A 230,686-nucleotide genomic window follows, 5' to 3' on the forward strand; every position below is an offset into this window, starting at 1 on the left:
GGCTACCGGTATATCAATGATGACGGTACACTCATCGACTACACGCTTGGATATACGTCTTCACAGCCGACCGCAATCGCTATTGATGCGGCTGGCAACGTCTATACGGCGAATGCCAGCTCGAACAGCGTCTCGAAGATCGCCCCCGACGGCACCACAAGCGTCTTCGACATAACCGGACGCTTCCCGATCAGAATCGCAGTGGATGCCGCCGGCAATGTCTATACGGCGAATAGCCGCTCGAACGACGTGTCGAAGATCACACCCGACGGCACCTCAAGCATCCTTGCCTCCACACTTTATGGCACTGCGGCAGATACTGCGGATGGTAAATTTGGCGTCCACCCGGTTGCAATCGCAGTGGATGCTGCCGGCAATGTCTATACGGCTAACTACTCTTCGAACACCGTGTCGAAGATCACACCCGCCGGCGACGTGACCATCTTTGGGGAAACGGACGTCGGCCCAGCCGCGATAACACTTGATGCTGCCGGCAATGTCTATACCGCTAACCAAGGCTTGGGCCCTATAGGATGCCGCCCCAGGGATTGTGTAAATGTCAACAATGTATCGAAGATTAGACCCGACGGCGCCGCATTCATCCTTGGAACAACGGGAGAAGTGCCAAACGGGATAGCAGTTGATGCTGCCGGCAATGTCTATACGTCGAATGGCCTCTCGAGCAACATGTCGAAGATCACGCCCGACGGCTTCTCAACGACTTCTGAAACCATTCTAACGACAGGCGTCAGCAGCGCCCCACAGGGGATCGGCAGCGCCCCACAGGGGATCGCAGTGGATGCTGCCGGCAATGTCTATATGCCGAGTTGGTTAGACGACAACGTGACGAAAATTACCCCCGACGGCACGATGACCATCCTTGCAGGAACCGGCCACGGCCCGGTGGCTATCGCGATTGATAAGGCTGGCAATATTTATACGGCTAATTCCACCTACGGGAGCGTTACAAAGATCATCGACTCAAGCATCGCCACATACCCCGCCACAGGCGACACCAGCCCCATCACGATAACGGGGCTCTACAGTGGCACTGAATATGTCTTATCGCTGATTGCGGTGAGTGGCGCGGGTGAGAGTGTGGCGTCTAATAGTGTATCCTTTAATAACGTGGCTGCCATTGCGCCAGACGCGCCCACCATAGACTCGATAAGGCCGGGCGCCGGTCAGCTTACCGTCGCCTTTACCCCGGGGTATGACAATGGCTCGCCGATTACCAGCTACACAGCCTCCTGCCTCCGTGTGGTGGGTTCGGGGCGGGTTCGGATAAACGTAGTTGGCTCCACGTCACCTATTGCAGTCACCTCGATGTTCAATGGCGACACGTATGAGTGTTTTGTAACAGCGACGAACATTTTCGGAACTGGTCCCGCATCTGCAACGAGTGAACCATTCGTTGTCGGCACCTTCACCATTTCCGAGCCAGGCGCGCCACAGATCACTAACATCGAACCCGGCGACGCACAGGTTTCCATCAGCGTCAGTGGGGCCGATGACGGTGGCTCACCGATTACTGGCTACAATGCCTATTGTTTCGGCGAGAGATTACTTTTAGGTGCGAGTCCAACCTCACCTATCGCAGTCTCTGGCCTTACCAACGGAGTGTCGTATACCTGTGCAGTAACAGCGACCAACGATCTAGGAGAGAGCCCAACATCTGCAACGAGTGAATCATTCGTTGTCGGGGCCCCAGACACCTTCGTGCCTCCTCCGCTCTATGGCACGCCGCGGTCGAGCATTTGTTTTCCTTTGAAGATAGCACCGAGTTGCTTTTCGTCTAGCGCCACGTCTAGCGCAACGCCTGTCCCAACCAGCCCACTGTGGCTACTGGGCATCATGGCAGGACTGCTGTCGCTGGTGGGTTTCAGGAAGCTGCGTAAAGCCTGAATATCTCTGACCACCTAAGCCCGCCTAGTGCGGGTTTTTTTTGGCTGGGGATATTAGTCCGTAGTGGGGCGGTAAGCCTCGTGCGTGCGCAGGTTTCGAGGCGACACATCGGCATTTCTATGTTATCGTCTGCCGCCAATAAACTCCGGCAAGCTCTTGTTATGAAACTAACAGCACCACAGCGCGGCGTACTCGCCTCATTCGCATTCTTGCTTATTTCGATGCTATCGGCTCAGGCTTTGGCTTTAATCATTGCGCCTGGCCCCCAGACGCTCGATGTTGGGGGCCTGAGTTATAGCGACATTAATGCGACTGACGTCGAGGTAACGGGTCGCGCATCGCGCAACACTGCCACGGATATAGTGATTCCTTCCACTGTATCTGATGGCACAACGACCTACAGCGTTACGACCATTGGGGATGATGCTTTCTACGGCAACGCCCTCACCAGCGTGACCATTGGGAACAGCGTTACGACCATTGGGGAATCTGCTTTCTACGGCAACGCCCTCACCAGTGTGATTATTCCAGACAGCGTTACGACCATTGGGGATTATGCTTTCCAAGTCAACGCCCTCACCAGCGTGGTTATTCCAGACAGCGTTACGACCATTGGGGATGGTGCTTTCTACGGCAACACCCTCACCAGCGTGACCATTGGGAACAGCGTTACGACCATTGAGAGTCAGGCTTTCAAAAACAACGCCCTCACCAGCGTGGTTATTCCAGACAGCGTAACGAGCATTGGGCAAAATGTTTTTAACAACAACGCCCTCACCAGCGCGCACTTTGGAGGCAACTTTGGTGACTTTCAACTCAACATGTTCGATGTCAATCCCACCCTAACGACGATCACCTACTGTGAAGGGATAACGAGTTGGCCGCAGGACTTTAGCAATGGCTCGACCACGATCACAGCGACGTCGATAGTTTGCTCGCCACCGGACGCCCCGACCATAGACTCGATAACGCCAGGCGCCGGTCAGCTTACCGTCGCCTTTACCCCGGGGATTGACAATGGCTCGCCAGCTTCCCGCTACACAGCCTCCTGCCTCCGTGTGGTGGGTTCGGGGCGGATTCGGGTAGACGTAGTTGGCCCCACGTCACCTATTACAGTCCCCTCGCTTTACAATGACGACACGTATGAGTGTTTTGTAACAGCGACGAACATTATAGGAACGAGTCCCGCATCTGCAACGAGTGAACCATTCGTTGTCGGGGGCCCAGTCACCGGCACACCGCCGTCTAGCGCAACGCCTGTCCCAACCAGCGCACTGTGGCTGTTGGGCATCATGGCAGGACTGCTGTCGCTGGTGGGCATTAGGAAACTGCGTAAAGCCTGAATATCTCTGACCACCTAAGCCCGCCTAGTGCGGGTTTTTTGTTGCCTGGGGATTAGTCCGTAGTGGGGCGGTAAGCCTCGTGCGTGCGCAGGTTTCGAGGCGCCCCATGCGTACAGCCCATTACAGATTATCGTGTGCGGTGTATGATGTCGCACATGCCGGCGGTGGACAGCAACCAGGGAACCGCTACTGTCGCGCAATTGACAAAGATGTACCAAAAGATGTCACAAAAGACATAATAATACTGTTTATATAGTCTTACGCTGATGATCGATTGTCAGGCCTGATTGGCCGAACTTAACCAACACCTAAAGAGGGATAGTTTACATGCAGGATTTGGAAGGCAAAGTAGCCGTTGTCACAGGAGCGGGCTCAGGTATTGGCGAGGGAATCGCGCGTGCTGCCGCGGCATCCGGCATGAAGGTTGTGGTCGCCGATATAGACTTGGCAAAGGCTCAGGCTGTTGCCTCAAGCTTGGGTGAACAGGCAATGGCCTGTAGGGTTGACGTCTCCAGCCTGACGTCGGTAGAGGCCATGCGTGATGCAGCACTGGAACGCTTCGGGAGTGTTCATTTACTGTGCAACAATGCAGGGGTGTGGATCGGAGCTATGATGCACGATGCGGATATCAAGGATTGGCAATATCTGATCAACGTGAACCTGTACGGTGTTATTCATGGTGTAAAGGCATTTTTGCCGTTATTGGTGGAGCAGGGCGAGGGACACATTGTCAACACAGCGTCCATGGGCGGGCTGATCTCGGGTCCGCCAGAAGGGCTTTATACGACCACCAAGTTTGCGGTAGTGGGACTCTCCGAGGCACTGGTGATGGAAGTGGCTGATAAAGGTGTGGGTGTCTCCGTTCTGTGTCCTGGCCTAGTCAATACTAACCTAATTACTCAGTCCTTTGCCGTGCGCCCTGATGAACTGGATTCTGGTATTGATCACCAGCAGCCGGCGCCAGATGTCGCCAACGGGATATCGCCACTGGTGGTCGGTGAGCAGGTAATGGATGCAGTGCGTGACGGCAGTTTCTATGTCATCACCCACGACGAATATCGCGATATTATCGCCATGCGTCACGATGGTATTCTTGATGCACTGGATGCTCATGCCAAACGCTATGGCTCCACGTCAGGCAGGGTGCTGTGATTCCTTCCACGCGCATTTAGGTGGTGTCTTTATTTGATCAGGGGTGGGTCTAGGCCGAGTGCGGTTTTTGCAAATGCCAGGGCAGCCGCAGCGTCTACGCGCAAACTATAGGCTTCCAGGAATAGCTTGCCGACAACCTTGCCCTGGGGGTCAATCACAATCATTCCCGGGTGCGGGATGCCGTACTGAAATTCACCTGGGCTGTAATTTTTGTTCAGAATGCCCAGTGTCTTGAAGCTTAGCGCATTGACATCTGACACAACGGGAATGGTGATACCAAACTTCTCGATAAACGCCTGTTGCAACACTGGATCGTCATAGGTGATAGCGACCATGCCGATGCCAGCCGCGTCAAATCCGGCCTTATTTTCTTGTAATTGAATTATCTGGCGCATGCAATAGGGGCACCAGTCGAAGGAACGACTAGCGATAACTGCCGTGCCATTGACCCCTTTGAACTCATCAATCAACGTTATACTGCGATCCTGGTAGGTCGCCTGTAACCCAGGGAAATGCGAGTGTATTGCAGGACCTGGGTCGAAGTCGTCGTTGTCCACTGCGACAAACATACCCTGTGTGATGAGCGCAAAAATCCTCTGCTTTATCGGTTCTCGATAGAGGTAACCTACCGCCAGTGAGAGTAGGATTAAGACGAATACAACTTTAAATATATTCTTCATATTGAGTCGATGCTCTCGTCGCCAGATCATTTTGGCTGCATTCCCAGATGCTTTTACCGACACTTTAGTCGTGCCAACTGTATCCTTTTATGCTGATAGATATTCTAGATTTGTCCCTGCAAATCTCCAAGAGCAATGCTATCAGAATGTGTATACATTGGCTTTGACCCGAAAAGGGTGGTCGCTGCAGACATTATGGCCGCTCGTTTTTTGCTATCGGACTTCAATATTGGTATATAATATTATTACATACTGAAGGGTATCTTAATGGACACTAACACGAACGCTGTTGAAAGCGGGGCATCGCAGGCAGGTGATGTTCAAGTCTGCCCGATTTGCGCAGCGGCGGGTGCAAAGGCGATGTATACGCTCCCACGCTTTGAGCTTTTGGTATGCCCGCATTGTACTCATCTATTTTCCGATTTAAAAGTGACCCCCGAGGCGTATGATGCAGATTATTTCCTCGAGAGTAATAGCGATCATTGGGACAACCCGGAGGACGTCTTATTCGATAAACTTGATGGTCTAATCCAAACCTATTTGCCCCGTCAGAGAGCAGGGTTACGCACTCTGGATGTGGGCACTGCGACAGGTTATCTTCCGCGTCATTTTGGGAGTCTGGGGTATGAGAGTTGGGGCGTCGATATTAGCGAGGCTGCTGTGCGTCACGGCACAGAGACACTGGGCATTCCTCGGCTTGAAGCTGCGAATATTGAGACTTTTATTCCAGATGAGCCTTTCCCGGTAGTGACCAACATCTATGTGATTGAGCACATTGCTGACCCGATACCGTTCCTGGAGGGGATTCGCAGAAGCGTGTCTGATGACGGAGTTTTTATTTGCATGACCGTTGATTCAGATTCTTTGATCTTTAAAGTGTCAAAGTTTCTCTATCGAGTCAGCGGAGGACGTAGCTTCGGTGCGTTGGAGCGTATCTGCGAAGTTCATCATCTCAACCATTTCAATCGACGGAGCCTGGAGTACGCACTGGACCGCGCTGGATTTGAGGTAATTTATCGCTTCAGCCAAAATCTTCCTCTGCGCACATTGACATTGCGACCTTTGCAGAGACTAGCCGTAGCGGTGTTATATGGGCTATCGCCTCTTTTTGACTCATGGTTTTTGCAAGGTGTTGTCTGTCGTCCAAAACCTGATTAGTCGTGAGGCTTTAACGCCTGCGCCTCGGCGGGGTTTTGGAAATGGTTGGCCCCGTCTTGCCACCGCATATCTGTAGACCTTTGTTAGCCCATATATGTCTGATGAAATCAGTATTAGCAGCATAAGACCTAACAGGACCATAGAAAAATAGCCCCCCTCAATCGCCCAGTCTCTTTTCCTTCGGTTGCATGGCGCGATCTAACGAAGATTTACCCACATCGAGGTATCCTTGTAGAAGACGGGCAAATACTCATCACTAAAAGCATCAAGGGGTGTAAATTTGACGTTAGTACAAATAGGATTAACTTTAGAATGAATCCTTCTAACCGCTCTTGCTCACCCTTTGGTAATATAGTGCTTCACCTGAGAGATGAAGACAAATAAGGACTCTGCCAGCGGGGGGGTGCCCGAGCGGAGCAGTCTGATGTTCTCGGTTAGGGATTAGGCTTGGTTTGTGTGCAAGCCTGTTGAGAAACCCGCGGATGAGAGGCCCTCTGGTAAAAGAAGCCGCGAAGCGAGGCAACAACACAATACCCGTACACGAGACGAGCCAATAAAAATAATGTTTAAATATATAACATCTTGTTTATTAAAAATAATATCTATTATATAAGTGTACAAAATCATGGAATGCATAGATGTTTGACCAGCTACTTATCTCCGGTTTATTTGGAGGTCTATTCTTCGGACTTATCTTCACTAAGTGGCCTGCGGAGCGGGTTTTTGTCTGTGCTATGTTGGCGGCTTATTTTGCAGGACTGGTGGATACGAGTGAAGTGTTGGACAAAGCTACGAATACCGGCGTTGTCACGCTGATTTTGTTGTTACTGGTGTCTATCGGTCTTGAAAAGCTGTCTTGGCTAAGCCGTCTTTCCAATAAGTTGATCGTTCGTAGTTATAGCGCTAGTTTGTTGCGGATAGGTATTGCGACGGCGTTTTTTTCCGCCTTCGTCAATAATACTGCTGTCGTCGCTTCGCTGGCACATACGGTTCGTAATAATCGGCTCCACCCGGCATCCAAACTTTTGATTCCGCTCTCCTATGCCGCCATCCTCGGCGGCACGATGACCTTGATTGGCACCTCAACCAACTTAATTGTAAGCAGTTTTCTGGAGGATGTTACTGGAACCGGCCTGGCATTTTTCGATTTTCTTATAGTGGGAGCAAGTGCAACAGTGGTTGGACTGCTTGTTCTTTTGTTGAGCGCACGGCTGTTGCCCGTCGGCGGCTCCGAGATTATGGATATTAATGAGTATGTCATTGAGGTAGAAGTCGACAGCGGTTCGTCTTTGATAGGTAAGAGTATCCTCGCGAATAAACTGCGTGAGCTGGAGGATTTCTTTTTAGTGGAGATTGTTCGCGGCAACTACCTGATTTCACCGGTGGCACCACAAGAGCATATTGAGGCGGGTGACAAACTGATTTTCTCGGGCGATATCAAGCAGGTGCAGGTATTCGAGGCCTTCGACGGTTTGCGTCTGTTTGCGGTGGAGGAGGGCCTGCTGAGCCAGAATATGAAGGAAGTGATCGTCATGCCGAACGCCAGCATTGAGGGCAGAACGGTTAAGGAAAGCGCATTCAGGTCGATGTTTGACGCCGCGGTGGTCGGTATGCGCCGAGGCGGAAAGCGTCTGTCGGGCAAGCTGGGTAACATCACGATTCAGGCGGGTGACAGCATGATGCTGGCGGTAGGCCCTGACTTTAATGAACGCAAAAATCTCGACAAGAACTTTGCCATTATCAATGATTCGGTCGGTGAAGTGCAGACGACAGATACCCAGAATTACGCGATTACTGGCATGCTGTTGGTAGTCATTACCTTAGCCACCTTGGATATGGTGCCTCTGATCAAAGGCATGGCCTTCCTGCTAGTCTTTATGCTCGCGATAGGTGTTGTCACTGGATCAGAGCTTAGGAGGCGCTTCCCGTTCGAGTTGTGGTTAATTATTGCGTCTGCGCTTACGCTATCACAAGCAATGACTAATTCGGGTTTGGTAGCGGTCATTTCAGGCATGCTACAGAACAACCTGTCCATTCTAGGGCCCTACGGTGCGCTTATAGGTGTTTATCTGGGGGCATGGTTACTGACAGAGGCGATGACAAACAACGCGGCGGCCGCATTGAGTTTTCCAATTGCTTTTGGCCTGGCAGAGAGTTTTGGAGTGAGCTATATGCCCTTTGTGATGGTCGTCGCCTACGGTGCCAGTGCGAGCTTCCTTACACCTTTCGGATATACCACTAACCTCATGGTACAAAACCTGGGGGGCTATGAGTTTCGAGACTATTTCAGAACAGGTTTGCCGGTCTCACTGGCCTATTCTGCCGTGGTGATTTTTCTGGTCCCAAAGGTGTTTCCGTTTTGATTTGCGCTATTTAATAGGCGTGATCTACTCCCCGTCCAAATCAGTTCATCCCGCTCGTAAACCCGCCATCCACGGGTAGAGTTTGGCCCGTAATCCATGCGGCGGCAGGGGAGGTGAGGAATAGCACTGCCGCGGCAATGTCTTCAGGCTCACCGGTGCGTTTAAGGCCTTGCCTTTTGAGGGTCTCGTCTACCATGTCCGGCATATTATCCAGTACAGGAGTGGTCAGGTTGGACCGGGTAAGGCCTGCGGCAACAGCGTTAGCGCGAATGCCTAATTGTCCCCAGCTCATCCCCAAGGTTTTTATCAGCTGCACAAGACCAGCCTTGGCAGGGCCATACCCCGGCGTCCACTCAAAACCGAAATAGGACGTCATGGAGGCGATACCCACTACGCTTGCGCCACCTGGAAACGGACTGGCGCTGAGTAATTCCTTGCAGGCCGAGCTAAGGTGAAACACACTGGATAGATTAACCACAATAGATTGATCGAACGCATCAGCCTCCCATTCGTTGCCCTGAGACCCCCCTGCGTTATTGACCAGCACATCGAGTTGAGTGAGTGAGCCTGCCAATGCATAGAGCGCAGCACTATCAGCCACATCTAACTGTTTGTAGGTCATATTGCTGAGGTCAGCGTCGTAATCACTGGCCCCACCTTTGCGCCCAGTGATAATGACGTCTCCTCCCGCGTCGCGATAGCCTTGGGCACAGGCAAGACCGATGCCACTGGTGCCGCCGGTAACGAGCACGGTGGCATCAGTATAATTGTAGGTAACCCCCTTAAACATATTGACCTCTCGTTGTCGGGTTGATGCTCAGTTATACCGACAATAACAATATGGCCTTATACGGGCTGATGCAAGCTAACCTCTGGTAAGCTGCGGCTTGAAATTAGAAAGTTTGATGGGCCGTTGGCTATATTCGCTGTAACAGGGAGAGACCATACACATGAGTCAAGAATTTCCAGAATTGGGCATCTACACTTTGCCCGGGCGCATTAACGACCCCCGCAGGACTTTGGAGGAAGTACCTCTCGCAGAGACCTTGGGTATAGGTTCGATATGGCCTGCAGAGCGCTATGATTTTAAGAATGTTGAGGTTTTGTGTGGTGCGGCGGCAGCAATCACGTTAGAGATTAAAATAGCCACAGGCCTAATGAATTACCCCACACATCATCCTATGGAGCTGTGCTCTTTTGGGGCGACCATGAGCCATTTGTCAGATAACCGTTTTGCAATGGGTTTTGCCCGAGGTTTTGATGCGCTCTATGATATTTTTGGTACTCGCCGAGCGAGTTTGCAGGGCTTGAGGGAAACCCCAGAATTGCTGCGGTGTTTATGGAGCGGCGGAACATTTTCGGGCGAGAACTCACTGGGTAAGTTCCCGTATTTGTATATGAGTGAGCCGCCTGAGCACACACCTCCTCTGTTGCTCGGGGCGGTGGGCCCCAAGACACTGGCATTGGCCGGGCGTCATTATGACGGCGTATTATTACACCCGTTCCTGACCGATAGAGGGATCGCAGAGGCGGCGGATATTGTGCGTAATGCGGCAGTGGAGGCTGGCCGTGCACGCGATGCCTGCAAAATCTGGGCAACGTTGGTGGTTGCTGCAGACCAGAGTGAGGAGGAAACATTGGCCATCGGTCCCGCACGGCTGCTGACTTATGTTCATATGGCTGATTATGGTGAGCTGCTGTGCAAGGTCAATGGGTGGGACCCAACGGTGCTGACCGATGTCAGAAACCACCCGTTGTTTGAGGGCGGAAAATCGGCCGATCAAGATTTTACCCGTTACGAAACAGCCGAGGTGACCTCACTGTTTCCAAAGCACTGGATGGTGGACTCTGCAGCGTTAGGCAGTGCTGAGTACTGTGCAAACCGCATCAACGACCAATTTGATGCCGGTGCCGACGGTGTGCTCTTTCACGGGAGTCTGCCGCGGCAGGTAGAGGGCTTGCTCGGTGCCTACCGAGCGGTCAGGCGAGCGGACTATTTTGACCGCAATGATCCGTGGTTTTCTCCGTCCCCGCCAGGAACAGGCCTGTAGATCAGACCCGATTTTTTTCCAAGTTGCCTAGCAGCTCCAGCTCTATACCTTTTTGTCTAGAGCTGTGGGAGAGAGTCATTGACCAGCCCAGCACTCCAGCCTCCATCCGCGATAAACTCTGCACCAGTGCTATAAGTGGCTTCATCCGAGGCTAGGAACGCCGTTAAGGCCGCGACTTCTCTGGGAAGACCGACCCGGGGAATAGCGTGGTTCTGGTAAAACTGATCGGCATCTTCCTGAGAGATAAAGTCAGAGCCGTGCATAGCCGTAAACACCCCTCCCGGATGCACGCTGTTCACGCGGATGTTGAATTTCCCCATTTCCATAGCGGCCGCTTTGGTCATGCCCCGCACCGCCCATTTGGTAGATGAATAGGCCACGAGAGAATTTTTAGATTGTAGGCCGTCAATAGAGGAGACATTAATAATAGAACCGCCACCATTGGCTTTCAGGCTGGGGAATACGGATTGCATGCCAAGGAAGACACCCAATTGATTGATACTAAAGATCTTCATGAAGTCTTCTTCGGTGGTATCCATAATCGTCTTTTGGAAGATGATTGCGGCATTATTGACCAGTATAGACAGGGGGCCGAGTTGCTCAGATTTGCTTACGGCCGCCTCCCAGTCTGCCTTTTTACTGACGTCTAGTCGCATATAAATAGCGCTGTCGCCCAGGTCTTCAGCGAGTGCCTGTCCCGGGGTGTCCAGCACGTCAGTAATAAGCACCTTTGCGCCCTCTTCAACGAGCAGTCGCACCGTCGCCTCGCCCATTCCACGAGCGCCGCCGGTTACAATTGCCACCTTACCTAGTAGTCTTGCCATGTGAATTTCCCTAAATGCTGTCGTAGTGAAGAAGAATTTATTTCAGCGCGATACAGACCCGTCCAACGGGCGCCAGAACGAAGATTCCTCTCGCCGCAGTCAAAACCTTGCCACTAAGCTGAGTGAGAGCAGAGCCTTTGGCCCAGGCCAGTGCCATAGTATTACGTTGTATTGTATAGCATCCCAGCCCGCGTTTTGCACGGTTAGGTCATCCCGATATCCGTCGTGGCCGAGTCGAGCAGCTCCGCTACATAGGCGATCCCCATAGTTAAATAGGCCTGTAGTAAGGTACCGTCGGGCGTTGGATGCATAGGTGACTGATACTTTGATGGCGTAATCAAGGCGTCTCGAGCCTATTTTGTGCCGGCTAATACGAATAAAAGGCAAAAAAAAACGGACACCCTAGAGTGTCCGTCTTATTACATTGATAAAGCTATCGTCTAGAAGCGGAACAGGCCACTTATAGCGAGTTCTTCATATGAAGCTTCATACCTGAACGGAATGTTCTGTTGTCCTGGGCGGGCGAATATTCCCGTAACGTCGTCAGCAACGATATCGTTATATGCTAGGTTGACAGCGAAGTTTTCAGAAATGAACCACTCAGCACTTACGCCATACTGGTTGACTTCATAACCGCTCTGTTCGCCCTGCTCCCAGTTGAGGCCTATGCCAATGTTGCTGCCCAGGTAGTAGATACCTTTTAGGCCGTAGGTGTCTACGTCATCGGCGTTACTTACATAGCTTCTGCCAAAATTAGCTGATGCCTTGAGGCCACCATCACCCATAGCAAAGAAGGACTCAATGGTGCCGCCGTAGGTGTCAATGCCACTACCGCTACCGTTGTTGAGGCTAGTGTACTCATACTGAGCAACAAGCGTGGTGGCCTCAGTAATATACATACCTAAACCAGCATTCCAGGTATCAGTTTTGGTGGATTGTTTAAAAGTTTTAGTGTCACCAATCTCCGCTCGCTCGAAGCCAAGGTCCACTATAACGCCAGACAGCTTCCAACCCGGGCCTTCAGCAACATAGCGCATGTCAGCGATGTAAGTTTCGCCGTCAGGATTGTTTTGCTGCGTTACCTTAGTTTTTCCGTATCCAGTGCCAAGCGTTACGCTGGAAGAGGCATCCAGAAACGCTGCTTCACCGAGAGGTCCCTTGCTCGTGTCAACAGTTTCCATGTACCAAGTACCAGTGAAGTCAAAGGCGTCTGTGTCATTATCCTGTTTTAGTCTCTGGCTTTTATCTACCCTATTTTTAGCTTCTTGTGAGATTGTGCCTCCAGTGTAGCCTGCACCCAATTCCCAGTCGTAGTCGGCCTGAGCACCTGCGGACATTGCCAGAGCAATACCAGTGATTATTGCGGTTTTCTTGAACATGTAGTTCTCCTTGCGGGATCTTAAGAATTCAGATGGCTCCCCGTTCATCGTTCGCGGGGATTGGCGTACTATCGCGCATGGCAGAGAATGCTACAAGGTAATAATTTGGCTTTCAATAATGCGAACTATTTACTTGTTTTTGCGAGGGTGTATTAGTACTAATATCAGGCTAAATTTATTGCTTCTATTGCCGCTCAGAGCCTGGCAGAGATAACATTTCGTCCAAGCTCTACCCCCCCCTCCTAGAAAGGCATCTAGTTATCTGTAAGATCCAAGGTTGATGCCTCTGAGGCGGGGGTGCCATCTAGCTTTTTATTATATACTGCCAAGGTGTATTGTTGCGACTATGGTTTTTTGAGGCCCATGTACTATGCCATCTTCTAAGAAACCCGTACTGGGATTGATAGTACCGTGCATGAACGAGGCAGAAGTTCTGCCTAGCTCGGCACAATCTCTGAAGTCGAAGCTGGATTCACTTGCTGAGCGTGGATCCATCGCTGCCACGTCGAAAATTTATTTTGTTGATGATGGCAGTGTCGATGAGACATGGGCCATCATTAGTCTCCTGGCAGATTCTGATGATTGTTTCGTTGGAATCAAGTTGACCAGAAACTTTGGTCATCAGTATGCAGTGTACGCAGGCCTAATGCATGCCCAGGGAGATGCCCTAATATCAATCGATGCTGATTTGCAGGACGACATCAATGCCATCGACGAAATGGTCGATGAATATTCGAAGGGAAATGATATTGTTTATGGTGTTCGTGCAGATAGGCACAGCGATAGAAAATTCAAACGCTGGACCGCTTCACTGCATTATTGGATATCGGGTCTTCTTGGCGTCCGCACGATACCCAATCATGCAGACTTCAGATTGTTAAGTAGGAAAGCCGTTTCCATATTGAGCCAGTATCGTGAGACTAACCTCTATTTACGGGGCGTTGTGCCCTTGTTGGGGCTTCAATCCTCTGAAGTCTACTATGCACGCAGCCCCAGGCTAGCGGGCGAGTCAAAGTATGGGCTAATCGACATGCTTGGCCTGTCCGCTCAGGGGATCACTTCATTTTCGATTATGCCCTTGCGGGTGATTTCTATCGTGGGATTAGTGGTATTTCTGCTTTCAACTGGATTTGGTTTGTGGGCACTCTATGCTGCGATGACTGGCTTATCGACGCCCATCCAGGGCTGGGCTCCTACGGGTATACCCATATACCTTTTGGGCGGATTGCAAATTCTAGCGATTGGAGTTGTGGGGGAATACATCGGCAAGACATATATGGAAGTCAAGAGCCGGCCTACATACTTAATCGAGAAAACGACGGTACCCACAGACAGTTCAAACGAGACTCATTAATGCAACTTTGGGCGACACAAGCACTAAGTGCAGCCAATAATGGGTTCGGCGTTACCAGAAATTGGTCGTAAGGGACAAGCGGGGTAAGATTTTACTCGGGTGTGATTGGTCGCAATTGCTGTTGGCTACATGATACTTAAAATGTCTTGATATCGTTGGCGATTAGCGCGATAAAACCCTTGGCTTAATCAACTAACCTAAATCTGAAAATCTTAGCGAAATATTAGCCGGAAAATTTTACGATACATGTGACGATACGCGTAGAAAGTACGGTTGTCGAAAACCAACTTATGAATGCCGTCCTTCGTGTCCTTCTTATAGCGGGAGTAAAGGGTCTTTAGGACACGCTCCGTTTTGGTTTTTTCGATGCCGCGCAATACATTAAAAATGGTACCGGCGAATTGTCCTGGGTGGTAGATAATACGCGTGAGTAGAAAGCTGAGATATGCTTTTTTGCGCACCCAGTCGAGTTCCTTGCCGTCCACTTCGTCGTTGAAGGATACAGCGTTGGCAAGATCGCCTACTGTAAGCAGATCCAGCCAGTCCATATCCTTAATTTTGTGCTTGCTGGGCTCCCACAACGGGGTGCCAGGGAGCGGGATAAACAGTCCGAAGTTAACCTCGTCAACACCGACCTTCGCGAGCTCACGAGCATAGGATATGGTCATTTCCATGTCCGCCCGAGTCTCCCCCGGTAAACCAAGTACAAAATAAGCTGCGACTTTTAGCCCCAGCTTATGCGCTGTAGCACCGCACTGCTTTAGATGCTCAAGGTCGAAGTCCTTACCCTTTTGAATAATATCCTCGAGCACACGAGGCGAGCCACTTTCTGGAGCCAGCGTTACATGCTCACAACCACTTTCTTTCATAGCCCGAAGCATTTCTTCATCGATGCGGCTGGCTCTAATGCCATTGGGAGTTTGCCAAGTTATGTCTAATTTGCGGCGTTTGATTTCATCGCAGATTTGAATCAACCGCTTGACGTTGATCGTCATGTTGTCATCTTCGAAATGGAACTCGCGTATATTCCACGTCTTGATGCAGTATTCGATCTCATCTGCGACGTCGGTGGCGCTGCGCGACACCCAGCGGGTTTTTCGAGATGCGCAAAATGTGCAACCGTAAGGGCAGCCGCGGGAGCTGATCATGGAAGTCCAGCGCCCATTGGAGTAGCCATGGGATTCCTGCGCCTTTATATACTCTTCCATCGGCAGCAGGTGACGAGCGGGGAACGGTATGCTGTCGCTATTGAGCTTGGTATTTCGCTCCAATTTCTCTGTGCCCATCTGGCAGTTTCCATTCTCATCGAGATAGGCCAGGTTGCTTATGTCGCCGCCAACATTACTTTGGAAAAGAACGTTGTCCTGCAGCAGTTTTTGACAGAGATGAAGAAAGGGATTTTCTCCTTCGCCGAGCACAACAAAATCGACGAACTCGCGATCTTCGTCTAGGATTTCAGCGTACAGTGCGCTGGGGTGAGGTCCGCCTAAAACAATTTTTATATCGCTGTTGAACGATCTGATTTGTCGAGACAGTTCCTGGACAACAGGATATGCGAAGGAAAACAAATTGGATATGCCAACAATTTTTACCTCGTCATCGAGGAGAGCCACGATGTCCTCAAAACCCAATCCACGCACGAAGGTTTCTTTATAAAAGCTGTTAATAGTGCCAGGGGACAGGCCTACTGCATCGATAATATCTACCGATATAGCATTCTGCTCTAGAATAGCAGCGATATAAGCAATGCCCAGAGGTGGGGTGATCCCGCTCGCCACCTGGTTTTTAGTAAACACCTGGGGCGGGTTGATCAGGATGACCTGCGAATTCACGCTTGGAGGCCTATAACCAACATACTGAAATGACCTATTCATGTTTAGGGTAACCCTATGCTTTATAGGGCGTTATACGGCACTTCTATTCTCTAGTATAGAAAATTTTTGCGATATTGTACAGGTAGAGTTAGCCTCTGATCAGGACTAAAGCCCTGATTTTTGTACGGATTTATTGCGTATAGATGAATCCATCGTCGTGATGGGAGGGCGTTAACGGCACCACGTGGTTCCGTGCGTGTTCGACCCTGCTCTGCGGTGGTACAATTTGAACATTGTGGTCTGCTAAGTCGAATGAAAAGCTTAGACCTTCTTGCCCTTGACGCTCCAGCTATAGCCATGTCGATGATGTATTTCAATATCCTGAAATCCTGCCATTTCCAATAGAGCCAGCGCTTCATGCTTTTTATAATATTTCAAATACGTAGGATTTAGCTGATCGTAAATCACTAGGCGCCTTTTTTTAGCGGTCATAGGCCACCAAACGACATTAAGGTAGCGCATTAGCGGCAGTGGGATTAGCTTGCCAACTAGACGATAGAGGCAAAGTGTCCAGTAAAGTATGCGCACGATACTAACCAAAAGAAAATGAGGCAAAAAAGTCGTGAGTTTTCTTAGAGGTTGGACGAACTTTAGATACAGTTCATTCCCTTCATAACTACAAAGCCAAAAAAAGATTTCTCCTCCTGATTTTAAAGCATCATAACACCGCTTCACGGTTTCGTCCGGCTCGCTAATGAACTCAATGACGCCGATAGAAATGACGTAATCAACTGACTCATCGATCGCCCATTGGTCCCCCCGCTTATTTAACGGGGTAACGTCTCCTCCTCTTTTCATCGCAGCGACATTTTTTTTGAGTTTCTCAAAAGCTCCAGTGGCCGGCTCTATAGCGTAAACATGAGACGCCCCAGACTCGAGCAACATGCCAACTATTCGTCCAGTACCACTGCCTATATCGACCACACTCTTGCCTTTCAGGTCACTGGTGCTCATCAAAGGAGAAATTATGTCAGAAAATAGATCCAATGATGCGTACCAGCCATCGTTATCGTCGTAACGTGTCCACTGCGCATCAAAATCCTGAATTGTTTTTTCATCTAACGCTGACATGTATCAACTCCAATGGGAGGGAAATTTTTATGTCTTAGGCTCGCGCCGCCGATTAGTTTGGGGAAAGTAATACGAAACCAACTGCTTTGTCGCCTTTCGGTGATATTTCTCTACCTTTGCGTGGGCGAACTACGATAGCACCAGACCTGCGAGGTTAAATCAATGCCGGCGCTTAAGCTAGACCCTGAGGTCATTCTCTGCTTTTTTGTCAGAAAAATGCCGGGTGACTACTGCTTACTTTCATCCGATGTCGCTAGAATCGGTTTCCAGACCTGCACATTGAAGCCCCCTCCGCCTCGTCGTTTTGCCAATGGCAACCTCACATTAGCAGTTTTTTTATAGTTGGCCTCTAGCAGCGTTTTAGTATCTGTTACAGAATTCTGGCTCGAGCTGGGAAATCGCATGTATTCGTCTATCAGTAATACATCGAACGCCTGATTCTTGATCTTGGTTTGAATAAGTTCGATATGACGCTCCCAGATTTCTGAGATCCTGTTTTTCTCGTCGCTTTTCACAAAGGATGCGGGCTTGTTCTTTGCGAGGGGAAAATAGCGAGTATGGCCGTTGAGATAAACTGGACTCTCATTTGTCATGACCTCCTGAAGGACGAGAGTGGAAGCATATAGGTCGTTTGCCTCCGCAATTTCCTGCTTGATTATTTGCCAACTCTTTTCGTTGACCGAAAAATCTGTAGGCAGCATAGCGTAGTTGTTATACAGCGCAAACACTATCAGAATTTTGATAGGCCAGCGCCACTTAGGCATTCCCGAGATAAGTGCGAAGATTCCAACAAGTAAAAAGGGCGAAATTAGCTGGAAAAAATACGTTAAATAATTTCCGGCATTTTTTCCCAAAGAAAGCGAAATGATGAGAATCGAACAGGTACAACAAATCCATATATAATTGGGCTTCTGCAGAAGCAGTGGCGCGTCCATATCGGCAAAGCTCACAAGCTTTTTTTCCTGTAAATTCTGTACTTGCTGAGTACTTGAAAATATTCGCGAATAACATTTCTGTACGGACCAAGCCGCTAAAATGACCAATAAAGGAAGGTATGTCAGCGTGTATTCCCTGAATTGCGTAACAAGGTGCGCATAAGAGGAAGCGAGTTTGGACACTGATTGAACAGCAAAGAAAGTATTGTCAAAATAATACGGTGATGTATAAGAGACGAAAATCATAGCGACGATAAACGCAGCTAAGGCGGCAAGACCAAAGGCCATGGCGCGCTTCTTAGACTCAGCGAGGAACAGATAGAAAGCTATATAGCCTAGACAAGCTATAAAATACTGCTTTGTGTAAAACGCGAGTATTCCAAGTATTATTGCTGTGCAAAGACTGCGCTTGGAAAAGCCATAGACCCAAGGGATGATGATGGCCGAGAGGAATAAAAATAAACCCAAACTGTTTGGGCTGGCAATGGGTGTGGAGTAGTAGAGTAAGCCCGCGTATAAAAGCGTAGCGGCAGCAAAGCTTTCGGTTCTCGCTACTAATTCCTTGCGGCAGACGTAGAAGATAATGGCGCAGCATGCCAAGATAAATAGCGCCGCCACTACCCGGTGCAACTCCAGCGTTGCACCAAACACACGAGAAAGCGGCGCAACGAGAATGTTATATAAGAGGGGGTACACGCTCATTCGAGCCGGTTGACTCTGCAATGAGTAAGGGCTGCCTCCCTGCTCGACAGTAGCCGTTATCGCGAGCATCCCGCCTTCATTATAGTCAAGCGGGTAGTCGTGAGATATGAGCTGTATATGGTTATAAGTTATGCCGACAGCAAACAATATTATACAGGCCAAGTAGATACTGTTGAGTGCAATGCCTAGCTTGGCTAAATAATTCGCGGTCATTCTAATCCTGCTATATAGAGACTTAAGGTTTTATATCTAGAGATGGATATGCGTCGCTGCGAGTGAAAATACATGCAAGTCTAGCATAGGCCTGACGGACTAAGTGAGTCAGGCTGTTTGTAACGGCACTCTCCCCACATCATAAACGTAAACGTCAATCCTACCCTCATGTTACTTCGTTCGAGCAACCCGCGTAGAGGTTAAATTCTGGCAATAGCCGCCGTCGGAGAGTATATTGTGGTCGAGCTTTTTTGTGCAATAGTAGGCTCTTGAGCACGTATTTTTATGACCTATAATAACGCAGCTTTCTATCACAAAGGTGTTACTGCGAATCATGAAGCTATTAGTGAAAACGATATGAAAATGCTATGAAGACAACTTTCTCAAACCATCTCTATGATATGTGCTATCCACCGGGAATTGAGTATCACTGGTGGACTTTGGCCCGCAATCGGCTGTTGGCGAATATCCTCCGCAGTGAATCCGGTGGTACTGGTGTGTTTCTTGAAGTGGGGTGTGGTAAAGGAGTGGTTGTCAAGAGTCTCAAGGACTGTGGCTTCAACATACATGGCGTTGAGCTGGCTAACGTTGAGCCCATGGAGGGAGCGCAACTATTGGTGGATTCAGGCACGGATGCCTGTGAGTGGGCGATTGAAAGGAGGTCTCAAATTACCGGACTTCTGCTGCTGGACGTACTTGAGCACTTGCCCGAGCCCGAAGAGTTTTTAAAGCAGCTAGAAAGTAGTTTTCCAAAATTGGCTGTTATTATTATCACCGTGCCTACTTGCCAGGAAATCTGGTCTAACTATGACTCATTCTGCGGCCATTATAGGCGCTACACGTTGGGGATGCTTGATGAGCTGGCTACACAGCTCAAATGGAAAACGAAAAGTGCCGGTTATTTTTTTCGTTTCCCATACTTGCCCATGAGGCTGATGTCTTTGCTTGGGGTTGACCGTAATACCCAAATCAACCCCCCTACAAAAATGATGCGGCCACTTCATCGGCTGGTTTCAGCAGCTTGCCAATTAGAGCAGGCATTAGTGCCGGGGCGCATACGCGGAAGCAGTGCGTATGGCGTTTACTACACTGATAGAGTAGGGCAGACACAATGATCATCTGTTTTCTTAGAACCTGCGAGGCTCGCTGTGCGGTTCTGCGAGTATGTTGCTTTTGTGATCAAAATTTCAAGCCTGTGCCATGCTCAAGCTAGTCCGCTTCATCCTCGTAGGGGGAAGTACTACCTTAGTGTGTCTTGTGCTTATTTTGCTAATGGTTGACGGTTTGCATTTGCACATTGTGCTGGGCAGCACTATCGCTGTAATTTTGGCATCCGTTTATAACTACTGCCTGCACTACTACTGGACGTTTTCATCAGATACACCTCATGGCTTCGTGCTTATTAGATACTTGGTGATGTGTCTCTGCGCTTTGATTATAAATGGTCTGGTGATGCACTTTGGGGTCAAGGTACTGCCGGTGCACTATCTTGTGGTCCAGTTTCTTGCCAGTGTGGTACTGGTTCTATGGAGCTTTATTATCAGCTTTTTTTGGGTTTTTTCTCCAAAATCCTAAATGCGTCCAGCTCAACTTCCATCCAGTCTGCTGTGGTCAAGAAGGGCGAATACCTGGTCATTCCTTTTCACTTCGCCCTTTCTCTAAGACCTCCTGGCGTCTCCCCTCAATCATTTCCCCCGAGGCTTGCTTCGCCCACCAGATCGCTCGTGCCTCTTCCCATTCCAGCGCGTCGTCCAGCAGCATGGAGTAGCCGTCCTTAATCAGGGTTTGGTACTGCTCCAGTACCGCTGGCACGCAGCCGCAAATGTCCTGCGCCATTTTTATGGCTCTGGGTAATAATGCGTCTTCTGGCACCACGTGATTGACGAGGCCCCATTCATACGCCTGCTGGGCAAAAACCGGTGCACCGGTGAAGGCGATTTCTTTGGCACGGGACAGTCCAATCAAGCGCGGTAGCTTTTGGCTAAGACCCCAGCCCGGTAGCATGCCGACACGGGCATGAGTGTCGGCAAAGCGGGCGTTTTCAGAGGCGAGCAGGATGTCGCAGGCCAGCGCCATTTCAAAGCCACCGGTGATACAGTGCCCATTGACCGCCCCAATAATAGGGCCTGTAAAAGCCTCCATAGCCTGAGCTATCACATTGTCGGCCTCTTCAGCGGCATTGTTCGAGTCACTCGAGCCCAGCTCCTTTAAGTCGAATCCAGCGCAGAATGCCTTGCCACTCCCCGTCAGAATAATCACCCGAATGTCGGGGTCTTCAGTACAGTCTGTGAAGACTGCAACAAAATCCATGCGCAGTTCACGTGAAAGCGCGTTCATTACCAGCGGACGATTCAGTGTGACGATAGCGAAGCCCCGGTGCTTTTCCAGGAGTACAGTATTCATAATTTAGGTTCCCAGTAGAGAGCGTGATTGAAGCAACTTAAGTTCCTTGGCAATGGCCGGGCCGCGCAATACATTCTTTGGATCCCAAGCCTCCAGTGGCTCGTTATCCGCCAGCCAGCTGACCACCGCAGCGATAGCGGCAGGCGAGCAGGGCTTGAATCGTGCCATAACGGCGTCGTCGATTCCGGCAAGTCGCATCACGTCGGTCATGACCAGACCTGGCTCAAGGTTAAATACACGCAATCCCTTAGCGGGGTGTTCAGCGCGAAGCGATGCTGCCATGCGCGCCAGTGCGGCTTTGGAGGATGGGTAAGCGAAGCCCCAGCCTCCATTGTTGGCGGCCGCGGGTGGATCAGTGAAGGCGCTATGAGACACCATGTTGAGCACCGTGCCACTCTTGCGATCAATCATGCCCGGGACAATCGCTTTAACCAGGGCCAGAGGGGTAAAGACATTGCCCTGATAGATGGCCCATAATTGCTCTTCGGCAACGTCAAGAAGAGCCTCAATATTGCCTGTGCCTTGATAAACCGCATTATTGAACAGCAGGTCTATCCGGCCGAAATGTTTCAGCGCGGCCTCAGCTGCTGCCACCATAGATCGTGGTTCAAGGATGTCGCCGCGCAGACACAAGGCGTCGCCTCCGACACTTTCTACGGCTTTGGCGGTTGCTTCAAGGCTGCCAGGCAGTGCGACAGAACTTCCGACATGGTCATGGTGTTCGCCATCGGTGAGCGTTCTTGCAGTGATGGCCACACGATATCCCGCGCTGGCAAGAGCCACTGCTGATTCTGCTCCGATACCTCGACTTGCGCCGGTGATGAAGGCTACCTTGTCGTTCATAAGAGTACTCTCCTGCTGATGATTGTGTCGTGTGGTTTAGAATGCTTTCATCCCCGCGATTTGTGACAGAAAACTTCAGCCTAAGGCTGCCATACAATACGGGTGTTGTGCTAGGGTGACAACGGTTTGACAGAGATTGAAACTTGTTATTTTAGACATTGAGGGAGAGTATAAGTGACAGCACCAGAGGCAGTTCATATTGGGCGGGACGATTTGCCCTATATCGATATCGGAGACGGCAGTAAACTACGGGTTGTTCAGGTTAAGCCCAAAGAAGGTTTGTGGATCGTTGAAAACATTTTTCAGGCTGGCTATGAGGTCGACACCCATAAGCATACGGGTCCTGTGTGGGGCTACACACGTTCCGGAGCATGGAAATATAAAGAGTATGAGTATGTTAATCGCGCAGGATCATTTTTATATGAGCCCGCAGGCTCGGTGCATACGCTGCAATGTATCGAAGACGATACTCAAGTGTGGTTCCAAATGTACGGTGCGAATATCAATCTAGATGCTGAGGGGAATATCACGTCGGTGGTTGATGGCCCGATGACGCTAGAATTTTATTTGGCCGTTTGTGCTGATCTTGGCCTTCCTCCACCTAATGTCTTGGTAGATTAAGCATGCAAATCGATGTCTATAATCCAGACAATTATAGGAGCGGTATTCCGCATCAGCAGTTTGCTTGGCTGCGCGAAAATGCCCCCGTTCACTGGCAGGAACATCCGGCGGGGCATGGTTACTGGGTACTGAGTAAGCATGCAGATGTACTTGCGGTGTCGCGCGATAACAAAACATTTTCTGCTGAAGCGGGTTTCGTCATGGTCGATGATTTGCCGCCCGATATCTTAGAGATGGCGCGCAATCAGCTATTGGGTATGGATCCGCCAAAACATGGGCCGCTGCGGCGCGCCGTGATTACCCGGTTTACGTCAAGGATGCTGGCGGAGCTGGAGCCACAGGTGCGCCAGATAACCCGCGATGTGATGGCGCAGATAACACTGCCGCAGGAAGTCAACTTTGTGGAGAGTCTGGCGGGCGATTTGCCGACCGCTGTGATTTGCTCCATGCTGCAAATTCCTCGAGACATGTGGGGGAAAATTCGCCATTGGTCAGACCTACAGACATCCGGGTCTGACCCTGATTTGGGAGGTACTCCGGAGGAGATCAATCAAGCCAGTGTGGAGATGGGGACCTACGGCTTTCAGTTAGCCTGTGAGCGCAAAGATCAGGGAGGCGACGATCTCATTTCCCTGTTGGTCAATCACGAGGTGGACGGGCACCAGCTGTCGGAAATGGAGTTTGCATCGCTGTTCATTCAGCTCACGGTAGCGGGAAACGAAACCACGCGCGGCCTGATAAGCAGTGGTATGCAGGAGCTGCTTAAGCGACCGGCACTCTACCAACAGTTGCAAGCGCACCCCGAGCAATTGCCGCTGGCGATTGAGGAAATGCTGCGTTGGACCTGTCCATTGCACTACTTTCGTCGCACGGCGACTTGTGACACGGAGATTCGCGGTCAGAAAATCAGAGCAGGAGACCGGGTGGTGATGCTTTATAGCTCGGCTAATTTTGATGAAGAGGTATTTGTTGATCCGATGAATTTCGACATCACGCGCAGCCACAATCCGCATATGGCATTCGGTCATGGCATACACCTGTGCCTGGGCGCTAATCTTGCGCGCATGGAAGCTAGGGCTTTTTTTGAAGAATTTTTTAAGCATTTTTCAGGGATTGAGTCCGGTGCTCAGCCGGTTTACATCCGTTCCAACAGCATTCATGGATTCAAGGATATGCCAGTGTTTCTGACGCCGCGCGAGCAGTGACATGAAAACCAAAGTCGCGCTGGTGATGGGTGGCGGGGCAGGTACTGGGCGTGCCACTGCCCTGGCTTTTGTCGCAGAGGGCGCAAGTGTCGTCATCGCCGATGTGAATGAAGAGGGTGGTCGTGAAACCCTGGCGCAGGTCCAAGCGCAAGGTGGACACGGACTTTTTGTTAGGGCAGACATGAGCGCGGCCGCGGATGTACAGAACGTGGTCGCGCAAACTCTCCAGGTGTTCGGCGGCTTGCATATGGTGTCCAATAACGCGGCGCTGAGTGCACCGAACAAACCGGTAACGGATCTTAGCGAAGACGAATGGGATCGTTGCATGGCCGTCACGCTTCGTGGCGCATGGTTGTGCATGAAATATCAATTGCCACTGATAGAGGCGTCGGGAGGAGGAGCTATTGTGAATGTTGCCTCCGTGTCGGGTATCCGTGGCGAAGCGTTTCAGTCTGCCTACGCCGCCGCTAAGGGTGGAGTGATCAATCTCAGTAAAACGGTAGCGGTCGAGTATGCGAAGCGCGGGATTCGGGTAAATACTGTCTGTCCGGGTGGAATTAATTCCGGCGGCATGGCCTTTTATTTAGAAAAAATGCCTGAAATGCGCGATCGTGCTTTGAAAGCGCATGCGATGGGTCGACTAGCTGAGCCAAAAGAAATCGCCGACGCAGTGGTTTATCTGTGTTCAGATCGCGCATCCTTTATTACTGGGCATGATCTGGTGGTCGATGGTGGGATTATGGTGAGGTCAAACGTCATTGATCTTTAACCTGCGTGCGATAGATCGCTTAAGCAGGCAGCATTAAAAAAGGCGACCCCATTGGCCGCCTCTATTGTATACCCTCAGCGGTTTGCCTAGACCGGCGAAACGGAATAGCCACCCCATACGGGGTAATAGTTTTCGTCATAGTGTGATGCGAGAGACGCATGTAAATCATCCAACTCCCATTTTTTGGCGCCTTGGGGGTTTATGAAGACATCGCTCAGGGTAGGGCGCTGCAGGATCTGTACTTCGTTGCCCCAGACTACGAGTACCTCACCGGAAATGCTTGCCGCTTCGGGTGAGCTTAAATAACCCACCAATGGCGCGACATTGGCGGGATCGAATACGTGGAAGCCACCATCAGCCGGTGCCTGGAACATTTCTGCGGTCTGGCCACTTGACGTCATATCCGTCAGCGCTCGCGGCATAATCACGTTGCTGGTAATGCCGTATTTGGTCAGCAGTTGCGCTGCGCCCATCGCCATGGCGATAATGCCAGCCTTGGCAGAGGCATAATTGGGCTGACCGGGGGAGCCATAGATAGCCGCTTCCGAGGATGTGCTGATCAGGCGACCGTAGACCACTTCCCCAGTTTTGGCCTTGTCACGCCAGTAGGCAGTGGCGTTGCGCATGTTGACGAAATGGCCGCGCAGGTGCACTCGTACTACGGAATCAAATTCATCATCACTCATGCCGAAGATAGTTTTGTCACGGCAAAACCCCGCGTTATTGATCATAATGTTGAGGTCACCATATGCCTCCAGTGTACTTTTTAGTAGATTGTCTGCGTCGTTGCTGTCGGCGCAATCGCCCAATACAGCCATCGCTTCACCACCAAAAGCTTTGATCTCTTCAACAGCTGAATGAGCGGCTTCTGCTGCGTCCGGTCGGTCGATGTCATTAATCACGACACGAGCACCTTGGTGTGCTAATTGAATGGCTTCCTCGCGTCCGAGGCCACGGCCGGCGCCTGTGATTACGGCGACTTTGCCTGTCAGGTCTCCCATGAAAGTTCTCCTTAAATTGTGAAGTGAAGGGGCCTACCGTGGGCGGGCCCGGTAAATCAAATGCGTTCGATAATCGTTCCCGTGCCGACTGATGAGCCACAGCACATAGCAATAAGTGCTGTGCTCTTGCCGGATCGCTCCAGTTCATGCAGTGCGGTAGTAATCAGCCGTGCTCCCGTTGAGCCAACGGGATGACCCAGAGCGATAGCGCCGCCATTGACGTTGACCTTGTCCATGTCTGCGTTGTATACCTGCGCCCATGAGAGAACGACGGCAGCGAAGGCTTCATTGATTTCCACGAGGTCAATATCCGCCATAGTCATGCCGCTCTTTTTCAGTAGTGCGGCGGTGGCGTCAACCGGACCGTCCAACAAGTAGTAGGGGTCAGTGCCAATCACGCAATCGGCGATGATGCGTGCGCGCGGTTTGAGGCCGCGAGCTCTGGCCTCGTCTGCGGTCATCCACAATACTGCAGCGGATCCGTCGGAAATCTGTGAGGAATTTCCTGCGGTGTGAATGGTGTTTTCCATCACTGGCTTGAGCCCTGCGAGCGCTTCCATCGTGGTTTCGCGTAGGCCTTGATCGCGCGATACTGTGCGAGTTTCTCCCGTAGGATTACCGTCGGTATCCATGATGGGCGCTTCTACTTGGAATACTTCACGATCGAAACGTCCTTCCGCCCAAGCTTGCTTGGCGCGAAGTTGGGAGTTGTATGCTAATTGATCAGCCATTTCACGCGTAATGCCGCGGTTGTCGGCAATACGTTGTGCGCTGGTAAATTGGTCGTGACTAGAATCCCATGGCCAATCGGTGGGAATAAAGTAGCCGGGCCCATTATAGACGTTGGCGCCTAATCCGACTCGACTCATAGCTTCTACGCCACAGGCGATGCCGATATTGACGGAGCCGCTTGCGACCATAGACGAGATCATGTGGTTGGCCGTTTGCGCAGAGCCGCATTGGTTGTCTAGCGTAGTGCCGCCCGCGGTATAGTCTTTACCTAGCGTGAGCCAAGCATTACGCGTGATATTGCCCGCCTGTTCGCCCGCCTGGGTGACACAGCCGCCGGCCAAATAGTCAACGTCGGCGTGGTCTAGACCGCTACGGCTGACAATTTCCTGCAGCGACAGGGCCAATAATTTTGTAGCATGAAAGTCAGACAAATCTCCGACACCGGGTTTGCCGCGGGCGATAGGAGTTCTGACGGCTTCTACGATAACTGCTTCGCGCATGATGGATCCTCAAATAATAGGAGTTGCGTTTACCGGAACTGAGATGAATTAAAATTGAAAAACTAGTGTACTAGACAAGGCCCGGATTTCAATGACGAATCAGGCCACACTGGAGATGACATTCTGCCGATTTTGAACGTGTACAGAAACATTAAAGCGACGAGAAAGACTCGCTAGTATAGATGATTAAGCCGATTTCCAATTGGTTGTTCTCCTATCAAGCCTGTAAAATACAGTCACCACCGATAGATTAAGTCACTATTTGAGTAACGAGGGGAGAGTTGGATATGAAGCAGTATGCATATAACGATGTTGAAGCGCTGCAGGAGTTGGTGTCGGACGAGTTTGGTTCTTGGAGTGGGCAGGTGGAGATTACCCAGACGCTGGTCGATCAGTTTGCGGCGCTGACGGGTGACACTTACTGGATTCACACTGATCCTGAGAAAGCAAAAACCGACAGTCCGTTTGGCGTTACTATAGCCCACGGGTTCCTGACGCTAGTGCTGCTGCCGAAAATGGTTGGTGAGCCCAGTTATGAAGTGACCGGCTACAACAATATTTTGAATTATGGCTCTGATAAACTGCGCTTTATCGGCCCCGTTCCTGTGGGTAGTGCTGTTCATTGCCGCAGCAGAGTCAAGGGAGTGACCGCGACACCTAAGGGGACTAAGCTACTGATGGAACAGCATATTCATGTTGTTGGACAGGATGAACGCCCTGTTTTAGTGTACGAAATGATTATAATTTACATGTAATGCTGACCTGCCTGCTAGGTAGCAGGTCTTATATCTAGCGGGGGCTTTCCTCCTTTTTTATGCGGGGTGCGTTGACAAAATGGGCTGTGGTGATGCGCAGACCCTTTCGTTTTTTGAAGCTGGCTCATGGCAATGAGGTATTCACGGCTGAGCAAACTGGATGTCGGCCGTTTCGCCCGGCAAAAATTGTCTCAGTCCATCTTCCCTAAAATCGCTCCACCGGTCGGGATTCCGACACCGGACGTGACTAGCGCATGATTGACGGTTTTTGCTGGCTGGTTTGCTGAGGTGCCACGCACCAACCGGGTAGCTTCAACGATGCCATTAACGCCGTGAATATAGGCCTCACTGAGCTGCCCTCCATGGGTGTTAGTAGGGAGTCTGCCGTCCGTTCTCAATGCGCCGTCTTTCACAAAATCGCCGGACTCGCCATAGCCGCAGAAACCCCATGCCTCAAGTTGCCATAGCACAATGGGAGAGAAGGCATCGTAAATTACGGCAGCATCAATATCGTCGACAGAAAGTCCGCTCATGGCATAAACATTTTTTGCCGCCGTTTCCATTTCGGGAATTCCGGCAAATTCCTCGCGATAAAACGAGGTCATTTGCTCTTGATTGTCTGCTGCACATTGCGCGACCCCGCGCACACTGACGCCCGGCTGTTTCAGATCACGGGCACGTTCAGGAGTGGTCACGATCACTGCTGAGCCGCCGTCACTTTCCTGGCAGCAGTCGAACAATTGCAGTGGGTCGGCAATCATTCGTGCTGCGTCATATTCGGCGCGATCAAAATTTCTACCATAAAAGAAAGCAGCTGGATTATTAGCGCCATAAACACGAGTTGAGTGCGCCACCTCAAACAGAGCGTCTTTGGTAACGCCAGTGTTGTGCATCCATCGCTGAGTGAACATTGCGACCCAACTGGCGGGAGTCAGCAAGCCATAGGGCATATACCAGCCCCAATGGATGGCATCAGCTGTGGTAATGTCGCCGGCAACGCCACCAGAGAAGCGGTGCCCGCTGCGACCATTCAATGCGCGATATACCACAACCGTTTCTGCCATCCCGGTCGCCACGGCCATGGTTGCCTGATGCAGGCAGCTGGTGGCAGCACCGCCGCCATAATGCGAGCGGCCATAGAAAGTCAATTCACCCACGCCTAGCGCTCGGGCGACTTCGATTTCGTCATTTGTATCCATGGTGAAGGTCGCCATACCGTCGATATCACTGGGCTTTAGCCCCGCGTCATCGATAGCAGCTTTGACCGCCTGTACCGCCAGCGACAGCTCTGAAACACCCGAATCTTTGCTGAATTTGGTATTACCGATACCGACGATTACTGCTTTGTCTTTTACGTTAGCGATCACGGTTCAGGACTCCTTGGGCAATGTCAGTTGAACGGTGCCCTGCATGTGCATGCCCCATATATTATTTTCTCCGGTCACGGCGAGGTCTACCAGTCCACTATCTTTGTCCAGTGCTGTAACTTCGCCGCTAACAGTCATTAGCATGCCCGGTATGTTAGGGGCACCCAAACGCAGGTCCACCGATTTGACCACAGCTTCCGGACCGCTCCAATCGGTAGCGAAGCGAGTCATCAGGCCTTGACTGGTGAGTATGTTCATAAATACATCAGGCAGCCCCACGGCTTGTGCGGCGGCCTTGCTATGATGTACCGGCTCGAAATCACGCGTGGCCAGAGCGCCACAGACCACTAGGCCCGTCGTGATGTCGATGTCCGCAGCGGGTAGTTTGTCGCCAACGGATACGTCGGCACGGGTGAGTGTTTTGAATTCGCTCATGGTCTTATTCCTGGTGACGCCGGATAGAACTGCGGCAACATAGTTTTCTCGTCCACCTGCTCGAGCACGCCTTTCACTTTCATGCCGATATGTACCTCTGATGGATCACAGCCGATGACGTTTGAAACCAAGTTAGTGCCCTCTGCTAATTTGATAACGGCACAAACCAACGGATACTGGTAGCCTGGGATCTTGGGGTGGTGCAGTTCTGTATGGCTAAGAATTTCACCGTCCAGCGTGGATTCGATGGAATCCCATTCCATGGATTGACATTCACCGCACATGGGTCGGGGCGGATGGCGCAGGGTCTGGCAGCTTTTACAGCGCTGTATCAGTACTTTGCCGTCGTCACAGGCTTCCCACCACCACTTGTTGTCGTAGCCGCGAGGTGAGGCTATGCGGGTTGGCACGTCCAGTTTGTCCTCGCTGGCGGCCGCAGCAGGTTGTTCCTGTGGAATAAATTTCAGCACCTTGAAGCGCTGCGTGCCAATCTTTTCACCGCGCTGGTCAGTGAACGTCGACAGCGTTTCGAAAAAATATCCGGTGCCGCGCCCGGTCGTTTTACGCTCGGAGATATTGTCGATAATCATCTCAATGGTGACGTTGTCGCCGGGGCTGACCTCCTTGAAATACTCCTGCTTTACATTCGTGCCCAGCACGCCGGTGTAGCCGTGCTTGTCGAAGACGCTAACGAGATTCGACATTGCATTAGGTGCGCGACCTTTGGTGACTTGAAAGCCCTCCTGGCCCCAGACATACATCATAGCGGGAGGTGAGATAGTGCTTCCGCGAATGCTTTTAGCAGCCCAGTCTTTGTCGAGATAGGCCGGATTGTTATCGCCCATGACTTCCGCCCACTGGCGAATCATGGCCTCGTTTATATCATCCGCTGCGGGTGTCAGTGGATAGACTTCCTGGCCTACGAAGGCGTAAATCTCTGACTCAATGGCTTTTTGCTCATCCGTTGTCATCTGGCACAGTTCCTATTGCAGTTATCGGTTGTTTCTAGCGGTGCGATGGCATGCCAAGTCCATGAGTGGCGACCAGTCCACGCAATACTTCTACTACGCCACCGCCGAAGGTACTAATAGTAGCGCGGCGGTACTCATGCTCTAGATCACCATGCAGCACGGCGCCCTCACTGCCAGCGGCTATCAGAGCATGGGGGCCCACGACGTCCATCAGTATGCGGCAAATTTCCAGCATGATTTCAGTTGAGTAGACTTTAATTGCAGAGGGGAAGACCGGGTCCATCTTTTGCTGGTCGAGCTGCCAAGACATGCGTGCGTTCATAACACGCATAGCCTCAAGGTGTGCATAGACTTCTGCAAGATTACGCTGGGTAAGAGGATCATCGATGACGCGCTGCCCATCGGCATTCTTGGTATTACGCGCCCACTCCAGAGCCGCCCGAAAAATTTTCCAGCCCTGTATGCCCCATGCGGCGAGACCGACGCGTTCGTGATTGAGCTGCTCAGTTATCAAACGCCAGCCACCATTTTCTTCGCCGATAATCATATCAGCGGGTACTTTTACATCGGTATAATACGTTACGTTGGTGCGCACACCACCCATGGTGTGGATAGGGCCGAAAGAAAACCCGGGGTCTTTGGTGTCCATCACCAATATAGAAATGCCCTTATGCTTTGGAACGTCTGGATTGGTGCGGGCCGCCAACCACACGTAGTCTGCACCTTCAGCGCCACTGGTATAGACTTTATTGCCGTTCACTAGATAGTGGTCACCCTGCCTGACGGCAGAGGTCGTTAGAGCTGCAAGATCAGTGCCGGCACCGGGTTCGGTATAGCCAATGGCAAAGTGAAGCTCGCCGCCTGCTATGCCGGGAAGGAAGCGTTTCTTTTGTTCGTCAGTACCTTTGCTGATGATGGATGGGCCGACAGTGTTGAGTGTTACGAAGGGCGTAGGCGCGCCTGCTAGTAGGGCCTCCTCATAGCGAATAAGTTGTTCACTGTCGGTAAGGCCGCGACCACCGTATTGCTCCGGCCAGCCGACCGCCAGCATACCATCGAGGCCTTGCTGCCGGATGAGAGCCTTATAAAGATCACCACTTTCCGCGCTGCGCAATTCCTCGCGGTGTTCGGGCTTAATCAGATTGGAGAAATAGGCGCGAAATTCTTTGCGCAACTCTTTTTGATGGTCTGTGTAGTCAACGAACATGTGCAGGCTCCTTTCAATTAATGACACATATAATATTGATTTTGAATTCAAATTCAACTATTTTATCACCCTATGTCTGAAATTACTGCCAAATCATCCAAGAGTACCGGTGCGCTCAGCGCGCGGGGAGAGCGCGCCCGTGCAGGTTTGAAGGAAGCCGCGCTGGCTGTACTTGAGCGTGAGGGCTACCACAAGATGCGTATAGCCGATGTTACCGGCGAGGCAGGGGTCGCCCAAGGCTTGTTTTATCACTATTTCAAGGATCTGAAGTCCCTTACATTGGAGGTTCTCACGGATTTCTCCATGGCCAGCAATGACCCAGCGCAAGTAGAGAAGTATGTATCCAAAGGTGACTGGTACGCGCGGATTTACGCGCACAACCTCGTTGTGGTGCGTACGTATGCAAAACGTCCGGGGGTTATGCGGTCTCTATTGCAATTAGCGGACGAGGATGAAGTATTCTCCAGCATGTTGCGCGCGAACTACCGTAACCAGTTAATGTGGCTGGTGGATCTCATGCCGAAACTGTTTCCCGACGTGCATTTCAGAAAAAACCAGTCGCTAATGGTGGTGTACTCCCTAGCCGGCATTGGCGAGGGGTTGATACGCGAATACTTTATTAACGAGAGTAAGACGCTGCGTGCTGCGGATTTGTCCGTAGAGCAGTTCGCAGAGCTACTGTCCACTATGTTTTATCGAGCACTATTTCTTCAGCAACCTGAGGAAAAGAAGCTCAAATATACCCGCAACCTGACTGCCATGGTCAGGACCTACTGAGGCATGCAATTATGAACTTCACTTTTAGTGACGACCAGAATTCAATTCGCGAACTGGCTTGCCAGATTTTTTCCGATCGCGCCAGCGACGAATTTCTGCTGGGTTTCTCGCGCACAGACGAGACGTATGACGAGACGTTATGGCAAACGCTGGCAGATCAGGGTTTATTAGGGGTGGCCATCCCCGAATCTGCCGGCGGCACGGGTCTGGGTCTCACTGAACTTTGTATGGTGCTGGAAGAACAGGGGAGACGCGTTGCGCCGGTACCGCTTTACGCTTCGTTGGTCTTGGGTGGTCTACCTATTGCCGAATTCGGTTCGACGAAACAGCAGCAACGTTATCTTCCGTCGCTCGCTTCCGGCAAAGCAAAATTTAGTGCAGCTATCGCCGAGCTGGGCATGAATGTCGCAATCGCGACTAAAGTCTCAGCCACGCAGGGTGCCCAGGGCTGGATACTCGACGGCAAAAAAGCGGTCGTACCGGATGGTGCGGTGGCGGATTTTATTCTTGTACCGGCTGAGGATGCTAAAGGACAGCAAACCGTATTTGTCGTTGATATCAGTGCACCGGGTGTGACCGTTCAGAGTGTCGAGATTGGCCTGTCCGGTGAAAGAGCAGCCCATTTGATATTGGAAAATGTCACCGTCGCTGACGATACCGTACTGGGCGTGCCTGGACAGGGTGCAGACATTATTGAGTGGCTGGAGCAGCGTGCCAATGTCTGTCACTGCGCATTGCAGGTTGGTGTTACCGAAGAGGCCATGAAGCGTACGGCGGATTTCCTAGGTGAGCGCAAACAATTCGGGGTTGCTCTGGGCACGTTTCAGGCATTGGCCATGCGTATGGCGGATAGCTACATCGACGTGGAAGCGATTCGTTCTACCTACTGGCTGGCGCTGTGGCGTCTCAGCGAGGGACTGGATGCACGCGCTGAAGTGCGAGCCGCAAAATGGTGGGCCTGTGATGCTGCGCATCGGATAGTGTGCTCGGCACAACATTTGCACGGCGGTATCGGCGCTGATGTCGAATATCCCATTCACCGTTTTTACCTGATGGCAAAGCAGATCAGCTTCTCTCTGGGTAATGCCAGTCAGCAGTTGGAAAAGTTGGGCCGTTTGCTGGCGGAGGATGACAGCCTTGGTTTTCGTGCAATGGAAGTAGAAGAGGCTTGATAAAATTCACGACTGACTCCTTGAATTTGAATCACGAGCGAGTCAAAGGACCACTATGGATTTGTTTACACCATTAAATCTTGGTGCGTTGGAATTGCGCAACCGCGTTGTGATGGCGCCCATGACGCGCAGTCGCGCGGGTAAGGATGGCTTGCCCACCGACATTATGGTGGATTATTACAGCCAGCGTGCTACCGCTGGACTGATCATTTCTGAAGGTATTGCTCCTAGTGCGGACGGGCGTGGGTACTGTCGTACCCCTGGAATTTATAGTGAGGAGCAGGTTAGAGCTTGGGCCCGTATCACCGATGCGGTGCATGAAAAGGGCGGTTGTATGGTGGCACAGCTCATGCATGTGGGCAGGGTAGCCAACGTGCTGAATAAAGGGGCAGGTAGTGAAACAGTCGCACCCTCGGCGATTCGTGCTCGCGGGAAAATGTACACTGATTTGCAGGGTATGCAGCCTTTTGATGAGCCCCGTGCCTTGGCGCTGAGCGAGATTGTACAGGTGATAGCGGATTATCAGAGGGCGACGGAAAATGCATTTTCCGCTGGTTTTGATGGCGTCGAATTACACTGCACCAGCGGCTACCTGCCGGCTCAGTTTCTTTGTAGTGGTACCAACAAACGTACCGATGATTACGGTGGTAGTGCTGCCAACAGAGCACGTTTCGTACTCGAAGTGCTGGAGGCTATGGCCAGCGTTGACGGCGCACAGCGTGTGGGTATGCGCATCTGTCCAGACAATCCTTTTAACGACATTGAGGATGACGACCCGCAACACACATTCGACTACCTGCTACAGGAAGCTAAGTCTCTGAATCTGGCGTACCTGCATGTCATACGCTTTCCGAAAGGGCGCGTGGACAATATTGCACTCGGCCAGTGTTATTTTGGTGATCGATTGATTGGTAATGAGAGCTATAGCTTTGAAGAAGCCGGAGCCGCAGTTGCGGCCGGAGAGCTCGCCGCGGTATCGTTTGGCCGGCATTTTATTGCAAACCCAGATTTGGTCGAGCGATGGCAGTCCGGTGAGCAGCTAACAGCCTTCGATCTGCATACGCTTTATACGCCTGGTGCAGAGGGCTATAGCAGCTACCCTCGAGCAGGCGTCTGACACATCCAAAATTATATTTGAGGAAAATGCCATGCCGGTAACCCCTGTCGATCTAACCAACAAGAAAATTCTTATCACTGGCCCGACTGGACAAGTGGCTCTGCCGGTGGTCGAGCATTACGCAAAAATTGCTGATGTCTATGCGCTGGCGCGGTTTCGCAAACCAGAGGATCGTGCGAAGATAGAAATTCTCGGTGCGAAGGTATTGCAGGCAGACCTGGCCGATGCAAGCAGTCTCGATCTCGTTCCCGAAGACTTTGACTATGTGTTAAATTTCGCTGTTGTGAAAAGTGGCGATTTTGAGTATGACCTAGCTGCCAATGCGGAGGGCGTGGGAAACCTCATGGCTCGATGCCGCACAGCAAAAGCGTTCCTTCACTTTTCATCCACAGCCGTCTATGAATATTGCGGTCAGGAACCGCGTGCCGAAAATGCCCCATTAGGCGATAACCACCGCGTCATGTTTCCCACCTACAGTATCTCTAAGATCGCGGCTGAGACGGTGTGCCGCTTTGTTGCGCGCCAACAAAAAATACCCACTACCATAGCTCGCTTGAGTGTGCCTTACGGTGACAACGGCGGTTGGATGTACTTTCATATGTTGATGATGCAGCAGGGGATTGCCATCGACCTACATCCGGATAAGCCCAATTATTACAACCCACTGCACAGCGATGATTACATCGAGAAAATACCCTACCTACTCACAGCGGCAAGTACAGACGTTACGACCGTCAATTTCGGGGGTTCACAAAAGGTCAGTATCGAGGAGTGGTGTGCCTACATCACTGAGCTAACAGGTTTTGAACCGAATTTTCAAGACAACGCCAAAGCGTTTGGCAGTCTGTGTATAGACCTAGAAAAAATGCACGGATTGATTGGAGAAACCAAGGTTGACTGGCGGGAGGGAATTCGCCGCCAGCTCGAGAACCTTGCGCCCGATCTGTTGCGCTGACCCTTTATCGCTGTTGACTGAGGTGTATGTGGCACCTCAACCGCCATTATCACATTGGCCCCGCGTAATAAAACAGCATTATAATCCTTCAATTTCGTTACAGTGCGCAGTATCCTCTATCGGATGCGGGGTGATCGGTACTAGGACGATAGGGGGGTCTCATGAACGTGAGTGATTACGCGTCGCCTGAAGACGTGGCGTATTTTACCACCAGAAGCGACTGGCAAGGCTGGCGTCTGGTACTGGGTAATTGGTTATTTATCGCTGCCATCTTTGCTGTCGTCGCGGCCTGGCCCAACCCCATAACGATAGTATTGGCAGTGATCCTTTTGGCTAGCAGGCAAATGGGCTTGTCTGTGATGATGCATGATTGTGGTCATCGAAGCCTATTTCGTTCTAAGCGCCTCAACGCTGTTGTCGGTCAGTGGCTCTGCGCCCTTCCGGTGATGAGCGATCAGCCCTCATATGCGCGAGGTCACCTAGAGCATCATGCTAAGTCCGGCAGCATCGCTGACCCAGACCTGTCAAACTATCAGGCGTACCCGGTGTCGCGGGCAAGCTTTAAACGCAAGGTTATCCGCGACCTTAGCGGCCAAACTGGCTTCAAGTTGATGTCATCTATCGTTCACGGTGCTGCGGGCGCGCTATCCAAGGAAAAGCGCGCATCGGCACTGCCTTTCGTAAAGCAGTTGCTAGTGCAACTGGTGTTGTTTGCGATCCTGGCGGCCTGCGGTATCGGCTGGACTTTTTTGCTATGGGCGGTGGCCTATATGACGGTATTTATGTTGATTATTCGCATACGTCAGGTTGCTGAGCATGCCGCTGTGCCCGATTTATTCGATCTAGATACCCGTATGAATACTCGCACTGTTGATGCACCCTGGTGGCAGCGCATGATTTTCGCGCCTTGTGGCGTTAACTACCACCTAGAACACCACTTTATGGCCAGTGTGCCCAGCTACAAATTGCGTGAGTTGCGAGAGCATCTGCGCAGTCGCCATGCACTGGATGGCGTTCCGCAGTTTGATGGCTACGGTGCGGTGCTGCGCCAAGCCGTGACTGCCTGACTAATCCCCACGTATAACCACCGTAAGTGCAAAGTGGTCGAATGCGGCTCGGTTTTTGTGCATGAATGAAGGGTAAGCCTAGGGGCCTATCTATTGTTTATGCTGTGCTTTATATATTTTTAGAGTGGCAGGCGTTGTGGGTTCTTCGCGTTCATAATAGAGCTTCATCGAAACTGCGACATCGGCAATAGTCGACTGCACAAATTTTGCCATTCTCGCTCCCAGCCAGTCTCCCACTGCGCCCCACGGCATCTCGTAAATGAGTGTGGTAGAAAGCTCGGTTTGTCCTGATCCGGAATCTGTTAGTGCGTAGCGAAACCATGCATTTTTAAAAGGAGGAGCAGGTTTTTCACCTTTGTGTAGGCGTATCAAAAATCCTTTTCCATCCTGCCATTCCTCCACTGTTTCTTGGATATAGCTACTCTTGTTGCGGTACACGTAACGACTGGCGCCAATACCTTGTAATTGTTCGCTTACGATTTCTGTTTTGACAATGCCAGGGACATAATTATGTGCAAGAGATATGTCTTTGAGCTTCTCCCACGCCGCAAAAAGCGGAATATCGATAAGCACTTTTGCATTTACTTCCTGAGTCATTTGTTTCTCCCTTTGTTACCGGCTGTGGTGTAGCCCACACCGTTGAGACATTTAGGATAGTTTGTTTTCGGAGTCTTTCTCTGCCGATAGCGTTATCGTGCCATTTTTTCATGATTGGGCCTTATCGAGAAAGTATGGAAATGTTACCGTTGTGGAGAGACAATGAAAAGCTCACCTCCGCACCGTCTGATAAAGTCTCTTGCATCAAGTGCAGATTATAAAACATTTTCTAAAGGCATTGGAGCCAGGTATGAGCAAGTTTGAGAATCAATGTGTGGTAGTTACCGGTGGCGCCAGTGGTATCGGAGAAGCGACCGTCCGGGCAATTATAAACGAAGGAGGCAGTGTGCTGATTGCGGACTTACAGGAGGAGCGTGGCCAGGCTCTCGTGTCTGAGTTGGGTTCACGTGCCGCTTTTCACTTCACCGATGTGACGCGAGAGGATGATATCGTAGGCGCCATTGCCTTGGCTCAGAATGAGTTCGGCCCTTTGACCGGCATGGTGAACAATGCCGGCGTTGTCGGTGCCATCGGCTCGATCATGGATACCAGTGCAGAAGACTTTGACCACACGATGGCTATTCTGTCCCGCGCTGTGTTCTTGGGCATCAAGCATGCTGCCAAGGCGATGCAGCCGCAAGGCAGGGGTGCGATTGTGTCTCTGGCAAGTACCGCAGGTGTCGTGGGTGGACTTGGACCGCATGTGTATACGATGGCTAAGCACGGTGTCGTTGGGCTTACCAAGTCCGCTGCCTGTGAGTTGGCCAGAATAGGTATTCGGGTCAATGCGGTGGCGCCTGGCGGCACGGTGACACCGATGACTAGTGCGCTGGGTGATAATAACCCTGAAACGACAGCTAAGTTCATAGCGGATTCCTCACCCCTGGGGTTTGCGTGTATGCCACAGGATATTGCCAATGCCATTCTGTTTTTGCTGAGTGAAGACGCTCGCTATATGACAGGACACACGATGGTCATTGATGCGGGTGAAACAACAGGCGCTGCGCCGCCACCCTTCTTTTCTGTCGATGCGGATATTTTGCTTCACGCCGGAAAGCGCGGCCTCGACCAGTAAGTTAGGTGGCTGGGGCCATACCCCTTGTCCGAGTTGCGACACGATCCCGATTGCCACAAAGGATGTTGATTGATGCTTAGCTATCGCCATGCATTTCACGCGGGTAACCATGCCGACGTCTTGAAACACCTGGTTGAGGTATTGATACTGCAGTATTTGGTGCAAAAGAGAGATAAGCCCTTACGGTATATTGATACCCATGCTGGGCCGGGTGTTGTTGCTTTGCGAACGTCTTTTGCCAGTAAAAATCGAGAGTTTGACTCGGGCATCGCTCGCCTGTGGGGGCGTAGTGACCTGCCGCCGCCATTGGAACATTATGTCAATATGGTGCGCAGCTTTAACCCCTCAAGTGAGCTCTTACATTATCCCGGATCACCGGCTATCGCAGCGAGTATTTTGGGTGCGGCTCATCGCCTGCAATTGTTTGAGTTACATCCCGACGATGTCTCGAGGCTGGACGACTGGGTTGGCCGCGATCGACGTATCAAAGTACAGCAGGCCGATGGATTTTCGGCATTAAAGGCAATTCTTCCGCCTCCGGAAAGGCGCGCACTTGTACTGATCGATCCACCTTATGAGGTAAAGACTGATTACGACACCGCAATTGCTGCCTTGGAGGTCGGCTGTAAAAAGTTTGCGACAGGCGTTTACGCTCTGTGGTACCCGTTGCTGGACCGCGATGATGTGTCGGTCTTTGTAGAAAGATTGAAGATGATGCCGGTAAAATCGCTATTGGTCGAATTCCCGGTGCAGTCTTTGACAGGTGAAGGCATGCGCGGAAGTGGCATGTTCATTGTGAACCCCCCCTGGATATTGCAGCAGCAGCTAGAAAATTGCCTGCCATACTTACAGGCAGTGCTGGCGGAATCCGGCGCGCCGCTGTGGAGCATGCGCAGTCACGGTGAATAAAGATCTCTTCACCCTGTCAGTGATCAGCTCGCGAGCAGCGTCGCCTCAAGCGCCTCGACGAACTGAGTGCGAAAAGCACGGTCATTTTTTTCATACCATGTTCTGGCATTTTGGCCCAATGCTTGCATCGACGATTGGTCCATTTGAATAATCTGTTCTATTTTTCTCTCAAGGTCTTCCGTGTCTACATAATAGTTGACACCCGCTCGCTGCTGGCGTGTCTTGTTGTGTGCGACAAGAATGCCCCGGTCGCGTGTAATCAATTCGTTCATCGGGGGCGCATCCGTAGTAAGAGTAACAGCACCGCAGCTCATGGCTTCGGCAATGCAATGTCCGAACCCTTCTGCTTCAGAGGGGCATAGGTGCACAGAGTAGGTGTTTTGTAGCCGCCGCAGGCTGTCATTATCCAGACACTCAAGCACATGTTTTATGTTTGGTGCGTGAATTAATTTAACCCTCGACTGACTATAGGTTTTTGGGCTCTGTACCACGGTTAAAAGCGGCCATTCAGGGTGTCGCAGCCACAAGTCAGTCAGAGGCTTAGTACCTTTTTGCCAGCTGCGGCCCGCTAAATGCAGGAATCCGACCTGCTTTTCTCCAGAGGATATCGTATCGAGGCGGTCGTCACTGGTGAAACTGATAAAACGCGTTGGGCGCCCTAAGACTTCAAATGCGCTCTGCCCACTTTGGGTTTTGCAAAAAACGCTATCGATTCTTTCTAGATGCCGATATTGCGATTTTCTAAACCATTCTGGGTTGGGAATAAAGGTATTGATACTGGCGTACCTGAAAAAACCGGGACTAATATCCTCTAGAAATAAATTGATATCATACGGCGCAGCAGCGAGGGTTTTAGGATGCAGCCACCGCTGTCGAAATCCGTGAGCGCGATGAGAAATTCGATGACGCCGAATCTTTGCCCTATGATAAGGGGAGCCATTAAGAGTCACCTCGAAGCGATCTGTCGGCAAAGCAGCAATAATGATATCGACATCATGGCTGAGTCCGCCACCATTATGCCAAGCGACTATATTGAGGCGTATCATAAATTATTAGTCATTGGGCGCAGCCTGCTTCGATAACTTTTTGAGATGTTCAAATTTATGCAACTCATTGTCAAGTCTCGATACAGATATTCGACTGTGCTGCTGACGGCAGTCATTTGCAGCACGATATTAGCTGTCGCTTGCTTGGTGGCTCTGCTCTTTCTGTTGAGCAAACCACAAATCGGCATAGTAACCACGCTGTTCGAGTAGTGCCTCATGTGAACCCTGTTCCACAATGCGGCCATGATCCAGTACAACGATTTTGTCCGCATCAATAATAGTGGACAGCCTGTGTGCGATTACCAAGCTTGTATGTCCCTCAGCGACTTCTCGCAATGCTGTTAGAATAGCCTGTTCCGACTTGCTGTCGAGTGATGAGGTCGCTTCATCAAAGACCAATACCGGCGAGCGTTTGAGGATTGTTCGCGCTATTGCCACCCGCTGTTTTTCACCGCCTGACAGCTTCAAGCCTCGTTCACCGACTCTGGTCTGGTGTCCCTCCGGCAGCTGGCTGATAAAATGATCGAGGTGCGCGAGATAAATGGCATTAGACACTTCTGCATCGCTTGCCTCGGGACAGCCATAGCGGACGTTCTCAAAAACGCTGTCATTGAATAAGACAGTATCTTGAGGAACGATACCGATAGCTTGGCGTAGAGAATTTTTGGTGACATGACTAATATCCGTGCCACCTATTGTAATGTTGCCCTCGTCAAGATCATAAAATCGAAACAAAAGTTTCACCAATGTGGACTTTCCGGCACCACTGGCACCGACTACGGCTACTTTTTGACCTGCTCCAATAGTGAATGACACGTTGTTCAAGATTTTTCTGTCAGGTCGGTAGGAAAACGAAACATCAGTGAACTCAATGTCCCAAGCCGCCGGTTGCAACGTTTTTGCTTCGAGGCGGTCGTCGACGCTGGTCGTGATCTCCAGAAGCTGCAACATTTTTTCAATATTGGCCATCGACCCCTTGATCTCTCGATAGACAAATCCTAGAAAATTAAGCGGCAGGAAAAGCTGGATCATAAAGGCGTTAATCAGCACAAAATCGCCTAGTGTCATAGTGCCGGCTGCAACACGCGAGGTGGCCAGCCACATCATCGCAGTCATAGCGACTGCAATAATCAGCGCTTGACCTCCATTGAGGGAGAATAGCGACAAGCGGTTTTTGCGCCTAGCGGACTCCCACTTTTCGAGTTCATAGTCGTAACGCTGCACCTCAAATTCTTCGTTGGTAAAATATTTTACCGTTTCAAAATTGAGCAGGCTGTCGACAGCACGGTTGTTGCTAGCAGAGTCGGCAATATTGGCTTCACGCACAAATTTGGTGCGCCATTCCGTCGCTGCTACCGAAAACCACACATACGCTAACACTGCACTGAGCGTGATCATGGCGAAACCCCAACCATAGTTGTAGAGTAGGATGCCCACGACCATAAAAATTTCGATAAATGTTGGCACAATATTGAAGACAAAAAAGCGCATGAGAAAGCTGATGCCGGTGGTGCCGCGTTCAATGTCGCGTGACAGACCACCGGTGCGACGGTTGAGGTGGAAGTCGAGATCAAGATTATGCAGATGCCTGAATACTTTGATGCCAATTTTCCGCATTGCCCGTTCGGTAACGTACCCAAAAACGGTATCGCGAAGCTCCCCAAACAGGACATTAGCAAAGCGCGCAAGGCCGTAGGCTAATACGAGCGCTATTGGGGCCGCGATGAGTTGCGTTTTCTCGGAGTCTAGGGCGTCAACGATATACTTGAGGATGAACGGGCCAACCACATTGCCGAGCTTGGCGAGAATTAAGCAGCCGAGGGCCAATAGCACTCGATTGCGATATTCCATCAGATAGGGCCAAATTATCCGGATGATGTGCCAGTTAATTTTTTGGTTCGGTTCGTCTTCGTAGTTACCGTGATTCATAGTAGTGGTTACTTGCGTCGTCTGTTTCGCCTATCCTACACTACGCCACCCTGCCGGCCACTACGTCTTTATAATCGGCGCTCCAATCATTTTTTGATAAGTGTCAAAATAGACGTCATCAAAAGCCTCGTCACCGTGTGCGTCCAATAAATAATTGGACATTGATTTTTCAATGATCAATGAGAGAGTGATGCTGGACCCGATTGAAGAACCGCTGGACTGTAATCTTTCTTTCCTCGGCTTCATATAGCTTTGATCTGCTGCTTTCGTTCCGCCGGGGATGCTGTGCACAGCAGCATTTTCAGGCGTGGTAGACAAGGTTTTAGCCAAGCACGTCATGTAATTGGCGATGCATATTTTGGACGCCGGGTTCGTTGCGCCCAATCAGTACTTTACGCTCTATGCCCGCTTTCAGGCCCCGATTGATCTTGTCGACCAGTGAGTAATCTTCGGCGACGGCAACATCATTAATCATCTGGAAATAGTCTTCGTAGTGCTGTCGTTCCTCGGGCGTTGCCGGTTCTTTGGGTAGGAACATACTGTGATACACCACTGACCGGTCTGGCGTGATGGGGTAGACGCGCCAGGTCTGGAAGTGGTCTTCAACAACGAAAATGACGGTGTTGGGAAAAATGAAGTTGACGTAAGAACTGTAGTTTCTAGGTTCCCACTCATTCTCTGGAATACTCTTGAGTTCGTTGATGCTGAGGGCCGGGGATCCCATTGAATGGTTGCGCCCGTACTGTCGGTAGGTTGCGGTATTGCTATAGACCATCGTGGCAATGGACTCTGCATGCAGAAATTCAAAGTGATAATACTCATGGAAGGTATCCATGTTCAGTTTCCAGCTAAAATCGGTGAACACTTGCTTGGCGCCTAAATAGTAGTGATCCTCAAAGCCAAAGCCCGCGAGGCGCTCTTGAATACCTCCCAGTACTTCGTCGATGTCAAAAGTTTTTTCCGGGTCAGGCATGACAAAAATCATGCCGTATTTTTCCTGAACGTCTAATGGTTTGAGGCCTAGTGCATCACGGTCGATGCCACCAAAGCCTTCATTGCCAAACGGCACTCCCACCAGTTGACCTTCCAAGTCATAGGTCCAGCCGTGGTAGGGGCAGGAAAATAGCCGACTTTTTTTAGCCGTTCCATGTGCGCACTCGTTCAATGGGGCCCCGCGGTGTGAACAAATATTTACGAACGCTTTGAGGCCTCCGTCTTGCTGTCGCACGATGAGAATCGGAATGCCGGTATCGTCAAAGGCGAAATAATCGCCCGTAGCAGGCACCACACAACTGGGTCCAACAAACTGAGGATAGTGTCGAAACAACTCGATTTTTTCACGTTCAAACTGTTGCGGGTCGGTGTACTCGTTGACGTCGATTTCCATAACGCTATCGGCCAGCGTTGTGGTTTTATCGGCCACTAAACCCATCAGGACTTTAATTTCATCAACCAGTTGCTGGCGTTGCATTGAAAATCTCCCGAGCACTTTTGCAGTGTTGTTACAGTCCCAGCACCATTTTGGCGATGATATTGCGCTGAATCTCCTGGGAGCCGCCAAAGATGGATGCAGCGCGATTGTTGAGATACCGCGGCACTATCGAACTAACGTAATCTGCTCTGACTGGATTACCGCCTGCGATCGGATTCATGATGAAGCTGTTGTAGCCGAGGACATCGACTGATAACTCGTTAATCTCCTGCTCCAGCCGGGTGGCTGACAACTTCATAATGGAGGATTCCGGCCCGGGGTTACCACCATCACTGACCGAGGAAAGGATGCGCAATTCAGTGATTTCCAAGGCTTTGAGATCGATTTCTAGGCGCGCGAGCTTACGGGCCATGGTTCCTTCGCTGTCAAATGCAGCATTGCAATTTTTTGCATCCTTAATGAGGCCGCACAGATGGTCCAGTTCGTGTCGGATGCGATGTGCGTTGAAGCCACCACCGCGTTCAAACTCCAACAGATATTTTGCGTAGCTCCAGCCCTGGTTCTCCTCGCCGATACGGTTCGCCATTGGCACTCGGACGTTGTCGAAGAACACCTGGTTGACTTCATGATCCCCCGCCATCGTAATGATGGGTTCAACGACAACACCGGGTGCTGCCATGTCGATAAGGAGGAAGCTAATTCCAGCCTGAGGCTTGCCGCTATTATCTGTGCGCACCAGGCAGAAAATGTGGTCGGCGAGGTGGGCGTGGGTGGTCCAGATTTTTGAGCCATTAACAATGTAGTGATCGCCGTCGGATTCAGCTTTGAGTTTTAGACTGGCAAGATCGGAGCCAGAACCGGGCTCTGAGTAGCCCTGACACCAGTAATGTTCACCGCTCAGGATTTTCGGCAGGTATTCGGCTTTCTGCTCGTCTGTTCCGAACGCCATGATGACCGGTGCCAGCATCAGAAGTCCCAGAGGAATGAGCATGGGTGCCCCGGCGTGGTAGCATTCTTTACTGAAAATATATTTCTGGGTAGGCGTCCAGTCACTGCCCCCGTGTTCCACCGGCCACTGCGGGACGGCCCAGCCCTTTTTCACCAGAATATCTTGCCACTGAAGGGCGATATCTTTCTCGACAAATACACTGCCATTATTCGCAGTGCCTTCGATAATATGCTTTGGCAGTTTCTCCGCCAGAAACTGGCGAACCTCACCTTGGAATTGCAGTTCTTCGTCGCTAAAGTTTAGGTTCATGGTTTTAATCCGGTAAGACTACTGTATGGGGTCCATCGCCCACAGGATGCCACGGCGCAACAACTCATAGAATTCCTGCGTTTTCCAGGCGCCTTCTTCAGGCACTGGGTACTCCTCAATATAGGGTTGCATGTCGTATTTCCCGCGACAGTGTCCTAACGTTAGATACAGAACCTGGCCGGTTCCGTAGGGGTGGATATACAAAACAGGCTGCACATCAGTGTCTTTCATCCAGTCGTCCCGAATAAAATTCTCTACGGGATCTGACCAGTGCGTATGCAGCAATGTCTGGTGCTCACCGTGAAATTTGCACAGATAGAGTTCATCGTCCACTTTGAAACTGGGAATGCCTTGCACCAACGGATGATCTGGTTCCGTGACGTGGACCTCGTACTCATGAATGGGGGGGTGCGACATGAATTGGCTACCCAGTACTTCCATGAAGGACATGTTGTCTTCTGGACAGTCCACGCGAGGCGTACCGTCAGCAGCAGGCTCCAAAAACTGCAGAATGGAGTTTGTGCCGTGCAGAGCGAACCATTTTTTACCGTTGTTGACGTAATTTGTGAGGCAGCGGGTTTCGTCTTCCGTGGGAATGATGTCGCAGGTGTAGGTGATCAGGACATCACTGGCGCAGATGGCCTCGATGTCACTGAAGTCAGATCCCACCAAGACCTTGATACGAGGTTGCTCCGCGAGCAACTTCAGTATCTCAAGCCGTGCATGGTCAATATTGTGATACTTCCCGCCTGCAACAAGATAGACGTCAACGCGATCGCTCTTGCTCATTTTATAACTGCACGCGCTTGGTAAAGCCACCGTCTGCTACCAAGTTTACGCCGGTGATTAGGCTCGCAGCTGGACTGGCCAGAAAGGCCACGGCGTTGGCTATTTCTTCTGCAGAGCCCATGCGGCCCTGAGGGATTTGCGCCAGTGTGCTGTCGTACAGCTCGGCCATATTGTTCTTGATATATTCCCATGCACCGCCTTCTATATAGATCGGGCCGGGCGAGACGCAGTTGACGCGAATTCCGCTAGGTGCCAGAGCTTGACTTAGCTGTTTGGCGTGGATGATGAGTGCGCCCTTAATGGCGTTGTAGGGTTGCGGCCCCATAAATGTTTCCACACCGGCGGTGCTGGAAATAACGACGATGGCTGCAGCAGAAGATTTCTCGAGAAAGGGCGTGGCCGCCTCGACGCCGCGAGTTGTGCCAAGAAGGTCAACGTTGAAATTGTTCTGCCAACCCTCTTCACTCATATTGCCACCGCCTGCGCTGACATTGGGTACAAAGATATCAATGCCGCCCAACTGCGTGCCCATCTCTGCAATCCAGTGCTTATAGGCTTCGCCGTCAGCCACATCAATAGCAGAGCCTACGACTTTGACGCCTTTAGCGCTGAGCTCGGCGATAGCAGTATCAACGTCAGCTTGCTGGCGTGCGCAAATTGCTAGGTCAACGCCTTCATCGGCAAGCAGATTGGCAATGGCACGACCAATGCCGCGGGTTGAACCGGTGATGACAGCTTTTTTTCCAGACAGTCCGAGATCCATGTGTGTCTCCTGAGATGATTATTGTGTTTTTGTTTATTCGATAGAGGCGCGGGGAAGTGCCTTTCAACAGGCAATGCCCCTAGTCGGCAACGAGTGTTCAAAGGGCACGTTAGCAAACCTATTTATAAAAAACAATCAGATTTGACTGTTTATTTTGTATCCGATAATGTATGCGTCAAGATAGCGAAAAGACGCTGTCAATGTGCTCATTTCTTTGCTGAAGGATGAACCCGTTGGCGACCAGATTCATCGCTATATCACAAGGAGAAAATAATGAAACTTTATACGTCTATAGGTCCCAATCCTCGCGTCGTGGCAATGTTTATCGCTGAACGCGGCATAGATTTGCCGGTTCAGGAGGTGGACATCATGGCGGGTGAAAATCTTGGCGATGATTTCAGGAAACTCAACCCATCAGCCCAGTCACCCTGTTTGCAGCTCGATGATGGCAGTGTCATAGCGGAAGTGACGGTGATATGCAGTTACCTCGATGAAGTGACGGACGGCCCATCGTTGATCGGTGCCACGTCGGAAGAGCGGGCAGAAACGCGGATGTGGAATCGACGATTTGATACGCGCATCCTTGAGCCTATGACGCTGGCGTTTCGCAGTGCAGAGGCAATAGGACTATTTAAAGATCGATATCGAGTCATTCCCCACGCGGCAGACGATCTGAAAGCCACCGTACAGGATTCCTGGGCCTGGCTGGAGCCACAAATGGCGGGCAAGACATTCGTGTGCGGCGACCGATTCACCTTGGCCGATATACAACTGTTTGCCTTTGCAGATTTCGGTGCCCTAATTGGCCAGGGAATTCCTGAGTCATTATCCAACCTGCAGGCCTGGTTCAAGCGTGTTACCGAGCGTCCCAGTGTTGTCGCCAGCGTGCACCCGTCAGAAGCATAGCAGCCTAGATACAGTCATATACACCACCTGTAATCCTCAACCAATGAGATAGCGTATGAAAGCGGCAGTGTTCAAGGAAGTCGGTCAGCCCCTAGCACTGGAGTCGGTAGCCGACCCCGTGCCGGAGCCTTTTGAACTGGTGATGAAAGTCAGTTTCTGTGGTATCTGCGGTACTGATTTACACGCGACCCGGGAGGGGTTAACGACCGCCTGCTGTGGCCAGATTCTGGGTCATGAATATGTCGGCGAGATTGTCGAGGTGGGTAAAGAAGCAGACGGCAACTGGAAGGTAGGGGACCGCGTTTGCGCGATGCCCTTTATCGGCTGTGGGCGCTGCCTGCCCTGTGCTGCTGGACGTTTCTTTGAGTGTGCCAATAAGAAAGTGTCTGGAGTTGATGACCCAGGGGGCTTTGCCGAATTTGTCACCACGGGTTCACGTGAAACCATTTTACTGCCAGAGGATCTAGACCTGCAAAGCGCGGCGTTGGTCGAACCTCTGGCGGTAGGGATTCACGCCGTGCGGATAGCCGATGTCAAGGCGGGTAGTCGGGTGATGGTGATCGGCGCCGGACCCATCGGTCTGGCAGTAGCATTGTGGTGTCGCTTTTTCGGTGCGAGGGAAGTGATCGTCAGCGAAGTGACCAAAACCCGCGCTGCGCTGGCGAAGACGATGGGAGCCACTGCTGTGATTCACCCTGATTTAGACAGCGGAGCTGAGGGTCTGTTGCAACAATTCTCGGATATAGCGGGCGGCGCACCAGATGTGATTTTTGAATGTGTCGGTGCCCCGGGTTTGCTACAGCAGTGCATCGAGATGGCACCCCATCACGGTAAGATTATTCCGGTGGGCGTGTGTGAGCAGCCAGATGCCATTATCCCTTTCTTTGGTTTGGTGAAGGAACTGCGCATACAGTTTGCCATCGCCTATACACGTGATGATTTTGATACGTGTGTGGCGATGCTTGGCGAACGACGCATTGACGTTTCACCTATGGTGACGGACATCGTTTCCTTGGATGAACTGCCCGATGCCTTTGAGGCATTGCGCACGCCGAGTCATCAATGCAAGGTTTTAACCAGGATGTAGCTTTTGGGTCGGACTGTGTCGCCGGCCCAGATGGGAGAAGACCTCCTTCGCTCAAAAAGGCACGTCGTTCGCGTAAAAGTGACTAGTCCCGATAATAATCCACGCCGACCAACTCCAACCATCGATCACTGAAGGCCTCGCCCTGCAAACAGTTGGCTTCTATCCAGTCATCATCTGATACCTTGGCGCGAGCAGCAACACTTTCTAAGGCGTCGGGTCCAACCGGGTAGCGGAAGTGCGGCTTGTCCGATTCGATGGCGTGCTCGATCGCGCTGGCCACGTCAGTGGGCATGGCCGGGCGGCGCAGACCGAACTCAAAAAAACGTCCCAGCCGTTGCAGAGATTTGAGGTAGGGTGAAGGTTCTGTCGGCAACGATCCCTTGCCCCAGATGGGCGTTAGGACGCAGCCTGGCTCGATGATGGCCACCTTCACATTGAATTCGGCCATTTCCTGCGCCAGTGCCTCGCTGAGACCTTCCATCGCCCACTTGGATGCAGAGTAGTGAGCGTGACAGCCCATAACAACACGGCCGGCAAGTGAGCCGACGGTGACAATCCTGCCAGATTTTTGCTGGCGCATGATGGGCGTCACAGCGCGCAATACATTGACGTTACCGAAGTAGTTGGTCTCGAAAATTTCGCGGACTTCGTGCATTGGTGTCTCTTCCACGGCGCGGCCACCGCCGATGCCGGCGTTGTTGACCAGCGCATCGATACGGCCACTGCGAGCCATAATCTCTGCCACGGCGGTCACAATAGAGTCGGGGTCGACAAGGTCCAGCGTGATAACGCTAACAGGCAAATCCTCTGCTGCAATTAAGGCTTTTAATTCTGTGGCAGTCTCAGGGCTGCGGACTGCGGCGTAGACATCGTGGCCTTTGCGCGCCATATGCAGCGCCGTTTCTTGACCAATGCCGGTGCTACTTCCTGTCACTAGGATAACGGACATGAAATTCTCCTCAAATTGTAGTGTGGACTAGGTTGTGATGTGCCGCGCTGCGCTATGTTACTGCTGGTGATCTAGCGGGGCTGGGGCGTGCTGTGCGGATGCACCGATACTGTCATCCTGCCGTTGTTTGACATCGATGCGATATTCACAGGTCACACAGCGCCGCATACCTTCACGCATGCTATCGTTTTGTTGCTGCAGTTTATCCAGCTCAGTGCGCAGCGTATTGATTTCCTGCCGATGCTGCCACAGACGCTTTCGTGCGAAGAATATCTCCAACAGGTTCATTGGGACAATCCTCGTTGGCTAATTTGGCTGCCAGCTCATTCTGACGGTACAGGACGTCTCGGGTAGGTGCGGGTCGAATTCCATTTTCAGGCCGCCACTGGCACCGTTGAACAGCGCTTCAAAGGGACCTTTACAGATATTAAGGCAGCCTTCTTCAGGAAGTGAGCTTGGATTCGGTAGGCGATCTTGAGGGCCGCAGGTATGCCAGCCACAATCGGGAATTTCCATTACCGTAAGGCCGTTAGCCGGATCAAATTCAGTGATCGTTGCTGGACCCGTCAACCAGTGGGCCGGATTAAAGGTTTCAAACAGGAAGGTGCTCCAGCGGCCAGGTTTGGTGGGGCTGCCGTCTTTCGATAGTTTAGTCTTCTTGTTTTTATTTTTATCCGACATGCTGTTCATCATTTTGAGGAAGTCGCCAGAGTTCTCATGAGATAGCGCAACTGACGTGCCGATGACAATTTCTTCATATTGTTTCTGGCTGAAGTGTTTGCGCAGTTCCAGCAATGCCCACTCAACTTCGCGCACAAAGTTGCCGTAGCGCTTGCGCCATTTTTCTCGTGGGGAGTCGAAGCGATGAATGACCTCCCTGCGCGACTTGATCTGCTCGTAATCACGGTCCACCTGTTCCTGGTCGCCAGACAGTCGCAAAATCGGTACAAAGGTATGGCTGATGATAGGCATGGCCTTTTTTACCAGCATAGAGTTAGACATCCACATGTCGATCCAGGCTTGGGGTCCCCAGTTATAATAGAAACCCATTTTCTGTGGGGGCGGGACACGGCCTGAACCGCCATCGGTGGAGATTACGTTTTCATCAGACATTCGATTTACCCCCTTTTGTAAAGGCTCGGCCTCTGCCGACCTTAAGTCGGGTATAAAGACTTTGAGTCTGGTTAGTCACTGTACTAGTACATAAGGCGCACAGTGACACCGTAAATTGCGCCGGGTGCCGTGACGCCGGCGTAGCCGCCAAGCACGGGAACGTCTAGCCCGGCAACATAGTACTCTTCATCCAGTATGTTGCGGCCCCAAATGGCAGCGTTCCAGGTTTGTTCAGCATTCGATAGTGTGAAGCGCAGATTGACCAGGTTGACCGCATCATTTTCGAGGTTTGGGTCAAGATCCTGATCGAGATAAAAACTGGACGTATAGTTGTATTCTAACCGGGCAGTGCCGACCAGTTCTGCCGCCAGGTCGTGCTCATATTGGACGTAAGAACTCACTGTCCATTCGGGTACGTTATCCAGCGCTTCTCCGGCAAGGTCTTGAAGACACAGTGATGATATCCCCGGGGCTCCGGTTTGTGCGCCATCGACGACGTAATAGTTATTGAATGCCTGCGCGACGGTGCATTGTCCATTGTCGAAGTCTTTGTACTCTGCCTTGTTATAGCCTACCGCTGAGCCAATCACTACATCAGCTGCTGGGACATAGACCAGATCCAGTTCCATCCCGTAACTTTCCATTGAGCCTGCGTTGGTCACACTAATGCTGGAGCCGTCGAAGGCTTGTGCCTGGAAGTCATCGTAACGGATGTAGTAGAACGTGCCGTTCAGCTGCAGACGTCTGTCTTGGCTGGAACCTTTCCAGCCAATCTCATAGTTAGTTGCCGTCTCTTCATCGAATTCGCCATTTTTTCCCTCTAATTCTCGGCGCTGGTTAAACCCCCCAGATTTGAAACCTCTGCTGATACTGGCATAGGTCATGATCTCTGGGGTATAGAAATAGCGCGCTATCACTGTCGGCGATATATTGTCGTCATTGCGACTGTCATCGGAGTACACGTCAGGGCCAGCGACAGGCGGAATGTCAAGAATTGACGCTGGCGAAGTGATCTGTGAGCCTTTTCGGTCTTTGCGTTCATAGGTATAACGCAGGCCGAGTGTGGCACTGAATTCGTCTGTGATGTTCCAGACTGCCTGGCCGAATGCAGCGTAGCTGGTGGTTTTGTAGTTGTTGTCGTCGGTATTGAGTGTGCCGTCAGGGAATAGTGCAACGATGCCGATGTTGCTCACGAGGGCAACGGACTGGGTGAACGTGCCGACCGATTCCATCTGTGAGTAGAAGGCATAAAGCCCCGCCTGATAGTCGATAGTTTCGCCACCCGGTGAGGTAATCCGGAACTCCGATGAATACTGATTAAAATTAATATCGGTTGAGCCCCCCACGGCTTCATATGCCGTAAAGTCCCCGTCATAGGCGCTGTCGGATTCGTAATGCCGCCAAGCGTTGATAAACGTTAAGGTATCTTCACTGGCAAGCTCCTTGTTCCACTCCAGCGCCGCGCCTCCCACTATCACTTTGTTGTAGATTTCAGTATCAATCCAGTAATCGTCACTGAAGGGATCTGCATCAGGGGGGGAGAAGCCTTCCGAGTCTTCAAAAGAGACCCATTGCAAAATGGGGTTTCCCTGCGCGTTCAGGCCAAGCTCTTCTGACAACTGTGCCGAGGGCGTATTGGTTGTTGGGGCGTTAAGCGTAGACAGACCCTCATAGTCTATAATAGCGAGACCGCAGCAATTAGTGTCTTCCTTCATATAATCAAAGGTAAACAAAAACTCACCAAAGCCATCGCCTTCTGATTTTGCGCCTGTGTCGAACAACGTGCGCGCTTTGAGCCCCCACTTATTTGCGTCGTTCAGGCCTTGTCCCGTGTAAGTGCTTTCATAAAGATGATCGCCATTGACGGCAAAGCCTGTCAGGCGCATAGCGTTGCCTGTATCACCAAAGGGGACGTTGACCATGGCGTGCACTTCGGCGCGTTGATCCGTGTTGTAGGTTAATTGGATTTCGGACTCCAATGCGTCGGGAGAGGGCGCCTTGGTGATAATGCTGATAGCGCCTGCCGCTGTATTTTTTCCATACAGGGTGCCCTGTGGCCCACGCAGAATCTCCACGCGTTCGATATCGATAAGGTCTCCGATGCTCATGCCCGCACGGCCCTGATAAACGCCATCGATAAATAGCCCGACACTAGGATCAATGCCTACATTCGTGCCGACTGAACCGATGCCCCGAATCCGAATAGAGGTGGAGTTCGAGTCTGTTCCTTCGGTTATCTTGAGGCTGGGCGTATATTGCTCTAGCCCGGCAAGGTTGGTGACGCCCGAGTCTTTGAAAAACTGCCCGGTAAACGCCGTCACCGACATGGGGACCTCTTGTATGCTCTGTTGCCGGCGATTTGCAGTCACAATCACCTCTTCAAGTGCCAGAGGGTCGGGTCCATTGGGATCGACTTCTGCGGTGGCATAAACAGCCGTGAGAGCTAGAGAGGGCAGCAGTAAAAGGCCGGAAATAAGTCGACGATTAGTCATAAGTCACCAGTAGAACCTTATTTTTATTCAACCCAGAGCGCGTTAATGAGCCACTTGGGACGAGCATGGCACCTGCAACGCAGGCGGTGATAACTGAATAATGAGCCTAACAAATCGTCAGATTAAAAACAAACAATATTGACTGTTTATAATTTTGGGGCTACGGTAAGCATTCTTAACACCAATCTGAAAATGAGGATTCCAATGGCCGCTCCGATGCCTGCAACTAACCCGTTTCTAAAATTCCCCTACGGTCCGATACAGATGGAATGCGATGCGCATGACCTCGTCGTGGAGGGTGAAATCCCTGCCGATTTGTGTGGCTCCCTCTATCGCGCTGGCCCCAATCAGCGTTTCAAGCCTCGGGGCGATTACCACCTATTTATGGGCGATGGCATGGTACATGCTTTCCATATCAAGGGCGGCAAGGTGGATTACAACAATCGCTGGGTGCGCACTGCAAAGTGGAAGCATGAAGACAGGGAAGCCCGCACGTTGATTAACCCAATGAATCCTTTTGAATGTGATCCAGACTACAGCGACTTTGTGTTTACCGATAAAGACGGTACGGCCAACACCGCCACCGTTTGGCACGGAGAGCGTTTGCTGGTGATGGAAGAAGGTCACCCACCTTACGAACTAGACCCTGAAACGCTCGAGTCTTTGGGCAGCTGGAATTTTAGAGGCAAACTGAATACGGCGATGACGGCCCACCCCAAAATCGATCCTGAAACAGGTGAAATGGTGTTTTTTGCCTACATGGCAACCGGTCCTTTCGCAGCCGACGTGATGGTGCACAAAGTCAATGCCGAGGGAATTTTGACGGAAAGTATACTCATTCCCACACCGTATTCGGCCATGGTGCACGACTTCGTGGTCACGGAAAATTACATCATTATCCCCGTTATGCCCATCACGGGGAGCCTCGAGAGGGCGATGGAAGGAGGCCCTCCGTTCGCATGGGAAGCTGAAAAGGGCGTTCACCTTGGTGTTCTGCCACGTCACGGCGGTAAGACTGAAGATGTCCGCTGGGTGGAAATGGACCTAGGTTTCACCTTTCATTTTATGAACGGGTTTGACAAGGACGGCGTCATCACTGTCGACTGCAGTCAGTTTGAATCAGCTCCCTTGTTTCCTACTCCAGATGGAGGATCGTCCGGCAAGTCCGAGCCTCACCTGACACGATGGACATTGGACATGAATGCCCAGCATCCGCGCGCCACCTTCGCGCGTATCGATGAGTACGTGTCGGAGTTTCCCCAATGTGATCCCCGCTATGCGGGCAGAGCTTATCGACACGGGTGGTATACGTCTCCTGATGGTGAGTTGAAGAGTACGCTGGAAGACAGTGGTTACTTTTACAATACTATCGGCCACTTTGATCATCAGACCGGCGCCGTAGATCGCTACTCCTGTGGGCAGGCGATGCCATCGGAGGCGATCTTTGTGCCCGCCTATGAGGGTGCCGCTGAAGGCGAAGGTTACCTGCTGGCAGTGGTCACCAGCTTCGAAACGAGAACGAGTAGCCTGTATATCTTCAACGCCCTTCAGTTGGCTGATGGGCCATTGGCCAAGGTTCACTTGTCCCATAGCGTACCAGCAGGTTTTCATGGTTCATGGCGTCAGGGCGACTGAAAAAGATGCCTTCATTGCGGGCTCACAGAATTAGCGCTATTTTTGCCATTAAAGACTAGGGGTATTGGCCTATGAAACCATGGCCGGACAATGCATTTCTACAGGGTTATTATGAGCCGCTCACGGCCGAGTGTACTGCGCCGGATTTGATTATTGAAGGCGAGATACCCAAAGATCTGAACGGGACATTCTACCGCAACGGTCCGAACCCCCAAGTGCCACCGAAGAATGAATACCATTTCTTTACCGGCGACGGCATGATCCACGCATTTACGTTCAACAATGGCAGGGTCAGCCACAAGAATCGCTGGGCTCGCACCGAACGCTTCAGGATTGAACAGCGCACCGGTGAGTCTCTGTTCAGTGGCATGAACCCGCTGGAAACGCCAGAGGAATACCTGGATTTTGTGCTGACGGACAAAGAGGGTGTCGCGAACACCTCGGTCGTCTGCCACGGTAACCGGATGTTACTGCTGGAAGAGGGCCATCTGCCGTTTGAGATGGATCCGGATACACTGGATTCGTATGGATCATGGAGCTTCTATGGCAAGTTGAACACCACCATGTCGGCGCACCCAAAAGTCGATCCGGTTACCGGAGAACTGCTTTTTCATGCCTATATGGCGACGGGTCCGTTTAGTGATGATATGGGGCTTTATCGGGTGAACAAAGAGGGACACATGACAGAGTCTCATGTGTTCAAGGCGCCTTACTCGGCCATGGTGCACGATTTTGTGGTAACCGAGAACTACATTATATTCCCTGTTATGCCCATTACCGGCGACATGGATCGGGCAATGGAAGGCAAGCCGCCCTTTGCCTGGGAGCCTGAGGTTGGCACGCGGGTCGGTATCATGCCGCGCAACGGCACACCGGCAGATATGCAATGGATCGAGGGTGATGCGTGTTACGTGTTTCACTTTATGAATGGACACGACAAGGACGGCGTGATCACCATCGAAGCCTGTCATTTCGACTCGCCACCACTGTTTCCGATGGCTGATGGCACGCCGACACCGGCCAATATACACCCTTCAATCGCGCGATGGACGATTGATCTCAATCACGATAGCCCGCGGGTGCAGATGAAATATCTGGCAGATCACGGTGCAGAGTTTCCTGTGATAGATCCGCGCTACGCTATGCGCGATTACACCCACGGTTGGTATACCTCAACGGATCGAACAATCCCCGCCGAGATCCCGGGTAGCGACGTGGTCTATAACGCTATCGTGCACTTTAACGTAAAGACTCTCGCGACCGACACCTACGCGTTTGAGGCGGGTTATGTTTCGGAGCCTATGTTTGTGCCGCGCAATGCATCCAGCGTTGAGGGCGATGGTTATGTGCTCACCTGCGTTTACGATATTACGAGCAATACTAGTGCGCTTTGTGTGTTTGATGCGCAGAACATCGCGGCAGGACCCATTGGCAAGGCACAGGTTTCTCATAGAGTGCCGGTTTGCTTTCATGGCACTTGGAGAGCCGCTGGCTAGGGCTGGTCTTCCAGACGAGTTGTGCCCCAGGGCCGATTGATTCGGTCGACCATAAATCCTGGCAGGTTGATGGCGAGTCGGGTAATTAGAATCATTTGCCAAGGGAATGTAATGCGGGGTTTGTTGCGCGCAAGGCCTTTGGCGATAATCGCTGCGGCTTTGGGTGCGCTGATTAGAAATGGCAGAGTAGCAGTGTCGCTGGCGGTCATGGCACTGCGAATATAGCCCGGACAGATAACGGAGACGCCGATACCCATAGCGCGAAAACTGCCGCGTAGCGCTTCGCCATAATGTTTCACAGCGGCCTTGGAGGACGAGTAGGCAGGTGAGCGGGCTACTCCAGCATAGCCCATGATCGAACTCATGATCGCCACCTGTGCATTAATAACCGGGTAAGGTCTGCGCGTGGACATGACTTCTAATGCAGGATGAACGGTATTGAATACGCCATGGACGTTAATATTAAACGAGTCGACAGCGGCCTGATGTAAACCATTTACCTCGCTGGCGCCCAGAGCAACACCCGCGTTGGCAATAACCAGGTTCAGGGGGGATTCAGCGTCGCAGGCGCTGATCCATTGTTTGAGGCCTTCAGCGTCGGTGACATCGCCAACCCAGCATGTTGCTGAGGCGCCTGCAGCCGTGCATTGGTGGGCAACCGTCTGGAGACGCTGTCGGTCGCGCCCAGTGATGAACAGCGTGATGCCCGGCGCGGCGTAATGTAGCGCAAGTGCGGCACCGAGGCCGCTGGAAGCGCCTGTAATAAGAATGGATTTTGGGGCAGAAAACATACAGAACGCTCATCGTTAGCCTGTAAGAGCGAGTATTAATAACATAGAGGTTGTGTTGAAGAAACGAGTAAAAAATATATCGCGATTTTCTGGGCTTTCCTATCAGGATTTGCTGGATCAAGAGTCTCGTCCGGTACCGCAATCACTGCGAGAAAGTACAGAGACCTACCTAGGCTCCGAGCCGTTATCAGTAGACCGCTATCTGTCGCGTGAGTATCACGAACAGGAAAAGCGTCAACTGTGGCCGAAAGTGTGGCAGTCACTGTGCCGTGAGACAGAGATCAGCAGTGCGGGCGATTTTTATGTTCACGATGTTGCTGGCTATTCGATTGCGGTTGTCCGCACCGAGCGCGGTGATATTCATGCTTACCCCAATGCATGCCTGCATCGCGGGCGACAGTTAAAGTCTGGGTCTAGTGCGGGGCTTGGCAAAAGTCGTGATATTACCTGCCCTTTTCACGGATTTCGCTGGAGCCTGGATGGCAGTTTTCAGGGGGCCCCGTGTGAATGGGATTTTCCCCATATTGATCGCAGCAACTTTGACTTGCCCGCCCTGCGAGTAGATACATGGGGCGGCTGGGTCTTTGTCAATATCGACGGGACGGCGCCGCCGCTTCACGAGTACCTCGGTATTATGGTGGATCACTTCGAGCGGTGGGCTCCAGAGAAAACGTACAAGGCGCTGCATATCAAGAAAGTATTGCGTTGTAACTGGAAAATCGCAAACGAGGCTTTTATTGAGTCTTATCACACTGCCGCCACGCACCCTCAGTTACTGCCCTACACGGGAGATTCGAACTCACAATATGACTGTTTCAACGACTATGTCAGCCGCACTATTACGCCTATGGGTGTGGTCAGTCCTCACGTCCGAGGCACCACCGAGGAACAGGCGGTACATCAATGGTTAACCGTCTACGGGGTAGACACGGAAGAGGGCTTACCAGAGCTACCTGCGGGCAAGTCTGCGAGAGAGTTTCTGGGCGACATGAACATCCGACGTTTTTCCAAGATGTATGATCAGGACCTTTCATCGTTTGTGACACACAGTGAAGTGCTGGATGCGATTCTCTACTCGGTGTTTCCGAATTTTGCACCTTGGGCCGGATTTCGCCCGAATGTCACTTACCGCTTTCTGCCTTACAACGACAGCCCTGATATGTGCACAATGGAAATTATGCTAATGATGCGCTATCCCGAGTCGCAGGCACGACCGAGAGATGCGACTGAGCAGTTTGTGCCTGCTGACCAAACCTTGGGAGATACTCCGGGCATTGAGGCAGGTCTTGCAGCCGTATTCGACCAAGACTTTAGTAATTTGCCATTTGTCCACAAGGGTCTGCGGTCGCTGCAATCTGGTCATATTGAGCTAGCCCGTTATCAAGAGGTGCGTATTCGTCATTTCCATCAGACGCTGGACAAATATATTCACCCTGAAGCTGGAGAAACGAAATGACCTCGCCCGTCACGCTGGACTTTGATAACAGGGTCGCCATCATCACGCTCAATCGTCCTGAGGTAAACAATGCGATTAATGAAGCGATGTTGTCGCCTTGGGTCGATGCACTGGAAGAGTGCCGCATCAACAATGATGTGGCGGTGATTATAGTCACCGGGGCCGGAGACGCATTTTGTCGCGGCGGTGATACGACTAAGCTCGGTGCGCATACTTTACCGTCACCCTTAGAAATTAAAGAGCAATTTTGGGAGCGCCTGCATCGCATACCTAAAAAACTGGCGGAAATTGACAAGCCGGTGATCGCAGCTGTAAACGGCTTAGCCTCAGGAGCAGGCGTAGATGTGAGCTTGCAGTGTGATATTCGCTTCGCGGCACGCAGTGCCAATTTTCGCGTTAGCTATACCGCCTTTGGCTTAGTCCCAGGAAATGGCGGGACCTATTTTCTGCCACGCATTGTTGGCGAAGCCAAAGCGCTGGAACTGTTCTGGTCGGCTGAGCCCATTAGCGCTGAGGAAGCTCTGGACATCGGTATGGTGAATCAAGTATTTGAAGACCACGAGTTTATGCAGCGCTGTCTGGAGTTTGCACACGGCATAGCCGAGCGAGCACCACTGGCGATGAAGCTTGTGAAGCGAGCCGTGCGGCAGAGTCTGGCGATGGATCTTAATACGCACCTCGATATGATCTCGTCACACATGCTGCTAACTCGGCCGAGTGAGGATCATGCGGAGGCAATCAAGGCCTACGAAGAGGGCCGTAAGCCTGTGTTTAAAGGGAAATAAAAGGAATGTTAGTCTGTGCGGGTACCACGAACCACCAACTCATGTCGACTGATTTGCCAGCGATCACTGTTGCGGCGCATGGTGGTTTTATACGTGGCCCACAGCGTAAAGCGTGCGTTGTTATCAAGCAAAAAATGCAAAGCCTGAACATCGGATCGGGTGTGCGCTTCGTCACCACTAATGGTCGCGAATTGTGGGCCGAGCAAGTGTTGAGTAGCGCTGTAGCTTTCCAGCGCCCGCCATACGTAATTCACCCAGGCATCGCGACCGTGAAAGGTCTGTGTGCCAAACCCAACCACCTCAACATTGTCGCAGAAGCAGGCCGCATAGCGTTCCCTGTCGCGCTCATCGATACTAGCGGCATAGCTAAGCATGATGTCCTGTAGCTCGATTCGATCGCGGCTATTATTAGTGGGCATGGCTGTGGTCTGCTCGTGGTAGAACAATGGAAGGCACAGCTTAGCATTAAAATTTGTCGGACGTGATGTCAGAGAATATATTGGTTTTGAGTAAAATATGGGTACACGAGATTTGAATATGAAACAGAATAAAAGCGCACAAGATTTTCCCCGTGATCTCCCAGATTGGCCACAGCAGAATCTGCGCGGACACAGGTTAGAGGGTTATCGCTACACGTCCCGCGAGTTTGCTGAGCAGGAATGGGAAAATATTTGGACCAAGGTGTGGTTGTTACTGGGCCGCGAAGATGAAATGCCTAACCCCGGCGACTGGCAGCAGGAGGAGGTGGGTCGAGAGTCTATCCTCATGGTACGCCAGGCAGGAGGAAGCATTAAGGCGTTCTATAATGTCTGCCAGCACAGAGGGCAGCGCCTTGTCAGCGAAGAAAAGGGGCACGTAAGACGTTTTGTTTGCCCCTACCATAGCTGGGCCTGGAACACTGATGGCACGCTCGACTTTGTTCAGGATCCAAATGACTTTCCCGAGGGGAACCCCTGTGGAAAGTTATTGCTTGAAGAGGTTCGTTGTGAAGCGTTTGCCGGCTTCATCTGGATCAATATGGATTCTGACTGTGTGAGCTTACAAGAATATTTAGGTCCCGTATGGGATGACTGGGCCGTCTATGGTATCGAGAAATGGAAGCGGTACGTCGCCAAAACCACAATTGCTCCAGTGAACTGGAAGGTCGTGATGGACAATTTTAATGAGTCATATCATGTTAATACTGTACATCGGCCCACGGGAGCAGACGTTGAGAAATTGCGTATTCATTCTGGCGTGGACACTAGCTACACAACAACCCGCTTTGATATGGCTGATGAAGGTCATGCCCGCATGATCATGCTGGGTGGATATGGGGGGCCCGCTATTGACAAAACAGGGGTCATCGGTGAGCCACTGGCAGGGATCTTGCGTGAGTGGGAACTGGACCCGGCTGATTTTGCCGGACGAGGTGAAGACACGCGCGAGGCATTGCAGAAAGCACGGCGCCAGCATGGCCCCAATAGGGGATATGATTATTTTAATCATTTGAATGACAGTCAGCTGACGGATGCCTACCACTACACGCTTTTTCCAAACTTTGCCGTGTCGCTGTGGGTAGACGGTTTTCATTTCCTGCGCGCGCGCCCCCATCCGACAGACCCTGAGCGATGCATTTTTGATAACTGGTGGTATGCCCCTGCTCCGGCTGCAGCTACTGAGCCGGTTCGCACCACAGCGGGCCTGGTAGAGCGGGATGCGACGGTGGAACATGAGGTATTCGAGGCGGGCACGCAGTCTATGGGGCTCACAATTGATCAGGATATGGCAATTTTTCCTGCGCAGCAGATGGGTATGCGTTCACAGGGTTACCGTGGCTCTTATCTGTCTGGGCAGGAGAGTCGCGTATCGCGCCTGCACGAATTGATAGATGATTATATTGCGGGTGAAAAATTCTAGGGTGAAGTGCTGCCTCTCGCTGCAACGACGTGGTAGCTCTGCAGACGCCTGCTGTCTTTCGATGTTCGAATCATTGCAACTGCTGTCTGTAGAGATTTTTTGTCATCAATACCCTCTGGACATATCAACAACGTTGAGCATGCGTTCTCCCGCAACATAGCGTCGCAGATTCTCAACGGCGATAACGGTTTGTCGCCGGTTTGCATCGGCGCCAGTGGCAGACACATGTGGCGTGATAATGACATTCGGTAAATGCCAAAGTGGGTTGCCTGCGGGCAGGGGTTCAGGGTCGGTCACATCCAGTCCTGCACCAAACAGTTTGCCGGACTCTAATGCGGCGATAAGGTCGCCAGTTATTGTATTCTTACCTCGTCCGACCGACAGAAAGATCGCGCCGGGTTTTACTGCATCAAAGAACGCCTTATCGAAAACGCCAGTCGTTTCAGGTGTTAGAGGAAGGGCGTTGGCAATCACATCAGCTGTTGCCGCCATGCTATGCAGTTCATCTGTTAAGCCGACATAGTCCACATAATCTGGCCCCTCATGAGATGATCTGCGTATCGCGATCACACGCATACCTAGACCGTGTGCGCGCCATGCAATCTCAGTGCCGATGCCACCAAGCCCGACGACCAGTAGGGTCTTGCCTTTCAGTTCGCCAAAGGTGACACCAGCGGAAAGCTCACGCTGCCATTTTCCTTCACCCTGCGCCCGTTGGTAAGCGGGGAGGTTATGCGTCAGGGCCATTAGCATTGCAATAGTATGCTCTGCGATAGCGGGTCCGGACAAACGCTTGTTGTTAGTAAATACGATGTCCTCAAGTTGTGTATCGCTTGCCCCTTTGCAGTATTCCATGCCCACGCTGTAGTTATGTACCCAGAGCAAGCGCGCATCAGCATTTTTAAGCATAGAAGGGGTACAGAAACCGATCACGCCATCGGTGTCAATGAGTAACTCCGGCGCAGGCACAAAACTGCCTGAGCGGTCAAAAACCAGTTCCACATCGCCTGCTGCTTTTTGTAATTCTGTCTCAAAATTATCTGAGGTGGACACTAAAGCCGGGATAAGCATGACCACTACCCGCTTAGGGTTCCAGCCAGCGTGCTCGGCGATCGGATTGGTGGACTCGGTAAGATACAGTTCTTTAATCAGCGTCTGTGCAGCGGGAGAGGCTGATTCACTGTGTGCAAGCGAGGGAACGAAAATCATCGTTAGGATAGTTAACAGGCGTCCTGCGCTGCACAGTGTCATGGGGTGTGCCTCTCGTTAGAATGGTCTAGCTTAGATCAGTTGTTGAATGGATGTTAGTCCGTTTAGCCCGACTCAAGGCCGTTGATAATGACGGCTATAGTCATTGATCCGCCGGCGGAGCGCAGTCAGTCAATTAATATAGCGTTTTCAGGCAGTACAATGGTAGCAGTACCTTCCAGCAGTACGCCCCTGTCGTCGTGCTCCAGGCGAGTGCTGCAGTCCGCCAGCCAAACACCTTGCTCCTCGCGCAGTACACTGATTTCGCCTCGTGCGACGACTCGCTCGCCATCAAGGACCACCTGTGGAAAGCGCACGACAATCCGGCGCAGGCAATCTGGCCCGCCCCACGCCTGTAGCATATTGATGATGTAGGAAAGGCCTAAAGGTCCCTGATTTATTGTTCGCTTTCCCAGTCCAAGGGGCAGAGCATCCACCGCATCGCGGTCCCAGTGTAGAGGGTTGGGGTCGCGCAATATGGCAGCCATGGTGCGCATGCGCTCCGGGCTCACGCTGGCCATTTCCCACTCGGGTATGCTGTCGCCTACTGCCAACTTCACAGCATGTTCCTTGTATAGTGCCAGGTCATGGTGACGCGCGCCGCTAGGCTGTCATCTGGCGTATGGAGCTCAAAGCAGAACTGGATGCGATCGTAGAGGTCACCTTGCTCATTTCTGCAACGGTTAGCACTTATGATACTGCCGTTGATTGCAAAGCGGGTCTCTTCGCGCAGGGCCACAAATATTTCCCAGTCGTAACTTTCAATCATGATAGACAGATCTGACTCTGCCTGTCCAAGGGCAAACATTTCTGCGATTGATGTTCCGGCGCCAACGATAGGCATATGGAACAGAGCGACCGGGTGCACTAAGCCGTCTGGTAATAATGCTGCGCCGGTACATTCGGTCAGTAAAAAGTTCTCCCAGTGCGCGACAGTGTAAAAACCGCCCGGAAAGTTATGCCCCGTGAGTCGTGTAATATCTGCTTCAGTTGGAATAGGCTTTCTATTTGCAACCACTGGCTATAAGACTTCTTCAAAAAAATTCAGCATAGCCTGCCAAGAGCGGTCGTCAGCAGATCGATTGTAGACAGCACCAAACGCTGGGTCATTGGCTTGCGGACGCGTAAAGGCATGCATCGTGTGGCCATATGCGTGCAGCTGCCAGTCCACCTGCTTTTCTGTCATCTCAGCCTTGAAGGCCGCGACCTGCTCTGGAGGCACAAGAGGATCATCTTCCCCATGGAGCACGAGAACTTTTGTGCTGAGTGTTGTTGGATTATCGAGCATATTGCCTTCTAGTCCGCCGTGAAAAGACACCACCCCCTTGATAGGGTCGCCGCCGGCTCGTGCCAGATCAAGGACCGCTGTGCCGCCAAAACAATACCCGATTGCACCGACACGGGATAGATCAGCGCCCGGAATTTTGCTGGCCGCAGTAACTGCAGCCAGCATTCGTTCCAAAAGCATGCCGCGATTTTCAAAAAAAGGCGTGAGAGTTGGCATTAGGTCGGCCATGTCGGTCATCGTCTTTCCCTCGCCCAGTAAATCAATAGCGAAGGCGATATAGCCGGCGTCTGCAAGCTTTGCGGCCTTATCTCGCACCTCTTGGTTCAGTCCGTCCCATGCAGGAGCAACCAAGATTACGGGTAATGATCCATTGACCTGCGCAGGTGTGAAGTAAACGCCTTTGCACAGTATGTTTCCGGCTGAATATTCAATTGGAGTAGCGGTGGTTGCCATGTTGATGCCCCTCTTTCAACGTTCATTCTTTAAGTGTGGTCACCCTTAGAAGGTGGAGTTAGTAATGCCGCCATCGATCACAATATTCTGCCCGACAATATAGCTAGCTTGATTGCCGCAGAGCATCGCGCAGATAGCGCCAAACTCCTCAATGTTGCCAAATCTCTCGGCAGGGATTTTCCATTCATCGATCCAGTCCTTTACAACCTCTTCATATGTCTTGTCTTGTTCCCTAGCGATTTCCCCAAAACGCTCCTGAGACGTCGCAGTGTGGTGCATCCCTGGCAGCAAGTTATTAATAGTGACATTGTATTTAGCAACGGCTTTGGAAATAGCAACCGTATAGTTAGACAAGGCAGCACGCGGCGGCCCCGACAGTGTTCTTAACTCTGAAGGGAATTTAGAGGCTCCGGTGGAAATATTTACAATGCGGCCAAAGCCGCGGTCACACATGCCATCGACTGTAGCACGTATAAATTCGATGGGACTGATCAGGCCGACGGACAGGTGTTCCTCCCAATCGGCTGTGGTTACCTTGCGAAAATCCGGTGTGAAAGGTGCCGGAGAACACGTGCCTACAAGGATGTCAGGGTCGGGACAGATAGACAGGATTTTTTCTCTGCCTTCATTGCTGGAATGATCAGCGACGATAATTGTCACTGACGCGCCAGTCTCACGTCTAATCTGTTCAGCAGTGGCTTGTAGTCTGTCTTCTTGGCGTGCAGAAATATACAGGTCTACGCCTTCGGCAGCTAGAGCTTGTGCGCTGCCTTTACCCAACCCGGCACTACCGCCATTGACAAGTGCTTTGCGGCCTTTGATGCCTAGATCCATTATTGTCGACTCCTGAGGTGATGAGCTACCAGCAATTGGTATGTAAAACGTTGTCCAGATCCTTGCGTGGTGCTGTTTTGAACTCGGTACCTTGGGTGTAGGCAATGGGGATGAGGGCGACTTGAGTGAAGTCGTCGGGAATATCTAGAAGGTGGGCTACCTCCTGTTCGTAACCAAGATGCAAGGTGGTCCAGCATGTACCAATGCCGCGCTCTCTTGCAGCGAGCATGAAGCTCCATACTGCTGGAAGGATAGAGCCGTAGATGCTGGCAAGGACACCCTGTGGCAGGCCCGGGGTATCTGTACGTCCTGCGCAACAGGGAATCAACATGGCAGGGACATGAGCCATGTTGTCGGCAAGATACCGCGCAGAACTGAGTACCCGCTCCTGGGTCGGGGCCATCGATGGGTCATCCAGATGTTGTTTTGTTGGCTGGGCAGGCCCTGCTTCATAGTCGTCGAAGGCTTTCAGGTAGAGTTCGGCAATGGCGGCTTTCTTGGCAGCATCCGTTACGATGACGAAGTGCCATCCCTGTGAGTTGGAACCCGAAGGCGCCTGCAGCGCGATATCGAGGCACTCACGCAATACAGACATTTCAACCGGCCGATTAAAGTCTAGCCGCTTGCGCACGGCTCGCGTGGTGGTCAGGACTTCATTAGCGCTCAGGTTCAATGTTGGCATGCGTATTCCTGCAGGGTTAGTGGTGCGAGGGGAGGATTCTCTGGGAACGAGTCTAGGTCAAATTGAATAAGAATAAAACAGTAGGGACTGATTGTTTTGGCTAGGTCGCTTTGTTAGCATGGCATAATTGCGGCAGCATCGGTGTCTAACCCTAGACATTCCACTTATTACTAAAGACAGGTCTCATCGTGGATTTTTCCCTCAGCGAAGAACAGATATTACTGCGCGATAGCGTCGACAAGTACGTTCGTCAGCATTGCAGTGTCGCGCGGCATCGCGCTGTCACTATGACAGCGTTAGGTTTTGATGACGCCGCATGGCAGCAGTTTGCGCAATTGGGTTGGTTGTCTGTCCCGTTCAGCGAAGAACTGGGCGGCTTTGCGGGTGGGGCAACCGATATGATGGTCATTGCGGAAGCGTTGGGGAAGGGTTTGGTGCGCGAACCGTTTCTGACTACGGTGGTGACCTGCGGTGGTTTTTTACACCGCGGTGGTAGTCAGCAGCAACGACAACAGTATATCCCCGCCATTATTGACGGTAGTGCGCAGTGGGCCTTTGCCTTCGCCGAACGCAGCAGTGGCTACGATCTAGCGCAAGTGCACACGACGGCTCTGCCTCAGGGTGACGGCTATGTGTTAAACGGCTGCAAATTCGCGGTGTTAAACGCTCATTGCGCCAATCACCTTATCGTATCCGCCCGCACTAGTGGGTCCTTTGGCGACGTTACAGGCATTACTCTTTTTCTTATTGATGTGGAGTCTTCGGGCGTTAGCCGTGACAACTTTTTCGCTGTAGACGGAAGCCATGGTGCACATGTTGCTCTTGACAGTGTAGTGCTCGGTGCCGATCGTGTGCTGGGTGAAGCCGGCAAGGGCCATGCCCTGATGTTGAAAGTCATCGACACAACTATCGTGGCGTTGGGCGGGGAGGCACTGGGTGCAATGCAGGCGCTGCTGGATGCTACCGTCGAATATACCAAGACGCGTCAGCAGTTTGGTCAGCCCATCAGTAAATTTCAGGTGTTACAACACCGCATGGCTGATATGTATATGAAAGTAGAGGAGACTCGGTCACTGTTGCTAAATGCGGCGATTCAGCTGGACCAGAACAGCCTTGATTCGGCTAGCGCGTGTGCGGCCTTGAAAGTAAAAGTATCCGAAGCGGGAAGGTTTGTGGCGCAGGAGGCGGTGCAGTTGCACGGTGGTATTGGCATGACGGATGAAGTCAGTATAGGTCATCACTACAAACGGCTGATGGTTTTAGCCAAGCTTTACGGCGATGAGGCCTGGTATCTGCAAAAATTTACCGATTTAGCGGCTGCTCGCGCGGCATAATCTTAGCGCAAAGGTCTTGCGCTAAGAGGGTTGAGGGAATCTACTTGTTGGTGGAGTGCCGCCCGATAGCAGAGCCTTCTCCTTCTTCAAAAATTTCCTCTAGGCGGTCGGCGAGGTAGTTAAGAAGTTGCTTCACGCGCTCCTCCCGGTTGGTCATTAGCTGTCCAGCGGCCATGCCTTCCATCATGCACTTGGCGACATCCATCGCCAGCAGGAAGCGATCTCCGCGGTCGTTCCACTCGGAAAACAACGTGGCATTGGAATCAAGTACATGTTTTTCAAATGCCAGTTGTGAACTTTCTAGGATGAACTTTAGCTCCGGATCCGTCCGGCTAGCGACACACAATTCGTGGTAAACCACAAACAAGTCGCCGGTGAGGTGATCCCAATAAGCGTCAATACCTGCGCGGCGACGTTTTTTCCCCTTTAGTGAGGAGGGTATGCTGGCTACGCGATACGAGTAATCCTCTAACAGCTTGTCATGCAGATACTCGACTGCGGCGCCAATGAGTTCTGTTTTCGACGGGAAGTGGTGCAACATCGCGCCGCGAGAAACCTTGGCTAAGCTTGCGACCTTAGCGGTGGTGACATTGGTGTAGCCCAGTTCTACAAAGCAATTAATAGAAGCTGTCAGTATACGTTCCCGGGTCATGGCGCTCTTTTGCGCCTGCCAGCTTATGTCTTCACTGGGTTGCCCCGCGACTCTGTCCTTTGCCGCGATTTCCTTTTTGCTGGACATGGATTTTCTGGCCTCGAGTGAATGATTAAAAAGCGTGTCTGACAAAATTAGGGCGGCGCACTCAGCAATTATAGACGATATCGCCGTGCCGCGCTGATCATCTGTTTTGGCAGCATCGGTCTTAGCTGCCGACCCCGCCCATACACAGATATTTAATTTCCAGATAATCATCAATGCCGTATTTGGAACCTTCGCGGCCGATACCTGACTCCTTCATACCGCCGAATGGGGCAACCTCGGTAGAAATAACGCCTTCATTGATACCGACAATACCGTAGTCTAGTCCTTCCGCGACGCGCCAAATGCGGCCTATGTCGCGCGAATAAAAATAGGCAGAGAGTCCAAGAGGCGTGTCATTGCCGATGCGGATAGCGTCTTCTTCCGTCTTGAACTTGAACAGCGGGGCTATCGGGCCGAAGATTTCTTCGTTGTAGACATCCATCGTATCGTCCACATCTACCAGTACAGTGGGCTCATAAAAATTGTCCCCTGGCGCCTCACTGCCCTTGCCACCGATGAGTACCTTCGCACCTTTTGCCGTGGCGTCGTTCACGATAGCGCTGACCTTGTCAAAGGCTGCGTTGTTGATCAGTGGACCAATCGTTACACCTTCCTGCACGCCGTTACCCATTTTCAGTCCCTTGACGGCCGTAATCAGCTTTTCCGTAAAAGCATCGAACACCGATTCCTGCACTAGAATACGGTTGGCGCAGACACATGTTTGACCTGCATTGCGATACTTGGACGCCATGGCACCGATGACCGCTGCGTCGAGGTCCGCATCATCAAACACGATAAACGGCGCATTCCCGCCAAGTTCCATTGAGGTCTTTTTGACTGTGCCAGCACACTGTTCCATCAATAGTTTGCCGGTTGCAGTAGAGCCCGTGAAAGTTAGCTTCCTCACGATTTTACTGCTGGTCATTTCTGTACCAATCGCGCTGGCGTTATTGCCGGTGACGATGTTAAACACGCCGGCGGGTATTCCGGCTCGCTGACCTAACTCAGCCAACGCTAGCGCGCACAAAGGTGTTTCCATCGCGGGTTTCAATACCACAGTGCACCCGGCGGCGAGTGCAGGCCCGACCTTCCTGGTGATCATTGCAATAGGAAAATTCCATGGCGTAATCGCAGCGACAACCCCTACTGGTTGTTTTAGCGTGACAATGCGCTGGTTGGGATTGTTAGCACTGATGGTGTCGCCATAAATTCGACGTCCCTCTTCAGCGAACCATTCAATGAAAGAAGCACCATAAGCCACCTCGCCTCGCGACTCAGCCAGTGGCTTGCCCTGTTCAGCAGTCATTAATTGAGCGAGGTCTTCCTGATTCTCCATGATGAGAGAGAACCAGCGTTTAAGAATAGCTGAACGCTCTTTGGCAACGACTTGACGCCAACTGGCAAAAGCAGTCTCAGCAGCATCAATGGCTCTGCGAGTTTCAGCAGCACCAGCGTCTGCGGCAGCGATAACTTCATCTTTAGTGGCAGGATTAAACACACTAACGGTAGCGCCATCGTCAGCGCTTACCCACTTGCCGTCAATGTATAATTGCGATCGCAGAAGGGATTGGTCTATCAATTTTAGCATTGGGTATCGTTGCTCCTAAAAATTTTGTTGCAGTTTACTTGCCAGCGAGTCGCGCAACAACCGGCGCGAACGTTTCTGCCATGTTATTTGTTCCGTCATCGAGGACTGCAATGTAGGAAATACCGTAGGTTTCTCGGCGGCGTTGCAGTTCTTCGCAAATGAAGTCGACACTACCAATGAGGCAGTGCGGATGACTGAGGATATCGTCACCCGACATTCCCAAAGAATCGCCGATGGCGGCTGCGGTAGGTTTTTGTTGATCGGTAATGATAGTGCTGTAGGCACCGATCTCTAGCTCTATGTCTTTAAAACGCGCTCCGGCGCCACTTTTTATCCAGTCGATTTTTTTTGCCGTGGCAGCGGCGAGTCCTGATGCCATTCCATCGGGGCCAAGCATTCCTGCACGGTTATTAAAGTTCAGACTGATAATATCCGCTTCCTGTCCGGCAAAGCTTAGAATTTTTTTGCTGCCACCTCCGATCATTAACGGTGGGTAGGGGGTTTGTGCCGGTGTCGGTGTGCCAGAAAAACCGGACCATTTGATAAAGTCGCCGGCGACATCCAGCGGTTCACCGGACATGAACGCTTTATAGGCGTGCACGAATTCGGCGAAGCGCTCAAAGCGCTGCGGGAATTCATCAAACGGCAGATTAACGGCCTCGTATTCGTTTTTGATCCAGCCTGCGCCGAGACCGAACTCCAGTCGCCCTTCAGACAGGTAGTCCATAGTGGCGGCCTCTTTGGCCAGGATGATTGGGTGACGATAATCGTTGCAAAAAACACGGCAACCTACGCGCAGTGTGCTCGTTTGTTCCAGTGCCATTGCGATCGCAGGCACTGCAGCCAGCATTTGTGGGGGGTGGTAGGTGCTGTCTAGAGCGGGCCCTGCACTGAGGAAATGATCGGCCAGGAAAAAAGTGGAATAGCCGAGGTCTTCTGTTTTTGCGATCAGGTTGCGCCAGTTGGCGGGTGAATCTGTGTTAAAGCTTTGCAGTGAAAACCGAAAGGGCTTGTGCTCGCTCATGTCTCGTACTCCAAAAAGCTCAAGATAGTTTTCTAATGGCTACAGGGATACTGCTCTGCCGACACATGCCGGAATACCTCTCCGCATTTTCTAAGTTGTCGATCAGGCGGTTGGTGTTACTGCCGATTTCTCGAACCCTCTGATCAGCATTCGCAGTGGGATCGGGAGAGCCGCCCCAGCAGTGCGACATCGAGATAACGCCGGGCCTGATATCATCACTGGCCGTCACGACAGCGGGGATGGCACCGTGGCGTGAGTGCACTTCCACAATGTCTCCGTCGGCGACTTGAAGTGCTGCCAGTTCCTGGGGGTGCATGAAAGCGGGGTTGGTGGTGCCCTTGCTCTTCAGCAGGCTCAGTTCTGGCCCGGTAGAGTTGTAGGTGTTTTTCATACGGCGACTGATCAATAGCAGGGGATAGTCTTTCGTGCCCGAAGATTTCATATCGTTATGGGAAGCCTCCAGTTCCTGTTCCAGCCCCGGCGGGAACAGCTGCAAGCGCCCGCGCGTTGTCGGATCGGGCGCGTCAAGAATGACGTCCGGCACATCGAAGATTTTGCCGCCTTCGGTGTTGTAAATCTCTTGTAAGGGTACGCGTGAACCTTGGGTGATATTTGCCAGCAAATCGAATTTTTTGGGTTTTTCTTGCATGTTTATCGGTCCGTTGGCCATGCTCATGTTTAGCCCCATACGCTTGCCCATGGCCCAGAAAAACTCCCACTCTTCTATTTTATCGCCTTCGGCCTCGACGACGGTTTGGGTGTATTGGCTGTAAGGTTTGTCGTGCCATATATCGGTGAGCAGGGTGACATCCTCACGCTCCAGACACATTTTTGGGGCTAACACATAATCAGCCATTTGCGCTGTCGCCGCCATTTTTATATCAATGCAGACTAGCAGCTCCAGACCTGACAGCGCCGCATGCGTCTTCTCCTGGTCAGGCCAGGCTAGCAGGGGGTTTCCACCGACGCAGATCAGTGCCTTGATCTGTCCCTCGCCCTCCAGAAGCATCTCGTCACTGATCACAGCGGTGGGCATTTCCTTGAGTGGACCATAGGGTGAAAGGACCACTGTTTCACAAATATCTTCAGACACACGGCTCTTTACGCCGTCTGTGAGCCACTGTGGCTGTGGCCCTGTGGCTTCGGCACTGCGAGGGCCGATGGGTGTGAGGACGCCGGGATTAGGCAGGCGTTCGCCTTCACGATAGTGCCGTCCGCAGATCGCGTTTAGAGATTGCACGAGGTGTTGCAATAGATTGGGATGAGGCCCCATCTCTGGCCCGGTGCCGGTAACGGCAGTGCCGCGAGGACCGGCAGCAAACATTCTGGCGGCTTCAATGATCTGATTCGCCGGAATGCCGGCCGCAGCAGACACAGCTTCGGGTGTGAAGCGTTGGGTCTGTGCTGTGAGTTGTTCCAGCCCTTCAACATTGTCTAGACAGAACGCTTTGTCGTGCAGTTCCTCTGCAAGGATCACGGCAATAATTGCGGCTAAGATTGCGGCGTCTTGACCCGGACGTACCTGCAGATGCAGGTCGGCGCGACTCGCCACCTCTGTCACGCGTGGGTCGATACAAATGACCTTTATGCCGCGCTTCTTGCCATCGCGCAGGGCGTTATGAGGGCTAAAAGCAGGAATGCCGCCGGGTATGGAAAAGTGTGATACCAAAGTGTTGTTGCCGATGATCATGGCAACATCAGAATCATTCCACATGTGGCTGCCACCGTTCCACCAGCCCATACGAGTCGGTCCGATTGCCACCTTGGCGGGTTGGTCAATGGTGACACTCGTGTAGTAAGAGGGGGAATCAATGGCCGCGTGAAATGCTCTGGCCACGTCGTGGGCCGCTGAATTCTGGTAAGAGTAGGTGCCGTTGTAGCTGGCGATACTGCGTGGGCCGTAGGTGTCCAGTATGGTCTGCAGTTGCGTGGCTATCTCATCCATCGCCAGCTCGGTACCAATGGCGTTAAACGACCCATCGGGCTGCTTTTTTTGTGATTGTTGCAGGCGAGTAGGGTGGTCAATCTGGTCTATCATTTGCCGGCCCTTGATACAGGTGTAGCCGCCATACATTTCATTGCTGGTGTCTGGCACTAGGGCTATCAGCCGGTTATTTTCGACTGTTGCCTCCATCGGACAGTAGGCATGACAGAATCGACAATATGTTTTTACTGTTTTAGTCGCCATCTAATTGCAATCCTATAGTCGTTGCCTACTTAGTGAAACCCCGTGTTTATTCAGTAAAAAAATCTGCGCGGGGCTTTCCCTCCGGATCGTATACGGGCTCTTCTAATGCCACTTTAAATTTTGACACCTCGGTGTCACTCACGCCGTACTTGCCCAGGCTGGCGAGCATGTTCTGGTAGTAGGGGCCTGCCAAATGTGCCGCTAGATCCTCTACCGAAGCCCAGTTTTCGTAGACGTAGACTCGCGTGTCGGAGGTCGGGTCTGCAGACCAAACGTAATGCCGACAACCCTTTTGTGAGCGTGTTTCCTCTACTAGACTTGCCGTTTCTGTGAGGGCCTTCGCGCGTTCTAGTGCTGGAAGATGAATGGTACCGGCAATGAGTATCGTCATGATCAATCCTGAGCAGTAAACGAGGTATTGAGATGGTAAGCTGCGCTGTCGAAACAGTAGCAGAGTGGATACACTAAAACAATCAGGGTTGACTGATTTTTTGGGAACGACTAACGTATAGGGTCTATTAAAAGGATAATTTGCAGCTATGAAAGAACTGATAAACCGGCAGTATTATTTGGCGTCACGCCCCGTGGGTCAGCCCGATGCTAGTAACGTGCCCGCGCGGGACGTTCCAGTAGTCGAGCCAGCGGTTGGCGAGGTGGTGCTGCGAAATCTCTATATATCACTAGACCCAGCCATTCGCGGTTGGATGGGCGATGATCCCAATTATATAGAACCGATCACTTTAGGCGACGCCGTGCGCAGTTCCGTTATCGGCCGCGTGGTCAAAACTAATAGTCCTGATTATGCAGTGGGCGATGTTGCAATGAGTCTGGGTGGATGGGAGCAGTATACGACCGCTCAAGCTGTGACCCTTAATAAGTTGGATGAGGGTCTAGGGATTCCTTTAAGCACCTTTATGGGTGTTTTAGGCCCGACAGGCCTTACTGCCTATTTTGGCTTGTTGGAGGTCGGCCGGCCAAAAGCTGGCGAGACCGTTTTGGTCAGTGCGGCGGCGGGTGCTGTGGGCTCCGTTGTGGGGCAGATAGCTAAGATGAAGGGGTGTCGGGTGGTGGGTATGGCCGGCAGTGATGACAAGTGCCGTTGGATCAAGGAAGATCTAGGCTTCGATGAGGTGATCAATTACAAGACCTGTGGCGATTATGAGGCGGCCATTCGAAAAGCCTGCCCTGAGGGTGTCGATGTCTACTTCGATAATGTCGGCGGCGACATTATGGATGCTGCCTTGAACTGCCTCAATAAATTCGCACGGGTAGCTGTTTGTGGTTGGATCTCAACCTACAACGTCCCCAATGCACCGGGCCCTACCAATTTATGGCAACTGGTCGCCGAGAGCGTCACTATGCAGGGATTCACATTGCTGGATTATCTGGATCGTTTTGAAGAGGGCATTGGACAATTGGTTGAGTGGCTAATGGCTGGAGAGATTACGTCACGCGAAGAGATTGTCGACGGGCTGGATAATGTGTTGCCCACATTTCTTAAATTATTCGATGGCTCCAATACAGGCAAACTGTTGATTCGGATTCCCGAGGAGTAGCGTGTAGGCCAAATCGATAGGTGTGAGCGTGCCCGTCTGTCATTGCAAAAAAGATGTTGATGTCAATTTATTGAGCTAAAACCTTCAGCAAGGGCTCTATAAGCGTTGCCTCGTTGCGATTGGAGGTGATGTTGAATTTCGAGGGAATACCGCCAAGCCTGACAATGATAGTTTCGGTCTTTCGATTAATCATGATCAGCTGCAACCCCATGCCTTCAATCCAAAAAATCTTGGGTGATAGCGGAAGCCCGCTATAAATATGATAGCCGTAGGAATTCCCTTCAGACTTGCCTGTCGCTTGAACAAAAAAACGATTCGGCACCAGTGTGTCAGTAAGCATTTTGTCTATCCAGCGTCGAGAGATAACGTCGTTGCTTTCGTTCAGATATAAATTACCGATACCCAACCAAGATCGTGCGGTGGCGAATAAGCAACAATAGCCAGTGCTGTTGATAATGGCCGCATCTTCTAAGCCTAAAGGAAGCCACAATTTTTCTTCGATCAGGCGGTTCAGTGGTTGGTTGTAAATTCGAGTCAATATAAGAGTTAAAAGGTGGTAGTTAATATTGTCATAACGGAATGCGCGATCCCCGTTAAATGAAATTTCAGCCAGCGGCGTTACAAGGCCTTTACCTTTTAACGTGGCACTAAGGTCCTCTGACGCAGATTGTATGCCCGACGTGTGTCTCAGCAAATCTCGAATAGTTAACCCTTCATTATTCGTGATAACGATCTCTGGAAGATAGTGCGAAACCGAATCGTTTTCTGATTGAATTTTACCTTCATCGATCGCGATGCCAATCATGAGCGCAATAATATTTTTTGCCATAGACATGCCATTAATACTCCTGCCACGATCAGCATCCTGTGCGTAACGTTCATAGACGATTTGACCGTTCTTCTGCACAAGTAGGGCTTCTGTTTGGCTTCTCTCGAACCAAGCATCGAGGGGGTCGCTATCCTCTGAATGTGACACTAATATTGGAACGAAATCAGTCGACGTTACCCCGTTAATGGCGTCAGGCATGGATGCTAGGAATGAATCTTGAGATTTCAATAAATCATTGATATGAGCATTCGCCTCGAGCATCAGGCCGTTGAGAAGGGTTGTTTTGTATGGACTGAGCATCAGAAGCGCAAATATCAGGGTAAAAGATCCTGCTACTATCGCAATTTTTTGCCAGCGTTTGCGGCTCCCGCTCATATCTTTACCTGGGCCGGGCGTTCCGACGTTAATAGTGCTGACAGTGTTGTACATACTGCATCTGTCCCGACATTAAAAACAGCCCGCTGGGCTGCACATATCCAGATCGTGGCAATAGTCAGTATCCGATGATGGATGATGGGCTCAGCCTGATGGGGGGGTGTAAGTGCCACTCATGTCTGAAGGCCCGTTATAAATGAAGCTGTAGTGGCGTAACTGAAACAACCATTGGCCGTCTTGTTTGACATAGGTGTCCAGATAACGGCTCACCATTGTGCTGGCATTGCCTTCATGGTCACGGGTGTATTCATGCAGGTACCAATGACCGCTGGCGCTGTCGCCGTTTATTTCAAACACGCCTGAACTAGGCAGCATCAGGGCAAACTCAAAGCCGCCCATCATCTGTAGCCACAGGGCGAGGATATTGTCGCGCCCGCTCACCGGTGTGCCGAGCAGATTCCAGACCCCATCCTCTGCCCAGGTGGCGATCCAGGCGTCAGCATCCCTGCGATTTACGGCATCGGTATAGCGCCCCATGAGGTTTCTCAGCGCCAGTTCATCTTCAATTGGATTCATCGTTTGTTCCTCTTAGATCGGCAGGAAGATACTGTAGCGTCAGTAAGCGATAAAAGAAACAGACGAGACTGTTTTTAAAGGATTTGAGCTGCTACTATCTATGAAGGACTACCTTACTACCCTAATAACGACTAGCTGATACGACACTCGAGGTGAGCTGATGGATTTGACTGCATATCAATATTTACAGGGCAATTATGCGCCCGTCGATGAAGAACGTGATTTCGGCGAAGACCAGCTGACGGTTGAGGGCGAAGTGCCCGCCAATCTGTCGGGTGCTTTTATGCGTGACGGCGCCAATGTGGCGTTTCAGCCAAACTATTATGTCTATCCGTTGGATGGCGATGGCATGGTGCATGCTGTGTATTTCAAGGATGGTCAGGTTCAGTATAAAAACCGCTGGGTTGAAACAAGCCACCTGAAAACAGAACGACAGTTTAATCGCACGATTTATGGCAGTGTCGGTAAGCTCCTCGAAGTGCCAGAGGAGGTAATAGAAGCCGGGGGCGAGCCGAGCCCCGTAAGGAATACGGCTAATACCAACGTGATTTATCATGGGGATAAACTTTTCGCAATGTGGGAAGGCGGGTTCCCGCATTTGCTCAATAACGATCTGTCTACGGTGGGCTTGTATGATTATGGTGGGGCGCTGAAGCCCGGCGATGCGCTGACGGCGCACCCGAAGGTGTGTCCCGATACCGGTCAGCTTGTGACATGTACCCAGCGTTGGGATAGTCCCAATTACTCCGTCCAGATTTTTGATGCCGGCGGCAAGCACCTCAAAATGATTCCCGTCCAGTTTGAGCGCAAGGGCATCATTCATGATCTGCAGATTACAGACAACTACGTGATTATTTTCTATGCGCCGGCGTTTCATAGCTTAGAAAAAGCCATGAAGGGCGAAGATCCCTTTATGTGGGAGCCCGAACTGGGAACCAAGATCATCGTTATCCCCCGCGACGGTAACGGTAAGCAAATGGTATTTGAAACGGACCCGTTTTTTAGCTGGCACTTTTGTAACGGGTTTGAGAAAGGTGGCAAGCTGATCATTGATTACATCTGGATCCGCTCTATTCCTTTTGCGCAGGCACAGGCAAGCGGAGCAGAAAAACAGCCGCGCAGAATGCATCGCATGACATTAGATCTGAAAACCAAAAAGGTGGTCGATGAGGAGTTCTCAGATATTTTTTGCGAGTTCTCTCGCGTGGACGAGCGCAAGATGGGCAAGGAATACCGCTACGGCTTTGCGGCGTCCTCTAATCGAGAGTGGGGTGATGCGCACGGTTATAATTGTAGCGGACGCTACGATTTTGAGACTGGAGAAGTCGAGCTATACGAGTTTGGCTCCGAAGCAAATGCAAGCGAACCGGTCTATGTGCCTAACCCCGATAGTGAGCGTGAAGAAGACGGCTGGGTGATGTCTTTTGTTCACAACCCGGGCGAGGGTGCATTCCTTTCTATTCTTAGCGCCGACGATTTTGAGCGTGGTCCTGTCGCTAAGATACATATTCCAGGACGTGTGCCTAACGGGTTTCATGCTAACTGGATGCAGGGTCTTACACTGAAGTGATAATAACAAATGATAATACCTTGAAGAGAATTTAACGATGAAGACAGATCAATACGCACAGCAAGTATCGGGAGTGATCAATGTCATTGGATAAAAAACAGTTTCTACAAGCCTATCGCACCATGCGTACGATTCGTGATTTTGAATATCGCGTCAGTGATGAATTCGGTAAAGGTAATATCCCAGGCTTCCTTCACCTGTATGCGGGGCAGGAAGCGATCGCGACCGGCATGTGCATGAATTTATCGGATGAAGATTACATTGTGAGCACTCATCGCGGCCATGGCCACTGCATTGCAAAGGGCGGTGATGTTGGCGACATGATGAAAGAGATTATGGCCAAGCAGGGTGGCAGTTGCGCGGGTAAAGGCGGCTCGATGCACATCGCTGCAGTTGAGAAGGGTATGTTAGGTGCCAATGCGATTGTGGGGGGTGGTCCTCCGCTGATTGTCGGCGCGGCTTTGTCAGCGAAAACACTTGGAACGGGTAGTGTCGGCGTGTCATTTACTGGGGACGGAGGCTCTAATCAAGGCACCACTTTTGAGGCGATGAACCTGGCGGTAGTGTTGCAGGTTCCTGCCATCTTTATGTTTGAGAATAATGGCTATGGGGAAGGCACTGCGGCCGGCTATGCGGTTGGCTCTAAGGATATCGCCAGTCGCGCGGCAGCTTTTGGTATGCCCGCTTTGAAAGTCGACGGCGCAGACATTTTTGAAACCTATAAAACGTGCAAAAAGGCAGTGGATCACTGTCGCAGTGGTAAGGGCCCAATCGCAATCGAGGCGAGCATTACGCGTTTTCGCGGCCATTTCGAAGGCGATGCTCAGCAGTATCGCGGCAAGGGCGAGGTGAAACGTCTAATGAAGGATCTTGACTGTCTGAAAATCGCTAGCGACATCGCCATCAAGAAAAAGTTGGCAACCAAGGCAGAGTTAAAGGCTATCGATAAGGAAGTGGCTGCCTACATTGATGAAGCCGCCACAGCGGCTTTGGCTGCGCCTAGCCCTGATGTGTCAGAGCTATTGACTGATGTCTATAGCTCTGCGTATTGAGACCAGCCCTAAGAACAGCGCGCTAACGCCGACAGAATCTGGAGTGAACAAGTAATGCCAATAAAGACGTATAGACAGGCGATCAATGAGGCCATGGCGCAGGAAATGCGCCAAGACAGTACGGTTATTGTGATTGGTGAAGACGTTGCCGGTGGAGCGGGCTGTGACGGTGAGCGTGATGCCTACGGTGGTGTCATGGGTGTAACGAAAGGCCTTTTTCCCGAGTTTGGTGAGAGCCGAGTGATCGATACGCCGATTACCGAGTCTGCCATCATGGGTGCAGCGGCTGGTGCTGCGCAGACGGGATTACGTCCCATCGCTGAATTAATGTTTATGGATTTTCTCGGTGTGTGTTTCGACCAGATCTATAATCAGGCAGCAAAATTCCGTTATATGTTCGGTGGCAAAGCGCAGTGTCCGATGGTGGTGCGCACCATGGCGGGCGCAGGTTTGCGTGGCGGTGCACAACACTCTCAGAATCTGACACAGATGGTCACCATGGTGCCGGGTTTAAAAGTGGTATGCCCAACGAATGCCTATGATGCTAAAGGTTTGCTGATTACCGCGATTCGTGACAATGATTGCGTTATCTTTGTGGAAGATAAGTTTCTCTATGAAACCAGCTGTGAAGTGCCTGATGAGATGTACACCATTCCCTTTGGTGAAGCGAACTTCCTTAGGGAAGGGACAGACGTCACCATAGTTGGCATCTCCAATACGGTCAATAAAGCGCTTGCGGTCGCTGATCGATTAGCAGCCGAGGGCATCAGCTGCGACGTGATTGACCCACGCACGACGTCTCCGCTCGATGAAGAATCCATTATCGAAAGCGTTGAAGTCACTGGACGGTTGGTGATTGTGGACGAGATGACACCGCGCTGCGGCGTCGCAGCGGACATCTCCAGTATTATTGCCGAAAAAGCCTTTGGTTCGCTGCGAGCGCCAATCATGAAAGTCACTGCCGCGCATTCGCCCATTCCGTTTGCGCCGGCATTGGAAGATGCTTGGATGCCGCAGGAGAGCGATATTGAAGCGGCAGTGCGTGCTGTTCTGGGGTATACGCGATGAGTACACTGCACGCCCTCACCGTGCCTAAGTGGGGAATGTCGATGGAGGAGGGTGAAATAACAGAGTGGCGCGTATCAGTTGGAGACAAGCTCGCGGTCGGTGATGAGCTGGTTGATATCGAAACCTCCAAAATCGTCAATGCAGCAGAATGTCAGGTCGCAGGCACTTTGGTCAGGATCATCGGTGAAGTTGGGCAGACGTTAAAGGTCGGCATGCTGATGGGTGTTGTGGCCACCGGTGACGCTACTGACGCACAGATTGATAGTTTTGTAGTCGGGTTTGTGCCCGATGCATCCGGTTCCTCTTTAGCGCAGTCTTCGGATGCCGGCGCGCCTGCTACACCTGCATCGCAGGCACAGCCAGTTGCTCGTGCTATTCCAGTAGCTACTGCCACGCCGGTAGCTGCTGGCGCTCTGTCACAAGGGCCAGATGATGCTGGTGTGAATGCTTCTGCTGTCGCGCGACGCATTGCCAGAGCGCACAATATCAACCTCAATAATGTACCGGCGACCGGTCGCAACGGCCGCGTTTCAAAGCGTGATGTCGAACAGGCGGGCGGAATAGAGATCGTGGCAGCTCCTAGATCTAGTGGAGCAAAGCCTACATCTGAATCACAGCGATCCACAGAGGATGACTCGCATATTGCCTCTACGCCGGTAGCGAGACGACTGGCGCGATCTCTGAACATCAACTTGAACGATGTGACGGCTACGGGTAAGCGTGGGCGAGTCAGTAAAGAGGATGTTGAGAAGGCCGCGGTGGCGGAGACCGGTGTAGCGTACTATCGAGAGCAGAAACTGAGCGGTATGCGCAAGACGATTGCCGCTCGCTTGACTGAATCCAAACAGACGATCCCACATTATCGTGTGAGTGTGGATGTCGAGATTGACAGCCTGTTGCAACAGCGCGCGTATATGAATGGCACGCTGGGTCACAAAATATCCGTCAATGATTTTGTGATTAAAGCCTGTGCCGGTGCGTTAGAGCAAGTGCCCGAAGTCAATGTGCAATATGCAGAGGATTGTATTCGACAGTTCGATCAGGTCGATATTTCTATGGCTGTCGCAGTGAAAGGCGGATTGATAACACCCGTTATCAGGAATGTCGGTGCCAAGGGGTTGCCGCAAATCGCCGCCGCATCCAGTGATCTGGCGCATCGTGCACAGGCGGGGACATTAGGCGTAGATGAATTTCAGGGGGGTACATTTAGTATTTCGAACCTTGGCATGTTCGGCGTCGACCAGTTTGACGCCATTATTAATCTGCCACAGGCGGCAATTCTGGCGGTGGCGGCGGGCGTTAAAAAACCTGTTGTGCGTGGTGACAGTATTGTCCCGGCTACGGTGATGCGCGTTTCTCTGTCGGCTGATCATCGGGCCATTGACGGTGCGATAGCCGCACAGTTTTTGAAGTCATTAAAGGGTTTTCTTGAAAATCCGGCGTCCATGCTTTTATAGAGTGGCTTTACATGCAGTGGTCTGCCGAGGAAAAAGAGATGAAATTATGAGTAATCAAGTGCCAATCGCAGAGGGTTTGTTCACTTGGCCGTCTGCAAAGCCAGCACTTCTGGCGAGTCGCTGTAGGAAGTGCGGCATTGCTGCGTTTCCCGTGGCGAGTTCGTGTATGGCGTGTTCCGGGCAAGACGTCGAAATAGAGGAATTGCCATCGCGTGGGACGCTATGGACCTGGACCGTACAGCAGTTTATGCCAAAAAATCCTTATAGAAGTGATGAGACGCCAGAGACATTCATTCCTTATGGCGTCGGTTATCTTGAGCTACCGGGTGGCGTTAGGGTGGAGGGTCGTCTTACGGAAAATGATCCGCAGAAGTTGCAGATTGGCATGGAAATGGATGTTGTGTTTGAACCGTATCGGACGGAGGACAACGGTGACGAGGTGATCAACTTCTTTTTCAGGCCGGTGCAATCGTCACAGTAAATTTAAATAGCCATAGAATAAACGAGAGACAGAGTCATGGACGTAGCAATAGTTGGCATAGGCATTCACCCCTTCGGTCGCACGCCTGCGCGCAGCGGGCTGCAGCAGGGCGCTTATGCCGCCCGTCTGGCACTGCAAGATGCTGGCATTGAATGGCGTGATATTCAGTTCGCTTTTGGCGGCAGTGCCAGTGCAGGCAGTGCTGACGCGCTGGTCAACGAGCTGGGGTTGACCGGTATCCCGTTTATCAATGTCGCCAATGGTTGTGCCACCGGTGGCAGTTCATTGATCTCTGCCTATAACGCCATTAAGTCAGGTGAATACGATGTCGGCATGGTGACTGGCTTTGACAAGCACGACCGCGGCGCTTTCAATGCAGACCCAAAGGAGCTTGGCATCGGACAGTGGTATGGCGAGGTCGGCATGATGATGACGACCCAGTTTTTTGCCATGAAAATTCAGAAGTACATGCACGATCATGCGATCAGCCATGATACGTTGGCCAAGGTGTCCGAAAAAGCGTTTATCAATGGCTCTAAAAATCCGAACGCGTGGCGTACTGAGCCCATTAGTGTCGATGAAATTATCAACTCCACTATGGTGAATGACCCTCTTACCAAGTTTATGTTTTGCTCGCCGGCTGAAGGAGGCGTTGCGCTCATCCTTTGTCGGGCAGATCACGCCAAACGGTATACCGACACGCCGGTCTACCTCAAGGGGGCGACGATGAAATCCCGTCGCTTCGGTTCTTTTGAGGTTTTCTCGCCGAGCCAGGCATTGCAGCAGGTTGACGGCCCGACGGTAGACGCGTCAAAAGCGGCCTTCGAGATGGCGGGCGTGGGCCCGAAAGATATGGATGTGATGCAGTTACAGGATACTGAGGTTGGGGCTGAGATCATGCATATGGCTGAGAACGGCTTCTGTGAAGACGGTGAACAAGAAGCGCTCATCCAGCAAGGTGCGACTCACATTGGTGGCAGCATGCCCGTCAATACAGATGGCGGCTGTCTTGCCAATGGTGAGCCAATAGGGGCTTCCGGATTGAGGCAGGTCTACGAAAATGTGCTGCAACTGCGCGGACAGGCCGGTGACCATCAGGTGCCGGATGATCCGAAACTGGCCTATACCCATGTTTACGGCGCGCCCGGTATCAGTGCCATCACGATTTTGCAGCGCTAGCCCATCAGCAAAGAGGTTTGCCCCATGAATGAGAAAGTGAACTTGACGCCGGAACAAATTGCTGCGCGTGATCCTTCAGAGACGTTTCAGGACCTTCTTGATCGGGAAAAAGTGGCCGTTCCTGCGGCTCTGCGTGAGAGCACGGATACGTATCTCGGCTCAGAAGATATTCCTGTAGAGCGTTATATCTCGCAAGAATTTTTCGATCGAGAAGTAGAAAAAGTCTGGCGTAAAACGTGGCAGGTGGCCTGCCGCGAAAGTCGTCTGCGACATTCTGGCGATTACTTTGTATACGACATCGTTAACGATTCTATTGTGTTAACACGTGCAGAGTCCGGAGAACTGAAAGGGTTTTACAATTCTTGTCTGCACAGGGGCCGGGCACTGAAACGTGGTTCTGGACACTCCGAAAACTTGCGCTGCCCTTATCATGGATGGACCTGGACGCTCGACGGTGAATTCGATAGTGCGCCATGCCAGTGGGACTTTCCGCATATAAAAAAGGAAGACAATACATTGCCCGAGGTGCGAGTAGCGACTTGGGGTGGGTGGGTCTTTATCAATATGGATGATGAGGCGCCTGGGCTTGAGGAGTACATGGAAGTCTTGCCGGAGCACATGAATCAGTGGAAACACGAGCAGCGATATGTGTCGATGCACGTTGAGAAAGTGATCGGCGCTAATTGGAAAGTGGTGCTGGAGGCTTTTATCGAGTCTTACCATGCCATCGCCACGCATCCCCAGTTGATGGCATTCCAAGCGATTGACAACTCTCAGTATGATGTTTGGGGTGATCATGTCAGTCGCACGATTACTGCCTACGGAGTACCTAATCCGACGCATGCCGACAAATTTACTGAACAGGATTCCATGGATGCGATGATGAAGCTCGCTGGAATGGAGGACCGTCCCGAGCTATCACCCGGCCAGACCGCGCGGGAAAAACTCGCCGAAATCAGTCTGCCGGGGGTGAACGAGCAGGCCGGTGAAAACTTTGAAGGGCGCGCCACCATGTCTGAGTTAATGGATTCGACCCTGTACTCGCTGTTTCCCAATTTTGCGCCCTGGGCCGGTCATGGCACGGTTATCACCTATCGGCATCGACCTAATGGCGACGACGTGAACAGTTCAATTATGGACATATTTATGCTGACGCGGTATCCCGAGGGCACTGAGGCCCCGGATGATGTGCCAACGTTCAGTCTGGGCATTGATGAGCCCTTCAGCAGCGCGGCAGAGGTGATGGGCGCGGGGTTGTCCAACGTGTTCAATCAAGATGGCGTCAATCTGCCACAGGTACAGAAAGGCCTTAAGGCCTCAAAGAAAGGTGCTATCTCTCTAGGTAATTATCAGGAAGTGCGCATTCGTCAGTTTCACCAGACGCTAGATAAATATCTTAACGCCTGAATGAACTATTAGAGATACTTGCTATGAACGAGCTGTTACAGCCATTTTCTCTTGAGGGTAAAGTTGCCCTTGTCACGGGTGCGTCGAGCGGATTCGGCCAGCACTTCGCGACGGTTCTTTCTCAGGCAGGTGCTAAAGTCGTATTGGCGGCGCGTCGCACAGAGCTTATACAGGCCGAAGCCGATAAGATCATTGCCGGCGGTGGCGAGGCCATGGCGGTCACTATGGACGTGACCAGCAGTGCGAGTATTGCTGCCGCTCTGGATGAGATCGAGTCCGCTTTTGGCGTGGTGACAATAGTGGTCAATAATGCGGGTATTACTATTCCAAAGTTGTTGCTTGATCTGAGCGATGATGACTGGACCAATGTGATTGATACCAACCTGACCGGTGTGGCGTATGTCGCACGCGAGTCGGCTCGCCGTATGATCGCTGCCGGTGTTGGCGGGAGTATCGTTAATATCGCCTCTATCCTCGCGGAGCGTGTGCAAAAAGCCCTGACCAATTACGCGGCATCAAAAGCTGCCGTCGTCCAGTTCACCAAGGCTGCTGCACTTGAATTCGCACAATACAATATTCGTGTGAATGCGCTGTGCCCTGGCTATTTTAACACTGACTTGAACAGCGAGTGGTTCAAAACGAGCGAAGGGCAGGCGCTGATTAAGCGTATTCCACAGCGCCGGACGGGAACTCTAAGCGAATTGAACGGACCTCTGTTGTTGTTGGCCTCCGATGCGGGCTCGCTGATGACCGGCTCAGCGGTCACAGTGGACGGCGGACATGTATTGTCTGAGTTGTAGCACGCTGCACTACTTACCAAACTGAAGAGATGGATGCACTGATGAAAAACCCTTTGACCGCTGAGCGTATAAAGCGAGATGGCGCACTGTGGGGCAATACGACGATTGCTCAAGCGGCGTGGCGTAAAGCACAGGAGCGGCCCGATGAAGTGGCGATCTATCTTGAGGGAGAGGCTTCGATCACCTATGGCTCTATTGCCGACGAAGCTAGACGTCTGGTCACAGGGTTACAGACCCTTGGCATGAAAGCGGGAGACGTCATCAGTTTTCAGCTGCCCAACTGGCGAGAGTCTGTGGTGGTTGATATCGCGGCCTCTGCAATGGGGCTAATCGTTAATCCGGTGATACCGATTTACCGTGACCACGAGCTGCGCTTTATACTCAAAGACGTCGGGGCCAGACTGATCTATATTCCAGAGCGGGTTCGCAGCCTGGAGTTTCCGTCCATGCTGGCGTCGTTGCGTGCTGAATTACCTGATCTTGAATACGTGGTTACCGTCAGAGCCGAAGGACAGCACGATGACATGCTGTGTTATGAGGATCTGGTAGAGAATGTTCAGGTAGATCTCAATACATTGCCGACGGTTGATCCCAATTCAGTCAAGGCCATCCTGTACACATCGGGCACCACCGGAACGCCTAAAGCGGTGATGCATAGCCACAACACGCTGGCCAGAGTGATTCAAAACTCGCTGGATTATTGGCAGATGGATGAGCGCGATGTGATGTTGATGCCATCTCCGGTGACGCATATTACAGGCTATGGCTCGGGCATGGTGCTGCCGTTTGTGACGTCGGTTAAATCTGCTCTTATGCCGCGCTGGGATGCGGATGCCGCTGTGGCATTTATTAATGAGGTTGGCGCTACTGCCAGTGTAGGCGCAACACCTTTTTTGGTGGAGCTGGTGGCAGCTGCAAAGCGGCACAATACCGGCTTGCCGACTATGCGGCTATTTGCCTGCGGCGGTGCCGCAGTGCCGCCACAGGTAATTGATGAGGCCTGTGAGGGTTTGGACAATTGTCGTGCGTTTCGAGTTTATGGTAGTACGGAAACGCCCATAATTACCTTGGGCTTTGTCGGCGATGGGCAGCAAAAACTGGCGTCCGAAACCGATGGAGTGATTTATGCCTATGAGGTAAAAATACTGGATGACCACGGTGTAGCGGTGCCCAACGGTGAGGACGGAGAAATTGCCGCGCGCGGTGCGGGCATGATGCTGGGGTACGCTGATCCCGAGCAGAACGCGCAGGCGCACGACAGCGAGGGGTTCTTTTTGACCGGGGATATTGGTCATATCACGTCTGATAATGCCATTCTGATTACTGACCGAAAGAAAGACATCATTATTCGCGGTGGAGAAAATATCAGCGCCAAAGAAGTGGAAGATGTTTTACACGATCATCCTGATATTCGTGAGGTGGCGATAGTCGCTATGCCCCATGAGCGTCTGGGCGAAGGTGTGTGTGCCTACATTGTCCCTGTGTCCAAGGAGAGTGTATTGGATATCGCGGAGGTAGCTCGGTTTGCGAACGCTGCATTATTGGCGAAGCAGAAAATACCGCAGCATGTCGCAATCGTGTCAGACCTTCCGCGTACTGCGAGCGGAAAAGTACGCAAGGATGTTCTGCGTCGGCAAATCAGGGAAATCATAGCGCAGGGTCAGTAGCGGCGTGCTAGAGCCGCCAGGTACGTGCACAGAAGATCAATCGTCGGACCAGACCACAAGGTTTGAAGGGTCTGATGGCTCACTAAACACTTCATCAACAGGTAATTGGGTATGACAACATTGGCAGGCAAGACCGCGGTGGTTCTGGGTGCATCCGGCACTGCAAATTTTGGATCTGAAATTGCTCGACGATTTGCGGCAGAGGGCGCGAACATTGTGGTGGCGGCGCGACGCAAGGAGCCGCTCGATCAGCTTGCATCTGAGCTGGGGGGCACGTCAGTCGCTTGCGATGTCACCCGAGAAGGTGATATTGAAAATCTGTTTAAGGTGGCTTCAAGTACTTATGGGCAGGTCGATATAGCGGTCTTTTCAGCGGGCATTCATTCAGGTGTCCTGATCGCTGAATTGACTGCAGAGGATATTCGCCCGACCCTCGACGTTAGCCTGGTCGGCGCGCTGCTATTCTTTCGATATGCGGCGGCCGCCATGACCGAAGGAGGCTCTGTGGTGACGATTTCTTCGCTGACCGCGCGTATTCCCGGTCCTGGCTTGGCAGCGTATTCCGCCGCGCGCGCCGGTATCGATTATGCTATCAAGGTTGCCGCAGTAGAGTACGGTGATCAAAATGTGCGCTTTAATTCGATTGCCGCAGGCTTAATCCAGACCGATATGACAGAGGCGTTCTTTTCTATGCAGCCGGTTATTCAGGGTCACATGGATGCCACGCCTTGTGGTCGCATGGGTACGCTTGATGATATGGCTGAGGCCGCATTATTCCTTGCCGATGGTCAGCGCTCAGGCTACATCAATGGTCAAGTGCTTGATTTGGCTGGGGGGCAACAGAATGGCAGCCTGCCGCGCTACTAGTGATTCCATCAGCCGTTTTTAACCGCAGGAGCTAAAACAATGTCAGACGACGCAATGCAAGGTTACGAGGACGTGACGCTCTATGAGCTAAGCGATGAGCGTGAGAAAGAGTTAATCGAGAAGCAGATAGAGTGTAATTTCGTGTGGACGAATAAGGACGGTCACGGTCTGGGTGTGATTATGAATTACGTGCCCCGCAATGGCTCTATCTGGTTGACTGCGACCAGTCAGCGCGCACGGATAAAGGCGCTGCGCCGCGACCCTCGTGCCTCGGTAGTCATTTCGAGTATGGGAACCGATATGGGCCCCGGTAAGACGGTGACGTACAAGGGCCGAGTGGTGATCCATGATGATCAAGCGACTAAGGACTGGTTCTACCCAGCTATGGCAGAAATTATCAGTCCCTATCCTGCCCCCACGGTAGAGGCGGCCATACAACACCTCGACACGCCGCTGCGCGTGGTACTGCAGCTGGTGCCTGAAAAAACCATTAAATTTGATGGAGACAGTATTTCTAAGACATCCTATGATGGGAGTGTTCCTGGCCAGGAAGCCTAAAGTACTTTTTAGGTGGACAGCGCCCACCTTTTTACGTGTCTCGACTGAAAAATAGCGTGAGACGGATGTAGGGTGCAATTTGCTCCAATCGAGTAAATTACTAGCTGGCGGCAAAGAAACCGTTTTTCGCGACAGTAAAAGGAGTAGCAGACACTATGTCCATCGACTTCACGTTCAGCCCTGAAGTAGAGCAAGCGCGCACTCATATCCGAGAGTTTTTGCATCATACGGTTAAAGCACGCTATGCCCAACTAAGTGCAAACAAGGACGCCCAGCGGGAGGACTGGTCCGAGCTAATTAAGGAGCTGCGTCAGGAAGCGAAAGCAAAAGGATTTTGGCTCCCCCACATGCCGCAGTCAGTGGGTGGTATGGGGCTGGGAGTGACTGCCCTCGCTGCCGTATCGGCCGAGGCCGCAAAAGTGCCTTACGGCCCTTACATCATGAATGGACATGCGCCCGATGAGGGGAATATGCACACCATGCATCATTTTGCCACCGAGTATCAGCGCGAACAGTATTTGAATCCGCTACTTGAAGGCGAAATTCGGTCCTGCTTTTCGATGACGGAGCCCGAAGTGGCGGGCTCTGACCCTACGCTCATTCAGACGACGGCGATAGAGGATGGAGACGACTGGGTGATCAATGGGCATAAGTGGTTTACGTCCGGTGCCCGAGGCGCCAGCTTTGCTATTGTGATTGCTCGCACTGACCCAGACGCAGAGATTCCACAGGCGCGCAACTCCGCTTTTATTGTTGACTGCGATTCTCCCGGATTCGAAATTGTGCGTGATATAGAGACCATGTCGGGCAGCCATAATCACTGCGAGATTCTGTACAAGGATGTCCGTGTTTCCAAGGCTAACCTGTTGGGTGAGCGCGGCGGTGGCCATAAACTTGGGCAGGTCAGATTGGGGCCGGCTCGTTTGGCGCACTGTATGCGCTGGTTGGGCGAAATAGAAATGGCGCTCGAAATGTTGATCGATAGGGCGCAGCAGCGTTTTGCCCACGGGTCATTACTGAGTGAAAAACAGAGCATACAGTGGATGATGTCCGACAGTGCTATGGAGCTGTATGCATCGAAGCTGATGGTGTTGCACGCTGCTTACAAAATCGAAAACGGCATGGAGTTTAAGCAGGAAGTCTCCATGGCGAAGCACCATGTGGCGAATACCCTGTGGAAGGTGTGTGACCGTGCCGTGCAGGTGCACGGTGCATTAGGCTATTCCAAGGACTCACCCTTGTCTGCTATGTTGCTACAGGCCCGTTGGGCGCGACTGGCTGATGGGGCGGATGAAGTGCATCAGATGCGTATCGCCGACCTGCTGATGAGAGCCTATAATGATACAGGTTCTGTCAACGCTGGGGTCGGAGGCTTGCCGTTGTAAGGAGGCAAGCTAAACGCTGACACCGCATATCAAACGAACCCCACGACAGTGTTAAACATGGAGAAGGAATACAGTATGAACAAAGACAATCCCGGGTACCAGATGTCACTCATATCGCGTGAGTGCCTGAAAAGTAAGGACAAACAACGCTGGCTGGACATGTGGGCCGAGGACGGCATCATTGAAGACCCCATCGGCCCTACGGTGCTTGACCCTGATGGTAAAGGGCATTCGACCCCGGAGGCCAGAGAGGCATTTTATGATCGCAATATCGCCAATGCAGATATCGAATATATTATCCACGACACCTACACAGCTCATCTCGAGTGCGCCAATATTGTGACGCTTAACGTGGTGATGCAGGTTGAGGGTAAGACGTATTCTCAGCAGGTAAACGGTGTGTTTACCTACAGCTGCAACGAAGCGGGTAAGTTAACCGCGCTGCGGGGTTTCTGGGAGTTCGATGAAGGTATGGCCACCTTCAAAGAAGTGACATCTGATCACGGCGAGTAATGCATAAATTGCAGCACGGACGATAACAACTGCACTACACGGTCTATCTTGATTTATCTGGAGTCCTGCAAAACTCTTTATAGACTGCAAAACGTCACGTATTGGGGGTTTTGTCTCCTAAGTGGGTGCCAGATTAAATTAGACGAATATAAACACGAAACTTCACAGATGAGACTTTTTAAATGGTAAAGCACATAGTTTTTTGGCGATTTAAGGTGAGTGCTGCTGGGCAGACAAAACAGCAAAATATGGAGCAGGTTAAACGGCAGTTAGAGGGCCTGAGGGGACTGTCGGGGGTGATAGCCGTAGAGGTCGGTTTTGACATGCTTAACGTCGATGCCTCTTGTGATGTAGCGCTTTATTCTGCGTTTGAAAATCAGGCAGCGTTAGATGCGTACCAGCAACATCCGGATCACGTGGCGATTAAACAGTTTCTCGGCGACGTAAGCGAGGAACGCTACGTCGTTGATTATGTGGTCTGAGCGACACTAGTAACGTCTACCGGGTAGCCTGCGGCAAAATAGTGCAGGAAGGCCGCAACCGCACGCCAGTCCCAAGACACTGGTAAGGAGGCGCGCTTCTTCAGCGCTTCACTGGTGGTGTCGCGCATCACCCCACCATCAAAGGTAATGGTCTTCTGTGGCACCACTTCTATAATAATACGGGCCGGCGTGTCCAGAAACGCGACAAAAGCCTTGGGCGTTGGTGCCGGGCTGTTGGCGTGTCGGGCGAAGTCCCTGTCGGGGCGACGTCTCATGCCTCATTTGTCTTTGGGTTTTCTGAATATACTTTGATATCGTGGCCATTATAATGCCACACAGTGTGACATTTTTTGTAGAGGTCAAGGATGACATCCTACGTGAATCAAAAATCCGCTTTCGAGTGCGTAAACAATACGCACATCATCACCTCAAGGTGTCGTTCTGTTTATCTGACCGGGCTTCGCTGTTGTCCCAGAGTCATCCCGATCAGTTCCTGCTTTATAGACTGATCAAAATATAGCTAGATTGGCCCATCTACGGTTCTGTAAGGCGTTCTAAGCCCGACCTATACGAAGGACCGCTCTACCGTTTATAGCGCTTACAGGGCTGTAAATGGCATGTTACTAACCGTCCACCATGCTGCCGGGGCCAGAAGATGGGTCTAAGCGATAACCAAACGGCACTAGGCGACAGGTGCGCGCTGTGGACAAGAAGTACTCTGATATGATCCCAATTCGCGTGTGCATATCCGCACAATGATTATGCATTTATCGATAGTTTACGCACAAAATAATGGGTGGTAGCCTACTTTGATTTAACCAGTGATCGAGTTATTTCCAATGATCAACGCTTCAGCAGCCCTGAACTGTCATCTACTGGCCAGAATCTACGAGAATTTTATGCGCCATACATCTTTCAAGCATGCAGTATTAAAAAGCATGGCTTGTCCCCTCGTTGCGGTGATGCTCTGCTTGTGTCCTTTGCATGCTGCTACAGCGCAGACAGTTGTGAACCAAGGCCCGGTGTATATGGGGAGTATGTCAGTTGAGGGCGATCCCGGGGGGCCTGGAAAAGACGGGAAAGTTAATCTTAATGATTCGGGCGGTTGCGATGATCCAGGCGACGGAAATCCGGGCCATACACCCGATTCGGTAGATCTTCTCGTGGCGCTTTCTAGCGAGGCGGGGAAAGACACAGGCGGCTCAGCGATGTCTGTTGGTGGTAACGGCGGTAGCGGTGGGTCTGCCGGCGGTTGCGATGTCAGCGGAAGAGGCGCTGGCGCCGGAGGTGCCGGCTCTGCAGTAAACCTAACTTTTTATTCCGCTACCTATCTTAGTAGCTATACATTCACGGAAACAGGTCTGTACGCCTCGTCGGTCGGCGGGAATGGAGGCAAGGGCGGCACAGGCAGCGAATTTAGTAATGGTGGCAACGGCGGTTCCGGGGGCGATGGAGCCGCCGTAACTGTAGACAATAGCGTTGGTATTGCCACGGGGCAGGGAGAGGGGGCCCTCGGTATTTTCGCCCAAAGCGTTGGCGGCAATGGTGGGCAGGGAGGCAATGACGATGGCACGTTTGATGGTGGCAGTGGCGGCAGCGGTGGAGGTGGTGGTGCAGGTGATAGCGTTACTATTACTAATTCCGGAGCGATCTCCACCCCGAATTCTATTGGTATTTTTGCCCAAAGCCTCGGTGGTGATGGCGCTGGGGGCGGGGGTTCTTCAGGTTTAATTAATGCAGGTGGCGGTAGCGGCGGCGGCGGCGGAGATGCAGGGGCGATAAGCATCACTAATGAGAGCACAGTTTCCAGCGGATTAACCGGCGGCTATGGCATTTTCGGTCAGTCAGTCGGCGGCGGCGGTGGCACGGGAGGGGCCACCGCGGGCCTAGTCGCTATTGGTGCTTCAGGCGGGCAGGGCGGCTCAGGTGACACACTGACAATCACTAACACGAATAGCATTGAGTTGTCTGGCGTTTCATCCGTTGGCATCTATGCCCAATCTGTCGGTGGTGGGGGTGGGAACGGTGGCGTGGCTACTGGCACCGTGGCGATTGGCGGCGGTGGCGGCGGTGGCGGCGGCAGTGCTGCAGTCTCTTTATCCAACTCGGGGTCTATCTATACTGGCACTTCTTATACCAGTACAACGGCTACTAATGGCGGCGCCTATGGCCTGTTAGCCCAATCGATAGGCGGCGGGGGCGGTAACGGAGGCATGGGACTGTCTGACGTGGGTGGAAGTCCAATCAGCGTCGCTGTCGGCGGTAATGGAGGCAGTGGCGGTAGTGGCAGTCAAGTTTTTGTGAATAACTCCGGGACGATTGCGACGCTTGAGCCTAATTCATCAGCAGTTCTAGCACAATCGGTCGGTGGTGGCGGCGGCTCTGGTGGCGGAGCAGTCTCGGTATCTGAAAGTCTGACTGTCAGTTATGGAGGAGCTGACGGCGGCAGTGGGGGGCAAGGCGGAGACGGCGGCTCTGTGGGCGTTAATTGTTCAGGGACGACTTCTGCCGGGTGCTCAGGGAACACGCTAACGGCGCTTCCGCCAGAATCAGGCGCTGTTATTACGACAGCAGGCACTGGCTCGGCGGGCATCATGGCTCATTCCATCGGAGGGGGTGGCGGTAATGGTGGCTACGCTGTGACTGCAAGTGAGTCTGATTTCGGGAGTGTTAGCAACGCATTCGGTGGTTCGGGTGGACTCGGTGGCACTGGTGGTGATGTTTATGCCTCGGGGGGCTCTGTCAGCATCTCCACTTTGGGTTCGGATTCTGCTGGCGTCATTGCGCAGTCTATCGGTGGCGGGGGTGGCAGCGGTGGCAGTGCTATTGCGGTCGCGGCTTCTTTAGGAGTCGCGGCCACTAACGCTGTGGGTGGATCAGGCGGTTCCGGCGGCGACAGTAGCACGGTGACTTTAGATTATGCTGGCGCTAGCATTGAGACTGCAGGTGCAAGATCGGCGGGGCTGAGTGCGCAGTCAATCGGAGGGGGCGGCGGAAGTGGCGGTTCAACCCTGGCTATGTCGATAGGTACTGTCAGCGTAGCGTCGTCTGTTGGTGGAAGCGGCGGCGATGGCGGTTCAGCGGGGGCAGTCAGCATCGATAATAGCAATGCTCAAGGGGCAATTGTCACTAAAGGGTCACAGTCCAGTGCGCTGATGGCGCAATCGATTGGTGGTGGTGGTGGTAATGGTGGAATCAGTGTGTCGGGCGCTGCGGGCCTTGCCGTTAGTAGCGCGAATGCTATTGGAGGTGTCGGCGGCAATGGCAACGACGGTTCTAACGTAACCGTCGACAATGTTGGATCCTTGCAAACACAAGGCGGTGGTTCGCAAGGTATTCTTGCGCAGTCTATCGGAGGGGGCGGTGGTAATGGGGGTTTTGCCGGCGCAGGCAGTTTATCGTTTGGTAGTGGCGGCTCTTTCGCTATTGGTGGCTCCGGCGACAGCGGCGGAACATCGCAAACGGTGACGGTGACGAACTCAGGCGCCATCGTAGCAAACAATGACAACGTTTTGAGCAACGGATCAGCCACGGGTAATAACACCGGGATTTTGGCCCAATCGATAGCAGGTGGCGGTGGTAACGGCGGTTACGCAGTTGGCGGCAGCGCATCACTTGATGCGTCTTATGCATTTGCACTGGGTGGCAGCGGTGGCAGCGGCGGAACCGCTGAGGGCGTGACGGTTGATAATTCGGGTGTTATTGCGACTGAAGGCGCAAGTTCTTCAACTATTATTGCTCAAAGCATCGGTGGCGGTGGCGGTAATGGGGGGATGGCAATTGCGGGCGACTTGTCTGGCGGTGTGGGAGCATCTACAGCCGTTGGAGGCGCCGGTGGCGAAGGCAGTACTGCAGGTAGTGTCATGGTGACCAACAGCGCCGGTCTCAGTACGGCTGGAGATCAGTCTGGGGCAATTGTTGCTCAATCCATCGGTGGTGGTGGCGGTAACGGAGGCAATGCTATCGCCGGCAGTCTTTCTGGAGGTGTCGCGGCATCGGCAGCGGTTGGCGGTGGGGGTGCTACCGGTGGCACCGGTAAGGCGGTTGTCATATCCAGCACCAATTCAGATACGGCGCCGTACACTATTTTAACCGATGGCTTGCTATCAAATGGCATGCTAGCCCAATCGATAGGGGGTTCTGGTGGCAATGGTGGATTTAGTGTTGCTGCAAGTGCTTCAGGGGACGGCAGCGCTGCAGTAGCACTCGGTGGCGGCGGTGGCGGCGGCGGGACTGGCGACACGGTGACGCTGACGACCGGGTCTAATGTCTCTTTGACCACTCAGCAGGATCAATCTAACGGTATCGTTGCTCAATCGATTGGCGGTAGCGGCGGTAACGGTGGCTTTGCCGGCGCGGGTTCTATTGGTTCTGTAGCTGCGGGGGTTTCGTTAGGCGGCGACGGTGCAACGGGTGGTGCAAGCAACGCAGTCACGATCACAAGTGCCGCAGCTATTCAAACCTCAGGTGTCATGTCGTCAGGTATTGTTGCGCAGTCTTTAGCAGGCAATGGCGGCAATGGAGGCAGTAGTTTTGGTGGCGCTATCTCTGCTGACGGTTCAGCAGCGATTAATTTAGGAGGTGGCAGCGGTAACGGCGGCACATCTCAGGCCGTTATCATTGATAATTCAGGCGCGATTACCACTGGAAAAAACGTCAGTACCATCAACGGTAGCCAGTCCTCGGGCATCATTGCGCAAAGCATCGGGGGTTCTGGCGGTAATGGTGGTATGGCTGCAGGCGGCGGCATATCGGGTGGCGGTACGATCACGGCAAATATTGGTGGCAGCGGCGGTGCAGGGGGTACTGCTAAAACCACGCAAATCACTAACTCTGCAGCGATCGGTGTTAATGGTATGCAGTCTTTCGGTTTGCTGGCCCAATCTATCGGTGGCTCTGGCGGTAATGGCGGGAGTAGCTATGGTGTATCTATTGGGGAAGATGCTAGTTTTGTCGCCAACGTCGGAGGTGCAGGAGGTGACGGGGGACAATCACTGCCAACTGAAACAGCAGGACCATATCTTTACAGTAGTGCGATTTATAACACCGCCGGTATTACAGCCATGGGTGACCAGTCTATGGCGATGGTTGCGCAAAGCATTGGCGGCCACGGCGGTAGCGGTAGTAATGCGATTTCTGGCAGCTTATCCTCATCTGCGTCAGGTTCTGTCGCTGTTGGCGGCGGCGGCGGGGCCGGAGGAAAGGCCTCAAATGTTTTAATTCAATCCGACAATGCGGTTGACGGCGCCCTTTACTCAATATCGACCTCCGGCTTGTTATCGACGGCAATGCTTGCCCAATCCATTGGTGGATCGGGAGGCAATGGCGGGTTCAGTGCTTCTGTAAGTGGCTCTGCGGAGTCTGTTTCTGTCGGTGCCGCCATAGGGGGCGGCGGTGGGGCAGGGGGAACTTCAGGAACCGCTGGGATTATAACCGGCACCAACGCTACCATCTCAACAAATGGTGCTGGTTCAGCAGCCATTGTTGCGCAATCTATCGCGGGTAATGGGGGTAATGGTGGTGCTGCTGTTGCCGGAAGTTTTGCTACAGGGAGTGAGGCGACTCCCGTTTCACTGGCTATCGGAGGAGGAGGGGCTGAGGGTGGCGCTGCAAGTGCCGTTTCTATTGACAGCGATAGCAGTAGTATTACGACCGCTGGAGCAAACTCAATTGCACTGTTAGGGCAGTCCATAGGGGGTGCTGGCGGTAATGGTGGAGTGAGCCAAAGTCTCAGTCTAGGCGACCCAGAGAGCACTAAAAACTATAGCGCATCGGTAGCCATTGGCGGTCCAGGTGGCACCGGCGGTACTGCTCAAGGCGTTATTATTACTCAAGCTGGCGTTGTTAATACCGCTGGACATTCCTCAGATGTTACCGACTACTCTGCCGGTATCGTTGCGCAATCGATCGGGGGAAGCGGAGGCAATGGAGGGTCATCAACCTCTAATGCAATAGCAGGTAAAGGTACAGCCTCGGTTTCAATTGGCGGTAGTGGCGGCACTGGCAGCAACAGCCTTGGTCAGACAACGATCTATAGCAATCAAAATGTCATCACCGGATCAATTACGACAGCGGGCGCAAGTGCGGCAGGCATTTTGGCCCAATCTATCGGCGGGGGTGGCGGCAATGGGGGCTGGTCACAAAGCAGTTCTTCAAGTAATCAAAATGCTGTTGGTCTTGCATTGGGTGGTTGGGGCGGCAATGGCGGCTATGGCAATGACGCCGGTGTCTATTCGGGTGGCGCTATCACCACGACGGGTGATCACTCTAGCGGTATTATTGCTCAATCTATTGGTGGCGGCGGCGGTAATGGTGGGGCTAGCTCTACGCAAGCATCATCAACACCCGGTAGCGCAGCCAATGGTACTGTCGCCGTTGTCGGAGCAAGTTTAAGCTCAGCAGGTGTTCCAGATGCTATTGGAAATGCTGCGTCTAATTATTTCGCAACAACCTTAAGCTCCCCGAGTTCGTCACAACCAGATACCGCTTCTACCGCCCCTGACAGCGGAGTGTCAGCATCTTTGTCGGTGGGCGGTTTCGGAGGTACAGGTGGCTATGCAGGAGCCATTGTCGTTGACAGCATCAGTACCATAGGCACGCAAGGGCAGATGGCGAATGGTATTATTGCGCAGTCTATTGGCGGTGGCGGTGGCAATGGCGGCTCCAGTACTTCCGGGTCAGATGGCGGAAAAAATTCTGCCGCATTATCCGTTGGAGGCTTTGGGGGGGGCGGAGATTATTCTGGGGGCGTGAGCGTGTCGAGCACCGGCAGCATTAGCGCCGAAGGACATAATTCGTTTGGGATCTTTGCGCAATCTGTTGGAGGTGGCGGAGGTAGTGGTGGAGCCAGTACAACGAGCTCAACCACGGACGCCGGCGGTGCTGCCGCAGCGTCATTGAATATTGGTGGTTTTGGTGGTTCCGGCGGCAGTTCTGGACAGACATCTGATCTTGCCAACCTGAGCTTTGTCAATGTTGTTAGTAGTAGTCACATTACGACGATTGGCCAAAACTCTGGCGGCATACTCGCACAATCCATTGGTGGTGGTGGTGGTAACGGCGGGTCTAGTACGGTGTCATCGACAGTGGCCGCCGCTGCACCCTCGGGATCAAGTTCAGCCTCTACAGGTGGCAGTGCTGCGCCTACGACAGATGGCAGCAGCAATACGTCAACTGCAGGCAATACGGCGACTGGGCAGTCGACTAGTCAAGCGGGTGCCGATACTGGCGCAGCTGTTGGTATGGGCATTGGCGGTTATGGCGGTACGGGAGGATTTGCTAATAACGTCGCGGTGACGAATACCGGGGTTATCGTTACGGGTTATAACAGCGGCGGCACACAACAATCTCTCATTAATTTAGCATTAGGGTTATCGGATAATTCTTCGGCGATTGTTGCGCAATCGATCGGCGGCGGTGGCGGTAATGGCGGCTCAAGTACCAGTAATGCTGATGCAAGCAAAACGAGTACTTCGCTTGCACTGGGTGGCAATGGCGGGGCGGCTGGTGATGCGGCTCAAGTCGCCGTGACTAATTCGGATACGCTATACACGTTTGGCAACCACTCTTCGGGCATTTTCGCCCAGTCCATAGGCGGTGGTGGTGGCAGTGGTGGATCAGCTAACAGCACCGCCGGTGAAGGGGGCAGTTCCGCAATTGCTTTAGGCCTCGGCGGGAGTGGCGCAAGTGCGGGTGACGGTGGAGTCGTTACCATTTCAAATATGGGTGACGCTGCAAGCGGTATCGCCACCTATGGGGCATCTTCTTATGGAATTTTTGCTCAGTCCATCGGAGGTGGCGGAGGTAATGGCGGAGCTGCCAATGTTTCTGCAACCGCAGGCAGTTCAAGTGATGACGGAACCTCTAATGCATCAACAGCCTCTTCAGACTCAACGTCCGCAGACGCGCAAAGCGGTGTCTCTTTTGCCGCTGGATTGGGCGGTGCGGGTGGAGCTGGTGGGAGTGCCGCTGCAGTTTCTGTGAACAACTCGTTAAGCATAGGAACTGCTGGTGAAAACAGCAGTGGAATATTGGCGCAATCCATCGGCGGCGGTGGTGGTAATTCTGGGTCTACCGTTAGTAACGCCAATAGTGGCGCCTATCAGGTAGGCATGTCGTTTGGGTTAGATGGCGGATCGGGTGGGTCGGGTGGCAATGTTGATTTAACCTCTACTACTGGCTCTAACCGTATCACCACTTCGGGCACGAATTCTGCTGGTATCTTTGCACAGTCGGTCGGCGGCGGCGGCGGCAGTGGCGGGTCGTCTAGCAGCACAACGAGCTCCAGTGGAGGTAAAACTTCTATTAGCATGGCAATGGGTGCTAATGGAGGCAGCGGAAATTCTGCGGGCAGCGTTAATGTCATCGAGAGCGGTGAGATTGCTACCTCTGGTATGAGTTCCTCAGGCATATTTGCGCAGTCGGTGGGTGGCGGCGGTGGTAATGGCGGTTCTAGTAATGTGGCCTCAACCGGGGGCGACTATAACGCTAACCTGACTTTAGGTGGAAGTGGGGCCGGTGGTGGCGCGGGTGATATTGTCACGGTCAATGCCATTGGCGATCTAAGTTCTGCGGGCGATAACTCAGCGGCTATCTTTGCGCAATCGGTTGGTGGTGGTGGTGGTAATGGTGGCGCTTCTAGCAGCACAACCACTGCTGGCGGTAGCGTCTCTGCGACTTTGATACTCGGTGGAGCGGGAGGTGTGGGCGGTGTCGGTGGTGCAGTAACGGTCGATACTACGATTGCAGGTTACAACACGGCAGCCTCTGCGGCGGTAGATGCCCCGTCTACCGCTGCGACTATTTTGACAGCGGGTAATAATTCTCAAGGCATTTTTGCGCAATCGGTTGGCGGCGGCGGCGGTAATGGTGGCTCTGCGACTAGCAGTAGTGACAGTGATGAAGATGCGACCGATCCGGTGACCCTATCCTTAACGCTAGGGGGTGCTGCAGGCGAAGGCGCTATTGGCGATAGCGTTACTGTTACTAATAGTAGTCAGATCGGGACCTCAGGCGATAATTCGGCGGCTGTTTTTGCGCAGTCGATTGGCGGCTCTGGCGGTAACGGCGGTGCGAGTACTAGCAGTTCTAGTGGCGGTGACTATAGCGCTACGCTTGCCCTAGGCGGCGCTGGCGGCGCTGGTTCTACTGGTGGCGCTGTTGCGGTAACGTCTAATGCTGTTTTGTTGCAGACAAGCGGTAACAGTGCTGTGGGTATCCTTGCACAATCGATTGGTGGCGGTGGTGGTAATGGTGCTACTAGCAATAGCAACACAAGTTCAACGGGCAGTAGCAGTGGGTCGGCCAGCCTTGCTTTAGGTGCTACGGGCGGCACTGGAGGTGATGGACTCCAGGTTGATGTTACAACAGCATTAGGCTCCGTTATTCAAACATCTGGCGCTCATTCGATGGGTATCCTTGCGCAATCGGTCGGTGGTGGCGGTGGTAATGGTGGCGCCAGTAATAGCAGTAGTGACAGTGATGATGGTTCTACGGATAGCACATATACTGCCACGCTAGGCTTGGGCGGTAGTGGTGGCTCAGCGGGTGATGGAGCTGCTGTGGCAGTCGTTGCGGCTGGCGATGTCACTACTGGCGTTGATCAATCTACTCGTCCTACCTCTAACGCCTCTGCTATCTTTGCGCAGTCGGTGGGTGGCGGTGGTGGTAATGGTGGTGATAGTAATGTGGCCTCAACCGGGGGCGACTATAACGCTAACCTGACTTTAGGTGGAAGTGGGGCCGGTGGTGGCGCGGGTGATATTGTCACGGTCAATGCCATTGGCGATCTAAGTTCTGCGGGCGATAACTCAGCGGCTATCTTTGCGCAATCGGTTGGTGGTGGTGGTGGTAATGGTGGCGCTTCTAGCAGCACAACCACTGCTGGCGGTAGCGTCTCTGCGACTTTGATACTCGGTGGAGCGGGAGGTGTGGGCGGTGTCGGTGGTGCAGTAACGGTCGATACTACGATTGCAGGTTACAACACGGCAGCCTCTGCGGCGGTAGATGCCCCGTCTACCGCTGCGACTATTTTGACAGCGGGTAATAATTCTCAAGGCATTTTTGCGCAATCGGTTGGTGGTGGTGGCGGTAATGGTGGCTCTGCGACCGGCTTTGATAATAGTGATAGTACCAGCAATACGGCATCGTTTGTTTCAGCATTAGGCGCCACGGACGCTGCAACTGGGGGGGCGGCTCGTGATGGAGGTGTAGTTCTGATAAGTAATGGCGCCGACGTTCAAACAGGAGGTGCAAACGCACAAGCCATCTTTGCTCAGTCGGTCGGTGGTGGTGGTGGTAACGCTCAGGTGTTTAACAGTGCACCTTCTAGTGGTGGTTTAACGTTGTTGAATAACTATCTCGGTGCAAATGGTGGCGTAAGTGGTAATGGGCAACAAGTTACGGCTTCAAATAATGCGATCATCAAAACGAATGGCGGCAATGCGGCGGGTATTTTTGCGCAATCACTGGGCGGTGGTGGCGGTGCTAGCCTGGTGCAAAATGTGTTATCGGGGTCTACAGTCCTTTCCTCTGAACTTGTTTTAGGTGCCGGTAATGGCGGTGTCAGCGGAGCGAGTGGCAGTGGTTCAGCTGTGAGCGTTAGCAATGCCGGCGGTATTGTTACGACGGGTGAAAATGCAATGGGTGTCGTTGCTCAATCTGTTGGCGCAGGCGGTGGTTACCTGGGTGTTGTGAGTAAAAACTCTGCAGGCACTGTGTCTGGTGACACTACTATCAGGCTGGGCGGTTCTGTTGGGTCCTCCGGTGATGGCGGATCTGTGACGATTGCAAAGACATCTTCAATCAGTACCTCAGGGGTTAATTCAGTTGGTTTTCTAGCGCAGTCTATCGGTGGCGGTGGCGGGAGCGCCGCGATCATTGCAGCACCGACACAACCGGCCGACAGCCTTCAACTCACTGCCCAGCTCGGCGGAAGCAGTGCAACCGGCGACGGTGGTGCTGTGGACCTGACTATGTCGTCTGGCACAATTAGTACGCTGGGAGATTACTCGGCGGGTCTGGTCGTCCAGAGCATCGGTGCTGGTGGCGGTCAACTCGGGGCTGTCGGAATGAGTGATTTTTTAGTCAGCATGGGGGGTAAAGTTAACTCGACAGGTGACGGTGGCGCGATCACTTTGAGTGGCACTGGCGATATAGTGACCCAGGGCGCCTTATCCCACGGAGCGGTCGTCCAATCTATCGGTGGTGGCGGCGGCCTGATGTTGTCTTCCGCTAATGTAGATCGGGTATCGGTGGTGAAGAATGTCGCTAACGTCGGCAAAGGCGGTGACATCACATATAAACAAACTGGTAATGTGTCGGCAAATGGTGATGGTGCCTACGGCCTGGCAATACAGAGCTTGGGTGGCGGCGGCGGCATAATAAATGACATCTTCAAGGGGTCTGCCGGCGGTGCTGGCACATCTGGCGACATCAATATCGTTCTCGATGGCAGTGCTCAGGCCGGCGGTAGCAGTGGTATTGCCTTGTTCGCTCAGTCGGAAGGTCCCGATGGTTCGGGTGATATCGGTATTACTGCGAAGAGTATTATTGCAGCAGGGGACGACAGCACCGGCATCATCGGTATCACCCGCAGCGGTAGCATCTCGATCGAGATTGGTGAGTACATTATTGCCAGTGGCACGCGCTCTATCGGCTTGGATATGCCTGCGCAGATAGCGAGTGCTGTCGAGTTTGATGTGCTTGGTACTGTCATTGCATCAGGCGATGACAGCACCGGCATCCTCGGTAGAACACGCAGCGATGCAATATTATCTGGTGATACCTCGATCACCATTGGTGGAAATGTCATTGCCAGCGGTACGCGCTCTATCGGCTTGAATATTCCGGCGCAGGTAGCACCTGCTAAAATTGCCGGTTACTTGGAAGTCACCGGCGCTGGTGCCACCGGTGTCGAAGCGAGTGCTGTTGGAGACGCTGCGGTCGAGGATGCTGAATTTGAAATCGGTAGTTGGCTTTTGGTTTCAGGTAAAGAAGCAATCGGCATCAATGCCAAACTGACAGGTGCAAGTACTAGCGCGGATATTACTGTCTCGATCGGTGACGCACTGCACGTAACAGGTGAAAAATCAACGGGTCTTCAGCTCGAGAGCGCTGCGATCGATCGGTCTGGCGACGTGGTCGTCTCGGTAGTATCTGATGTGAAGGCGACAGGAAACAGCAGTATCGCTATTGACCTGCTCAGCACGAGTACATCCGGCACGGCGGGTGAAGTCTCCGCAGTTGTCGGCGGCTCTGTGATGGTAAATGCCGCTTCAGCAACCGGTCTGCGTCTGCGGTCTGTTGGTGAGATCGTGTCTGGCCAAGTTAATGCAGAAATTGACGGCAGTGTTACGACGCAGGGTGCGGGTAGCCAGGGGCTGCAACTCATTACGACAAGTGGTAGCGGCAACGCCGGCAACATTAGCTTAAAGGTGGGAGGTGATGTGGCCACATCTGGGTCTGAAGCCAAGGGTTTGGTGGCGAGCACTTCAGGTGCAGTGTCAGCAGGAAGTGTTGTGTTGGCCGCTGCGGGTAACATGCGCAATGACGGTGTGAACAGTGTGGGCGTTGATCTGTCGAGTGTCTCTTCTGCCGGCAGTGCCGGTGGCGTCAGCGCTACGATGTCAGGAAAGGTTTCATCAGCTGGCGACGCTAGCACGGGTGTGAAACTGGTGAGCGATGCTACATCTAACGCCGGCGCTATTGATTTGTTTGTTGGTGGCCCCCTGGCGGTCAGTGGAGTAGGCGCACAAGCGGCAATGCTGCGCTCTACGTCGCGCGATGGCACTGCGGGTAACGTGGCTGTGACGTTAGGCGCGGACGTGTTAGTGCTGGGTGAAGGCGCCAAGGGTTTGGTGGCGAGCACTTTAGGTGCAGTGTCAGCAGGAAGTGTTGTGTTGGCCGCTGCGGGTGACATGCGCAATGACGGTGTAAACAGTGTGGGCGTTGATCTGTCGAGTGTCTCTTCTGCTGGCAGCGCCGGCGCTGTCGGCGCGAGCATCACAGGAGAGGTTGTTTCTGTTGGCGACGCTAGCACGGGTGTGAAACTGGTGAGCGATGCTGCATCTAACGCCGGCGCTATTGATTTGTTTGTTGGTGGCCCCCTGGCGGTCAGTGGAGTAGGCGCACAAGCGGCAATGCTGCGCTCTACGTCGCGCGATGGCACTGCGGGTAACGTGGCTGTGACGTTAGGCGCGGACTTGTTAGTGCTGGGTGAAGGCGCCAAGGGTTTGGTGGCGAGCACTTCAGGTGCAGTGTCAGCAGGAAGTGTTGTGTTGGCCGCTGCGGGTGACATGCGCATTGACGGTGTAAACAGTGTGGGCGTTGATCTGTCGAGTGTCTCTTCTGCGGGCAGCGCCGGCGCTGTCGGCGCGAGCATCACAGGAGAGGTTGTTTCTGTTGGCGACGCTAGCACGGGTGTGAAATTGGTGAGCGATGCTGCATCTAACGCCGGCGCTATTGATTTGTTTGTTGGTGGCCCCCTGGCGGTCAGTGGAGTGGGCGCACAAGCGGCAATGCTGCGCTCTACGTCGCGCGATGGCACTGCGGGTAACGTGGCTGTGACGTTAGGCGCGGACTTGTTAGTGCTGAGTGAAGGCGCCAAGGGTTTGGTGGCGAGCACTTCAGGTGCAGTGTCAGCAGGAAGTGTTGTGTTGACCGCTGCGGGTGACATGCGCATTGACGGTGTAAACAGTGTGGGCGTTGATCTGTCGAGTGTCTCTTCTGCCGGCAGTGCCGGTGGCGTCAGCGCTACGATGTCAGGAAAGGTTTCATCGGCTGGCGACGCTAGCACGGGTGTGAAATTGGTGAGCGATGCTGCATCTAACGCCGGCGCTATTGATTTGTTTGTTGGTGGCCCCCTGGCGGTCAGTGGAGTGGGCGCACAAGCGGCAATGCTGCGCTCTACGTCGCGCGATGGCACTGCGGGTAACGTGGCTGTGACGTTAGGCGCGGACTTGTTAGTGCTGAGTGAAGGCGCCAAGGGTTTGGTGGCGAGCACTTCAGGTGCAGTGTCAGCAGGAAGTGTTGTGTTGACCGCTGCGGGTGACATGCGCATTGACGGTGTAAACAGTGTGGGCGTTGATCTGTCGAGTGTCTCTTCTGCCGGCAGTGCCGGTGGCGTCAGCGCTACGATGTCAGGAAAGGTTTCATCGGCTGGCGACGCTAGCACGGGTGTGAAATTGGTGAGCGATGCTGCATCTAACGCCGGTGCTATTGATTTGTTTGTTGGTGGCCCCCTGGCGGTCAGTGGAGTAGGCGCACAAGCGGCAATGCTGCGCTCTACTGGTGGTCAGTCTTCGGGTGATATTCAGGCCACACTTGCAGATAGTGTGCTACTGACGGGAAAAGACAGCCGTGGTATTGGTTTGACATCACTCAGTGAGAGAACCGCGGGTAACGTGAGTCTGCAGGCCAGCACGCTAAGTAGTGACGGTGATGGATCTTTGCTAGTGCTAGCTCAAAGTATAGGTAGCTCGCAAGCAGGTGATGTGACCATTGAGTTGAAGGGTGACCTAACTGTTCTTGGCGAGAGCTCCACCGGGGTCAGTGCTAGAAGTGTTAGTGCCGCTAGAGTTGTTGGCGCTGCCACGAGGCAGTCTATCGGCTTGCCCCTTGCCGTCAGAGGAGCAACAGCGCAAGCGGCGCCACCGCCTTCTTCATCTATGGATGGCATTGCGGGTAGTGTGGCGTTGACCTTGGACGCTGATCTATTAATGATAGGCGAGGGAAGCAATGGCGTCGTCGCTGAAAGCATCGGTGATTCGCGGTCGGGCGATGTGACCATAGCGTTGAAGGGTGACATACGCATCGTTGGCGCTAATTCCACCGCAGTGACCGCCAGAAGTGTTAGTCCCGGTAGCGTCGGCAACATCATTGTTAGGAACCAAGCAGGTCAGGAACTTTATGTCGGCACAGGAGGTACTGCTGTATTGATTGAAGGTGGTCTAGATAACATTGTAGACCTGCGCGGCCTGACCATAACGGCAGATGGCCTCAGCGGGAATATCGTCGCCTCTAGCACGGGCAACGACAGGGTTGAAAATTTTGGTATATCTTACGGCGAGTTCGACCTAGGCGCTGGCGTCAATCAATTTTTGAATCAACCTGGTGCGAGCTTAGTGCCTGGCCCAGCGCTCTCTGTCGGTGGCACAGACAGTTGGCTAGTGAACAGAGGCGCGTTGATTCCTGGCGGTGCGGTAGCCATGGACGCTGATCTGCTAGGGAATTCATCAAGTATTCAGAGCAGCCAGTTAACCGGCAGCTTCGAGCAGGCGGCGTCGGGAGAAACCTTCGCCGAATTAGATTTTGCAACGGGAGACATTGATCAGGTATTGGCCACCGGTAAAGCTAAACTCGATGGCAAAGTGTACGTCGACCTTCTGAATGCTGAGCAGGTGCCAGCGGGCGATTTTTCTCAGGTGCTATTTGGTGGGGAGCTTGGCGTTGAAGATGCGGGTTTGATCTTGATCACACATGATTCGCTTGTCATTGACTACCAGCTTGATTATTCAAACGATACCGCTGCAAAGTTAAACTATGCTGTCGACTTTTCAATCGCAGGCCTTGATGGGAACCAGACCAGTGTTGGGGACTACATCAACGCGATACAGAATGGCGGGAGTTCACCTGAATTGGCAGACATGGTCGTCACGCTGTTGTACCAGACAAACGAGGAGGTCTATGGCGACGATCTGGTGGCACTGTCGCCAGAGTTTTATGCACAGCAGCAGGCTCAATTGGTACGCAGCAGTCAGGTGTTTGGCGAACGGTTGACGGGTTGTCAACAGGACGGCGGTGCATTTAACGCTGATGAAAAAGGCCGTTGTGCTTGGGTTGAGGCGGACCGTGAGAAATCAGACTACAGTGATAATAGTAATTTTCAGAACGCTGATTTTGATACGTCGCGTTTCGCTATGGGTGTGGAGCAGACATTTTCTGACACTTTGACATTTGGCTTCGCGGCCTCTTACGAGGACGTGGACGGCAACGGTAACAATAAAAACTGGAACTCAAACGGCGACACGACTCAGGCGGGTGTGTCCGCTAGATATCGTGCCAACGAGGCGAGTATTACCGGTGTTTTGAGTTACGGTTGGGGTTCTGCAAACACGTCACGTAGTGTGAGTGTCACTGATGTTACGGTGAGTTCAGCAAACCGCGATATGTCCGTGTGGGGAGGGATACTTCGTCTTGGTTATGACTATGATTTCGAGAGCGCCTATCTGCGGCCGGCAATAGATCTCGGGTTCAGTCGCATCGATGCAGACAGCGTCCAAGAAACCGGCTCTGGGCCACTGGACCTTCACGTGGATGACAACAGCCAGACTCATGGTTGGGTACAGCCATCTGTTCGCGGTGGTATGGACATCAAGTTTTCCGGCGGGCAGGTGTTGCGCTACTACGGAAGTCTTGGTGTGCAATATTATTTCCAAGATGAGGATGCGCGGGTTGTGGCCAGTCTTGCTGGTGCTCCAGCGGGCGTTGCTCCTTTGGAAATGAATGTCGACATCGGCGAAACAACAGTCAATACCATGGCGGGTGTCGACCTAGTGTTCGAAAATGAGCTGACGTTGGAATTTCAGCTGATTTATCGTCAAGCGGATGAGCTCGATATCCGTGGAGGTCACCTCAGGTTGAGTATGCCCCTTTAGCGCGGAGGCGCTGTTGTTCTTGCAATCAATCAAGGAGGCGCGCTACTTGAGCGCTTCACTGGTGGTGTCGCGCATCACCCCGCCATCAAAGGTAATGGTCTTTTGTGGCACCACTTCTATAATAATACGGGCCGGCGTGTCCAGAAACGCGACAAAAGCCTCGGGCGTTGGTGCCGGGCTGTTGGCGTGTCGGGCGAAGTCCGGATAGAACCAGTCCTTTGTTTCTTGATCTGTGTGCAGCACCGCATGGCCTTTAAAGGTGATGGACTGGCTCACATCGTCGTCGATCCCAGCACTCGAAATGACCACTGAGCAGCGCGGGTCTCGAGCGAGGGCTTTCATGCGAGCCCGTTGTTCGGTTGCCGTGCACCAGATGCGGTTGTTACGCCAGATAAAACTCATGGTGACGCCCATTCCGTGGCCGTCTTTGTTCGTCCAGATAAAGGTCAGCTCATTTTGTGTTAGCAGCAAATGTTCCTGTTTTTCTGCCGTAAGGCCGTACATAGTGACGTCGTCATAATTTTCGACATTTTCGCTGCTCATGGGTTGAGTCTCCAAGCGTATTTATAATAAACAGTATGTGCTGTTTGTTTTATGATACGTTATCATGCTACTAAATTATTGCAAGCGCGCGCTGTCTGATTCTGACCGGCGCGGGTATTTTAAATCGAGGGAGAGAGTCTTTTTATGGGTCGAGTAACGGATAAAGTCGCGATCATTACCGGAGCTGCCTCAGGGTTGGGGTTAGCATCCGCCCGTCGCCTTGCGGAAGAGGGGGCCCGGGTGGTTCTCGCCGATATCAACCTTGAACAGGGACAGGCTGTGGCCGACGAAATTCCCGGTGCACGCTTTGAGCCTTTGGATGTCACGCGCGAGGCAAACTGGAGTGCGCTCATTGACAAGGTCATTACCGACTTTGGGCGCCTTGATATTCTGCTCAACTGTGCCGGTATTGTTCGCCTTGCGAGTATCGAGGACACCACCGAGGAGATATGGCGTCAGATCAACGCAGTGGGTACCGATGGCACTTTTTTTGGCTGTAAACATGCGCTGCGTGTAATGAAGGTGGCGGGCGGCGGATCCATTATCAATATGTGTTCAACGGCCAGTATTCAGGGCGGCCCGATGATTTTTGCCTATGCAGCCTCCAAGAGCGCCATACGGGGAATGACGAAGTCTGTTGCTGTTCTCAGTGCACAGAATGGATACGGGGTGCGTTGTAATTCTGTTCACCCGGGAAATATGCGCACTCCCATGCTGGAGGGTATGAAAGAGATTGTAATGGAGAATGACCCCGAAGCGGCTAAAGCGATGGAGAATATCTGGGTTGGCGAGCCTGTTGATGTGGCAAATATGGTGCTGTTCCTTGCCTCAGATGAGTCAGTCGCTGTAAACGGTGCAGCTATGGTGGTTGATAACACAACAACTATCACCGAAGGGGTGGTACCGCATTAAAAGGGAGGGTCTAAAAATGTCGAGTATAGAGAAAAACCTTTTGACCAGAAACGCTCTGATCGATAGTTACAACCAGTATGCACAGGGCTTGGATACGAAAAATTGGCCAATGGTGCGTGATTGTTTTGCTGACGAAGTGTTGATCGATTACGGAGATCTCAGTGCGGCTACTGGTGATGCTGCAGTGCCACGCCAAGCTGATGACTGGGTGAGGCATCTACAAAGTGTGATTAATGGTTTTGATATCACTCAGCATATGATTACTAATCACCGGTGTTACATTTCAGACGCTCAGGTAAGTTGTCGCGCCTACCTTTCTTCCGATCATGTCATATTTTCAAATAGGGAAGTTCCCGCTCTTGCAGACGACGACGTGATAACGGTGGTGGGCGAATATAACAATCACTATATTGAAATCGGCAGTGACTGGAAAATCTGCAAGTCAGAGCTGGTGGTGCACTGGTCGCATGGAAATGCCGAATTATTTGTAGTGGCGAAAGAGCGCGCGCTAGAACAACTTAAGAGCCAAAAATGAGGTCAGCGCTTATCGATGACTGGCCTGTTAGCAGGCGGTTGCCGTTACTGCTGTGTGATTTTTTTCTCACTGGACCCTTTTTCCGGGTAAGGGAAGACGGACGGTTATTCTCAACCCTGCACCCGTATTGTTTGCCGTCACTTCACCGCCGTGCAGCATTAGTGCACGTTTTGCGATGGCAAGGCCTAGACCATGGCCGCCGGACTCGCGGGAGCGGGCAGAGTCGACACGATAAAATTCGTTAAATACTTTATTAAGGTCATTCTCGGGCACGCCTGGTCCCTGGTCCTCGACGGTTATCTGATAATCGCCGTCGATTGAAACAACGGACACACTCACCTCAGAGTTCTCTGCTGTGTGATGCAGGGCGTTACGCAGAATGTTATCAAAACTCTTGTGCAGTAGATCCCTGCAGCTATCGATATCCGCCCGTGCGGTATCGGCCGTGAAGACGAAATGTTTACCTGCGCCTTGTGCTTCGAAATTTGCATCTGCGCACAGCTGTTTCAAAAGTGCTACAAGGTCTATCCGGGTGTCCAAGGTGACGTCCTGCGCCTGACTAGAAAGTAGCTGACTGATAAGTTCTTCCAGACGTTCTGTTTCTTGCTCAATCCGATGCAAATACTGTGGTCGTTGCTCTGGTTTTTCCTGCGCTAACGCAAGTGCGACACGCAGTCGCGCCAAAGGTGATCGCAGCTCGTGGGATACGTCGCCGAGCAAGCGTTTCTGTGTCTCGATTCTTTCCTGTAGTTGTTCCGCCATACTGTTGAAATCACGGGCTAACTCATCAGTTTCGTCACCACCACGATCGCGGACCTGCAGTCGAGTGTCCAGATCGCCGTTGGCCAGTCGCCGTGATGCCAACTGCAAAGCCTTAAGTCGATTGGTCATTAGCCTCGAAAGAGCGAAACAGATTACGCCACTAATTAATACGGCTAGAGTGATGCGAAGCCACAGGCTAGTCGTTAAAGCATTCACGATCAGTCTGCGATGTTGCGGAAATTTAAAGACCGCAGTCAGCGGACCTTGTTCTTTGCGATATATGGGGATCGCTAGCAGGCCGCCTTTTGATTTTCTGGCTAGGGAACTGCCCGTCACAGAACGTAATTCGTCTGAAATTTCTGATACCTTTTTGGGAACTTTGCGTCCTAGAATGTCGTCGCCCGTCCGCGTCAAAAGATAGATCTGAATGTCATGCTTTCGTTGTATTTTGATGATCTGTTTCGGCAAAGCCTTTAGGCTAATATTTTCGAGATTATAGATAGTACGTAATATAAAGCGGTGCGGCGGAGCCGAAGGGTCACGATCAGAAAATTTCGGGCCGGGTGGCTGTGATTCGAAATAGTCCGATGTCAGCTGCCAGCTTCCCAGGATCGCGATCGTGACAAGCCAGAAGGCAATGAAAAGCTTAATGAATAGACTGCCCCACAGGTTCATTGTTAGACGTCTCCCGCACTAGCCCTGAACTGGTAACCGCTGCCTCTTACACTGACAATCAGGTCATCTCCGCCGCAGGTTGCGAGTTTTTTACGAATTTTACTAATATGGACGTCAACACTGCGGTCGTAGGCTGAGAGCGACCGTCCCAATGCCTGCTGGCTCAGCGTTTCCTTGCTTACGACCGTGCCCGCGCAATTCAACAGCACTAGCAGAAGGTTAAATTCGGTGCTGGTGAGTTGCAGGTCGAGGCCGTCAAATGAAGCGTTGCGGTTTGACGCGTTGATACGGGTCCGCCCCACCTCAAGGGTGTGTTTGAGCTTGGCGTCAACGGCTGGGTGCGAGCGTCGCAGAATCGCACGCAGCCTCGCTGCGAGTTCTCGCGGGTTACAGGGCTTGGGCAGATAGTCATCGGCGCCCAGTTCCAGGCCCAATATACGATCAGTATCCTCGCCCCGAGCGGTGAGCATCAGTACGGGTGTTGAAGTGTACTGCCGCATCTGCCGCAGTACATCAAGCCCCCCAAGGCCAGGCAACATAATGTCGAGTATGATGGCATCGTAGCTGTGATCTTGACAGTGGATCACGGCTTCATCGCCGTCATGGATAGCGCTCGGCACGAACCCTTCGAGCAGGAGAAAATCGCACAGTAACGAGCAGAGCTCCTTATCATCGTCAATAATCAGTACCGTGGCGCTCATGGAGCGGTCTCACCCAAAAGGTCAGGTATGAGTGTGACAACCCTTGGAACCCTTGTCACCCGACTTCCGGCCGAGAGATACTGTTTTTACATATCTTTACCTATTCAGGGTGGGGCTGGGATTCGATGCCCATTTATGCGGTAGAGGCGCCAATCAGAGCCGGATTATCTGCAGGCGTTCCCCCTAGGCATGGAAAATCTAACGAATACATTTTGATACCAACAGGTAAATCGTGCCAACATAGCGCAGCAGTTCACGTCATCATCGTGACCAGTCAACAAACACATATTAGGAGCATCCATGATCGATCAACTCTTCTCAATGCGCGACAAGATCTGCGTCATTACCGGTGGCTCTCGAGGCCTAGGCTATGCGATCGCCCAGGCATTTTTCGCCGCCGGGGCGAAACGTATTTATATTACTGCGCGCAAAGCACAAGCGTGTGAGCAGGCCGCCGCCGAGTTGTCAGAAATGTCAGAGACTGGACAGTGTATTGCCCTGCCCGGCGACATCAGCAATATGGAAGAAATTACGCGGCTGGTATCAGTGCTTGAGGAAAAGGAGACCCATATCGATGTGTTGGTTAATAATGCGGGCGTGGGCTGGCTAGCTCCCTTGGGTGAATTTCCAGAACAGGGCTGGGATAAGGTTATGGATCTTAACGTCAAAACGCCTTTCTTTCTCACCCAGGCAATGCTTCCCTTACTTAGCCAAAATGCTACAGCTGCTACCACGGCGAGTGTGATCAACATTGGCTCCATTGCCGGTATTATGGGGCGCACGGATACGTTCAGTTACGCGCCCAGTAAAGCTGCCATCCATCAGATGACACGTAACCTTAGCGTGGCGCTAGCGGAGCAGAATATTCGAGTGAATGCCATTGCCCCCGGCCGCTTTCATACACGCATGACAGAGTACGCCAGTAATGATAAAGCTGCCTACGAAGCCGAGATCAAAGCGATACCGTTACACCGATGGGGTACAGATCCCGATATTATGGGTGTTGCACTCATGCTGGCCAGTCCGGCCGGTGCCTTTATTACGGGTCAAATCATCGCCGTCGATGGCGGTACGACACTGTGCTGAAGAGTCAGCAGCAGTGGCACTTGATTTTCTCGGCTAATCGCTCCTAGTTATTGTCTCGAAAGACAACGGAATAGGAGTTTTGCCATTAAAATTGAGCCACTAACCCCCGCTATCGGCGCACAGATTCTGGATGTAGATCTGGGTCAGTTGTCTCCAGAGTTAGTGAGCGATATTCGTGCCGCATTACTAAGATACAAAGTCATTTTTTTTCGCAATCAAAATATAACGAGTGAACAACACATCGGCTTTGCACGCAGCTTTGGTGAGCTGGAAATTCACCCGGCAACGCCGAAGGGCCAGCCCAACCCCGAAGTGCTTCGCATCGAGCATGGTCCGAATTCGCGCGGGGCTGAAAACTTTTGGCACTCCGACGTCACCTGGCGGATGAAACCTTCTCTGGGTTCGGTGTTGCGCGCCCACGAGATTCCTTCCGTGGGCGGCGACACTCTGTTTGCGAATATGGCCCTGGCTTATAATCGTTTGCCCGAGGTCACCAAAGAGAAAATCCAGGACTGTGTCGCTGTCCACGATATAGCACGGGTTTTTGCCAGTCGTCTGAATAAAAAACCCGAGGAGTTACATGAGCTTTATCCACCCGTGGAGCATCCAGTGGTGCGTACCCATCCGGAGACGAAGGAGCCCGTGGTGTATGTAAACGGCGCATTCACTAGTCATATTAAGGGCATGGAAACCGAAGAGAGTCGACGCCTGCTGGATACACTGTACAAGTCTGCTTGGGATCCCGAAGTTCAGTGTCGTTTTCAGTGGCAGGCGGACTCAATTGCATTCTGGGACAATCGCGCCTGCCAGCATTTTGCTGTATCGGACTATTTCCCAGCGGTACGTGCAATGGAGCGGGTTACTATCGCTGGAGATAAGCCCTATTTTGACAGTCGATAAGTGTCAACAAAGTCCGCTTTATATTGGCTCATATAGGCATAAAAAAGTGCTATTAGATAATATTTTCCGATCTCGCGTTCTACTTGATGTAGAGTATAGAGTCTTGACAGAGACCCCGTTCCCTGGCGACTAGAGCCGCCCCTCAACGAGTAATGAGCCATATGAATAATAAATACATGCTTCTCCCTCTCGGAATTATTGTCTGCCTGCTTGGCGCCTGCGTCACAAAACCACCGGGGATACATTTTTCAAATCCATCAGTTCTCAGTGGCACCTGGACCTCGAACAGTATCACCTTGAATTCACGTGGGAAGAACACGACTAATAAGAGGCTGGTGCTCGAATTCACGGATGAAGGCACCGTCACTGGAACCGCAAGTTGGGCACTCCTGTCGGGGCCTGGTGGCCACGATCTCGATACAGCCAGCGACCATGATTCCGAACGCCTGATCGGATCCTTCAACCCGCATGACGGTGTGTTCTTTTTGGTGGAAACCGAAGAAAACGGATTCTGGTACTGTCGCGCCCTCACCGAGGATCTCATTCATTGCCATCTGGTCCAGCCAGGACCAAAGCATGTCTCGACATTTGTCGTCTTCAATCGTAAAAGTCAGTAGCAAAGCATCCGTTAATCAAGGAGTGACTGAACGTGACGTCTACTGCTTACAGTACCGACATCAGGGCTATCGCAAAGTCGATCAGGCGTTTATGCGTTTGTCCCAAAATGCACCCACTCTTAGCGCAATCAAGCTAATGCCCAATAGGACGCACAGCCAAATGCCGGTACTAAACTAATTTATCAGTTCAAGATCACTTGGTTTCCATGTTCGATCAAACCACGGCTGCAGTGGCCCATACAGGCGCAGTAAAGCAAACCATGCTTTGTTCGGCACGGTCTCGGTCCAGTTTGCTATTAACGCACCTTCTGGCGCTGTAGGACCAAAATACAAATCAACACTGCCGTCTTTGTTATAAACTAGCTTGTCACGTTTGTTGTTTTTACTGGGGTAATCTGTCCCACCAGGTATTTGTAATTCTGAGCGAGTTTGTGGGTCGTACACAACAAATGACCAAAAGTCTTTAGCCGGTGCATCCGCAGGAATGTTTACTTTATAGCGTTTACTGCCATCTAAAAATGCTCCGCTTCCATCTTCAGTAGCAAAGGCATAGTTAGAGCCAACACCTGGAATTTCAAGTGCCATCGCTGGCGTGTTTACCGTAGCAGAATAAAAGAACAAGGTCCGCGCGTCTAAATTACGCCCACCCATTCCTCCATCCTTTAACCACTGGTAATCCTTGCCAATAAAACCGGTGTACCATTTCCTGTCATTAAAGAAGTAAGCACTTTCATCGCGAGGCTTTAACCAAATAGCGCGGGCTGTTGCATTACCTACGGCAACTGAATCTTCCAAGATTGCCTTCATGCGCGCGTCAGGTGCAAAAGGCTTGCCTTTTTGAATGCCTATCGCTGCGGCTTGGCCACGTAATTCTGGGTCTAAGAATGAAATAGGTTCTTTTTGTAAGACATGCCATAACTCTTCATAAAAGGCATAATCGTTTGCATGGATGGTATTAAAAAATATTCCGCTGCCGTTAGTGAAGACCATTTTTTTCGGATCACTTGCATCCTCTAACGGGTATATTTTTAAGCCCGTACGCCACATGTTAGCTGCATATTCAGGTTTGCCGTCTTGTAAGAAACCGCGTAGGACTAACCAGTTATGATAGCTAGTCGATTGTGCAATCCACGCTTTCGTTTCTTTGCCGCCAATCATCACACTCGCGCGGGTATCTTTGCCGCGGTCTTCCATGCCATTTAACGTGGGCTGCAAGTCGCCTTTATAGTCGGGGGGTAGAATAATGTAAGTGCCGCCTTTCATGGCGTCAGGGCCTGGGGCGCCCATGTCCACGACAAAACGGAAGAAAGCATCATTAACGGTGCCGGGGCCTGCACCGGCTGGTATTTCAACCACGGTTGCGCCATCTCTTTCTAAATCCAGCATGGATAATGCATAAACGGTATCAGTATTGCCCGTTAAAAATAATGGGGCTGAATCCATTAAGTCATCAAAAACGATGACCTCATTATAGTCATCAGCACCCAGCTCTTTCATCCCTAAACGCACCCCTTCTATCGAGGTTGCCGGAATAAAATTTAAAAAGACTTCAATGCCACGATAAAAATCTAGGTTGTCATACACTGTGGCAATTGTTTCGTCTGTTGGAATGCCGTCATAAAAATTTAATTCGCCAATGCGCGTTTCAACGGTATCGGGCGTCATAATATGCTCAGGTATTTGGTGGTTAAACCCTGGTGTCGGATTTCCCCCGACGGCATAAGTACTTTGCATGCCTGAGAGAAATATCAGAATGCTGGCGAAAGCAAAAAGCGTTTTTCTGATTGTAGTCACGTTATCTCCATTCTTCATCAGTTAGAAAAGGGCTTTTTCAATGCGTCACCTTAGATTACTACGTACTATTAGGTTTGAAAAGTCAATTCTTGCAGCGGCCATCATTAGTACCACCACCTTTTGCTACTACTGGGCCGCGAGAACATAGACTAATCGCTAAAAAGGCGACTCCATGTCACCCATTCGTACAAAAACAGACTTTAATTGTGAGTAATGCGAAATAGCCTCTTTAGAATTTTCGCGACCAACACCAGACATTTTCATACCTCCAAAAGGCACCTCAACAGGAGCGTCGTTATAGGAGTTTATAAAACAGGTTCCAGACTGAAGTTCGTCAGTGACCCGATGGGCACGGCTAAGATCTGTTGTAAAGACGCCAGCGGCCAAACCAAATTCTGTCGCGTTGGCTCGGGCGATAACATCGGCTTCATCTGTAAAGTCTAAAACGGACATCACCGGGCCGAATATTTCTTCGCGGGCAATGGACATGTCGTCGGTTACCTCAGTAAAGACGGTTGGCTGTAAATAAAAACCACCACCGCTGATGCGGTTGCCTCCGGTTAAAAGCCGTGCACCTTCTTCCTCGCCCTTCTTAATAAAACCAAGCACCGACTCTAATTGCCGCAGACTTACCATAGGGCCAAAGTTTGTGGCCTCATCCTGCGGGTCTCCAATAACCGCGTTATCAAGACGCTCACAGAGTCTTTTTAAAAAGGCATCTTTAATTCCTGCCTGCACAAACACCCGTGTACCATTTGAACAGATTTGTCCCGTCGAATAGAAATTAGCCAAAATGGCTCCGCTCACGCAGTTTTCTAGATCTGCGTCATCAAAGATAATGAGTGGCGATTTACCCCCCAATTCCATCGTGACATGTTTCATCCCGGCCGCGGCTGCCGCATAGACTTTACGACCTGTAGGAACCGACCCCGTTAATGACACCTTGTCTATGCGAGGATCAGAAACCAAGGCAGCACCGACTTCCCCTAAGCCTTGTACAACATTGTAGAGACCGGCGGGAAGGCCCGCTTCCACAAAAATTTCAGCAATCTTTAGAGCGCACAGTGGTGTGGTTTCAGAGGGCTTGAATATCATGGCATTCCCGCAGGCGAGAGCGGGCGCTGCTTTCCAGCAAGCAATTTGCGTCGGGTAGTTCCACGCCCCAATGCCCACACACAAGCCGAGTGCTTCGCGGCGGGTGTAGGCCCAATTACCATCGGCCAAGGGGATGTGTTCCCCTGTTAAGGATCCGGCCAAGCCCCCAAAATACTCTAAAGCATCTGCGGCACTGGTTGCGTCAGCGCAGAGCGTCTCAGATAAAGGTTTTCCCGTGTCGTAGGTTTCCAAAACAGATAAATCGTAATTACGCTCGCGAATAATGTCAGCTGCACGCCGCAAAATACGTCCGCGCTCTGTTCCAGATAATTTCGCCCAAGCGCTTTGTGCACTCTTAGCGCTGACTATGGCTTGCTCAATAATCTCAGGCGTCGCGGAATATACTCGCCCGATAACGGCGCCAGTAGCGGGATAAATCACATCAATGGGGGTGCCATTATTGTCTTCGACGTAAGCACCATGAATGAAGTGGCTTGCCTTAGGCTGTGTATCCACGGGGCAATATATCAAACAATTAAAGCAGGCTAGGGCGCATTGACCACTATATAAGTAGTCGATGACCCCGATATCTGAGGCTGATACCAGGTATTACCACATTGCTGATAAGCAAAGCCATTCGACATCACCGTCTGGCAAGACGGCGGCAGTGAATGCACTATTGAACCGACTACAATGGCGGTTGCGGTCACGGCCGCTGCTATCGCAAGGGGGTGATAGTCATCATGGTAGCAACAGCCGTGATGGTAACCACGATTGTTAACATTCACATTGACGTTTCGGTTGCTATTGATGTTGACATTGCGATTACCGTTGTTGCGATACGCGTTGCTGTGATTTGAGTGATGACCGGAGTTGATGTTGGAGCGCGCGTGGGAGCGCTCATGATGACCACCGCCGCCCCTTCCCCGAGCGTTCACCTCCGCAACAATAAAAACCAACAGAGACACAGAAAGAAATGCCAAAAATATACGCTTCATAATCAAGTCTCCTATTCGTTCGCATCGGCACTGGAAAGCGTATCTTCCAGGACGACTCGAAGTGCGCCCTTAGGCGGATTGAAAGTGAATGCAGCATCGTTGAAAGAGGGTGCAAGATCCCACTGATACTCCGCGGTGTGTTGTGGCCTAGCATCGTCAGTCTTGGTCGTGATAACCACCTTGCGTGGCAGCGGATAATCACCTTTTTGAATCCATATCTGCCAGTCGATATCATCCTGCCGAAATGCGTAATGCTGGCAGGTGGTGCCGTTAATGACCGCCGGACCAACATCTATTGCGCCGATTATGGCTGCCGTATCCATTTTGGCTGTGCCCCAGCGAAAAAGATCGATCTCGGGCAGGTCCATCCCATACTTGTTTTCAAGCATGTCGGCCAGCTTGCCAATGGTGTCTGGGGCATCTATCGTCGCATAGTAGTCCAGACGCTGGCCCCACAAGGTAAATGTTTTCCCATCATATAAGAACAAACGTTCATGGCGGTCGTTGTCTGTATGGATTCTCAAACCGTTTGGTGTGTTGGTCAAAATATCTGCAGTACCCTCATGCTGAATTTTCTGCCCGTCTTCCAGCACGGTGTCGTTGGTGGTGATTACCTGAACACGAAATGCCTGTAATGTCCGCAGGTACCCCCCCATTTTTTCCAGTGCTGCTATCGCCCCTGGGTCGATGGCAGGCTCATCTGGCTGGGCAAATGCGGTCGTCACAAATAGGCTGGCTAGTAAGGCCACCACAATCTTGGGGACTTTATTCATATTTTTTCTCCGTGTGTGGTATCTGGCAGCGGCCAAGTGATTCTTGCTTCATGGGTCTTTTCGGCTCGCTCTCAGCAGATTGGACACTGCACGCCTGAGCCGTCTATCTGGAGACGGGTTTCGCTAAAACGTTACTGAAGTATAGGTAGTGTATTGCCATAGCACCAATGTTTTTTACAACGGTGGCCTATATCCAGTCTCTCAGCAAGATTGGACACACCCTAAAGCAGGCGTTACCCAAAAGCTATGTTCAATTTGGCGCCGGCCTAGTCACTTTGGGCGCCAGCGTTGCTGTTAAATTTGACCTGAGACTCTTTTCGGTACAACACGCTGCCATGCCAGCAGGGCAAGCAGAATCCCCATCGGCAGCAAGCAAAACAAAAGCAGCGCATGCCAACTCACCGTGCTGATCGCCAGACCCGCAGAAAGAGAGGCGATGGCCTGACTTGAAAAAATCACAGTATCATTCAGCGCCTGAGCCCTGAACTGCTCGCCATCCTTATAGGCCATCGGTAACAGTGCGGTGCCCGATACAAACAGGAAGTTCCAGCCAATGCCTAACAGCACTAATTGTCCCCAATAGCCCATCACCGACGCATCCACCAAGCCGATCACTATTGTGATGCAGTAGCAGGCCAGGCCAGCCAGCATAAGTCCGCGGATATTAAGGAAGCGAAATAGCCAGGGCGTAAACAGTGATGGCAGGTACATCGCCGCAATATGTGATTGAATGACCCACTTGGTGTCAGTCAGGCTATATCCCTGATGTAAATACATACTGATGGGTGTAGCTGTCATTATAAATGACATCACCATGAAGGCGCTGGCGCCCGCAATAATGGCAAGCAAGAGGGTGGGGCTGCGCAATAGCGCCAGAGTAGAGCGACCTCCCGAAGCAGAATGTGTTGGGTGCTGTGCAGCCGGTACGTAAAAAAGCAGCAGAATTCCGCCAGCCAATAGACAGCCGGCACCAAGCCAGAAGGACCCCTGGTAGTCAACCGATGTTAGATGCTGCCCCGCCAGTGCCAACTCAGGTCCGAGAAACGCTGCCACAATACCCGCGCACATAATGATGGATGCGGCGGTCGGGCCATCTGTCTGCGGTACGCATTCCATTGCTGCGAAGCGAATTTGTTGCAGCGCGGCGATCGTGGCACCCAGCACGCCAGCGCCAAAACAGAATAAGGAAAAGCTGCTGCGAACCATTGCTTCGCCCAGGGTGAGGCAGGCGCATATGCCCAGTAGCACGAACAGTAGTAGGGCCCGCTTTCTGCCCAAGTGTTGCATGCTGCGCGTTGCCGGTATTACCCCGAGTGCGGTGCCGATGACCATCATTGCAATGGGCAAGGTCGCCCACTCTTCGCCCGGCGCCAGCTCTGCGCCTATGATGCTGCCGATTAGCATCATCATGGGCACACTGCACATGGCAATAGCATTGATCGCAGCGAGCAGCCACACTTCCTTAAAGTTTCTTACCATTGGCTTGTTCACATAGCGATACGCCAGAGACTCTACAGCTCCTGCACGGTTAGATTCAACTCCTCTCTTAGCGATGCCGTAGCCTCTAGCTGCCCAGAGTTTGTGACAATCGCGGTACTCGCCAGATCGGGTCTGAGATACGTTTCTGTGACTCGGCGCAAGTCATCCAGACTGACGCCCAATATGTTTTCGCGAAACCTTTCGCGTGTTTCGTGGTTGCGGCCGAACAAGCGGTTATGGAAGTGCTGTTTGGCTTCTCCTGCCGGCGACCCTGGCTTGTCCATGCTGCCGATGACACCGAGGATCGCTTCTTCGAGTGATCGATCGTCATGAGATGTGTCCAATAGCCAAGATACTGATGCGTCAAAGTCTTGCAGCGTCTCGACGAGGCGCGGATCCCTGTAGGAGTAGAAACGAAAGGCTGCAATGCCCGAATCATGTGAGGCGCCACCGCCGTAAGCGCCACCCTGTTCACGTATTGCACGGTGCAGAAATCCGTTGCGTAAAAACCCTCCCAGTACCGTCAGGGCTGCCGCGTCAGGATGCTGTTCTGTCACTGTCGGATAGGCGCGCGCGCAGAAGTTTACCTGCGTATTCGTTAGCCATATTTCGCCGCGTTGCTCGCGGATAGGGGTCATCTGAAAGCGCGGACGGTCCTCTCCGGTGCTGACCTGTGACCAGAGGGTGCTGATGTCGCGAGCAACGTCCGTAACCTTATGATCTTCAGCTATTACAAGAAATTGCATAGGTGTACTGATAAGGGTTTCATGGAGTTTTTGGACTTCCAGAGCAAAGGCTTCGAGCCGCGTATCGTCTGCCAGACTGTCATCAAGAATACGCAGCTGGCGGATGCCTGCTAAGCCTGATTGGTGGTGATGCATGTTAGCCAGTGGGCTCATGCCGGCGGAGGCCGCAGCCATTGCGAGGCTGTGGCCACTGCCGGTGATCGACTGATCACGCCGTGCGCGCTGTTGATTGACTAGATCGCGAATTCTGCTGGTTTCGGAGAATTTTACCCGATGTAAGGTGTCGCTCATCAGCTGCGCTTGATCGCGAGCGTTGCGCAGGAGCGCTTTGGAAGAGAGCGTGAAATTTGCGCTCACACGCTGCTCGTCATCGGCATGGCCGCGCATGGAGACAAAGCCCGCTATCGATCCCACGGTCGCTGCCTGACGCTCTTGTACCTCCATATAGGATTGGTCTCCCAGGCCCACATCCGTCAGGATGTTGGTGTACAAGGGCAGTATCTGTAATTGTTCCTCACTTAGGGCGGGCAGGGGGGCAGTGCCCTGTTGGTAGACGATACCGTTAGTGCCCTGGCCATAGGTGGTAAATGGCATGCCGTGCAGCTCAGTCTTTGTAAATGTGGGTTCGGGGAGCGTGGCTGGGACATCGCTCAGCTCGACTTTCGGGAGAATGCTGTCATCGTCGACCTGCGCTTGACGGGCACTCAGGTCCGCTGCCAGCTGCACGGTAGCGCTGCGCTGCGCGTCGCTCATTGCAGCTTTGATGTCGGCTAAGCGTGCTGTTTCCTGTGCCAGCCGGTGGGCTGACAACTCCGTATCCGGTGTCATAACGAGCGTCACGCGATGCGGGTTGTCCAGCAATAGTCGGCGTGCAAGTTGGCGGATATAATTCGGATCCTGAATTTTCTGCTGCAGCTCAACAATCACCGGCTCCAGGTTGAGCACCGCAATGGGATCGCTGTAATGTGTGGCGCAGCCCAGTGCCTGTAAAATGAGTTGTAGACCGAAGGGGTATCCGTCACCCGTCACTTCGCGCTGGTGTAGTTCCAGCTGATGGAGCACCGCCTCGAGACGCTGTTGGCTGACACCCTCGAGAGCGACTCGCTCTAATACAGCCAGCACCATGTCTTCGAGGGCATCGGCGTGTTCCGCTTCACTGCCTTCAATGCCGCAACAGAACACCAGTTCGCGCATGGAGTCTTCCAGGCCGCACAAGGGCGATGGTGCGCGGCCCAGCTCAGTGGTTTCCAGCGCGTGTTGCAAAGGAGACGCACTGTTGTCTAGCAGCACGCTGGATAGCAGCTGCGCTTCCAGCAGCTGCTTCAGATCTGAGCTTTCTCCCAGCATCCAGCCTACAACCAGGTGTGTTTTGTGATCTGTGGTGTCATTTTCGTCAAAAATGTAAGGGCTTTGCACACGTTGCGGCTTTAATAGGCGCTGTTCGGGTTGGACCTGAATTTTTTCCGATAATTTTTCAAAATGACACAGTGCTTTTTCTTCAAACACGCTCTGATGCACACTTGCCTCAATATCGCCAAACGTCATAAAGATAGCATTGGTAGGGTGATAGTGGCTGCGGTAGAACGCCTGCAATTGTGCGTACGTCAGATCTGGAATATGCTGTGGATCGCCGCCACTGTTGTAGTGGTAGGTGCTGGTCGGGAAAAGGTTTTCGCACAGTGTGCTCCACAGCGTACTGCTAATGGAACTCATCGCGCCTTTCATTTCGTTGAACACGACTCCCTTAAAGACTAAATCACTGTCGGGGTTTTCCGGTTCAGAAAATTCTACTCGGTGTCCTTCCTGCGCAAAGTCCAGCGGATCTAATCGAGAGAAAAATACCGCATCAAGATAGACCTGCAAAAGATTATTGAAATCCTTACGGTTCTGACTGGCAAAGGGGTAGGCGGTCCAGTCAGAGCTGGTAAATGCGTTCATGAAAGTATTCAGCGAGCGACGAAGCATCATGAAGAATGGATCGCGCACCGGATAGTGCTCACTGCCGCACAACGCCGTGTGTTCCAGAATATGTGCAACGCCCGTTGAGTCGTGGGGAACAGTACGCAAGGCGACAAGAAAGACGTTTTCGGTATTATCTGAGGCGAGATGGTAGTGCACAGCGCCGGTTTTCTTGTGTTCGTAGTGTTCCACTCGAATATTGAGAGACTCGATGGTTTGTTGTCTGATGGCCTCGAAGGCGGGGTGGGCGCTGGAAAACGAGGTGTTGCTATTACTCATAGTGAATCTCTATAGACGTTGGAAATAGTAAGGGACGCTATTCTAGCGTGAATCGGTGGTGTTTTTCTGTGTTTCTCGGTCATGAGTTGTCGGCACCAGCTCAATCTGGTAGAGCCAGGGCCAGCGCTTTCCCGTGACCCAGATAGAGCCGTCGGCTGGATCTTGCGCGATGCCATTGAGCACATCGGTACCCCGGCGATACTCTTGGGGAGGAAGTAACCCCTGTAGATCGATACTGGCCGTGACCTCACCGTTGGCAGGGTTGATAACCACGATGCGATTGCTTTGCCAGACGTTGGCCCAAATAGCCCCGTCTACCCATTCAAGTTCGTTGAGTCGTTTAACCGGTCGGCCCTGCTGTGTTACCGCGATGGTACGCGTGATACGTGCTGTGTCTGGCGACATAAAGTACAGGCTGTCACTGCCGTCGCCGTAAATCAATTCTGTACGGTTATGCGTGAGCCCCCAACCCTCGCCTTTGAGAGGAAGCGTGCGCACGAGCGTAAGGTCGGATTTACGATAAACCAACATGACCTTATTCTGCCAGGAAAGCTGGTAAATGTTGTCGCCAAGTACCGTGAGGCCCTCGGCGAAAATTCGCACATCCAGTTTTCGGCTTTCGTCCAATGTGCCATCGTCGAAACGGTAACGTAGCAAATGAGACGCGCCATAGTTGCCCGTACTGACATAAAGGTAGCCATCAAGAATTTCCAGTCCTTGTACGAAATTCTCCCGTGGCTGAGGTTTTTGGTCGATGACCCGCACCGTATAGTGCTGCAGAGACCAAGCCGTCATGGGGAGGTAGGCGATGAGAAAAAGTAGAATACGCAGCCGTCTCATCGTTATATCCGATTACGTGAAAGGTCACGAATAATAAAACGCGCGGGCGAGAGTGCACGAGACAGTGTTCGGCTGAAAGGAAGTGGTTCTTGACAGATCATGCTGGCTAATAGTTCTGCTGCAATCGGTGTGGAGGTCAATCCTCGTGAGCCATGTGCAGCGTTGAGATAGAGACCCGGTAAATAGCTTCCTCGCCTTTCGATAAGATGCTTGGCATTTTTTCGCAGGGCGCCAAAATCGTTGAGGAACTGGTCTGCATCGGGTGCTGGGCCGACAGTCGGTAGGTAGTCAGGACTGGCGCAGCGAAATCCAACGCGACCTTTCAATGCGCCTGTATCAAATGACTGCAACTCGTCTCGACAGCTCGGCACAGCATCGGCCAGCTTGGCTAGGTTGTCGCTATGGTCGCTGATGCGCAGCGCAGGATCGTCGTCGCCAATATTAAACGTCGCGCCAATACTGTGGGTGCCTTCCCAGGCAGGCGCGATATAGCCTTGGTGGCACAGAGCGGCGCGCAAGGTGCTAAAAGCTCGCGCTGTCGGCAGCTGAGTAATCTGCCCTCTAATGGTTTGCAAGGGTAGCCAATTAAGCTGTGGCATTGAGGTTGTCTCTGTGCCGGCAGCCACGACAGCGCAACTGGCACTGGCAAGCGTTTGCCCTTTGGCTAACGCCAGCCACTGGCCTCCTTCGGGGTGCAGTGTGACTTCACCGCAATTCTCCATTACCTCAATATTGTCGTGCATAAGCAGGGACCTGCACACGGCGCCCGGACGCAGCCAGCCAGAACCAGGATACCAGTAGCCTGCACTCGGCTGATCAATGCCTAACAGGCCGCTCGCCGCGGTAGCGTCCAGTATCTGCGCCAGTTCTTCCAGTCCTGTCAGTGCGTCACTCAGTGCTGCCATCTCTTTTGCATCGTCACTTTGTTGAAAGCTGCCACAGAGGTCTCCATCGCGCTGCGGTATGAGTTCTCCCATTAAAAACATGCGACGATAAAACGTCGAAGCAAATTGAAAACTTTGCAAGGCGAAGTCCGCCAGAGCGGAATGTTTACGGGATAGTCGGGTATATAAAACACCCTGATCATTACCGGATCCTGCGCCGGCGAGTGTGCTGCGTTCGAGCAGCGTGACGGACATTCCACGCCTCGCCAATGCAGCTGCCGTTGCACAGCCGGCCAATCCACCACCGAGTACGATAACGTGTTTCGGTCGCACCAGTGTTTTGTCAGGAATGTCCCAGGGCGAGCGCTTGGTGTCTGATGGCAATGCCGCTTTCACGTCTATTACGCCACGCAAACAGTCTCGTTTGCGCCCGTAGCCGGCCACCTTGTCCACCGTGAACCCGGCATCGGTGAGCTTGCGACGAACGTCTCCTGCCGCAGTGAATGTCCCAAAACTGGCCCCGGGCCGACACAGAGTCGCCGCTGCCTGTAATAGTTGCGTGGTCCACATGCTGGGGTTGCATGAGGGCGAAAACCCGTCTAGATACCATGCATCGACTAACGGTTGTGCACGACTGGCTAGATCTGGAAGAGCGTCAGCAGCATCCTCCCACCACAGATCCAGTCTCACCCGACCATCGTCTAGTAGCACTCTATGCTGTCCGGCCAGCAGAGCTGGATAGGCGGCTAACAGGGGTTGGGCCAGTGTTGCGAGAGCCGGCCAGCTATTTAGCACTCTGGCGAGATCCTGTTTCGTGAGCGGGTGCTTTTCGATGGAGAGGTAATGTAAGTCGGGGCGTGGTTCCGGTGATTCTCGCCAGGCTTGCCAGGTCACCAGAAAATTGAGGCCGGTGCCAAATCCTGTCTCACCAATACAAAAGTGATTCCTTGAGTGGCGTTGCCACCGTTGAGGAAGTCCATTGCCCTGCAGATAAACATGCTGACTTTCCTCCACGCCATTATCTTGCGAATAGTATATGTCGTCGAAAGTGTCAGACAGGGGTGATCCGCTCTCGCTCCAATGCAAAGCGGCTGGCGTGACGCCTCGCCAGGGCGAATTATCGCGATTCATTGCGCTGCAGTGTTTATGCGAACGCGCATAGCACGATGTCACTGCTAGTGGGTTTGTGGGAGTCGTTGTCGTTGTCGGTTCGATAATGCATGAATAACACAGCTGATGTGTCCTGCGCGAATTCGCAGGAGTTGGTCACGAATAATAGCAGATCAGACGGCCGGCAAACGAACTTGCTGCCTTTTATTGAGGCCTGTATGACATGCTAGCTATCTACAAATGACGATAACGGTGGTTTACGGTGCTTGAATTCGTTGATCACAGCATCTGCGGGTATTAAACTGACACCTCTTCAATACTCGAGGTTGCTATGACGAGCGCTCAAATTCAGGCGATGCCCCAGGAAAAATTTCTCTTGGTGGCGGTCAATTTATTGCATACTGCCTTTGTCGAGGCCGCACGCACCGAGGCTAAAAAATTGTATAACGAGATCTCTCAGGGCAGCATTGTGCATCTGACAAGTGTGAAATTGGCCGATGATTCGATCGCCCGTTTCGATTTGTCTCTGGCACATGGCGAGTATCGGGGCAGCCTTAATTACGGGGCTTTTCGTGCCAGTCTGACTACCTTGATAGGCAATATTTCTAAGGCGCTGAGTGAGGAAAAGGAACTCAGGGTGTTTAATGCTCTGAATGGCGGCAACGCTATGATTTTTGGGATCACCGCTGTTACGCATGAAGACGACAAACCCAATGTGATGGTGCTAGCTGCAGACACGGGTCAGGAGGGAGGAGGGACGACTCTGCAGTTGATGTACCTCAACCCGGAGCAGTTTATGGGCGCCAAGACAAATGCGGGGGCGGACGAAGAAAATTAGTCGCCGATGCGTACTGTCGGCAGCGTGGGCCTCTCCAATACCAGTTTCTCTTTGGGCGCCATGACCTCGGCAGTGCCGGTAACCACCAACTGTTCATCTTGGTTAAACACGTTACAGTCAAGGGTTACAAATCCGCGCTTGTCTGTTTTTTCGATGACTTCCAAGTTGACGGTGATGGTGTCCCCCAGCTTTACCGGGAGGCGAAAGCGCAAGGATTGACCCAGATAGATAGTGCCGGGCCCTGGGAGTTCCATGGCGATGGCCGCCGAGATAATAGCGCCGCTTAACATGCCGTGAGCGATACAGCTTTTGAATTGTGTCGTGGCCGCAAACGCTGCATCGAGGTGTACCGGGTTGACGTCGCCAGATACCGCCGCGAAAAGCTGGACGTCCCGCTCCTCGATCAGCTTGGAATACGTCGCGGTTTGCCCTATGGTGATCTCGTCGTAAGTATAGTTGCTGATTTTTGGCATGTATCTCGGCTCGTAATGTAGTAAATCGCTTGAATGATAACCTACTTTTTCGCATCGTAGTGTGAAAAACTTGATTGGCAGAAATGGTGTATGCAGGACATTACCGGACGCCAAAGGTGCGTCCCGGACATCACTTATCCGGAAGACCTTCCGATTGCCGCCAGCCGCGGCGAGATTGCCCGTGCGATCGCAGAGCACCAAGTTGTGATTATCGCCGGGGAGACGGGTTCTGGTAAAACCACTCAGCTGCCTAAAATCTGTCTGGAAATGGGCCGTGGCGATACGAAGCTCATTGGGCACACCCAGCCACGTCGATTGGCGGCAAGAACGGTTGCAGGGCGGATCGCGCAGGAGTTAGGGACGGAGTTGGGCGATCTGGTGGGCTATCAGGTGCGTTTCAATGATCAGGTTTCAGAGAACACGGCCATAAAGCTGATGACCGACGGTATCTTATTGGCAGAGATGCGCCGTGACAGACTGCTGCGAAAATACGATACGCTGATTATCGACGAGGCTCACGAACGCAGTCTTAATATCGACTTCCTGCTGGGATATCTCAAACGCATCCTACCGCAACGGCCGGATCTCAAGCTGATTATCACCTCTGCCACTATCGACCTAGAGCGATTTTCCCAACACTTTGATAACGCACCGATTATAGAAGTTTCAGGTCGCTCTTTTCCCGTGGAAACCGTCTACAGAGGCCGTGACGGCGCAGAAAACGACGGCGTCGAAGCACAGGTCGCCTCATTGGTGGAGGAGGTTGAGGCAGGCCAGTTTGGTCCGCGCGGTGATATTCTAGTGTTCCTGCCTGGCGAGCGAGATATACGTGAACTGGCGCGAGCGCTGCGTCATCAAACGACAGTGGATGTACTGCCGTTATACGCTAGGCTCAGTCAGGCGGAACAAAACAGGGTGTTTGACAATTCCAGGCGTCAGGCCGGCATCAGGGTGGTGCTGGCCACCAACGTGGCAGAAACCTCATTGACCGTTCCCGGTATCCGCTATGTGATCGATCCCGGGGAGGCGCGCATTAGTCGCTATAGCCACCGTACCAAACTACAACGTCTGCCTGTGGAGCCTATTTCTCAGGCGAGTGCTAACCAGCGGCAGGGCCGATGTGGGCGCGTTGGTCCAGGTGTGTGTATTCGTCTTTACAGTGAGGAGGACTATCTCGGTCGTCCGGAGTTTACTGACCCGGAAATCCAGCGCACGAATTTGGCTGCCGTGGTGTTACAAATGCTGACCTTGGGCCTCGGGGATGTAGAGCAATTTCCGTTTATTGACCCACCGGACTCGCGCATGGTGCGAGATGGCTATAAGTTGCTCGAAGAACTGGGCGCGGTCAGTTCTGCGGGCGTGCTCAATGATTTAGGCAAGCGCATGGCGCGATTGCCGGTGGACCCTCGGTTGGCGCGTATGGTGCTGGCCGCCGCTGAGCAGGGCTGTCTAGAAGAAATCTTGGTGATAACAAGTGCTTTAGCAGCACAGGACCCTCGCGATCGCCCGCCGGAAAAGCAACAGCAGGCCGATCAGATGCATGCCCGCTTTCGCCATCCACGCTCGGACTTTATGGCTCGGCTCAATCTCTGGCGCTACTATGAAGAACAGCGTCAGGCCTTGAGCCAGAATCAGTTACGCAAACTGTGCCAGCGAGAGTTCCTGTCTTTTCTGCGAATGCGGGACTGGCGTGATATTCATACCCAGCTCAGCATCGCATGTCGTCAACAGTCGCTGAAATCGGACTCAGGCTTACCCGAAGAAGAAAATTACCAAGGCGTCCATACCGCTTTGCTGAGCGGACTCCTCACGAATATTGCTCAGCATGATGAAGGGCGAGATTATCTCGGCAGCCGCAATCGTAAGCTACAGATTTTTCCCGGCTCCTCGCAGGCACGCAAACCACCGAAGTGGTTGGTTGCGGCGGAGATCGTCGAAACCTCGCGGGTATTTGCCCGTGATGTAGCAGCCATTGATCCGGCCTGGGCCCTGAACATCAATCCGGACCTACTGAAGCTGCACTACTACCAGCCTCGCTGGCAATCTCGACGGGGACAGGTGGTGGCCTACGAGCGCGTCAGTTTGTATGGCCTTACATTAGCGGACAAACGTGTGGTGCATTACGGGCCGTTGGCGCCAGCGGAATGTCGGGAACTCCTGATTCGCGAAGGCCTAATCGCATGGAATTTCCCCCAGCCCCCCAAGTTTCTCAAACATAATCGGCGACTTGTTCAGGAGCTGGAAGAGCTGGAATCACGTACGCGCCGGCGTGATATTCTGGTGGACGAACATGCATTATTTGATTTTTACAACGAGCGCCTTCCCGGCGATATATACACGGTCGCAAGCCTGCAATCCTGGCTGAAGCGTCAGCCGGATGCGAATCACACACTGTCTATGACACGTGAGGTGGTGATCGCGCGAGATCCTGGACTCGAAGTGAGTGCGCAGTTCCCTGACCATCTGGTTTGGGAGGATATGCACTTGAAGCTTAGCTACCAGTTTGAGCCCGGGCAGGCCTCAGATGGGGTGTCGGTAACCGTGCCGGTCGCATTGCTTAATCGTGCGCCGCGTCACCTATTTGAATGGTTGGTGCCGGGACTGTTGCGGGAAAAGTGTATCCAGTTGGTAAAGGGCCTCCCTAAGGAACAGCGCAAACATCTGGTGCCCGCCCCGGATTTTGTCGGCAGGGCACTGGAGGAACTGCAGCCAGACAATATTGATTTGCTGACTATCCTGGCCAGTCGTCTGTCTGGTTTGGGCGGCATCACGCTCGACCGCAGCGATTTGGCGCGCGACAAGCTGGATGATTACTACCTGATGAATGTGCGGGTGGTGGATGCGCAGGGTCGCCTGTTAGACCAGGGCCGAGATCTGGGCGCGTTGGTGAAGCGCTTTCGTTCAGATACGCGTCAAAGTATTAGCGCCAATCAGGCGGCGTCCCCAGCGCGCGAGGGAATGACGCGATGGGATTTTGGCGATGTACCACAGGAGTGGCGCTTTCGTCAGGCCGGTATTGATATTGTTGCCTACCCAGCACTGGTAGACAGGGGGGACACGGTGGCCATTGAGCTGTGCGATTATCCTCGTGAGGCAAGGATTCAACATCGACTAGGTGTCCTGCGTTTGTTGAGACTCAAGGGGGCGCAGCAGGTTAAGTTCCTACGCAAGCAGCTGTTGCGCGGCAACGCGTTCAACCTCGTGTTGGCTGGCGCGCAGTTAGACCGCAGCGTGCTAGTGGAAGATCTGATTGACGGTGCCTACCTGCAGGCTATGAGTTTAGACAAAGACCTACCTTACACCGAGACAGAGTTTCAAACGCTGGAAGCGGGTGGTCAAGGTGCGGTGATAGGACGGGCCAATGAAATGGAGACGACACTTCTCACGGTACTGAAGCTGCTGGCAGACATGCGTCAAAAGCTCACTGCTCTGGGCTCAATCAAGTGGCCCGATACCCGTGAAGATGTCAGGGTTCAGCTGTCGCACTTACTTGGCGGCCCATTCCAGCGCGACACTCCGGCTGAATGGTTGGCTCAGTATCCTCGCTATGTAAAAGCTGTGTTGCAACGGATAGAGCGTGTGACGGGTCAGTACCCCAAAGATCAGAAGTATACTGTGAGCCTGCAGGATTTAACGCAGCCACTGCTTAGCGCGCAGGCAGAGCATCCTCAGTTATTGCTGATGAGTGCCGAAGCCATGACGTATCGCTGGATGCTGGAAGAGTTTCGCGTGTCTTTATTCGCACAAAACCTCGGTACGCGGCAGGCCGTATCAGTGAAGCGATTGGGAGAGCAGTGGAGCCTGGTCGCCAGATGGCTGGAGAAAAATCCTCATTGATAGACGGCTATAGCCCCTGCGTTTCTTGGCCCTTAGCCTTTAGCCCACTGGCCCACTGGCCCACTGGCCCGCTGGCCCGCTGGAGAGGGTGAGGGTACTACCCATGCCACCACCAATGATCTGCTGGTTTCAAGTCACTGAATGTGTCGAGAATCTGAGGTTGATCCTCATACTGCCTGCGCGTACCATTCCCCCTTGAGATATATGCCAGCCACTGAATGAACTTATTGCGCAACCTACTGCTCGTTTTTACGACATTTGCCGGATTCTCTGCTTGGGGATTGGAACCGGTGAACGATGTCGATCCTTGGGAGCCAATGAATCGCCGCATATTCGCATTTAACGAAACCCTGGATAACTATGCGCTGCTGCCTATAGCGAGGGGTTACAAGTTTGTGATGCCCGACTCCGCTGAACGCGGCGTCGGTAACTTCATCCTTAATATTTACGAAGTCAATTCCGTCTTCAATTCTCTAATGCAGGGCCGCCCCACAAATGCATTGCAAACTGGGGGCCGTTTCTTGGTGAACACGGCGCTGGGGTTCGGAGGCCTGTTTGATGTCGCTACCCTGATGGGCATTGAGCCCAGTCCTGCGGACTTCGGCCAGACCCTATACACATGGGGGTTTGAAGAGGGCCCCTTTGTCATGCTGCCCCTGATTGGGCCAAAAACGATTCGCAGCGGCACGGGCTTTTTCTTTGATACCTATACTTCAATTCCGGCCTTTCTGGACTGGAAGACCGCGTATCTGTTCTGGACATTGGAAGTGGTTGATATTCGCGCGAACCTCATCAAAGCCGACGATCTGATTACGGGTGATCGCTATATTTTCATACGAAACGCCTATATGCAGCGACGCGAGTACTTTGTGACGGGTGGTAAAGTGACGGATACCTTCTCTGAATTTGAGGAAGGGGACGAATACGAAGACTTTTGATTGCGGCCTGGCGTCCCCGCCTGAGCCAAACCTGCGATAAAATGCAGTAAAAGTGTAAAATCCTGCCACATCCACAACCCCCTATATTGCCTGCACCCAACGATGGGCGTAGTGTCACGCTGAATCTACTATCAAAGCTAGCTATGATCGTGTCAAACGGCAAAGTCCTAATTATTGATGACCAGCCTGCCCGCGCTAAAGCACTGGCAGACTTCCTCGCGGATAACGGCTTTCAGGTTCAGATGGTTGCCGATGTCAGTAGTTATGCGCACTCGCTTGGCGAGGATAGCGAGCTAGACGTCATTTTGTGTGAGCTCGATCTCAAAGATTTTTCCTGGTTCGATGCCCGGCACTTGTTGCGAGCGATGGACGTGCAGGTCCCTTTGATCATGTTCTGTGACGTTGCCGAAGTCGATAAAATCATGACTGCCCTGAAATTAGGCGCGCGTGATTTTTTTCTGCGCCCCGTGGAAGACAAATCGTCACTGGTCAAATCCATTGAACGCTGTGTGCGAGAGCGCAATATGCGCCGAGATTTGCAGGTGTCGCGTGAACGGCTGGAGGCCGCTAATATCGAACTGCGTGGCACGGTAAAAGTTCTGGAGCAAGATCAGCAGGCAGGGCGTCAGGTTCAGCTACGTATGTTGCCTGTGACGCCGATGGCGCTCAACGATTATGTCTTTAGTCATACGGTGATGCCTTCTCTCTATCTCAGCGGTGATTTTACTGATTACTTCACAGTCGGGAAAAGCCATGTCATATTCTTTATGGCCGATGTGTCGGGCCATGGGAGTTCGTCTGCTTTTGCGACGGTGCTGTTGAAAAATCTGTTTGCGCGTAAGCGATCTGATTATATGCGGCGCGACGATGATGCCATTATGAATCCCCTTGTTATGCTGCATCACGCGAATAAAGAACTGTTGGACCTTGGGCTTGATAAGTTCGCGACCATGGTAGTGGGGTTATTGGATATGGACGCCAATACGCTGCGCTACAGTATTGCAGGGCATCTGCCATTGCCCGTGCTAGTGTGTGATGCTGGAGCACGCTATCTCGAGGGTGAAGGCTCCACCGTGGGCATGATGGAGGATGTCGAGTATGAAGAGCATCTGCTGCAACTCCCAGATAGGTTTACACTTGGCGTTTTCTCGGATGGAATCCTTGAGATTTTGCCACCCGACAACCTTATCGAAAAAGAAAAATATTTTCTAAACGTATTTGAACAGAAGGCAGATTCACCGGAGCAACTAGTGACGTACTTAGGTCTTGATCGTGTGGAGCCGGCGCCGGATGACATCGCGGCGCTGTTTGTGACCAAAGGTGGTTGATATGCAAGAAGGGCGCATATTGGCAGCGAGTCACGACGGTTCTTATGTCATTCGGTTAGTAGGTGATGTGCGTTTGACACTCTGCAACAGCATGGATGATTTTTTTGATCACATTTTTGCAGATCCTGATTTTGTTAGCGTCTGGGTGGATCTGTGTGAGGCGCAGGGAATTGACAGCACGACCCTTGGTTTGCTGGCCAAGTTGGCGCTGAGAGTTAAAGAAAAGTTTGGCTTCAAGCCCGCCATATATTCATGTGAGCCGGGCATTAATCGTCTGCTGAAGAGCATGGGTTTTCATCGTCTGTTCGAGCTGCATGAAGAGGCCTGCAATAATCCTGCGGATATTACAGAAATTCCGCGAGTACAGGGAAGCGAAGAGTCAGTGAAGCAAAAAGTGATTGAGGCTCATTGTATTTTAATGGGTCTCTCTGATGAAAATCGCCATCGTTTCAAAGATTTGCTTACTGCTCTGCAGCGCGACTGACTCACTCGTTTGCGGCAAGTTTACAGTGAATATAGTCTGCGTGGGGGACGTAGGTCAGATCTGCCACCTGGCGAATAAGGTGCTCCTCGTACTTGCTCAAATCACCGTCGGCATAGGCAACAGCCCACATAGCGCTAATCAGTTCTAGCTTTTGATCTGCGCTGCAGTGATCGTTGATGACTTTGGTGAGCTCGTAGAGTGAAGTGGCCTCTTCGACACGTTCCCGAGCATTCAGTACCAATGCATCAACTTCCTCCTGTTCTAACTTAAGCGATGTCTTAAGTAGTTGAGACAGCCTGTTGAGCTCGATTTCATCTTCCGTAAAATCGGCTCGCGCGGTTTCAACCAGCAAAGCTGCGGCTGCCAGCCGCAGATCGGGCTCTAGGGATTCACGGTTTTCACTCTGGGGGCTTTCAAACAGTGCTTTTAGCGTTCGAATCATTTTCCACCTATTATCTGTTCTAGTTTTATCTGGTCGGCGACGAAGGTTCTGATACCCTCTGCCAGCTTCTCGGTTGTCATGGCATCCTCGTTGATATCATAGCGAAATTGGGCCTCGGTGAGGCTGGTTTTGTCTTCGTCAGAACGAGCGGTTTCAGCGCAAAGCTGCTGCGGCAGATCACCCTCATCGGCCTCCAGCTCTGCCAAGAGTGCCGGACTGATCGTCAGACGGTCACAGCCTGCCAGTGCCTCAATTTCGTCGGTGTTGCGAAAACTAGCCCCCATCACCACAGTCTTATAGCTGTGACATTTGTAGTAGTTGTAGATCTTGGTGACAGACTGCACACCTGGATCTTCTAATCCATTTTCAATCACCATGTTGGTGTTAGCCTTGTACCAATCAAGAATACGACCGACAAAAGGTGAAATTAGAAAGACGCCGGCATCGGCGCAGGCAGCGGCTTGGCTAAAACTGAACAGCAGCGTCAGATTGCAGTTGATGCCCTCGAGTTCGAGTTGTCTGGCGGCACAGATACCCTCCCAGGTCGACGCGAGTTTGATCAGAATACGATCACGGCCGAAGCCAGCCTCTTCATAAAGGCCAATGAACTTTTTGGCTCGTTCGATAGAGGCGTCGGTATCGAAGGACAGGCGAGCATCAACTTCAGTGGAAATACGGCCAGGAATAATGCCAAGAATCTCCGAGCCGACATCCACCGCGAAGCGGTCATTACAGTTAGTCAGTTGCTCTGCTTCTGTGCCGCCCAGATCGTAGGCAAAGACTCTGGCATTCTCCAGTAAGGTCCTGTAGCGGGGTAGGGCGGCTGCTTTAAGCAGTAAAGAGGGGTTAGTGGTGGCGTCAATAGGCTTAAAACGGCGCATCGCATCGATGTCCCCCGTGTCGGCGACCACCGTGGTGATGGCTTTTAGTTGCTCAAGTTTGTTGGTCATGGTTATCACTTACCAGTGCGTAGGCCTCTGCTAAAATGCTAATCCCCGCCTCCTTTTTGTAGGCATTTTCGCTCAGATGTCGCCTGAACTTGCGGGCACCTGGAATGCCTTGATAGAGGCCAAGAATATGCCGGGTAATATGGTTAAGTTGTCCGCCTTGCGCAAGATGCTGCTCGGCGAACGGCAGCAGTTCTGCAATGACATCATCTCGAGATTTTAGTGGGCTGTCCATCCCAAATAGTGCCTCATCAACCTGTGCCAGCATCCACGGGTTTTGGTAGGCCTCCCTGCCCAGCATCACCCCGTCCACATGTTCGAGATGGTCCTGGCATTCCTCAATCGTCTGGATGCCACCGTTAACCACAATGGTTAAGTGTGGAAAGTCCTTCTTCAATTGGTAGACCCAGGGATAGTTGAGCGGAGGGATTTCGCGATTCTCCTTCGGCGACAGTCCCTGTAACCAGGCTTTTCGTGCGTGAACGATAAACACAGAACAGCCCGCTGCCGCCACCGGCTCAATAAATGCCAACAACTGTTCGTACGATTCCATGTGGTCGATACCAATACGGTGCTTCACGGTTACCGGAATGTCGCAACTGTCCATCATGGCCTTGACGCAATCTGCTACGAGGTCGGGTTTGCCCATGAGGCAGGCGCCAAACATGCCCGATTGCACGCGGTCGGAAGGGCATCCGCAATTGATGTTGACCTCGTCATAGCCCCATTCCTGAGCCCATCGCGCACAACGTGCGAGATCCTTCGGATCGCTGCCGCCCAACTGCAGCGCCACTGGGTGTTCTTCACGGTTAAAGTGTAAGAAGCGCTTCCTGTCACCGTGGATTAACGCACCGGTGGTGACCATTTCCGTATAGAGCAGGGCTTGTTTAGTCAGCAGTCGCCAGAAGTAGCGGCAATTATGATCTGACCAGTCCATCATGGGCGCGATGCTAAAACGGTGGTTATTTTTCATATATAAATCAATAACTTATAGAGAGCAAAAAAGCTGAGTATTAGGCCGTCTTACGACATTTCCCCTGGCGATAGGTGCTTTAGTTCTCCGCATGCGGCATCTCTCTCGCGGATCAAAGTAACAATCTGATGCAAGTATAGGACAAATAAACGGCCTATTGAGATTAAATTTCCTGACTGATCCTGCTAACTGAACGAGAGAAATTCGCGAGATAATTCCCGATTGCCCTAGAAAGTTGTTCGCGGAGGTGACCGTGCAATTCCTATTCGTCCATTCCTGAACGAGAGCCCGCAGCAGCCCGTGCCATGGGGTTTTCAGTGGCGTCCCTGCTGATCAAACTCCGTCCCGGCGAAAAGAGACAGCGCAGCCTCAGTGCGCCGGTTGACTGACACCGAGGAAAAAATGACTGGCTGAGGTTTCAATTCCGCCCAGAATCATATCCCCGCCAATGGCCACGAGAATCAGGCCCATGAAGCGCAGGATGATTTCCTGTGCGTGGTGGTTGAGAAATCGGCTGAGAAACCCAGAAAAAGCGAAGCAGAGGAAGAGCGTGCCCACCATTGCGGCAGTTCCAAGAGCGGTTCCGATGCGTCCGTCCATGGTGGGATAGGCGGCAGCCACCGTGACTACCGCAGCAATTGAGCCAGGTCCGCCAAGGATTGGCATGGCTAGGGGAACGATTAACTTATCGCTGACGTCTGCCTCTTCGGCTTGAAGCTCCTCGAGAGACTTCTTGGCTCCGTGCGTGAGGTGGGCAGCGTTTTCTTTCCCAGTGATCATATTAAGTCCGATCAGCACCACAATTAGGCCGCCCGCCGCTTGGAAGGCGGAAAGCGAAATGCCAAAGGCCTCGAGAATCGCGGTGCCGCCGAAGATGGAAATTTCAAGAATGATTAGCACGGCCACGGCGGTCTTCGCAGCAGCCTTGACTTTAAAGCCCGTGGGTAGATCCCCTACCGTACTAATGAAGATCCCGGCGTTTCCGATGGGATTCATCATAGCGAAAAGAGCCATAAAAGCTTTAAGGAATGCAACTGTACTCATACAAATTTAACCTATATCGAATCACGCGATCTTACAACCCTGACAACGTTCGATCCGCCGGGTTTCAGTGAATTGCCTCCACGGGCTCGCCATGGCCACTTCCTTTAGTGCCTGTGTTTTTGATGGCACTCGCCTCCACATTGCCAGCACGTATCAAACGTTGCCGTCCTCCGTACTCTTATTTTCATCGGTTGAGGGTTCGAACATAGAGCAACCGCTTGCAACCAATGCCACCAATGCAAAGATGCTACATAATGTCATGGTATCCCGCTTATTTCCATGACATTGGCGTCACCGTAACAAATAAATGCAATGCAGCATAAGAGGGATTACCCTTCCAGCGACGACCAAGTTTGTAGGTCTGTTATGCCTAACAAGCTCTAAGGCTTTCTTGCCTTGCATTACTAACGTGTAAGTCCAGCCGCTGAGTTCCTCTGGTGTGAGGCTGCTACTATTGCCGTTGTACTCGGTATTCATATCGTTATCCTCTGATGAAACACCACCCACAGCAGCATCCCCTTGAAGCTGGGACAGTGTTGTGAATGGTGCGACTGAGTGACTGGTTCAGAAGTCTTCTGAAACGAAGCCTATGTTCGTGCTGTCCTTGTTCTCGTTGTACAAGCTACGCAGTTATGGCGTTGCTCACCGTGAACTGATACCGGATGCTATTCATAATAATTCCCAGTACGCGAACAATCGGGCCGAGCAATCCATGAGCCGACCAGAGTGCGAGAGCGGGTGATGCGGAAGTTTAAATCAATCAAGCAGGCTCAGAGATTTCTGGGCGCTCATGCTGCAGTGTTAAACCTTTTCAATTTGGGTAGGCATAAGGTCAGGGCTCAACATTACCGTGATCTCAGGGTGAGTGCGTTCGCTGAATGGAATAGGGCGGTTGCATGAGACTTGAGGCTAAATTCCTCTGATGTCAAAAAGTTAACTTGCCGATACCAGGTGAAACCTTCACTCGCAAAGCGGCGGCACCTTGTGGGGCAGCGACCTCAGAGCGATAGTTGGGCAATTGCGCAGCAGGCAGGGGACTTTTGTTGCGATTAACGCGGCTGTAAATGCAGCAGTTTATCGTCCTGGTCGATTTCAAAGCGATAGTTTCGAAGTACATTCATCCCTAGCAAGCCATCTACATTGGAGGCTGACGGGTAGTCGATTACGGCGATATCAATATCATTAAGTTGCATTTCACCCAGCTCGATAGATGACGCGCGATAGATATCCCCGCGCGTCAGGCCGCCTGCAGTGTTGAACATACGTGAGCCAAGGTAATTGAAATTGGCCTGAGGAAGGTCAGCAAAACTGCTATGGGAAAGGGTCGTCAACGAAGCGCCGGTGTCGATCAGTAATTTCACAGTGCTCATGCGATTCAAGGTGACCTCTACTAGAAAATGATCGCCACGCTTTGTGACCGCGACAGCGTGGCCAAGCCTGTCGGGTTTTTCCAGCTGAGGCGAAATACGTGACAACTCTTGGTTCAGCGTTGCGGTCCAAACCGTGTTCGACTTGTTATCGCGTTGCTGCAATGTCAGCAGCAATTTTTGACTGCGCTGGGTTTCGCCCAATACCCGATAAAGAATCGCTTCGCGTAATAGAAACTCTCGTGTGCCAAGATCGATGGTCTCCAGATACTCATAGAAACCCAGTAGCTCAACCCAGCTTTCCTGCCGAGAGAGTGTGTCATCTGTGACCTGCACCAGGCGCAGCACTGCGGCGTTTACAGCGTCCTCGTGTTCGGTCTGATAGGCATAAGTGGCGGCCAACTGGAGTGTGCTGGCGGCCTCTTCAGGCTGGCGCTGTAAGCGCTGATGCTCAGCGAGTAGCAATAAAACCGGAATGTCTTGATAGTAAGTGCTTAACCAGACATTCACCACCTCGACAAATACGCCGTTGCTGCACTGCTCCAAACAGAACATCAAATAGTGTTCCAGTATCGGCTTCAGCGCCAACTGATATGCGTCGTCCAGAGAGAGTGCCTGTTCGTAGTAGGATAAGGCCACTTCAAACTGTTGCTCCACAAGCAACTGGCGGAAACGGTCTGCACTGGGTGGCGCAGCAGGTTCGGACACTTGGGAGGGCGGTTGCTCTCGCAGGTTTGGGGAATCTGCCTGCGGGCTTGCGCTGAAATATCGCGAGGGCAATATCGCCGGTGCAGGGGCAGGTGTCGATATCGATGGTGCCGGATTCTGTGCAAGGCTACCTGTCGGAATGGCATCATGTAGCAACCATCCTAGGACCACGCCTACCAGTAATAGGCAGAAAATTTTCGCTAGCGACATCATCTCTGCATTGTAATGAGCTATGCCTCACAGATAAAGTGAGTGCACGGCAATTTCCTCGTTCAGGTGGTTCATGCTCGGTCTGGGAAATGCTCACATTGAACACTGGGGCATCATCGGGTCAACTGGCCAGGGCTTCTTGTGTTGAGCAATATCGGTGAGGTGTCGGCTCGCCCTGGGCTCTTCACTGGCTAGGGCCTGGGTGAAACGATTACCAAACACTTGCTCAGTCATCGGTTGGACGCGGTGCGGATTTGGGAAAACGTTCGTGCAATCGATGGTTTAGCCCTATTTGCGCTCCACAACCGCGCTCTGCGTATTGTTGCACTATGGTTCTATTGGACCTGATCGCAAGCCCCACCGTATAATTGCCAGCCACGTTTACCATATCCCGGAACCTCATGACTGTACGTACCCGTGTTGCGCCATCGCCTACCGGCGACCCCCACGTTGGCACCGCCTACATTGCGTTGTTCAATATGTGTTTTGCCCGTGCGCACGGTGGGCAGTTTTTGTTGCGTATCGAAGATACAGACCAAGCTCGCAGTACACCCGAATCGGAACAGGCCATTCTCGATTCGCTGCGCTGGCTCGGTATCGAGTGGGACGAAGGCCCCGATGTGGGGGGTGATTGCGGGCCTTACCGGCAGAGCGAACGAATGGCGCTTTATGGGCAGTATGCACAGCAATTGGTTGAAGAAGGTAAAGCCTTTGTCTGCTATCGCACGGCTGCTGAATTGAACGAATTGCGCGAAGCGCGTCGCGCCGCAGGAAACAGCACCGCCCTGAAGCCCTCTGACCTGCAGCTGGCTGAATCAGACATTCAAAAACGCCACAATGCGGGGGATGCTTACGTCATCCGCATGATTGTGCCGGAGGACGATGGCAGCTGCACCATCGATGACATGCTGCGCGGGACCATTGAGATGGACTGGGCCATGGTCGATGCGCAGATATTATTGAAGTCTGACGGTATGCCAACCTACCATTTAGCCAACGTTGTCGATGACCATCTGATGGGTATAACCCATGTGCTGCGCGGCGAGGAATGGATAAACTCAGCGCCAAAACACAAGCTGTTGTATGAGTATTTCGGCTGGGATATGCCGCAGCTCTGTCATCTGCCGCTGCTGCGTAACCCGGATAAATCCAAGCTGAGTAAGCGCAAGAACCCAACCAGTATTCTCTACTATCAGCGCATGGGCTATCTGCCTGAGGCGTTGCTGAATTATCTGGGGCGTATGGGCTGGTCCATGCCTGACGAGCGCGAGAAGTTCACCCTGCAGGATATGGTGGAACAGTTTGACATCCAACGGGTCTCCCTTGGCGGTCCGATTTTTGATGTGGAAAAACTCAGCTGGCTCAACGGCATGTGGATTCGTGAAGACCTCAGTGAAGCGCAGCTGGCGCAGCGCTTGGTGGATTGGGCTTACAACAGTGAAAACTTGATGAAGGTGTTGCCCCATGCACAGAAGCGTATGGAGACGCTGAGTGATTTTGCGCCCCTGGCTAGCTTCCTGGTGTCAGGCACGTTGTCACTGAATGAAGAAAGCTTTGCGAGCGTAAAGGGTGAGCGTGACGCTATTGTCAAAGGCCTGCAGTTTGCGTTGTGGCGACTGGAAGCTCAGCATCAGTGGACGCGAGATGCCGTATGGAATGACTTAAAGGCTTTGGCGGATGCGTTGGAGATAAAGGTCAAAGATTTTTTGGCGCCGTTGTTTATCGCGATAGCCGGTTCCAGTGCCTCTTTCTCTGTCGTCGATTCCATGGAATTGTTGGGACCGGATATGACGCGTGCACGTATTCGTCATGCCATTGAAGTGCTGGGTGGCGTGTCTAAGAAGTCATCGAAAAAATTGGAAAAAGAATATCAGGCATTGGCAGAACGTTAGGCGATAGCAGGACTTACGACATCTTCAATCACCGCCGAGACAGTGGCGGCAACCAAAGATTGTAGATTACAGGTCAATGATGGTGTCCACCGGGACCGTGGACATGGCGGTGCGTCAGTTCTTCTGCCGTTGCGTTTCTCACCTCTGACACTTCAATGTCGAACACCAGTGTTTGTCCCGCCAAAGGGTGGTTGGTGTCGATGTCGGCGGTGTGCCGCCCGGCCTTTGTGACGGTGACAGTTCGCATGCCGTCATCGGTGCTTAGTTGCACCACGTCGCCCGCGCTTAGCTTGCCTTTAAAGGACAGATGTTTTATTGGTACGCGCTGCACCTTCTCGGGATGACGCAGACCGTAACCGTCCGCAGGGCTTACCGTCGCTGTGAAAGTGTCGCCGTCAGACTGGCCGGCCATAGCGGACTCCAGTCCGGGAATAATATTATTGGCGCCATGCAGGTAGGCGGCTGGATCGGCGCCACGAGAGCTTTCGAGTTCAACGCCTGATTCGTCACGCAGGGTGTAATGAAATGTCACTACGGTGTCTGGACCAATTTGCACAGCCTGTCTCCTCTACCTGTTGAGCGCGAATAGTAATGGCTGAGGAGCGAAAGTCCTAGTGATTGTCTCGTTGCCTGACTCCGCAATAGGCCTGTGGGTTCAATTGAATGCACCTGCGCAATTGCCGCTGATGGGCCAATGCGCGATCATGTGCGATGGTAGAATCTGACGCAAGGAATAGACATGTCGAAGGAGAACGCGCCGCTGCAAGACGGTTTGGCCGAAGAGGTCAATCAGGATGTGAGCCAGCTTATCCATCATCTGCGGTGCAGCAGAGCCCCCGATGAAGCGCTGCTGGTGGCACAGACGCATATACGCGATGCGCTGAGTGCACTAAAACCGTGGTTGGAGGAGGGTGGGGGCTGGTCTACCATTTCAATCGGTAGTGATGTCCCCGAATTTGGCTGGCAGGAAGATGACCTCACGGCCGTTATGCCCTATAGCCCAATCAGTGGTAGGAGGAATCCGATGGCGCCCCCCATCAAGCTATGGAAAGCCGGAGAAAATGAGGTTCTTGGTGAGGCGATATTTTCGCCGACCTATGCCGGTCCTCCGGACAGCGTTCATGGCGGTATTATCGCCGGTGTTTTCGACGAAATTCTTGCGATGTCGAATGTTATATCCGGTGCCGCAGGATTTACGGGGACGCTCACTATTAAGTACCGTCGTAAGACGCCACTCAATACACCGATAGAGCTGTGGGGAAAAAATGTGCGTCAGGACGGCCGCAAGCAATTGTGCCTTGGAGAAATGCGCGTCAATGGTGAGGTGACTGCTAGCGCCGAGGGGCTGTTCATTTGCGCGGCGGAGCTGGGTACCTAGCGCCTAGCGCCAGGGTGATCAGCCATGGTGCAACAGTCAGGCTTTTCGTAAGGCCAATCCGGCCAGTATTGCAGTGGTGAATTCAAACACTAAGGCGCCATAGGTGTAATCGCCCACGGGGTCGGGAACGATCAGTGTGGAATACAGCCGCGCCAGCGCAAGCCCTCCCACTAATAAGACGATAGAAATTAGGGCAGGGCGGTAGAGGTCGCTGCGCAACGCGCCCAGCAGACAGAACACACCAAAAGCCGTTTGCAGGCCGCCATACATTGCAGCGATTTCAACCCAGGCGTCACCCGAATCAAGAATTAAACCGGCGTACTCTGCGGGGAGTTCGGGCGAGATCAGGCACACGATGCCGTAGCTGCCAAATATCACAGCAGACAACCATAGAACGATCTTACCTAGCATTATACTCTCCTTGTGACGCGAACGAACTTGCATCAAACCGCTGCAATTTAATTTCCGGTTAGCTTAGCATAGCTATTGCGAATCAAGCCCTAACACCTCTGTGACTCGTTCCTATAGCCATCGGTTGACAGCGGAGGTGACGATCATTAGAATGCGCGCTCTTTGGTTAATTAGGCATAAAACCCTATCTCGATCAATGAGTTAGATCAAGTTTTGGGGCTATAGCTCAGCTGGGAGAGCGCAACACTGGCAGTGTTGAGGTCAGCGGTTCGATCCCGCTTAGCTCCACCATATTTTCTAGCAATATCAGTAGTTTAGATTCCCTGCACACTGCATGGTTAAGCGGTGTATAGCAAAGTGTGTAGCAAAGTGTACTTTTCCTTCTCTCATTTTAGTCAAGAATATTGACTAATTCGGGGGCTAAAGGCGTACTCCAGTTGATGTTTGACCAGTCTACGTCGTCTAGATTTCCTGCAGCCACGTTTTGCGGCTGAACTGTCTCATGCCCTTCTAGGTACAGCGTTGTCATCTTCGTGTCAGCGTGCCCGGCCAATGCTTGAATGTACGCCAGTGGGTATCCAGCTTTGCCTAGAGCAAACATACCTAGCGCCCGTAAGTCATGGAACGTGGGTCGTTCTTCAGGGTGCAAGTGGTTGTAGTAACCTGATCGCTCGCGAGCTTGACAGAAGGCTTTGGTTAACGCATCGGGTGTTATTTCGTAGATGTGTTGTCTTCCTTGTTGTACCGCGTCCATTAGCCGTTGTGTTTTTACAGCGGGCTTTCGATGCACGACGTAGGGGCATTCCAGAGGACTGTTATCGAACCACGAGAACGCTTTGTATAATGCGTTGCTCATTTCGATTGCGATGTATGTGCCTGTTTTTATTTGCTTCACGTTGACTAGCTGTTTATTCATGTCTACAGCTTTCCACTTCATCGATGTCAGGTCACTTCGCCGTTGCACGCTGTGGAGTGCTATTTCCATAGCATGGGCGAGCCAGGGTTCGGCTTGTGTGAGAATGGCTTGGTAGCCGTCCCATGTGTGCCTATGACGTTGTCGTGGTGGTTGCAGCATTATCTCAGTGTTATCCACTGGATTTTCATGTGCAAGCCCCGTATTGATAGCGTATTTCCACAGCAGGTTTAGCGTGCCACGGTGTGCCTTGTGGGCGCAGGGAGTTCTTTGGGTGAGGAACTTCCGCGACAATGATCTCGAAGATGAAGTATTTCTTGCCTGGTTTTAGCGGGTGAATCAAACACTATTCTAGATGCTTCAGTACCGGCATTGATCGCCAACAAAACCTCTTCCATCGACGCAGCCTCAAGTCCCAACCCCCGGGACACGATGTTTTGAAGAATAAAGAAAAGTGGGTTGGTTTTAATAGGGATCGCATGAAGAGCATCGTCAGGAAACGCATTTTTCAGTCGATCCAACCGGTCATTTATCACCGAGCTAGAGAAGCGAAAGCCAGCCGGGCCTATTCGATTGCTTCGTCCTAACCCTCGACGTAGTACCTCGCGATCGCTCCGCGTAGCGACCCCGAGTAGAAGTCGCGACCGTACCCCGGACAGAAGAACATCCCACTGATCGACGGGGCGCCGCTCGGCGCTCGACCGAGTTCTCGCCCGGTCTCGATGTCGACGACGACGGCCATCGATCCCTCGGCGCTGCTCGCCGGACCCATCGCCGCGCCGTCTTCGAGCACGAGTTCGCCCGTGTCGGAGTACAAGATCATCTGGACCGCGCATCGCCAGTCGTGCTGCCAAAGAGAGGTATACTGACCGGGTCCCTCGAAGCGCCACGCGCCAACCTTCGCGTTCATCATGTCGTATGCGACGAGAATCCGTCGCTCAGGATCGTAGAGCGGCGGCCCGACGTTGACCGCGTTGGGCATGCCGAAGGTCTCGATCACGTCTCGTTCGCCGGGATCGTCGATCGGGAAACGAAACGCTCGCTGCGGCGCCGACGCCAGGCCCCGCCACGGCGGCGGCCGGCCCATGTCCATCATCCAGATGCAGTCGCTGCCCACGCTGGTATCCCAGCCGTCGCCCTGGTCCTCGCCCTCGATCTCGTACGAACCCTGCCAATCTGAATCGAGCATGAGTCGCCCGCCTTCGTATCGCAGTCGATATATCTTTGTCGCGCTCGTGAAGTAGACGAACTCGCCCTCCTTCGTTCGATCGCTCGAAAAGCGACCCATGCATGCTTCCGGAATCTCGAGCGGTTCTCCGACCGACTCAAGGCGCTCAGGTTCAAGAAGCGAGAACTTGCAGTTCACACTCGGATCAGTGCCGAGGTTCTTCATCAAGAGGTTGCCATCAGAGAGAATCAGCAACCCATTGTAGGGCGCGTCCACGGGTAGCTTCCGCTCGGCGACGACGCGACAATCCTCGTCGAGGCGATGGCAGTAGCGCCCGTTCACCATGTAGAGATCGCCGTTCTCGTGGACGACGACCGCACCGCACCACAAATGGCCACCGGACGGAAGCTCGGGTGATCGCGCCAGCGTCTTGAGCGTGATCGGGTCAATGCGCTCGAGCCAACCCGAAGTGTCTCCTTGATCGCGATACTGAGGCGGAAACTCGCTCTGCCCCAACCCGGCACCGCCCTGCACGAAGATCTCGCCCGGCGCGCGCTGAACCTGCATCACCGCCCAGCCATCCATCTGCCGAGTCGTCGAGAGCAGTCTCTCGCCATCCTTCAGCGCGAGGCCCGGCGAGGAGACGAGCTTCTGTCGCCGCGGCCCCCCGCATTCGACCGGCCATGCCGAAGGGTAATAGCCCGCGAGTTTTCCGTCTCTGTCGAGTTCGGTCATCGGTTTCCTTTGATTCGAGTGTACGCATCCCAGAAAGAGGGTTGCCTATCTAAAATATTATGGCATAATTGGTGCCATAATACAATGTTGCTAAGACTAATCTTATGAATTTCACTCAGTTTTCCGAGTCGCGAAAAAGTACTCGAGGTTTTCAGGAGAAACCGGTCCCTAAAGAGGATGCGGCGCCTTCAGGCACGACGTGCAAGATGAACCACCGCGTCGTAATGGACGTCCCGGAACGGGGCAAATATGCCTCATCAGAAGCGTATTCGTCAGAATACTCCCTACCGGTGGTGAAGTATCGGACAAATAAACGGCCTGCGCATCTCAAATGCAGTCGCCTCGAACACGGGTTTCTTCGTTTACGTTGCGCTACGTGTCGGCTGGAGCGTCTCGTAGCGATATCCTGGACCCAGCGACTCAAGCGCGTCTTCAATATCGATCGAGGTTTGCGGTCATTGCAGCGGATCGGTAACGGCTTCTCAGCAGGGACACTACTGAAAAACGCGTGGCACGGCCGGTTGCATGCTATCGTTCAGAAATGGACGGATATGCATTGTGCGATCACCTCGGCGAACAACTTTTCAGGGTAATCGGTGGTTATTTCGCGAATTTCTTCAGGTCAGTCGGCAGCATCAGTAAGGAAATCTAGTCTCAATAGGCTGTTTATTTGTCCTATACTTAAGCTTGCAGCATTAGAGAAGACCATCGCCTATCCCATCGAAACTAGCTTGTATTTGAGCGATCCCAGATTCCTGCTGGCTTTGCTCCTGATTGCTCTGACCGCACTACTTGACAGTATCGTTAAAGCGCGCCCATCCGCGTCGGGCCAATAAGCCAATGTTGCGCTTTAGAACTATCAGAGAATTTTCTGAAGTAAAGAGGTTAAATTATGAATTTTATTGAACGCCAATTTCCGCTATTAAGCTGGATTATGAAGGCCCGGGAAGCACGGTTTTTTGCAAAAGGATTCTTTGCAGCACTTTCCCAAACTCGTAAAAGCCGTTTAACAGCCAGAGAGCTAAACCTGCAGGTGGCAACGGATGCGGGAAATCAGCCTGATATTGCTGCGCTGCAATTTCAGCTTGGTATGACAAAGAATGTGCAGTTTCTGCCACTCAATAAGAACGTTGATAGTATACCGCTGGCAGAGAATGAAGTGCTCTTTGTGCCGGTATCTTTGGCGGCTAACAGATACATCACTTTTTACAACAGTGGGTACCTTATTCAGGGTATCGAAAACTTTGTAGATCCAAAGGGTGTGCAGAATACGCGATCGTTTAAATCAGCACCTTGCTGGGGGCGCTGCAAAGTGTATCGTTCAAACCATCCCGATATACAAGAAGGCAGTACCTACTATGGCTTCTGGCCGTTGGCGGCTTACTGTGTGCGCAGTGTTTGCGATGTGGACGACCAAGCATTTATTGCTTACTTAAATTTGCCAACCTTCAGTGGACCAAAAGAATGGTTGAAGTTGATTAAAATGGAAGACGACTCAAACGCAATGGATAACTACGAGTATATGAAGATAGGCATCACCTACGCGCGCGAATTAGAAGATATGAATTATTTCGATGCAGAGCGTTTGGTGATCAGTTCTGCTTCCAGTGCTTCCGGGCAAATTATTGCCATGTGCCTGAAGGAGCTAAATCCTTCTTTTACGGTGATTGGACTAACGTCCGAACGGAACTTGGAGTTTGTTAAACAGTTTTCGTATTTCGATGAGGTCTACCCCTATGACGAAATCAAATCTGGCCCGAACGCCAACAAGAGTCTCTATTTTGATGCCCTGGGTTGGGAGTCGGTAACAAAGGATGTTTTCGAACACTTCGAAATCTCCCGATGGTGGATCTACGGTGAGGGCGGCGATCGTACATTCTTCAAATATCTTAAGAAGAATCGTAAAGGGACACTTTATAGCAATCTGGCAGACTCTTATATCTACCAGATTCGAAGTGGTATTACAGATAACGAGATGTTAGAACAGTGCCGCAGCATGATTAACAAATACGACCTGGAAAAGCAGTGGTATACCGGTGTTCGGAAGGTATCCAAGAGTAAAGATCTATTCGATCTTTATCAAGCCTATGTGAACAACGCGCATAGCGGTGAAAAGGTAGTTTACCAATCGCCAGTACTGGCTGAATCGTAGTTGCTTAGAGTGGTATAGCTCCGTATATGGAAAGAAAATAAGTGCTAAGGGAGTGGATTAAACAGACTTTTCGCCGAGAACATAGGCATAGGGTGGCTGATGCTTATGGATATTAATCGGACGCTACAGTCGCGTGGTCACAAAAATTTCACCGCCGACAGATTGCATCAGTTCAGACCAATTGGATTTCTCCTTGGCATCCATCATGTCAACAACTTCCAAAAGTATAGGACAAATAAACGGCCTATTGAGATTAAATGTCCTGACTGATCCTGCTAACTGAACTAGAGAAATTCTCGAAATACCCGCCTAGTGGGCTGAAAAGTTGTTCGCTGAGGTGACCGTGCAATTCATATTCGTCCATTCCTGAACGAGAGCCCGCAGCAGTGTGTGTGGGGGGGTCTCCTTGGGCATGCCGGCATTGAATGTCTGCTGCGGCCCAAGAGAGGGTCATGTTGATTGTGGCCTACAGAGATATGTTCTATCCCCTGTGGGTCACGTGGTGACGCACCACATTTGGGCTGAAGTCTGTTGCCACCTTTAGAGGAGCCGTTAGCTAATAGAGGAGCCGTTAGCTAAGCCAAACGGCCATTTCACTTAGTACATCATAGGTCGAGGCCACGCGCCCCAGGCATTCCAGTTCATTTCGTTTGCCTCTGAAGCTTCCGCGGTTGCTCTTTGCTCATTCGCGATATTTTGCTGTATTGAGAGGCGTTGATACGCTTGATAGTTTTTCTCTGAACCCACGTAGACGCACTTGCAGGTAGTCGGGTCGGCATAAGCAAAGACCGTTTCTCCATCCATTGTCGTGGCCACAACTTTGCGTTCAGTCATGGTTTTAAGACGGGCCATCTTTTCCGGTGTATCGGCCAGTTTCATTTGGAAGCCCGCAGCGGATAGTCGTCTTTCTGTATCCATCGCTGATTGATTCGCGATGGAGGCGCAACCGGTGATTGCAACGGCCACCACTGCGGCGCCGAATGTTTTTGTCAGAATATTGCTCATGGTGTTCTCCTGTTAAGTGTCAATTCATTACCCGAGGGCACGGGGCAGCATATCATCTTTATACTCAGGCAACATATCCGTGAGTGCGCATCGCGGTGCTTGGGCGATGAGGGTCAGGGGGACTAAATAGATGAACTCACGTGTCTAAGAGGCTGCGCAGCGAGAGAAGTAGGATAGTCAGTGCCTTACGTTATAGACGTTTAACCGGTATAGTCTTTGGGAATAATACTAATTTAGCCTTTACAGGGCATTTAGGGAAGAAAACTCATGTCATTGAAGTGCAAGGCTCGACACTTTGCTCAACTGCTCGCAGCGGTTGTGCTTATCGGCGCATCACCAGCGGATGCGCAAACTCCAGCTCTCGCTTCGCAGGTGAGGGCCCAAGAGCAGGGCATCGCGCTCGCGATATCCAACAACACTACCTATAATTTGAGTACGCTCGGATCTACTGATAGCGAAGACAATGTCAACGGTCCTGGATTTCCGACCTTTATGCTTCCGTATCAGCATTCAGGGACAGGTATTTTTTTACGAGGCGGACCCGCGAGTGAGGGCTTGGTAGAACAGGTCTATTATCTGGAACCGCCTGACGGCCGCAGCCTGGTAGGTGAGGGCACGTATTTCAGTCTTGTGTTTCAGGCCGAGACGGATTGGGACCTCAAAGCCGCGGCAAGCGATGTGTTGCATGCGGTTAAGTCGAAGGTGTCTTCCGAGGCGAAGGACAGTCTAAAAGACGATGCGAAGAAGGGGGGTGATGATGCGCTTAAAGCGGCAGGGGCCGAGGATGGGATGACAGAGGTAATAGAGACGATGAAGGTGATAGAGGCCATCGCCAAATTGTTTAAGGCGCTCGACCCTGAGTACGTTATGGTGTTCGGCTGGCAGTCGCAGCCAAGTTATCCGTTCTACGCGAATGAATCCTGCATCTCTGAGAATGTAACCAGCCCCGCTCCCGCTAACGTTGTTATTGTAGGGCCAGATCAAACACCAACGGCTGACAACACCGATGAATTTTTCGTTTTGTCTGCACTCAGTGTGAATGCGCAAAACCCAGGCTTTGTTGATGCCAGTATCACGCCGATGTGTGCTTATGCCTGCGCCGCGTTTAATGCCTCCAATGATTGGCTTAATAGCTACACTGAAGCCGAATGTAATAGCCAGTTCACGGGCAGCAACACTGCGGCCGCTGTTGACGTCTATAACGGCTATGACCAACTGAATGCGTGCATACGTACTGCTGCGGATGGGCCAGCCGGCGTATCCTGGGTCACACCACCAACCGGCGCGATCGAACGATGGCATCCCGATGGCAGTTCATGCGTCCAGAATCCGATAAACTACCCAGTTGTCACGGACAGTATTTGTGGTGTCTGCCCCGGCTCAGGTCAACCTCAACTACCCAGCGGCAGTTGGCAGGAATCATGCGAACAAACCTCCTGGGAGTCTCCGACGCTTTGCGCCAACTGTGCGACCATTGTTTCCGGCGTCAGTTTTAATAGCTGTGCCACCTGCAGCAGCGGAGACTTTACGAATGATAACGGAACGCTGACCTGCGCCAATTCCGCGGCGGCCTCTAGTGAGCAAACATTGACATTTCCCGACTTGTCACCGCGATCGCCATTTTTCGAGCAGCTTGCTGCCGCTCAGCTTCCTGACCTAAGCAAGCCTTTTTCTGGAGAACGCCGATGAACGTAATAGTATCTCTTCATCCGATGCGAACGCTGCTTGCGATTTTTTCATTCGCTATGGCCCTTCCTGCTCAAGCGGTACTGCTGGAGTCCTATGAGGAAAACAATCAATACATTGGGGTGGCAAACTATGCCTTTAGCTACTCGTCGACGCCCTTGGTGGTGTCGGGCTACTGCGCAATTGGCACTGAAGAGAATAATAGCTCATGGATAACCATTCCATCTTCTTGCGATACCAGCACAGACGCCACCTGCTGGGCTGACACGTGTACTGGTGACGGGTGCTCTTTAGAATTGAATGCCGAGGCCACTATATCCGTAGGTTCGATGCGAAAGGGGCTGCTGCGGTACTATGCGGATAATCACAACGATAAAAGTCAAGGCTATTGCAACTTCTCGATTGGTACAGCGCTTTTTTCTATTAACTTCGGCTACGAGGACACGGGTGAAGATTTTTCACTGTCTCTTTACGCGGAAGCATATGTAGACGACGTATTAACTATTGTCACTAATTCGGATGGTTGGACAACGTCAGGCGCCTGCCCTAATGCACCCAATTTTACCGCTAGCAGCGGGAGCGATAATGTTGGCAGTCAATACAATTTAATTTGCAATGAGCAGTATGTTGTTAGCCTAGCGGCTGACCCCACTATCTCGCATGGCGCAATGATTTCCGTCGTCAACGCGCAGGGCTCGCTGCCGTCGGGCTCACAGGAATTTTCCGCTGATGCTTCCGTTTCATCGCAGCAGGCGTTTAACGGTTCATCGAGTCAAGAACAGGATTCACGCAAAGGGGTTAATCGCACTGCCGGCCCGTTGAATGCATCGAATCAATCCATCGCGGCGATTGCATCGGCCACAGAGGGGTTGCGCAGGCTGAGCAATCAGACCGCGGATGACAGACGATGGCTGGTGACCTCAGACGCTGAAGGCAAGGAGATGCGCGGAGCTTTGCTTTCCGGCCCCTCGCCTTATACGACCGATCTGGTCGCCTGCCAGCTTAGCGGTGATGATGGTAACTTAGACCCCGTACAGAGAAGCTATAGCTACGACTGTAACGTCGCCTCTCTGGATGGAACCTCGAACCGCAAGGAAGTGATGACGGTGCCCGGTTCAGTCCTGCGGCCGGGTCAGCTTCAAGCCCCGTTAACGAGAGTCCGCGCGACGAATCGTGGCGTTCCTTCTCAGGTTAATGTAGCGATTAGCGATTTTGCGAAGAGCGCGCGCCTCGCGTCTCCGGATGGCTCGAAGAATCTGGTCTGGCACGGCATAGGCACAACGGGTCGAGTCGTGATGGTCAAACGAGAGTTGGAGGACATCGTCGAAGTTGTTACGCATTCTCCCGACGCCTTAACCCCGATGTTTATGTCCTGTTCTGGCGCTAACGAGGGCCGCGCACTCAACCCCGTTTACGCCTGCACAGCAAATCTGAGGTGTACAGGCTCGCCCTGTCCCAGCGCAAGCTGGAGCACTGTGTCAAACCTCACGCTTCCGCTCGCGCTGTTCAAAAATAGGCCGTGCCAGCCCGGCAACGGTGTCGTTGCCGAGGCGCCTTTCTTACAGGTGTCAAACCCTACCACCCCTGGCCCGAGTTACCTGACGTTCCGCTCTACGCTGGTATTTCCGAGCGGCAGCGTGGTGAGACCCGACCAAACCGGTTTTCGCCTGCTGGTGCAAGATGCTAATGGCCATACCGTTGTCGACGCGGACGTCCCTGCAACTCCGGGCGGGGGACGAGGTCCAATGAACACATGGAAAATCCACGGAGGCGGGGAGAGGTTTACATTCCAGTCCTCTAGTTTCAGAGGCGCTCTTCGTCCGAAAGTCACGATCGAACAAGGAGATGGCCGCGACGAGTGGCTTGTCTCCGTGAGTGGCGGCACGCTAAGCGACTTAAACGATCTGGGCCTGAATTTCCCGCTCACTGCAAGCCTGACGCTGCAGCCGGCTGATCAAAACAGCGGGCTGTGTACGTCAACGGAATTTGCGAGTGCCTCCAACTGAGGCAGTGGAGGCGCTGCCTAGCATGTGTTGCTGGCAGCAGTGTTGCTTGTTCTTATCGGGTCATCGCATAAAATCGAGTAGCGCGTTCCAACTGCTGACGTCAGCGTGCTTGTCATAACTCAGTGGCAAGCCGTATTTTTTGCCGTTTTCGGTGGCAGCGGGATTAGTAAAGCCATGCTCCACGTTCGGGAACGACGTTAAATGATATTCGGCACCTGCATTTTGCATTTCTTTTACAAAACCAGCCACGATATCAGGCCCGTTCATTGGGTCCGCACCGCCCGTGGTGACTAATACTTTGGTGTTAACGCTGCCCGCCTGTGCAGGGCTATCGGTTTCCAGCAAGCCATGGAAGCTGGCAACGCCGGCTAATGCTGTTCCCGAGCGCGCTTGGTTTAACACCACAGCCCCCCCAAAGCAGTAGCCAATCGCATAAATACTGTGGGCGTCTACATTGCCGTGCTGCACTAACAGATTTTTAGCTTCCTGAAACCGCGCGTTCAGCTTCTCTGGTTCAGCAAACGCCGCGTTCATCATGCGCTCTGCTTCTTCAGGATCCGTTGCTGTTTTGCCATGGCCATACATGTCAACGGCAATGGCGGCATAACCCAAATCGGCTAATGCTTCGGCGCGCCCTTTGGCATAGTCGTTCAAACCCCACCACTCATGCACGACGATTACGCCAGCCTTTGGCTGGGCAGTGTTAGGCATGCACAATATCGCACTGCCCAGTTGATTGGGTAGGGTTAGGGTTTTTGTATTGCTCATTGGACGGATCCTGAAAAGTTAAGGAACGAAAGTATAATGATTTTATCAGGTCATTAGCTATTTAAAAGTCAAGAAAACACACACATACAGGTGGGCGCGGTGCGATCCAGTCCACAAGTGTTAGATGGTTCTTTAATCACATGTTGTTCACATTGCGGCCGTGAACAGTCGCTCAAAATCGGCCACAGTGCAGACGCGTGGGTTAGTTTGGTGACAGATGTCGTTACTGGCAATGGCGGCCAACTGCGCAATCTGTTCATGCTTAACGCCGTGAGCGGCAAGTCCGCCCACGATACCTACGTCGGTCTTGAGCTGGCGCAGCCAATCAATAAAGGCTTCACCACCGCCTGCAACGCCGCATACATGTGCCAGTTCGTCGAACTTCGCGGGAACCACTGGCTGATTCCAAGCCAACACAGTATCTATCATCAAAGCGTTAGCCAAACCATGGTGCAGATCACAGACAGCGCCTAAAGCGTGCGCGCAAGCATGCACGGCACCAAGGTCCTTTTGGAACGCGATAGCGCCTAGCATGGAGGCCATCATCATATCGGAGCGCGCCTGCAAGTTATCCGGTTCTATTACGGCGGTTACTAATGCTCTTGCGGCGATACGCGCGCCCTCCAGTGCGATGCCGTCACACAGAGGGTGATAAGCCGGTGACAGGTAGCTTTCAATATTGTGTGTGAGTGCGTCAATGCCGGTGGCCGCAGTGATATGAGGCGGCAACGATAAGGTGAGTTCTGGGTCAGCAAAAACACATTTAGCGAGAAGTTTCGGGTGAAACACTACGCGCTTTAGATGGCTGTCATCCTCGCTGATGACGCTAGCCCGGCCCACCTCGGAACCGGTGCCGGCCGTGGTGGGTAGTGCCACTAGGTAGGGTAGTGAATGCTCAATGGCGCGTGACTGCGGGTGGTCCCATGCGTACTCTATAATATCGCCAGTATGGGTCGCCGCGACGCCGACTAGTTTGGCAACATCAAGTGCTGCGCCGCCGCCAAATCCGATAATGCAGTCGGCGCGATGACCGATGAACGCCACGGCGCCGGCCATTACCTGGCTGGTAGTTGGATTGCCGAAAACGCCAGAGAATACTGCGACGTCGAGGCCTTCCAAATGCGTTTTGAATTCGTCTAGCACCGGCAGTGTAGCAAGTGCTTTGTCGGTGACAAGTAATGGCCGCTGATAGCCAGCCTCGCGAAGATGCGCTGCGACCAAGCGCCGCGCCCCAGCGCCGAATTGTATGTTGGTTGGAAAGCTAAAAGCGGTAACGCTCATGGTGATGGGCTCCGAGTTGTCTAGCGCACTGGGCGATGCATTAAATGATCTCAAAGTAGCGTTTCAATTCCCAGTCGGTCACACTGTCCAGCCACTGACGCCATTCCCATTCGCGGCTAGCGCTAAAGTGGTCGACAAAAACATCACCCAGCCAATCTCTGGCGATCTCAGATTGCTGAAACAAGCGCGTGGCGTCTATCAAAGTGCGCGGAACACCGCTTGTCTTTTCCGCGCCCCGGTTGGTGCCGGTAATAGGAGGCGACGTTAATTTAAGCCCTTTTTCAACGCCGTCGAGACCTGCAGCGATCACCGCTGCCATGGCCAGATAAGGATTGACGTCAGCGCCAGGGCAACGCGTTTCCAAGCGTGTCGCTTTTGGCGAGGCCGTAATAACACGGAAACTGGCGGTGCGATTATCCACGCCCCAGGTCGGCTTGACGGGTGCCCAATAGCCATCGACCAGTCGCTTGTAGCTGTTGATGGTAGGCCACAGCAGTGGCGCAAAGTCCATCATGAAAGCCAGCTGTCCCGCAAGATAACTTTCAAACAGCGGGCTCATGTTATGCGTGCCCTTCGCGTCGTAAAATACATTGTTTTTACCATCGGACAGGCTTTGATGGATATGTCCACTGCAGCCGGGCAGCTGTTGGTTTGGTTTGGCCATAAAACTGGGCATGATGCCAAAGCCGGCAGCGATTTCTTTGATGCCGGCCTTGAATAATACCGCCCGATCAGCTTGTTCTAGCGCGCTGGAAAAGGCGATGGCAGCTTCGTAAACACCTGGCCCCGTTTCAGTATGCAGCCCCTCTAGTGGCACGCCGAAGGCCAGCATTTGATCCATGATAGCGTTGAAATAGTCCTGATGTTGACTGACCCGCAATAGAGAATATCCAAACATACCTTGTGTGAGTGGTTCAGGGTCAACCCCTTTTTTGGCCGCCCAGCTCTGCGGCGTTTCGGCAAAGTTATACCATTCGAACTCCATGCCGGTCATTACCTGAAAGCCCATTTTCTCAGCTCGTTTGAGCACCCGCTGCAACGTCTGGCGGGCGCATGCTGCGTGGGGAGTGCCATCGGCGTTGACAAATTCGCCCAATACCAAAGGTATATCACTATCCCACGGGACGCGGCGCAGTGTGTCAAGATCCAGTCGCGCCAGTGCATCGGGGTAGCCGTGTTGCCAGCCGGTGAGCTCTGTGTTGTCGTAAGGGTGATCCATCATGTCCCACCCCATTACCACGTCACAAAAGCCGAAGCCGCCAGCAGGGAAGGGCTGGGCTGCACTCAGGAATTTATCAATGTGCAGGTATTTGCCGCGTAAAATACCGTCTATGTCAGTGACAGCCACCTTCACTTTGGTGGCGCCAGACTCTTTTAGCATAGTGATGGCTGAATGCTCACCTGTGTTTTTTTCTTCTGTCGCCATAGCCGTGATCTCGTCAAATAACTCGAAAAATAAATTGATGATGGGTTAGAGTGCCGACGCCTTGTCGTGCTCTAAGGCGAACTCCTCTTCGGGTGACAGAATTAATCGGTGGCGTCCGATAAGCGTGAAGTAAAGGATACCCACCGCAAACCAGCCAGCCACCCATAGGACACCTTGTCGGTAGATGGGGTCAGTGAGTTGGTAATAGACCGTTACTGTGGCGATCAGAATGGTTAAGCTAGCCCCTAAAATGCCAAACGGGCTGCGGTATGGCCGCTCCAACCGTGGTAACTTGCGGCGCAGTAAAATAAAGGATAAGGCCTGCATGATATAGGAGAACATAGCGGCAAATACCGCCATATTTAACAGCGTGCCGCCAATTGCCGCAGCGCCCTGGTCGACACCCATACTAAACCATAGAATAAACATAACGGTAAGTGCCAGTCCGGCGCCGGCGATCATAGCGCGGTGCGGTGTCTTGCGGCTGCCGTGGGTTACCGATAGGCCAGAAGGGAAGTAGCCCGCCCGGCTGAGCGAATAGATTTGCCTACCCTGGGCAAAGATGATGGTGTGAAAGCTGGCAACCAAACCCAGTACCGCTATCGTTGCCAATAGCTTTGCTATGCCGTCGCCATAAATAGCCTTGAAACCATCGAGTAGAGGCTCCCCGGAGCCCGCCAATTGAAACGAACCGACGCCAGCGATCGACGGGTTGAGCCATAAAATCATGAACGCTGATATCAGCAGTGTAAAAAAACCGGCCAGAATGCCGCGCGGCATATCCCGTTTGGGGTCAACGGATTCCTCGGCCGCCAGCGGCAATTGTTCGATGGCGAGGAAAAGCCACACGGCGAACGGCAGGCAGGCAAGAATGCCGCCGAACCCAAACGGCAAAAACGGCCCATTGCCGTCCGGCAGCAGTGCGCCATCGGTACCGACATTTAGCGCCCATTTCGCAAAGTCGATCGAAGGTAGGGCGCTGACCCAGAACACCAATAAGCAGGACAGTGCCAGCAAGGTCACCACCAGCGTTAGCTTAAATGACAACTCCACACCTACGATATTGAGGCTGATGAACACCACATAAAAACCGACCCACCACAGGGGTAGACTCGCCATACTGGTATCAAAAATACTGGCCATATAGCTGCTGATAAAGTAGACGATCACCGCGGGCGTCAGCACGTATTCGACATTTTCAGACAAGCCGGTCAGGAAGCCCCCCCAGCGTCCCATCGCAGTTCGAGCAAAAGAGTAGGCGCCACCGGTGTGCGGCAGAGCCGGTGACATTTCTGCCAATGAAAAACATAAGCCCAGGTACATAATGGCAATAATAATGGTGGCCACAAACATGCTGCCCCAGCCGTTGGCTAGGCCCAGGTTCCAGCCGGAGAAATGTCCGGAAATAACCGCTCCCACGCCCAAGGCCCACAGTGACCAAACGCCGGCATAGCGTTTTAAGCCGCGCTTATCAAAATAGCTCTGATCGACCGTTGCATAGTGAGTGCCAGCAGGATCCTGCATTGTCGTCTCCTATTATTGGTATCTTCACAGCCTAGCCCAGCCGGTATTATCGCCTCGGTTTTTGAAAGGGACAAGCTGTGGCGTCTTCTTCTTCTTCTATATCTGGAGCAGGGGAGCACAATTTTAAGCGCAGTAAATGCCGATGGTCTTGCGCTTTCGTCCCAAACATACTACAACTCGCGATGCAAAATGAACAGCGCCCTGCCATCACCCGCGGGGGGCTGCCCGTCGATGGCGATAATCATCCAGTAATATAGGAGATGGCGATGAACTTGGAAGACATCGAGTTAATAAAACAACTGAAGGGAAAGTACTTTCGGTTTCTTGACACTAATGCCTGGTCGGAGATGGCGGAAATTTTTGTGCCTGATGCCACTGCCAGCTACAGCGATGGTGACAACAGCTTTGACAGTCGCGATGAGATCATCCGTTTTTTATCACGGTCGATGCGCGGGCGCCAGTTTCTGTCCATGCACACGGCTCATCACCCCGAAATAACCGTGACCAGTGCAGACACAGCGGAGGGTATTTGGTACCTGCACGATATTGTCTACGCATTGAAGTACAAACTGCAGATTAGCGGCAACGGTATTTATCACGACCGTTACCGCAAAGTGGACGGCCAATGGCTGATCGTCCATACGGGTTATGAGCGAATTTTCGAGGTGCACGATACGCTAGGTGAGAATTTCAAGGTAGTAAAAAACAATTACAAGGACTGACGATGTTTGCTTTTATAACCAATATTCGGGCTAAGCCCGGCCAACGGGCCGCTCTGGCGACATTAACTCAGACGATGATGGAGCAAACTGCGACGGAGAGCGGAGTGCCGGTGTATGTGTTTCACCAGGCGGAGGATGATCTCGACGAGTTCTGGTTTTACGACCTCTATACCTCAGAGCAGGCCTATCAGGAGCATTGCAGCAGCGAGGCTTTCAATGCCATGATCAGTCAGCTGGGTGAGCTTGGTGAAATAAAGGTGATGCACAAGCTCATGCCCTACGGTTCAGTGAAAAGTGCGGGAATACCCCTTGCCATTTAGCGGTTGATGGGCGTTTGTGACGGTCGGGAAAATGAAATATTCGATTAACGTGGCATTTTGGATCCGTGCTGGCGATAGAAAGCGTACATTACGCGGTCTGCGATGACATCGTCGAAGTGGACAGGTGAGAAGTAAACAGCGTCTTTTAAAAAACCAGTTAAGTGGCTCCAAGTGATCTGACAACGTACACTGTCAGGCTAGGGTGAGTGGGGCTCACGCCGACCTTAGAAAGGCTGCCGGTTGCAACGCTGCCGCTTACCAAAAAAAGACGGGTGATGCGCGCTGCTAGCGGCAGTTATCCTCACAAAAATTACTCCGGATATGTTTTGGCTTCATGATGAATGAGAAAGAAAAGGCGGTACTTCGAGAACAGGCGATCACTTCGCCGATCACAGCGGACTATCCGTTTGACGTGGAGGCTAAGTTACTCAGATCTGTTGTTGTAGAATCATCAGTGATGCTCGACATCGGCGCGAATACCGGTGTTTACAGCACAATTTTGGAAGACATCGTCGGGTCCCAGAATCTGTATATTTTTGAGCCCCTTCCACATCTGCACCGGTATCTGAAAAAACGGTTCAAAAATGCTCATGTGTTCGATGTTGCGCTGTCTGACAAGGAGGAAAGACGCAATATTCGAGTGCCTTTTATCGGTGGAACACGAGTAGATGCGAGGGCGACTTTTAATGCACATACTGAATCCAATCTAACAGGGACTGATGAGGTTGCGGTGCAGCTGCTTCCCTTGGATTCTTTTGCAAAGAAAGCCGGCTTCGAATCGATAGGGTTAATCAAAATTGATGTTGAAGGACACGAATTAGAGGTGCTCAATGGTGGAGCCGAGACCATTAGTCAGTTCAAACCCCTGATATTGATTGAGATTGAGTCGCGACACCATCAATTCCCCATCACAGACATTTTTTCTAAGCTTGAGGGCTTGGGATATAAAGGTTATTACTTGAACCCTTCACAGTTCAAGTTATTCGATATTGCTCAATTCAATAGCGATCGAGACCAAAATCAGATGAATCTGAATGCAAAAGATCTATTTTATTACTTGAACAATTTCTTTTTTGTACACGAAGCATCAGCCAAAGATTTCGTTTCAAGCACCCTCGCATTTCTAGAGCGAGAAAAGCAACACGTCGAGGGCGCTATCGCGCCAAAAATCGAGGTGACAACACCCACTTAGGTTGCTCAAGCGCGCCTGTGAAGGTGATCTGTGCTGACAATCGCGTGGCACTGAAGATATAAGGCCATAGGAGTTTAATGATGAAGAGAACAATTATTCGCGGCGTGTCTGCACTCTTGCTTGTGGCCGCCTCGGTCGTCGGTGCGGAGAGCACTGATGGCAGTCCGGTTGAGGTCCTGAAAGAAAATCGGCTGTCATACACTGACGGCTTTGTCGACGCAGTAAAGGTGGCTCTGGACGCATTGCCTGCGCAACCTCAGCCTCCTGCTACGGGAAAACCCTGCGACTGGTCGGTGACGGCAAGCCCCGACCCTCACAATGCTCACTTTCTTGCTTTTGCAGGATCTCAGCAGCTGAAGTATGAGGTGGCTCTCATCGGATACGATGTGTATGACAAAGCGCGGTTGAACGCGAAAGGCGCTCCTGCCAACTCAGAGGCTTCGCGGAAGTTGCGCTTTCTACAGTACATGCTCGGTTTGAGCGGCTACTGGGAAGCCTTAGCCGCAGATCATGAAAAGACGCTACTATCGCCCGCGTGCGAAGGAATCGTGAGGAATTGGCGGGAAGGAACAATTGTGAACGCGCGTGACGATTTTGCGCCTGCGACCTCCGCCATGGGCGACGTGCTACTCGCAGTTCTGACCGCTGACATTAATCGTACGCTGGGCACAAAAGCGGCTTTTGTATGGGGCGCCTATCAGGAAGCACTCGCACAATTTGGGGTTGAGCAGTCGATTTCCGGTTGGTTTTACACCACGGACTTGGACCCCCGTGGGCCCATAAACTGGACGACAACACTGAGCGGTCCAATGTGCCCGAGTGGGGAGGCGTGTCCTTCGGTCACAAAAGAGCAAAGTTATATTCCCCAGATGGTATGGCTCACATTGCCGGTAGATATCCTCTCCTACACGGGGGACGCGACCACAGAGAACCTTTTGATCGAGGCAAGAGGGAAACACTATATGGAAGAATTTGAAAAGGAGGTGGGTGATCAGGACTCGCTTCTGGTCTCTACTCGCAATATGTTGCGAATAGCGCAGGCTTCTCAGGACGTTACGCCAGATCAGCCGCAAGGAAGGCTGGCATTATGGCTGAAACAGCACTCGCTGCCGCTTGCTTCAAACTTGGTCGGTGGTGTCTTGCCGCTCCCGCAGTCTGTTTCTGTGCAAAATAAGGAAATGAAAAAGGCACTGCTGTTTGCCCAACAGGTTGAACGAGACTTATTGGATTTCCCAGAGGCTAAACACATTGATCAGATGGTCGTCACACGGTCTGCTGCAAACGCATCGGCCACAATGACAATCTGTGACCTGTACGACGGCGCTATTGAAGGGTGGCTTCTCTCTGAGCATTTTACCTGTATTACCGCTAAATAGGCTTTGGTCGAGACAAGAATAATACGGAACAAGCACCTACCTTAGCCTCAGCATCTAAGATGACTGAGGCAGTGTGCTAAAGGGGGCTGTCGATGGGAAGCTTATTTCGTGGGTGTGTTGTCGGCCGATTCGCGCATGGCGACAGCAACAACTTTTTTAGCCAGCGCGATAAATGAATCTAACGAGCCGGCGTTCGTTCTAAAAGATTCGCCTTCGATCGTTACGAGGCCCTCGCCAAGCAGCTCATTAGTTTGACTGTCAGTGATCTTACTCTCCACCACTAATGCAGGTGTTTTTTCATTCACACCGCCCACATAAGCCGCCCCATTGACCGCTAGGCCAATGGGTGTGAAGCTCCATGGCTCAAGGCCATCCGCTGAGCTTTCAGCGCCGGTAATGCCTACAGAAATGCGTATCACGCCAGGTCCAGACTCAGTGACGATCTTCAGATCACCTTTGCTAAGCACGGCTTTCACCATCTCAGCTTGCAAGGCTTCTTGGGTTTTTTGGATCGTTTCTGCAGTCACACTCTTCGTCACTGCTTGTTTCAAAAAAATAGGGTCTAAGATAACGGCGGTATACTGGCCGCGACTAACGCCTGACTTCCGATAACGCCACATGCGTGCGTCAGCCTGATCGGTTGGTGCTGAGGCAAGGAGAGAATAGTCCGGCAAAAAACCAGATTCTGGCATGGGTTGACTCGCCATTTCTGGTGTTGAGCTGCATGCCGCTATCAGTGTTGTCAGGCTAATCACTGCAACGAGCGCGACTACTTTCTTCATTATCCTAATCCTTTTAGTGGAGATGTTTTAAGTGCGTGAAATAAAAAATTTGGCGGTCAGAAAGTTACAGGAAACGATTCTGTGTGTCTACTTCTCGAGCCTGCGCAACGGCTGCGGGTGTGAATGATCACACGCTGTGTGAGAGCTGTTATGCGGCACTCAATATAGTCAAACCTTACCTTATCCCCAGCTGGGCTCAGCCCTTTACTGACAGAGTTCAGACGTCATTAACTCTACATCGGCGAGCGTTAGAGTTTGGTCTTGAAACGCGTTGGTATAGATCTCTAAAAATTCGGGTTTCACCTGAGGAGCATAGTTGTCCGAGTAAGCGCTAAGTAGCAGGTTGGAAAATTTTGCCCGGCCGCCGTAGTTGACCAACGTGGGTGTTTCGATGGCGCCACCGGTAATGGTTGTGTAGTCAAAATTTCGTTCGAAGTCGCGCAGTAAACCGGCGGAATACATTTTTAGTTTCGAACGCGGCGCGCGCGTGGGTAGATGTGCCAATGGTTGAAAGTAGTTGGTCAGTACAATGGCATTACAGCGTGACGGCTCGAAACTGGCATCGCGCAGAATCTGATTGCCGATGACCCATTCCAGTCCCAGGTTACTGCTATAGCGCAATTGCCAGAAGCCCTCTTGCCCTGCAAGTACAATGGCGCTGTCACCAGCCTGTTGTCTGATATCCTGCGGTAGCGGACCCATTTCCAGCCCGATGGCGAGCCCGTAGCGCAAGGGTGTGCGCATGGCATCAAATCCGGTGTAGCGGTGCTGATTATTCGCAGGCACTTTTTCTTCCGCCACCGGCAGTAGGCTCTTCATCCAGAATGCCTGCCAAAAATCTCTGGTTAGTTCGCGTACTTTATCGGGATGCTGCTCCGCTACATTCGTTTTTCCGGCTGGTTCGGCTGACAGGTTGAACAAACTGGGCTCTAAGCCTTGCGTACTGGAAAGTCGCCACTGGTCGGACGCCGATAAGAAGCTGAAGCGCAAGGCCTCCACGTTTGAGCTGAAGACTTCCCAGCTGCGGCCTGTACGTTGCGATCTGGCGTCACCACTTATCACCGGCCACAAATTGTTGCCATCTAGATTTTCTGGGATAGGACTGCGTGCAGAGGCGAGCAGGGTAGGGTATACATCAACATTCATTACCGTGTCATCAATGATCTTCCCGGCTGGGATAGCGCCCGGCCAATTGATGATAAGTGGGGTGCGGTAGGCACCCTCGAACATGTCGGCTTTTTTTCCATAGAATGGATAGTTGTTATCCAGCTGCTTGTTGGTACCGCCGTTGTCGCTGATAAACACGACCAGCGTATTCTTACGGTCGACCGTGGCGAGTATCTGTCCAATGGCGTCGTCGAGCTGTGTGACCAATGCCGTATATTCTCCGGCCGGCGTATCGGGAAAGCGCGCCTTATAACGCTCGTCTGGCTGGATGGGGTTATGTGGTGCAAGAAATGCGTGGTATAGGAACCAGGGTTGCTTTTGCGCCTGTAAGTGTTTGATTTTTTCTATTGTGTGTTGGGTGAGTATGTCTGTCAGGTGGCCTTCATGTTGTTCGAGTACGCCGCCATTCACTCTGAGCATGGGATTGCGATAAGTGGGCCTCTTGGTGCCGCCTTTATTGGCATCGGTGACTTCTCCGGAGAGTTCCCATTGATTTAAAAATCCGAACCATTCGTGAAAGCCTTTGTGCTGCGGCCATGCTTCAACTCGGCTCTCGCCGGCGTGCCACTTGCCGGTCATATAGGTCATATACCCGGCGCTTTGCAATTGTTCCGCGATGGTGCTGTGCTCAGCTGGAATTTCAATGCCTGTTGGACGAAAGCCCGAGCGCTCTGGATAACGGCCAGTCAATAATGCTACGCGACTGGGTGTGCAGGTTGAATCGGCGTAGTGACGCCGAAAGATTACGCCGTTCTGCGCTAACTCAGTAATGTGCGGCGTTACAATGCCGTCTGGGTTGATTGCATTGGTGTCGTTGTACCCGAGATCGTCGACGACGATCATCAGTATGTTGGGTACGATAAAAACGTCTTCACTTGCGGGGCTCACCCACTCAACGACCACATTTTTGATGCCAGCTATCCACGAGAATAAGAGCATCAGTAACAGCGTCAATCCAAGGAGAAGTTTGCCATCAAGATTCGATGATGGTGCAAATGACATGATGACTCTCAAAGAAAACGGGTGTAATGCCATACTACCATTGTGGCAAAAGCATAGGCAAAGTCCTTGCTTGCCCAGCAATAAGGCATTTGTGCAGTCAGGCTCGCTGTCAGCGGGCTGTACTGAGCGTGCCAGTGGGGCATCTGTGGACGTCTGTGGGAGGCAACGACATAAGTCACCGTTCAAATTTAGACCGTCAGAAGTCGAATTTTCGTTGTGAATTGGCCCTGTGGTTGATGAGATTGCGTGCGTGCGGTGACTCGACTGGCGAGAGGTTGGATAGTGTCAGGCCTATCAATCGTACGCCAAGCGGCACCGGCAAAAGTTGTACGAGTAACGCTCGCGCAGCAGCGCCAAACTGACTCTTATTCATAATGCATTGCTCACAAGACTTGCTGCGCGTTATCTGCTGAAAATCTGCGTACTTTACTTTGAGGGTGACCGTGCGCCCCGTAACACTATTATTCTCTATCCTATGCCATACACTGTCGATGACATCTTCAAGCGCCTCACTCAAGGCCGTGTCCGTGGAAAGGTCTTCACTGAAGGTTCTTTCACGACCCACAGATTTACGGATGCGGTCAGATCGAACCAGTCTTTGGTCTATTCCTCGAGCAGCGTGGTATAGGTAATCTGCTGACTTTCCGAAGTGCTCGATCATAAAATCCATATTCTTATCACACAGGTCAGCTCCCTCACGAATCCCCAGGCGCCCCATACGCTCGGCAGTTTTCGGTCCTACACCATAGAAGCGACGCACTGGTAGAGACGCGACAAACTCTGCACCCTCATGAGGCCGCACTACAAAAATTCCATCGGGCTTATTCTGGTCCGAGGCAATTTTGGCTAGAAATTTGTTATAGCTCACTCCGGCACTAGCCGTCAGGCCTGTCTCTTCACGAATGGCGGACCTTATTAGTTCCGCTATGCGGATTGCACTACCCATCTGAGGTTTGTCCTCAGTCACATCGAGGTAGGCTTCATCCAGCGAGAGCGGCTCTAGAAGGTCACTATAACGACTGAATATCTCTCTGATTTGTTGTGACACTGCACGATAGACCTCAAAACGTGGCGATACAAAAATCAGAGAGGAACATCGCCGTGCGGCAGTCACTGAGGGCATTGCCGAGCGCACACCGAATCGGCGTGCCTCATAGCTTGCTGCGGCAACGACCCCGCGTTGTGCCGAACCGCCCACCGCGACAGGCTGACCGCGCAACTCAGGGTTGTCTCTTTGCTCCACGCTGGCAAAGAACGCATCCATATCCACATGGATAATTTTTCGGGGTGGGCTGTCACTGCTTTCATTCATAGCACGATAGTAAATTGAGCGCGCGCCGCCGGCAAGTTCGTTGCTGAGATCCGGGGGAAGTCACTAGCCGAAAAAATAATTGAGTGTTGGCAGTAGTAAATAGAAGACCTAGCCCTAAAAAGCCCTATAATTACACTAAATTTATGATCCCTTTTACTTTCCTGTGAACTTTTGATGCGATTTACGACTCAGCAACCTTCAAGATTAGGTATTGGAATAGATTTCGGTACCAGTAACAGTGCCGCCGCTGTCTTTGATGGCGAGAACATAACGCTAATAAAATTGGCCGCACCAGACAGTGTCATGCCATCGGCTAACTATATCGACAGGGCTTTCCAAAGTTCTATCGGCCAACTTGCGATAGAGGATTACATCAGCGGCAACAGGGGGCGCAAGGTGGAACTCAGCCTCGAAATCCTTGGCGAAGCTCGCTCAGGAACCGGCGGTGGTGAGAGTGCGATGGGAGGTGCGGGGGAGGGAGATACTGCTAATGTCTATGGTCAGGCATTCGATGATTCGACATTGCCTGGAAGACTGTTTCGCGGTACAAAAAGGCTTTTGGGTAATACAACAACGGACCGAACAGCCGTTTTTGACAAGACCTTTAGGCTGGTCGCGCTGGTGGTTCCAATTTTAGTGGGGATTCGAAAGTCTATCGAGAATACTGTTGGCGATAAGGTTCAGTATGCCTGCTTGGGCCACCCAGTTAATTTTGAGGGCATAGAAAGCGGGCGTAATAGCCTTGCTTTAGAGCGCCTGGGCGAAGCGTATGGTCACGCGGGTATCTCTGAACAGTCTTTCTGCCCTGAGCCCACAGCGGCAACCATTAGCTTTCTGCACAATTATCCGCAGAGCGACGATGAATTGGTGCTAACCGTTGATTTTGGCGGTGGCACCTTAGACTTTAGCGTGTTGCGACGCGATAGCTCGACCTTTGAAGTACAGGCTACCCATGGAATTGCTTTGGGTGGCGACAGAATCGACCAAACGATTTTTAGAGAGCTGGTTTTCCCGCTATTGGGACGAGGCGAGCGCTGGAGTCGAATGATAGATGGCTCCCAAGTGGATACTTTGTTCCCCTTTGGAGAATTTGAAGAGATGCTAATCAATTGGCCGATTAGCTATATGCTCAATCAAAATAAATATACCACCGCTGTGATGCAGCGTATGTCTGAGTCCGATCCGGGTGCTGAAAAATTCAGACGCCTCTACGATCTCATTCAACAAAACTACAGCTATCAAGTGTTTGAAGCCATAAAGGAATTTAAAGCGCAGCTCTCCGTTGAGGAGTCGGCCCTGTTGGATATTCCGGAGATCGATATTCAGGTTGTCGTTGAACGCTGGGAATTTGAAACGATGATTTCTGATTTGCTATTTGAGTTTGAGCAGGGGATCACAGAAGTTCTTAGAAAGGCTAATTGCCGGCCTGATGATATAGATCTGGTTCTTCGCACGGGAGGGTCTTCACTCATTCCAGCAGTAAAAGACATTCTCGACAATCAGTTTAGGGGTAAAGTGGTTGAACACGACCCCTTCACCAGTGTAGCGGCAGGGTTGGCAATCGCCAATTATTACCAGTATGCGCAAAGCGACCTCTGCTAATAACGATCTATGCGCAGATTGATATTAGTCCTATTTGTTACCCCCCTGGTTGCTCTTGGTGACATCACCGGCAAAGTCGTCTCAGTCACTGATGGCGACACGATCAAAGTTCTTGATAGTACTAGCACACAATACAAGGTGCGGCTGACGGGCATAGATGCACCGGAGCGGGATCAACCCTATGGCGACGCCTCCAGAGAGCATTTGGCTTCTATAGTGGCAGGAAAGCAGGTCTTTGTAGCGTCGGACCATAGCGATCGCTATGGCAGGGTCTTAGGGAAAGTCTGGGTGCAACCCAGCGACTGTGCCTCCTGTGGTAAAACGCTTGAAGCTAATCATGTCCAGCTATTAGCCGGGATGGCATGGTGGTATCGGTACTATGCGTCGGAGCAGTCCCCGGAGGATCGCGGCCGATATGAGTCGAGCGAGGATGAAGCCAGGAAACGCAAACGGGGCTTGTGGGCTGATCCGGATCCAATCAACCCATACAGATGGCGCAAGGGTAAGCGATGACCCTTTCCGCCTACAATATCAGCGATGCAAGTTTAGTATCAGGGTAATAAGGCGACTTTTCGCGCAAGTACCCAGCGCAATAATCCTGACATAATAGGCTGCTGGGCGAAAGCTCGTGTCTCCTAGAGACCTAGAATATGAATAGAACGACTTGGAGAAACGCATGACTGAAAAAATGCAATCAGGATGGAATATACTATTACTGGTGACTGTCGGGTTATGGGCATCCGGTGTGAATGCGGATGGGTTCTATATCGGAGCGGGTGCGTATAAGACAGATGTGAGCATAGATGATTTCGACGACCATACGTATACGCCAGCTGCATTCGTCGGCTATCAGTTCATCGACACCAACTTTCTGATGTTGTCCGCCGAGCTTGGTTACTACGACCTCGGTAGCTATGACAGCAATGACGTTGATGTTGATGCCTCTGCACTTACGCTAGCAGGCGTCGCTTATCTACCCATTGGGCCCTTATTTGAAATTTATGCCAAGGCCGGTATTGCGTCGGGGGATGTTGAGGTAAAGGAAGCGGGTATTAAGGATGATTTTGATGGAGAGAACGCCTTTGGCGGGGTTGGATTCTCCTTCGATATTCTAGACACGGTAGACATTTATGCCGAATATCTGAAGTTTGATAATAAGGTGGATTCCCAAATGTATGGCGTCGGAGTGCGGCTGGATTTTTAGTGCCTTTTTCGGCGGCTGTTAACACTGCGGTGTTAATGGTAGTGAGTAGCCGTCGCTAAACCACTTTAGTGGTTCTTAACAAGGGGCTGAAGGGGCCCCAACTTTGAATGTAGCTAGCCCCGATCGAGCATTAAAAAGGGCATTGGATGTCGTGTTTCGCCCATTAGTTTTGCCATGAAGTAGGGCATCATCAGCCAATTTAACAAGATTTTCTGCGCTTTTGATTGCTCGTCCTTGCAGGCTCGCTACCCCCAGCGTCAAACTGACCTTGTCTGTGTGTTCGCCGTCATAATACAGGGACCGGTTAAGCATTTCGCCCCTCACTTTTTCAGCGATTCGAGCAGCCGCAGATGCGTCAGTGTTGGGCAAAATCATAATAAATTCATCCCCTCCGTAGCGCCCAATCACATCCATGGAGCGCTTGGCGCATGCGCTAAGCACATCAGCGACAGTACTAAGGCACTGATCGCCAGCTTGATGTCCATTTGAGTCGTTAAATCGTTTAAAATGATCGACATCAATCAGTATTACGGACAAGTGGTTATCGGAACGTCCAGCCCGTTCGATCTCTTGCTCCAGCGTGTCATTAATTTGTCGACGATTCGCCACGCCGGTTACAAAATCGGTCCGGGAATTTTGAAGGTTAGTCGCCGCAACCTTGTTAGATTTTTGAGCAAAGTCCGCGATTATCCACGTAAACGCCATGCAGGCAGTGGCTAGGACAAAGTATTGAATGATGACAAGACCGGTCTCACCAATCGGTAAGGGCTGCGTTAACCCAGACGACTGTAAGACCGCCACGAGTGATAAGAGAAACAAGGTTATCACAGCTCCAATCCAGCCCGCTTTAGGGTTGAGTAGCATTATCACCAGCCCGGGTAGTAAAGGCGCTAGGGGGGCTATTGGACCTTCAAACCCCCCCGTATAAATCGCTGACACTGTAAAGCCGATAAAGAACGCTATAATGACAGCCCAGACCGCTATTTCCGTAGCTCCGCCCCTGCGTACATAGACAAACGTGGCTGCCAGGGCCACCCATAATGTCAGGGCAGGCCAGGGAGGGTGAGTCTCCCCCAGCAAATAGATCTTTACGGCGACTCCTATCCCCAGCGCTATAAAAACAACCCAAATCAGCGTCACAAGCAACTTTTTTCGATCCGTTCCGCTTGTGTTATTCATATATGCTCGAGGTTGAACCTTATTTGATGTCTTGCCCACGTACTCAATGGGATGCAAGTGTCGTTCATGAGTGGGTCAGTATTGATATCGTAAAATGACGAGTCAATCGCATAACAAAAAATGAGACACGTCTATCAATACTCTGCAATCTGAGACCGATCTGCCAGTAAAAAGTTCCCAGCTGTCTCTCATCATGAGCGGACTGCAATCAGCGTGAGGGGGGCGGTTGCATGGATATCGCGGCCCATGTTCACGGGCCTGATGGTACAGCTCAACCTTTGACAGCGGAATAGGGAAAACCCTACGATTGAATCTTAATCCCACTGGAACTGTGTTGACGGGTGTGCCGCGAGCTTCTTTTTTTCGGTCAGATTGTATGGCTGCATCAAACATGCATCACAATATTTTTTGAGCTAGAAAGGCGCTTATAGAGGTGTTACAGAGGCTATGACCGCTCAATGTGCAATAGGGGCCTTGTCTTCGCGGGGTGTGGTTTCTCGGACGAAGAATGTAATCACCGTACCGACAATCATCAGGGCTACGACAAGGCCATAACCTCTGAGTTCTTGCACGGCAGATGGCAATCCAGTTCTGGCGACGCCAATGTCGGCAAGAAAGCCAACGCTCGGTTGTGCTACAACGGGCAAAAGCATTACTACGAAATTGACAAACGCCAGTTTCATCCCGCGGTTGTGTCGTGCTGCATTGTCAGCCGTCATCACGAAGGATAGCGCCTGACCTCCAGTGGTGAAGCCGAGCATGCCCAGTAGTATGACGGTGAACCATGTGGGTTGGATGCTGGCGAACATGATCAATGAAGCAATAATTGTCGAGGCAATGGCGCAGCCCAAGTAGAGAATCTTTCTGCGTCCAAGGCGGTCGGCAAGGTATCCGAAGCCTACGCCACCCACAGCGAATCCGATGAAGACACAGGTCGTAGCAAGGCTTGCTCCTTTGATTGAGAGTCCAGATTCGATCTGTAAGAACGCATCGCCCCAGAGATCGCCGATGACAGAGATGGGGAGATACAGTCCTGCTGACGATAGGGCAATCAGCCAAAGTTGGCGGTCCTTGGCAATGTTCATAATAGTGGTGAGAATCGGTACAGGCAAATCCGGGTTGTAGCCGTCCTCCCTCATTAGTTCAATAAACCATGAAGGTCGGCGCGGCAACAAAAACCACAGCATGATGGCGATCCCGAAGCCTGCGATCGCGCAGGTTAACACTGGCGCACGCCAGCCAAAGGATTCAGCCATGACACTGAGAGGGTATTGTGCCGTTGAGGCGCCTAGAGTGCCCATAGCGACGGTTAAGCCCGGAATGATGCCGTGGCGGTGCGGAGGGAACCAAACCATCGCCAGATAGATAACGCCCAAGTACGCGACTGCGCTGCCCAATCCCTGCAGGAACCGCCCGATACCCATGGCTACGATGCTGTCGGAAGAGGCGAGAATGAGGCATCCCAGCGCAACGAAAATTGCCGCAGGAGCGACGACGAATCGCGTTCCAAAACGGTCTAATAGTCGGCCAACGACGAGTTGTGCCGGAGCATAGGCGAGAAAATACATGCTCATAGACAGGCCGAATGCGCCCTCGCTCGCGCCGGTAACCTCGAGAATATCTTTCTTAAGCACGCCAGGGGCAACTCGAGCAAAAAACTCGTAAAAGTAGAAAAGCGCCGCTACTAGGAAAAAAAGCCAGGGGCGTATCCCGCTGCGAGCGGCCTGGGCCTCGTTGCGAACGGCATTGCTAACCTGATGGTCGGTCATCGTGACGTGGAGCCGGTATTGCGCAATAAGCGCGAGGAAAGTGCACAATCGCAGCCAAAAATATGTTTCGGTAGACAGGTTGTCAATTCATGCAACATCGGTGATGACCTTTCCTCATGAGCACCTCTCTAAAAAGCAATTGACGCTATCGACGGCACATATTCTATGCCAGTACGACTGCGAAGAAATCGTCATGCTGTATTGCGTGATTCGATTTCTTTATTATCGATAAGAACCTCACAACTCTCAGTATAAGAAGTATTAACGGGTTGTCGAGGGTAATTTTTTCTCCTAATCCAGTGGCTCGGGGGAAAAGCTTATTTTGCCCTTAGCGATAATGGTTGATGCATCATCACCTGGGTCGACATTGGTAATAGTCATTACGGCATCAGTCTGCCGTTTTTCTAGGGTTAGTCCTTCGTCGGCTTCATGACGTGCGTTAAAAGAAGTGTGTGCAAATGCCAGTGGCGCAAAAGCTATAAGAATTTTTATTTCAATTCCCAAGTACCGTTTATACTTTTTATACTGGGCATATTTGTTAAGCTAGGGTATGTCCGACATTAACCCCGCTATCCGCCGTGTTCGCTCTCTTGCTGAAAGTGAAATCACGACGTTACTGAGCAACCTTGCCAGCCCTGTGCGGCTGGCATCGCAGTCGCCGAACGGCTTCCCGCTGATTTCCACACTGTGGGCTATCTACGAAGACGGTATTTTTTGGTGTATCACGCAACACCGCACGTTGTTGCGCCGCAATCTGGCGGCCAACCCGCGCTGCGCGTTTGAGATCGCGCTCGACGGTCAGCGCTTTAAGCTGTTGCGTGGCCAGGGGCTTGCATCGCTCGATCTCGCAGACGGTGGACGTATGACCGAATGCATAATCAACCGTTATTTAACCGATCCGAACGGACCGATTGCTACCGGCATGCGCAAGCAGGTCCTCACTGAATATGCCATTGCTATCCGGCCGCGGTGGGTGCGCGGGCAGGGCACGCGATGAAGATTGAGGGGGTTCTAGCCGTGCTCTGAAGAGGTCTAATGTCTGGGCATCTTGCTGGATGGCAACTCGATCACCAACGCGAATACAGTCTCGGCAATCACAGGCAATAAAAAGCCCCGACATGCGGGGCTGTAGACAAGGGCTACGTCTACGCTTTTTTGCGTCGAGCTATCCCAAATAATCCGAGTATCGCTGAACCGAACAGCCAAGCTGCGGCGGGGATAGGCACTGCTGATGGGGGCTCAACCAAAACGTTAATCTCTCCTGTTGCAGCGCTGTCGTCCTGATACCACCATGCTGCATATTTATCGACCTCTGCTTCGGCATAGACATCATAGCTAGTGCCAATGGCCAACCAAGAAACATCGAATGTACGATTGACTGCTTTAGCTGCCTCTTCTGCACTGGTAACCGCGAAATTGAAGGCCCACAACTCAGTATCCGAGAAATACCCGTCATTGTCATAGACCCACAATTCGACCTCATCACCTGCGTTCAGGACATGGTCGACTTCTGTGATAGCAACGGTTAGGGTCCCCCAGACAGCATCGAGACCTTCAGTAATGGTATCGGATATAGTCAGCGTAATCGTCAGATCATCATCAGTGTCACTGACAGTGGCTGCCTGTGCCGACACAGCAAGTAAAGAACACAATAGGGTCGCTGCAATAGCCAAGCCAAAATTTCGTAATTTGAATCTATTCATAGTGGAGACTCCACGTGATTAATTCTTCTTATATATTTAGCCCTTCGGGTTTTCACTCAACGGTTGAGAGAACGCTCAAAATGCTCAAGTTGTACCCAAATGTCACAACCGACTAGTGAATACGTAATTGATGTAACTGCAAATGACATGCCAAATAATAGAAAATGTAATGTTTTCAATGATTAAAGCCAATATGGCCTTTTCGCAATACGCCCAAGTGTAAAATATCCTGACACGTAAAGCGGGTCAGGAGAGCAACGCCTTGGAAGGTTTTCTAGGGTAAGTGAAGCATTAGTACTCTCAAGCCACTGAATTATATGTATTATTTTGAATTCGAGGGGGCACTCGTATCGCTTCTCATGCGACCGTTTCGAGTGTAAAATATCTTTACACCGTCATTGCCAAGAGCAGCCGGCCGATAGTATCGTGATCAGGCGTATACAGGGTTGACCATGCATTAAATGGGCCGCGCTTGGATGCGGCGGGAAATAAAGAAAATAAAGAAAATAAAGGAAATACCATGCCAGCCACAAAAGCCACAAAAGCTAATGTTAGGAGCATAATGACCCTGATGCGTCGATCTGCGACGTGTTTCGTGTTGCTGTTCAGCGCGATATTGACAGTGGTGCCGACGATGGCCGTGGCGGCGGTGGATTTCATCACCTTCGAGGCTGGCCCGGTCAGGCCGGTGGCACTGACCCCCGACGGTAACACACTGCTGGCGGTCAACACGCCAGACAACCACCTTGAAATCTTCTCTATCACGGACGGAGCGCTGACCAAAACCGCATCGGTGCCTGTAGGTATGGAGCCGGTTTCCGTGGTGGCGCGTAACAATAGCGAAGTATGGGTTGTCAATTTTCTTTCCGACAGTGTGAGCATTGTTGATCTTACCGTCAACCCACCGCAAGTCGTGCGCACACTGCTGGTAGGCGATGAGCCACGAGATATTCAGTTTGCCGGCACAGGCGACATTGACCGAGCATTTATTGCCACTTCACACAGAGGCCAGCACCGTGAGCATCCCTCAATTGCTACTGTGCCGGGTGCGGGTGATCCCGGACTTCTCACCCCGAGTATAGGGCGTCTAGACGTTTGGGTGTTTGACGCTAACAATCCAGGTCCGTCAGTCGGTGGGAACCCCATCGAAATACTCAGTTTTTATTCAGATAGTCCCCGGCCGCTAGTGGTAACGCCGGATCGGACTACCGTCTACGTCGCGGCTTTTTTCTCCGGCAACCAGACCGCCGTTGTCGGCGCAGGTCAGGTTCAGAGCAATGCACCGGGGCCGAGCACCGACGCAGATGGTGTGCCGCGTCCTTCTGTTGGCGCTATCGTAAACTTTAATGGCTCGGCGTGGCTTGATGCCGATGGGACGGATTGGAGTAGTTTTGTCAATTACGATCTTCCCGATTTAGACGTATTCGCTTTCAACGCCAACACCTTAGATACCGTTGCGGAATATAAAAGTGTCGGCACCTTAAATTTTAATATGGCCATTAACCCTGTGACGAACAAGGTCTATGTGAGCAACACTGATGCACATAACGAAATCATTTTTGAGGGCCCCGGCATTCACGGCGGCAGTACCGTTCAGGGGCAGGCCTATAAAAGCCGCATCACGGTAATCAATCCTGCTAATGGTGGCGTGAGTCCCAAGCACCTTAATCAACACATTGATTACAGTATGCTGCATACAGATGATGACGCGGACCATGCCGCTATCGAGGCACAGAAAGCTCATAGTCTTGCGACACCGCTGGAGATGGTGGTGTCCAGTGATGGCGCGACAATATACATGGCGGCCTATGGTTCTGCGAAAGTGGCGGTGTTTAATGCGGCGGACATAGAGGATGTAAACTTTGCGACAAATTTCGATCCCACGGCGAAAAGCGCTGACTACATCTCTACCGGGGGTGGGCCTGCCGGTATAGCCCTCGATGAAAATAATAATCAGCTGTACGTGTTAACTCGATTCGCAAACCAGATTGAGATTATTGACTTGACGAATAATAGCATTGTTGCGACGCATTCCCTGCACAACCCCGAGCCACAATCCGTAGTCGATGGACGTCAGTTTTTGTACGACGCTAATGCAACCTCGGGTAATGGTGAAATGAATTGCGCCAGCTGCCACCCCTTTGGCGAATGGGACAAGTTGGTCTGGAATTTGGGTGACCCTGACCATGCGATTGCGATAAACACGAATAATGCTTCTCCCGCTCTACCGCTGCCTATTGACGAGTTCATTCATGCCATGAAAGGCCCCATGGCAACGCAGTCGCTGCAGGGGCTGGCCGTTGCGGGTGGAATGCATTGGCGTGCCGATCGGGGCAGTGGTCAGGCTGGTCTGGATCCGTGTAGTGAGCCAACCGGAGCGGACTGCTCGGAGGCACTCCAGTTTTTAAACTTTATTGGCGCTTTTGAGGGTCTTTCGGGTATGTGGGGTACGATCACCATGAGTGAAATGGTCGCGTTTAAAGATTTTGCGCTGCAGATTACCATCCCGCCGGGGCCAGTTCGTGCCTTGGACAACTCTTTGAATGCCGCGCAGCAAGATGGTGCGAATCGATTCCTCCTTTCTAATATGGACGGCCCGGCGTCCTGTGAAGGTTGTCATGAACTCGACCCTGCACAAGGATTTTTTGGCACTAGTGGTGACCAAACGTTTGAGGGAGAGCCTCAGACCTTTAAGGTTCCCACGATGCGTAATATGTATAAAAAGGTCGGTAAGTTCGGGCACTCAACAACCTTGAATTCCGACACCAGTGGCACGCACCATGGTGACCAAATAGGCGGCATTGGATTTTTGCATGATGGGACAATAGACACTCTGGAGACCTTTGTTTCTTCACCGCTATTCACTCGTCTGAATGAACAGCAGGACCGCAACATGGCGCACTTCTCCTACGCATTTGACACTGATCTTGCTCCGATTGTGGGCCAGCAGGTGACGCTGACGGCCTTAAATGCGGTGTGGGCTAATCCGCGTATAGATCTGCTGGCTGCGCGCGCAGGGGCAATTTTTGAATCATTGATACTTGGCGGCACCGTCACTGAATGCGAGCTGGTGGTGAAGGGGAGCATGGCAGGTAAAGAGTTCGGGGCCGTTCGTCTGGCAAACGGGCAGTTCCGCACAGACACGGATGATGTCGTGTCTGATGCAGTCATTCGCGCTCTCGCCGTTACCGACGGTCCGGTCACTTACACCTGTGTTCCGCCTGGCTCTGGTACGCGTATGGGGATCAATCGTGACCGTGACAACTATCTGGATGGCTTGGACAACTGTCCCGCTGCTGCCAACAATGACCAGCAGGATTCTGATAGTGATGACGTCGGCGATGCGTGTGATCCGCTCTTCAACGACGGTGACTCTGACACCGTTCCAGATGCGATCGATAACTGTCCGTTAGTTCCTAACTCTGATCAGACGGATACTAATAACGATGGCACGGGTGACGCTTGCACTAAGCCCGCTGGCTGCGAATAGCCTTGGCAAGCGGCTACGCGTAATCGATCATTTGCGCGTAGTCTCATTCCCTAAAAGCACAGACTTTCCTGCCACGAATTTTGTCCATCAATACGTTCTATGTGGCCCTGCCACGGTCAAACCGCCAGCACCCTCTGCTCCGCCCGCATGGATGAAAACCTCTGCAGTGATTGTTGCGACCACGATGATGTTCTGTAGCCTTATAAAATAACAGTATTCGGTGTCTAATCAGGCATGGAAAGTTTACGAGGAGTCGGCAATGGAAATAGTGGTTAACATTCTCATCCCCATGTTCTTAATTATGCTTACCGGTTTTTTATGCATCCATTTTAAAATCTTGCCGCAAGAAACGCCGCATTTTTTAATTAGCTTTATCTTTAATGTTGCCGCACCCGCCCTCATTTTTATTGGCATGGCAACCGCGCCGCTGTCACAAATTTTCCATTGGGATTTTATTTTTGCCACGATAATAGCGATTGCTATTTGTTTTTTCCCTTGGATGTTTTTTATTAAAAAGTGTTACCCCCAAAAATCCACAGGGTTTGCCGCACTGATTGCTTATTCTGTCTCTCTAGGCAACTCAGCTTTTATTGGGCTGCCTATTTTGGTGCTAGTTGCGGGTAGCAAAGGGATGATTTTAGCGGTTGTCTCTTCGGTCATCGTAGTTTCAATTTTTATGCCGTCTGTTATTTATTTTATGAATAAAAGTATCAATAAGAATACCGAAAAAGTGAAATACGGTGTTTTGAAAGATGTCCTTAAGATCTTTAAAAACCCCATCGTATTGTCCGGCTTTTTAGGCATTCTATATTCAGCCGCAAATCTTCCAATGCCTGCGGTTGCAAAAAGTTATTTCACCACATTGGGTTCTGCTTTAGCACCGGTAGCTTTATTTGCCGTAGGAGCCGGAATTATGTGGGCTAATATAAAGGATTATTGGAAAATTTTAAGCGTCATGTCATTTTTCAAAATGATCATATGTCCAGCAATTGCTTATCTAGTTGCAGTGCTGTTGCATTTAAATAATCTGGAAACTTTTGCTTTGGTGCTAATCGCAGCCGTTCCATCGCCAAAAACAGCCTATATATTGGCAGAAGAGTATAATTTTGAACCGGAACTAATGGCAGGACATATTGCGTTAACCACCGTCATAGGGGTTGTTACCATCTTTGGTCTTATTTTGTTTGCATCAAGTGTTGACCCGACCTTGTTTAAGGCACTGGCAGGTTAGAGGGTCTGTTGATCGGGCGATGAATACAGGCACACGTTAGCGATGCTGAATTAGATAAGCCTATCGAAAGTTAAAAGCAGAAAAGCTGTTAGGCGTCACGATACGATGAGCGGCAGACATTACTTGCTGTGACTGCGACCTAACGCGTGCCGTTGAGATTCCAGTCGTACTTGCGGTAGCTGATGTCAAATGCTTCTTGCGCTAGAAGGTCTGCCACTTCCTTGTTGTCGACCATAGGCGCCAAGTAGGCCTGCAGTGAGCCACCGGCAGCTACGAAATCCTCCTCAAACCATTTGAAGAGACTGGACAGTTCTGCGTGCCGAGTGGCTGGGTTGAACTGGTTATGTTTCGGATTGTTGATGAAGCCCATTGCGGCCACGGTAAGTTGCTGATTTAGGTGTTGCGCCGTGTAAGCTTCAGATTGCAAAATCGGGCAGGACTGGCTTGCGCACACAATCGCGAAGTGAATGCGCGGTTCCTGCAGCGGGCGAATCAGCTCGTGCTCCAGCACATGCAGGGTGATACGGTTTCCGGCTACGAGGTATCCGTCGCGTTTGAAATACACGTAGCGCCCCAGCATGGTGCTGGGCGAACTGCCATCGAGTATGCCGCGGGCCGCAAGGATATTATAGGCGTTGATGTAGAAGGCCAGCTTTTTTTGCCGACCCATTTCACTGGTGTCAGCAGTGCCAATCTGATCTACCAGTGCATCAAAGCTTGGATTTTGCTGCCACTGGGTATAGTCCACGTCACCGTCGATGACCGCCTTGTTGAGTAGTGCGTCCCACGTTTCTAGGTCGAGCTCGGCGGCCGCTGGAAACGGCATAAACAGTAGGGCCACGAGCAGTATTTTTTGTACACTAAATCGAAGCGGTAATCTGAACATAATTGAAACTCCTAATATCACTCTGCAGAGGAAACCGTTAAAGTAATGCTATGAAAAAACGACACCTTTGTATTCCTTTGTTAACGATTATCTTGGCTGGTTGCACTAGTGCGCCGGAACAACCGGGCGCCGATACGGTATTGCCTCCTTGCGGGATGCTGCCGAACTGTGTCAACAGCTACAGTGGCACCGGTGGCAGCGCTATTGCACCCCTGCAGGCCACAACTGAACAGTGGCAAGCGCTTAAGCGATGGCTGGCGCAACAGGACAATTGGACGATTACGGAGGAGACACCCGATTTCTTGCAGGCTGTAGTCAAAACCCCGCTGATGCAGTTCCGTGATGACGTGCAGCTGGTGTTTGACCGACAGGCTGGTGAACTCCAGGTGCGCTCGTCTTCTCGGCTCGGAATCAGCGATATGGGGGCCAATCGGAGACGCATAGAGAGTTTGCGAACTCATTTGGCCAGTGAAGCTGCTGCTGCGGCCGCCGATTGACGCTGTTTATGCACTTGGCTAGCTGAGTGCCGTTCCCATGGTGTTGATCATCTCCAGTACCGTATCCAGGCGCACTTGCGCGCTGGTCATTTCTAGTAGTGCCTGCGAAGTCTCCGGTGGCATACCCAGCAGTCCAGCCACGGCGAAGCTGAACGTCTGCGCCGGCATCGCTTGCCAGTGAACGCTATTGAGCATGTCCTGAGCGTCCTCATTGCCGTGGGTCACTGCCAGCAGTCGCTGTAAGATTTTCGATTGGCTTTGTTGCAATGTGAGTTCGCCAGTTTCGTCGAGAGCCTCGTCCAAAAGTTCTTCGCAGGCCCATATGCCAAACGGGAGCGTCTGTTTTTCCTCGCCCAGTTTAAGGCGTATCGTGTTGTCTACCTGAATTAGCATCCGTCCATCTTCCAGTTCCTCCAGCAGTTCCACAGGGCCGGCGGAAAAGATGCCTTGGGGCTTATAGGTGGTCTGATTACTGTTGAGTGCTTCCTCGACCGTTTGTTCACGGTCTTTGCGGTGCAGTACTTTTTCGGTATGACAAACGCCCATCAGCAAATTTTGATCGATACAGTGGCGCACCATCTGGCGATAGCGAGGCTCGAACACATGCAAAGAGCAGGGGACCCCGGGGAAGTTTACGGAGCTGGGGATCGGGAACAGGGCAACATCTGGCATAGGCTTACTCCAAGAGATATCAAATATTATACGTTAGCACCGCGGGAACGGATTAGCAGGCAGGGCGGCGAGTTTCTGTTTCACATGGAAGATAGCAGTGAACGGGCGATGCGGTTTGCGCGCGTCTCAAATCAACCGCGTTTCCTCAGTCTGGGAACAAGAGCCGGCGTGTTCTTCCTGTAAGTGATATAAGCCGGATCATTTCCCCAACGTCGATTGGCTTTGCGCTCGAGCAAGGGGATGCCGCTAATGCGCACCAGCAACAGATAGACAAACAGGGGTGATACCAGTGTTAGATACTGCCCGCCATCCAATACGGGAAGCGTCAGCAACGCTATACCCGTCCACAGTATGATCTCGCCAAAATAGTTGGGGTGCCGAGAAAGAGACCACAGGCCCGTAGTAATAAAGGTATCGCTACCGTGTGCCTGCCTGAACTGACGTTTCTGCCTATCGGCAATGACTTCAACGGCGAAGCCAGATAGCCAAAGTGCCATGGCAATACCATCAACGATATTCAACGGAACAGACCTGCCACTACTCAGTGCCGCGAGCGCCGCTCCAGCCGTCACCGTGACCCAAAGTCCCTGCAGCATCCAGGTGCGAAAAAAAAGTAGCGCCGAAGGTTTAATCTTATCAAAACGGGAGTCACCGCCATCTCGCGCAATGCGACTGAAGAGAAAGCTCCCGAGCCGAGCAGCCCAAATGAGGATGAAGAATGCGATGAGCATTTGTCGGAAGTCAACCTCTCCACTGCACAGAAGAACCAGTGCGATCGCGCTGATATAGGTCAGACTGCCAATCAAATCGTAGTAACGCTCGGTCTGATACAGGAAGGCCGGTATAAAGCCCAGACCTTGAAGGGCGAAAATCCCCAACACGGCCCAAGCCATTACGGGCAGCGAGTAAAACATCAAGCCACCCCAGCTACCTGACCCTGTAATCACTAGGGCAATAATGGCAATGACGAAAAATGCTTTCATTTACACCTCATCCAAAATGGTTGCAATGGCTACACCACACGCAGTCTGGTCTGGCTCTGCCATCAAGAACGTGTGCTTCTCTCACGCTGGAATCTGCCGCCCAAGGGTTCGCGGTCGTCCCGTGTGCTGGATCTTCAGGTCGGGGGGGGATCCTTGTTTTCAGAGGGGCGCAGTCTACTCATAAAGTTCTCCGCCAAGCCTTCGTAGAGAGACGTCGGACAGACCAGGCGGGAAGCCTCGAAAGCCAGCATGGAGGCGAGTGCGAGAGGCAGAGTCATGAAGCGCGCATCGGTCATCTCGACCAGAATGACAAATGCGGTAATCGGGCTTTGCACGACGCCGGAAAAATAGCTCACCATGCAGAGGAGGATCACAGCTTGGGGGTCCATGAACTCCAGAAAGGGAGCGGTCAGTTGTCCCAACGCGGCGCCGGTTGCCAAGCTCGGATCAAAAAGACCTCCGGGAATGCCGCTGAGCAGGGCAATCCAATTCCCCAGAGCAATTGCGCCAAATCCCCAAGTGGGGACCTCGGTCCCTTCCATGAGAATGGCTTGTGCGTGCGGGTATCCACTACCGTAGCTGAATCCGTCCGAAACGATCGCGAGCAGCGCCATTGCCGCGCCCAGAGAGGCGGCTGCCAGCAGGGGACGTCGGCGATAGAAACGACCATAGGGGCGAGTGGTCAGCAGCAGGCTCTGGGCAAAAAGCCCACCGAGGAGGCCGAAGACCACTCCGAGAACGGGCACGACTAGCCATTCCAGCGGCTGTTCCAGTCGGGTTTCGAGTTTTCCGTAAAACAAATAATCGCCAAAAAGAGCCATGCACACGATACACGCGACCAAGACTGTCCGGACTATGGTGCCTGCATTTTCCTTCTCGAAGGAACGGCCAATTTCTTCGACCGCAAAAACGACACCGGCGATTGGCGTATTGAAAGCCGCTGCGATCCCGGCTGCGCCGCCGGCAAGAATCAGCCCTCGTTGCACCAGCCAACCCTGAAAATTTCCCCAGCGATTCGAGAGGTACATGAAGCACGCACCAGCATGAACGGAGGGGCCTTCGCGGCCGATCGTCATTCCGGCAAACAAGCCAATGGCAAGAAGCAGTCCTTTGCCCACAAGAATACGCCAGGAAAGAACATGATCGCGAGCCGGACCGTCCTCGATCTTCAACGCAGCAATGGCCTGCGGAATCCCGGTGCCATCAGTGCCACGGAAAAAGCGGTCGCGTAGCTGACAGATAAGAATCATGCCGAAGAAAAGCATGGCCGGCTGAATCCACGGTGAAACCGTTGCGAGCCAATGTGAGAACTGGACACTCCAATCGTCAAGGTATCGGAACAGGGCGGCTACAGCGCCGGTTGCCGATGCGGCCAGAATCCAAACAGAGTGTCTGCGGAGCGCGCGCCAAGAGAACAGACTCTCCCGCAAACGAGATGTCTTCGGTAATTCCATCAGGCGCGAAGCCATTGAAGGCAGCGGTAAATAAGGTCTTGTTTGGAGCTGTGATGGGAGAGCGGTAGCTCCTCGCCAGAGTTCAGCTCGGGAACGAAGTTGTTGACAAGCACCTTACCCAATTCGACACCCCATTGATCAAACGAGTTGATATTCCAAATCGTTCCCTTTTGGAAGATTAGCACATTTATGATAGCAGGCGACCGTCTCAGCCGCGACAAGCGGTCGCGCTTGTGCGAAATGTTCAAAGAAGGGTCGCCGTATCCCCGGTCCCTGCGTCATGTCCGTGACCGGTGGCATCTTGGAAGCCATCACGGGTGAGTTTGCAAGCGTCAGCAACCGGCGCATTAAGGGGGGCTGGGCGTGGGAGCTTGAGTATGATCCCGATGGGTCCGGCAATAATAGCGAGACTGCCGCGGTATCAGCAGTACCACTGCTCGCAGCCGCATGGCTATTCATCTCAGCAATCGTAGGCTTAACCGGCGCGAAGCGTATGCCGGGGTCAAATCACTGCATAGACTGTTTATTGTGTATCGCTCACGTCGCTGCCTGCCGGGGCACGCGCGATCACCACCTTTCCATCCGTTAACCTAATAGTATCCCCTGGGTCGTGATCCATCCGAACTTCACCAGTCGTATCGCCAATTTGATATTTAACGTCATAGGCCACCGTGCGCTCGCTTACATCAACCACAGTCTTGCAAACACGCTCAGTCGTCTGATAGGTGTCATTCTTCTGCATTTCTTCTTGCGTCTTGTTGCCCGCGTAACCGCCTGCCGCAGCCCCGGCTATTTTAGCCGCCGTATTTTTTCCTCCGCCACCGATTGCATTGCCAAGTAAACCACCCGCTACGGCTCCAATGACCGAGCCAGCAATTTTATGCTTATCCTTGACAGGCTCTTGCCTCGTCACTAACTGATCACTACATTCCTGGCGCGGCGTGCGCACGCTTTCCGTGACAGGCGTCGCTGACAAAACCTGAGCATATTCCGATCCGCTTAACATGCGGTATCCGGCAAAACCACCGAACGCCGTCGCGATACCGGCGCCAAACACAACTCCAACCAAAACCGACTTGTTCATACCAGGCTATCCTTTGAGTGTTGCTATGAAGTATAGACCACCGAGTCTAGTTCCAGCCAGAACAAACGAACAGTTTGTTGCTGAGGGGGACGCCGGTGTTGCTAGCGCTCATCCGTTGGCTACACAAGCAGGTATAGACTGTTTGAAAGCAGGCGATGATGCATTCCGCATTAATTGCAACAGCGATCACCCTGGTTGTAGTGGAACCCATGATGAGTAGTATTTTGGGGGTTGGCCTAGCCATGCTTTATTCTAAAAAAGAAGGCTGCAGCGTTTGTAACTTTTCCGGTCGAGTACCGCAAAAATTTACTGCACAGGAGTGGAGTGAAAATAAATCTGATGCTCTATCTATTGTATCGCCACAAGCGCTAGCAGGCTGGATAGCCATCCATGATAAATATGCAACACTGCCTTTCAACACACTTATAAGAGATTGATTTTAATAAGGTTTAATGATGCGGAGACTACTGCTTTCGTAATATTGATATCTAAAGACATGTTGGCTGGCGATATGGATAGGGTTAAAAGACAGTGGGATGCACGGAAGGAAACTAATGGTGAACGGCGTTCCAGTCACTATACCAGCCCCATCGCCATATTTTCTGCGCTTGGAAGTATAGGAAAAATAAACCGGCTGTTCAGGAGATTTCGTCACTGACCCTGCTAACTGAACTGGAAAAATTCGCGAAATACCCGCCTACTGGCCTGAAAAGTTATTCGCTGAGGTGATCGCACAATTCAAATTTTTTCATTCCTGAACGATAGCATGCAATCTGCCGTACCACACATTTTTCAGTGGCGTCCTTGCTGATTTGGGGCTGTGGATTCGCGTCCTGCGAAAAGAGGTAATGGCCCAGGGGGTGCTCGGGAGGTTGGCATACGGTGCGATAGGGTAGGGCGGCCTTGTTTCTTCCCGCGAAGATGGGCCAGGATGCACCGATGACCTTTATCAATCCACCACAGCGATCGCAAACTTCAAGCAATTCCCGGCGATTAATCTGAAGTGTTACTCGAGACGGTGAGCACGCAATCGCAATCTTTTCACTGTTTCTAGGCAATTCGCACTTGGCATTGTCGCATTGCTTACCCCTTTGAGTTGAGGCAGGACTGTAAGTCACAGAAATTATTAAAGTCTGACTTGATCCAATAGCCCATCTCCTTACGTATTAGCCTGTCTGATACACGAGCCAGTAATGAACGTTCGCCTCTAAGCAGGACATCAATGTGAGTAAGCAGGAAAATAGCGCTAGGCCCGTTACCCCTTGGGATATTTTAGTGGAAAAGCTCAGGACTCTGGGTGAGCAAGCCAAGTCCATCGCCGATCTTGATGCCTCTTTTCTCGAAACCCTGTCCGAATCGCTCGTGTTAGCGCAGGGTATGAATCCCTATATAGGGAGTATTACGACTGAAGAATCGGGTGATTTGCAAAATTTAGTGCAGCGCACACAAACTGAGGATTGGCAAAAACGGTTTCAAGACGGAGACACGACACTTGGCCTCGAACAGGAAATGGTCTCAGGCCATATTGAGGGGCAGTTTTTAAAGATGCTGGTGCATGCAACGCAAGCAAAAGCGATTTTGGAGATCGGGCTGTTTACAGGATATTCTGCCTTAGCTATGGCAGAGGCCTTGCCCGCTGATGGCGAGATCGTTGCCTGTGAAATTGACCCCTATGCAGCTGACTTTGCCCGTCACTGCTTTGAGGCAACCGCACACAATTCGAAAATTGCGATAGAAGTTGGGCCAGCAAAGGACTCTTTGCTGACGCTCGCGAATCAGGGTCGCCAGTTCGAGCTGATTTTTATTGATGCTGACAAAGCGGGCTATATCGCCTACCTAGACTTTGTAATCTCCAACGGGTTATTGACCAAAGGTGGGTTAATTGTCATCGACAACACGCTTATGCAAGGAGAACCCTACACGCGTAACAATATCGGTGCCAATGGAGAAGCTATCGAAAAGTTCAATCAGTTTGTCGCGGCTGATCGGCGAGTAGAGCAGGTCGTACTGCCGATCCGCGATGGCATTACCTTAATTCGCATTCTTTGACTGCCCAGATAGTCGGACATTGTTTATGAATATAAGGCTGAAGAATCTGCTGGTAGCGACCGGGCTGACGTTACTCTTGCCCGTGACGCTCGTGGTGGTTCTGGTATCACTAATAGCGCGCTTGATCGACGTGGTAGTCTCAAAGGTTGTTGCTGAACATAAAGGCCACCAGCAGGTTGCACTCAAGAAAACGATTCTGATCAGTGGCGGTAAGATGACGAAGGCGCTTACGCTAGCGCGCGCGTTTCACGCGGCCGGGCACCGTGTCATTCTTGCTGAAACGCAGAGGTACGCATCGACCGGGCACCGCTTTTCATTCGCTGTGAGCAAATTCTATACGATACCCGGCCCCCAAGATCCTAATTACACTCAGGCTCTGTTAAGCATCATTCAGAAAGAAAACGTCGATGAATACGTCCCTGTGTGCAGTCCTCTGGCCAGTTTCTACGATTCTTACGCCATTCCATCCCTTGCGCCATTCTGCCGCGTCGTGCATGTCGACCCGGACAACATTGTCGATCTCGACGACAAATACAAATTTGCCAAGAAAGCAGAGCAGTTAGGGCTTCGCGTACCCAAAACGCTACTCGTCACCGACCCTCAGCAGGTGGTAGATTTCGACTTTACTGACGAGTCGCGGCCGTTTATTTTGAAGAGCATTGCGTATGACGCAATACGCCGGCTCGATCTCACCCGATTGCCTCTTGAAACTTCTGAAAAAACCGCTTCTTTTGCCAAATCGTTACCCATATCGACTGACAACCCTTGGATCTTGCAGGAGTTTATAGAAGGGGATGAATACTGTACGCATGGAACGGTTATTAACGGTGTTTTGACGGTGTACTGCTGCTGCGAGTCTTCGGCGTTCCAGATTAACTATTCGCACGTAGAGCAAGCAGACATTGAAGAGTGGGTCACCCACTTTGTGTCAGCAATGGAATTTACCGGTCAAGCCTCGTTTGATTTTATACGCGCGAGTGATGATGGGAAATTTTATGCCATAGAGTGTAATCCGCGGGCCCACTCTGCCATAACGCTGTTTAGTAACCGTCCAGAGCTTGCTATGGCGAATCTCAGTAGCACGGCTGATTTTTATCCACTCAAGCCGTTAGAGAACTGCCGGCCGACTTACTGGCTTTTTCATGAACTGTGGAGATTTGTTAATCAGCTTCGCTCACCTCGAGATGCGCTAGCCGTCGTCAAAACAATCTTGACGGGTAAAGACTCCGTGTTCAATTGGCGTGATCCGCTTCCTTTTTTGATGCTCCATCACTGGCATATTCCTTCACTGTTGGTGAAGGATCTTCAGGAACAGCGTGGTTGGCTCCGGATTGACTTCAATATTGGCAAGCTGGTGCAAGAGGGTGGTGATTAAGCATGCACCCGAGGCACATATTACAGCTGGTAGGTTCTCCAACGGACGCATTTCATTGCGAGCTGTCACAAATGTATGCAGTAGGCTGCGCTAACGCCCTGTCTGGAATTGCGTTGTATCGTTTTTCCTATGCCCATATGTCCCCTGACGGCGCTTGGTGCTTTCCTGAATCTCTCTCTTTACACGACAGGCAGACCGCACAGAAATATGAAACGGTAGAGGCGTTAGCGATCATTGCGTCTATGGGTGTCGACTGCGGTTTGCCACAACTATTTTGTTTGCGCGGGATGACGGAGTGCCGCGCCATATTTAGAATTCTAGACATACCGTTCATAGGCAATAATCCACTTCAAATGGACTTATCGGCAGACAAAGTACTGGCGCGCAATATCGTGTCGGCAAGCGGCGTGAGGGTGCCGCAGGGGGAAGTTATTACAAAGGCACTGTGCTTATCAGGGCATAGGTCAACGGTCTCTTATCCTGTGGTGGTCAAACCCGTAGGTTCTGACAACTCTCACGGGGTGAGCTTAGTGACAGACCCCGCTCAACTTGGCAATGCAATTGCTGATGCGCACTTTTATCATGAGCAGGTGTTGATCGAAAAATACATAGAGTTAGGACGAGAAGTGCGCTGCGGGATTGTTCAGAGGGATGAGGGTTTGGTGTGCCTACCACTTGAGGAATATGCCGTTGACGCGGATAAGCGCCCTATCCGCTTGCACAGTGACAAGCTGGTGCGTGACCGCGACGAGCTATTGGAGTTGCCGGCAGCCGCTCTTGATCTAACCTGGATTGTTGATCAAGAAGACCCCGTAACCCAGATCGTACACAGTGCGGCCTTGAAATGTTATGCAGCGCTTGGGTGTCGCCACTATGGTCTATTTGATTTCAGGGTTGACCCAAGCGGAGTTCCTTGGTTTTTGGAAGCCGGTTTATATTGCTCTTTTTCTCCTCGAAGCGTGATTGTCAAAATGTGCGAGGCTCACGGGATATCACTGGAAAACTATTTTGCGGAAAGTGTGCAGTTGGCAATCGACGGTGGCTAAAATGTGTCGCAAATTCGTGCCCTATCTTTCTTAATTATTACCTACCCACTTAATCTACTGGAAGCATTTAATGAGCGATCTACTCTCTCGACTACACTCTTTCTCACAAAGCTATTCGATAAAATATAGCGGTAAAGAAAATCTACAGCCGACGCTTGATAGGTTGGTCCAACAGCAGTCGTTTAAAGTCATTCTGTCGGAGTTGATTGAGCAGCCGGTTTTTTCTAAGGATTTTGGTCAACAATTTGCAAGCTTAGGCGCGGTGGAGGGGATTGCGCCAAGCCGGTTGTTGCGTGGCTCCTTGAATTTAGCACTTGGGCATTTTTTGACGCTCTTTGCGCAATTGGTTGAATCCTTAAGCGGAGGGAGTCGGGGCACCGATAGTGCTCGTCATGTTGCGGGAGAGGGTGCTCTCGATATTGGGCAATGGAGAGCATTGGCTGATGGCGTGCTTGAAGATGACGATATCAAAGACATCAAGTTAATTACCTACCTGACATCGATCGTTAGTGACGCTGCGACTGTTTCGTACTATTCAGGCCTTCGTGAAAGATTGGTCATCGATAACCCACACGCCATCTACCCAACATCAGGATATAGAGAATCTGATGGCTCAGTGGTTAGTACTTCTGATAATCTGACGAGCGAAGCTGTAATGAGCTTTAGTACATTCGCGACGATCCGAACTGTCGACGACTCTTTAAATTGTGGCAATAACGTGTTGCGAGATATCTACAAACCTTTGGGCCGCTGCGTCTGTTTGATCGACGAAAATGTCGAGACAATCTATGGCCGCGAAATCAGCACGTATTTTGAACACCATAATATTAGTCTTGAAAAATTAGTGTATCGGGCTATGGAGATTGATAAGGGCATCGACACCGTAGAAAGTATGTTGGGTGACTTTAAACGCTGTGGCGTTTCACGTAATGAACCTATTTTGATTATAGGCGGCGGTGTTTTGTCTGATACGGGAGGTCTAGCCTCGGCATTATACGGACGAAATACACCCTATGTGATGTTGTCTACCTCGATCGTCACAGGTATCGATGCTGGTCCATCACCGCGCACGTGTTGCGATGGCTTTGGCTACAAAAATTTGTTAGGTGCTTATCATCCACCTGTCGTTTCAATTACGGATAGATTTTTCTTTAAATCTTTGAGTGAAGGCTGGTTGCGCCACGGCATCGCTGAGATTATCAAGATGGCTGTTGTTAAAAATCTCACGTTATTTGAGCAGTTAGAGTCGGCGAATGCAGCGTTAATTTCTACGCGCTTTGGTACTAAGGACTGCAACGACAATGATGCCATCCAAACACAGTCGCAAGCGATTCTTGGGGGAGCTCTTAAGTCTTATATTGAGGCTGAATATGACAATCTTTATGAGACTCATCAGTGCAGGCCCCATGCGTACGGGCACACCTGGTCCCCTGGATTTGAGATAGAAGCAGGGCTTCTGCATGGCCACGCGGTCGCAATTGGTATGGGACTGGGCGCCTATCTGAGTCATCAGGCGGGTTGGATAACCGAGAATGAATTGTTTCGGATTCTAAAACTGATGAGCGACTTTGGTCTGAGCCTTTGGCATGACATTTTGGAGGACCAAAATGTCATGGAAGCGTCACATGCAAAAATTATAGAGAAACGTGGCGGTAATCTTGTTGCGCCTCTTCCGAGAGGGGGCATAGGGAGCTGCGGGTATTTGAATGATCTTAGTGCGGTAGATTTATGTGCGGCTATTCCACTATACAAGAGTATGTGCGCCACTTTCCCTAGAGACGGAAGGGGTGTTGAGCCTTTGTGTAGCGACGTTGGCTTGGAGAGCCCGTCGACTGTAGCGGCCGTATCGTAACCCTCACCCTTCTTAAACGATTAATCTGTTTGGAAATGACTTATGAAATTCTCACATATAATTTTTGGTGGTATTGGAACCCTGGTTGAAACCTCCGAGTATCAGTATCAAGCGTATAACACTGCGCTGGTGCTCAATGACATCGACTACCATTGGGAGCGTGAAGATTATGTCGCATCGCTGTCAATCAGCGGCGGGCCTCTGCGCCTGGAAATGATTCAGATGGAAAACGGCAGTCGACTAACTGGTGAGCAAATAGTCAACGTTCATCTCGATAAGACCCGTGTTTTCAATGCGCTCATTCGCGAACGGGGTCTCAAGTTGAGGGAGGGGGCCGATGAGTTGATAGAATTTTGTTTGAAACGAGACGTGAAGCTAGCATGGGCAACTACCACTAGCCAAGACAACATCGACGCAATTACTGATTCTTTGCACAACGACTTATTGGTTCAATCATTAGTAAAAACCACAAATTCAACCTTTGTCGAGAACCCAAAGCCAAACTCTGAAATCTACGAAAAAGTGATGGAGTCTCTGGGCATCACCGTGAACGATGTGATCGCCATCGAAGATAGTCCTAGTGGTGTCAAATCTGCGTGTGATGCTGGAATTACGACTCTAGCGTTTCCGGGTGAAATGAACTCAGGCAAAGACTTTCCTGCTGCCCTCAAGATTATTTCAGGCCTCAGCGAAGTCGTTGGGTATATTGAGTAGGCCCGCCGCTGTTTGGATGTTCATCGGCGACATGCGCTGATGGGCTTATGACAGCATGCATTAATGCAGCATCGGGTGTTACAACTCAAAGTATAGGAAAAATAAACGGGAAGTATAGGACAAATAAAAGCGCTATCGTGAGTAGGTCTTCTTATGGGTATGAGCCACAAGGTCTGAAAAGACCGGGGGTAGCCGGTCGATCACTGTGACATCTTGTCGGCCTCAGTCATCGAACAATTTATATCCTTCCATTGCTGCACTGTTGAACGCAGAAAGGCGAGCCAGACGTTTTCAAACGCTTTACGGTCCCGCTGTTACTATTACCGCTTATAGTGCAAAACACCCCAAACCAATTGCTCGGCTTCTTTTGCATTAATCCAGCTTTGCAATCCTGTTATCATTTTATCTAAATAGGCGGGACTAATATCAACAACCAATTCTTCATAGCGATCCAGTAGTTGTTGCCGAACAGCCGAATAATGCACGCCCAATTGGTCTGTAAGTATATTAGAAGATAATGCTTTAAACCCTAATTTGCCGAAGTATGCTTGGTAAAACTCGGTAGTTGATAAAGATTCAAGATCCAAGCGATCATATACGGGTTGAAGCGCGTCGGTATCACAGAAATCAATCTGCATTGGGTCGGTAAAAATAATCTCGCCCCCCGTGGTTAACACGCGATCTATTTCTTGCAATATCTGAGGTCGATCTCCGCTATGCAAAAAAGCGTCCTGAGACCAAACAATGTCAAAGCTACCGTTATCACATGGTACATTTTCAAAACTGCCATGTAACACGCTGATTTTATCAGCTAAATTATGCTCCTTATTGAGTAGGCGATTGCGTTCATTTTGCGTTTCGCTTAAATTTAGGCAAGTGACTTGGCAGCCATGTTTTTCAGCTAAATAACGCGCCGCACCACCGTAACCGGCACCAAGGTCAAGCACTCTACTATTTTCATCCAAAGTAATTAATGTCGTTGCCATTAGCTCAACGGTTTTTCGACTGGCTTCAAAAATGGATAACCCTGATTCGTATAAACCAATGTGTATATCTTCGCCACCCCAAACACGCTCATAAAAAATATCTGCGTCACTGCTGTCGTAATAATTTTCTGCCACTGATTCGGCAGCATTTCTATTCTTCATATTTGTTACTCTGCTTCATCTGGATTTTTGGCATACGATTTTTTAACGACATGAACAAAAAAGTCAGGTTCGTCGTCATGAAAGGTCTCTTGGAAATCACCAAAGGTTTCCACAGTCTGAAAGCCGCTCTCTAATAATAAGTTGCGCATGTATTTTTTGCGTAAAGGAAACATATTTAAGTGGTGTTTTGATCCATCGCTGAAGGCGTACTCAAATCTGGCCAAGCCATCATCAATATGCACGGGTTCGGCAGATACTTTGTCACCGCAATAGTAATACTTATGCTTGCTGGAAAAACCTTTGTCTAGAATATTGTCATAATTCCTTTGATCAAGAATAAGTACACCGTCGTGCTTCAGCACTGAGTAAAACTCAGCCAAACAGCGACGTCTATCGTCTTCATCAAACAAATGCGTAAACGAGTTGCCCAGACAAATGACAGCATCGTACCTTCCATCAACATCTCGGTTTAACCAGCGCCAATCAGCGTGAACCGACTGCAACACATGACCATATTTTTTTGCGTTATCAAACGCCTTTATCAACATTTGGCCGTTTCCATCGGCACTGGTTACATTAAAACCCGCATTAAGTAACTGCACCGAATGGAAGCCTGTTCCTGTGGCAACATCCAATACTTTATGCTTACCAAGTTCCTTCAACTGATCAATGAAAAAACGGCCTTCACTGTCAGCTCTGGCCTCCCAATCAATCAGCTCATCCCAGCGCTCAACAAAATTCTTAACATATTCCGCTTGGTAGTTATCTGATTCGCGCCTTTTGGTTGGCTTTTCGCCAAAATCTTGCTTCTTGGGTATTTCATCCAGTGACAGAACTGTTGTTTCGCTCATTTTCTTGCCTCTATTGATCGGTTTCGAGCGTCACTATAGACAGTTAACCAGTAAAAGTCCTTTGAATTCAAAGTATAAAAAAATAATTATACATATAATCACAGCTATATACTCTAGATTAAACCAGCTAACATGTTGATATATATAGTTAATAATTACTTCGATGTCTAAGGAATAATTGCTTAGAGTTATAAAGAAAATAGCGTGATTATTGAATAAGGGTAAACTTTTCATTTTAGGCACCTACAAAGTGTAGGAAAAATAAACCGGCTGTTGAGTGTAGGTTTCCTGACTGATCCTGCCGACTGAGAGGGAGAAATGTGCGAAATACCCGTCTATTGACCTGAAAAATTTTCGCGGCGGTGCTCGTGCAATTTATATCCGCCCATTCCAGAACGAGCATGCGCAAAAGTCCCTGCCACGAGGTTGTCTAGCGTCCTTGCTGATTTGGGGCTGTGGATTCGCTTCGCGCCTTTGCCGCGTTTGGCCGGTGTAACGAACTCGCTCTAGCCCTGGATCAGGCCGATCGAGTGAACGAATGGTGCGAATCATGAAGGCCTTGCGACCCTGTTGTGGGTCGATGGCGATACGGTACGACACAGAACTGCCCAGAATATGGGGCATGGCATCGGTGTCTTCGGCGGGGTCGGGTTCCAGCCAGGCGCTCTCGGTGTCCTGTTCCAGGAAGCCCTGGCGTTCGAGACAGTGACTGATCAGCTAAACCAGGTCTTCCAGCTCACCATTGTACGGCGCCTTAACGCGTTGAAAGCGGGGCGGACGATCGTCGCGACACACGTAGACTCCGCCCAGAAACAGGATATGGAAGTAGATATTCACGTCCAGTGTACTACCAAAACGCTGAATCAGCGTTACGGCCCCGGTCGCGCCATCCATAAGCGAATATCCAGCCTTATGGATCAAATGGGTCGTAAGTGTCCGGTAAACGATACGCAGAACCTTGTCCATGGCCTGAGGATGGGCGGCCATAGAAACTTCAACCTTCTTGACACTCCAGGTATCATGTTGATCGCAAAACATCATAAAGAGTGAAGTGCTGGATTTGGGAAGCTCCATAACGTCTCGCGCGTTGTGTTTGTGAGGAAGCCTCCAGGGCTGACGCGGCAGGTATTTACTGATTGAGCCTCGACACGACCCTAAGGCTGTCTTCCATGGCTGGGATAGTAATTTATATCATCACGGTCGGCTAATGCACTCATTTAGCTGTCTGATAGTCAGACCTCTAGACAGAGGAGGTTGTTAGCTTTTGCTAACTCTCGCCAGCCTGCTCTTTATATCGCTTGTTGTACTATATGCGCTGCAAACTTGGCGCAATAATTCTAGCGTCGATCCGATTTTTACTCGAGGTAGAAAAAGGTTCAAAAAAATTTAATAGCGACCATTATTTTTTCCTTCCGATGACTAGGAACAGACCGCCTTCAGAACCAAAAGATGAAAATAGCATGGCAATTTGGGAAAAAATTCTCGTTGCCAAATCGCCTCTATTTCCCCCATTAAACATATCTTCATAATCGACGGCGTTCATATCACAGCTGGGTATAGAACTAATAAATTCAACATTATTTTCGTCAAACCAGTCAAGCACCTCATCCAAGGTATGTAAAGACTCTACAGGGTGTTCGTATTGATCTTGAAACCACGCAAGTTTTTTCTGCTTCGATATATCTTTTCTAAGGATTGGATCTAGAAATGACACTATTGCCCTAGCTAATTCCCCTTTTCCTAATAGCCTAAACAAAAATTGTCGAAATACCGTTCGGAGTCTTCCATACAAATTATAGAGGCCAATAATTATATAGCCATCAGGCCTAGCCCAATTTGCAATCAGCTTAAACCCTTCTTTCGCACTTTCAGTGTGGTGGAGGACGCCAGAGCACCAGACGATATCAAAATATCCTGGAATAAACGAATCACTAAATAAATCGCCGTTTACAAAAGTTACGTTATCAATTTTATTTTTCTCTGCAAAATCTAATCCAAGTCGAAGAGACTCTAAAGTGGGGTCAAAAGCGACTATTTTATTATTGGTTCCACTTGCAAGGGCAATGCTTAATTGTGAGGTTCCACTTCCAACTTCAATTATATTTTTTCCAAAGCCACAAAACTTTTTGAAATTTGAAGTAAATGCATTCCCTTCCATTTTCTTTGTTAGGTCTTGAATCGTTTCCATGTCATCATAATTTGGGAATGGATTTGCTGTATAAAAATTTTCAACTAACTCAGCAGTCTCACGTTTTTTGCCCACCTGAATGATGTTTTCAAGCTCCAGCTTTTTTACGCTTACATTTTTTTTAAACATTAAAAAACTCACAAATAATTAGCAGAATATATTACACGTAATATCTAATTAACCTTTAAATAGTATGGCATGAAAATATTTCGTGTTGACTCCACTACTATCCTTCCAATCATCAACTCGAATTACTGAAGAAGCGCCACGGGTTACACAAGGCGCTACTGTGTTCTCAAGCTCGCTAAAATAATGTGTAGATAAAGGGGGCAACGGCAGAACCTTGGGCCAGTACTAGCAAGCCGCCGAGTAGAACTAGCAGGATCATTATAGGGGCAAGCCAGAACTTCTTCCGTTCGCGCATGAATCCCCACAGGTCTTTCAGTAAATCAAACATTAATACGGTCTCTTAAGATTCTCGGTTTTTGGCGGTTTGGATTTTTTACGATAGCTAACTTCAGTCTTATCCCATTTTCGCCGCATTGGGTCTCGACGTAGTCGCATGATAAGCCCTGTCGGTAAGATAACGACGAAGAACATAAGACTGAGAATAATGCGGGTGTTGATCCAGCCCAACACGTTGGCGAACTTCATCCAAACCCGATAAAACGGATTAAGCCACACTGGCCGCATGAGTGCAAAAATCGACAATATAGCTGCGACCACGAGTGGCCAGACCGGCGGTGCGATACCCCATATCCAGGGTATGAGGCCATCAAAAAAGACGATCAGTAAAATCGCCGTGACCAGCCCGAATTTACGCAGTTCCATGGAGGTTAGATTTGGATTTTTCTTAGTCATAGTCGCCCGCAGCCTTCCGAATTATCCTGTCCTAGTCCAACTCAAACTCATTCATCCAACCTTCGTCGCTGGCGACCTTCGCTTGATCTGGCTTGTGTAACAGAAAATTTTCGATAACGAGGTAGTCCATCTCCGTGCGCATAAAGCATCTATATGAGTCTTCGGGCGTACACACGATAGGCTCACCGCGAACATTAAAAGAGGTATTTACTACAACACCGCACCCTGTCTTGGCCTGGAAGGCGGAAATCAGAGCATGATAACGAGGGTTGGTGCAACGGTGCACTGTTTGGATTCGAGCGGAATAATCGACGTGCGTTATAGACGGGAGCTCCGAGCGAGACACATTGAGTTTATCGATACCAAATAGCTTGTCCTCATCAGGTGTCATAGGTGTGCGAATCTGCCCTGATACGGGGGCAACCATCAACATATATGGACTGCCACGGTCGTGGTCAAAGTAGTTTTGAACTTCTTCCATGAGCACGGATGGCGCGAAGGGCCGAAAAGATTCTCGATATTTTATTTTCAGATTCATCACTGACTGCATCTTCTTTGAGCGCGGATCACCTATAATTGATCGGGCTCCCAAAGCTCTGGGCCCAAACTCCATACGTCCCTGAAACCAGCCAACGACATTCTCTTTTGAAAGAATATCGGCAACTCTAGGCATAAGCACATCATCGTCAAGCTCTTCATAGACTGCGCCAGCAGAGTCTAAATATTGGCGTATTTCTTCCTTGTTAAATTGAGGGCCAAGGTAAGCGCCGCTCATACTGTCTCCAGGCTCAACTTTCCGAACCCCGTCGTGACGATCGTGCCACACCGTCAATGCCGCCCCCAAGGCTCCACCAGCGTCGCCGGCGGCGGGCTGTATCCAAATATCTTTGAAGATACCTGAACGCAGCAACTCGCCGTTGGCCACGCAGTTCAAAGCCACACCTCCCGCAAGGCAGAGGTATTCGCAGCCAGTTTCTTCGCGAATAGATTTTCCCAGCAACAGTACAACTTCTTCAGTCACTTTCTGTATCGAAGCGGCAAGATCCATTTCTTTCTGGGACACCTCGCTCTCAGCTTTCCGCGGTGGCCCGCCGAACAAGTCGTCAAATTTCGCGCTGGTCATGGTTAGGCCAGTACAATAATTGAAATAACTCATGTCCAAGCGAAAACTTCCATCTTCTTTTAAATCAAGGAGATGCTCCTTTATGACATCGACATACTGTGGATTGCCGTAGGGCGCTAGGCCCATTAATTTATACTCACCGGAATTGACCTTGAAGCCGGTGTAATAAGTAAACGCAGAATAGAGCAAGCCCAGTGAATGGGGGAAATCAATTTCCCAGAGCGCTTTCAGTGAGTTTCCCTCGCCAACCCATGCGGTGGTTGTAGCCCACTCTCCAACACCATCCAAGCAGAGTACTGCAGCGCGTTCGAACGGGCTGGGGTAGAAGGCAGAGGCGGCATGGGACTGATGATGCTCTGTGAACAGCAGCTCTGGCAAATCTGCAGCATCTAAACCCGCAAGCTCTGAAAGCTCTCGTTTTAACGTGCTTTTTAAATAAAGTTTCTCTTTTAGCCAGACTGGCATTGCCGCTATAAAAGAGCGTAGCCCCCTCGGGGCATATGATAAATATGTTTCTAAAAGTCGTTCGAACTTGACCAGAGGCTTGTCATAAAAAACAACTTCATCGATATCTTGAAGCTGCACCCCTGCAGCTTCAAGGCAGTACTTAATTGCCTCGGCCGGAAAGCTCGCATCATGTTTTTTTCGACTAAATCGCTCTTCCTGCGCAGCGGCAATAATCTTGCCGTCACAAACGACTGCCGCAGCACTGTCGTGGTAGTAGGCAGAAATTCCCAGAATTGATTGGCTTTTGCTCATACTCGTTGGTACCGAGATTGTTGTTATGGTAGTCGTTTTTACGACGAGACAGCTTTCACGGCTTATTGTAGCGCTAACCGAAAGAAAAGTAAGCAGGTTGAGCACTTTATGCCATATAATTCAGAGTAGACTGATCTAGATCCCACCTGATGATTCAGGTGTCGGTAAGGAAATGGTCATTACCGACTTTTTATAAAATAGGTGCGATAGGGTAGGGCGGCCTTGTTCCTTTTCGCGAAGATGAGCCAAGATTCTATTGATAACGTCCTGGTCCTCAATACAGGCGATGACTTTTACCGATCCACCGCAATGACTGCAAACCTCGACATCGATATTGAATATTCGCTTGAGTCGCTGGGCCCAGGACATCGCGACGTGTCGTTCAGCGGGTGAGCGGACGTCAGTATTGGCGATTCGCTTCGCGCGTTTGGCCGGGGTAACGCGCCCACGCCAGCGGTGATTGGGCGCAAGCACACCGTGGTAACGAGTGAGATTGATTCTCGGTTTTGGCACGAGGGCCGACAATCGCGCAATGAAATCCACTGGGTCGAAGGCCACTTGGGTTGTTCCATCCTGATAGGGCGTCTTCAAGGTATAGAGAACCTTGCCGGTGGAACTCAGCGAAAGACGGTGAACGGCCACCGCTGGTCTGGCAAGTTACCGACACAGTCGCTCACGCTTGTCCTTTTGATATCCTTCACAGCTCACCCCGGCCTGTAGTGAGAATCCGTTAGCCTTGACTGCCCGCTCCAGCCCTGGATCAGGCCGGTCAAGTGGGCGAATGGTGCGAATCATGAAGGCCTTGCGACCCTAATTATGGGTGCTTTAGTCATTATTTGTAGCAAACTGCACAGAAATCTTTTGATGTATCTCGGATGCAATTTTTTCATTGAACAGGGGCGTGTAATGCACAGTATCGACGTACATGCCTTCGTCAATACCCAAATTGGCTAAGTTAAGCGTTCGAGAGTTTGGGTGGCTGAAATCCCCATTCGGCCCAAACATAACCTGATAAGCAACTCCGCTATTTTTATGATCCCCAAAGTTCAGTCTTTCCTTGGGTACATGGGATGTCTTGTGTCCAACACCATAGAGTGGGATAGGTTGAATGACGTTCAGGATTGTAATCCCGAGTTTATCTCCGATGGATTCAATTATGGAATGATTAAGACTGAGTCTGTGTATAGCCTTCAAAATTTGTTCATGATTGGCCGATGTGGCTACAACTTTTATTGAGTGGCCAAATTTTTGCGCAAACAAACGATAGATTGTCAGCCCTTCAAGTCGAGCTCTAATATCTTTGACAAGTGAATCGGATTGTTTTTCCCTGTTAAGGATGTGCGAATAAGCATTCGTAAAAATAGATTTATCAGGAACGTTGAAAAAATAAAAATCATTTATGCCATCAATAAAAATTGCTGCCCTGGGTGGAGGAAACTCCGTCAGAAGATTTTCAAATCTAATGCGTTCTATAGTACTGTAATAGCCACCCGCGCCAAAATTGATGATGCGGAAATCAGGAAGCATTCTGCCTAAATTGGCTGCTATTGTCTCGCTGTCTTTTACACCATATCCAAATGTGGTCGACCCTCCGAATATCCAGATTTCTTGCCGCCCTCCCTTGGCGGTACAAGATTCACGGTCGGGGTAATGGCACCTTGCGCCTTGCTCAGAAACATTCACAAATTTTCCTTTGCGGGGCTTTTCGAGATATTCTACAAAGGGATAATATCGTTGACCTAGACCTTGTTCTCTCAAAACAACTTTGTAATCCTTAGCCATGCCTTTGCCATATATATTTTCTAGCACCGCCTTTTGATCTCGCATTGCCTGTTGAATCAGTGCATGTTCAGCGGGTTTTTCCAGAAAGAATCCGGCGGCATAATTCAAAAGCGTCATGATTAGTGAAACCGTTATAAGAACGAAAATCGCGGGATGTTTATCAATGATTTTGAACATAACGTTTATAGCCCAAATTTTTATCAGGTCAAAGGGATTTGTTAATGAAACGTCCACCAAAATCGCATGGACGCAAACTCCAGGCAGCCTTGATGACAGCCTGCCGGGAAGAACAGTCCGAAGCTGCGGTTACTCGGGAGTATTGAGACAACATCACTGAAATTATATCTAATCATCATCTGAAGTCAAACAGCGTAAAAGCCGTTGTCTCCGATAAAGTCAAAAAGATACAAACCCTAATAGCAGGAAGAAATATTGAACGCCAGCATGCCCCATTTCATAGAATAACTGAAGCATATTAAAGAGTGGCATAGTATTTTGCTCAAAATCTTTTGTGAGTGTCCCCCTATGGTATGCAGATTGCTGCCAGTGCCAGATGAGGTGGTCTAATAGATCTGCATAACCCAGTTAAGGGATAATACACACAACTGGAGATGACAAAATGACTACGAGGAAGAAATACCCGAAGCAATTCAAGCTGGATGCCATCAGCCTGGCACTGGATCAGAGTTACACAAGAACTGAAGCGGCGAAAAGTCTCGACATCAACTCCACCACATTGGGGCGCTGGATTAAAGAGCATCAGTGATCAAGTGACGGACAAGCTTTCCGTGGAAACGGCAAGTTGGCACCGGAGCAGGCAGAAGTCCGCCAGTTGAGGGAGGGGAGCCGGCGCTTGAAGATGGAGAAAGAGATATTAAAAAAAGCGACGGTCTTCTTCGCCAAGGAAACAAGGTGAAATACGCGTGTATTGCCCAACACAAGAAGACCTGCCCAGTTGACCTGATGTGTCCACTTCTGGGCGTTACCCGCAGTGGTTATTATCGTTATCAGCGGCGCGGGGGTAGCGGTATAGATTATTATCGCCAGGAATTTGAGTCACACTAAACGTAATCTACGTGTAACCGGACAGGTTAGCCAGTCGTCAGGAAATCGTTAGCGCAGACGTACTAGGAAAAATTTAGATATCTTCAACGCCTGGTAACCTATTTTAAGTCACTTTACAGTTTCGTTTTTGTGCACCAATAATCCTGCATCCTCCAAATACGACTGTAGCTTATCAGCGGCGATTTTATGCCCAAGCTCGTTAGGATGCCACGCATCATTCTGCATGACCCGAAACTTGTCAGCACGAAATTCGCTATACGGATCCAACAAATCGATATAATCAATGTCCAGCTCATTTAAAAGGGTCAGAACCTGTTGGCGATAGCCCTCAAACGGATAATCCTCAAAATCGTAAAGCACGGGGAACACCACTACCACTAAATGAAAGCCATCGTCCTGAGCAAGTAGCTTAAAAGATTTCATTGATTCAACGACACTAGTCCAACGCTCACTTTCGATGGCATAGAACGATTCATAAACGCTCATTGCATTCAACCCGGACGTGGCTTTTACCCAATTCATTTTTGCCCAAGCCAACAACTGAGATTTCTTTGCCAAAGTTTCGAAGTCGGTATCCGTTTTCATGGTCGCTGCAGCGGCTAACGCCAGGGATGACGTATGAATGGGATCATTCATTGCATAGCCAACCACCACCACATCAGGTTTGAACAACCTAGCCTTGAGTTGGAAGAGCTCGAGCTCAGAGTCTGTACTATAACCACTTACCCCAAAGTTCATCACTTGAAAACTTTGGCCTGCTGGAGCCTCTTGATTAAGAGCCAGCTCCAGTTTTTTACTGTAGGTATTTTCAAGTGCGACACCCAGACCGAAGGTGACGGAGTCGCCCATCGCCACTATACGACTAACCCCCTGCGAGGCTGACAACTCATAGGGTCGATCTCTCATGCCAAAGCGATTAATCTGGGGGTCATTTACATCGTACTCAAGAGCCAACACGGAATTTTTACTTACGACAAGTTTGGCACTATGCTCCTCTGAGGTTGAGCCGAGCACCGACAAGGATTTTCTATCAAGCACTGGAACCAGGTCAAAAGCCTGCGCCAAGCGAACACCCCCCTCTAACATGAGTGTAAATATGACCAGAGAGCCGAGTATTAGCAGGACGTTAAAAAAAAAGGACTTGATCATATTTACCCTAAAAAACGTATAGCCGGAGGGGCCATAGCTCAGCCCTCAGCGACGATCAGAAAACTACCTAAATAAGCCATAATGCCAATGGCCAGTGCAAACTTATCTTTTAAGTATAAGAAAAATAAACGCGCTGTTCAGCAGATTTCCTCACTGACCCCGCTAACTGAACTGGAAAAATTCGCGAAATATCCGCTTACTGGCCCGAAAAGGTGTTTGCGCGGTTATCGCACACTTCATATTTGTTCATTCATGGACGATAGCATGCAACCGTCCGTACCACACGTTTTTCAGTAGCGTCCTTGCTGATTTGCGGCTGTGGATTCGCGTCCTGCGAAAAGAGGTAATGGCCCAGGGGGTGCTCGGGAGGGTGGCACCAGTGGCGATAGGGTAGGGCGGCCTTGTTCTTTCTCGCGAAGATGAGCCAGAATCCTGTGGATAATGTCCTGGTCCTCAATGCAAGCGATGACTTTGACGGACCCACCGCAATGACCGCAAACCTCGACATCGATATTGAATACGCGCTTCAGTCGGTGGGCCCAGGACATCGCGACGTGCCGTTCAGCGGGTGAGCGAACGTCAGTGTTGGCGATTCGCGTCGCGCCTTAACGCGTTGAAAGCGCGGCGGACGATCGTTGCGACACACCTAGACGCCGTCCAGGAACAGTATATAGAAGTGGATATTCACGTTCAGCGCACTACCCAAACGCTGAATCAGTATTACGGCCCCGGTCGCGCCAGCCATGCAAAAAAAGTGTAGCGTAATCGCGCTAGCCGCGATACCACGGTAGCAGAAAAGCTGGGGGATCTATTGGTTGACATGACAGGCGTAAATCCTGGCATCTAGTGAACTCCTCGCGGGCTCAAGGCGTCGGCGCGGGGCAGAAGCAACAGTGCTGCAAGCGCCGACGGGCTTCGCTCTCACACTTATTGGCACTATTGTCCGAGTAGAGCATGCTCTGTTCAGACTGGCGCACTTAAATAAAAAAACACTTTTCCATTTTAGGGAACTTTCCATTAGCTCTGTGATCTGATTTAGACGCCGTCGCGTAACTCGATTTACATACTTTCTGGCAGGAGAAATTTAGTGTCAAAATTCATGAAACTCACCGCTTTACTCATTTTCCCTTTTTTAGCTGCCTGCGGCAGCAGCAACAATAACGATTCAGACGGCCCCGCTGCCGCTCAGCTGCGCATAACGCATGCGTCAGCCGATGCGCCTGCGGTCAACGTCTATGTCGATGGCGAGGTCTTCCTTGAGGCAGTGGATTTCGCGCAAACCTCAGGTCTTATTACTATCCCCGGAGACAGCACCTTATCGGTTGAGGTACGGGGTATTTTGCCAGACCAAAGCGAAGAGACCGTTATCGGTCCAGTGGATTTAACGTTCGCAGCAGGAGAACGCACTGACGTGTTGGCGATCAACAATCTGTTCAGCACCTCCGGAGCGCTCACAATAGAGCCAAAAGTGCTGGATCCAGTCACAATAGAAGCGGGCGTAACTGATGTGCGCGTTACCGTGCTGCACGCCGCTCCAGAAGTAGGAACAGTTGACGTCTACGTAACAGCGCCTGGTGATGACCTTGCCAACAACACCCCAGCCGCTGCCCTGTCCTTTGGCGAGGCTGCTGGTCCGGTCGCCATCTCTGCAGATACGCAGTATCAGGTGCGGATTACACCCACGGGCACCGTCGACGTCGTTTATGACAGCGGTGAAGTATCCTTCCCGGCCGGCACCGAGCTCGTTTTGGCTGCCGTAGAAAATACCTTCAAACTCGCCCCAAGCCCGGTAACGTTGTTAGCGATCGGCCCCGCTTCTGCCAGCCAAATACCTGATATTGCCACTGGCGCAGCGGTTAGAGTCGTTCACAACTCAGCCGACACACCCGCCGTAGATATTCTCGTCAACGGCACCGCCGCCATTAAAGATCTGACATTTCCTAACGCGACACAATACGATCAGCTCGAAGCCCCCGCAGGTACTTACACGGTCGCGGTGGCCGCTGCGGCAGACCCGAGTATCCAACCGATTGTGGCGGAAGTCACCCTGAAGCAGACTGAAAGCTATACGGTGATTGCAGCAGGGTCGCTGGCAAATGACGCGCTAGAAGCCATTATTACGGAGGATGCAAGGCGCAATATCGCGACTGCTGCGATTGTAAGAGTCGTCCACGGAGCTTACGCCGCTGTCGACATCCCGGTTGACATCTACCTCACCGGTGACGGGGTGATAGCCGACGCGGAGCCAGTGATTGCTGGTCTGGCGTACGGAGAGGCCACAGCGCAACTGCAAGCCACGCCTAGCGATTACTGGGTAACGGTAACAGCCGCTGGTGACAAGTCGTTCGTCGCGTTTGATTCAGGCGGCACACTCGCGCTGGACAGCGCTGTAAACTACACGGTCATCGCGCGCGACCTCAGTGAAGGACAGCTTAGCGTCTATCCGATTGACCTGAGTATTTTGACCGATTAGGCGCAGATGTAGGGAGACGCAGGGCTCTCTGTCTATGGCAGAGAGCTTGCAGCGTTTTCCTGATTTAATGTTTGCGGATCGCTAACCGTCGCGTCGCAGATTTGAAATTAAGGTGCAGAGCACATTTAGCCAAAAAAACGCCTGATCTTTAAACCACGGCAATGCTATATGTCAATTTTATATCTACCGATTGCGGGTCGTTATATTGTTGATAACGTCACCCGTATTGATGAGACTCTTTATGCATCTGGTCCCGGTTAGTTGTTCTATAACTTTTAGCCTACAGGCGCTCCCAGCCCTGACGTATACTGGGTATTTCAGGGTATAAATATTAGTACCCATCTTGACCTTAATCGGTTAATTTTACTCGACTGCCGAGGGATGTTTATTCATGAAACGAGTGATCTTATTTCTAGCCACTAACTTTGCCATTCTTATTGTCCTGGGGGTGGCGCTGAGCATACTGATGCCCGTGCTAGGCATTGACAGCCAGAGTAATGGTGGCCTCTTACTCATGTGTGCCGTATTTGGAATGGGCGGCTCGTTCATTTCTCTGGCCATGTCGAAATGGATTGCCAAACGCAGCGTTGGGGCCGTAGTTATCGAACAGCCGGCAAACCAGCAAGAGACTTGGTTGCTAGACACCGTAAAGCGCCAGGCCAACCAGGCCAGCATTGGTATGCCAGAGGTGGCCGTGTGGGACTCTCCAGAAATCAATGCTTTTGCCACAGGTATGAATAAGAATAATGCCCTGGTGGCAGTGAGTACCGGGCTTCTTCGAACCATGACAAAAGATGAGGCAGAGGCGGTTCTAGCGCATGAAATCAGCCATGTTGCCAATGGCGATATGGTAACGCTTGCGCTGATACAGGGCGTGGTCAATACCTTTGTTTATTTCTTCGCCCGCATAGCGGCCAGTGCGCTGAGTCGCGGGAGTAATAATCGATTCATGTATTTTATGACCGTTATGTTCTTTCAGTTTGTATTCGGTATTCTCGCCAGCACTATTGTGATGTGGTTTTCTCGCCGTCGTGAATACCGAGCGGACGAAGGGGGCGCTAATCTCGCTGGGGATAAAAAGATGATTGCCGCACTGCAACGGTTAAAGGGTGATAGTCAGGAGAGCCATCTCGACGGTCAGCTCGTCGCCTTTGGTATTAGTGGAAAGAAGGCTATGGCCGCACTATTTTTGAGTCACCCACCGCTGGAAAAACGAATAGCGGCGTTGCAGGCCCGAGCGATTCGAAGCTAATTTATTCGTCCTATACTTGCACCGCCCTCATCAGACCAATGCCTTTGCCAACATGGTCCAAGACAAATGCACAGAGATGATTCATTCCTTGCCTCCGGCAGGGAACGACACGCTCATGGACAGCGTACCGATCGAAGCATAGGACAAATAAACGGCCTATTGAGAGTAGATTTCCTCACTGATCCTGCTAACTGAACCGGAGAAATTCGCGAAATACCCGCCTACTGGCCTGAAAATTTTTCCTCGCCGGTGATCGGACAATTCATATTTGTTTATTCCTGAACGAGCACGCGCAAAAGTCCCTGTCACGAGGTTGTTTAGCGTCCTTGCTGATTGAGCATTGTAACTTTGGATTCGCTTCGGGCGAAGAGAGGCAATGTTTCAGATGGTGCACTGGGAGAAGGTGTGAGTAAATTGCAACGCCCGCACTGAGGCCCTGATCGGGCTTAGTCTAAAAAAATTGCGTTGTTACCTGCTTCTAATTCGATCAGGTAAGTGATATTGGCTGCCAGCTGCTACAACGATCAGTTTTTGCGATATAACGCTGGTAGATGTTTCTATCTATTAAGGAGCCTACGAAGCCTGTGCAGCAGGCCCGAATCTATAACATTTTCTCCCCGGTACAAGTGAGAAGTCATAAGATTGCCTTGATAGCCGTACAAGTCAATGGCCATTCTTTCGCTGAATAGTGGAGACAGTTCCTTCGGACAATAGTGTGTTACAAAACTTTTGCGCGTGATGGCTTTGGAGACAGGGTTGCCGCCATGTACTAGATCGGCATGCCAAACCAATACATCACCCCGTTTAGCGGTGAATACTGTTTTATCTATATTCGTTTCAGAGGCACGTTTTATTAGGCTCGCCACATGCGCTTCGATCTCTTGACGTTGCACGGTATAGCCCAATCGCTCAGCTTCTGCGATCGACTTGTGTTTTCCACCGTACAGGAAATCCGGGAACTTATGGCTTCCCACGTAATAGAACAATTCCCCGGCACCGAGGGTGACATCTTCAAGGGCGATCCATGTGGCGGCAAAATTTCGGGGTAGGGTGAAGGGAACATAGGCCGAGTCCTGATGCCCCTCCTGTCCCGAGCCCCGCCAGAACCCTAATGTCTGCGCAGCAAAGGCATTACTTTCAAAAATCAGCTTCAGAAATTCAGCGATGACCGGGGAAAACATTATCCTGCGCATGGCAGCGGAGAAGTGGTGCAAATCAAGAACCTTGGCGTTGTATTCTTTGACTTCCGGCTTCCAACTAATGTTGCTTTTTCCATTAAGTTTGGGGCATTCAAATAGGGCCTTCTCGAAGCCGCCCGAATAGGCCTTGTCGAGGTCTGCTACCGCTGCGTCAAGGTCCCTGTCCGAGATAGAATTTTTGAGCACGGTATAGCCATCGCGCATCCATTCAGTAAGTTGCTGCGCCTGTTCTGAAGTGATTTCCCTGGAATCCAGTTTACGCTGGAGAGTTTCTGGGGCCATAGTATGGTCTGGCCAAAGGCCTCCAAAAGTAGAAGTTGTCGCATCTGCATTGTAGTGTCGCTCGGCTAGAGGGGAGGCGAGATATCCCCGGCCTTTGCCGATCGTCTGATAGTGCTCCAGCGGAGAACTGACATCTCCCCGTGACAACTCCCTGGCAACGATGGGGTAGGATTGTAGATAAAAATCGCTATCGAACGGTTTGCCGGTCATGTTTGATCGCCTTGTTAGGAGTTTGTGAATCGATTTCACTATAAAAAATCATGATCGCATCTTCACTAAAATATTATTTGAGAGCCTTTACCTTGCGCTAATATTGGTATCGTACGCCGATTAGTCAATCCTTTATAACTCAAAATGTAAGATTTATCCTGTCATGCTTGATCTTGATCCTCTTTGGCACTGAGTGCTCCCAGAAATGCTGCAATTCGCCCCTCATTATTAATAGCGTTCCGTGCTTAACTGGAATGGTTAACTTTTCTGATTTATCACTCGCTCCATACCATGCAGAATAGCTTGGCAAATACGTTTCTTTGCCGACTATAGAATAAATAAACGGCCTGTTGAGAGTAGGTTCCCTCACTGATGCTGCCGACTGAACTGGAGAAATTTTCGCGGCGGTGCTCGTGCAATTCATATCCGCCCATTCCAGAACGAGCATGCGAAAAAGGCCCTGCCTCGAGGTTGTCTAGCGTCCTTGCTGAGTATTCTGTGTCATCGATGGGTGCGAGGGCATAGACATTCACGTTCCACGTATCCGAGACAGCTTCTATGCCGCAGGCTACCTGCTGGAAATCAACCTCCTGCGAATTGGTAACCTTTATGCCTGTATCAGCAGACCCCGTTGCCATCTCACGGATATCCAAGAACAGTACGCCGTTGTCGCTCAGCATCATTGGCAGGAAGAAGCCAAAATCGGCTTGGTTCAGTGTCCCTGCGCCCTGTGTGGCCGCTTGGAATCCCCAGTTGAACTTCACAATCTCTTTGAGGCTGACCACCATGTCACCAGGTTCGATTGCATTGTTGTCTTGAGCGGGTGTCGCCATCTCTTGTGCTAACACATTTCCTGATAGCAGCATTGAAAGCATCAGTACTGCAGGAGCGAGTAGATGGCGTTTTAGGGCTGCTGAAGTGTTGGTCATTGGAAGCGTCGTCCGTAAATCTATTAGCGGCAAATGGCAACACAGAGAGTGCCGATGGGTCGCGCGGGTGCTGCGGGGCTTGGAGTGTGTTGTGGTGGTCGAGCGAGAAACTAAACGTACAACTTAGACAAGCCCCTTTTGCGCACCACAGGGACCAAGTGGGGGCGTCGGCTATGGGCCGCAGAGCTCCTGCTCATATCTGTTGGCGTCCGGTTTTATTGAACCACGGCATTACGCCAGGGGATCGCCGTCATCTTCATCATCCTCGATCTCGTTGCCACCAGCTTTAACTCGGCTCGCGGGGGTACACTGAAATTCCAGCAGCATCTGACGTTGTTGAATGAATGCTTGATTTGCGATCTTGACATATGGGTTGATAACTTGAATTCCAGCACGTCCTTTGATAACTGAGCCCATGACTTCTAGTTGCCCGAGTGCGTCCTGTCATTGGGCATAGGCCACGCAATACATCTCGAACGCATAGACTTCCAGAGGCGTAAGGAGTCCGGCTGCGGTTAACTCCGGAGCCATAAGTTGCCATTGTTGCTGTGCTGTCTTATTCATAATACCCTTGCGCATCTTGATGTAGGCTCCCTTATCTCTCTTGGGCTTCGGTGTGATCGTGGTCTCTCTGCATGGTTGCAACGTGCCCTTCACTAATTTCAGTTTGTTGGGTATGTTCTTTCTTCCTGGCATAACTTTCTCTTAAATTGATTTCAAAAATAATTTGTCAAAATGCACGTACAAAAATGTGACTACCCTAACGGTATGTCGGAGGCAGGTGGCTAGACTTTAGCCCCCCCTATGCCCCTATAGGGCGAAACATTAGTCACGCATGCCTCGAAACTATCGTCGCTTAGAACGTATTACAGGCTGCCTGAGAGGGGTTGCGATTTGGGCTCCCAGCCCTGAAAAGTTTTTCGTTGCGGTGATCGCACAATGTATATTTGTGCATTTCTGAGCGAGAGTATGCAATGGTCCGTGTAACACGTTTTTCAGTAGCGTACTGCTTTGTATATATTGTCTAATATGAAGAACATTATGAATAGGCTTTATTAGAGATGCATGTTCTTTACCTAATAATCATAGACGTCTGCAGTTTCAAGGTGATATGGATTGCCAATGAAACATCCGTTCCTATTACTATATGGCATCAGTAGTAGTTGAATTCTAGGGTCAAATAGATAGAGGTATGATTAGAGTATCAAACATCATCCTGTAATTTATTGTTACGTAATCTCGCTCGGTAATTACCGCGAGCAAGCTCTTGCATGTCTTCAACAGCGTCAGTCTCGTCGACTATTTCTCGGCCTAGCAAAGTTTCAATGGCATCTTCTAATGTTACAACGCCAGCGGTTTGACCAAACTCATCTTCGACTAAAAATAAATGTTCGCGGTTTTTTATAAACATGTCGAGTAGCTTTTGTACGGGTAGTTTTTCAGAAACACGGGTAATGGGTTTAACTTCACTTCCTACTATTGACGTGCCATTTCCTTTGCGTTCGGCTTGAAATAAATCACGTTTGTTTACGAGGCCAATGATGTCGTCAATACTAGCACCATAAACTGGCATACGAGTGAATTGGACTGTTTTTTCATCATCCAAAGATTCAGTAACAGTGGCGTTTTCAGATAACATATGGACCACACTGCGTGGCGTTAAAACTTGTTCAGTTTTTATCTCACGCAGTTTTAAGAGGTTAGATAAGTATTGATTTTCATGAGCGACAAGGTTGCCGTCTTTGTGGCCTAGGGATGCTAGGGCAATAATTTCTTCACGGGTAATTTGATCTTCCTTAGCACTGCTGAATAATCTGGTTAAGCGTGTTGCTATCCAAACTAAGGGAAAGACTAATTTGATTAACCAGGAAATGACGAAAGCAGAGGGGATAGCTAGTTTTCGCCAGAAAGTTGCACCTAGAGTTTTGGGGATGATTTCAGAGAAATAAAGAATCGCCAAGGTAAGTAAAACGGCGATTAATGTTTCCCATTTGGCGCCAAAAACTTGCACGGCTTGAGAGCCCACGCCGGCTGCACCCATAGTATGAGCAAAAGTGTTAAGAATTAATATGCTAGACAATGATTCATCTAATTGAGTTTTGATTTTGACCAGTTTTTTAGCCGCGCGCGGTTTTTTTGATGATACCTGTTCAACAAAGCTTGGTGTAATTGAAAGGAGTACCGCCTCCAGTATTGAACAAAGAAATGACACGCCGATAGCGATAGTTAAATAGATTAATAACACAGTCATTCAGGATACGTTCCGAAGTTTTTTAGTGATGGTTATCATACACCGAGTAGTCACAAAAACTAGGTTGGTGAGTTTAGGGCAAATAAACGTCCTGTTGGTAGTAGATTTACTGACTGATGTCCCTAACTGAACTAGAGAAATTCGCGACATACGCGCCTACTGCCCTGAAAAGTTGTTCGCTGAGGTGACCGGGCAATTCCTATTCGTCCATTCCTGAACGAGAGCCCGCAGCAGTCCGTGCCATGGGGTTTTCAGTGGCGTCCCTGCTGATGAAACTCCGTCCCGGCGAAAAGAGACAGCGTGGCAGGTGGCGCCCTGGTTGGCGGTACCAGAAGGGGCCGGGCAGGGGCTTCCTTTTCCGTCTCGCGAAGATGGGCCAGGATCCGGTCGACGACGTCCTGGTCGTCAATACAAGCGATGACTCTGACAGATCCGCCGCAGCGGCTGCCAGACTTCAATGTCGATATTGAATACTCGCTTGAGTCGCTGGGCCCAGGTCATAGCGGCATGACGCTGGATCGATGAGACGACGTCACTATCGGCAGGGCGCATTGCACCTTTGCCTCGTTTTGCCGGAGTGACCAGTCCGCGCCAGCGATGGTTCGGCGCGAGGACGCCATGATAACGGGTAAGATTGACCCTCGGCTTCGGTACCAGGGCTGCCAATCGTGCAATGAAATCCACCGGATCGAAGGCCACCTGGGTTGTTCCGTCTCGGTAAGGCGTCTTCAGGGTGTAAACCACCTTGCCCATAGAGCTGAGTGATAGACGTGGGATGGCCACGGCGGGGCGAGCGATGTACCGGCAGAGTCGCTCCCGTTTGTCCGTTTGATGCCCCTCACAACTCACGCCGGCGTGCAGGGAAAATCCATTGGCCTTGGCGACGTGTTCCAGTCCGGGATTAGGCCGGTCGAGTGGGCGGAGGGTGCGAATCATGAAGGCTTTGCGACCCTGTTGCGGGCCGACGGCGATCCGATAAGACACGGAACTGTCCAGGATATGAGGCATGGCATCCGCCTCGTCTGTGGGATCGAGTTCCAGCCAGGCGCTCTCGGTGTCCTGCTCCAGCAAGCCCTGTCGTTCCAGGCAGCGGCCGACACGTTGGCTGATAAGCTGAACCAGATCCTCCAGCTCGTCTTTAACCGGCGCTTTGAGGCGTTGAAATCGGGGTGATCGATCGCCTCGATATACATAGACGCCATCCAGAAACAGGATGTGAAAATGTATATTGAGGTTTAAGGCTGATCCGAAGCGTTGTATCAACGTTACCGCACCAGTCGCCCCGTCCTGGAGTCGGTATCCAGCCTTGTGGATCAGATGTGTAGAAGTTGCGCGGTAAATAATGCCCAGCACCTTGCCCATTGCCTGGGGATGGGCAGCGAACAGGTAGCGTAGCGGAAACCCCGTCCTGTTGAGTGCCGAGGACTATGCGGCGATTTTCATCAGAGCGGTGAGAGGTGAGCTTTTTGTCTAGTTACTTTTGCGAACTTGTGCAGCAAGGGGCACTAGACTCAATAAAGCTTCAAGGCATCGAGTACTAAGCCATTGTTTCCGAGTATTCCGCGAACTGGGGAGTAGAGCTTGTGCAAAGTGGTGTGAAACCCTAGGTGCTTTAGCTTCACTAAAGTCTCGATAGAAAAAATTGAATACACCAGGCTACCTTCGTCGCTAATGGGATCGACGTGATAGATTGGATCCAGTAAGTATTCGATTTCCCCTGCCTTGTTAACCACCGACCGAGTCTCATCCAATATCGAAGCTTGATAGAACGGTATAGTAAAAATGTGGCGACCCCCCGGCTTTAGCACGCGGAATATTTCTCGGTGCGCCGTGTATGGATCAGGAAGGTGCTCCCAGACGTCGGAAGAAATCACTAAATCAAAGCTGCAATCATCAAACGAGAGTTGGTGAGCATCCTCATGGCGCACACCGTCGACCACTTGACCTGGGTAATACTCAGGTCCCAGGTACTCAGAGGAACAGTAGCCAGGTTTGTCTTTCATAATTCTGTGCAGCGAATGGTTAGACTCAAGGTTATATATTTTTAAATTGTTTTTCCCCAGGCATTGATACTCAGAGTTTTCGCGGTATACCGTGCCCGCAACACGCGCAATCTGCCTCTGCCGACTCTTGGAGCCACAGAGAATGCAGAGGCCCGTTTCGCGAAAGTTTTCATTCCAGCTCCTGAAAAAAGAAGGCTTGGAGCACGATTCGCAGTACCCTAAGGTCACCCTGAAAATTTCAGCCAACCTTTCAGCCAGGGTCTTATTTCGCTCAGGGATTGGATATAACTCAGTCATTGCTTGAGCGTACTATAAAGTATAAGACAAATAAAAAAGACCAAGTAATTTTCCTGCAGCACCGTAATCACGATTATCTTTAGGCAGAACAGGGGTAACGCCAGGAATATCAGCCCAATCCGGCACTTCTTGAAAACCGTTTACTATCAAATAAAACTTATCAAACTGACCACCCAGGCTTTTTATCGCTAAAGGTGCGGTGTGAGATCGAGTAGGCATTGTGGCCATACCTGCAACTAATCTATATTTTATAGCCATACCGTAACCTCAAATAAACACCTGAGGCCTAGTATAGGACAAATAAACGGCCTGTCGGGAGTAGATTTTCTCACTGATCCTGCCAGGTGAACTTTAGAAATTCTCGAAATAACCACCTACTGCCCTGAAAAATTGTTCGCTGAGGTGACCGTGCAATTCATATACGGTCATTCCTGAGCGATAGCATGCACCGCCGATGTGCGCTCAGACCGCGCCTCCAGCATACGTAGCAGACGCGCCGGCGGATGCGATCGAACCGGTAGTCGCGACCGCGTCGCCCGCCAGTAACTCAGGCGCAGCAACCGATAGCAGACCGGCAGTAAGAAAAATGCCGATAAAGCGTTAATCACAAACCCAAATGGCATTTTCATGTTCAGTTAGATGTTCGCAAGTCGATGTATGTCACCGTCATGGGATCGTCAATTGCGATGGTCACCGGTACGATGTGGTCTGGGCTACCTTGCGTGTAAGTGGTGCCTGCCACTGGAGTGTTACCGGGACCACCTGGGTTGTAGAACTGCCAATAACCGTCGGGGGTATGCTGGCCAGCCGGTTGCTCTGAAGGAACGCGAACACCAACAACTTTGCTTATCGCTGGCAAGTCACCCTTTAAAATAATGTCAATTTGATTATCTCTGTCTTCTAAATAACAGTCGTTGCCATCAACCACTTGGCCTGGCACACCGAGCTCTGCGAGGCCGACCACCTCAATTTTTTGATCATCTATTAGATATTCGGTACCAGCTTGAAGAAGGGGAATTAATTCTCCCGCATCATTTTTTACCTGCACCTGAAAAAAGTTATTGTACTGATTCGGCTTAAGGCCGGTTATGCCATCGGGTGTATAGCCGCCCGTGGTGTAGACCCTAAGGCGATACTGTGCATCGTCACCGTAAAGGCTAATACCATCATTAGGTGTATTTGCGGTGAAGCCGGGCGGCCCCTCATCGCCGATCGCAGATGTGATGTTTAATTTAGCACCTGTGAGTCTTGGGCCGTTGCCGGGGGTGTGATAAGGAGAGCCTGGCGCATTGGCAAATAAGCCCACTGCTGATTGTAAAAAACCATCTGGCCCAACCATCATCAGAGGCGTTCCGTCATCAACAACTTCAATCCGGACCGGGTATAGCACATTTGGATCATCCAGCTCTAAACGATTTCCAAGCTGCCCGAATAAAACCACAACGGCACGCTCATTATAGTCAAAATTAGGTGTCATGGTGGCGTGATCAGGATACACCTGACTGTAATCGTTAAGTGTGACTAGGAAGTCACTGCCTTCTGCCGTGCTGAACAAGATCGGCCACGAGAACTCAATAGGCATACCTCCGCCATAGAAAATCTCCGGCAAACCGTTTATCAGCAGCATCTTGCTTGTTGACTGGGCGGAGGTGTAATCACTTGAGGTAGGTGCTATTTCGCCACAGCCGGTCAGCGTATTCCAGTTACCTCCAGCTTCCTTTACCAGCTGCTCGCTGTAAGAATCAGTTCCTGTAAACCCAGGTATCCCAATAATATTGGAGAACCCTAGCCCTCCCGCGAGCATCTTGGCCTCACGGTCCCAAAGGTCTGCGTTAATAACAATATCGAGGTCAAGAACATCAGGCGGTGCAAGGCCATCTCCAGGCAGAATAAGCGTCATTTTGTCACCGTTAGGCTGAAATATGATCACCCCAATTTGCTGGTCTGATACCGTTAGCAACCCCATCTCCACTTTTTCAGCGGCGGTAGGCACTCTAAAATTGGCGGCTTCCTCTCGTGTAAAAAGGTCTGTGGAAGTTATGCTGCCTGAGGCGTCGCTGGCCACAACACGGACTTGAGTCACGTTGGGAGTAATATATTGTTGCAACATAGATGCCGCATCGACAGCGGTCATAGGCTCAGGCGGGGTCTGTGCGCCATTGTCGCCGTCACTACAAGCACCTAGCAGAGAGAACAAAATGGACCAAACAAAGGCCTTGAACAAACGCGAGCGGGATCGGGATTTCATATTAGTATCTGCATTTTGTGGGGTTAGTGTCGCTTGCTATGCTACGTCTGCTCTGCCAGAACAGGAGCGCATTTTGAGTTTTTCACTCCAGTAAGTGCAGCGCCTTCAGCAGACAACGACTGTCGCACTAACTGAGCGATAATTTTCGGTTGATCATTCTGGGGATAATGCGAGGCGCAAGGCAGGCGCCAATAGGAAGCAGCAATATCTCTGTTTCGTAAATAGTTCTCCCAGACAAAATCGGCAATCTCTGTTTTCGCAATCGGGTCTCGCTCACCCCAAATTAGAGTGGCGGGTATCTCACTTCGACTCAGCGCCTGCAGCCACGTTTTTTCAAGCTTGCGCCGATCCTGAAGATACCTGAGGGTTTTCGGAAACACCGTAGTGCCACCCTGGTACCTAAAGGTAGACGACATGTTTAGCTGCTCTTCCTGGGTTAACGTAGGCGAATATACCTTTGCCAATTCCGTTGTGAATCTATCAGGGGTTAAAATAAAGCGAGTCACAAAGTCACCAAAACCTGGTAGCGTCAAATATTTCTGGCCAGCGGATAACTCTGCCAAAGGAAGATATATGCCACCGTTGAGAATGACGTGGTGATCTATCTGATAAGGGGATGAGCCTGTCTGTTGATAGAGGTTAAGAAACGCAAATCCGACACTATCGCCTTTGTCATGGGTTAACAGGGTAAATCTGCTGAGGCCCAAAATCTCTCGAATGAAGTAATCGACAAGCTGAGCATCATCGGGAATGGAATAGCGGTAGTCTCCCTTGGGTTTGTCAGAAAAACCATACCCCGGCGTATCGATAACCGCGATAAAGTATTCTTTTTCTAGCTCGCTAATAAGCTCTTTAAAATCATAACTACTTGTTGGCCAGCCATGAATCATCACGATGGCGGGGTTATCACTATTGCCGAAAGTACGGTAAAAAATATTTAGCTCGGGCCATCGACTGTTTTCGGACAGGCTTGATCGCCAACGGAAATACGATCCGCCACGACCCCACGATTCTGCATCGGGCCCAGCGTCGGGATGACTGTTATAAAACTCCCCAATAGTGTTGGAATTATCCAAGGGATTCCATAATGAATAAATCACCATTGATAGGACAATTACGATGAATGGAATCACAATAGCTTTAATGCTGAGATGTCTGAACATGTTCCAAGTCCGTTTTTCTGTCTTTTACAAAACGCTTACAGCTCTCGCATCTGAGAAATTTAACTCGCAGTAATTGCCACTATATCGCGCAGACAAAAGGTGCCGGATGCACCGACCGCAGGTTACTTTTGCAACGCTTGCCGTGCTTTGGCTTTAAACTTTTCCTGCTCCTCTTCGTCGTCCAGAAGATTACCCAGACTGAACGGTACATCGATACCCGCTTTCATACCCGGTTGTTCATACATGGCAGCTAACCAGCGCTGCAGGTTGTCGAGTCCGTCAATGGATACGCCCGACCACTTGTGGGTGCGAGCCCAACACCAGTTGGCGATATCGGCAATGGAGTAGTCGTCCGTCAGCCATTCACTTTCACCCAGGCGTGTGTCGAGCACCTCAAACAAGCGGCGGCATTCGTTTTGGTAGCGGTCAATCGCAGGTTGAATCTTTTCCGGGAAATAACGGTAAAACACATTGGCCTGGCCCATCATTGGGCCAACGCCGCCCATCTGGAACATCAGCCATTGGATAACCCGGGCGCGGCCTTTGGCATCCGTGGGTAGCAAACGACCGGTTTTTTCTGCCAGGTGAATCATGATCGCGCCCGATTCGAAGATAGCCAGGTCATCAAGGTCGCGGTCAATAATCGCGGGGATACGGCCATTGGGATTGATTGCCCGAAATTCAGGCTTATGCTGATCGCCTTCGCCGATATTGACTGTGTGGGTGTTGTACTCGAGTTCCAGTGCCTCTAGCGCACAGGACGCTTTATGGCCGTTGGGTGTAGGGGCTGTGTAGAGTTCAATCATTGCATGTATCTCCAGTGAGTCGGTGTATTACTAGGATTTTTCTGCAATTAATACCAGCATCTTGTGCGCTGTTTCTCGACCGGAATTCTGATTCTGGCCGGTAACAAAACGCTCTTCATCGTCGACCACAACGAGGGTGGCAAGGAAGTCTACGAACCTGGTGTTGCTTTCAAAAACAACACCGGCTTTGCGCAGTTCTGTCTCGGGGTGCTGGGGAGTAATTTCTATGCCCAGTTCCTTAATCTGTTTGTCAGTGACACCGGTCATACGCCGACCGGCGATCAACGGCTTACCGTCACGGTCTTTTGCATTAATGAGGCCCAATACGCCATGGCAAACGCCACCAATAACCGGTTCGTTGCTGGCGTAGTATGCTTCACTGACCTTCTCGGCCAATACGGGTGAATAGCCCAAATCGTAGGCCGCTCCCCAACCTCCGGATATAAAGATGATGTCGTACTGGGTAAAATCAACGTCATCAATGCGCATTGAATTTTCGACCTTGGCCAGAAATGCCGGGTCGGCCAAGAAGCGGTCGTCTTCCGGGGTTTTTAATATGCGGTTCAAGGTCTGGGGATCGACGGGGATTTCTCCACCTTTGACGCTGGCCAGATCAACCTGCATGCCCGCATCGAGGAATCGATAGTAAGGGTGGGTCATCTCTGACGCCATCACGCCGGTGGCATCGCCAGTGGTCTCACCGGGGGCAGACAAAACGGCCTGGTTGGTCGCAATAATCAACGCTCGTTTGCCTGCGGGTAGTTGCACTGCTTCGCCGTCATATTCAGGGTGTAAACCCGCCTTGTGCAAGATCGTTGGCAGCGCCAGGACCAATAAGGCGAGCCCGAGGACTATGCCGCCTACAATTTTGATTAATTTCGCTTTCATGTTGCAGCCCTGTTCAAGTTATAAGGGAGTGGGTTCATTTATGGACCGTGCAGTAGTCTACCCCCTGTTTTGTTATGCGTAAATTATCGACAATTGCATAACCATTGTGCGAATATGCACAAATGGAGTGGGGTCATTTAGAGTACTTTCTGGCAGTAGCGCGCACCGGCTCCTTGAGTGGCGCGGCCAAGCAGCTGCGCGTCAATCATTCAACGGTTGCCCGGCGCCTGGAAAAGCTGGAACAGCAACTCAACGTCCGCTTGTTTGATCGTCTCAATAACGGTTATCGGTTAACTGACGATGGGCTTTCCCTAAAAGCGCACGCAGCTCAGGTAGAACGTGAGATAAATCAGATCCAGGGTGTCTTCAGCGGCAGTGAGGCCGAACTGCGTGGCACCCTGAAAATCAGCAAGCCCAGCAGCGGTCTATTGAATCTGGCCCCATTGCTGGTTGCGTTCCACCACCGGTATCCGGACATCAATTTGGTGCTGACTGCAGGCGCTGAGCGTAGCGAAATAGCTCGAATGGAGGCCGATGTTGCCATTCGTCTGACCAATAATCCGCCGGAGGCGTTGGTCGCCCGCAAGCTTGGTCAACTCCCCATTAATATATTCGGTAGTCGTGCCTATCTTGAACGGGCGGGAACGCGGAACCTAGATGAATATGATTGGCTGGTTTGGCACGATGACAATAGTTTGCTGAATATGGAACCTGCACTGAAGCGGGAAATCCCCAACGCGCGAATCGTGTTGCGAACCAACAGCTACAATGAACTGTTTGAGGCGGTCAATGCGGGTATGGGTGTAAGTTTGTTATCCCCGTTGCGATTCCCGAAAACACACCAGTTGCAGGCGGTATCACCGGCGCTGTATCAATTCGACCAGGGGGTGTGGCTGCTCAGCCACCCGGATTTGCGCAACCGGGAGCGAATCAGGGTTTTTAGGGACTTTATGATTGAGCAGTTAGGCGGCGCACTGACGAAGCACTGGAACACATAAACAACGCCACTTTGTTAGCGCCGCTAGCGTCGTATCGTTACTTACGAAGTATAGCGATCAATACCACGGAGGTGCATATGCAATATAACGACGCCAACCGTGGCATCGCGTTGATGATCGCGACTACGTTTGTCTTCGCTGTGCAAGATGGGATAAGTCAGTATCTGGCCTCAGAATACAATGTCGTGATGATTGTCATGGTCCGATACTGGTTCTTCGCAATCTTTGTCATAACGCTCAGCGCCTGCCGTCCCGGCGGTATTAGAGCAGCCACGCGCACCACACAACCGGTTCTGCAGATTCTTCGCGGATTGCTGCTGGTGGCAGAGATCTGCGTAATGGTGCTTGCATTCACGTTACTTGGCCTAATTGAAAGCCACGCGATTTTCACCCTGTACCCTCTGTTGATCGCTGCATTGAGCGGGCCAGTGCTCACAGAAAAGGTGGGCTGGCGGGGGTGGACGGCTATTGCAGTGGGCTTTATCGGCGTGCTGATTATCCTGCGCCCTGGCCTGCGAGTCTTTTCGATAGACGCTCTGGTGCCCCTACTCGCCGCGTTAATGTTCGCCCTATATGGTCTCTTAACACGACGCGCTGCACGTGATGACAGCGCCGCGACCAGCTTTTTTTGGACGGGCGTTGCTGGCGCGGCAGCAATAACCTGCATAGGGCCCTTCTTTTGGGCATCTTTACACGGGACTGATTGGATTTGGATGGGCATCTTGTGCGTGACAGGCGTTGGTGGCCACTGGTTGCTCATCAAAACCTACGAGGCTGCTGAAGCGGGAACGGTGCAACCATTTGCCTATTTTCAGTTAGTGTTCGCCACAGTGATCGGCCTTACTATTTTTCGAGAGACCTTAGACCCATGGACTGCGGCAGGAGCGGGGCTAATCGTTGGAGCTGGTGTCTATTCTCTGCTTTGGGAACAGCAGCGAAAACGTAAAGTTAGCCCTGCCCTCTAAGCACATTAAGGATTAGCGTCACTGTGAAGTATGTTTCCCCTAGTTCGCTACCAAAGATTAAGCTGTATTTTCAGGTGCGTGAAAATCTGAGCGATATCCAGCAAAGCGACTACATTTAAAGCAGCAAGAATAAAGGGTGCAGCTATGATGCGCGCATTTTACGCCAGGATTCGATCGATGGCGTCCTGCTCGTCGCTGCAAGCGATGACTTTGACAGCCCCACCACGGCGATCGGAAACGTCAGTTGCATTTTGCTGAACTACTTGGCTTTAAAGTGTTTGATTAAACGCAGTAGTAATACGGCGATGGTGAAGACGAGGAAAGGGGTATAAAAACCCGGGTCGATTTTGGTGTGCTTAACGTAGGTCATAAAGAAAACAAACCAAAGGTAATAACCGCCGATGAGATGAAGTTTTTTCCAATTCTTCATGCCCAGCCGATACTGAGCCTTATCTGATGAGGTCAGTGCCATCAGTGCAATAAAGACATAGCCGATGCCGCCGAATATCCACTGGCTTGGTGCCTGGTCTTCAAGGAACGGCTCAGGAAAAACAACAGATACTAAAGTAATAAGGCCGAGGTGGATAAAGTGCGAGGCAGCGAAGCTGACGCCGATATAGCGCCTATTCTGCAAGACCCATTTTGAAAAAGGTGCTTTCCAGAATTAGTACACACTGGATGCAGTAAAGGCGAGGGAGAATAAGAATAGAGAACTTCTTCCTGTGGACCGTATCGTTACGAGTATGCTGTCTGCGTTCCACGGAGAGGACACCAGAAATAGCGTAACCGCAAGCAGGATTAAACCTCCAACCCAGTAAGTGATATTCCAGCTATGTAGTTTCATACATTGGTTCCTTTCTGGGTGTCGTTATCAGAGTAAAAAAAATTATTCTGTATAGGTGAAGTATAGGACAAATAAACGGCCTGTTGACAGTAGGTTTCCTCACTGATCCTGCTAACTGAATCGGAGAAGTTCTCGAAATAACCACCGATTTCCCTGGAAAGTTGTTCGCTGAGGTGATCGCACAATGCATATCCGTCAATGTCTGAGTGATAGCATGCAACCGTCCGTGCCACACGTTTTTCAGTAGCGTCCTTGCTGATTTGGGGCTGTGGATTCGCTTCCTGCAAAAAGAGGTAATGGCCCAGGGGTGCTCTGGAGGGTGGCACCAGGTGCGATAGGGTAGGGCGGGGCTATGGAGGGAAATGTTCTTCCGCTATCCCAATGCTCTACATGAATCGAACGATGGTCACCGAGTGTGCTGTAATTGTGCTTGCACTGCAGGCCAACCAAATACCAGAGAACAAAAGTGCGTTAGATGTTGAGGCCATGTTGCGATAACGCGCCAGGTTGTAGCCAACAAAAACAGGGAAAATAAATACGCCAAAAAAGATGATGGACCATGGTCCAAGCCCGAGTGAGAGCAGACTTAACGGCATTGTCTGACTTATGCTTTCTATGGCCCTGTCTATGACATTGGGAAGAGACCTTACAGGTTTCGTGGGCGATGGCAGCGTGGACCGCAGAAAAGTCTTGATGATCAGCAACGAAGACAGCGAGGGCGAGCTGATTCTTCGATTGAGAGGCATCTGCAAAGGTGCCGGGCTATCTGGAGAGGAGGAGCAAGTGCTCAAGGTGCTTCGGGCTGGGATAATCCGCAGCGAACCTTTACGCCTGATACTGGCCAAACAGGAAGTGTCACCGCGACCCAAGCAGCAGCCCCAGCAGCAACGCCCGTCCCAACCAGCCCACTTTGGCTACTGGGCATCATGGCAGGACTGCTATCACTAGTGGCTGTCAGAAAGCTTCGCAAAGTCTGAATAGGTTCCCTTGGATATTCAGATACACAGCGGCTCCTTCGGGGGCCGTTTTGCTGTCACAGGCTCTCACGCTCGTGGTTTCAGTTGAGTAGGGTAGTAACCCAAACCACAGCAGCGTCCGCACCGCTATTCCCCGCTATATTCGCTGTAGGTCTTAAGTATCCCCAAAGTAAGAGATAGCGACCACCTAGCACTTTACTCGACCACCAAGGGCACTACCTTCCCAAGCCCGCAGCACCCAAGTGACTCATCGGCATTCCTGTGTTAGCATTTTTTTATAATGAAATCACGGACGATGCTTCTTATGACCAACACTTCAACAGCACCACAGCGCGGAGTACTCGCTTCATTAATACGCCGCCTTTTTGGTCATCTAGCCTTTTTATATCAGGGCATGCCGCAAAAATGCGGGATAAATCATATTGGTGTTTCATCGGTGCTTCCGTGCCTCCTAATCGCGTTGACGGGGCTTTTAACTGGCTGTAATTCCTCAAACAACAACGACGAGGACCCTAAAACCATTCCCCCGAATATCCTGTTTATCGTCATGGACGATGTCGGTATCGACCAGATGACGGTATTTGGCTATGGTGGTCTAGGGCCCTTCAATCAAATCCCCACTCCATCGCAGCCGTTGGATCGATCACCCCAGCTGCCCAATATCGACACCATCGCACAGCAGGGGGTGCTTTTTCGCAACGCCTGGTCCATGCCAGCGTGCTCTACCTCGCGCGCGGTTTTTTTTACCGGCCGATTCCCATTGCGCACCCAGGTGCTAGGCGCGCTGGGCCAGTACGACCTCGCTAACTACCAGCTTTCGCCCTACGAGCTCACGATGCCTAAGTTGCTAAAAGAACGCGGCTACCAGAATGCGTTGTTCGGTAAATTTCATGTTGGCTTGCAGCAGAACAACCCTGCCGGTAATGCCATGGTTAGCGCGCTGGGTTGGGACTACTATTCTGGCTGGGAGGATGAAACTGGTGATCCCTCCTCGATCGACACCTCAGCCGGACTAGGCGAGGAATACGAGGGCCGCTACATGTGCGGGTTTGTGCCGAGCGCAGCGCAGGATGCCTTCTATGGTGCAGATACCGGGGCGTGTTATACCGGCGGTGGTGAGCAGTGCTCTCAGATGAGTGCCGAGGGTGGTATCCCGCCTGGGCGCGCCTGCCGAGACAGTGGTGGAATTCTAGACCCAAATCAGTCGTGCAGCATGCCTGCCCCCGAAAACATACAGAAGGGTTTCAGCATCCTTAGCGCCCATTATGTCTCTCCGCTGTGGATCAATGACGAGGAGGGTCAGGCCATCGAAGTATCGCTTACAGATCTTCGCGCGCGGACTTTCCGTGGCATTGTGCCGGTTGACGGCGCCATCGATTGGATAACGAGTCGTCCGAAGGACACTCCGTGGTCGGCGACTATCAGTTTCGCCACCGCTCATACCCCGGTGATGCAGCCTCCGCAGTCACTTTTGTCTGAAGATGCTGAGGTAGTGAGTCGACTACTTTGTGCCGCGCCTGAGGGAGCCTCACCTGAACTTGAGAATCAAGTTTTGGTTGAACAACGCGAACTCACCACGCTGATGATTGAGGCACTTGATAGCGAGCTGTCTCGACTGCTGGTGTCTATTGGCGCGGCTACGCTCAATGACGACAAGTCTTTGGTTCTCAGTCCAGATAGTAATACGCTGATTGTTATTCTCGGCGACAACGGCACGCTTGGGTACTCCGTGAAGTTGCCGTTTGATCCATTTGGGGCCAAGGGCACGGCTTACCAAACGGGTGTTTGGGTGCCATTGATTGTGGCGGGGTCGATGGTGAGCGAGCCCAACCGCGAAGTTGGCGACATGGTTAATATCGCCGATCTGTACGAACTGTTTGGCGAAGTAGCCGGCATCGAAAATGTGCATGAGGTTGTGCCGCGCGCTTTGGATTCCGTATCGATGTTGCCCTACCTCACCACGCCCGGCGTCGAGAGCCAGCGCAAGTACAATTTCACTCAGGTGGGTAATAATCATCAGGCCGGTGGCACTATCAACCAGCCCTGCACTTTCAACCAAACAAGTTGTAGTCAGATCCCCGTTTCCAAATCGGTTTGCCATGACAATAACGGCGTTTGGTGGGGGGTGGAGCCCGACCAGCCGGATGTGCCCGTCGGCGGATACGCCAAGTGTTGTGAGGTCAACCAGTATCTCTATGACCGGGAGGAGCCAATGCTTAAAATGGACCCACTGTCTGCTGAGGCGATACGAAATGACAATTACAAGGTCGTGCAGAACCACTTTTTCGGTGATGAGCAACCTCCCGCAGGCGATTATCCCAATTGTGCTTCGAGCATTAGCACTGAATTTTATCGCATTGACGAAAGGAAATACAATCCGCAGATCGACAGACCAGCAGACAACTTGATTAACCCCGACACTGGTATACCGGATGACAGTGCCGAACAAGCGATTTTCGTGGACCTAGTGCACCAGTTAAATTTGATTACTGACAGCGTTCAACCCTGTCCACCCGGTCCACCCGAGGGTTATCTCGCCAGCGTCGATGGCAATCAGGATGGTGTCGTCAATGATGAGGATCTGGACAATCTGAGCAGGTTTGCCGAAGCCGGCGGCAGTAGTTGGTACGATATAGATGAAAGCGGCACAACGAACTTGACGGACTATGGGCTGGTGAACGACTACTTGGGCATTGAATGTCCGCGTGAATAAATGTTCAGTCGAAGTATAGGACGGATAAAAGGGCTATGGAGGGAAGTGTTCTTCGGGTACCCCAATGCTCTGCATGAATCGAACGATGGTCACCGAGTGTGCTGTAATCGTGCTTGCACTGCACGCCACCCAAATACCAGAGAACAAAAGTGCGTTAGATGTTGAGGCCATGTTGCGATAGCGCGCCAGGTTGTAGCCAACAAAAACAGGGAAAATAAATCCGCCAAAAAAGACGATGGACCCTGTTCCAAGCCCGAGAGCGCAGACTTAACGGCATTGTCTGACGTATAAACACCATAAAAATTGCAGAAAGCAATAAGCCTAGGATTGAATATTTCATCCTGATCTTAACGGGCTTAGCGATGGAGATACGGCTTACGATATTTCCAAACCGCACTAGGCGGGCTTGAGAAGGCTCAGGTTTTACGCAGGTTACTGACGCCCAGAACGATGCCTCAAATCTAGTTAGCAGCCAGGCGGCGGTGCCACGGGAGTGACCGGTGCGAATGCGGATGCTGGGCTGGCTCCAAAATCGTTCGTCGCTGTGGTTGCGCAGACATACGCCTGCCCATTGGTCAGCCCGAAGACTGTGATGGGTGAGGTCGGACTCTCACCGAATGCTAACGTGTCGCCATAGCAATAAGCCGTGTAGCCCGTAATCGGTGAGCCGCCGTCTGCGCCCGGCGTGAACGTGATGATAGCCTGTTCGTTGCCAGCCATGATGCCTGTGATCTGTGGTGCATCGGGTGGAACCGCGGGCGTGAAGGGTGCACTAGCCGCAGAGGCTAGGCTGGTTCCTGCCGCGTTCGTCGCTGTTACTAAACACTCATACGCCTCGCCGTTGGTCAGCCCCGAGACGGTGATGGGTGAGGTCGGACTCTCACCGAAGGCTAACGTGTCGCCGAAGCAATAAGCGGTGTAGCCGGTAATCAATGCGCCATTGTCTGGGCCCGGTGTGAAGTTGATGATACCCTCACCATCTCCTGCCGTTATGGAGCGGATGCTCGGGGCGTCTGGCTCAACGAATACTCGCTGGCCAGGCTTTTACGCTGGATGCCATCTTTAACAAGCTGGCCATTGAGGCCGCGAATAATATCGATATAGACCATGCCAATGTCGAGCTGTACTTGAAGTTCGCATTAAGGGCGCAGTCGCAGAGTCGCGCAGCTTTCCTGGCGCTGAACGACATTATGAACCCTAGGCTGGCTAACTTCGTGAATCAGGCCAATATCTCGGCTGGGCATCAGCAGGTAAATAACCATGTGGAAAAAGAAAGTCCGCCAAGCGAACTAATGGAGCAACGTCATGAACGGATGGACACCAGAACGCCGAGAGAGGCAGGCACGACTTATTCAACAGTGGAGACCGTGGGAGCAGTCGACAGGCCCGACAAGCAATGAAGGGAAGAAGAGGGCGTCGAGTAACGCTTACAAAGGCGCAGTGAGGCCAAGGCTCAGGCAGGTGTCTGAGTTGCTGCGAGTGCAGAGCAGTCAGTTGGAGGCGTTCTTGTTAGCTAAAGGATAGGGTTTTCCCTACTTTCACACATTGCTAGAGGTGGTATCATAAGAAAATATTGTGTTGCCTGCAGCCTCAATGCCTAACTATCATCACTGCATGGCGCACCGTCTCTTCACTGACCAGCAGCGGGATGAGTATGAAAACGCACTTACGACACATCATCTCAATCGGTTTGCTCTTTGCGTCTCTTGTGGGGAGCAGCGGTGCTTGGGCGGTGGATTGCCCACAGAACTCCTACTCTTTCGCCACACAGGCAGCGGTTGATGCCTTTCCACTGGGTTGTGATTCAGTGCTTGGTAGTCTTACCGTCCTCAGTAGTACTGACATCACCAACATAGACGGCCTAGCTAACCTCACTAGCGTTGGGGACTATTTGAATATCCAAAGTAATACCGCCCTCACCAACCTCGACGGTCTAGTCAACCTCACTAGCGTTGGGGACTATTTGAATATCCAAAGTAATACCGCCCTCACCAACCTTGACGGCCTCGTTAACCTCACTAGCGTGGGGGGCGATTTGGATATCGTAAGTAATACCTCCCTCACCAGCATCAACGGCCTAGCTAACCTCACTAGCGTGGGGGGCCAATTGGATATCGATATTAATCCCTCCCTCACCAACCTCGATGGCCTAGCTAACCTCACTAGCGTGGGGGGCCAATTGGCAATCGGAGGTCTTGACTTTTCCGGCACTGGCGGAAACGGAAACCCTGCGCTTACCAACCTTGACGGCCTAGCTAGCCTTACTAGCGTCGAGAGTTTGTGGATCGTTGGCAATGACTCCCTCACCAACATCGACGGCCTAGCTAACATCACTAGCGTCGAGAGTTTGTGGATCGTTGGCAATGACTCCCTCACCAACATCGACGGCCTAGCTAACATCACTAGCCTGGGGGGCAGTTTGACTTTGGGCCTGCCATCTTTTCCCGGTTTTTTCGCCGGCCGCGGAAACCAGCTGCTTACCAACCTCGACGGGCTAGCTAACCTCACTAGCGTAGGCTTCAATTTGTCTATCTATCGCAATCCCCTCACTAACCTCGACGCCCTAGCTAACCTCACTAGCGTGGGGGGCGATTTGGATATCCAAAGTAATACCGCCCTCACCAACATCGACGGCCTAGCTAACATCACTAGCCTGGGGGGCGATTTGGATATCCAAAGTAATACCGCCCTCACTAACCTCGACGCCCTAGCTAACCTCACTAGCGTGGGGGGCGATTTGTCTATCCTGTACAATTATGGGCTCACCAACTGCCAAGGCATTGCACCCGTATTAGGTTGGCCGAGTGGCCCACCCGATGACTCAGTGGGTGGAACTATTACTATTAGCGGAGTTGATGCGTGTAATCCTGTAGCAGCTATACTCGCCTCAGTCTCAGGCCCGAGCCAGCCTGTTATCAACACCGCCACTGGCGGGAACGGAAGTATTTCTTTGGGCTTTTCTCTTTCAACTACCACGGACGCTGTTTTCCCCATCACAGGCTACGAAGCGACTTGCACTGGCTCTAATGTCAACCTTAACGAAGCACCCAATACACCACTCCTAGACAATACCCCTATTCAAAGAACACTAACCGTCAATGGCTATGACCCAACATCGACGGCGGCATTAATCGAGGTCGCTATCGACATCACTCACAGTGACCCAACCCACCTTGTCATCACCTTGACTTCACCCGCAGGCACAGTACTCACCTTATGGGATCGAGGGAGCAGTGGCGGTGAGAATCTTGTGGGCACGTTTCCAACTACGCTTAACCCAGTAGACAGTTTGTCCTCGATAGCACAAGAAAGCATGGATGGTGATTGGGTGCTGACTGCAGAAGATGTAAAAGCAGGCCCCCTCGTGCGCGAGGGTGTCCTCAATTCGTGGGGCATCAAGCTAACAGAACAGTTGACAGCCAATAGTTCTGATTCACCTATCACAGTAAACAACCTTATCAATGGCAGAGAGTATTCCTGTACCGTTGCGCCTGTCACTAATCTCGGTGCAGTCCCGCTGTCTAATGCTGTCAATGCGACACCAGTAGCAGGGACTACGGATTGCTCACAGGACGATTATGTTTTGAACACACAAGCCGAAGTTGATGCCTTTCCTCAAGGTTGCGATATGGTCGGCAGTCTGTCGATCCAGAATGGATTTGACATTACGAACCTGAACAGTCTGAGTAATCTCACTAGCGTGTTGGGCAATGTGGATATCGGTGGTAATAATGCCCTCACCAACTTGGACCGCCTCAGTAACCTTACTAGCGTAGGCGGCGATTTGTCTATCTATGCAAACTCTGCTCTCACCAAATGCGAGGGGCTTGCACCCGTGCTAGGTTGGCCTGATGGGCCACCCAATGATTCAGTGGATGGAGGCATTGGTATTGAGGCAAACGGCGGTACAGAGTGTGAGTCTGTAGAAGTGATACTGGCTTCAGTCTCAGGCCCGAGTCAGCCAGTCATCAACACCGCCATTGTGAGGGACGAGAGCATTTCTTTAGCCTTTTCTCTATCAACCACCTTAGACGTTTTGTTCCCTATCTTAGGCTATGAATCAGTTTGCACAGGTCTCACAGAAATAGAGACTGCACAGGGCGTGGGTTCGCCAATCACCGTAGGAAACCTCACAAACTACAGGGAGTATGATTGCACTGTTGCGCCAGTCACAGGGTTAGGTACGCTTCCATTATCGAGTTCAGTCAGTGCCACGCCCACACCGGAATCACAGGTTCCCATCGCGCCACAGATTACCAACATCGAATCCGGCAACGCTCAGGTTTCTGTCAGCGTTAGCGTGGCCGATGACGGCGGCTCACCGATCACCGGCTACACTGCCGCATGCGCCGGCGGCACCGGATACCATCTAGGCACTAGCCCGACCTCACCCATAACAGTCTCAGGGCTTACCAACGGTCAGCCGTATGCCTGTTTAGCGACAGCGACGAACGCTGTAGGAGCTAGTCCATACTCTGAACTCAGCGCACCATTCACACCCGCGGCCCCGCCCTCCGCACCACAGATTACTAATATTGAACCCGGCAATGCGCAGGTTTCTATCAATGTTAGCGTAGCAGATGACGGCGGCTCGCCGATCACCAGCTACACTGCCGCATGCTTCGCCAATGATTTTCTCGCAATCTTCGGCACGAGTCCTACTTCACCGATCACAGTCTCTGGGCTGACCAATGGGCAGGCGTATGCCTGTTTGGCGACAGCGACGAACGATGTAGGAAGTAGTCCAATATCTGCACCCAGTGCGCCGGTCATACCCGTGGCTCCAGCGCCTGGCTGCTGAATGGATTTGAGGCATCGTTCTGGGCATCAGTAAGCTGCGTAAACCCTGAGCCTTCTCCAGCCCGCCTAGTGCGGGTTTTTTGTTGGGGAGAGAGGCCAGCAGACACAGTGGCCAGTGGGATTAAGCTTCAATAAATAGGGTTTTCCCTACTCTGCGGCCAAAGATTAAGCTGTATTATCAGGCGAGTGAACAGCTATACCGATATCCAGCAAAACGACTATACTGAATGCAACAAGAATAAAAGGATGCAGCCATGATGCGCGCATTGGTGACTAAGACACTGTTTGTTCTTTCAATACTGCTATCGGCTCAGGCTTTGGCATTTGATGTCGATGGCCTCAGTTATGCCGTCACAAGTGCGACTGACGTCGAGGTAACGGGCCGAGCAGTGGGCAATGCGGACACGGACATAGTGATTCCTGCCACTGCTTCGGATGGCTCTACCACCTACAGCGTTACGACCATCGGGGGGTATGCTTTCGCCTCCAACGCCCTCACCAGCGTGACCATCCCAGACAGCGTTATTACCATTGGGGATAGTGCTTTCTCGTATAACAACAACCTCACCAGTGTTGCCTTTGAGGGCAATAACATTGGCGGCTTTGGATCGTACGTGTTCGGATACAGCCCCAATTTAGCGACGATCACACACTGTAAAGGGACAACGGGTTGGCCGCAGAACTTTAGCAATGGCTCGACCTTGATCACAACGACGCCGATAGGTTGCTCGCTGCCTGACGCCCCGACCATCGATTCGATAGAATCAGGCAATGGTGAGGCTATCATCACCTTCACGCCGGGTGCAGATAATGGCTCGCCTATCACGGGCTATCGATATATTAAGGATGATGGTGATACCTCAACCATCCTTGGAACAACTGGCAGCGGACCGCAGGGAATCGCAGTTGATGCGGCCGGCAATGTCTACACTGCCAACTTGTCTTCGGACAATGTGTCTAAGATCACACCCGCCGGCATCTCAACCATTCTTGGGACAACCGGTAGCGGACCGCAGGGAATCGCAGTTGATGCGGCCGGCAATGTCTACACTGCCAACTTGTTTTCGGACAATGTCTCTAAGATCACACCCGCCGGGATTTCAAGCATCCTTGGGGCAACCGGCAACGGACCGCATGGGATTGCAATAGATGCGGCCGGCAATGTCTACACTGCCAACAACGGCTCGAATAATGTGTCTAAGATCACAACCGACGGGATTTCAAGCATCCTTGGAACAACCGGGGGCGTACCCATCGACATTGCGATTGATGCGGCCGGCAATGTCTACACTGCCAACCCCGGCTCGAATAATGTGTCTAAGATCACACCCGCCGGCATCTCAACCATCCTTCAGTCCGAGTTTGGGGCTGTAAGCGGCTTCGGTATCGCCGTTGATGCAGCCGGCAGTGTCTATACGGTTCATGTCGTCTATTGCTTCTACGATTCGCCATTGGGGCCTGTGGGCTACGCCTGCGGTTCACGCGTGGTGAAAACGATACCCAATGGCTGGAGTTACGTCCTCACTGCGACAACGGAATTGATCATAGACCTAGTAGTTGGTGCAGACGGTAACGTTTACACAGCTAACATTGCAGACACAGGTGAAGGAACAGGTGAAGGAACAGTATCGAAGATCACGCCCGATGGCACCTCATCCACCCTTGGAACAACTGACTGGGACCCGTACGGAATCGCAATAGATGCTGACGGCAACATTTACACGGCTAACCGAAGCTCCGACAATGTGTCGAAAATCACCCCCGCGACATACCCTGCAACCGGCAACTCCAGCCCTATCACGATAACGGGGTTAACTAACGACATTGAATATTTGATGTCGCTGATAGCCGTCAATGAAGCGGGCGAGAGTGCGGCCTCCAATAGTGTATCCGTTATTCCCGAAGCACCCGCTGCGCCAGACGCACCGACCATCGACTCGATAGCGGCAGGTGACGGTCAAGTTGTCATTACCTTTACACTGGGCGCAGACAATGCTCTACCGATCACGGGCTA

General features: G+C 51.6%; 192 protein-coding genes, 1 tRNA gene and 2 pseudogenes (2 of these 195 cut by a window edge). 88 read left to right on the forward strand and 107 right to left on the reverse strand.

Annotated features, from left to right (window positions below; all coding sequences use genetic code 11):
* From ABXT62_RS06130 to ABXT62_RS06140, 3 genes are all read left to right on the forward strand, one after another.
* On the forward strand, positions 1-1,905 hold the 3' portion of the coding sequence (locus ABXT62_RS06130; protein WP_415357717.1) for a hypothetical protein. It extends 204 nt beyond the left edge of the window; 1,905 of the gene's 2,109 nt are visible here — the last part of the coding sequence; its start codon lies off the left edge, out of view; it ends in the stop codon at positions 1,903-1,905.
* 221 nt (positions 1,906-2,126) lie between these two features.
* Positions 2,127-3,248, forward strand: coding sequence for a fibronectin type III domain-containing protein (locus tag ABXT62_RS06135; RefSeq protein WP_415358172.1), 1,122 nt, complete (start codon positions 2,127-2,129; stop codon positions 3,246-3,248).
* A gap of 327 nt (positions 3,249-3,575) precedes the next feature.
* Positions 3,576-4,400 carry an SDR family NAD(P)-dependent oxidoreductase gene (locus ABXT62_RS06140; RefSeq protein WP_415357718.1) on the forward strand — a complete coding sequence of 275 codons (825 nt, stop codon included), beginning with the start codon at positions 3,576-3,578 and terminating at the stop codon, positions 4,398-4,400.
* Positions 4,401-4,429: 29 nt separating this feature from the next.
* Here ABXT62_RS06140 and ABXT62_RS06145 read toward each other — a convergent pair whose 3' ends face one another.
* Entirely contained in the window at positions 4,430-5,110 is a 681-nt protein-coding gene (locus ABXT62_RS06145) for a redoxin domain-containing protein (RefSeq protein ID WP_415357719.1), read from the reverse strand.
* Between the two features lie 237 nt (positions 5,111-5,347).
* Here ABXT62_RS06145 and ABXT62_RS06150 point away from each other — a divergent pair, with 237 nt between their 5' ends.
* Both ABXT62_RS06150 and ABXT62_RS06155 read left to right on the forward strand, forming a co-directional pair.
* Positions 5,348-6,238: a class I SAM-dependent methyltransferase gene (locus tag ABXT62_RS06150; RefSeq protein ID WP_415357720.1), complete on the forward strand. Its 891-nt coding sequence runs from the start codon at positions 5,348-5,350 to the stop codon at positions 6,236-6,238.
* Between the two features lie 638 nt (positions 6,239-6,876).
* The gene (locus tag ABXT62_RS06155) at positions 6,877-8,601 is read left to right on the forward strand and encodes an SLC13 family permease (protein ID WP_415357721.1); all 1,725 of its coding nucleotides are present in this window, start codon (positions 6,877-6,879) and stop codon (positions 8,599-8,601) included.
* A 40-nt stretch (positions 8,602-8,641) separates the two neighbouring features.
* Here ABXT62_RS06155 and ABXT62_RS06160 read toward each other — a convergent pair whose 3' ends face one another.
* Positions 8,642-9,391 (reverse strand): SDR family NAD(P)-dependent oxidoreductase, encoded by a 750-nt coding sequence (locus ABXT62_RS06160; protein ID WP_415357722.1) that lies wholly within the window; start codon positions 9,389-9,391, stop codon positions 8,642-8,644.
* 160 nt (positions 9,392-9,551) lie between these two features.
* Here ABXT62_RS06160 and ABXT62_RS06165 point away from each other — a divergent pair, with 160 nt between their 5' ends.
* Positions 9,552-10,652 carry a TIGR03857 family LLM class F420-dependent oxidoreductase gene (locus ABXT62_RS06165; RefSeq protein WP_415357723.1) on the forward strand — a complete coding sequence of 367 codons (1,101 nt, stop codon included), beginning with the start codon at positions 9,552-9,554 and terminating at the stop codon, positions 10,650-10,652.
* A gap of 56 nt (positions 10,653-10,708) precedes the next feature.
* On the opposite strand, the gene ABXT62_RS06170 is transcribed toward ABXT62_RS06165, so the two are convergent.
* Both ABXT62_RS06170 and ABXT62_RS06175 read right to left on the reverse strand, forming a co-directional pair.
* Positions 10,709-11,476, reverse strand: a complete 768-nt coding sequence (locus ABXT62_RS06170) for a glucose 1-dehydrogenase (RefSeq protein ID WP_415357724.1) — start codon at positions 11,474-11,476, stop codon at positions 10,709-10,711.
* A 440-nt stretch (positions 11,477-11,916) separates the two neighbouring features.
* A complete protein-coding gene (locus ABXT62_RS06175) occupies positions 11,917-12,855 on the reverse strand; it encodes a hypothetical protein (protein WP_415357725.1) in 939 nt (312 codons plus the stop codon).
* A gap of 370 nt (positions 12,856-13,225) precedes the next feature.
* Between ABXT62_RS06175 and ABXT62_RS06180 the strand changes: the two genes are divergently transcribed.
* Positions 13,226-14,209: a glycosyltransferase family 2 protein gene (locus ABXT62_RS06180; RefSeq protein ID WP_415357726.1), complete on the forward strand. Its 984-nt coding sequence runs from the start codon at positions 13,226-13,228 to the stop codon at positions 14,207-14,209.
* Positions 14,210-14,421: 212 nt separating this feature from the next.
* On the opposite strand, the gene ABXT62_RS06185 is transcribed toward ABXT62_RS06180, so the two are convergent.
* The 3 genes from ABXT62_RS06185 to ABXT62_RS06195 all read right to left on the reverse strand — a co-directional run bounded on the left by ABXT62_RS06185 (position 14,422) and on the right by ABXT62_RS06195 (position 19,004).
* A complete protein-coding gene (locus tag ABXT62_RS06185; protein WP_415357727.1) occupies positions 14,422-16,083 on the reverse strand; it encodes a B12-binding domain-containing radical SAM protein in 1,662 nt (553 codons plus the stop codon).
* Between the two features lie 261 nt (positions 16,084-16,344).
* Positions 16,345-17,154: a class I SAM-dependent methyltransferase gene (locus ABXT62_RS06190; RefSeq protein WP_415357728.1), complete on the reverse strand. Its 810-nt coding sequence runs from the start codon at positions 17,152-17,154 to the stop codon at positions 16,345-16,347.
* 227 nt (positions 17,155-17,381) lie between these two features.
* Positions 17,382-19,004, reverse strand: coding sequence for an ArnT family glycosyltransferase (locus ABXT62_RS06195; protein WP_415357729.1), 1,623 nt, complete (start codon positions 19,002-19,004; stop codon positions 17,382-17,384).
* Between the two features lie 368 nt (positions 19,005-19,372).
* Here ABXT62_RS06195 and ABXT62_RS06200 point away from each other — a divergent pair, with 368 nt between their 5' ends.
* Positions 19,373-20,119, forward strand: coding sequence for a methyltransferase domain-containing protein (locus ABXT62_RS06200; protein WP_415357730.1), 747 nt, complete (start codon positions 19,373-19,375; stop codon positions 20,117-20,119).
* Between the two features lie 85 nt (positions 20,120-20,204).
* Positions 20,205-20,579, forward strand: coding sequence for a GtrA family protein (locus ABXT62_RS06205; protein ID WP_415357731.1), 375 nt, complete (start codon positions 20,205-20,207; stop codon positions 20,577-20,579).
* Between the two features lie 57 nt (positions 20,580-20,636).
* On the opposite strand, the gene ABXT62_RS06210 is transcribed toward ABXT62_RS06205, so the two are convergent.
* Positions 20,637-21,407, reverse strand: coding sequence for an enoyl-CoA hydratase (locus ABXT62_RS06210; RefSeq protein WP_415357732.1), 771 nt, complete (start codon positions 21,405-21,407; stop codon positions 20,637-20,639).
* A 3-nt stretch (positions 21,408-21,410) separates the two neighbouring features.
* Entirely contained in the window at positions 21,411-22,250 is an 840-nt protein-coding gene (locus ABXT62_RS06215; RefSeq protein WP_415357733.1) for an SDR family oxidoreductase, read from the reverse strand.
* 174 nt (positions 22,251-22,424) lie between these two features.
* Between ABXT62_RS06215 and ABXT62_RS06220 the strand changes: the two genes are divergently transcribed.
* Genes ABXT62_RS06220 through ABXT62_RS06230 form a run of 3 tightly spaced genes read left to right on the forward strand, consistent with a single transcriptional unit; the run spans position 22,425 to position 24,845 of the window.
* On the forward strand, positions 22,425-22,871 hold the full coding sequence (locus ABXT62_RS06220) for a 2,4'-dihydroxyacetophenone dioxygenase family protein (RefSeq protein WP_415357734.1): 447 nt from the start codon (positions 22,425-22,427) through the stop codon (positions 22,869-22,871).
* A 2-nt stretch (positions 22,872-22,873) separates the two neighbouring features.
* A complete protein-coding gene (locus ABXT62_RS06225) occupies positions 22,874-24,076 on the forward strand; it encodes a cytochrome P450 (protein WP_415357735.1) in 1,203 nt (400 codons plus the stop codon).
* A 1-nt stretch (position 24,077) separates the two neighbouring features.
* A complete protein-coding gene (locus ABXT62_RS06230; RefSeq protein WP_415357736.1) occupies positions 24,078-24,845 on the forward strand; it encodes a glucose 1-dehydrogenase in 768 nt (255 codons plus the stop codon).
* Between the two features lie 86 nt (positions 24,846-24,931).
* Here the strand turns inward: ABXT62_RS06230 and ABXT62_RS06235 are convergent, their stop codons facing one another.
* Positions 24,932-25,846, reverse strand: coding sequence for an SDR family NAD(P)-dependent oxidoreductase (locus ABXT62_RS06235; protein WP_415357737.1), 915 nt, complete (start codon positions 25,844-25,846; stop codon positions 24,932-24,934).
* Between the two features lie 56 nt (positions 25,847-25,902).
* Positions 25,903-27,078 (reverse strand): steroid 3-ketoacyl-CoA thiolase, encoded by a 1,176-nt coding sequence (locus ABXT62_RS06240; RefSeq protein WP_415357738.1) that lies wholly within the window; start codon positions 27,076-27,078, stop codon positions 25,903-25,905.
* A 287-nt stretch (positions 27,079-27,365) separates the two neighbouring features.
* On the opposite strand from ABXT62_RS06240, the gene ABXT62_RS06245 reads away from it, so the two are divergent.
* The gene (locus ABXT62_RS06245; protein ID WP_415357739.1) at positions 27,366-27,833 is read left to right on the forward strand and encodes a MaoC family dehydratase; all 468 of its coding nucleotides are present in this window, start codon (positions 27,366-27,368) and stop codon (positions 27,831-27,833) included.
* A gap of 191 nt (positions 27,834-28,024) precedes the next feature.
* On the opposite strand, the gene ABXT62_RS06250 is transcribed toward ABXT62_RS06245, so the two are convergent.
* Genes ABXT62_RS06250 through ABXT62_RS06265 form a run of 4 tightly spaced genes read right to left on the reverse strand, consistent with a single transcriptional unit; the run spans position 28,025 to position 31,813 of the window.
* Entirely contained in the window at positions 28,025-29,200 is a 1,176-nt protein-coding gene (locus ABXT62_RS06250; RefSeq protein WP_415357740.1) for a lipid-transfer protein, read from the reverse strand.
* Between the two features lie 3 nt (positions 29,201-29,203).
* Positions 29,204-29,635, reverse strand: a complete 432-nt coding sequence (locus ABXT62_RS06255) for an acyl dehydratase (protein WP_415357741.1) — start codon at positions 29,633-29,635, stop codon at positions 29,204-29,206.
* Positions 29,632-30,606, reverse strand: coding sequence for a bifunctional MaoC family dehydratase N-terminal/OB-fold nucleic acid binding domain-containing protein (locus ABXT62_RS06260; RefSeq protein WP_415357742.1), 975 nt, complete (start codon positions 30,604-30,606; stop codon positions 29,632-29,634). The genes ABXT62_RS06255 and ABXT62_RS06260 overlap by 4 nt, the downstream gene beginning before the upstream one ends.
* 34 nt (positions 30,607-30,640) lie before the next feature.
* Positions 30,641-31,813 (reverse strand): acyl-CoA dehydrogenase family protein, encoded by a 1,173-nt coding sequence (locus ABXT62_RS06265; RefSeq protein WP_415357743.1) that lies wholly within the window; start codon positions 31,811-31,813, stop codon positions 30,641-30,643.
* 72 nt (positions 31,814-31,885) lie between these two features.
* Between ABXT62_RS06265 and ABXT62_RS06270 the strand changes: the two genes are divergently transcribed.
* The 5 genes from ABXT62_RS06270 to ABXT62_RS06290 all read left to right on the forward strand — a co-directional run bounded on the left by ABXT62_RS06270 (position 31,886) and on the right by ABXT62_RS06290 (position 36,901).
* Positions 31,886-32,590, forward strand: coding sequence for a TetR/AcrR family transcriptional regulator (locus ABXT62_RS06270; protein WP_415357744.1), 705 nt, complete (start codon positions 31,886-31,888; stop codon positions 32,588-32,590).
* 11 nt (positions 32,591-32,601) lie between these two features.
* On the forward strand, positions 32,602-33,762 hold the full coding sequence (locus ABXT62_RS06275) for an acyl-CoA dehydrogenase family protein (RefSeq protein ID WP_415357745.1): 1,161 nt from the start codon (positions 32,602-32,604) through the stop codon (positions 33,760-33,762).
* Positions 33,763-33,817: 55 nt separating this feature from the next.
* Positions 33,818-34,879: an alkene reductase gene (locus ABXT62_RS06280; RefSeq protein ID WP_415357746.1), complete on the forward strand. Its 1,062-nt coding sequence runs from the start codon at positions 33,818-33,820 to the stop codon at positions 34,877-34,879.
* A gap of 31 nt (positions 34,880-34,910) precedes the next feature.
* Positions 34,911-35,834 carry an NAD-dependent epimerase/dehydratase family protein gene (locus ABXT62_RS06285; protein ID WP_415357747.1) on the forward strand — a complete coding sequence of 308 codons (924 nt, stop codon included), beginning with the start codon at positions 34,911-34,913 and terminating at the stop codon, positions 35,832-35,834.
* Positions 35,835-35,995: 161 nt separating this feature from the next.
* A complete protein-coding gene (locus tag ABXT62_RS06290) occupies positions 35,996-36,901 on the forward strand; it encodes a fatty acid desaturase family protein (protein WP_415357748.1) in 906 nt (301 codons plus the stop codon).
* 90 nt (positions 36,902-36,991) lie between these two features.
* On the opposite strand, the gene ABXT62_RS06295 is transcribed toward ABXT62_RS06290, so the two are convergent.
* A complete protein-coding gene (locus ABXT62_RS06295; RefSeq protein ID WP_415357749.1) occupies positions 36,992-37,498 on the reverse strand; it encodes an SRPBCC family protein in 507 nt (168 codons plus the stop codon).
* Positions 37,499-37,748: 250 nt separating this feature from the next.
* Here ABXT62_RS06295 and ABXT62_RS06300 point away from each other — a divergent pair, with 250 nt between their 5' ends.
* Both ABXT62_RS06300 and ABXT62_RS06305 read left to right on the forward strand, forming a co-directional pair.
* Positions 37,749-38,573 carry an SDR family oxidoreductase gene (locus ABXT62_RS06300; protein WP_415357750.1) on the forward strand — a complete coding sequence of 275 codons (825 nt, stop codon included), beginning with the start codon at positions 37,749-37,751 and terminating at the stop codon, positions 38,571-38,573.
* A 72-nt stretch (positions 38,574-38,645) separates the two neighbouring features.
* Entirely contained in the window at positions 38,646-39,482 is an 837-nt protein-coding gene (locus tag ABXT62_RS06305) for a 23S rRNA (adenine(2030)-N(6))-methyltransferase RlmJ (protein ID WP_415357751.1), read from the forward strand.
* Between the two features lie 23 nt (positions 39,483-39,505).
* Here the strand turns inward: ABXT62_RS06305 and ABXT62_RS06310 are convergent, their stop codons facing one another.
* The 7 genes from ABXT62_RS06310 to ABXT62_RS06340 all read right to left on the reverse strand — a co-directional run bounded on the left by ABXT62_RS06310 (position 39,506) and on the right by ABXT62_RS06340 (position 46,699).
* On the reverse strand, positions 39,506-40,528 hold the full coding sequence (locus ABXT62_RS06310) for a glycosyltransferase (RefSeq protein ID WP_415357752.1): 1,023 nt from the start codon (positions 40,526-40,528) through the stop codon (positions 39,506-39,508).
* 129 nt (positions 40,529-40,657) lie between these two features.
* On the reverse strand, positions 40,658-42,457 hold the full coding sequence (locus tag ABXT62_RS06315) for an ABCB family ABC transporter ATP-binding protein/permease (protein WP_415357753.1): 1,800 nt from the start codon (positions 42,455-42,457) through the stop codon (positions 40,658-40,660).
* A gap of 60 nt (positions 42,458-42,517) precedes the next feature.
* Positions 42,518-42,787, reverse strand: a complete 270-nt coding sequence (locus ABXT62_RS06320; protein WP_415357754.1) for a hypothetical protein — start codon at positions 42,785-42,787, stop codon at positions 42,518-42,520.
* Positions 42,780-43,928 (reverse strand): aromatic ring-hydroxylating oxygenase subunit alpha, encoded by a 1,149-nt coding sequence (locus ABXT62_RS06325; protein ID WP_415357755.1) that lies wholly within the window; start codon positions 43,926-43,928, stop codon positions 42,780-42,782. Before ABXT62_RS06325 ends, ABXT62_RS06320 begins: the two co-directional genes overlap by 8 nt.
* Before the next feature lie 31 nt (positions 43,929-43,959).
* Positions 43,960-45,147: an acyl-CoA dehydrogenase family protein gene (locus ABXT62_RS06330; protein WP_415357756.1), complete on the reverse strand. Its 1,188-nt coding sequence runs from the start codon at positions 45,145-45,147 to the stop codon at positions 43,960-43,962.
* An 18-nt stretch (positions 45,148-45,165) separates the two neighbouring features.
* A complete protein-coding gene (locus ABXT62_RS06335) occupies positions 45,166-45,936 on the reverse strand; it encodes a ThuA domain-containing protein (protein WP_415357757.1) in 771 nt (256 codons plus the stop codon).
* A gap of 1 nt (position 45,937) precedes the next feature.
* Positions 45,938-46,699, reverse strand: coding sequence for an SDR family NAD(P)-dependent oxidoreductase (locus ABXT62_RS06340; protein WP_415357758.1), 762 nt, complete (start codon positions 46,697-46,699; stop codon positions 45,938-45,940).
* Positions 46,700-46,972: 273 nt separating this feature from the next.
* Here ABXT62_RS06340 and ABXT62_RS06345 point away from each other — a divergent pair, with 273 nt between their 5' ends.
* Together ABXT62_RS06345 and ABXT62_RS06350 are read left to right on the forward strand one after the other, a co-directional pair.
* Complete coding sequence (locus tag ABXT62_RS06345; RefSeq protein ID WP_415357759.1) at positions 46,973-47,605, forward strand: glutathione S-transferase family protein; 633 nt, start codon at positions 46,973-46,975, stop codon at positions 47,603-47,605.
* 55 nt (positions 47,606-47,660) lie between these two features.
* Positions 47,661-48,692, forward strand: a complete 1,032-nt coding sequence (locus tag ABXT62_RS06350; RefSeq protein ID WP_415357760.1) for a zinc-binding dehydrogenase — start codon at positions 47,661-47,663, stop codon at positions 48,690-48,692.
* 82 nt (positions 48,693-48,774) lie between these two features.
* Here ABXT62_RS06350 and ABXT62_RS06355 read toward each other — a convergent pair whose 3' ends face one another.
* The 4 genes from ABXT62_RS06355 to ABXT62_RS06370 all read right to left on the reverse strand — a co-directional run bounded on the left by ABXT62_RS06355 (position 48,775) and on the right by ABXT62_RS06370 (position 53,246).
* Entirely contained in the window at positions 48,775-49,641 is an 867-nt protein-coding gene (locus tag ABXT62_RS06355) for an SDR family oxidoreductase (protein ID WP_415357761.1), read from the reverse strand.
* Between the two features lie 57 nt (positions 49,642-49,698).
* Positions 49,699-49,929, reverse strand: a complete 231-nt coding sequence (locus ABXT62_RS06360; RefSeq protein WP_415357762.1) for a hypothetical protein — start codon at positions 49,927-49,929, stop codon at positions 49,699-49,701.
* 18 nt (positions 49,930-49,947) lie between these two features.
* Positions 49,948-50,754, reverse strand: a complete 807-nt coding sequence (locus tag ABXT62_RS06365; RefSeq protein ID WP_415357763.1) for a hypothetical protein — start codon at positions 50,752-50,754, stop codon at positions 49,948-49,950.
* Positions 50,755-50,837: 83 nt separating this feature from the next.
* Positions 50,838-53,246 (reverse strand): TonB-dependent receptor, encoded by a 2,409-nt coding sequence (locus ABXT62_RS06370; protein ID WP_415357764.1) that lies wholly within the window; start codon positions 53,244-53,246, stop codon positions 50,838-50,840.
* Positions 53,247-53,450: 204 nt separating this feature from the next.
* Here ABXT62_RS06370 and ABXT62_RS06375 point away from each other — a divergent pair, with 204 nt between their 5' ends.
* Together ABXT62_RS06375 and ABXT62_RS06380 are read left to right on the forward strand one after the other, a co-directional pair.
* Positions 53,451-54,881: a carotenoid oxygenase family protein gene (locus ABXT62_RS06375; RefSeq protein ID WP_415357765.1), complete on the forward strand. Its 1,431-nt coding sequence runs from the start codon at positions 53,451-53,453 to the stop codon at positions 54,879-54,881.
* A 71-nt stretch (positions 54,882-54,952) separates the two neighbouring features.
* The gene (locus ABXT62_RS06380) at positions 54,953-56,377 is read left to right on the forward strand and encodes a carotenoid oxygenase family protein (protein WP_415357766.1); all 1,425 of its coding nucleotides are present in this window, start codon (positions 54,953-54,955) and stop codon (positions 56,375-56,377) included.
* Here ABXT62_RS06380 and ABXT62_RS06385 read toward each other — a convergent pair.
* On the reverse strand, positions 56,374-57,168 hold the full coding sequence (locus tag ABXT62_RS06385) for an SDR family NAD(P)-dependent oxidoreductase (RefSeq protein WP_415357767.1): 795 nt from the start codon (positions 57,166-57,168) through the stop codon (positions 56,374-56,376). The genes ABXT62_RS06380 and ABXT62_RS06385 overlap by 4 nt on opposite strands.
* Before the next feature lie 55 nt (positions 57,169-57,223).
* Between ABXT62_RS06385 and ABXT62_RS06390 the strand changes: the two genes are divergently transcribed.
* Positions 57,224-58,624 carry an aromatic ring-hydroxylating oxygenase subunit alpha gene (locus tag ABXT62_RS06390; protein ID WP_415357768.1) on the forward strand — a complete coding sequence of 467 codons (1,401 nt, stop codon included), beginning with the start codon at positions 57,224-57,226 and terminating at the stop codon, positions 58,622-58,624.
* Positions 58,621-59,409: an enoyl-CoA hydratase/isomerase family protein gene (locus tag ABXT62_RS06395; protein WP_415357769.1), complete on the forward strand. Its 789-nt coding sequence runs from the start codon at positions 58,621-58,623 to the stop codon at positions 59,407-59,409. Before ABXT62_RS06390 ends, ABXT62_RS06395 begins: the two co-directional genes overlap by 4 nt.
* A gap of 8 nt (positions 59,410-59,417) precedes the next feature.
* Here ABXT62_RS06395 and ABXT62_RS06400 read toward each other — a convergent pair whose 3' ends face one another.
* Complete coding sequence (locus tag ABXT62_RS06400; RefSeq protein ID WP_415357770.1) at positions 59,418-59,828, reverse strand: nuclear transport factor 2 family protein; 411 nt, start codon at positions 59,826-59,828, stop codon at positions 59,418-59,420.
* A gap of 118 nt (positions 59,829-59,946) precedes the next feature.
* Between ABXT62_RS06400 and ABXT62_RS06405 the strand changes: the two genes are divergently transcribed.
* Positions 59,947-61,308 (forward strand): aromatic ring-hydroxylating oxygenase subunit alpha, encoded by a 1,362-nt coding sequence (locus tag ABXT62_RS06405; RefSeq protein ID WP_415357771.1) that lies wholly within the window; start codon positions 59,947-59,949, stop codon positions 61,306-61,308.
* Between the two features lie 105 nt (positions 61,309-61,413).
* On the opposite strand, the gene ABXT62_RS06410 is transcribed toward ABXT62_RS06405, so the two are convergent.
* The 6 genes from ABXT62_RS06410 to ABXT62_RS06435 all read right to left on the reverse strand — a co-directional run bounded on the left by ABXT62_RS06410 (position 61,414) and on the right by ABXT62_RS06435 (position 65,813).
* The gene (locus tag ABXT62_RS06410; RefSeq protein ID WP_415357772.1) at positions 61,414-62,559 is read right to left on the reverse strand and encodes a D-2-hydroxyacid dehydrogenase; all 1,146 of its coding nucleotides are present in this window, start codon (positions 62,557-62,559) and stop codon (positions 61,414-61,416) included.
* Between the two features lie 125 nt (positions 62,560-62,684).
* Positions 62,685-63,116, reverse strand: coding sequence for a MaoC family dehydratase (locus ABXT62_RS06415; protein ID WP_415357773.1), 432 nt, complete (start codon positions 63,114-63,116; stop codon positions 62,685-62,687).
* Positions 63,113-63,574, reverse strand: coding sequence for a hypothetical protein (locus tag ABXT62_RS06420; RefSeq protein WP_415357774.1), 462 nt, complete (start codon positions 63,572-63,574; stop codon positions 63,113-63,115). The genes ABXT62_RS06415 and ABXT62_RS06420 overlap by 4 nt, the downstream gene beginning before the upstream one ends.
* A 3-nt stretch (positions 63,575-63,577) precedes the next feature.
* On the reverse strand, positions 63,578-64,297 hold the full coding sequence (locus ABXT62_RS06425; protein WP_415357775.1) for a dienelactone hydrolase family protein: 720 nt from the start codon (positions 64,295-64,297) through the stop codon (positions 63,578-63,580).
* A gap of 45 nt (positions 64,298-64,342) precedes the next feature.
* Positions 64,343-65,131, reverse strand: a complete 789-nt coding sequence (locus ABXT62_RS06430) for an SDR family oxidoreductase (protein WP_415357776.1) — start codon at positions 65,129-65,131, stop codon at positions 64,343-64,345.
* 25 nt (positions 65,132-65,156) lie between these two features.
* Positions 65,157-65,813 carry a nitroreductase family protein gene (locus ABXT62_RS06435; RefSeq protein ID WP_415357777.1) on the reverse strand — a complete coding sequence of 219 codons (657 nt, stop codon included), beginning with the start codon at positions 65,811-65,813 and terminating at the stop codon, positions 65,157-65,159.
* Positions 65,814-66,001: 188 nt separating this feature from the next.
* Here ABXT62_RS06435 and ABXT62_RS06440 point away from each other — a divergent pair, with 188 nt between their 5' ends.
* Positions 66,002-67,147 (forward strand): acyl-CoA dehydrogenase family protein, encoded by a 1,146-nt coding sequence (locus tag ABXT62_RS06440; protein WP_415357778.1) that lies wholly within the window; start codon positions 66,002-66,004, stop codon positions 67,145-67,147.
* Between the two features lie 40 nt (positions 67,148-67,187).
* Here the strand turns inward: ABXT62_RS06440 and ABXT62_RS06445 are convergent, their stop codons facing one another.
* The 5 genes from ABXT62_RS06445 to ABXT62_RS06465 form a co-directional block, all read right to left on the reverse strand.
* Positions 67,188-67,886, reverse strand: coding sequence for a TetR/AcrR family transcriptional regulator (locus ABXT62_RS06445; protein ID WP_415357779.1), 699 nt, complete (start codon positions 67,884-67,886; stop codon positions 67,188-67,190).
* Between the two features lie 121 nt (positions 67,887-68,007).
* Positions 68,008-69,474 (reverse strand): NAD-dependent succinate-semialdehyde dehydrogenase, encoded by a 1,467-nt coding sequence (locus tag ABXT62_RS06450; RefSeq protein WP_415357780.1) that lies wholly within the window; start codon positions 69,472-69,474, stop codon positions 68,008-68,010.
* A 34-nt stretch (positions 69,475-69,508) separates the two neighbouring features.
* Positions 69,509-70,498 carry a TIGR03621 family F420-dependent LLM class oxidoreductase gene (locus tag ABXT62_RS06455; RefSeq protein WP_415357781.1) on the reverse strand — a complete coding sequence of 330 codons (990 nt, stop codon included), beginning with the start codon at positions 70,496-70,498 and terminating at the stop codon, positions 69,509-69,511.
* A gap of 19 nt (positions 70,499-70,517) precedes the next feature.
* Positions 70,518-72,686 carry a molybdopterin-containing oxidoreductase family protein gene (locus ABXT62_RS06460; RefSeq protein WP_415357782.1) on the reverse strand — a complete coding sequence of 723 codons (2,169 nt, stop codon included), beginning with the start codon at positions 72,684-72,686 and terminating at the stop codon, positions 70,518-70,520.
* Between the two features lie 46 nt (positions 72,687-72,732).
* The gene (locus ABXT62_RS06465; protein ID WP_415357783.1) at positions 72,733-73,077 is read right to left on the reverse strand and encodes a putative quinol monooxygenase; all 345 of its coding nucleotides are present in this window, start codon (positions 73,075-73,077) and stop codon (positions 72,733-72,735) included.
* 148 nt (positions 73,078-73,225) lie between these two features.
* Here ABXT62_RS06465 and ABXT62_RS06470 point away from each other — a divergent pair, with 148 nt between their 5' ends.
* Positions 73,226-74,242: an NADP-dependent oxidoreductase gene (locus tag ABXT62_RS06470; RefSeq protein ID WP_415357784.1), complete on the forward strand. Its 1,017-nt coding sequence runs from the start codon at positions 73,226-73,228 to the stop codon at positions 74,240-74,242.
* Positions 74,243-74,309: 67 nt separating this feature from the next.
* Here ABXT62_RS06470 and ABXT62_RS06475 read toward each other — a convergent pair whose 3' ends face one another.
* Positions 74,310-75,500 (reverse strand): serine hydrolase domain-containing protein, encoded by a 1,191-nt coding sequence (locus ABXT62_RS06475; RefSeq protein ID WP_415357785.1) that lies wholly within the window; start codon positions 75,498-75,500, stop codon positions 74,310-74,312.
* Between the two features lie 90 nt (positions 75,501-75,590).
* The gene (locus ABXT62_RS06480) at positions 75,591-76,022 is read right to left on the reverse strand and encodes a YybH family protein (protein ID WP_415357786.1); all 432 of its coding nucleotides are present in this window, start codon (positions 76,020-76,022) and stop codon (positions 75,591-75,593) included.
* Positions 76,023-76,182: 160 nt separating this feature from the next.
* Here ABXT62_RS06480 and ABXT62_RS06485 point away from each other — a divergent pair, with 160 nt between their 5' ends.
* The 14 genes from ABXT62_RS06485 to ABXT62_RS06550 all read left to right on the forward strand — a co-directional run bounded on the left by ABXT62_RS06485 (position 76,183) and on the right by ABXT62_RS06550 (position 90,508).
* Positions 76,183-77,592, forward strand: a complete 1,410-nt coding sequence (locus ABXT62_RS06485) for a carotenoid oxygenase family protein (protein ID WP_415357787.1) — start codon at positions 76,183-76,185, stop codon at positions 77,590-77,592.
* 80 nt (positions 77,593-77,672) lie between these two features.
* Positions 77,673-78,644 carry a thiamine pyrophosphate-dependent dehydrogenase E1 component subunit alpha gene (locus ABXT62_RS06490; protein WP_415357788.1) on the forward strand — a complete coding sequence of 324 codons (972 nt, stop codon included), beginning with the start codon at positions 77,673-77,675 and terminating at the stop codon, positions 78,642-78,644.
* Between the two features lie 54 nt (positions 78,645-78,698).
* Entirely contained in the window at positions 78,699-79,712 is a 1,014-nt protein-coding gene (locus ABXT62_RS06495) for an alpha-ketoacid dehydrogenase subunit beta (protein ID WP_415357789.1), read from the forward strand.
* Complete coding sequence (locus ABXT62_RS06500; protein WP_415357790.1) at positions 79,709-81,169, forward strand: 2-oxo acid dehydrogenase subunit E2; 1,461 nt, start codon at positions 79,709-79,711, stop codon at positions 81,167-81,169. Before ABXT62_RS06495 ends, ABXT62_RS06500 begins: the two co-directional genes overlap by 4 nt.
* 46 nt (positions 81,170-81,215) lie before the next feature.
* On the forward strand, positions 81,216-81,650 hold the full coding sequence (locus ABXT62_RS06505; protein WP_415357791.1) for a Zn-ribbon domain-containing OB-fold protein: 435 nt from the start codon (positions 81,216-81,218) through the stop codon (positions 81,648-81,650).
* 36 nt (positions 81,651-81,686) lie between these two features.
* On the forward strand, positions 81,687-82,829 hold the full coding sequence (locus tag ABXT62_RS06510; protein WP_415357792.1) for a thiolase family protein: 1,143 nt from the start codon (positions 81,687-81,689) through the stop codon (positions 82,827-82,829).
* A gap of 24 nt (positions 82,830-82,853) precedes the next feature.
* Positions 82,854-84,236 carry an aromatic ring-hydroxylating oxygenase subunit alpha gene (locus ABXT62_RS06515; protein ID WP_415357793.1) on the forward strand — a complete coding sequence of 461 codons (1,383 nt, stop codon included), beginning with the start codon at positions 82,854-82,856 and terminating at the stop codon, positions 84,234-84,236.
* A 23-nt stretch (positions 84,237-84,259) separates the two neighbouring features.
* A complete protein-coding gene (locus ABXT62_RS06520) occupies positions 84,260-85,036 on the forward strand; it encodes an SDR family NAD(P)-dependent oxidoreductase (RefSeq protein WP_415357794.1) in 777 nt (258 codons plus the stop codon).
* A gap of 41 nt (positions 85,037-85,077) precedes the next feature.
* Entirely contained in the window at positions 85,078-86,703 is a 1,626-nt protein-coding gene (locus ABXT62_RS06525; RefSeq protein ID WP_415357795.1) for an AMP-binding protein, read from the forward strand.
* Positions 86,704-86,814: 111 nt separating this feature from the next.
* Positions 86,815-87,570 carry an SDR family NAD(P)-dependent oxidoreductase gene (locus ABXT62_RS06530; RefSeq protein WP_415357796.1) on the forward strand — a complete coding sequence of 252 codons (756 nt, stop codon included), beginning with the start codon at positions 86,815-86,817 and terminating at the stop codon, positions 87,568-87,570.
* Positions 87,571-87,609: 39 nt separating this feature from the next.
* The gene (locus tag ABXT62_RS06535; RefSeq protein WP_415357797.1) at positions 87,610-88,128 is read left to right on the forward strand and encodes a pyridoxamine 5'-phosphate oxidase family protein; all 519 of its coding nucleotides are present in this window, start codon (positions 87,610-87,612) and stop codon (positions 88,126-88,128) included.
* 155 nt (positions 88,129-88,283) lie between these two features.
* The gene (locus ABXT62_RS06540; RefSeq protein ID WP_415357798.1) at positions 88,284-89,513 is read left to right on the forward strand and encodes an acyl-CoA dehydrogenase family protein; all 1,230 of its coding nucleotides are present in this window, start codon (positions 88,284-88,286) and stop codon (positions 89,511-89,513) included.
* Between the two features lie 75 nt (positions 89,514-89,588).
* The gene (locus ABXT62_RS06545) at positions 89,589-90,026 is read left to right on the forward strand and encodes a hypothetical protein (RefSeq protein ID WP_415357799.1); all 438 of its coding nucleotides are present in this window, start codon (positions 89,589-89,591) and stop codon (positions 90,024-90,026) included.
* A gap of 182 nt (positions 90,027-90,208) precedes the next feature.
* Positions 90,209-90,508, forward strand: a complete 300-nt coding sequence (locus tag ABXT62_RS06550; RefSeq protein WP_415357800.1) for a Dabb family protein — start codon at positions 90,209-90,211, stop codon at positions 90,506-90,508.
* Here the strand turns inward: ABXT62_RS06550 and ABXT62_RS06555 are convergent.
* Positions 90,496-90,783, reverse strand: coding sequence for a hypothetical protein (locus tag ABXT62_RS06555; protein WP_415357801.1), 288 nt, complete (start codon positions 90,781-90,783; stop codon positions 90,496-90,498). The two genes, ABXT62_RS06550 and ABXT62_RS06555, sit on opposite strands and share 13 nt — an antisense overlap.
* 564 nt (positions 90,784-91,347) lie before the next feature.
* Here ABXT62_RS06555 and ABXT62_RS06560 point away from each other — a divergent pair.
* Positions 91,348-107,163, forward strand: coding sequence for a hypothetical protein (locus ABXT62_RS06560; RefSeq protein WP_415357802.1), 15,816 nt, complete (start codon positions 91,348-91,350; stop codon positions 107,161-107,163).
* Between the two features lie 42 nt (positions 107,164-107,205).
* Here the strand turns inward: ABXT62_RS06560 and ABXT62_RS06565 are convergent, their stop codons facing one another.
* Positions 107,206-107,706: a hypothetical protein gene (locus ABXT62_RS06565; protein WP_415357803.1), complete on the reverse strand. Its 501-nt coding sequence runs from the start codon at positions 107,704-107,706 to the stop codon at positions 107,206-107,208.
* A gap of 144 nt (positions 107,707-107,850) precedes the next feature.
* Here ABXT62_RS06565 and ABXT62_RS06570 point away from each other — a divergent pair, with 144 nt between their 5' ends.
* Both ABXT62_RS06570 and ABXT62_RS06575 read left to right on the forward strand, forming a co-directional pair.
* Complete coding sequence (locus ABXT62_RS06570) at positions 107,851-108,618, forward strand: SDR family oxidoreductase (RefSeq protein WP_415357804.1); 768 nt, start codon at positions 107,851-107,853, stop codon at positions 108,616-108,618.
* A 16-nt stretch (positions 108,619-108,634) separates the two neighbouring features.
* On the forward strand, positions 108,635-109,153 hold the full coding sequence (locus ABXT62_RS06575) for a nuclear transport factor 2 family protein (RefSeq protein WP_415357805.1): 519 nt from the start codon (positions 108,635-108,637) through the stop codon (positions 109,151-109,153).
* A 66-nt stretch (positions 109,154-109,219) separates the two neighbouring features.
* Here ABXT62_RS06575 and ABXT62_RS06580 read toward each other — a convergent pair whose 3' ends face one another.
* Together ABXT62_RS06580 and ABXT62_RS06585 are read right to left on the reverse strand one after the other, a co-directional pair.
* Positions 109,220-110,590, reverse strand: coding sequence for an ATP-binding protein (locus tag ABXT62_RS06580; protein WP_415357806.1), 1,371 nt, complete (start codon positions 110,588-110,590; stop codon positions 109,220-109,222).
* 2 nt (positions 110,591-110,592) lie between these two features.
* Complete coding sequence (locus ABXT62_RS06585) at positions 110,593-111,291, reverse strand: response regulator (protein ID WP_415357807.1); 699 nt, start codon at positions 111,289-111,291, stop codon at positions 110,593-110,595.
* Positions 111,292-111,591: 300 nt separating this feature from the next.
* Between ABXT62_RS06585 and ABXT62_RS06590 the strand changes: the two genes are divergently transcribed.
* The 3 genes from ABXT62_RS06590 (at position 111,592) to ABXT62_RS06600 (ending at position 113,894) form a co-directional block, all read left to right on the forward strand.
* Positions 111,592-112,377, forward strand: coding sequence for an SDR family oxidoreductase (locus tag ABXT62_RS06590; protein ID WP_415357808.1), 786 nt, complete (start codon positions 111,592-111,594; stop codon positions 112,375-112,377).
* A gap of 90 nt (positions 112,378-112,467) precedes the next feature.
* Positions 112,468-113,277, forward strand: a complete 810-nt coding sequence (locus ABXT62_RS06595; protein WP_415358174.1) for a TauD/TfdA dioxygenase family protein — start codon at positions 112,468-112,470, stop codon at positions 113,275-113,277.
* 161 nt (positions 113,278-113,438) lie between these two features.
* On the forward strand, positions 113,439-113,894 hold the full coding sequence (locus ABXT62_RS06600) for a hypothetical protein (protein ID WP_415357809.1): 456 nt from the start codon (positions 113,439-113,441) through the stop codon (positions 113,892-113,894).
* Between the two features lie 174 nt (positions 113,895-114,068).
* On the opposite strand, the gene ABXT62_RS06605 is transcribed toward ABXT62_RS06600, so the two are convergent.
* The 8 genes from ABXT62_RS06605 to mnmC all read right to left on the reverse strand — a co-directional run bounded on the left by ABXT62_RS06605 (position 114,069) and on the right by mnmC (position 125,872).
* The gene (locus ABXT62_RS06605) at positions 114,069-115,688 is read right to left on the reverse strand and encodes a DUF1254 domain-containing protein (RefSeq protein WP_415357810.1); all 1,620 of its coding nucleotides are present in this window, start codon (positions 115,686-115,688) and stop codon (positions 114,069-114,071) included.
* A 156-nt stretch (positions 115,689-115,844) separates the two neighbouring features.
* Positions 115,845-117,299 (reverse strand): betaine-aldehyde dehydrogenase, encoded by a 1,455-nt coding sequence (gene betB, locus ABXT62_RS06610; protein ID WP_415357811.1) that lies wholly within the window; start codon positions 117,297-117,299, stop codon positions 115,845-115,847.
* Positions 117,300-117,328: 29 nt separating this feature from the next.
* On the reverse strand, positions 117,329-117,781 hold the full coding sequence (locus ABXT62_RS06615; protein WP_415357812.1) for a DUF6515 family protein: 453 nt from the start codon (positions 117,779-117,781) through the stop codon (positions 117,329-117,331).
* A gap of 11 nt (positions 117,782-117,792) precedes the next feature.
* Positions 117,793-118,554 (reverse strand): DUF2092 domain-containing protein, encoded by a 762-nt coding sequence (locus ABXT62_RS06620; RefSeq protein WP_415357813.1) that lies wholly within the window; start codon positions 118,552-118,554, stop codon positions 117,793-117,795.
* A 294-nt stretch (positions 118,555-118,848) separates the two neighbouring features.
* The gene (locus tag ABXT62_RS06625; RefSeq protein WP_415357814.1) at positions 118,849-120,045 is read right to left on the reverse strand and encodes an MFS transporter; all 1,197 of its coding nucleotides are present in this window, start codon (positions 120,043-120,045) and stop codon (positions 118,849-118,851) included.
* A 20-nt stretch (positions 120,046-120,065) separates the two neighbouring features.
* Positions 120,066-123,017 carry an insulinase family protein gene (locus tag ABXT62_RS06630; RefSeq protein WP_415357815.1) on the reverse strand — a complete coding sequence of 984 codons (2,952 nt, stop codon included), beginning with the start codon at positions 123,015-123,017 and terminating at the stop codon, positions 120,066-120,068.
* Between the two features lie 42 nt (positions 123,018-123,059).
* Positions 123,060-123,857, reverse strand: a complete 798-nt coding sequence (locus ABXT62_RS06635; protein WP_415357816.1) for a glutaminyl-peptide cyclotransferase — start codon at positions 123,855-123,857, stop codon at positions 123,060-123,062.
* A 2-nt stretch (positions 123,858-123,859) separates the two neighbouring features.
* Positions 123,860-125,872 (reverse strand): bifunctional tRNA (5-methylaminomethyl-2-thiouridine)(34)-methyltransferase MnmD/FAD-dependent 5-carboxymethylaminomethyl-2-thiouridine(34) oxidoreductase MnmC, encoded by a 2,013-nt coding sequence (gene mnmC, locus ABXT62_RS06640; RefSeq protein ID WP_415357817.1) that lies wholly within the window; start codon positions 125,870-125,872, stop codon positions 123,860-123,862.
* A 310-nt stretch (positions 125,873-126,182) separates the two neighbouring features.
* On the opposite strand from mnmC, the gene ABXT62_RS06645 reads away from it, so the two are divergent.
* Positions 126,183-126,689, forward strand: coding sequence for a hypothetical protein (locus ABXT62_RS06645; protein ID WP_415357818.1), 507 nt, complete (start codon positions 126,183-126,185; stop codon positions 126,687-126,689).
* Here ABXT62_RS06645 and ABXT62_RS06650 read toward each other — a convergent pair.
* On the reverse strand, positions 126,686-127,162 hold the full coding sequence (locus ABXT62_RS06650) for a MaoC/PaaZ C-terminal domain-containing protein (RefSeq protein WP_415357819.1): 477 nt from the start codon (positions 127,160-127,162) through the stop codon (positions 126,686-126,688). The genes ABXT62_RS06645 and ABXT62_RS06650 overlap by 4 nt on opposite strands.
* Before the next feature lie 90 nt (positions 127,163-127,252).
* On the opposite strand from ABXT62_RS06650, the gene hrpA reads away from it, so the two are divergent.
* The 4 genes from hrpA (at position 127,253) to ABXT62_RS06670 (ending at position 133,749) form a co-directional block, all read left to right on the forward strand.
* Positions 127,253-130,999, forward strand: coding sequence for an ATP-dependent RNA helicase HrpA (gene hrpA / locus ABXT62_RS06655; RefSeq protein WP_415357820.1), 3,747 nt, complete (start codon positions 127,253-127,255; stop codon positions 130,997-130,999).
* Between the two features lie 218 nt (positions 131,000-131,217).
* Entirely contained in the window at positions 131,218-131,937 is a 720-nt protein-coding gene (locus ABXT62_RS06660; protein WP_415357821.1) for a VacJ family lipoprotein, read from the forward strand.
* Positions 131,938-132,080: 143 nt separating this feature from the next.
* Entirely contained in the window at positions 132,081-133,265 is a 1,185-nt protein-coding gene (locus tag ABXT62_RS06665; protein WP_415357822.1) for a PP2C family protein-serine/threonine phosphatase, read from the forward strand.
* Position 133,266: 1 nt separating this feature from the next.
* Positions 133,267-133,749, forward strand: coding sequence for an STAS domain-containing protein (locus tag ABXT62_RS06670; protein ID WP_415357823.1), 483 nt, complete (start codon positions 133,267-133,269; stop codon positions 133,747-133,749).
* Between the two features lies 1 nt (position 133,750).
* Here the strand turns inward: ABXT62_RS06670 and ABXT62_RS06675 are convergent, their stop codons facing one another.
* From ABXT62_RS06675 to ABXT62_RS06695, 5 genes are all read right to left on the reverse strand, one after another.
* Positions 133,751-134,191: a TerB family tellurite resistance protein gene (locus tag ABXT62_RS06675; RefSeq protein ID WP_415357824.1), complete on the reverse strand. Its 441-nt coding sequence runs from the start codon at positions 134,189-134,191 to the stop codon at positions 133,751-133,753.
* Positions 134,188-135,141, reverse strand: a complete 954-nt coding sequence (gene tal, locus ABXT62_RS06680) for a transaldolase (RefSeq protein WP_415357825.1) — start codon at positions 135,139-135,141, stop codon at positions 134,188-134,190. The genes ABXT62_RS06675 and tal overlap by 4 nt, the downstream gene beginning before the upstream one ends.
* Complete coding sequence (dusA, locus tag ABXT62_RS06685; protein ID WP_415357826.1) at positions 135,125-136,111, reverse strand: tRNA dihydrouridine(20/20a) synthase DusA; 987 nt, start codon at positions 136,109-136,111, stop codon at positions 135,125-135,127. Before dusA ends, tal begins: the two co-directional genes overlap by 17 nt.
* Before the next feature lie 369 nt (positions 136,112-136,480).
* A complete protein-coding gene (locus tag ABXT62_RS06690) occupies positions 136,481-137,155 on the reverse strand; it encodes a MarC family protein (protein WP_415357827.1) in 675 nt (224 codons plus the stop codon).
* A gap of 1,049 nt (positions 137,156-138,204) precedes the next feature.
* Entirely contained in the window at positions 138,205-139,440 is a 1,236-nt protein-coding gene (locus ABXT62_RS06695; protein ID WP_415357828.1) for an aspartyl protease family protein, read from the reverse strand.
* A gap of 401 nt (positions 139,441-139,841) precedes the next feature.
* Between ABXT62_RS06695 and gltX the strand changes: the two genes are divergently transcribed.
* Complete coding sequence (gene gltX / locus ABXT62_RS06700; protein ID WP_415357829.1) at positions 139,842-141,332, forward strand: glutamate--tRNA ligase; 1,491 nt, start codon at positions 139,842-139,844, stop codon at positions 141,330-141,332.
* A gap of 73 nt (positions 141,333-141,405) precedes the next feature.
* Here the strand turns inward: gltX and ABXT62_RS06705 are convergent, their stop codons facing one another.
* A complete protein-coding gene (locus ABXT62_RS06705) occupies positions 141,406-141,888 on the reverse strand; it encodes an FKBP-type peptidyl-prolyl cis-trans isomerase (RefSeq protein ID WP_415357830.1) in 483 nt (160 codons plus the stop codon).
* A gap of 183 nt (positions 141,889-142,071) precedes the next feature.
* On the opposite strand from ABXT62_RS06705, the gene ABXT62_RS06710 reads away from it, so the two are divergent.
* Complete coding sequence (locus ABXT62_RS06710; protein WP_415357831.1) at positions 142,072-142,710, forward strand: PaaI family thioesterase; 639 nt, start codon at positions 142,072-142,074, stop codon at positions 142,708-142,710.
* A 36-nt stretch (positions 142,711-142,746) separates the two neighbouring features.
* On the opposite strand, the gene ABXT62_RS06715 is transcribed toward ABXT62_RS06710, so the two are convergent.
* Entirely contained in the window at positions 142,747-143,121 is a 375-nt protein-coding gene (locus ABXT62_RS06715; RefSeq protein ID WP_415357832.1) for a DUF4345 family protein, read from the reverse strand.
* Positions 143,122-143,336: 215 nt separating this feature from the next.
* Between ABXT62_RS06715 and ABXT62_RS06720 the strand changes: the two genes are divergently transcribed.
* Positions 143,337-143,412 (forward strand) — tRNA-Ala (locus ABXT62_RS06720).
* A 100-nt stretch (positions 143,413-143,512) separates the two neighbouring features.
* On the opposite strand, the gene ABXT62_RS06725 is transcribed toward ABXT62_RS06720, so the two are convergent.
* The 3 genes from ABXT62_RS06725 to ABXT62_RS06735 all read right to left on the reverse strand — a co-directional run bounded on the left by ABXT62_RS06725 (position 143,513) and on the right by ABXT62_RS06735 (position 145,937).
* On the reverse strand, positions 143,513-144,196 hold the full coding sequence (locus tag ABXT62_RS06725; RefSeq protein ID WP_415358175.1) for a tyrosine-type recombinase/integrase: 684 nt from the start codon (positions 144,194-144,196) through the stop codon (positions 143,513-143,515).
* 68 nt (positions 144,197-144,264) lie between these two features.
* A complete protein-coding gene (locus ABXT62_RS06730) occupies positions 144,265-144,570 on the reverse strand; it encodes a hypothetical protein (RefSeq protein ID WP_415357833.1) in 306 nt (101 codons plus the stop codon).
* Positions 144,571-144,617: 47 nt separating this feature from the next.
* Positions 144,618-145,937, reverse strand: a complete 1,320-nt coding sequence (locus tag ABXT62_RS06735) for a hypothetical protein (RefSeq protein WP_415357834.1) — start codon at positions 145,935-145,937, stop codon at positions 144,618-144,620.
* 892 nt (positions 145,938-146,829) lie between these two features.
* On the opposite strand from ABXT62_RS06735, the gene ABXT62_RS06740 reads away from it, so the two are divergent.
* Positions 146,830-148,089: a DUF2855 family protein gene (locus ABXT62_RS06740; protein ID WP_415357835.1), complete on the forward strand. Its 1,260-nt coding sequence runs from the start codon at positions 146,830-146,832 to the stop codon at positions 148,087-148,089.
* Between the two features lie 597 nt (positions 148,090-148,686).
* On the opposite strand, the gene ABXT62_RS06745 is transcribed toward ABXT62_RS06740, so the two are convergent.
* A complete protein-coding gene (locus ABXT62_RS06745; RefSeq protein ID WP_415357836.1) occupies positions 148,687-149,094 on the reverse strand; it encodes a hypothetical protein in 408 nt (135 codons plus the stop codon).
* Between the two features lie 267 nt (positions 149,095-149,361).
* Between ABXT62_RS06745 and ABXT62_RS06750 the strand changes: the two genes are divergently transcribed.
* Positions 149,362-150,783: a hypothetical protein gene (locus ABXT62_RS06750; protein WP_415357837.1), complete on the forward strand. Its 1,422-nt coding sequence runs from the start codon at positions 149,362-149,364 to the stop codon at positions 150,781-150,783.
* On the forward strand, positions 150,780-152,786 hold the full coding sequence (locus ABXT62_RS06755; RefSeq protein ID WP_415357838.1) for a hypothetical protein: 2,007 nt from the start codon (positions 150,780-150,782) through the stop codon (positions 152,784-152,786). Before ABXT62_RS06750 ends, ABXT62_RS06755 begins: the two co-directional genes overlap by 4 nt.
* 60 nt (positions 152,787-152,846) lie before the next feature.
* Here ABXT62_RS06755 and ABXT62_RS06760 read toward each other — a convergent pair whose 3' ends face one another.
* The 4 genes from ABXT62_RS06760 to ABXT62_RS06775 all read right to left on the reverse strand — a co-directional run bounded on the left by ABXT62_RS06760 (position 152,847) and on the right by ABXT62_RS06775 (position 157,785).
* Positions 152,847-153,554 (reverse strand): dienelactone hydrolase family protein, encoded by a 708-nt coding sequence (locus tag ABXT62_RS06760; RefSeq protein ID WP_415357839.1) that lies wholly within the window; start codon positions 153,552-153,554, stop codon positions 152,847-152,849.
* Positions 153,555-153,701: 147 nt separating this feature from the next.
* Positions 153,702-154,889: an iron-containing alcohol dehydrogenase gene (locus tag ABXT62_RS06765; RefSeq protein WP_415357840.1), complete on the reverse strand. Its 1,188-nt coding sequence runs from the start codon at positions 154,887-154,889 to the stop codon at positions 153,702-153,704.
* The gene (locus ABXT62_RS06770) at positions 154,876-156,261 is read right to left on the reverse strand and encodes a glutamine synthetase family protein (protein WP_415357841.1); all 1,386 of its coding nucleotides are present in this window, start codon (positions 156,259-156,261) and stop codon (positions 154,876-154,878) included. Before ABXT62_RS06770 ends, ABXT62_RS06765 begins: the two co-directional genes overlap by 14 nt.
* 45 nt (positions 156,262-156,306) lie before the next feature.
* Positions 156,307-157,785 carry an amino acid permease gene (locus ABXT62_RS06775; protein WP_415357842.1) on the reverse strand — a complete coding sequence of 493 codons (1,479 nt, stop codon included), beginning with the start codon at positions 157,783-157,785 and terminating at the stop codon, positions 156,307-156,309.
* A 266-nt stretch (positions 157,786-158,051) separates the two neighbouring features.
* Here ABXT62_RS06775 and ABXT62_RS06780 point away from each other — a divergent pair, with 266 nt between their 5' ends.
* The 4 genes from ABXT62_RS06780 to ABXT62_RS06795 all read left to right on the forward strand — a co-directional run bounded on the left by ABXT62_RS06780 (position 158,052) and on the right by ABXT62_RS06795 (position 161,395).
* Entirely contained in the window at positions 158,052-158,507 is a 456-nt protein-coding gene (locus tag ABXT62_RS06780; protein ID WP_415357843.1) for a nuclear transport factor 2 family protein, read from the forward strand.
* 2 nt (positions 158,508-158,509) lie between these two features.
* Positions 158,510-158,827, forward strand: coding sequence for a putative quinol monooxygenase (locus tag ABXT62_RS06785; protein ID WP_415357844.1), 318 nt, complete (start codon positions 158,510-158,512; stop codon positions 158,825-158,827).
* A 334-nt stretch (positions 158,828-159,161) separates the two neighbouring features.
* Positions 159,162-160,019 carry an FkbM family methyltransferase gene (locus ABXT62_RS06790; protein ID WP_415357845.1) on the forward strand — a complete coding sequence of 286 codons (858 nt, stop codon included), beginning with the start codon at positions 159,162-159,164 and terminating at the stop codon, positions 160,017-160,019.
* A 77-nt stretch (positions 160,020-160,096) separates the two neighbouring features.
* On the forward strand, positions 160,097-161,395 hold the full coding sequence (locus tag ABXT62_RS06795) for a hypothetical protein (RefSeq protein WP_415357846.1): 1,299 nt from the start codon (positions 160,097-160,099) through the stop codon (positions 161,393-161,395).
* Positions 161,396-161,496: 101 nt separating this feature from the next.
* Here ABXT62_RS06795 and ABXT62_RS06800 read toward each other — a convergent pair whose 3' ends face one another.
* The 3 genes from ABXT62_RS06800 to dinB all read right to left on the reverse strand — a co-directional run bounded on the left by ABXT62_RS06800 (position 161,497) and on the right by dinB (position 165,658).
* Entirely contained in the window at positions 161,497-162,177 is a 681-nt protein-coding gene (locus ABXT62_RS06800) for a DUF3313 domain-containing protein (RefSeq protein ID WP_415357847.1), read from the reverse strand.
* Positions 162,178-162,381: 204 nt separating this feature from the next.
* Entirely contained in the window at positions 162,382-164,346 is a 1,965-nt protein-coding gene (locus ABXT62_RS06805) for a sulfatase (protein WP_415357848.1), read from the reverse strand.
* A gap of 196 nt (positions 164,347-164,542) precedes the next feature.
* Positions 164,543-165,658 carry a DNA polymerase IV gene (gene dinB, locus ABXT62_RS06810; protein ID WP_415357849.1) on the reverse strand — a complete coding sequence of 372 codons (1,116 nt, stop codon included), beginning with the start codon at positions 165,656-165,658 and terminating at the stop codon, positions 164,543-164,545.
* 174 nt (positions 165,659-165,832) lie between these two features.
* On the opposite strand from dinB, the gene ABXT62_RS06815 reads away from it, so the two are divergent.
* The 3 genes from ABXT62_RS06815 (at position 165,833) to ABXT62_RS06825 (ending at position 168,464) form a co-directional block, all read left to right on the forward strand.
* Positions 165,833-167,260, forward strand: coding sequence for an Hsp70 family protein (locus tag ABXT62_RS06815; protein WP_415357850.1), 1,428 nt, complete (start codon positions 165,833-165,835; stop codon positions 167,258-167,260).
* Between the two features lie 9 nt (positions 167,261-167,269).
* Positions 167,270-167,773, forward strand: a complete 504-nt coding sequence (locus ABXT62_RS06820) for a thermonuclease family protein (RefSeq protein ID WP_415357851.1) — start codon at positions 167,270-167,272, stop codon at positions 167,771-167,773.
* A 163-nt stretch (positions 167,774-167,936) separates the two neighbouring features.
* Positions 167,937-168,464: an outer membrane beta-barrel protein gene (locus ABXT62_RS06825; RefSeq protein WP_415357852.1), complete on the forward strand. Its 528-nt coding sequence runs from the start codon at positions 167,937-167,939 to the stop codon at positions 168,462-168,464.
* Between the two features lie 75 nt (positions 168,465-168,539).
* Here the strand turns inward: ABXT62_RS06825 and ABXT62_RS06830 are convergent, their stop codons facing one another.
* The 3 genes from ABXT62_RS06830 to ABXT62_RS06840 all read right to left on the reverse strand — a co-directional run bounded on the left by ABXT62_RS06830 (position 168,540) and on the right by ABXT62_RS06840 (position 171,916).
* Positions 168,540-169,643: a GGDEF domain-containing protein gene (locus ABXT62_RS06830; RefSeq protein ID WP_415357853.1), complete on the reverse strand. Its 1,104-nt coding sequence runs from the start codon at positions 169,641-169,643 to the stop codon at positions 168,540-168,542.
* A gap of 455 nt (positions 169,644-170,098) precedes the next feature.
* Positions 170,099-171,412, reverse strand: coding sequence for an MFS transporter (locus tag ABXT62_RS06835; protein WP_415357854.1), 1,314 nt, complete (start codon positions 171,410-171,412; stop codon positions 170,099-170,101).
* Positions 171,413-171,703: 291 nt separating this feature from the next.
* Entirely contained in the window at positions 171,704-171,916 is a 213-nt protein-coding gene (locus ABXT62_RS06840; RefSeq protein ID WP_415357855.1) for a hypothetical protein, read from the reverse strand.
* Between the two features lie 46 nt (positions 171,917-171,962).
* Here ABXT62_RS06840 and ABXT62_RS06845 point away from each other — a divergent pair, with 46 nt between their 5' ends.
* On the forward strand, positions 171,963-172,409 hold the full coding sequence (locus ABXT62_RS06845) for a pyridoxamine 5'-phosphate oxidase family protein (protein WP_415357856.1): 447 nt from the start codon (positions 171,963-171,965) through the stop codon (positions 172,407-172,409).
* A gap of 148 nt (positions 172,410-172,557) precedes the next feature.
* On the opposite strand, the gene ABXT62_RS06850 is transcribed toward ABXT62_RS06845, so the two are convergent.
* Positions 172,558-173,115, reverse strand: coding sequence for a VPLPA-CTERM sorting domain-containing protein (locus ABXT62_RS06850; protein WP_415357857.1), 558 nt, complete (start codon positions 173,113-173,115; stop codon positions 172,558-172,560).
* Positions 173,116-173,635: 520 nt separating this feature from the next.
* On the opposite strand from ABXT62_RS06850, the gene ABXT62_RS06855 reads away from it, so the two are divergent.
* Positions 173,636-176,605 carry a thrombospondin type 3 repeat-containing protein gene (locus ABXT62_RS06855; protein ID WP_415357858.1) on the forward strand — a complete coding sequence of 990 codons (2,970 nt, stop codon included), beginning with the start codon at positions 173,636-173,638 and terminating at the stop codon, positions 176,603-176,605.
* A 259-nt stretch (positions 176,606-176,864) separates the two neighbouring features.
* Positions 176,865-177,836 carry an AEC family transporter gene (locus ABXT62_RS06860; RefSeq protein WP_415357859.1) on the forward strand — a complete coding sequence of 324 codons (972 nt, stop codon included), beginning with the start codon at positions 176,865-176,867 and terminating at the stop codon, positions 177,834-177,836.
* A 139-nt stretch (positions 177,837-177,975) separates the two neighbouring features.
* Here ABXT62_RS06860 and ABXT62_RS06865 read toward each other — a convergent pair whose 3' ends face one another.
* The gene (locus tag ABXT62_RS06865) at positions 177,976-178,722 is read right to left on the reverse strand and encodes a DUF547 domain-containing protein (protein ID WP_415357860.1); all 747 of its coding nucleotides are present in this window, start codon (positions 178,720-178,722) and stop codon (positions 177,976-177,978) included.
* 50 nt (positions 178,723-178,772) lie between these two features.
* On the opposite strand from ABXT62_RS06865, the gene ABXT62_RS06870 reads away from it, so the two are divergent.
* Complete coding sequence (locus ABXT62_RS06870; protein ID WP_415357861.1) at positions 178,773-179,219, forward strand: DUF1499 domain-containing protein; 447 nt, start codon at positions 178,773-178,775, stop codon at positions 179,217-179,219.
* 18 nt (positions 179,220-179,237) lie between these two features.
* On the opposite strand, the gene ABXT62_RS06875 is transcribed toward ABXT62_RS06870, so the two are convergent.
* From ABXT62_RS06875 to ABXT62_RS06895, 5 genes are all read right to left on the reverse strand, one after another.
* Positions 179,238-179,891, reverse strand: coding sequence for an LON peptidase substrate-binding domain-containing protein (locus ABXT62_RS06875; protein ID WP_415357862.1), 654 nt, complete (start codon positions 179,889-179,891; stop codon positions 179,238-179,240).
* A gap of 131 nt (positions 179,892-180,022) precedes the next feature.
* Positions 180,023-180,874, reverse strand: coding sequence for a DUF1295 domain-containing protein (locus ABXT62_RS06880; RefSeq protein ID WP_415357863.1), 852 nt, complete (start codon positions 180,872-180,874; stop codon positions 180,023-180,025).
* A 134-nt stretch (positions 180,875-181,008) separates the two neighbouring features.
* The gene (locus tag ABXT62_RS06885; RefSeq protein ID WP_415357864.1) at positions 181,009-182,328 is read right to left on the reverse strand and encodes a chloride channel protein; all 1,320 of its coding nucleotides are present in this window, start codon (positions 182,326-182,328) and stop codon (positions 181,009-181,011) included.
* Positions 182,328-182,513 (reverse strand): hypothetical protein, encoded by a 186-nt coding sequence (locus ABXT62_RS06890; RefSeq protein WP_415358176.1) that lies wholly within the window; start codon positions 182,511-182,513, stop codon positions 182,328-182,330. Before ABXT62_RS06890 ends, ABXT62_RS06885 begins: the two co-directional genes overlap by 1 nt.
* A gap of 338 nt (positions 182,514-182,851) precedes the next feature.
* Complete coding sequence (locus ABXT62_RS06895; protein WP_415357865.1) at positions 182,852-183,412, reverse strand: glycine zipper 2TM domain-containing protein; 561 nt, start codon at positions 183,410-183,412, stop codon at positions 182,852-182,854.
* 155 nt (positions 183,413-183,567) lie between these two features.
* Here ABXT62_RS06895 and ABXT62_RS06900 point away from each other — a divergent pair, with 155 nt between their 5' ends.
* The 6 genes from ABXT62_RS06900 (at position 183,568) to ABXT62_RS06925 (ending at position 190,448) form a co-directional block, all read left to right on the forward strand.
* A complete protein-coding gene (locus ABXT62_RS06900) occupies positions 183,568-183,849 on the forward strand; it encodes a gamma-glutamyltransferase (protein ID WP_415357866.1) in 282 nt (93 codons plus the stop codon).
* Positions 183,850-184,636: 787 nt separating this feature from the next.
* Positions 184,637-185,461 (forward strand): O-methyltransferase, encoded by an 825-nt coding sequence (locus tag ABXT62_RS06905; RefSeq protein ID WP_415357867.1) that lies wholly within the window; start codon positions 184,637-184,639, stop codon positions 185,459-185,461.
* Positions 185,462-185,486: 25 nt separating this feature from the next.
* Positions 185,487-186,836: an ATP-grasp domain-containing protein gene (locus ABXT62_RS06910; protein WP_415357868.1), complete on the forward strand. Its 1,350-nt coding sequence runs from the start codon at positions 185,487-185,489 to the stop codon at positions 186,834-186,836.
* Positions 186,837-186,838: 2 nt separating this feature from the next.
* Entirely contained in the window at positions 186,839-187,882 is a 1,044-nt protein-coding gene (locus tag ABXT62_RS06915) for a D-alanine--D-alanine ligase family protein (protein ID WP_415357869.1), read from the forward strand.
* 70 nt (positions 187,883-187,952) lie between these two features.
* Positions 187,953-189,734 (forward strand): sedoheptulose 7-phosphate cyclase, encoded by a 1,782-nt coding sequence (locus tag ABXT62_RS06920; RefSeq protein WP_415357870.1) that lies wholly within the window; start codon positions 187,953-187,955, stop codon positions 189,732-189,734.
* Between the two features lie 42 nt (positions 189,735-189,776).
* Entirely contained in the window at positions 189,777-190,448 is a 672-nt protein-coding gene (locus ABXT62_RS06925) for an HAD family hydrolase (protein WP_415357871.1), read from the forward strand.
* Between the two features lie 320 nt (positions 190,449-190,768).
* Here ABXT62_RS06925 and ABXT62_RS06930 read toward each other — a convergent pair whose 3' ends face one another.
* From ABXT62_RS06930 to ABXT62_RS06975, 10 genes are all read right to left on the reverse strand, one after another.
* Entirely contained in the window at positions 190,769-191,596 is an 828-nt protein-coding gene (locus ABXT62_RS06930) for an SAM-dependent methyltransferase (protein ID WP_415357872.1), read from the reverse strand.
* Positions 191,597-191,601: 5 nt separating this feature from the next.
* On the reverse strand, positions 191,602-192,447 hold the full coding sequence (locus ABXT62_RS06935; RefSeq protein WP_415357873.1) for a class I SAM-dependent methyltransferase: 846 nt from the start codon (positions 192,445-192,447) through the stop codon (positions 191,602-191,604).
* Between the two features lie 375 nt (positions 192,448-192,822).
* Positions 192,823-193,071 (reverse strand): hypothetical protein, encoded by a 249-nt coding sequence (locus tag ABXT62_RS06940; protein WP_415357874.1) that lies wholly within the window; start codon positions 193,069-193,071, stop codon positions 192,823-192,825.
* Positions 193,072-193,164: 93 nt separating this feature from the next.
* Positions 193,165-193,521 (reverse strand): hypothetical protein, encoded by a 357-nt coding sequence (locus tag ABXT62_RS06945; RefSeq protein WP_415357875.1) that lies wholly within the window; start codon positions 193,519-193,521, stop codon positions 193,165-193,167.
* A 325-nt stretch (positions 193,522-193,846) separates the two neighbouring features.
* Positions 193,847-194,764 (reverse strand): class I SAM-dependent methyltransferase, encoded by a 918-nt coding sequence (locus ABXT62_RS06950; RefSeq protein ID WP_415357876.1) that lies wholly within the window; start codon positions 194,762-194,764, stop codon positions 193,847-193,849.
* A gap of 175 nt (positions 194,765-194,939) precedes the next feature.
* The gene (locus tag ABXT62_RS06955) at positions 194,940-195,092 is read right to left on the reverse strand and encodes a DUF5989 family protein (RefSeq protein WP_415357877.1); all 153 of its coding nucleotides are present in this window, start codon (positions 195,090-195,092) and stop codon (positions 194,940-194,942) included.
* The gene (locus ABXT62_RS06960) at positions 195,092-195,496 is read right to left on the reverse strand and encodes an SxtJ family membrane protein (RefSeq protein ID WP_415357878.1); all 405 of its coding nucleotides are present in this window, start codon (positions 195,494-195,496) and stop codon (positions 195,092-195,094) included. Before ABXT62_RS06960 ends, ABXT62_RS06955 begins: the two co-directional genes overlap by 1 nt.
* Before the next feature lie 31 nt (positions 195,497-195,527).
* Positions 195,528-197,378: a carbamoyltransferase gene (locus tag ABXT62_RS06965; RefSeq protein ID WP_415357879.1), complete on the reverse strand. Its 1,851-nt coding sequence runs from the start codon at positions 197,376-197,378 to the stop codon at positions 195,528-195,530.
* Positions 197,379-197,513: 135 nt separating this feature from the next.
* Positions 197,514-198,020 (reverse strand): transposase, encoded by a 507-nt coding sequence (locus ABXT62_RS06970; RefSeq protein WP_415357880.1) that lies wholly within the window; start codon positions 198,018-198,020, stop codon positions 197,514-197,516.
* Between the two features lie 183 nt (positions 198,021-198,203).
* Entirely contained in the window at positions 198,204-199,337 is a 1,134-nt protein-coding gene (locus ABXT62_RS06975; RefSeq protein WP_415357881.1) for an SGNH/GDSL hydrolase family protein, read from the reverse strand.
* Positions 199,338-199,779: 442 nt separating this feature from the next.
* Between ABXT62_RS06975 and ABXT62_RS06980 the strand changes: the two are divergent.
* Positions 199,780-200,177: pseudogene (locus ABXT62_RS06980) on the forward strand (transposase); the annotation flags it as partial.
* Positions 200,178-200,333: 156 nt separating this feature from the next.
* On the opposite strand, the gene ABXT62_RS06985 reads toward ABXT62_RS06980, so the two are convergent.
* Positions 200,334-201,374 carry an SGNH/GDSL hydrolase family protein gene (locus ABXT62_RS06985; RefSeq protein ID WP_415357882.1) on the reverse strand — a complete coding sequence of 347 codons (1,041 nt, stop codon included), beginning with the start codon at positions 201,372-201,374 and terminating at the stop codon, positions 200,334-200,336.
* Between the two features lie 434 nt (positions 201,375-201,808).
* On the opposite strand from ABXT62_RS06985, the gene ABXT62_RS06990 reads away from it, so the two are divergent.
* From ABXT62_RS06990 to htpX, 3 genes are all read left to right on the forward strand, one after another.
* Positions 201,809-201,946 (forward strand): hypothetical protein, encoded by a 138-nt coding sequence (locus tag ABXT62_RS06990; RefSeq protein WP_415357883.1) that lies wholly within the window; start codon positions 201,809-201,811, stop codon positions 201,944-201,946.
* Between the two features lie 515 nt (positions 201,947-202,461).
* On the forward strand, positions 202,462-203,847 hold the full coding sequence (locus ABXT62_RS06995; RefSeq protein ID WP_415357884.1) for a DUF4397 domain-containing protein: 1,386 nt from the start codon (positions 202,462-202,464) through the stop codon (positions 203,845-203,847).
* A gap of 391 nt (positions 203,848-204,238) precedes the next feature.
* Positions 204,239-205,099 (forward strand): protease HtpX, encoded by an 861-nt coding sequence (gene htpX, locus ABXT62_RS07000; RefSeq protein WP_415357885.1) that lies wholly within the window; start codon positions 204,239-204,241, stop codon positions 205,097-205,099.
* A gap of 557 nt (positions 205,100-205,656) precedes the next feature.
* On the opposite strand, the gene ABXT62_RS07005 is transcribed toward htpX, so the two are convergent.
* The 11 genes and pseudogenes from ABXT62_RS07005 to ABXT62_RS07055 all read right to left on the reverse strand — a co-directional run bounded on the left by ABXT62_RS07005 (position 205,657) and on the right by ABXT62_RS07055 (position 217,375).
* Positions 205,657-206,790: a phytanoyl-CoA dioxygenase family protein gene (locus ABXT62_RS07005; RefSeq protein WP_415357886.1), complete on the reverse strand. Its 1,134-nt coding sequence runs from the start codon at positions 206,788-206,790 to the stop codon at positions 205,657-205,659.
* A gap of 275 nt (positions 206,791-207,065) precedes the next feature.
* Positions 207,066-207,719, reverse strand: coding sequence for a hypothetical protein (locus ABXT62_RS07010; protein WP_415357887.1), 654 nt, complete (start codon positions 207,717-207,719; stop codon positions 207,066-207,068).
* Positions 207,720-207,950: 231 nt separating this feature from the next.
* Positions 207,951-208,415: pseudogene (locus ABXT62_RS07015) on the reverse strand (phage terminase small subunit P27 family).
* Between the two features lie 508 nt (positions 208,416-208,923).
* Positions 208,924-209,970, reverse strand: a complete 1,047-nt coding sequence (locus ABXT62_RS07020; RefSeq protein ID WP_415357888.1) for a CNNM domain-containing protein — start codon at positions 209,968-209,970, stop codon at positions 208,924-208,926.
* 405 nt (positions 209,971-210,375) lie between these two features.
* On the reverse strand, positions 210,376-211,323 hold the full coding sequence (locus ABXT62_RS07025) for a transposase (protein WP_415357889.1): 948 nt from the start codon (positions 211,321-211,323) through the stop codon (positions 210,376-210,378).
* Between the two features lie 158 nt (positions 211,324-211,481).
* Positions 211,482-211,973 carry a class I SAM-dependent methyltransferase gene (locus ABXT62_RS07030; RefSeq protein ID WP_415357890.1) on the reverse strand — a complete coding sequence of 164 codons (492 nt, stop codon included), beginning with the start codon at positions 211,971-211,973 and terminating at the stop codon, positions 211,482-211,484.
* A 309-nt stretch (positions 211,974-212,282) separates the two neighbouring features.
* On the reverse strand, positions 212,283-212,528 hold the full coding sequence (locus ABXT62_RS07035; RefSeq protein ID WP_415357891.1) for a hypothetical protein: 246 nt from the start codon (positions 212,526-212,528) through the stop codon (positions 212,283-212,285).
* 373 nt (positions 212,529-212,901) lie between these two features.
* Entirely contained in the window at positions 212,902-214,518 is a 1,617-nt protein-coding gene (locus ABXT62_RS07040) for a hypothetical protein (protein WP_415357892.1), read from the reverse strand.
* A gap of 41 nt (positions 214,519-214,559) precedes the next feature.
* Positions 214,560-215,681, reverse strand: coding sequence for an alpha/beta fold hydrolase (locus tag ABXT62_RS07045; RefSeq protein ID WP_415357893.1), 1,122 nt, complete (start codon positions 215,679-215,681; stop codon positions 214,560-214,562).
* 122 nt (positions 215,682-215,803) lie between these two features.
* Positions 215,804-216,487, reverse strand: coding sequence for a glutathione S-transferase family protein (locus ABXT62_RS07050; protein WP_415357894.1), 684 nt, complete (start codon positions 216,485-216,487; stop codon positions 215,804-215,806).
* 30 nt (positions 216,488-216,517) lie between these two features.
* Positions 216,518-217,375: a type 1 glutamine amidotransferase domain-containing protein gene (locus tag ABXT62_RS07055; RefSeq protein ID WP_415357895.1), complete on the reverse strand. Its 858-nt coding sequence runs from the start codon at positions 217,373-217,375 to the stop codon at positions 216,518-216,520.
* A 122-nt stretch (positions 217,376-217,497) separates the two neighbouring features.
* On the opposite strand from ABXT62_RS07055, the gene ABXT62_RS07060 reads away from it, so the two are divergent.
* Together ABXT62_RS07060 and ABXT62_RS07065 are read left to right on the forward strand one after the other, a co-directional pair.
* Positions 217,498-218,373 (forward strand): LysR family transcriptional regulator, encoded by an 876-nt coding sequence (locus tag ABXT62_RS07060; protein ID WP_415357896.1) that lies wholly within the window; start codon positions 217,498-217,500, stop codon positions 218,371-218,373.
* A 77-nt stretch (positions 218,374-218,450) separates the two neighbouring features.
* Entirely contained in the window at positions 218,451-219,338 is an 888-nt protein-coding gene (locus ABXT62_RS07065; RefSeq protein WP_415357897.1) for a DMT family transporter, read from the forward strand.
* Between the two features lie 259 nt (positions 219,339-219,597).
* Here ABXT62_RS07065 and ABXT62_RS07070 read toward each other — a convergent pair whose 3' ends face one another.
* On the reverse strand, positions 219,598-219,972 hold the full coding sequence (locus tag ABXT62_RS07070; RefSeq protein WP_415357898.1) for a ferric reductase-like transmembrane domain-containing protein: 375 nt from the start codon (positions 219,970-219,972) through the stop codon (positions 219,598-219,600).
* An 837-nt stretch (positions 219,973-220,809) separates the two neighbouring features.
* Here ABXT62_RS07070 and ABXT62_RS07075 point away from each other — a divergent pair.
* Both ABXT62_RS07075 and ABXT62_RS07080 read left to right on the forward strand, forming a co-directional pair.
* Complete coding sequence (locus tag ABXT62_RS07075) at positions 220,810-221,130, forward strand: hypothetical protein (protein WP_415357899.1); 321 nt, start codon at positions 220,810-220,812, stop codon at positions 221,128-221,130.
* Between the two features lie 333 nt (positions 221,131-221,463).
* A complete protein-coding gene (locus tag ABXT62_RS07080) occupies positions 221,464-223,872 on the forward strand; it encodes a sulfatase-like hydrolase/transferase (RefSeq protein WP_415357900.1) in 2,409 nt (802 codons plus the stop codon).
* Positions 223,873-224,337: 465 nt separating this feature from the next.
* On the opposite strand, the gene ABXT62_RS07085 is transcribed toward ABXT62_RS07080, so the two are convergent.
* On the reverse strand, positions 224,338-224,805 hold the full coding sequence (locus ABXT62_RS07085) for a fibronectin type III domain-containing protein (protein ID WP_415357901.1): 468 nt from the start codon (positions 224,803-224,805) through the stop codon (positions 224,338-224,340).
* Between the two features lie 194 nt (positions 224,806-224,999).
* Here ABXT62_RS07085 and ABXT62_RS07090 point away from each other — a divergent pair, with 194 nt between their 5' ends.
* From ABXT62_RS07090 to ABXT62_RS07100, 3 genes are all read left to right on the forward strand, one after another.
* Complete coding sequence (locus tag ABXT62_RS07090; RefSeq protein ID WP_415357902.1) at positions 225,000-225,272, forward strand: hypothetical protein; 273 nt, start codon at positions 225,000-225,002, stop codon at positions 225,270-225,272.
* A 254-nt stretch (positions 225,273-225,526) separates the two neighbouring features.
* Positions 225,527-228,673: a proprotein convertase P-domain-containing protein gene (locus ABXT62_RS07095; protein ID WP_415357904.1), complete on the forward strand. Its 3,147-nt coding sequence runs from the start codon at positions 225,527-225,529 to the stop codon at positions 228,671-228,673.
* A 253-nt stretch (positions 228,674-228,926) separates the two neighbouring features.
* Positions 228,927-230,686: the 5' portion of a leucine-rich repeat protein gene (locus tag ABXT62_RS07100; protein ID WP_415357905.1), read on the forward strand. 322 nt of this gene lie beyond the right edge of the window; 1,760 of the gene's 2,082 nt are visible here — the first part of the coding sequence; it begins with the start codon at positions 228,927-228,929; its stop codon lies off the right edge, out of view.

Origin of the sequence: Halioglobus sp. Uisw_031 (genome assembly GCF_047729875.1) — a bacterium.
Taxonomy (GTDB): Bacteria; Pseudomonadota; Gammaproteobacteria; order Pseudomonadales; family Halieaceae; genus Marimicrobium.

Excerpts from the sequence above, each read along its gene's own strand:
- ABXT62_RS06305 (WP_415357751.1), top strand. The coding sequence starts at position 38,646 with ATGCTTAGCTATCGCCATGCATTTCACGCGGGTAACCATGCCGACGTC.
- htpX (WP_415357885.1), top strand. The coding sequence starts at position 204,239 with ATGAAACGAGTGATCTTATTTCTAGCCACTAACTTTGCCATTCTTATT.
- ABXT62_RS06940 (WP_415357874.1), bottom strand. The coding sequence starts at position 193,071 with ATGCCCCATATTCTGGGCAGTTCTGTGTCGTACCGTATCGCCATCGAC.
- ABXT62_RS06775 (WP_415357842.1), bottom strand. The coding sequence starts at position 157,785 with ATGCAGGATCCTGCTGGCACTCACTATGCAACGGTCGATCAGAGCTAT.
- ABXT62_RS07020 (WP_415357888.1), bottom strand. The coding sequence starts at position 209,970 with ATGACTGTGTTATTAATCTATTTAACTATCGCTATCGGCGTGTCATTT.
- ABXT62_RS06445 (WP_415357779.1), bottom strand. The coding sequence starts at position 67,886 with ATGTCCAGCAAAAAGGAAATCGCGGCAAAGGACAGAGTCGCGGGGCAA.
- ABXT62_RS06230 (WP_415357736.1), top strand. The coding sequence starts at position 24,078 with ATGAAAACCAAAGTCGCGCTGGTGATGGGTGGCGGGGCAGGTACTGGG.
- ABXT62_RS06195 (WP_415357729.1), bottom strand. The coding sequence starts at position 19,004 with ATGACCGCGAATTATTTAGCCAAGCTAGGCATTGCACTCAACAGTATC.
- ABXT62_RS06635 (WP_415357816.1), bottom strand. The coding sequence starts at position 123,857 with ATGAGACGGCTGCGTATTCTACTTTTTCTCATCGCCTACCTCCCCATG.
- ABXT62_RS06145 (WP_415357719.1), bottom strand. The coding sequence starts at position 5,110 with ATGATCTGGCGACGAGAGCATCGACTCAATATGAAGAATATATTTAAA.
- ABXT62_RS06285 (WP_415357747.1), top strand. The coding sequence starts at position 34,911 with ATGCCGGTAACCCCTGTCGATCTAACCAACAAGAAAATTCTTATCACT.
- ABXT62_RS06310 (WP_415357752.1), bottom strand. The coding sequence starts at position 40,528 with ATGATACGCCTCAATATAGTCGCTTGGCATAATGGTGGCGGACTCAGC.
- ABXT62_RS06875 (WP_415357862.1), bottom strand. The coding sequence starts at position 179,891 with ATGCCAGATGTTGCCCTGTTCCCGATCCCCAGCTCCGTAAACTTCCCC.
- ABXT62_RS06870 (WP_415357861.1), top strand. The coding sequence starts at position 178,773 with ATGAAAAAACGACACCTTTGTATTCCTTTGTTAACGATTATCTTGGCT.
- ABXT62_RS06405 (WP_415357771.1), top strand. The coding sequence starts at position 59,947 with ATGAAACAGAATAAAAGCGCACAAGATTTTCCCCGTGATCTCCCAGAT.
- ABXT62_RS06150 (WP_415357720.1), top strand. The coding sequence starts at position 5,348 with ATGGACACTAACACGAACGCTGTTGAAAGCGGGGCATCGCAGGCAGGT.
- ABXT62_RS06975 (WP_415357881.1), bottom strand. The coding sequence starts at position 199,337 with ATGTTCAAAATCATTGATAAACATCCCGCGATTTTCGTTCTTATAACG.
- ABXT62_RS06500 (WP_415357790.1), top strand. The coding sequence starts at position 79,709 with ATGAGTACACTGCACGCCCTCACCGTGCCTAAGTGGGGAATGTCGATG.
- ABXT62_RS06435 (WP_415357777.1), bottom strand. The coding sequence starts at position 65,813 with ATGCCAACATTGAACCTGAGCGCTAATGAAGTCCTGACCACCACGCGA.
- ABXT62_RS06360 (WP_415357762.1), bottom strand. The coding sequence starts at position 49,929 with ATGAACCTGTTGGAGATATTCTTCGCACGAAAGCGTCTGTGGCAGCAT.
- ABXT62_RS06770 (WP_415357841.1), bottom strand. The coding sequence starts at position 156,261 with ATGGCGACAGAAGAAAAAAACACAGGTGAGCATTCAGCCATCACTATG.
- ABXT62_RS06295 (WP_415357749.1), bottom strand. The coding sequence starts at position 37,498 with ATGACTCAGGAAGTAAATGCAAAAGTGCTTATCGATATTCCGCTTTTT.
- ABXT62_RS06855 (WP_415357858.1), top strand. The coding sequence starts at position 173,636 with ATGCCAGCCACAAAAGCCACAAAAGCTAATGTTAGGAGCATAATGACC.
- ABXT62_RS06430 (WP_415357776.1), bottom strand. The coding sequence starts at position 65,131 with ATGGATCTAGGCATCAAAGGCCGCAAAGCACTTGTCAATGGCGGTAGT.
- ABXT62_RS06265 (WP_415357743.1), bottom strand. The coding sequence starts at position 31,813 with ATGTTCGTTGACTACACAGACCATCAAAAAGAGTTGCGCAAAGAATTT.
- ABXT62_RS06165 (WP_415357723.1), top strand. The coding sequence starts at position 9,552 with ATGAGTCAAGAATTTCCAGAATTGGGCATCTACACTTTGCCCGGGCGC.
- ABXT62_RS07010 (WP_415357887.1), bottom strand. The coding sequence starts at position 207,719 with ATGACCAACACTTCAGCAGCCCTAAAACGCCATCTACTCGCTCCTGCA.
- ABXT62_RS06650 (WP_415357819.1), bottom strand. The coding sequence starts at position 127,162 with ATGCCAAAAATCAGCAACTATACTTACGACGAGATCACCATAGGGCAA.
- ABXT62_RS06315 (WP_415357753.1), bottom strand. The coding sequence starts at position 42,457 with ATGAATCACGGTAACTACGAAGACGAACCGAACCAAAAAATTAACTGG.
- ABXT62_RS06745 (WP_415357836.1), bottom strand. The coding sequence starts at position 149,094 with ATGAGCAATATTCTGACAAAAACATTCGGCGCCGCAGTGGTGGCCGTT.
- ABXT62_RS06140 (WP_415357718.1), top strand. The coding sequence starts at position 3,576 with ATGCAGGATTTGGAAGGCAAAGTAGCCGTTGTCACAGGAGCGGGCTCA.
- ABXT62_RS06850 (WP_415357857.1), bottom strand. The coding sequence starts at position 173,115 with ATGAATAGATTCAAATTACGAAATTTTGGCTTGGCTATTGCAGCGACC.
- ABXT62_RS06670 (WP_415357823.1), top strand. The coding sequence starts at position 133,267 with ATGCAAGAAGGGCGCATATTGGCAGCGAGTCACGACGGTTCTTATGTC.
- ABXT62_RS06675 (WP_415357824.1), bottom strand. The coding sequence starts at position 134,191 with ATGATTCGAACGCTAAAAGCACTGTTTGAAAGCCCCCAGAGTGAAAAC.
- ABXT62_RS06380 (WP_415357766.1), top strand. The coding sequence starts at position 54,953 with ATGAAACCATGGCCGGACAATGCATTTCTACAGGGTTATTATGAGCCG.
- ABXT62_RS06795 (WP_415357846.1), top strand. The coding sequence starts at position 160,097 with ATGATGAAGAGAACAATTATTCGCGGCGTGTCTGCACTCTTGCTTGTG.
- ABXT62_RS06240 (WP_415357738.1), bottom strand. The coding sequence starts at position 27,078 with ATGCGCGAAGCAGTTATCGTAGAAGCCGTCAGAACTCCTATCGCCCGC.
- ABXT62_RS06580 (WP_415357806.1), bottom strand. The coding sequence starts at position 110,590 with ATGAACCTGTGGGGCAGTCTATTCATTAAGCTTTTCATTGCCTTCTGG.
- ABXT62_RS06985 (WP_415357882.1), bottom strand. The coding sequence starts at position 201,374 with ATGATCAAGTCCTTTTTTTTTAACGTCCTGCTAATACTCGGCTCTCTG.
- ABXT62_RS06690 (WP_415357827.1), bottom strand. The coding sequence starts at position 137,155 with ATGAGTACAGTTGCATTCCTTAAAGCTTTTATGGCTCTTTTCGCTATG.
- gltX (WP_415357829.1), top strand. The coding sequence starts at position 139,842 with ATGACTGTACGTACCCGTGTTGCGCCATCGCCTACCGGCGACCCCCAC.
- ABXT62_RS06860 (WP_415357859.1), top strand. The coding sequence starts at position 176,865 with ATGGAAATAGTGGTTAACATTCTCATCCCCATGTTCTTAATTATGCTT.
- ABXT62_RS07080 (WP_415357900.1), top strand. The coding sequence starts at position 221,464 with ATGACCAACACTTCAACAGCACCACAGCGCGGAGTACTCGCTTCATTA.
- ABXT62_RS06935 (WP_415357873.1), bottom strand. The coding sequence starts at position 192,447 with ATGAGCGAAACAACAGTTCTGTCACTGGATGAAATACCCAAGAAGCAA.
- ABXT62_RS06330 (WP_415357756.1), bottom strand. The coding sequence starts at position 45,147 with ATGAACCTAAACTTTAGCGACGAAGAACTGCAATTCCAAGGTGAGGTT.
- ABXT62_RS06695 (WP_415357828.1), bottom strand. The coding sequence starts at position 139,440 with ATGTCGCTAGCGAAAATTTTCTGCCTATTACTGGTAGGCGTGGTCCTA.
- ABXT62_RS06835 (WP_415357854.1), bottom strand. The coding sequence starts at position 171,412 with ATGACCGACCATCAGGTTAGCAATGCCGTTCGCAACGAGGCCCAGGCC.
- ABXT62_RS07050 (WP_415357894.1), bottom strand. The coding sequence starts at position 216,487 with ATGATTGAACTCTACACAGCCCCTACACCCAACGGCCATAAAGCGTCC.
- ABXT62_RS06255 (WP_415357741.1), bottom strand. The coding sequence starts at position 29,635 with ATGAGCGAATTCAAAACACTCACCCGTGCCGACGTATCCGTTGGCGAC.
- ABXT62_RS06585 (WP_415357807.1), bottom strand. The coding sequence starts at position 111,291 with ATGAGCGCCACGGTACTGATTATTGACGATGATAAGGAGCTCTGCTCG.
- ABXT62_RS06620 (WP_415357813.1), bottom strand. The coding sequence starts at position 118,554 with ATGAATAAAGTCCCCAAGATTGTGGTGGCCTTACTAGCCAGCCTATTT.
- ABXT62_RS07095 (WP_415357904.1), top strand. The coding sequence starts at position 225,527 with ATGAAAACGCACTTACGACACATCATCTCAATCGGTTTGCTCTTTGCG.
- ABXT62_RS07030 (WP_415357890.1), bottom strand. The coding sequence starts at position 211,973 with ATGAAAGACAAACCTGGCTACTGTTCCTCTGAGTACCTGGGACCTGAG.
- ABXT62_RS06845 (WP_415357856.1), top strand. The coding sequence starts at position 171,963 with ATGTCCGACATTAACCCCGCTATCCGCCGTGTTCGCTCTCTTGCTGAA.
- ABXT62_RS07055 (WP_415357895.1), bottom strand. The coding sequence starts at position 217,375 with ATGAAAGCGAAATTAATCAAAATTGTAGGCGGCATAGTCCTCGGGCTC.
- ABXT62_RS06465 (WP_415357783.1), bottom strand. The coding sequence starts at position 73,077 with ATGACGATACTCATTGCCGGTACCATTCATCTTCCAGCACTAGAACGC.
- ABXT62_RS06555 (WP_415357801.1), bottom strand. The coding sequence starts at position 90,783 with ATGAGACGTCGCCCCGACAGGGACTTCGCCCGACACGCCAACAGCCCG.
- ABXT62_RS06565 (WP_415357803.1), bottom strand. The coding sequence starts at position 107,706 with ATGAGCAGCGAAAATGTCGAAAATTATGACGACGTCACTATGTACGGC.
- ABXT62_RS06400 (WP_415357770.1), bottom strand. The coding sequence starts at position 59,828 with ATGCCCACTAATAATAGCCGCGATCGAATCGAGCTACAGGACATCATG.
- ABXT62_RS06135 (WP_415358172.1), top strand. The coding sequence starts at position 2,127 with ATGCTATCGGCTCAGGCTTTGGCTTTAATCATTGCGCCTGGCCCCCAG.
- ABXT62_RS06530 (WP_415357796.1), top strand. The coding sequence starts at position 86,815 with ATGACAACATTGGCAGGCAAGACCGCGGTGGTTCTGGGTGCATCCGGC.
- ABXT62_RS06575 (WP_415357805.1), top strand. The coding sequence starts at position 108,635 with ATGTCGAGTATAGAGAAAAACCTTTTGACCAGAAACGCTCTGATCGAT.
- ABXT62_RS06350 (WP_415357760.1), top strand. The coding sequence starts at position 47,661 with ATGAAAGCGGCAGTGTTCAAGGAAGTCGGTCAGCCCCTAGCACTGGAG.
- ABXT62_RS06345 (WP_415357759.1), top strand. The coding sequence starts at position 46,973 with ATGAAACTTTATACGTCTATAGGTCCCAATCCTCGCGTCGTGGCAATG.
- ABXT62_RS06215 (WP_415357733.1), bottom strand. The coding sequence starts at position 22,250 with ATGAACGACAAGGTAGCCTTCATCACCGGCGCAAGTCGAGGTATCGGA.
- ABXT62_RS06490 (WP_415357788.1), top strand. The coding sequence starts at position 77,673 with ATGTCATTGGATAAAAAACAGTTTCTACAAGCCTATCGCACCATGCGT.
- ABXT62_RS06370 (WP_415357764.1), bottom strand. The coding sequence starts at position 53,246 with ATGACTAATCGTCGACTTATTTCCGGCCTTTTACTGCTGCCCTCTCTA.
- ABXT62_RS06485 (WP_415357787.1), top strand. The coding sequence starts at position 76,183 with ATGGATTTGACTGCATATCAATATTTACAGGGCAATTATGCGCCCGTC.
- ABXT62_RS06200 (WP_415357730.1), top strand. The coding sequence starts at position 19,373 with ATGAAGACAACTTTCTCAAACCATCTCTATGATATGTGCTATCCACCG.
- ABXT62_RS06665 (WP_415357822.1), top strand. The coding sequence starts at position 132,081 with ATGATCGTGTCAAACGGCAAAGTCCTAATTATTGATGACCAGCCTGCC.
- ABXT62_RS06725 (WP_415358175.1), bottom strand. The coding sequence starts at position 144,196 with ATGCTGCAACCACCACGACAACGTCATAGGCACACATGGGACGGCTAC.
- ABXT62_RS06920 (WP_415357870.1), top strand. The coding sequence starts at position 187,953 with ATGAGCGATCTACTCTCTCGACTACACTCTTTCTCACAAAGCTATTCG.
- ABXT62_RS06825 (WP_415357852.1), top strand. The coding sequence starts at position 167,937 with ATGACTGAAAAAATGCAATCAGGATGGAATATACTATTACTGGTGACT.
- ABXT62_RS06820 (WP_415357851.1), top strand. The coding sequence starts at position 167,270 with ATGCGCAGATTGATATTAGTCCTATTTGTTACCCCCCTGGTTGCTCTT.
- ABXT62_RS06895 (WP_415357865.1), bottom strand. The coding sequence starts at position 183,412 with ATGAACAAGTCGGTTTTGGTTGGAGTTGTGTTTGGCGCCGGTATCGCG.
- ABXT62_RS06880 (WP_415357863.1), bottom strand. The coding sequence starts at position 180,874 with ATGAAAGCATTTTTCGTCATTGCCATTATTGCCCTAGTGATTACAGGG.
- ABXT62_RS06915 (WP_415357869.1), top strand. The coding sequence starts at position 186,839 with ATGCACCCGAGGCACATATTACAGCTGGTAGGTTCTCCAACGGACGCA.
- ABXT62_RS06540 (WP_415357798.1), top strand. The coding sequence starts at position 88,284 with ATGTCCATCGACTTCACGTTCAGCCCTGAAGTAGAGCAAGCGCGCACT.
- ABXT62_RS06570 (WP_415357804.1), top strand. The coding sequence starts at position 107,851 with ATGGGTCGAGTAACGGATAAAGTCGCGATCATTACCGGAGCTGCCTCA.
- ABXT62_RS06155 (WP_415357721.1), top strand. The coding sequence starts at position 6,877 with ATGTTTGACCAGCTACTTATCTCCGGTTTATTTGGAGGTCTATTCTTC.
- ABXT62_RS06275 (WP_415357745.1), top strand. The coding sequence starts at position 32,602 with ATGAACTTCACTTTTAGTGACGACCAGAATTCAATTCGCGAACTGGCT.
- ABXT62_RS06535 (WP_415357797.1), top strand. The coding sequence starts at position 87,610 with ATGTCAGACGACGCAATGCAAGGTTACGAGGACGTGACGCTCTATGAG.
- ABXT62_RS06515 (WP_415357793.1), top strand. The coding sequence starts at position 82,854 with ATGAATGAGAAAGTGAACTTGACGCCGGAACAAATTGCTGCGCGTGAT.
- ABXT62_RS06480 (WP_415357786.1), bottom strand. The coding sequence starts at position 76,022 with ATGAATCCAATTGAAGATGAACTGGCGCTGAGAAACCTCATGGGGCGC.
- ABXT62_RS06560 (WP_415357802.1), top strand. The coding sequence starts at position 91,348 with ATGATCAACGCTTCAGCAGCCCTGAACTGTCATCTACTGGCCAGAATC.
- ABXT62_RS06245 (WP_415357739.1), top strand. The coding sequence starts at position 27,366 with ATGAAGCAGTATGCATATAACGATGTTGAAGCGCTGCAGGAGTTGGTG.
- ABXT62_RS06375 (WP_415357765.1), top strand. The coding sequence starts at position 53,451 with ATGGCCGCTCCGATGCCTGCAACTAACCCGTTTCTAAAATTCCCCTAC.
- ABXT62_RS06830 (WP_415357853.1), bottom strand. The coding sequence starts at position 169,643 with ATGAATAACACAAGCGGAACGGATCGAAAAAAGTTGCTTGTGACGCTG.
- ABXT62_RS06340 (WP_415357758.1), bottom strand. The coding sequence starts at position 46,699 with ATGGATCTCGGACTGTCTGGAAAAAAAGCTGTCATCACCGGTTCAACC.
- ABXT62_RS06945 (WP_415357875.1), bottom strand. The coding sequence starts at position 193,521 with ATGGAGCTTCCCAAATCCAGCACTTCACTCTTTATGATGTTTTGCGAT.
- ABXT62_RS06270 (WP_415357744.1), top strand. The coding sequence starts at position 31,886 with ATGTCTGAAATTACTGCCAAATCATCCAAGAGTACCGGTGCGCTCAGC.
- ABXT62_RS06925 (WP_415357871.1), top strand. The coding sequence starts at position 189,777 with ATGAAATTCTCACATATAATTTTTGGTGGTATTGGAACCCTGGTTGAA.
- ABXT62_RS06710 (WP_415357831.1), top strand. The coding sequence starts at position 142,072 with ATGTCGAAGGAGAACGCGCCGCTGCAAGACGGTTTGGCCGAAGAGGTC.
- ABXT62_RS06510 (WP_415357792.1), top strand. The coding sequence starts at position 81,687 with ATGGACGTAGCAATAGTTGGCATAGGCATTCACCCCTTCGGTCGCACG.
- ABXT62_RS06280 (WP_415357746.1), top strand. The coding sequence starts at position 33,818 with ATGGATTTGTTTACACCATTAAATCTTGGTGCGTTGGAATTGCGCAAC.
- ABXT62_RS06865 (WP_415357860.1), bottom strand. The coding sequence starts at position 178,722 with ATGTTCAGATTACCGCTTCGATTTAGTGTACAAAAAATACTGCTCGTG.
- ABXT62_RS06965 (WP_415357879.1), bottom strand. The coding sequence starts at position 197,378 with ATGAGCAAAAGCCAATCAATTCTGGGAATTTCTGCCTACTACCACGAC.
- ABXT62_RS06910 (WP_415357868.1), top strand. The coding sequence starts at position 185,487 with ATGAATATAAGGCTGAAGAATCTGCTGGTAGCGACCGGGCTGACGTTA.
- ABXT62_RS06885 (WP_415357864.1), bottom strand. The coding sequence starts at position 182,328 with ATGGAATTACCGAAGACATCTCGTTTGCGGGAGAGTCTGTTCTCTTGG.
- ABXT62_RS07065 (WP_415357897.1), top strand. The coding sequence starts at position 218,451 with ATGCAATATAACGACGCCAACCGTGGCATCGCGTTGATGATCGCGACT.
- ABXT62_RS06645 (WP_415357818.1), top strand. The coding sequence starts at position 126,183 with ATGACGAGCGCTCAAATTCAGGCGATGCCCCAGGAAAAATTTCTCTTG.
- ABXT62_RS06800 (WP_415357847.1), bottom strand. The coding sequence starts at position 162,177 with ATGAAGAAAGTAGTCGCGCTCGTTGCAGTGATTAGCCTGACAACACTG.
- ABXT62_RS06815 (WP_415357850.1), top strand. The coding sequence starts at position 165,833 with ATGCGATTTACGACTCAGCAACCTTCAAGATTAGGTATTGGAATAGAT.
- ABXT62_RS06960 (WP_415357878.1), bottom strand. The coding sequence starts at position 195,496 with ATGACTAAGAAAAATCCAAATCTAACCTCCATGGAACTGCGTAAATTC.
- ABXT62_RS06750 (WP_415357837.1), top strand. The coding sequence starts at position 149,362 with ATGTCATTGAAGTGCAAGGCTCGACACTTTGCTCAACTGCTCGCAGCG.
- mnmC (WP_415357817.1), bottom strand. The coding sequence starts at position 125,872 with ATGAATCGCGATAATTCGCCCTGGCGAGGCGTCACGCCAGCCGCTTTG.
- hrpA (WP_415357820.1), top strand. The coding sequence starts at position 127,253 with ATGCAGGACATTACCGGACGCCAAAGGTGCGTCCCGGACATCACTTAT.
- ABXT62_RS06955 (WP_415357877.1), bottom strand. The coding sequence starts at position 195,092 with ATGTTTGATTTACTGAAAGACCTGTGGGGATTCATGCGCGAACGGAAG.
- ABXT62_RS06460 (WP_415357782.1), bottom strand. The coding sequence starts at position 72,686 with ATGGCGACTAAAACAGTAAAAACATATTGTCGATTCTGTCATGCCTAC.
- ABXT62_RS06735 (WP_415357834.1), bottom strand. The coding sequence starts at position 145,937 with ATGACCGAACTCGACAGAGACGGAAAACTCGCGGGCTATTACCCTTCG.
- ABXT62_RS06755 (WP_415357838.1), top strand. The coding sequence starts at position 150,780 with ATGAACGTAATAGTATCTCTTCATCCGATGCGAACGCTGCTTGCGATT.
- ABXT62_RS06760 (WP_415357839.1), bottom strand. The coding sequence starts at position 153,554 with ATGAGCAATACAAAAACCCTAACCCTACCCAATCAACTGGGCAGTGCG.
- ABXT62_RS07045 (WP_415357893.1), bottom strand. The coding sequence starts at position 215,681 with ATGTTCAGACATCTCAGCATTAAAGCTATTGTGATTCCATTCATCGTA.
- ABXT62_RS06450 (WP_415357780.1), bottom strand. The coding sequence starts at position 69,474 with ATGCTAAAATTGATAGACCAATCCCTTCTGCGATCGCAATTATACATT.
- ABXT62_RS06805 (WP_415357848.1), bottom strand. The coding sequence starts at position 164,346 with ATGTCATTTGCACCATCATCGAATCTTGATGGCAAACTTCTCCTTGGA.
- ABXT62_RS06235 (WP_415357737.1), bottom strand. The coding sequence starts at position 25,846 with ATGGGAGACCTGACAGGCAAAGTCGCCGTAATCACAGGCGCCGGCCGT.
- ABXT62_RS06505 (WP_415357791.1), top strand. The coding sequence starts at position 81,216 with ATGAGTAATCAAGTGCCAATCGCAGAGGGTTTGTTCACTTGGCCGTCT.
- ABXT62_RS06590 (WP_415357808.1), top strand. The coding sequence starts at position 111,592 with ATGATCGATCAACTCTTCTCAATGCGCGACAAGATCTGCGTCATTACC.
- ABXT62_RS06520 (WP_415357794.1), top strand. The coding sequence starts at position 84,260 with ATGAACGAGCTGTTACAGCCATTTTCTCTTGAGGGTAAAGTTGCCCTT.
- ABXT62_RS07075 (WP_415357899.1), top strand. The coding sequence starts at position 220,810 with ATGACATTGGGAAGAGACCTTACAGGTTTCGTGGGCGATGGCAGCGTG.
- ABXT62_RS06180 (WP_415357726.1), top strand. The coding sequence starts at position 13,226 with ATGCCATCTTCTAAGAAACCCGTACTGGGATTGATAGTACCGTGCATG.
- ABXT62_RS06210 (WP_415357732.1), bottom strand. The coding sequence starts at position 21,407 with ATGAATACTGTACTCCTGGAAAAGCACCGGGGCTTCGCTATCGTCACA.
- ABXT62_RS06950 (WP_415357876.1), bottom strand. The coding sequence starts at position 194,764 with ATGTTTAAAAAAAATGTAAGCGTAAAAAAGCTGGAGCTTGAAAACATC.
- ABXT62_RS06365 (WP_415357763.1), bottom strand. The coding sequence starts at position 50,754 with ATGTCTGATGAAAACGTAATCTCCACCGATGGCGGTTCAGGCCGTGTC.
- ABXT62_RS06790 (WP_415357845.1), top strand. The coding sequence starts at position 159,162 with ATGATGAATGAGAAAGAAAAGGCGGTACTTCGAGAACAGGCGATCACT.
- ABXT62_RS06185 (WP_415357727.1), bottom strand. The coding sequence starts at position 16,083 with ATGAATAGGTCATTTCAGTATGTTGGTTATAGGCCTCCAAGCGTGAAT.
- ABXT62_RS06525 (WP_415357795.1), top strand. The coding sequence starts at position 85,078 with ATGAAAAACCCTTTGACCGCTGAGCGTATAAAGCGAGATGGCGCACTG.
- tal (WP_415357825.1), bottom strand. The coding sequence starts at position 135,141 with ATGACCAACAAACTTGAGCAACTAAAAGCCATCACCACGGTGGTCGCC.
- ABXT62_RS06600 (WP_415357809.1), top strand. The coding sequence starts at position 113,439 with ATGAATAATAAATACATGCTTCTCCCTCTCGGAATTATTGTCTGCCTG.
- ABXT62_RS06740 (WP_415357835.1), top strand. The coding sequence starts at position 146,830 with ATGAATTTTATTGAACGCCAATTTCCGCTATTAAGCTGGATTATGAAG.
- ABXT62_RS06455 (WP_415357781.1), bottom strand. The coding sequence starts at position 70,498 with ATGAGCGAGCACAAGCCCTTTCGGTTTTCACTGCAAAGCTTTAACACA.
- ABXT62_RS07035 (WP_415357891.1), bottom strand. The coding sequence starts at position 212,528 with ATGGCTATAAAATATAGATTAGTTGCAGGTATGGCCACAATGCCTACT.
- ABXT62_RS06335 (WP_415357757.1), bottom strand. The coding sequence starts at position 45,936 with ATGAGCAAGAGCGATCGCGTTGACGTCTATCTTGTTGCAGGCGGGAAG.
- ABXT62_RS06385 (WP_415357767.1), bottom strand. The coding sequence starts at position 57,168 with ATGTTTTCTGCCCCAAAATCCATTCTTATTACAGGCGCTTCCAGCGGC.
- ABXT62_RS06780 (WP_415357843.1), top strand. The coding sequence starts at position 158,052 with ATGAACTTGGAAGACATCGAGTTAATAAAACAACTGAAGGGAAAGTAC.
- ABXT62_RS07005 (WP_415357886.1), bottom strand. The coding sequence starts at position 206,790 with ATGACCGGCAAACCGTTCGATAGCGATTTTTATCTACAATCCTACCCC.
- ABXT62_RS06475 (WP_415357785.1), bottom strand. The coding sequence starts at position 75,500 with ATGTACAACACTGTCAGCACTATTAACGTCGGAACGCCCGGCCCAGGT.
- ABXT62_RS06630 (WP_415357815.1), bottom strand. The coding sequence starts at position 123,017 with ATGAGTAATAGCAACACCTCGTTTTCCAGCGCCCACCCCGCCTTCGAG.
- ABXT62_RS06930 (WP_415357872.1), bottom strand. The coding sequence starts at position 191,596 with ATGAAGAATAGAAATGCTGCCGAATCAGTGGCAGAAAATTATTACGAC.
- ABXT62_RS06410 (WP_415357772.1), bottom strand. The coding sequence starts at position 62,559 with ATGACACTGTGCAGCGCAGGACGCCTGTTAACTATCCTAACGATGATT.
- ABXT62_RS06160 (WP_415357722.1), bottom strand. The coding sequence starts at position 9,391 with ATGTTTAAGGGGGTTACCTACAATTATACTGATGCCACCGTGCTCGTT.
- dinB (WP_415357849.1), bottom strand. The coding sequence starts at position 165,658 with ATGAATGAAAGCAGTGACAGCCCACCCCGAAAAATTATCCATGTGGAT.
- ABXT62_RS06225 (WP_415357735.1), top strand. The coding sequence starts at position 22,874 with ATGCAAATCGATGTCTATAATCCAGACAATTATAGGAGCGGTATTCCG.
- ABXT62_RS06495 (WP_415357789.1), top strand. The coding sequence starts at position 78,699 with ATGCCAATAAAGACGTATAGACAGGCGATCAATGAGGCCATGGCGCAG.
- ABXT62_RS06395 (WP_415357769.1), top strand. The coding sequence starts at position 58,621 with ATGACCTCGCCCGTCACGCTGGACTTTGATAACAGGGTCGCCATCATC.
- ABXT62_RS06785 (WP_415357844.1), top strand. The coding sequence starts at position 158,510 with ATGTTTGCTTTTATAACCAATATTCGGGCTAAGCCCGGCCAACGGGCC.
- ABXT62_RS06290 (WP_415357748.1), top strand. The coding sequence starts at position 35,996 with ATGAACGTGAGTGATTACGCGTCGCCTGAAGACGTGGCGTATTTTACC.
- ABXT62_RS06325 (WP_415357755.1), bottom strand. The coding sequence starts at position 43,928 with ATGCAACGCCAGCAACTGGTTGATGAAATTAAAGTCCTGATGGGTTTA.
- ABXT62_RS06260 (WP_415357742.1), bottom strand. The coding sequence starts at position 30,606 with ATGACAACGGATGAGCAAAAAGCCATTGAGTCAGAGATTTACGCCTTC.
- ABXT62_RS06470 (WP_415357784.1), top strand. The coding sequence starts at position 73,226 with ATGAAAGAACTGATAAACCGGCAGTATTATTTGGCGTCACGCCCCGTG.
- ABXT62_RS06170 (WP_415357724.1), bottom strand. The coding sequence starts at position 11,476 with ATGGCAAGACTACTAGGTAAGGTGGCAATTGTAACCGGCGGCGCTCGT.
- ABXT62_RS06355 (WP_415357761.1), bottom strand. The coding sequence starts at position 49,641 with ATGTCCGTTATCCTAGTGACAGGAAGTAGCACCGGCATTGGTCAAGAA.
- ABXT62_RS06425 (WP_415357775.1), bottom strand. The coding sequence starts at position 64,297 with ATGGCAACCACCGCTACTCCAATTGAATATTCAGCCGGAAACATACTG.
- ABXT62_RS06615 (WP_415357812.1), bottom strand. The coding sequence starts at position 117,781 with ATGAAGCGTATATTTTTGGCATTTCTTTCTGTGTCTCTGTTGGTTTTT.
- ABXT62_RS06190 (WP_415357728.1), bottom strand. The coding sequence starts at position 17,154 with ATGTCAGCGTTAGATGAAAAAACAATTCAGGATTTTGATGCGCAGTGG.
- ABXT62_RS06175 (WP_415357725.1), bottom strand. The coding sequence starts at position 12,855 with ATGTTCAAGAAAACCGCAATAATCACTGGTATTGCTCTGGCAATGTCC.
- ABXT62_RS06205 (WP_415357731.1), top strand. The coding sequence starts at position 20,205 with ATGCTCAAGCTAGTCCGCTTCATCCTCGTAGGGGGAAGTACTACCTTA.
- ABXT62_RS07060 (WP_415357896.1), top strand. The coding sequence starts at position 217,498 with ATGGAGTGGGGTCATTTAGAGTACTTTCTGGCAGTAGCGCGCACCGGC.
- ABXT62_RS07040 (WP_415357892.1), bottom strand. The coding sequence starts at position 214,518 with ATGAAATCCCGATCCCGCTCGCGTTTGTTCAAGGCCTTTGTTTGGTCC.
- ABXT62_RS06660 (WP_415357821.1), top strand. The coding sequence starts at position 131,218 with ATGAACTTATTGCGCAACCTACTGCTCGTTTTTACGACATTTGCCGGA.
- ABXT62_RS06300 (WP_415357750.1), top strand. The coding sequence starts at position 37,749 with ATGAGCAAGTTTGAGAATCAATGTGTGGTAGTTACCGGTGGCGCCAGT.
- ABXT62_RS06545 (WP_415357799.1), top strand. The coding sequence starts at position 89,589 with ATGAACAAAGACAATCCCGGGTACCAGATGTCACTCATATCGCGTGAG.
- ABXT62_RS06900 (WP_415357866.1), top strand. The coding sequence starts at position 183,568 with ATGATGCATTCCGCATTAATTGCAACAGCGATCACCCTGGTTGTAGTG.
- ABXT62_RS06715 (WP_415357832.1), bottom strand. The coding sequence starts at position 143,121 with ATGCTAGGTAAGATCGTTCTATGGTTGTCTGCTGTGATATTTGGCAGC.
- ABXT62_RS06550 (WP_415357800.1), top strand. The coding sequence starts at position 90,209 with ATGGTAAAGCACATAGTTTTTTGGCGATTTAAGGTGAGTGCTGCTGGG.
- dusA (WP_415357826.1), bottom strand. The coding sequence starts at position 136,111 with ATGAAAAATAACCACCGTTTTAGCATCGCGCCCATGATGGACTGGTCA.